The 225,557-nt window shown below is 72.2% G+C and carries 214 protein-coding genes, 1 tRNA gene, 3 pseudogenes and 2 riboswitches (1 of these 220 running past the window's edge); of the genes and pseudogenes, 120 read left to right on the top strand and 98 right to left on the bottom strand.

What is annotated here, in order from left to right; translation table 11 throughout:
* From ABZ272_RS17620 to ABZ272_RS17595, 6 genes are all read left to right on the top strand, one after another.
* A protein-coding gene (locus ABZ272_RS17620; RefSeq protein ID WP_355050988.1) for a hypothetical protein crosses the window boundary here: on the top strand, positions 1 to 576 show its 3' portion. The gene continues 294 nt to the left of window position 1, outside the view; only the last 576 of its 870 coding nucleotides appear in the window; its start codon lies off the left edge, out of view; the stop codon is at positions 574 to 576.
* Positions 573 to 1,769: a fumarylacetoacetase gene (gene fahA, locus ABZ272_RS17615; RefSeq protein WP_355050987.1), complete on the top strand. Its 1,197-nt coding sequence runs from the start codon at positions 573 to 575 to the stop codon at positions 1,767 to 1,769. The genes ABZ272_RS17620 and fahA overlap by 4 nt, the downstream gene beginning before the upstream one ends.
* A 155-nt stretch (positions 1,770 to 1,924) precedes the next feature.
* Positions 1,925 to 2,134 carry a DUF397 domain-containing protein gene (locus tag ABZ272_RS17610; protein ID WP_355050986.1) on the top strand — a complete coding sequence of 70 codons (210 nt, stop codon included), beginning with the start codon at positions 1,925 to 1,927 and terminating at the stop codon, positions 2,132 to 2,134.
* A gap of 111 nt (positions 2,135 to 2,245) precedes the next feature.
* Entirely contained in the window at positions 2,246 to 2,728 is a 483-nt protein-coding gene (locus tag ABZ272_RS17605; protein WP_355050985.1) for an SRPBCC family protein, read from the top strand.
* An 84-nt stretch (positions 2,729 to 2,812) separates the two neighbouring features.
* Entirely contained in the window at positions 2,813 to 4,069 is a 1,257-nt protein-coding gene (locus ABZ272_RS17600; RefSeq protein ID WP_355050984.1) for a PQQ-binding-like beta-propeller repeat protein, read from the top strand.
* A gap of 90 nt (positions 4,070 to 4,159) precedes the next feature.
* Positions 4,160 to 4,513: an LPXTG cell wall anchor domain-containing protein gene (locus ABZ272_RS17595; RefSeq protein ID WP_355050983.1), complete on the top strand. Its 354-nt coding sequence runs from the start codon at positions 4,160 to 4,162 to the stop codon at positions 4,511 to 4,513.
* Between the two features lie 22 nt (positions 4,514 to 4,535).
* On the opposite strand, the gene ABZ272_RS17590 is transcribed toward ABZ272_RS17595, so the two are convergent.
* From ABZ272_RS17590 to hppD, 6 genes are all read right to left on the bottom strand, one after another.
* A complete protein-coding gene (locus tag ABZ272_RS17590; RefSeq protein WP_355050982.1) occupies positions 4,536 to 5,450 on the bottom strand; it encodes a hypothetical protein in 915 nt (304 codons plus the stop codon).
* A 127-nt stretch (positions 5,451 to 5,577) separates the two neighbouring features.
* On the bottom strand, positions 5,578 to 6,132 hold the full coding sequence (locus ABZ272_RS17585; protein WP_355050981.1) for a hypothetical protein: 555 nt from the start codon (positions 6,130 to 6,132) through the stop codon (positions 5,578 to 5,580).
* Positions 6,133 to 6,266: 134 nt separating this feature from the next.
* Positions 6,267 to 7,370, bottom strand: a complete 1,104-nt coding sequence (gene hisC, locus ABZ272_RS17580) for a histidinol-phosphate transaminase (protein ID WP_355050980.1) — start codon at positions 7,368 to 7,370, stop codon at positions 6,267 to 6,269.
* Positions 7,367 to 8,392 (bottom strand): RDD family protein, encoded by a 1,026-nt coding sequence (locus tag ABZ272_RS17575; RefSeq protein ID WP_355050979.1) that lies wholly within the window; start codon positions 8,390 to 8,392, stop codon positions 7,367 to 7,369. The genes hisC and ABZ272_RS17575 overlap by 4 nt, the downstream gene beginning before the upstream one ends.
* A 37-nt stretch (positions 8,393 to 8,429) precedes the next feature.
* Positions 8,430 to 9,155, bottom strand: a complete 726-nt coding sequence (locus tag ABZ272_RS17570; protein WP_355050978.1) for an RDD family protein — start codon at positions 9,153 to 9,155, stop codon at positions 8,430 to 8,432.
* A gap of 11 nt (positions 9,156 to 9,166) precedes the next feature.
* Positions 9,167 to 10,372 carry a 4-hydroxyphenylpyruvate dioxygenase gene (gene hppD / locus ABZ272_RS17565; RefSeq protein ID WP_355050977.1) on the bottom strand — a complete coding sequence of 402 codons (1,206 nt, stop codon included), beginning with the start codon at positions 10,370 to 10,372 and terminating at the stop codon, positions 9,167 to 9,169.
* Between the two features lie 130 nt (positions 10,373 to 10,502).
* Between hppD and ABZ272_RS17560 the strand changes: the two genes are divergently transcribed.
* The 6 genes from ABZ272_RS17560 (at position 10,503) to ABZ272_RS17535 (ending at position 22,106) form a co-directional block, all read left to right on the top strand.
* Entirely contained in the window at positions 10,503 to 11,009 is a 507-nt protein-coding gene (locus ABZ272_RS17560) for an Lrp/AsnC family transcriptional regulator (protein ID WP_355050976.1), read from the top strand.
* Positions 11,010 to 11,145: 136 nt separating this feature from the next.
* Positions 11,146 to 12,558 carry a PQQ-binding-like beta-propeller repeat protein gene (locus tag ABZ272_RS17555; RefSeq protein ID WP_355051024.1) on the top strand — a complete coding sequence of 471 codons (1,413 nt, stop codon included), beginning with the start codon at positions 11,146 to 11,148 and terminating at the stop codon, positions 12,556 to 12,558.
* Between the two features lie 114 nt (positions 12,559 to 12,672).
* Positions 12,673 to 14,340 (top strand): fumarate hydratase, encoded by a 1,668-nt coding sequence (locus ABZ272_RS17550; protein ID WP_355050975.1) that lies wholly within the window; start codon positions 12,673 to 12,675, stop codon positions 14,338 to 14,340.
* 108 nt (positions 14,341 to 14,448) lie between these two features.
* A complete protein-coding gene (locus ABZ272_RS17545; RefSeq protein WP_355050974.1) occupies positions 14,449 to 17,424 on the top strand; it encodes a BTAD domain-containing putative transcriptional regulator in 2,976 nt (991 codons plus the stop codon).
* Between the two features lie 255 nt (positions 17,425 to 17,679).
* Complete coding sequence (locus ABZ272_RS17540; protein ID WP_355050973.1) at positions 17,680 to 20,661, top strand: BTAD domain-containing putative transcriptional regulator; 2,982 nt, start codon at positions 17,680 to 17,682, stop codon at positions 20,659 to 20,661.
* Between the two features lie 35 nt (positions 20,662 to 20,696).
* Positions 20,697 to 22,106 (top strand): class II fumarate hydratase, encoded by a 1,410-nt coding sequence (locus ABZ272_RS17535; RefSeq protein WP_355050972.1) that lies wholly within the window; start codon positions 20,697 to 20,699, stop codon positions 22,104 to 22,106.
* 17 nt (positions 22,107 to 22,123) lie between these two features.
* On the opposite strand, the gene eno is transcribed toward ABZ272_RS17535, so the two are convergent.
* Positions 22,124 to 23,431: a phosphopyruvate hydratase gene (gene eno, locus ABZ272_RS17530; protein WP_355050971.1), complete on the bottom strand. Its 1,308-nt coding sequence runs from the start codon at positions 23,429 to 23,431 to the stop codon at positions 22,124 to 22,126.
* 176 nt (positions 23,432 to 23,607) lie between these two features.
* On the opposite strand from eno, the gene ABZ272_RS17525 reads away from it, so the two are divergent.
* Complete coding sequence (locus ABZ272_RS17525; protein ID WP_234583379.1) at positions 23,608 to 24,030, top strand: MarR family transcriptional regulator; 423 nt, start codon at positions 23,608 to 23,610, stop codon at positions 24,028 to 24,030.
* A 37-nt stretch (positions 24,031 to 24,067) separates the two neighbouring features.
* On the opposite strand, the gene ABZ272_RS17520 is transcribed toward ABZ272_RS17525, so the two are convergent.
* Entirely contained in the window at positions 24,068 to 24,355 is a 288-nt protein-coding gene (locus ABZ272_RS17520; protein WP_355050970.1) for a hypothetical protein, read from the bottom strand.
* 345 nt (positions 24,356 to 24,700) lie between these two features.
* Between ABZ272_RS17520 and ABZ272_RS17515 the strand changes: the two genes are divergently transcribed.
* From ABZ272_RS17515 to ABZ272_RS17505, 3 genes are all read left to right on the top strand, one after another.
* Positions 24,701 to 25,513 (top strand): helix-turn-helix transcriptional regulator, encoded by an 813-nt coding sequence (locus ABZ272_RS17515; RefSeq protein ID WP_355050969.1) that lies wholly within the window; start codon positions 24,701 to 24,703, stop codon positions 25,511 to 25,513.
* Positions 25,504 to 25,686 carry a DUF397 domain-containing protein gene (locus tag ABZ272_RS17510; protein WP_355050968.1) on the top strand — a complete coding sequence of 61 codons (183 nt, stop codon included), beginning with the start codon at positions 25,504 to 25,506 and terminating at the stop codon, positions 25,684 to 25,686. Before ABZ272_RS17515 ends, ABZ272_RS17510 begins: the two co-directional genes overlap by 10 nt.
* A gap of 179 nt (positions 25,687 to 25,865) precedes the next feature.
* The gene (locus ABZ272_RS17505) at positions 25,866 to 26,453 is read left to right on the top strand and encodes a GNAT family N-acetyltransferase (RefSeq protein ID WP_355050967.1); all 588 of its coding nucleotides are present in this window, start codon (positions 25,866 to 25,868) and stop codon (positions 26,451 to 26,453) included.
* Here ABZ272_RS17505 and ABZ272_RS17500 read toward each other — a convergent pair.
* On the bottom strand, positions 26,420 to 26,965 hold the full coding sequence (locus ABZ272_RS17500; protein WP_355050966.1) for a CGNR zinc finger domain-containing protein: 546 nt from the start codon (positions 26,963 to 26,965) through the stop codon (positions 26,420 to 26,422). The two genes, ABZ272_RS17505 and ABZ272_RS17500, sit on opposite strands and share 34 nt — an antisense overlap.
* 86 nt (positions 26,966 to 27,051) lie before the next feature.
* On the opposite strand from ABZ272_RS17500, the gene ABZ272_RS17495 reads away from it, so the two are divergent.
* The 3 genes from ABZ272_RS17495 (at position 27,052) to ABZ272_RS17485 (ending at position 30,609) form a co-directional block, all read left to right on the top strand.
* Complete coding sequence (locus ABZ272_RS17495) at positions 27,052 to 28,008, top strand: DMT family transporter (protein WP_355050965.1); 957 nt, start codon at positions 27,052 to 27,054, stop codon at positions 28,006 to 28,008.
* A 93-nt stretch (positions 28,009 to 28,101) separates the two neighbouring features.
* Positions 28,102 to 28,824: an HAD family hydrolase gene (locus ABZ272_RS17490; protein WP_355050964.1), complete on the top strand. Its 723-nt coding sequence runs from the start codon at positions 28,102 to 28,104 to the stop codon at positions 28,822 to 28,824.
* A gap of 96 nt (positions 28,825 to 28,920) precedes the next feature.
* The gene (locus ABZ272_RS17485; protein ID WP_355050963.1) at positions 28,921 to 30,609 is read left to right on the top strand and encodes a S8 family serine peptidase; all 1,689 of its coding nucleotides are present in this window, start codon (positions 28,921 to 28,923) and stop codon (positions 30,607 to 30,609) included.
* Between the two features lie 235 nt (positions 30,610 to 30,844).
* On the opposite strand, the gene ABZ272_RS17480 is transcribed toward ABZ272_RS17485, so the two are convergent.
* Positions 30,845 to 31,861, bottom strand: a complete 1,017-nt coding sequence (locus tag ABZ272_RS17480) for a hypothetical protein (protein WP_355050962.1) — start codon at positions 31,859 to 31,861, stop codon at positions 30,845 to 30,847.
* 218 nt (positions 31,862 to 32,079) lie between these two features.
* Positions 32,080 to 32,736 (bottom strand): helix-turn-helix domain-containing protein, encoded by a 657-nt coding sequence (locus ABZ272_RS17475; RefSeq protein ID WP_355050961.1) that lies wholly within the window; start codon positions 32,734 to 32,736, stop codon positions 32,080 to 32,082.
* 63 nt (positions 32,737 to 32,799) lie between these two features.
* Here ABZ272_RS17475 and cysS point away from each other — a divergent pair, with 63 nt between their 5' ends.
* Positions 32,800 to 34,215, top strand: a complete 1,416-nt coding sequence (cysS, locus tag ABZ272_RS17470) for a cysteine--tRNA ligase (RefSeq protein WP_355050960.1) — start codon at positions 32,800 to 32,802, stop codon at positions 34,213 to 34,215.
* On the top strand, positions 34,215 to 35,345 hold the full coding sequence (rlmB, locus tag ABZ272_RS17465) for a 23S rRNA (guanosine(2251)-2'-O)-methyltransferase RlmB (protein WP_355050959.1): 1,131 nt from the start codon (positions 34,215 to 34,217) through the stop codon (positions 35,343 to 35,345). The genes cysS and rlmB overlap by 1 nt, the downstream gene beginning before the upstream one ends.
* Positions 35,346 to 35,395: 50 nt before the next feature.
* Here the strand turns inward: rlmB and ABZ272_RS17460 are convergent, their stop codons facing one another.
* Positions 35,396 to 35,965: a hypothetical protein gene (locus ABZ272_RS17460; protein WP_355050958.1), complete on the bottom strand. Its 570-nt coding sequence runs from the start codon at positions 35,963 to 35,965 to the stop codon at positions 35,396 to 35,398.
* A 170-nt stretch (positions 35,966 to 36,135) separates the two neighbouring features.
* On the bottom strand, positions 36,136 to 37,227 hold the full coding sequence (gene ugpC / locus ABZ272_RS17455) for a sn-glycerol-3-phosphate ABC transporter ATP-binding protein UgpC (RefSeq protein ID WP_355050957.1): 1,092 nt from the start codon (positions 37,225 to 37,227) through the stop codon (positions 36,136 to 36,138).
* Positions 37,228 to 37,567: 340 nt separating this feature from the next.
* Between ugpC and ABZ272_RS17450 the strand changes: the two genes are divergently transcribed.
* From ABZ272_RS17450 to ABZ272_RS17435, 4 genes are all read left to right on the top strand, one after another.
* Positions 37,568 to 37,644: transfer RNA gene (locus tag ABZ272_RS17450), tRNA-Thr, on the top strand.
* A 420-nt stretch (positions 37,645 to 38,064) separates the two neighbouring features.
* The gene (locus ABZ272_RS17445; protein WP_355050956.1) at positions 38,065 to 38,466 is read left to right on the top strand and encodes an AraC family transcriptional regulator; all 402 of its coding nucleotides are present in this window, start codon (positions 38,065 to 38,067) and stop codon (positions 38,464 to 38,466) included.
* A gap of 34 nt (positions 38,467 to 38,500) precedes the next feature.
* Positions 38,501 to 38,920, top strand: coding sequence for a VOC family protein (locus ABZ272_RS17440; RefSeq protein ID WP_355050955.1), 420 nt, complete (start codon positions 38,501 to 38,503; stop codon positions 38,918 to 38,920).
* Positions 38,921 to 38,987: 67 nt separating this feature from the next.
* On the top strand, positions 38,988 to 39,638 hold the full coding sequence (locus ABZ272_RS17435; RefSeq protein WP_355050954.1) for a histidine phosphatase family protein: 651 nt from the start codon (positions 38,988 to 38,990) through the stop codon (positions 39,636 to 39,638).
* A gap of 7 nt (positions 39,639 to 39,645) precedes the next feature.
* Here ABZ272_RS17435 and ABZ272_RS17430 read toward each other — a convergent pair whose 3' ends face one another.
* The gene (locus ABZ272_RS17430; RefSeq protein WP_355050953.1) at positions 39,646 to 40,221 is read right to left on the bottom strand and encodes a hypothetical protein; all 576 of its coding nucleotides are present in this window, start codon (positions 40,219 to 40,221) and stop codon (positions 39,646 to 39,648) included.
* A 168-nt stretch (positions 40,222 to 40,389) separates the two neighbouring features.
* Here ABZ272_RS17430 and ABZ272_RS17425 point away from each other — a divergent pair, with 168 nt between their 5' ends.
* The 3 genes from ABZ272_RS17425 (at position 40,390) to ABZ272_RS17415 (ending at position 45,692) form a co-directional block, all read left to right on the top strand.
* Entirely contained in the window at positions 40,390 to 42,777 is a 2,388-nt protein-coding gene (locus ABZ272_RS17425) for a M4 family metallopeptidase (RefSeq protein ID WP_355050952.1), read from the top strand.
* Between the two features lie 88 nt (positions 42,778 to 42,865).
* Entirely contained in the window at positions 42,866 to 43,654 is a 789-nt protein-coding gene (locus ABZ272_RS17420; protein WP_355050951.1) for an enoyl-CoA hydratase/isomerase family protein, read from the top strand.
* A gap of 343 nt (positions 43,655 to 43,997) precedes the next feature.
* Positions 43,998 to 45,692, top strand: coding sequence for a protein kinase (locus ABZ272_RS17415; protein ID WP_355050950.1), 1,695 nt, complete (start codon positions 43,998 to 44,000; stop codon positions 45,690 to 45,692).
* 68 nt (positions 45,693 to 45,760) lie between these two features.
* Here the strand turns inward: ABZ272_RS17415 and ABZ272_RS17410 are convergent, their stop codons facing one another.
* From ABZ272_RS17410 to ABZ272_RS17395, 4 genes are all read right to left on the bottom strand, one after another.
* Positions 45,761 to 46,204, bottom strand: a complete 444-nt coding sequence (locus ABZ272_RS17410; protein ID WP_355050949.1) for an HNH endonuclease — start codon at positions 46,202 to 46,204, stop codon at positions 45,761 to 45,763.
* Between the two features lie 216 nt (positions 46,205 to 46,420).
* Positions 46,421 to 47,659 (bottom strand): hypothetical protein, encoded by a 1,239-nt coding sequence (locus ABZ272_RS17405; RefSeq protein WP_355050948.1) that lies wholly within the window; start codon positions 47,657 to 47,659, stop codon positions 46,421 to 46,423.
* A gap of 67 nt (positions 47,660 to 47,726) precedes the next feature.
* A complete protein-coding gene (locus ABZ272_RS17400) occupies positions 47,727 to 49,280 on the bottom strand; it encodes an FAD-dependent oxidoreductase (RefSeq protein WP_355050947.1) in 1,554 nt (517 codons plus the stop codon).
* A gap of 29 nt (positions 49,281 to 49,309) precedes the next feature.
* Positions 49,310 to 49,792 carry an MSMEG_6728 family protein gene (locus ABZ272_RS17395; protein WP_355050946.1) on the bottom strand — a complete coding sequence of 161 codons (483 nt, stop codon included), beginning with the start codon at positions 49,790 to 49,792 and terminating at the stop codon, positions 49,310 to 49,312.
* A gap of 94 nt (positions 49,793 to 49,886) precedes the next feature.
* On the opposite strand from ABZ272_RS17395, the gene ABZ272_RS17390 reads away from it, so the two are divergent.
* From ABZ272_RS17390 to ABZ272_RS17375, 4 genes are read left to right on the top strand one after another with little or no spacing between them, the layout of a single operon-like run.
* On the top strand, positions 49,887 to 51,941 hold the full coding sequence (locus ABZ272_RS17390; RefSeq protein WP_355050945.1) for an NAD-binding protein: 2,055 nt from the start codon (positions 49,887 to 49,889) through the stop codon (positions 51,939 to 51,941).
* Between the two features lie 30 nt (positions 51,942 to 51,971).
* The gene (locus tag ABZ272_RS17385) at positions 51,972 to 54,821 is read left to right on the top strand and encodes a BTAD domain-containing putative transcriptional regulator (RefSeq protein ID WP_355050944.1); all 2,850 of its coding nucleotides are present in this window, start codon (positions 51,972 to 51,974) and stop codon (positions 54,819 to 54,821) included.
* Between the two features lie 30 nt (positions 54,822 to 54,851).
* Entirely contained in the window at positions 54,852 to 55,841 is a 990-nt protein-coding gene (locus ABZ272_RS17380) for an ATP-binding cassette domain-containing protein (protein ID WP_355050943.1), read from the top strand.
* A 26-nt stretch (positions 55,842 to 55,867) separates the two neighbouring features.
* Complete coding sequence (locus tag ABZ272_RS17375) at positions 55,868 to 56,623, top strand: ABC transporter permease (RefSeq protein WP_355050942.1); 756 nt, start codon at positions 55,868 to 55,870, stop codon at positions 56,621 to 56,623.
* On the opposite strand, the gene ABZ272_RS17370 is transcribed toward ABZ272_RS17375, so the two are convergent.
* Positions 56,602 to 57,867, bottom strand: coding sequence for an APC family permease (locus ABZ272_RS17370; protein WP_355050941.1), 1,266 nt, complete (start codon positions 57,865 to 57,867; stop codon positions 56,602 to 56,604). The two genes, ABZ272_RS17375 and ABZ272_RS17370, sit on opposite strands and share 22 nt — an antisense overlap.
* A gap of 11 nt (positions 57,868 to 57,878) precedes the next feature.
* Positions 57,879 to 58,625, bottom strand: coding sequence for a phosphatase PAP2 family protein (locus ABZ272_RS17365; protein ID WP_355050940.1), 747 nt, complete (start codon positions 58,623 to 58,625; stop codon positions 57,879 to 57,881).
* Positions 58,626 to 58,715: 90 nt separating this feature from the next.
* On the opposite strand from ABZ272_RS17365, the gene ABZ272_RS17360 reads away from it, so the two are divergent.
* Positions 58,716 to 59,939 (top strand): DUF4032 domain-containing protein, encoded by a 1,224-nt coding sequence (locus ABZ272_RS17360; RefSeq protein ID WP_355050939.1) that lies wholly within the window; start codon positions 58,716 to 58,718, stop codon positions 59,937 to 59,939.
* An 11-nt stretch (positions 59,940 to 59,950) separates the two neighbouring features.
* Here ABZ272_RS17360 and nagA read toward each other — a convergent pair whose 3' ends face one another.
* The 3 genes from nagA to ABZ272_RS17345 are packed head-to-tail and all read right to left on the bottom strand — an operon-like array spanning position 59,951 to position 62,955.
* Positions 59,951 to 61,060, bottom strand: a complete 1,110-nt coding sequence (nagA, locus tag ABZ272_RS17355; RefSeq protein WP_355050938.1) for an N-acetylglucosamine-6-phosphate deacetylase — start codon at positions 61,058 to 61,060, stop codon at positions 59,951 to 59,953.
* Positions 61,061 to 61,075: 15 nt separating this feature from the next.
* The gene (locus ABZ272_RS17350; protein ID WP_355050937.1) at positions 61,076 to 62,029 is read right to left on the bottom strand and encodes an ROK family protein; all 954 of its coding nucleotides are present in this window, start codon (positions 62,027 to 62,029) and stop codon (positions 61,076 to 61,078) included.
* On the bottom strand, positions 62,026 to 62,955 hold the full coding sequence (locus ABZ272_RS17345) for a sugar isomerase (RefSeq protein ID WP_355050936.1): 930 nt from the start codon (positions 62,953 to 62,955) through the stop codon (positions 62,026 to 62,028). Before ABZ272_RS17345 ends, ABZ272_RS17350 begins: the two co-directional genes overlap by 4 nt.
* Positions 62,956 to 63,157: 202 nt before the next feature.
* On the opposite strand from ABZ272_RS17345, the gene ABZ272_RS17340 reads away from it, so the two are divergent.
* The 4 genes from ABZ272_RS17340 to ABZ272_RS17325 all read left to right on the top strand — a co-directional run bounded on the left by ABZ272_RS17340 (position 63,158) and on the right by ABZ272_RS17325 (position 66,612).
* Positions 63,158 to 63,943, top strand: a complete 786-nt coding sequence (locus ABZ272_RS17340) for a DeoR/GlpR family DNA-binding transcription regulator (RefSeq protein ID WP_355050935.1) — start codon at positions 63,158 to 63,160, stop codon at positions 63,941 to 63,943.
* A 120-nt stretch (positions 63,944 to 64,063) separates the two neighbouring features.
* Complete coding sequence (locus tag ABZ272_RS17335) at positions 64,064 to 65,074, top strand: ATP-binding cassette domain-containing protein (RefSeq protein WP_355050934.1); 1,011 nt, start codon at positions 64,064 to 64,066, stop codon at positions 65,072 to 65,074.
* Positions 65,071 to 66,087 (top strand): ABC transporter permease subunit, encoded by a 1,017-nt coding sequence (locus tag ABZ272_RS17330; RefSeq protein ID WP_355050933.1) that lies wholly within the window; start codon positions 65,071 to 65,073, stop codon positions 66,085 to 66,087. Before ABZ272_RS17335 ends, ABZ272_RS17330 begins: the two co-directional genes overlap by 4 nt.
* Positions 66,088 to 66,198: 111 nt before the next feature.
* Entirely contained in the window at positions 66,199 to 66,612 is a 414-nt protein-coding gene (locus tag ABZ272_RS17325; protein ID WP_355050932.1) for a DUF3263 domain-containing protein, read from the top strand.
* Between the two features lie 9 nt (positions 66,613 to 66,621).
* Here the strand turns inward: ABZ272_RS17325 and ABZ272_RS17320 are convergent, their stop codons facing one another.
* Positions 66,622 to 66,837, bottom strand: coding sequence for a hypothetical protein (locus tag ABZ272_RS17320; protein WP_355050931.1), 216 nt, complete (start codon positions 66,835 to 66,837; stop codon positions 66,622 to 66,624).
* A 231-nt stretch (positions 66,838 to 67,068) separates the two neighbouring features.
* On the opposite strand from ABZ272_RS17320, the gene ABZ272_RS17315 reads away from it, so the two are divergent.
* Both ABZ272_RS17315 and ABZ272_RS17310 read left to right on the top strand, forming a co-directional pair.
* Positions 67,069 to 67,896 (top strand): hypothetical protein, encoded by an 828-nt coding sequence (locus ABZ272_RS17315; RefSeq protein WP_355050930.1) that lies wholly within the window; start codon positions 67,069 to 67,071, stop codon positions 67,894 to 67,896.
* Between the two features lie 126 nt (positions 67,897 to 68,022).
* A complete protein-coding gene (locus tag ABZ272_RS17310) occupies positions 68,023 to 68,532 on the top strand; it encodes a GNAT family protein (RefSeq protein WP_355050929.1) in 510 nt (169 codons plus the stop codon).
* A gap of 49 nt (positions 68,533 to 68,581) precedes the next feature.
* Here ABZ272_RS17310 and ABZ272_RS17305 read toward each other — a convergent pair whose 3' ends face one another.
* The 8 genes from ABZ272_RS17305 to ABZ272_RS17270 all read right to left on the bottom strand — a co-directional run bounded on the left by ABZ272_RS17305 (position 68,582) and on the right by ABZ272_RS17270 (position 77,933).
* Complete coding sequence (locus ABZ272_RS17305; protein WP_355050928.1) at positions 68,582 to 69,514, bottom strand: superoxide dismutase; 933 nt, start codon at positions 69,512 to 69,514, stop codon at positions 68,582 to 68,584.
* A 92-nt stretch (positions 69,515 to 69,606) separates the two neighbouring features.
* Positions 69,607 to 71,805 (bottom strand): AAA family ATPase, encoded by a 2,199-nt coding sequence (locus tag ABZ272_RS17300; protein ID WP_355050927.1) that lies wholly within the window; start codon positions 71,803 to 71,805, stop codon positions 69,607 to 69,609.
* 36 nt (positions 71,806 to 71,841) lie between these two features.
* Positions 71,842 to 72,351 carry a hypothetical protein gene (locus ABZ272_RS17295; protein WP_355050926.1) on the bottom strand — a complete coding sequence of 170 codons (510 nt, stop codon included), beginning with the start codon at positions 72,349 to 72,351 and terminating at the stop codon, positions 71,842 to 71,844.
* Between the two features lie 38 nt (positions 72,352 to 72,389).
* On the bottom strand, positions 72,390 to 73,145 hold the full coding sequence (locus ABZ272_RS17290; protein ID WP_355050925.1) for an ATP/GTP-binding protein: 756 nt from the start codon (positions 73,143 to 73,145) through the stop codon (positions 72,390 to 72,392).
* Complete coding sequence (locus ABZ272_RS17285) at positions 73,123 to 73,605, bottom strand: DUF742 domain-containing protein (protein WP_355050924.1); 483 nt, start codon at positions 73,603 to 73,605, stop codon at positions 73,123 to 73,125. Before ABZ272_RS17285 ends, ABZ272_RS17290 begins: the two co-directional genes overlap by 23 nt.
* A complete protein-coding gene (locus ABZ272_RS17280; protein WP_355050923.1) occupies positions 73,602 to 74,075 on the bottom strand; it encodes a roadblock/LC7 domain-containing protein in 474 nt (157 codons plus the stop codon). Before ABZ272_RS17280 ends, ABZ272_RS17285 begins: the two co-directional genes overlap by 4 nt.
* Positions 74,072 to 76,774, bottom strand: a complete 2,703-nt coding sequence (locus ABZ272_RS17275; protein ID WP_355050922.1) for a nitrate- and nitrite sensing domain-containing protein — start codon at positions 76,772 to 76,774, stop codon at positions 74,072 to 74,074. The genes ABZ272_RS17280 and ABZ272_RS17275 overlap by 4 nt, the downstream gene beginning before the upstream one ends.
* A complete protein-coding gene (locus tag ABZ272_RS17270) occupies positions 76,761 to 77,933 on the bottom strand; it encodes a hypothetical protein (protein WP_355050921.1) in 1,173 nt (390 codons plus the stop codon). Before ABZ272_RS17270 ends, ABZ272_RS17275 begins: the two co-directional genes overlap by 14 nt.
* 374 nt (positions 77,934 to 78,307) lie before the next feature.
* On the opposite strand from ABZ272_RS17270, the gene ABZ272_RS17265 reads away from it, so the two are divergent.
* A complete protein-coding gene (locus ABZ272_RS17265) occupies positions 78,308 to 81,172 on the top strand; it encodes an alpha/beta fold hydrolase (RefSeq protein WP_355050920.1) in 2,865 nt (954 codons plus the stop codon).
* Positions 81,172 to 82,038, top strand: coding sequence for an ABC transporter permease subunit (locus tag ABZ272_RS17260; protein ID WP_355050919.1), 867 nt, complete (start codon positions 81,172 to 81,174; stop codon positions 82,036 to 82,038). The genes ABZ272_RS17265 and ABZ272_RS17260 overlap by 1 nt, the downstream gene beginning before the upstream one ends.
* Here ABZ272_RS17260 and ABZ272_RS17255 read toward each other — a convergent pair.
* The 3 genes from ABZ272_RS17255 to ABZ272_RS17245 form a co-directional block, all read right to left on the bottom strand.
* Entirely contained in the window at positions 82,028 to 82,636 is a 609-nt protein-coding gene (locus ABZ272_RS17255; protein WP_355050918.1) for a DUF4232 domain-containing protein, read from the bottom strand. The two genes, ABZ272_RS17260 and ABZ272_RS17255, sit on opposite strands and share 11 nt — an antisense overlap.
* Positions 82,637 to 82,886: 250 nt before the next feature.
* Positions 82,887 to 83,165: a hypothetical protein gene (locus ABZ272_RS17250; RefSeq protein ID WP_355050917.1), complete on the bottom strand. Its 279-nt coding sequence runs from the start codon at positions 83,163 to 83,165 to the stop codon at positions 82,887 to 82,889.
* 43 nt (positions 83,166 to 83,208) lie between these two features.
* Positions 83,209 to 83,712, bottom strand: coding sequence for a hypothetical protein (locus ABZ272_RS17245; protein ID WP_355050916.1), 504 nt, complete (start codon positions 83,710 to 83,712; stop codon positions 83,209 to 83,211).
* A 250-nt stretch (positions 83,713 to 83,962) separates the two neighbouring features.
* On the opposite strand from ABZ272_RS17245, the gene ABZ272_RS17240 reads away from it, so the two are divergent.
* A complete protein-coding gene (locus ABZ272_RS17240; protein ID WP_355050915.1) occupies positions 83,963 to 84,196 on the top strand; it encodes a winged helix-turn-helix domain-containing protein in 234 nt (77 codons plus the stop codon).
* A gap of 35 nt (positions 84,197 to 84,231) precedes the next feature.
* Positions 84,232 to 84,468: a winged helix-turn-helix domain-containing protein gene (locus ABZ272_RS17235; protein WP_355050914.1), complete on the top strand. Its 237-nt coding sequence runs from the start codon at positions 84,232 to 84,234 to the stop codon at positions 84,466 to 84,468.
* Between the two features lie 3 nt (positions 84,469 to 84,471).
* On the opposite strand, the gene ABZ272_RS17230 is transcribed toward ABZ272_RS17235, so the two are convergent.
* Together ABZ272_RS17230 and ABZ272_RS17225 are read right to left on the bottom strand one after the other, a co-directional pair.
* A complete protein-coding gene (locus tag ABZ272_RS17230) occupies positions 84,472 to 85,176 on the bottom strand; it encodes a hypothetical protein (RefSeq protein ID WP_355050913.1) in 705 nt (234 codons plus the stop codon).
* Complete coding sequence (locus ABZ272_RS17225; protein WP_355050912.1) at positions 85,173 to 85,811, bottom strand: hypothetical protein; 639 nt, start codon at positions 85,809 to 85,811, stop codon at positions 85,173 to 85,175. The genes ABZ272_RS17230 and ABZ272_RS17225 overlap by 4 nt, the downstream gene beginning before the upstream one ends.
* 145 nt (positions 85,812 to 85,956) lie before the next feature.
* Between ABZ272_RS17225 and ABZ272_RS17220 the strand changes: the two genes are divergently transcribed.
* Both ABZ272_RS17220 and ABZ272_RS17215 read left to right on the top strand, forming a co-directional pair.
* Positions 85,957 to 86,187 (top strand): winged helix-turn-helix domain-containing protein, encoded by a 231-nt coding sequence (locus ABZ272_RS17220; RefSeq protein ID WP_355050911.1) that lies wholly within the window; start codon positions 85,957 to 85,959, stop codon positions 86,185 to 86,187.
* A gap of 45 nt (positions 86,188 to 86,232) precedes the next feature.
* The gene (locus ABZ272_RS17215; protein WP_355050910.1) at positions 86,233 to 86,655 is read left to right on the top strand and encodes a hypothetical protein; all 423 of its coding nucleotides are present in this window, start codon (positions 86,233 to 86,235) and stop codon (positions 86,653 to 86,655) included.
* A 65-nt stretch (positions 86,656 to 86,720) separates the two neighbouring features.
* On the opposite strand, the gene ABZ272_RS17210 is transcribed toward ABZ272_RS17215, so the two are convergent.
* Positions 86,721 to 86,984, bottom strand: coding sequence for a hypothetical protein (locus tag ABZ272_RS17210; protein ID WP_355050909.1), 264 nt, complete (start codon positions 86,982 to 86,984; stop codon positions 86,721 to 86,723).
* A 383-nt stretch (positions 86,985 to 87,367) separates the two neighbouring features.
* Here ABZ272_RS17210 and ABZ272_RS17205 point away from each other — a divergent pair, with 383 nt between their 5' ends.
* Positions 87,368 to 87,817 carry a DoxX family protein gene (locus ABZ272_RS17205; RefSeq protein ID WP_355050908.1) on the top strand — a complete coding sequence of 150 codons (450 nt, stop codon included), beginning with the start codon at positions 87,368 to 87,370 and terminating at the stop codon, positions 87,815 to 87,817.
* A 66-nt stretch (positions 87,818 to 87,883) separates the two neighbouring features.
* On the opposite strand, the gene ABZ272_RS17200 is transcribed toward ABZ272_RS17205, so the two are convergent.
* Complete coding sequence (locus tag ABZ272_RS17200; protein WP_355050907.1) at positions 87,884 to 88,189, bottom strand: metalloregulator ArsR/SmtB family transcription factor; 306 nt, start codon at positions 88,187 to 88,189, stop codon at positions 87,884 to 87,886.
* A gap of 91 nt (positions 88,190 to 88,280) precedes the next feature.
* Here ABZ272_RS17200 and ABZ272_RS17195 point away from each other — a divergent pair, with 91 nt between their 5' ends.
* From ABZ272_RS17195 to paaN, 4 genes are all read left to right on the top strand, one after another.
* Positions 88,281 to 89,249, top strand: coding sequence for a DMT family transporter (locus tag ABZ272_RS17195; RefSeq protein WP_355050906.1), 969 nt, complete (start codon positions 88,281 to 88,283; stop codon positions 89,247 to 89,249).
* A 67-nt stretch (positions 89,250 to 89,316) separates the two neighbouring features.
* Positions 89,317 to 89,452: riboswitch (SAM riboswitch) on the top strand.
* A gap of 10 nt (positions 89,453 to 89,462) precedes the next feature.
* Positions 89,463 to 90,749 carry a threonine synthase gene (thrC, locus tag ABZ272_RS17190; protein WP_355050905.1) on the top strand — a complete coding sequence of 429 codons (1,287 nt, stop codon included), beginning with the start codon at positions 89,463 to 89,465 and terminating at the stop codon, positions 90,747 to 90,749.
* 236 nt (positions 90,750 to 90,985) lie between these two features.
* Positions 90,986 to 92,005 (top strand): GNAT family N-acetyltransferase, encoded by a 1,020-nt coding sequence (locus tag ABZ272_RS17185; RefSeq protein WP_355050904.1) that lies wholly within the window; start codon positions 90,986 to 90,988, stop codon positions 92,003 to 92,005.
* A gap of 50 nt (positions 92,006 to 92,055) precedes the next feature.
* Entirely contained in the window at positions 92,056 to 93,729 is a 1,674-nt protein-coding gene (paaN, locus tag ABZ272_RS17180; protein WP_355050903.1) for a phenylacetic acid degradation protein PaaN, read from the top strand.
* Positions 93,730 to 93,814: 85 nt separating this feature from the next.
* On the opposite strand, the gene ABZ272_RS17175 is transcribed toward paaN, so the two are convergent.
* A complete protein-coding gene (locus ABZ272_RS17175; protein ID WP_355050902.1) occupies positions 93,815 to 94,345 on the bottom strand; it encodes a GNAT family N-acetyltransferase in 531 nt (176 codons plus the stop codon).
* 284 nt (positions 94,346 to 94,629) lie between these two features.
* Between ABZ272_RS17175 and ABZ272_RS17170 the strand changes: the two genes are divergently transcribed.
* The 3 genes from ABZ272_RS17170 to groL all read left to right on the top strand — a co-directional run bounded on the left by ABZ272_RS17170 (position 94,630) and on the right by groL (position 98,007).
* Positions 94,630 to 94,833, top strand: a complete 204-nt coding sequence (locus tag ABZ272_RS17170) for a cold-shock protein (RefSeq protein WP_124815530.1) — start codon at positions 94,630 to 94,632, stop codon at positions 94,831 to 94,833.
* A gap of 115 nt (positions 94,834 to 94,948) precedes the next feature.
* Complete coding sequence (locus ABZ272_RS17165; protein ID WP_355050901.1) at positions 94,949 to 96,112, top strand: hypothetical protein; 1,164 nt, start codon at positions 94,949 to 94,951, stop codon at positions 96,110 to 96,112.
* Between the two features lie 272 nt (positions 96,113 to 96,384).
* The gene (gene groL, locus ABZ272_RS17160) at positions 96,385 to 98,007 is read left to right on the top strand and encodes a chaperonin GroEL (protein WP_355050900.1); all 1,623 of its coding nucleotides are present in this window, start codon (positions 96,385 to 96,387) and stop codon (positions 98,005 to 98,007) included.
* A gap of 58 nt (positions 98,008 to 98,065) precedes the next feature.
* Here the strand turns inward: groL and ABZ272_RS17155 are convergent, their stop codons facing one another.
* The 3 genes from ABZ272_RS17155 to ABZ272_RS17145 form a co-directional block, all read right to left on the bottom strand.
* Positions 98,066 to 98,311, bottom strand: a complete 246-nt coding sequence (locus ABZ272_RS17155) for a hypothetical protein (RefSeq protein WP_355050899.1) — start codon at positions 98,309 to 98,311, stop codon at positions 98,066 to 98,068.
* A gap of 76 nt (positions 98,312 to 98,387) precedes the next feature.
* Positions 98,388 to 99,323, bottom strand: a complete 936-nt coding sequence (locus tag ABZ272_RS17150) for a GNAT family N-acetyltransferase (RefSeq protein WP_355050898.1) — start codon at positions 99,321 to 99,323, stop codon at positions 98,388 to 98,390.
* Between the two features lie 39 nt (positions 99,324 to 99,362).
* The gene (locus tag ABZ272_RS17145; RefSeq protein ID WP_355050897.1) at positions 99,363 to 101,942 is read right to left on the bottom strand and encodes a S8 family serine peptidase; all 2,580 of its coding nucleotides are present in this window, start codon (positions 101,940 to 101,942) and stop codon (positions 99,363 to 99,365) included.
* A 118-nt stretch (positions 101,943 to 102,060) separates the two neighbouring features.
* On the opposite strand from ABZ272_RS17145, the gene ABZ272_RS17140 reads away from it, so the two are divergent.
* Together ABZ272_RS17140 and ABZ272_RS17135 are read left to right on the top strand one after the other, a co-directional pair.
* Positions 102,061 to 103,926, top strand: coding sequence for a glycerol-3-phosphate dehydrogenase/oxidase (locus ABZ272_RS17140; RefSeq protein ID WP_355050896.1), 1,866 nt, complete (start codon positions 102,061 to 102,063; stop codon positions 103,924 to 103,926).
* 89 nt (positions 103,927 to 104,015) lie between these two features.
* Complete coding sequence (locus ABZ272_RS17135; RefSeq protein WP_355050895.1) at positions 104,016 to 104,552, top strand: hypothetical protein; 537 nt, start codon at positions 104,016 to 104,018, stop codon at positions 104,550 to 104,552.
* A 10-nt stretch (positions 104,553 to 104,562) separates the two neighbouring features.
* On the opposite strand, the gene ABZ272_RS17130 is transcribed toward ABZ272_RS17135, so the two are convergent.
* Positions 104,563 to 105,963 (bottom strand): FAD-linked oxidase C-terminal domain-containing protein, encoded by a 1,401-nt coding sequence (locus tag ABZ272_RS17130; RefSeq protein WP_355050894.1) that lies wholly within the window; start codon positions 105,961 to 105,963, stop codon positions 104,563 to 104,565.
* 56 nt (positions 105,964 to 106,019) lie between these two features.
* Between ABZ272_RS17130 and ABZ272_RS17125 the strand changes: the two genes are divergently transcribed.
* Positions 106,020 to 106,295 (top strand): DUF4031 domain-containing protein, encoded by a 276-nt coding sequence (locus ABZ272_RS17125; protein ID WP_355050893.1) that lies wholly within the window; start codon positions 106,020 to 106,022, stop codon positions 106,293 to 106,295.
* On the opposite strand, the gene ABZ272_RS17120 is transcribed toward ABZ272_RS17125, so the two are convergent.
* Complete coding sequence (locus ABZ272_RS17120) at positions 106,273 to 106,923, bottom strand: metal-dependent phosphohydrolase (protein ID WP_355050892.1); 651 nt, start codon at positions 106,921 to 106,923, stop codon at positions 106,273 to 106,275. The genes ABZ272_RS17125 and ABZ272_RS17120 overlap by 23 nt on opposite strands.
* 107 nt (positions 106,924 to 107,030) lie before the next feature.
* On the opposite strand from ABZ272_RS17120, the gene ABZ272_RS17115 reads away from it, so the two are divergent.
* Positions 107,031 to 108,266 (top strand): FUSC family protein, encoded by a 1,236-nt coding sequence (locus ABZ272_RS17115; RefSeq protein WP_355050891.1) that lies wholly within the window; start codon positions 107,031 to 107,033, stop codon positions 108,264 to 108,266.
* A 9-nt stretch (positions 108,267 to 108,275) separates the two neighbouring features.
* Here the strand turns inward: ABZ272_RS17115 and ABZ272_RS17110 are convergent, their stop codons facing one another.
* Entirely contained in the window at positions 108,276 to 109,520 is a 1,245-nt protein-coding gene (locus ABZ272_RS17110) for an aminotransferase class V-fold PLP-dependent enzyme (RefSeq protein ID WP_355051023.1), read from the bottom strand.
* A 70-nt stretch (positions 109,521 to 109,590) separates the two neighbouring features.
* A riboswitch (SAM riboswitch) is annotated at positions 109,591 to 109,711 on the bottom strand.
* 23 nt (positions 109,712 to 109,734) lie between these two features.
* Between ABZ272_RS17110 and ABZ272_RS17105 the strand changes: the two genes are divergently transcribed.
* Positions 109,735 to 111,213 (top strand): PrsW family intramembrane metalloprotease, encoded by a 1,479-nt coding sequence (locus ABZ272_RS17105; protein ID WP_355050890.1) that lies wholly within the window; start codon positions 109,735 to 109,737, stop codon positions 111,211 to 111,213.
* An 18-nt stretch (positions 111,214 to 111,231) separates the two neighbouring features.
* Here the strand turns inward: ABZ272_RS17105 and ABZ272_RS17100 are convergent, their stop codons facing one another.
* Positions 111,232 to 111,399 (bottom strand): hypothetical protein, encoded by a 168-nt coding sequence (locus ABZ272_RS17100; RefSeq protein WP_355050889.1) that lies wholly within the window; start codon positions 111,397 to 111,399, stop codon positions 111,232 to 111,234.
* A 79-nt stretch (positions 111,400 to 111,478) separates the two neighbouring features.
* Positions 111,479 to 111,817, bottom strand: coding sequence for a co-chaperone GroES (locus tag ABZ272_RS17095; protein WP_355050888.1), 339 nt, complete (start codon positions 111,815 to 111,817; stop codon positions 111,479 to 111,481).
* Positions 111,818 to 111,975: 158 nt separating this feature from the next.
* Between ABZ272_RS17095 and ABZ272_RS17090 the strand changes: the two genes are divergently transcribed.
* Positions 111,976 to 113,274, top strand: coding sequence for an AI-2E family transporter (locus ABZ272_RS17090; protein WP_355050887.1), 1,299 nt, complete (start codon positions 111,976 to 111,978; stop codon positions 113,272 to 113,274).
* 133 nt (positions 113,275 to 113,407) lie between these two features.
* Here the strand turns inward: ABZ272_RS17090 and ABZ272_RS17085 are convergent, their stop codons facing one another.
* On the bottom strand, positions 113,408 to 115,597 hold the full coding sequence (locus ABZ272_RS17085) for an ATP-dependent DNA helicase (protein WP_355050886.1): 2,190 nt from the start codon (positions 115,595 to 115,597) through the stop codon (positions 113,408 to 113,410).
* A gap of 100 nt (positions 115,598 to 115,697) precedes the next feature.
* Here ABZ272_RS17085 and ABZ272_RS17080 point away from each other — a divergent pair, with 100 nt between their 5' ends.
* The 4 genes from ABZ272_RS17080 (at position 115,698) to ABZ272_RS17065 (ending at position 118,977) form a co-directional block, all read left to right on the top strand.
* Complete coding sequence (locus ABZ272_RS17080) at positions 115,698 to 116,204, top strand: DUF402 domain-containing protein (protein WP_355050885.1); 507 nt, start codon at positions 115,698 to 115,700, stop codon at positions 116,202 to 116,204.
* Positions 116,205 to 116,260: 56 nt separating this feature from the next.
* Positions 116,261 to 117,211, top strand: coding sequence for a PPK2 family polyphosphate kinase (locus tag ABZ272_RS17075; protein WP_355050884.1), 951 nt, complete (start codon positions 116,261 to 116,263; stop codon positions 117,209 to 117,211).
* Positions 117,212 to 117,338: 127 nt separating this feature from the next.
* Positions 117,339 to 117,965 carry a DUF47 family protein gene (locus ABZ272_RS17070; protein WP_355050883.1) on the top strand — a complete coding sequence of 209 codons (627 nt, stop codon included), beginning with the start codon at positions 117,339 to 117,341 and terminating at the stop codon, positions 117,963 to 117,965.
* A 4-nt stretch (positions 117,966 to 117,969) separates the two neighbouring features.
* Complete coding sequence (locus ABZ272_RS17065; protein WP_355050882.1) at positions 117,970 to 118,977, top strand: inorganic phosphate transporter; 1,008 nt, start codon at positions 117,970 to 117,972, stop codon at positions 118,975 to 118,977.
* Between the two features lie 49 nt (positions 118,978 to 119,026).
* Here the strand turns inward: ABZ272_RS17065 and ABZ272_RS17060 are convergent, their stop codons facing one another.
* Positions 119,027 to 119,995 carry a Gfo/Idh/MocA family oxidoreductase gene (locus ABZ272_RS17060; RefSeq protein WP_355050881.1) on the bottom strand — a complete coding sequence of 323 codons (969 nt, stop codon included), beginning with the start codon at positions 119,993 to 119,995 and terminating at the stop codon, positions 119,027 to 119,029.
* Positions 119,996 to 120,273: 278 nt separating this feature from the next.
* Between ABZ272_RS17060 and ABZ272_RS17055 the strand changes: the two genes are divergently transcribed.
* The gene (locus tag ABZ272_RS17055; protein WP_355050880.1) at positions 120,274 to 121,107 is read left to right on the top strand and encodes an NUDIX hydrolase; all 834 of its coding nucleotides are present in this window, start codon (positions 120,274 to 120,276) and stop codon (positions 121,105 to 121,107) included.
* Between the two features lie 196 nt (positions 121,108 to 121,303).
* Here ABZ272_RS17055 and pstB read toward each other — a convergent pair whose 3' ends face one another.
* The 7 genes from pstB to ABZ272_RS17020 form a co-directional block, all read right to left on the bottom strand.
* On the bottom strand, positions 121,304 to 122,080 hold the full coding sequence (gene pstB, locus ABZ272_RS17050; protein WP_099848932.1) for a phosphate ABC transporter ATP-binding protein PstB: 777 nt from the start codon (positions 122,078 to 122,080) through the stop codon (positions 121,304 to 121,306).
* Positions 122,081 to 122,097: 17 nt separating this feature from the next.
* A complete protein-coding gene (pstA, locus tag ABZ272_RS17045) occupies positions 122,098 to 123,186 on the bottom strand; it encodes a phosphate ABC transporter permease PstA (RefSeq protein ID WP_355050879.1) in 1,089 nt (362 codons plus the stop codon).
* Positions 123,183 to 124,274, bottom strand: a complete 1,092-nt coding sequence (pstC, locus tag ABZ272_RS17040) for a phosphate ABC transporter permease subunit PstC (RefSeq protein WP_355050878.1) — start codon at positions 124,272 to 124,274, stop codon at positions 123,183 to 123,185. Before pstC ends, pstA begins: the two co-directional genes overlap by 4 nt.
* A gap of 39 nt (positions 124,275 to 124,313) precedes the next feature.
* Positions 124,314 to 125,420 carry a phosphate ABC transporter substrate-binding protein PstS gene (pstS, locus tag ABZ272_RS17035; protein ID WP_355050877.1) on the bottom strand — a complete coding sequence of 369 codons (1,107 nt, stop codon included), beginning with the start codon at positions 125,418 to 125,420 and terminating at the stop codon, positions 124,314 to 124,316.
* Between the two features lie 213 nt (positions 125,421 to 125,633).
* Entirely contained in the window at positions 125,634 to 126,560 is a 927-nt protein-coding gene (gene mshD, locus ABZ272_RS17030) for a mycothiol synthase (protein WP_355050876.1), read from the bottom strand.
* An 87-nt stretch (positions 126,561 to 126,647) separates the two neighbouring features.
* A complete protein-coding gene (locus ABZ272_RS17025; RefSeq protein ID WP_355050875.1) occupies positions 126,648 to 127,520 on the bottom strand; it encodes a polysaccharide deacetylase family protein in 873 nt (290 codons plus the stop codon).
* A 145-nt stretch (positions 127,521 to 127,665) separates the two neighbouring features.
* The gene (locus ABZ272_RS17020) at positions 127,666 to 128,385 is read right to left on the bottom strand and encodes a response regulator transcription factor (protein WP_179781168.1); all 720 of its coding nucleotides are present in this window, start codon (positions 128,383 to 128,385) and stop codon (positions 127,666 to 127,668) included.
* 241 nt (positions 128,386 to 128,626) lie between these two features.
* Here ABZ272_RS17020 and ABZ272_RS17015 point away from each other — a divergent pair, with 241 nt between their 5' ends.
* From ABZ272_RS17015 to ABZ272_RS16995, 5 genes are all read left to right on the top strand, one after another.
* Positions 128,627 to 129,679, top strand: a complete 1,053-nt coding sequence (locus tag ABZ272_RS17015) for a hypothetical protein (RefSeq protein WP_355050874.1) — start codon at positions 128,627 to 128,629, stop codon at positions 129,677 to 129,679.
* A gap of 105 nt (positions 129,680 to 129,784) precedes the next feature.
* The gene (locus ABZ272_RS17010) at positions 129,785 to 130,582 is read left to right on the top strand and encodes a DUF2993 domain-containing protein (RefSeq protein ID WP_355050873.1); all 798 of its coding nucleotides are present in this window, start codon (positions 129,785 to 129,787) and stop codon (positions 130,580 to 130,582) included.
* 116 nt (positions 130,583 to 130,698) lie between these two features.
* Positions 130,699 to 130,776, top strand: coding sequence for an Ms5788A family Cys-rich leader peptide (locus ABZ272_RS17005; RefSeq protein ID WP_310503780.1), 78 nt, complete (start codon positions 130,699 to 130,701; stop codon positions 130,774 to 130,776).
* Between the two features lie 208 nt (positions 130,777 to 130,984).
* Positions 130,985 to 131,833 (top strand): sulfurtransferase, encoded by an 849-nt coding sequence (locus ABZ272_RS17000; RefSeq protein ID WP_355050872.1) that lies wholly within the window; start codon positions 130,985 to 130,987, stop codon positions 131,831 to 131,833.
* A gap of 2 nt (positions 131,834 to 131,835) precedes the next feature.
* On the top strand, positions 131,836 to 132,165 hold the full coding sequence (locus ABZ272_RS16995) for a DUF1416 domain-containing protein (protein ID WP_355050871.1): 330 nt from the start codon (positions 131,836 to 131,838) through the stop codon (positions 132,163 to 132,165).
* 71 nt (positions 132,166 to 132,236) lie between these two features.
* Here the strand turns inward: ABZ272_RS16995 and ABZ272_RS16990 are convergent, their stop codons facing one another.
* Positions 132,237 to 136,628 carry a S8 family serine peptidase gene (locus ABZ272_RS16990; RefSeq protein WP_355050870.1) on the bottom strand — a complete coding sequence of 1,464 codons (4,392 nt, stop codon included), beginning with the start codon at positions 136,626 to 136,628 and terminating at the stop codon, positions 132,237 to 132,239.
* 151 nt (positions 136,629 to 136,779) lie between these two features.
* On the opposite strand from ABZ272_RS16990, the gene ABZ272_RS16985 reads away from it, so the two are divergent.
* Positions 136,780 to 137,640: a hypothetical protein gene (locus tag ABZ272_RS16985; protein WP_355050869.1), complete on the top strand. Its 861-nt coding sequence runs from the start codon at positions 136,780 to 136,782 to the stop codon at positions 137,638 to 137,640.
* Positions 137,641 to 137,649: 9 nt separating this feature from the next.
* On the opposite strand, the gene ABZ272_RS16980 is transcribed toward ABZ272_RS16985, so the two are convergent.
* The 3 genes from ABZ272_RS16980 to ABZ272_RS16970 all read right to left on the bottom strand — a co-directional run bounded on the left by ABZ272_RS16980 (position 137,650) and on the right by ABZ272_RS16970 (position 140,527).
* Positions 137,650 to 139,704 (bottom strand): glycogen debranching N-terminal domain-containing protein, encoded by a 2,055-nt coding sequence (locus ABZ272_RS16980; RefSeq protein ID WP_355050868.1) that lies wholly within the window; start codon positions 139,702 to 139,704, stop codon positions 137,650 to 137,652.
* The gene (locus ABZ272_RS16975) at positions 139,701 to 140,081 is read right to left on the bottom strand and encodes an SCP2 sterol-binding domain-containing protein (RefSeq protein ID WP_355050867.1); all 381 of its coding nucleotides are present in this window, start codon (positions 140,079 to 140,081) and stop codon (positions 139,701 to 139,703) included. Before ABZ272_RS16975 ends, ABZ272_RS16980 begins: the two co-directional genes overlap by 4 nt.
* A gap of 71 nt (positions 140,082 to 140,152) precedes the next feature.
* Positions 140,153 to 140,527, bottom strand: a complete 375-nt coding sequence (locus tag ABZ272_RS16970; RefSeq protein ID WP_355050866.1) for a DsrE family protein — start codon at positions 140,525 to 140,527, stop codon at positions 140,153 to 140,155.
* Between the two features lie 12 nt (positions 140,528 to 140,539).
* Between ABZ272_RS16970 and mtfM the strand changes: the two genes are divergently transcribed.
* On the top strand, positions 140,540 to 140,644 hold the full coding sequence (gene mtfM, locus ABZ272_RS16965; RefSeq protein WP_267897534.1) for a small membrane protein MtfM: 105 nt from the start codon (positions 140,540 to 140,542) through the stop codon (positions 140,642 to 140,644).
* Positions 140,645 to 140,651: 7 nt separating this feature from the next.
* The gene (locus ABZ272_RS16960) at positions 140,652 to 141,242 is read left to right on the top strand and encodes an FABP family protein (RefSeq protein WP_355050865.1); all 591 of its coding nucleotides are present in this window, start codon (positions 140,652 to 140,654) and stop codon (positions 141,240 to 141,242) included.
* 4 nt (positions 141,243 to 141,246) lie between these two features.
* On the opposite strand, the gene ABZ272_RS16955 is transcribed toward ABZ272_RS16960, so the two are convergent.
* Positions 141,247 to 142,128, bottom strand: coding sequence for an aminotransferase class IV (locus ABZ272_RS16955; RefSeq protein WP_355050864.1), 882 nt, complete (start codon positions 142,126 to 142,128; stop codon positions 141,247 to 141,249).
* Positions 142,129 to 142,197: 69 nt separating this feature from the next.
* Between ABZ272_RS16955 and ABZ272_RS16950 the strand changes: the two genes are divergently transcribed.
* The 4 genes from ABZ272_RS16950 to ABZ272_RS16935 all read left to right on the top strand — a co-directional run bounded on the left by ABZ272_RS16950 (position 142,198) and on the right by ABZ272_RS16935 (position 145,639).
* On the top strand, positions 142,198 to 142,626 hold the full coding sequence (locus tag ABZ272_RS16950) for a Fur family transcriptional regulator (RefSeq protein WP_355050863.1): 429 nt from the start codon (positions 142,198 to 142,200) through the stop codon (positions 142,624 to 142,626).
* Positions 142,623 to 143,735, top strand: a complete 1,113-nt coding sequence (locus ABZ272_RS16945) for a folate-binding protein (RefSeq protein ID WP_355050862.1) — start codon at positions 142,623 to 142,625, stop codon at positions 143,733 to 143,735. The genes ABZ272_RS16950 and ABZ272_RS16945 overlap by 4 nt, the downstream gene beginning before the upstream one ends.
* 23 nt (positions 143,736 to 143,758) lie before the next feature.
* Positions 143,759 to 144,586, top strand: coding sequence for a 3-keto-5-aminohexanoate cleavage protein (locus ABZ272_RS16940; RefSeq protein WP_355050861.1), 828 nt, complete (start codon positions 143,759 to 143,761; stop codon positions 144,584 to 144,586).
* 93 nt (positions 144,587 to 144,679) lie between these two features.
* Positions 144,680 to 145,639 carry an asparaginase gene (locus ABZ272_RS16935; RefSeq protein WP_355050860.1) on the top strand — a complete coding sequence of 320 codons (960 nt, stop codon included), beginning with the start codon at positions 144,680 to 144,682 and terminating at the stop codon, positions 145,637 to 145,639.
* A 433-nt stretch (positions 145,640 to 146,072) separates the two neighbouring features.
* Here ABZ272_RS16935 and ABZ272_RS16930 read toward each other — a convergent pair whose 3' ends face one another.
* Entirely contained in the window at positions 146,073 to 146,870 is a 798-nt protein-coding gene (locus tag ABZ272_RS16930) for an alpha/beta hydrolase (protein WP_355050859.1), read from the bottom strand.
* A 113-nt stretch (positions 146,871 to 146,983) separates the two neighbouring features.
* Here ABZ272_RS16930 and ABZ272_RS16925 point away from each other — a divergent pair.
* From ABZ272_RS16925 to ABZ272_RS16900, 6 genes and pseudogenes are all read left to right on the top strand, one after another.
* Positions 146,984 to 147,514: pseudogene (locus ABZ272_RS16925) on the top strand (helix-turn-helix transcriptional regulator); the annotation flags it as partial.
* A 131-nt stretch (positions 147,515 to 147,645) separates the two neighbouring features.
* Positions 147,646 to 148,392 (top strand): hypothetical protein, encoded by a 747-nt coding sequence (locus ABZ272_RS16920; RefSeq protein ID WP_355050858.1) that lies wholly within the window; start codon positions 147,646 to 147,648, stop codon positions 148,390 to 148,392.
* A 72-nt stretch (positions 148,393 to 148,464) separates the two neighbouring features.
* Positions 148,465 to 148,785 (top strand): DUF2516 family protein, encoded by a 321-nt coding sequence (locus tag ABZ272_RS16915; protein ID WP_355050857.1) that lies wholly within the window; start codon positions 148,465 to 148,467, stop codon positions 148,783 to 148,785.
* Positions 148,782 to 149,669: an alpha/beta hydrolase gene (locus ABZ272_RS16910; RefSeq protein ID WP_355050856.1), complete on the top strand. Its 888-nt coding sequence runs from the start codon at positions 148,782 to 148,784 to the stop codon at positions 149,667 to 149,669. The genes ABZ272_RS16915 and ABZ272_RS16910 overlap by 4 nt, the downstream gene beginning before the upstream one ends.
* Positions 149,670 to 149,680: 11 nt before the next feature.
* A complete protein-coding gene (locus tag ABZ272_RS16905; protein WP_151488505.1) occupies positions 149,681 to 150,418 on the top strand; it encodes an alanyl-tRNA editing protein in 738 nt (245 codons plus the stop codon).
* A 46-nt stretch (positions 150,419 to 150,464) separates the two neighbouring features.
* Positions 150,465 to 151,379, top strand: a complete 915-nt coding sequence (locus ABZ272_RS16900) for an SDR family oxidoreductase (RefSeq protein ID WP_355050855.1) — start codon at positions 150,465 to 150,467, stop codon at positions 151,377 to 151,379.
* Here the strand turns inward: ABZ272_RS16900 and ABZ272_RS16895 are convergent.
* The gene (locus ABZ272_RS16895; RefSeq protein WP_355050854.1) at positions 151,363 to 152,367 is read right to left on the bottom strand and encodes a WYL domain-containing protein; all 1,005 of its coding nucleotides are present in this window, start codon (positions 152,365 to 152,367) and stop codon (positions 151,363 to 151,365) included. The two genes, ABZ272_RS16900 and ABZ272_RS16895, sit on opposite strands and share 17 nt — an antisense overlap.
* 53 nt (positions 152,368 to 152,420) lie before the next feature.
* Between ABZ272_RS16895 and ABZ272_RS16890 the strand changes: the two genes are divergently transcribed.
* Both ABZ272_RS16890 and ABZ272_RS16885 read left to right on the top strand, forming a co-directional pair.
* Positions 152,421 to 153,212 (top strand): EI24 domain-containing protein, encoded by a 792-nt coding sequence (locus ABZ272_RS16890; protein ID WP_355050853.1) that lies wholly within the window; start codon positions 152,421 to 152,423, stop codon positions 153,210 to 153,212.
* Between the two features lies 1 nt (position 153,213).
* Positions 153,214 to 153,729: an O-acetyl-ADP-ribose deacetylase gene (locus tag ABZ272_RS16885; protein ID WP_355050852.1), complete on the top strand. Its 516-nt coding sequence runs from the start codon at positions 153,214 to 153,216 to the stop codon at positions 153,727 to 153,729.
* A 300-nt stretch (positions 153,730 to 154,029) separates the two neighbouring features.
* Here ABZ272_RS16885 and ABZ272_RS16880 read toward each other — a convergent pair whose 3' ends face one another.
* Both ABZ272_RS16880 and ABZ272_RS16875 read right to left on the bottom strand, forming a co-directional pair.
* Positions 154,030 to 154,215 carry a DUF397 domain-containing protein gene (locus ABZ272_RS16880; RefSeq protein WP_355051022.1) on the bottom strand — a complete coding sequence of 62 codons (186 nt, stop codon included), beginning with the start codon at positions 154,213 to 154,215 and terminating at the stop codon, positions 154,030 to 154,032.
* Positions 154,212 to 154,958 (bottom strand): DUF5753 domain-containing protein, encoded by a 747-nt coding sequence (locus ABZ272_RS16875; RefSeq protein ID WP_355050851.1) that lies wholly within the window; start codon positions 154,956 to 154,958, stop codon positions 154,212 to 154,214. Before ABZ272_RS16875 ends, ABZ272_RS16880 begins: the two co-directional genes overlap by 4 nt.
* Before the next feature lie 196 nt (positions 154,959 to 155,154).
* Here ABZ272_RS16875 and ABZ272_RS16870 point away from each other — a divergent pair, with 196 nt between their 5' ends.
* On the top strand, positions 155,155 to 155,409 hold the full coding sequence (locus tag ABZ272_RS16870) for a hypothetical protein (RefSeq protein ID WP_355050850.1): 255 nt from the start codon (positions 155,155 to 155,157) through the stop codon (positions 155,407 to 155,409).
* Complete coding sequence (locus ABZ272_RS16865) at positions 155,406 to 155,663, top strand: flavin reductase (RefSeq protein ID WP_355050849.1); 258 nt, start codon at positions 155,406 to 155,408, stop codon at positions 155,661 to 155,663. Before ABZ272_RS16870 ends, ABZ272_RS16865 begins: the two co-directional genes overlap by 4 nt.
* Here the strand turns inward: ABZ272_RS16865 and ABZ272_RS16860 are convergent, their stop codons facing one another.
* The 8 genes from ABZ272_RS16860 to ABZ272_RS16825 form a co-directional block, all read right to left on the bottom strand.
* Entirely contained in the window at positions 155,664 to 156,560 is an 897-nt protein-coding gene (locus tag ABZ272_RS16860) for a GNAT family N-acetyltransferase (RefSeq protein ID WP_355050848.1), read from the bottom strand.
* A gap of 1 nt (position 156,561) precedes the next feature.
* Entirely contained in the window at positions 156,562 to 156,975 is a 414-nt protein-coding gene (locus tag ABZ272_RS16855; RefSeq protein ID WP_355050847.1) for a RidA family protein, read from the bottom strand.
* Between the two features lie 145 nt (positions 156,976 to 157,120).
* A complete protein-coding gene (locus ABZ272_RS16850; protein ID WP_355050846.1) occupies positions 157,121 to 158,128 on the bottom strand; it encodes a LacI family DNA-binding transcriptional regulator in 1,008 nt (335 codons plus the stop codon).
* Between the two features lie 19 nt (positions 158,129 to 158,147).
* The gene (locus ABZ272_RS16845) at positions 158,148 to 159,527 is read right to left on the bottom strand and encodes a GH1 family beta-glucosidase (protein ID WP_355050845.1); all 1,380 of its coding nucleotides are present in this window, start codon (positions 159,525 to 159,527) and stop codon (positions 158,148 to 158,150) included.
* Positions 159,524 to 160,357, bottom strand: coding sequence for a carbohydrate ABC transporter permease (locus ABZ272_RS16840; RefSeq protein ID WP_355050844.1), 834 nt, complete (start codon positions 160,355 to 160,357; stop codon positions 159,524 to 159,526). Before ABZ272_RS16840 ends, ABZ272_RS16845 begins: the two co-directional genes overlap by 4 nt.
* A complete protein-coding gene (locus ABZ272_RS16835) occupies positions 160,354 to 161,370 on the bottom strand; it encodes a sugar ABC transporter permease (RefSeq protein WP_355050843.1) in 1,017 nt (338 codons plus the stop codon). The genes ABZ272_RS16840 and ABZ272_RS16835 overlap by 4 nt, the downstream gene beginning before the upstream one ends.
* Positions 161,371 to 161,440: 70 nt before the next feature.
* A complete protein-coding gene (locus ABZ272_RS16830) occupies positions 161,441 to 162,748 on the bottom strand; it encodes an extracellular solute-binding protein (RefSeq protein ID WP_355050842.1) in 1,308 nt (435 codons plus the stop codon).
* Positions 162,749 to 162,929: 181 nt separating this feature from the next.
* Entirely contained in the window at positions 162,930 to 163,688 is a 759-nt protein-coding gene (locus ABZ272_RS16825) for a maleylpyruvate isomerase family mycothiol-dependent enzyme (RefSeq protein ID WP_355050841.1), read from the bottom strand.
* 126 nt (positions 163,689 to 163,814) lie between these two features.
* On the opposite strand from ABZ272_RS16825, the gene ABZ272_RS16820 reads away from it, so the two are divergent.
* Positions 163,815 to 164,840: a UDP-N-acetylmuramate dehydrogenase gene (locus ABZ272_RS16820; protein ID WP_355051021.1), complete on the top strand. Its 1,026-nt coding sequence runs from the start codon at positions 163,815 to 163,817 to the stop codon at positions 164,838 to 164,840.
* Here ABZ272_RS16820 and ABZ272_RS16815 read toward each other — a convergent pair.
* Both ABZ272_RS16815 and ABZ272_RS16810 read right to left on the bottom strand, forming a co-directional pair.
* Entirely contained in the window at positions 164,824 to 165,627 is an 804-nt protein-coding gene (locus ABZ272_RS16815; protein ID WP_355050840.1) for a class I SAM-dependent methyltransferase, read from the bottom strand. The genes ABZ272_RS16820 and ABZ272_RS16815 overlap by 17 nt on opposite strands.
* Before the next feature lie 16 nt (positions 165,628 to 165,643).
* Entirely contained in the window at positions 165,644 to 166,408 is a 765-nt protein-coding gene (locus ABZ272_RS16810; protein ID WP_355050839.1) for an SDR family oxidoreductase, read from the bottom strand.
* 204 nt (positions 166,409 to 166,612) lie between these two features.
* On the opposite strand from ABZ272_RS16810, the gene mshA reads away from it, so the two are divergent.
* The 3 genes from mshA to ABZ272_RS16795 all read left to right on the top strand — a co-directional run bounded on the left by mshA (position 166,613) and on the right by ABZ272_RS16795 (position 169,893).
* On the top strand, positions 166,613 to 167,977 hold the full coding sequence (gene mshA, locus ABZ272_RS16805; RefSeq protein WP_355050838.1) for a D-inositol-3-phosphate glycosyltransferase: 1,365 nt from the start codon (positions 166,613 to 166,615) through the stop codon (positions 167,975 to 167,977).
* A gap of 55 nt (positions 167,978 to 168,032) precedes the next feature.
* Complete coding sequence (locus ABZ272_RS16800; protein WP_355050837.1) at positions 168,033 to 168,542, top strand: YbjN domain-containing protein; 510 nt, start codon at positions 168,033 to 168,035, stop codon at positions 168,540 to 168,542.
* 442 nt (positions 168,543 to 168,984) lie between these two features.
* Complete coding sequence (locus tag ABZ272_RS16795) at positions 168,985 to 169,893, top strand: hypothetical protein (RefSeq protein ID WP_355050836.1); 909 nt, start codon at positions 168,985 to 168,987, stop codon at positions 169,891 to 169,893.
* Positions 169,894 to 170,266: 373 nt separating this feature from the next.
* Here the strand turns inward: ABZ272_RS16795 and ABZ272_RS16790 are convergent, their stop codons facing one another.
* The gene (locus tag ABZ272_RS16790) at positions 170,267 to 171,538 is read right to left on the bottom strand and encodes an MFS transporter (protein WP_355050835.1); all 1,272 of its coding nucleotides are present in this window, start codon (positions 171,536 to 171,538) and stop codon (positions 170,267 to 170,269) included.
* Between the two features lie 78 nt (positions 171,539 to 171,616).
* Positions 171,617 to 172,894 carry an MFS transporter gene (locus tag ABZ272_RS16785; protein WP_355050834.1) on the bottom strand — a complete coding sequence of 426 codons (1,278 nt, stop codon included), beginning with the start codon at positions 172,892 to 172,894 and terminating at the stop codon, positions 171,617 to 171,619.
* Positions 172,895 to 173,048: 154 nt separating this feature from the next.
* On the opposite strand from ABZ272_RS16785, the gene ABZ272_RS16780 reads away from it, so the two are divergent.
* Positions 173,049 to 173,816: a phosphoglyceromutase gene (locus tag ABZ272_RS16780; RefSeq protein ID WP_355050833.1), complete on the top strand. Its 768-nt coding sequence runs from the start codon at positions 173,049 to 173,051 to the stop codon at positions 173,814 to 173,816.
* A 59-nt stretch (positions 173,817 to 173,875) separates the two neighbouring features.
* Here the strand turns inward: ABZ272_RS16780 and phoU are convergent, their stop codons facing one another.
* Positions 173,876 to 174,529, bottom strand: coding sequence for a phosphate signaling complex protein PhoU (gene phoU / locus ABZ272_RS16775; RefSeq protein WP_355050832.1), 654 nt, complete (start codon positions 174,527 to 174,529; stop codon positions 173,876 to 173,878).
* Positions 174,530 to 174,732: 203 nt separating this feature from the next.
* On the opposite strand from phoU, the gene ABZ272_RS16770 reads away from it, so the two are divergent.
* Entirely contained in the window at positions 174,733 to 176,013 is a 1,281-nt protein-coding gene (locus ABZ272_RS16770) for an ATP-binding protein (protein ID WP_355050831.1), read from the top strand.
* A 23-nt stretch (positions 176,014 to 176,036) separates the two neighbouring features.
* Positions 176,037 to 176,720: a response regulator transcription factor gene (locus tag ABZ272_RS16765; RefSeq protein ID WP_039906992.1), complete on the top strand. Its 684-nt coding sequence runs from the start codon at positions 176,037 to 176,039 to the stop codon at positions 176,718 to 176,720.
* A 61-nt stretch (positions 176,721 to 176,781) separates the two neighbouring features.
* Here ABZ272_RS16765 and ABZ272_RS16760 read toward each other — a convergent pair whose 3' ends face one another.
* The gene (locus ABZ272_RS16760) at positions 176,782 to 177,435 is read right to left on the bottom strand and encodes an NAD(P)-binding domain-containing protein (protein WP_355050830.1); all 654 of its coding nucleotides are present in this window, start codon (positions 177,433 to 177,435) and stop codon (positions 176,782 to 176,784) included.
* Between the two features lie 185 nt (positions 177,436 to 177,620).
* On the opposite strand from ABZ272_RS16760, the gene ABZ272_RS16755 reads away from it, so the two are divergent.
* Positions 177,621 to 178,199 (top strand): TetR/AcrR family transcriptional regulator, encoded by a 579-nt coding sequence (locus tag ABZ272_RS16755; RefSeq protein ID WP_355050829.1) that lies wholly within the window; start codon positions 177,621 to 177,623, stop codon positions 178,197 to 178,199.
* 10 nt (positions 178,200 to 178,209) lie between these two features.
* On the opposite strand, the gene ABZ272_RS16750 is transcribed toward ABZ272_RS16755, so the two are convergent.
* From ABZ272_RS16750 to ABZ272_RS16740, 3 genes are read right to left on the bottom strand one after another with little or no spacing between them, the layout of a single operon-like run.
* The gene (locus tag ABZ272_RS16750) at positions 178,210 to 178,560 is read right to left on the bottom strand and encodes a type II toxin-antitoxin system death-on-curing family toxin (RefSeq protein WP_355050828.1); all 351 of its coding nucleotides are present in this window, start codon (positions 178,558 to 178,560) and stop codon (positions 178,210 to 178,212) included.
* Between the two features lie 32 nt (positions 178,561 to 178,592).
* Positions 178,593 to 178,793 (bottom strand): hypothetical protein, encoded by a 201-nt coding sequence (locus tag ABZ272_RS16745; RefSeq protein WP_355050827.1) that lies wholly within the window; start codon positions 178,791 to 178,793, stop codon positions 178,593 to 178,595.
* 34 nt (positions 178,794 to 178,827) lie between these two features.
* On the bottom strand, positions 178,828 to 179,625 hold the full coding sequence (locus tag ABZ272_RS16740; protein WP_355051020.1) for a hypothetical protein: 798 nt from the start codon (positions 179,623 to 179,625) through the stop codon (positions 178,828 to 178,830).
* A gap of 80 nt (positions 179,626 to 179,705) precedes the next feature.
* Here ABZ272_RS16740 and ABZ272_RS16735 point away from each other — a divergent pair, with 80 nt between their 5' ends.
* Entirely contained in the window at positions 179,706 to 180,650 is a 945-nt protein-coding gene (locus ABZ272_RS16735) for a Ppx/GppA phosphatase family protein (RefSeq protein WP_355050826.1), read from the top strand.
* A gap of 75 nt (positions 180,651 to 180,725) precedes the next feature.
* Complete coding sequence (locus ABZ272_RS16730; protein WP_355050825.1) at positions 180,726 to 181,532, top strand: sugar phosphate isomerase/epimerase; 807 nt, start codon at positions 180,726 to 180,728, stop codon at positions 181,530 to 181,532.
* Positions 181,533 to 181,541: 9 nt separating this feature from the next.
* Here the strand turns inward: ABZ272_RS16730 and ABZ272_RS16725 are convergent, their stop codons facing one another.
* Genes ABZ272_RS16725 through ABZ272_RS16715 form a run of 3 tightly spaced genes read right to left on the bottom strand, consistent with a single transcriptional unit; the run spans position 181,542 to position 183,672 of the window.
* Positions 181,542 to 182,129 carry a CGNR zinc finger domain-containing protein gene (locus ABZ272_RS16725; RefSeq protein ID WP_355050824.1) on the bottom strand — a complete coding sequence of 196 codons (588 nt, stop codon included), beginning with the start codon at positions 182,127 to 182,129 and terminating at the stop codon, positions 181,542 to 181,544.
* Positions 182,130 to 182,147: 18 nt separating this feature from the next.
* Entirely contained in the window at positions 182,148 to 183,314 is a 1,167-nt protein-coding gene (locus tag ABZ272_RS16720; protein WP_355050823.1) for a glutathionylspermidine synthase family protein, read from the bottom strand.
* Between the two features lies 1 nt (position 183,315).
* Entirely contained in the window at positions 183,316 to 183,672 is a 357-nt protein-coding gene (locus ABZ272_RS16715; RefSeq protein WP_355050822.1) for a hypothetical protein, read from the bottom strand.
* On the opposite strand from ABZ272_RS16715, the gene ABZ272_RS16710 reads away from it, so the two are divergent.
* The 11 genes and pseudogenes from ABZ272_RS16710 to ABZ272_RS16660 all read left to right on the top strand — a co-directional run bounded on the left by ABZ272_RS16710 (position 183,671) and on the right by ABZ272_RS16660 (position 193,941).
* Complete coding sequence (locus ABZ272_RS16710; RefSeq protein ID WP_355050821.1) at positions 183,671 to 184,591, top strand: proline dehydrogenase family protein; 921 nt, start codon at positions 183,671 to 183,673, stop codon at positions 184,589 to 184,591. The genes ABZ272_RS16715 and ABZ272_RS16710 overlap by 2 nt on opposite strands.
* Before the next feature lie 68 nt (positions 184,592 to 184,659).
* Positions 184,660 to 185,235 (top strand): WHG domain-containing protein, encoded by a 576-nt coding sequence (locus tag ABZ272_RS16705; protein ID WP_355050820.1) that lies wholly within the window; start codon positions 184,660 to 184,662, stop codon positions 185,233 to 185,235.
* Between the two features lie 61 nt (positions 185,236 to 185,296).
* Positions 185,297 to 186,586 (top strand): hypothetical protein, encoded by a 1,290-nt coding sequence (locus ABZ272_RS16700; protein WP_355050819.1) that lies wholly within the window; start codon positions 185,297 to 185,299, stop codon positions 186,584 to 186,586.
* A complete protein-coding gene (locus tag ABZ272_RS16695) occupies positions 186,583 to 187,122 on the top strand; it encodes a hypothetical protein (RefSeq protein ID WP_355050818.1) in 540 nt (179 codons plus the stop codon). Before ABZ272_RS16700 ends, ABZ272_RS16695 begins: the two co-directional genes overlap by 4 nt.
* Positions 187,123 to 187,258: 136 nt before the next feature.
* Entirely contained in the window at positions 187,259 to 188,638 is a 1,380-nt protein-coding gene (locus ABZ272_RS16690) for an efflux RND transporter periplasmic adaptor subunit (protein ID WP_355050817.1), read from the top strand.
* Positions 188,635 to 189,474 (top strand): annotated as a pseudogene (locus ABZ272_RS16685) (ABC transporter ATP-binding protein); the annotation flags it as partial. The gene ABZ272_RS16690 and the pseudogene ABZ272_RS16685, both read left to right, overlap by 4 nt.
* Positions 189,475 to 189,647: 173 nt before the next feature.
* A complete protein-coding gene (locus ABZ272_RS16680; protein ID WP_355050816.1) occupies positions 189,648 to 190,832 on the top strand; it encodes an ABC transporter permease in 1,185 nt (394 codons plus the stop codon).
* 200 nt (positions 190,833 to 191,032) lie between these two features.
* Positions 191,033 to 191,242 carry a helix-turn-helix domain-containing protein gene (locus ABZ272_RS16675; RefSeq protein ID WP_007465625.1) on the top strand — a complete coding sequence of 70 codons (210 nt, stop codon included), beginning with the start codon at positions 191,033 to 191,035 and terminating at the stop codon, positions 191,240 to 191,242.
* 214 nt (positions 191,243 to 191,456) lie between these two features.
* A complete protein-coding gene (locus tag ABZ272_RS16670; RefSeq protein WP_007465623.1) occupies positions 191,457 to 191,558 on the top strand; it encodes an AURKAIP1/COX24 domain-containing protein in 102 nt (33 codons plus the stop codon).
* A 119-nt stretch (positions 191,559 to 191,677) separates the two neighbouring features.
* A complete protein-coding gene (locus ABZ272_RS16665) occupies positions 191,678 to 192,754 on the top strand; it encodes an NAD-dependent epimerase/dehydratase family protein (protein ID WP_355050815.1) in 1,077 nt (358 codons plus the stop codon).
* A 329-nt stretch (positions 192,755 to 193,083) separates the two neighbouring features.
* Positions 193,084 to 193,941, top strand: coding sequence for a lysophospholipid acyltransferase family protein (locus tag ABZ272_RS16660; RefSeq protein WP_355051019.1), 858 nt, complete (start codon positions 193,084 to 193,086; stop codon positions 193,939 to 193,941).
* A gap of 3 nt (positions 193,942 to 193,944) precedes the next feature.
* On the opposite strand, the gene ABZ272_RS16655 is transcribed toward ABZ272_RS16660, so the two are convergent.
* From ABZ272_RS16655 to ABZ272_RS16645, 3 genes are all read right to left on the bottom strand, one after another.
* Positions 193,945 to 194,802, bottom strand: a complete 858-nt coding sequence (locus tag ABZ272_RS16655) for an HAD-IB family hydrolase (protein ID WP_355050814.1) — start codon at positions 194,800 to 194,802, stop codon at positions 193,945 to 193,947.
* A 246-nt stretch (positions 194,803 to 195,048) separates the two neighbouring features.
* On the bottom strand, positions 195,049 to 195,915 hold the full coding sequence (locus ABZ272_RS16650) for a DUF5667 domain-containing protein (RefSeq protein ID WP_355050813.1): 867 nt from the start codon (positions 195,913 to 195,915) through the stop codon (positions 195,049 to 195,051).
* Positions 195,916 to 196,204: 289 nt separating this feature from the next.
* Entirely contained in the window at positions 196,205 to 197,158 is a 954-nt protein-coding gene (locus tag ABZ272_RS16645; protein WP_355050812.1) for an ECF subfamily RNA polymerase sigma factor, BldN family, read from the bottom strand.
* A 598-nt stretch (positions 197,159 to 197,756) separates the two neighbouring features.
* Between ABZ272_RS16645 and ABZ272_RS16640 the strand changes: the two genes are divergently transcribed.
* From ABZ272_RS16640 to ABZ272_RS16630, 3 genes are read left to right on the top strand one after another with little or no spacing between them, the layout of a single operon-like run.
* Positions 197,757 to 199,388, top strand: a complete 1,632-nt coding sequence (locus tag ABZ272_RS16640) for an AMP-binding protein (protein ID WP_355050811.1) — start codon at positions 197,757 to 197,759, stop codon at positions 199,386 to 199,388.
* Positions 199,378 to 199,632 (top strand): glutaredoxin family protein, encoded by a 255-nt coding sequence (locus ABZ272_RS16635; RefSeq protein WP_355050810.1) that lies wholly within the window; start codon positions 199,378 to 199,380, stop codon positions 199,630 to 199,632. Before ABZ272_RS16640 ends, ABZ272_RS16635 begins: the two co-directional genes overlap by 11 nt.
* A 17-nt stretch (positions 199,633 to 199,649) precedes the next feature.
* Complete coding sequence (locus tag ABZ272_RS16630; protein WP_355050809.1) at positions 199,650 to 200,315, top strand: HAD hydrolase-like protein; 666 nt, start codon at positions 199,650 to 199,652, stop codon at positions 200,313 to 200,315.
* Here the strand turns inward: ABZ272_RS16630 and ABZ272_RS16625 are convergent.
* Both ABZ272_RS16625 and ABZ272_RS16620 read right to left on the bottom strand, forming a co-directional pair.
* Positions 200,296 to 200,949 carry a response regulator transcription factor gene (locus ABZ272_RS16625; protein ID WP_355050808.1) on the bottom strand — a complete coding sequence of 218 codons (654 nt, stop codon included), beginning with the start codon at positions 200,947 to 200,949 and terminating at the stop codon, positions 200,296 to 200,298. The two genes, ABZ272_RS16630 and ABZ272_RS16625, sit on opposite strands and share 20 nt — an antisense overlap.
* A gap of 41 nt (positions 200,950 to 200,990) precedes the next feature.
* Positions 200,991 to 202,292, bottom strand: a complete 1,302-nt coding sequence (locus tag ABZ272_RS16620) for a sensor histidine kinase (RefSeq protein ID WP_355050807.1) — start codon at positions 202,290 to 202,292, stop codon at positions 200,991 to 200,993.
* Positions 202,293 to 202,784: 492 nt separating this feature from the next.
* Here ABZ272_RS16620 and ABZ272_RS16615 point away from each other — a divergent pair, with 492 nt between their 5' ends.
* Genes ABZ272_RS16615 through hemB form a run of 5 tightly spaced genes read left to right on the top strand, consistent with a single transcriptional unit; the run spans position 202,785 to position 208,499 of the window.
* The gene (locus ABZ272_RS16615; protein ID WP_355050806.1) at positions 202,785 to 203,555 is read left to right on the top strand and encodes a redox-sensing transcriptional repressor Rex; all 771 of its coding nucleotides are present in this window, start codon (positions 202,785 to 202,787) and stop codon (positions 203,553 to 203,555) included.
* Positions 203,552 to 204,949: a glutamyl-tRNA reductase gene (locus ABZ272_RS16610; RefSeq protein ID WP_355050805.1), complete on the top strand. Its 1,398-nt coding sequence runs from the start codon at positions 203,552 to 203,554 to the stop codon at positions 204,947 to 204,949. The genes ABZ272_RS16615 and ABZ272_RS16610 overlap by 4 nt, the downstream gene beginning before the upstream one ends.
* Positions 204,946 to 205,914, top strand: coding sequence for a hydroxymethylbilane synthase (gene hemC / locus ABZ272_RS16605; protein ID WP_355050804.1), 969 nt, complete (start codon positions 204,946 to 204,948; stop codon positions 205,912 to 205,914). Before ABZ272_RS16610 ends, hemC begins: the two co-directional genes overlap by 4 nt.
* A complete protein-coding gene (locus ABZ272_RS16600) occupies positions 205,911 to 207,491 on the top strand; it encodes a uroporphyrinogen-III synthase (RefSeq protein ID WP_355050803.1) in 1,581 nt (526 codons plus the stop codon). Before hemC ends, ABZ272_RS16600 begins: the two co-directional genes overlap by 4 nt.
* A gap of 24 nt (positions 207,492 to 207,515) precedes the next feature.
* A complete protein-coding gene (hemB, locus tag ABZ272_RS16595) occupies positions 207,516 to 208,499 on the top strand; it encodes a porphobilinogen synthase (protein WP_355050802.1) in 984 nt (327 codons plus the stop codon).
* Here hemB and ABZ272_RS16590 read toward each other — a convergent pair.
* Together ABZ272_RS16590 and ABZ272_RS16585 are read right to left on the bottom strand one after the other, a co-directional pair.
* Positions 208,450 to 209,976, bottom strand: coding sequence for a DHA2 family efflux MFS transporter permease subunit (locus tag ABZ272_RS16590; protein WP_355050801.1), 1,527 nt, complete (start codon positions 209,974 to 209,976; stop codon positions 208,450 to 208,452). The two genes, hemB and ABZ272_RS16590, sit on opposite strands and share 50 nt — an antisense overlap.
* 9 nt (positions 209,977 to 209,985) lie before the next feature.
* The gene (locus ABZ272_RS16585; protein WP_355050800.1) at positions 209,986 to 210,558 is read right to left on the bottom strand and encodes an NAD(P)H-dependent oxidoreductase; all 573 of its coding nucleotides are present in this window, start codon (positions 210,556 to 210,558) and stop codon (positions 209,986 to 209,988) included.
* Between the two features lie 57 nt (positions 210,559 to 210,615).
* Between ABZ272_RS16585 and ABZ272_RS16580 the strand changes: the two genes are divergently transcribed.
* Together ABZ272_RS16580 and ABZ272_RS16575 are read left to right on the top strand one after the other, a co-directional pair.
* Positions 210,616 to 210,963, top strand: coding sequence for a MerR family transcriptional regulator (locus tag ABZ272_RS16580; RefSeq protein WP_355050799.1), 348 nt, complete (start codon positions 210,616 to 210,618; stop codon positions 210,961 to 210,963).
* Positions 210,964 to 211,359: 396 nt separating this feature from the next.
* Positions 211,360 to 211,863: a helix-turn-helix transcriptional regulator gene (locus ABZ272_RS16575; RefSeq protein WP_355050798.1), complete on the top strand. Its 504-nt coding sequence runs from the start codon at positions 211,360 to 211,362 to the stop codon at positions 211,861 to 211,863.
* A gap of 54 nt (positions 211,864 to 211,917) precedes the next feature.
* Here ABZ272_RS16575 and ABZ272_RS16570 read toward each other — a convergent pair whose 3' ends face one another.
* From ABZ272_RS16570 to ABZ272_RS16560, 3 genes are all read right to left on the bottom strand, one after another.
* A complete protein-coding gene (locus ABZ272_RS16570) occupies positions 211,918 to 215,193 on the bottom strand; it encodes a lamin tail domain-containing protein (RefSeq protein WP_355050797.1) in 3,276 nt (1,091 codons plus the stop codon).
* 91 nt (positions 215,194 to 215,284) lie between these two features.
* Complete coding sequence (locus ABZ272_RS16565; RefSeq protein ID WP_355051018.1) at positions 215,285 to 216,301, bottom strand: GNAT family N-acetyltransferase; 1,017 nt, start codon at positions 216,299 to 216,301, stop codon at positions 215,285 to 215,287.
* A gap of 67 nt (positions 216,302 to 216,368) precedes the next feature.
* The gene (locus ABZ272_RS16560; RefSeq protein WP_355050796.1) at positions 216,369 to 217,868 is read right to left on the bottom strand and encodes a lytic murein transglycosylase; all 1,500 of its coding nucleotides are present in this window, start codon (positions 217,866 to 217,868) and stop codon (positions 216,369 to 216,371) included.
* Positions 217,869 to 218,031: 163 nt separating this feature from the next.
* Here ABZ272_RS16560 and ABZ272_RS16555 point away from each other — a divergent pair, with 163 nt between their 5' ends.
* Both ABZ272_RS16555 and ABZ272_RS16550 read left to right on the top strand, forming a co-directional pair.
* Complete coding sequence (locus ABZ272_RS16555; protein WP_355050795.1) at positions 218,032 to 218,241, top strand: zinc ribbon domain-containing protein; 210 nt, start codon at positions 218,032 to 218,034, stop codon at positions 218,239 to 218,241.
* A gap of 62 nt (positions 218,242 to 218,303) precedes the next feature.
* Positions 218,304 to 221,217, top strand: a pseudogene (locus ABZ272_RS16550) (adenylate/guanylate cyclase domain-containing protein).
* A 154-nt stretch (positions 221,218 to 221,371) separates the two neighbouring features.
* Here ABZ272_RS16550 and ABZ272_RS16545 read toward each other — a convergent pair.
* Complete coding sequence (locus ABZ272_RS16545; protein WP_355050794.1) at positions 221,372 to 221,911, bottom strand: phospholipase; 540 nt, start codon at positions 221,909 to 221,911, stop codon at positions 221,372 to 221,374.
* Between the two features lie 177 nt (positions 221,912 to 222,088).
* Positions 222,089 to 223,735: a family 10 glycosylhydrolase gene (locus tag ABZ272_RS16540; protein WP_355050793.1), complete on the bottom strand. Its 1,647-nt coding sequence runs from the start codon at positions 223,733 to 223,735 to the stop codon at positions 222,089 to 222,091.
* A 198-nt stretch (positions 223,736 to 223,933) separates the two neighbouring features.
* Between ABZ272_RS16540 and ABZ272_RS16535 the strand changes: the two genes are divergently transcribed.
* Positions 223,934 to 225,430: an amino acid permease gene (locus ABZ272_RS16535; protein WP_355050792.1), complete on the top strand. Its 1,497-nt coding sequence runs from the start codon at positions 223,934 to 223,936 to the stop codon at positions 225,428 to 225,430.
* Positions 225,431 to 225,557 lie beyond the last annotated feature (127 nt).

Here is a 225,557-nt window from a genome sequence, read left to right as displayed (position 1 = left end):
CAGGTCGAGGTGGCCGTCGCCAAGCGCGGCGAGGACCCGCTACCCGGCATCGCCGAGCTGCTACGGCTGACCGGGACCCTGCCGGGCGTCGAATCCGTCTACGCCGAGCTGCCGCTGACCTTCGGGCTGATGAGCGCCCTGGACGCGCTCGCCGCCGCCCGGGCCGACGGCGTGCCGATCGCCGCCAAGTTCCGCACCGGCGGCCTCGCCGCGGAGCTGTTCCCCACCCCGGCCGAGCTGGCGGCGGTGCTCTGCGCCTGCCGCGACCGCGCGCTGCCGTTCAAGCTCACCGCCGGACTGCACCAGGCGGTGCGGCACCTCGACCCGGAGACCGGGTTCACCCACCACGGCTACGCCAACGTGCTGGCCGCGACGCTCGCCGCCGCCGACAGGGAGAGCGAGCGGGTGGTCGCGGAGCTGCTGGCCGCCCTCGATCCACGTCCGCTGCTCGAACGCGTCAACGGACGGCTGGCCGGGCCGCGCCCACTCTGGGTCGGCTTCGGCTCGTGCAGCATCCTGGAACCACTTACCGATCTGATCCGGCTGGGGCTGGTGAACGGGGGCTACGACGCGTGACCTGGGTGAGCGGCGTTGACGGTTCGCTGTACGGCGTGACGAACCTGCCGTACGGGGTGTTCTCCTCCGGCGGGGACGAGCCGCGGATCGGCGTACGTATCTCCTCGTGGGTGTTCGACCTGGCCGGGGCGGAGGCCGCCGGGCTGGTGCTGGCCGCCGGCGCGCTGGGCCGGCCCACCCTCAACGACTTCATGGCGCTCGGGCGTCCGCAGTGGACGGCGGTCCGCCAGCGGATCGTGGAGCTGCTCACCGACCCGGCGCACCGACCGGCGGTCGAGCCGCTGCTGGTGCCCCTGGCCGACGTGGAGATGCTGCTCCCGTTCGAGGTGGCCGACTACGTCGACTTCTACTCCTCGGAGCACCACGCGTCGAACGTCGGGCAGATCTTCCGCCCGGGGCAGCCGCCGCTGTTGCCCAACTGGAAGCACCTGCCGATCGGCTACCACGGCCGCGCCGGGACCGTCGTGGTCTCCGGCACGCCGGTGGTCCGGCCCACCGGGCAGCGGGCGTCCGCCGAGGGTCCGGTGACCGGCCCGTCGGTACGCCTCGACATCGAGGCCGAGGTCGGCTTCGTGGTCGGTGTGCCCAGCGCGTTGGGCGACCGGGTCGCGGTGGACGACTTCGCCGATCACGTCTTCGGGGTGGTGCTGGTCAACGACTGGTCGGCCCGCGACATCCAGGCCTGGGAGTACCAGCCGCTCGGCCCGTTCCTCGGCAAGTCCTTCGCCACCTCGGTCTCGGCCTGGGTGACGCCGTTGGAAGCGTTGGCCGACGCCTTCGTGCCGGCTCCGGACCAGGACCCGCCGGTCGTCGACTACCTGCGCGACGTGCCGCACCTGGGGCTCGACCTGCGGCTGTCGGTCGAGTGGAACGGCGAACGGGTCAGCGAGCCGCTGTTCGCCGGCATGTACTGGACGCCGGCGCAGCAGTTGGCGCACCTGACGGTCAACGGCGCGTCCCTGCGCACCGGCGACCTGTACGCCTCGGGCACCGTCTCCGGCCCCGAACGCTCCCAGGTCGGCTCGTTCCTGGAACTGACCTGGGGCGGGGCCGAGCCGGCGAAGGTCGGCGCCGAGAGCCGTACCTTCCTCGTCGACGGCGACACCGTCACCATCACCGCCACCGCGCCCGGGCCGGACGGCACCACCATCGCCCTGGGTGAGGTCACCGGAACGGTCCAGCCGGCCCGCTGAGGCACCCGCCGCCGGACCGTCTCATCGACGAGACTCTTGGTCGCACCGTCTGTGCGATAACCACACCCCGGTTACCCCGTTGATCACGCGGATCAGTCGCCCCGCCACGCCCTGTGGAGTGGTGGGGCGTCCCGACGCACACGGAGGTAACAACGATGCACGATCTCACCGGGGCGCTCTGGCGCACCAGCAGCCGCTCCAACGACCAGGGACTCTGCGTGGAGGTGGCGGACAACCTGGTCGACGTGATCGGCCTGGTCGCGGTCCGCGACTCCAAGGACCAGAGCGGCCCCACACTGGCCGTGAGCCCGCCGGGATGGACAGCGTTCGTCGGGGCGATCAGGTCTGGTCGCTTCGAACGCTGAGCGGTGTCGCGCCGGCGGAACGGACAACGTGGCCTCCGGGTGGTGGAAATTCCGTCCGGGGGCCTCGTCCGGCCCGTACCGCGCGTACCGTCGGTGGCACAGGAGGGTGGCATGTCGACGGTCGCGGTTACCGGTTTCATCGAGGCGGACGCCGTCGATGTCTGGTGCCTGCTGACCGACCTGTCCGACCGGGCCGCCCGACTGACCGGGGCCGGTCCGGTCGAGGTGCTGACCCCGGGCCCGTTCGGGCCGGGCACCGCCTGGCGTGCGGAGCGCGCCCAGCCGGGCGGCGGCACTCTCACCGAGGAGTTCCTGGTCGTGGAGGCGCTCGCGCCCCAGCGGCTGGTGCTCTGCTCCTCCGGCGCGGGTGCGGACTACCGGATCACCTGGCGTCTGCGTCCGGCCCGGCGACGTCGCGGCCCGCGCACCGCGGTCACCGTCACCCAGGAGGCGGTGCCGACCGATCCGTACGGTCGGGTGGTGGCCCTGCTGCTCGGTGGCCTCGCCGCCCGGGCGGTCGAGGTGGCGCTCCGGCGTGACCTCGCCGACCTGGCCGTCGCTGCTCGCGCCGCCGGCTCGCTCAAAGCGGCCTGAGCGCACGTGCCCGGAGCTTGACCCGTACAACCTGACGGGGCTCCGACCCGCAACGCTGGGTAGGGTGCCGGGCGGAGGTGCGGCATGGGGTTCCCGAGGGGCCGGCGACGGCTCGTGCTGGCGGTGGCGGTGCTACTCGCCGTGGCGGCCGTCGCGGTCGTCGTCCACCGGGTGCTCGCGCCGGCCGAGGTGATTACGCCGGCCCGAGCGGACTATCCGGCGGCGCCCCAACCCGCAGCCGGTGTGATCGGCCGTCTCCCGGTCGCCCCGTTGATCGTGGACGGGCGGCTGCGGGTGTACACCGCCCACCGCCAGGTCTACGCCGACCGGCCGGTCGACTGGCGGCACCGCACCACGCCCTACTGGTCGTACCGGCGGTGGCCGGCGGAGCTGACCGGGGTGGTGGCGAGTGGCACCATCGTGGTCAGCCGCTGGTCGGACGGCCGGTTGGTCGCGCTCGACGCGTCCACCGGGCGGGTCCGCTGGCGGGCCGACGGGCCGGTGCCCGTTGCGAGCACGGCGGTGGTCCGGCGCACCGGTGCCGCCATCGTCTGGAACCCGAGCGGGCTCCTTTTCACCGACCTTCCGGACGGCCGGACCGTACTGACCGTCACCGGAAAGACGCAGGCGAGCGGGGTGGAGCTGTCCAGCGGTCGGGAGCTGTGGCGGACCGACCTGCCCGGCGACTGTCGTAGCGACGTCGGCACCACGGCGACCGGGCAGCTGATCGGTCTGGACACCTGCTCCGGACCGGCCGCGATCGAGTTCCGGGACGCCGCGACGGGCCTGGTGGGCGAGCGCTGGCGACCGCCGGGCGGCCCGGACGACCTGGTGGCCACCCCGCTCGGATGTCGTACCGGCCGGTCGGGGTGCCGGGCCCTGCGCACGGCGGGCCCGGGGGACGCCGGTGGCCGGGGTTGGGTGTTGGGTGGTGGCGAGCCGGTGGCCGCGCCCACGTTGGACCGGGCCGGCGTCGTCGTGGTCGGCGAACAGGCTGTCGGTGTCGTCGACGGGGTGGCGGTGGGTCGGTCGGCGCGTACGGGTGCCGAGCTGTGGCGCTACGCCGGCCTGGGCCCGGCGCGGGTGCTGGCCGCCCAGCCCGGCCGGGTGCATCTGCTGACCGAGCTGAACGACCTGGTGACGCTCGACCCGGTGACCGGGCGTCTGCTGTCCCGAAGCACGCTCAACGTCGGCTCGGACGGCACGGGCTGGACGCCCGGGGCGGTCTGGGCCGAGGCGGGCTACGTCGCGGTGGAACGGCTGCGCGCGCCGGTCGATCCGGACGGCGACGACCAGCGCTACTACCTCACCTCGGAGGCGGTGATCCTGGCCGCCACCTGATCGGGGCACCCGACCTTGAAACTTTCACCACTTCTGACCGTAATGGGTACCTTTTTCATGGTTCAGGTTTCCGGTGGAAGGGGTCGACGCGTGGGCAACAGAGCAGCCAGGCGGTGGGTCGGCGGTGTGCTCGCGGCCACCGCGGGCCTCGTGATCACGGTGCCGCCGACGCCCGCCCCTGGCGGGGCGCCGGCGACAGCGTCGGCCGTCGTGCGGGTCGCGCCGTCGAACGACGCGAATGTCACCTTCGAGGTGGTGCCGGTCTCGCCGACCGTCACCCCACCCACGCCCTCGCCGACCCGGCATCCACCCACCCCGACGCCCAGCCACGGTGGAAAGCTGCCGGTGACCGGCTCGGACGGGTCGGTTCTGCTCCTCGTCGCCGTGGGCATGACGCTGGTAGCCGTCGGGTGGCTGGCCGCACGCCGCCGACGGCCGAGCTGACGCGTCCGGCCGTCGACGGGTGTCAGCGTCCGGCCGGGACGCGTTCGCGGGGTGGAGCAGCGGCCGAGCGACGGCGTCGGCGCACGAGCACCGCGAGGCCGGTGACCAGCAGCAGCGCCGAGACGACTGCGCCCAGGGCCCAAGGGGAGGGCACGCGGGAGACGACGCGGCCCTCCCGGCCGGCCCGGCCCGGGTCGGGGAACCGGATCTGTGCGGTCAGGCTCCGCTTGACCAGCCCGCTCTCCAGGTTCACCTCGGCCTTCCAGGGGCCGTTCGGCAACTCGGCCGGGAAGGTGGCGACGACCTGCCCGGCGCCGCCCGGGGGTAGCGTGACGCCCTGCCCGACCGGGAACGGGCCGGCCCGGCTGCCGGCCGGTCCGTCGCTCAGCAGGATCGCGCCGGTCAGGTCGACAGCGCGACCGCCGGTGTTGGTGACCTGCACGGTCACCGAAGGCTTGCCCTCGGGGCCGCGGGCCGGGCGTAGGTCGCCGATCGCGAAGTCCGAGGCCGGTTCGCCGCCGGGGCCGATGTCGAGATACATCCGGACGCCGACCCGGTGGATCTGTTTGACCTCGCCGCCCGTTCGGGGCGCGGAGTTGGTGGACGCCCAGATCACCCCGTACCGCTCACCCCGTGAGGCGGCCGGCGGCACGGTGATGGTCACCCGGACACGGGCCTCGCCCCACGGCTCCAACTCCACGCTGCCGCGGTCGACGGTGGTCCACGACGTCAGCTCGTTCGCCGCACGACCCTCGCCGAACGTGAACGACGAACCATCCAGGGTCGCCGCAGCCGCGTACACGTCGGCGCGGCGCGATTCTGCGGTCCGGTTGACGATCAGCAGTTGCCGCTTGATGGTGGTGCCCGGCGGTAGGTGATCGACGATGTAACGCAGTGCCCGCGGGTCGTCCCGGCGATCGGTCGGGGCCTCCAGCAAGCGGATCCCGATGCTGCCCTCGTCCGAACCCGTGTCCGGCTCGACCGCGCCGGCCCGGGTCGACAGACCCGGACCGGCGAGGCAGAGCAGGGCGAGCGTGACCGCGATGGTCGACCGCCCCCGGCGGTCACGCCACCGAATGTGTCACCGTGCCGGTGTAGATGCCCGCGATGCTGTCCAGCGGAACGTTGACCACGAGGGTGGGGTTCCAGGAGGCGGTGTTGCCGCCGGTGCCGCCCGAGTGGGTGAACACGGTGAGCGGAGTGGTGCTGGAGAGCGGCTCCGCGTCGCCGGCGGTGGCCTGACCGGGGGTGAAGGTGCCGGTGCCGGTGGTGGCGGTCGCCGGCCCGGACCAGTAGTCGATCTCCTCCGGCAGGACCGTCTCGGGCGGCGAGCTGGTGCCGGTCTGGAAGACCGTCGCCGTCACCGACGCGACCCAGGACGCGTCGGCGGCCCCTCGGGAGTCGGTGACCGTCACCGTGCCGAGCTGGCCGGTGATGGTGCCGCCGGGTGCGCCGCTACCCAGGTCGGCGCTGGCCGGCGCGTCGATGTCGAGGGTGCCGGCGAGCACCTCGAACGTGGTGGTCGTCGTGTCGGTGGGCGCCGCGGCGGCGGGTGCCGCGAGGAAGCCGACCATCGCGGCGGCGGCCGCTCCGGCGAGACAGATCTTGGCAGTACGCACTGTTGATTACCCCGTCTTCTCGAAGTGGGCCGGCGCGGGTCCTCGCCACGCCGGCCACTTCGGAAGATAGGGCAGTGAATAGGCTTAATCGGACAAAACGGTCGCAAGTCACCGGCTTGGTTGCCGCCGTCCGCTCAGGCGAGCGCCGCCTCCGCGGCGGCCAGGAACGCGTCGTTCTCGGCCGGGGTGCCGATGGTGACCCGGACGCCGTCCCCGGCGAACGGCCGCACGATCACCCCGCGCGACTCGCACGCCTTGCCGAACGCCACGGCCCGGTCGCCCAGCGGCAGCCAGACGAAGTTCGCCTGGCTGGTCGGCACGTCCGGCACGAACTTGCGCAGCGCCTCGGTGACCCGGTCCCGCTCGGCGACGACCAGCGTGCACCGGCGCTCCATCTCGTCGGCCTGCGCCAGCGCCGCGAGCGCGCCGGCCTGGGCAGCCGTACTCGTGGAGAACGGCGTCACCACCTTGCGGACCGCCGCCGCCACCGCTGGCTGCGCGACCAGCCAGCCGATCCGCAGCCCGGCGAGGCCCCACGCCTTGGACAGGGTGCGCAGCACCGCCACGTTCGGCCGACCGAGGTAGTCCAGGCCGTCCGGCACCTCGGGGTCCGTGACGAACTCCCGGTACGCCTCGTCGATGACCACCAGCACGTCGTCCGGCACCGAGTCGAGGAACCGGTCCAGCTCGGCCCGGCGGACGGCCGTGCCGGTGGGGTTGTTCGGGTTGCAGACCAGGATCATCCGGGTCCGGTCGGTCACGGCCGCCGCCATGGCCGCCAGGTCGTGCCCGTGCCCGGCGTCGTTGGCGACCCGCACGCTTGTCGCGCCGCTGGTCGCCGCGATGATCGGGTACGCCTCGAACGACCGCCACGCGTACAGCACCTCGTCACCCGGCAGGCAGGTGGCCCGTACGAGGTGCTCGGCGAGCGCCACCGACCCGCAGCCCGTGGCTATCCGGTCGGCGTCCACGCCGTACCGCTGGGCCAACGCGTCGCGCAGCGCGACCACGCCCATGTCCGGGTACCGGTGCGAGCCGCTGACCGCCTCGGTGACCGCCTCGACCACGCCCGGCAGCGGCCCGTACGGCACCTCGTTGCTGGCGAGCTTGATGGCCTCCGGCAGGCCCAGCTCGCGGGCCAGGTCGGCGGGGCTGCGCCCGGGCACGTAGCTGGGCAGCGCGTCCAGGTCGGCGCGGGTCAGGCGCACCGCCGGCTGGTGACGTCCGGAGTCGGTCATGGGGTGTCTCCCGAGGGCTGAGGGTGATCGTCGGTGGCGGGGGGACCGGTGGTGGCGGGGACCTCGACGACCACCGTCAGCGCGCGCCGGTCGTGCAGCGCCCGGCGCAGCGGGTGGTCGACGAGCGGGGACACGGAGTCGATGAGCTGGATCAGCAGACCGATCCCGAAGCAGGGCCAGAGCAGGGTGGACATCCCCAGCGTCGTCCATCGGCGCAGCGCCCGGCCGAAGCCCAACGGCTGGTCGGCCTCGATGGGGACGGCGCGGATACGCATCACCCGCTTGCCGATGGTCTGCCCGTTGCCGGCCATGGCGGGCACCTCGTACGCCAGCCACAGCGCGGTGGCGATCGCCACGATCGCCACCTGGAGGAGCCCGGCCTGCTCGCTGATCGGCGGCAGTCCCTCGCTGGAGGTGTTGCCCTCCATCCCACGCCGGAACGCCTCCCGCCAGTACGGCGTCAGCTCTTCCAGCCACCGCCAGACGAACCAGCCGTTGACGAGCACGTTCAGCGCGAAGACGACAGCGAAGTCGATCAACCGGGCGACGAGTCGGCGCCCGTAACCGGCCAACCTGAGCCCGTGCGGACGCGGCTCCGGTGGACGGCCGGGCCAGCCGGGGACCCAGCCGGGCGGTGTGCCCTGCGGACCCCAGCCGGGCGGCACGCTCTGCGGACCCCAACCGGAGGGTGTGCCCTGCGGACCCCAACCGGGAGGTGTGCCCTGCGGGCCCCAACCGGCGGGACCGTTCTGCGGGCCCCAGCCCGGAGGCGGGCCGGCTTGCGGACGGTGTCCGGCGTGCGGCGGGCCGGGGTGCGGCGGCCAGCCCGGCGCGGTCTCCGCCGAGGGGGCGCCGGCCGGCGCGACCGGGGTGACCGGTACGGGCGGCGGCTCGGGCGGGGGCGGTCCGTCGGGCGGGGTCGCGTCGACGGGGATGGCCGCGCCGAGCCAACCCTCGCCGTCCCAGTAACGACGGGTCTCGCGGTCGGCGGGGTCGACGTACCAGCCGGGCTCCACACTCACGCCGACGCTCCGCTGCCGTACCTGCTGGTTCGCTCGCTCACGAGGCAACCTTAACGACGACCGTCGCGGCGAACTTGTCGTGGAGGCACTGCTGCCAGGGCTTGTCCCAGAGCTGCCAGAAGCCGTCGACGTAGCTCAGGCCGGGGACCAGCGAGCACGCCAGGTACTGCACGAGCCACCGGCGGCCGGCCATCCGCCGGTCCAGCGTGCGGTTCGGATCGATCGGCACCACGCGCAGCTTCATGATCTTCTTGCCGAGCGTCTGGCCGCCGCGCTTGAGGTACTCCACGTGGTAGAGCCAGTAGAGCCCGAGCAGCACCACGACCAGTCCCAGCTCCGCCAGCAGGAGCGGCAGGAAGAAGTCGGTGAGGAAGGTGGCCGGGTCGGGCTCCACGAGCGTGCCGTCCGGGTTGGTCCGGGTCATCTCGCTGAACATCTGCCACCACAGGACCAGGAAGACCGGCATGAACAGCACCATCGACACGACACTCGCCAGTGCCGTGTCGATGAGCCAGGCCAGCAGCCGGTCACCGAAGCTGGCCAGCGGCTGGCCGCCCGGGCTGAGCGCGGGCTGGGCGACCGGCCAGTGCGGCGGAGGGTACCCGGGTGGGGCGTACTGCGGCGGCACGCCGTACCCCGGTGGGGCCTGGTGCGGCGGCACGCCGTACCCCTGGGGGTGTGGGCCGGGCGATGGCGCGACGCCGCCGGCGGCGGGCGGAGGCCCACCGACCGGCGGCGTCGGGTACGACGGAGGCTGCGTCACGCTCGACAGTGTTACAGGTTGCCGCGCGCTTCCTGCTCCCGCTCGATGGCCTGGAAGAGCGCCTTGAAGTTGCCCTTGCCGAAGCCCAGCGAGCCGTGCCGCTCGATCAGCTCGAAGAAGACGGTCGGGCGGTCCTGCACCGGCTTGGTGAAGATCTGGAGCAGGTAGCCGTCCTCGTCCCGGTCGACCAGGATCTTGCGCTCCTTGAGCTGCTCGATCGGCACCCGCACGTTGCCGATCCGCTCCCGCAGCTCCGGGTCGTCGTAGTACGAGTCGGGCGTGTCCAGGAACTCGACGCCGGCGGCGCGCATCGCGTCCACGCTGGCCACGATGTCGTTGGTGGCGACGGCGATGTGCTGGGCGCCGGGGCCCTGGTAGAACTCCAGGTACTCGTCGATCTGCGACTTCTTGCGGGCGATGGCCGGCTCGTTGAGCGGGAACTTCACCTTGCGGGTGCCGTTCGCGACGACCTTGCTCATCAGCGCCGAGTAGTCGGTGGCGATGTCGTCGCCGACGAACTCCGCCATGTTGGAGAAGCCCATCACCCGCTTGTAGAACTCCACCCACTCGTCCATGCGGCCCAGCTCGACGTTGCCGACCACGTGGTCGACGGCCTGGAAGAACCGCTTCGGCTGGATGCCGGCGTCGATCATGGGTTGCCGGTCGACGATCGGGCCGCGGGCCACGAAGCCGGGCAGGAACGGGCCGCGGTAGCGGGACCGGTCGACGAGGGTGTGCCGGGTGTCGCCGTACGCGGCGATGGAGGCCATCCGGACGGTGCCGTTCTCGTCGGTCACGTCGTGCGGCTCGACGACGCCGGTGGCGCCCTGACCGACGGCGTGCGCGTACGCGGCGTCGACGTTCGGCACCTCGAGCGCGATGTCGCTGATGCCGTCGCTGTGCTTCGCCACGTGCTCCGCGCCGTCGGCGTCCGGGCGCACCGCGCCGGTCAGCACGAACCGGGCCGAGCCGCTGGTCAGCACGTACTGGGCGTGGTCGCGGTAGCCCTGCTCCGGGCCCCGGTACGCCACGCAGGTCATCCCGAACGCGGTGGAGTAGTAGTGCGCCGCCTGCTTGGCGTTGCCGACCAGGAAGTGCACGTGGTCGAGCCCACGGACGGGGAACGGGTCGTGGCTGATGTCGTGGTCGACAGCGCCGACGAGCCGGTCGATGTCGACGTCCTCCGTCGACTGGGGTCGGTCGATCGCCTGGGTCATGGTGGCCTCCCTCGCGTACCGGCCGGCCTCGTGGGCCGGTTCCTGACCGAAGGATCGCGGGGCGGGCACCGGGTGGGCAACTGTCGACGTAAATGCTGGTCAGGTTGCGCATTCGGTATGGTCTGAACCCATGAGAGGTGAGCAGGCTGTACAGCTCGACGCGCTCGATGTCCGGTTGGTCGAACTGCTCGCCGAGGAGCCGCGGATCGGGGTGCTGGAGTGCTCCCGGCGGCTCGGCGTGGCCCGGGGCACCGTGCAGGCACGGCTGGACAAGCTCGTCGAGCGGGGTGTCATCCGGGGCTTCGGTCCGGAGATCTCGCCGGCCGCGATCGGCTTCGGGGTGACCAGCTTCGTCACGCTGGAGATCAGCCAACGGCAGGGCCACGACCCGGTCACCGCCCACCTGGCGGCGATCCCCGAGGTGTTGGAGGCGCACACCATCACCGGCTCCAGCGACCTGCTCTGCCGGATCGTGGCCCGCTCCAACACCGACCTGCAACGGGTCATCGACCAGATCGTCTCGTTCGCCGGCATCACCCGCGCGTCGACGATCATCGCCCTGGCCGAGCAGATTCCCTACCGCACGCTCCCGCTGATCCGCAGCGCCGTCCGATCTGAAGGAAGGGCACCTTCCTAACGCTTGCGGTAGAGGAAGGGCCCCCTGTTAACACCTCCGGCCGCAGAAAGCGCGGCGACACGGCGGCGCGGGCATACGGAAGATCCGTGATCGTGGCTACGGTGTGCGGGTGGCGAAGGGGAGCGTGCGCGTCGGGCTGCTGGCCGGCCTCGCTGTGGTCGTCGCCCTCGCCGCCACCGGCGTCTGGAATCCATTCCCCGGCATCTGGGACTGGGTGGACCGCAGCGAACCCATCTCCGAGCCGGACGTGGTCTGGCAGCAGCGGGTCGGCGGCACCCCGCGCAGCGTGACCATCGCCGGCGACACCGTCGTGGTCGAGCAGCGCACCCGGGTGGAGGCCCGCAGCCTGGCCACCGGCGCCCAGCTCTGGGAACGCAAGGCGGACTGGTCGGCGGTCGCGGGTGGCGACCGCGATCCGGTCGTCGCCGTGGGCAAGCTCCTGGTCAAGGGGTACGAGCTGCTCGACCCCACCACCGGTGCCGTCCGACGGCGCGACGACGACGCGGTGGCCGTGTGGACGTACCGGAACCTGCTGCTGGACGCCCGCTGCACGGACGCCACCGACTGCACGCTGAGCGCGTGGGACCCGCGCGGCACCAAGCCACTGTGGACGGCCTTCCTGCCCGGGGTGCACAGCGGCCTGCTCGCCGACAACCCCGGCCTGCGCGGCACCCGCCGGCTCACCGCCACCCGAATCGACGACGGAGTGGCCGGGGCCGAGGCGGCACCTCCGCTGCTGGGCTTCCCGGTCGACGGCCGGGTGCACGTCGTCGACACCGCCACCGGCCGGGTGTTGCAGAACGTCGAGCCCGGCCGGGACGAGCGGCTGTCGGTGGTGGGCGGCCGGATGCTGCGGATCGCCGCCCGCTCCCAGGACGGCACCTGCTACTTCGCCATCTCCGCGCGGGACCCGGCGACCGGGCAGGAGGCGTGGCAGCGGGCCGGGGTCAACCTGCGCACCGCCGACACCGCCGGCTGCGTGCAGCGCGAGGACCCGCAGGGCGCGCGGAACGTGTTGATCGGCGTCGGCCCGGACGGCCGCGAGGCGGTCATCGACGGGTACGACGGACGGCTGCTCTGGGTCGGCGAGGCCAGCACCAAGCTCGTCGCCGTCGACGACCGCTACGCGGTGTTCCGCTCCGCCGACAAGCGCTCGGTGGTGTCCCGTGAACTCGGCGCCGACAAGGTGCGGTGGACCAGGCCGGCCAGCGCCAAGGCGGGCGCGGCGCTCACCCCGTACGCGGCGGTGCTCGCCGACGAGAAGCCGTCGCGACTGGTCGCCCTCGACCCGCGCACCGGGCGGGAGCTGGCCGTGCTGCGGACCTCCGCGAACGCCCTCGCCGTCGGCTCGCAGGGCATGATCATCGGCGAGGGTCGGGAGATCGGGTACGTCCGCTTCGGCGCCACGCCCGGCGCCCCCGTCCCGCAGCCGGGCGACGGCGGCAACCCCGGCCCGGGCGGCACCCGCCCGGGGTCGGGGGACGGCAACGGCGACTGCGGGCCCAAGGGTGAGTTGTGCACCGAACCGGACGGCGGCAAGGACGGCTGAGCGGGCGCGACTTCGGGGCGCTGAGCGCTGCCGACCTCGGCGGATGAGAGCGGCGTCCCAGACCCAGCCCGGCGGGTGGGAATGATCGACCGGTCTGCCCTAGGCTTGCCGCTCATGAGCAGTGCCGCCGCATTCTCGTACGCCCCCCTGCTGCCGACCGGCCCCGACCAGACGGACTATCGCCTGGTCACCGACGAGGGCGTGGACGTCGTGCACGGCCCGGGGGGCCGTCGTTTCCTCACCGTGGAGCCGGCCGCGCTGACCGCGCTGACCGCCGAGGCGATGCACGACATCGCGCACTTCCTGCGCCCCGCGCACCTGGCGCAGCTCCGGGCGATCATCGACGACCCGGCCGCGTCGTCGAACGACCGGTTCGTCGCGCTGGACCTGCTGCGCAACGCCAACATCGCCGCCGGCGGGGTGCTGCCGATGTGCCAGGACACCGGCACGGCGATCGTGATGGGCAAGCGTGGCCGGCACGTGCTGACCGACGGTGCGGACGCCGAGGCCATCTCCCGGGGCGTCTACCAGGCGTACACGAGGCTCAACCTGCGCTACTCCCAGCTCGCCCCGCTGACCATGTGGGACGAGCGGAACACCGGCAGCAACCTGCCGGCCCAGGTGGAGCTGTACGCCGAGGACCCGGACGGGCACCCGGACGCGTACAAGTTTCTCTTCATGGCCAAGGGCGGCGGCTCGGCCAACAAGTCGTACCTCTACCAGGAGACGAAGGCGCTGCTCAATCCGACGCGGATGATGCAGTTCCTGGAGGAGAAGCTGCGGCTGATCGGCACTGCCGCCTGCCCGCCGTACCACCTGGCCATCGTCATCGGCGGCACCTCCGCCGAGTACGCGTTGAAGACCGCGAAGTACGCCTCCGCGAAGTACCTGGACGCCCTTCCGACGCAGGGCTCGATGAGCGCGCACGGCTTCCGGGACCTGGAGCTGGAGGCCGAGGTGCTGGAGCTGACCCGTAACTTCGGCATCGGCGCGCAGTTCGGTGGGCGCTACTTCTGCCACGACGTACGGGTGGTGCGGCTGCCCCGGCACGGCGCGTCGTGCCCGGTGGCAATCGCGGTCTCCTGCTCGGCGGACCGACAGGCGGTTGCCAAGATCACCCCGTCGGGCGTGTGGCTCGAGCGCCTGGAGACCGACCCGGCGCGGTTCCTGCCGGACGTCACGGAGGATGCGCTCGATGCCGAGATGGTCGTCCGGGTCGACCTCAACCGGCCGATGGACGAGATCCGGGCCGAGCTGTCCAAGTACCCGGTGAAGACCCGCCTGTCGTTGTCCGGCCCGCTCGTCGTGGCCCGGGACATCGCCCACGCCAAGATCGCCGAGCGGCTGGACGCCGGTGAGCCGATGCCGCAGTATCTGCGCGACCACGCCGTCTACTACGCCGGCCCGGCGAAGACGCCCGAGGGGTACGCCTCGGGCTCGTTCGGCCCGACCACGGCCGGCCGGATGGACGCGTACGTGGAGAAGTTCCAGGCCGCCGGTGGCTCGCAGGTGATGCTGGCCAAGGGCAACCGGTCGGGTCAGGTGACCCGCGCCTGCCAGCAGTACGGCGGCTTCTACCTCGGCTCGATCGGCGGTCCGGCGGCCCGCCTCGCCCAGGACTGCATCAAGCACGTCGAGGTGCTCGAATACCCGGAGCTGGGCATGGAGGCCGTCTGGAAGATCGAGGTGGAGGACTTCCCCGCCTTCATCGTGGTCGACGACAAGGGCAACGACTTCTTCGCCGAGGTCACCAAGCCGGTGCTCACCATCGGCCGCCGCTGACCTCTCCGTCCCGCGCAGCGGCGCCTCTCGCGTCGGTGGTCGGACTCCGTCGAGCTGTGACCGTCGGACTACGCTGCTGGTCGGTGTGTGATCGACGCGGGAGAGTAGATGCGGTTCGGGATCCTGGGGACTCTGCGTGTCGGTGGTGGGTCCACCGTCACGGCAGGTCGGGACCGGGTCGTGCTCGCGATGCTGCTGCTGCGTGCCGGCCGGCTGGTGCCGGTCGACGAGTTGGTCGACGCGGTCTGGGAGGAGAGCCCTCCGGCTACCGCCCGTGCCCAGTTGCAGACGTGTGTGTCGCGGCTGCGGCGTCGCCTCACCGAGCTGGGATTCGCCTCGGGGACCATCGTCACCGACCCTGCCGGTTACGGCGTACGCATCGATCCCGCCGACCTGGACGCGAACCTGTTCACCCGGGGGGTGGAGGTGGCGCGGGCGGCGGGCGCGGCCGGTCGTCTGGTCGACGCCCGTACGCACTACCGGGCGGCGCTGACTCTGTGGCGGGGCCCGGCGCTGGCGGGCATCGCCAGCCGTAGTGTCCGTCGTCGGGCGCAGACGCTTGACGAGCAGCGCCTCACGGTGCTTGAGGAGTGCGTCGACGTCGAGCTGCGCCTCGGGCGGGCCGCCGAGTTGATCGAGGAGTTGACCGAGAGCGTCGAGGTGTACCCCTCGCGGGATCGACTGCGAGGGCAACTGATGCTCGCGCTCTCGTCGGTGGGTCGGCAGGCCGCCGCGCTGGCGGTCTACCGGGAGGGCCGTCGGTTCTACGCCGACGAGTTGGGCCTCGAACCGGGCGGCGCTCTGCAGGAGTTGCACCAGCGGGTGCTGGCCGGTGACCTCGCGCTGGCCGGCCGGGAGGTCCGGTCGGCGGCCCCGGTGCGCTCGCTGCCCCGGGCGATCGGCGACTTCACCGGCCGGCAGCAGACGTTGACGCGCCTGCTGAAGGACGTGGAGGCCGGCGCACGGATCCAGCTCATCGACGGCATGGCGGGCAGCGGCAAGACCACGCTGGCGGTGCACGTCGCGACTGTCCTCGCGGAGAGCTATCCGGACGCTCAGCTCTACATCGACCTGCACGGGCACAGCGAGCGCACCCCGTTGACGCCGTCGGCGGCGGTGGCGACCCTGCTACGGCAGCTCGGTGTTCCCGCCGACCGGGTGCCGACGAGCCAGGACGACCGGTTCGCGCTCTGGCGCACCGAGCTGGCCGGTCGGCGGGCCCTGCTGGTGCTGGACAACGCCGCCACGGCTGGCCAGGTGACACCGCTGCTGCCCAACGGCTCGCACTGCCTGGTCCTGGTCACCAGCCGTCGCCGGCTGGTCGGCGTGGACGAGGGACGGCCGGTGTCACTGCCGGTGCTCGACCGGGACGAGGCGGTCGAACTGCTCGAGCATGTGGTCGGCTCCGACCGGGTTGCCGCCGAGCCGGAGGCGGCAGCCGAGATGGTGCGGCGCTGCGGTCACCTGCCACTCGCGATCCGGCTGGCCGGCGCTCGCCTGGCGCATCGGCCCCGCTGGCGCATCGCCGACCTCGCGGAGCGGCTGTCGAGTCGACCCGACCCGCTGGCCGAGCTCGAGGCGGGCGACCGGTCGGTGGGCCGGGCCTTCGCTCTGTCGTACGCCCAGGTGCCGCCGTCGGCGCAGCGTGCGTTCCGGCTGCTGGGCCTGCACCCGGGGGTACGGTTCGACACCCCGGTCGCCGCCGTGCTCGCCGAGCTGTCCCTACCCGACGCGCAGGATCTGCTGGACGAGCTGGTCGACGCGCACCTGGTCGAGGAGGCGGAGCCGGGTCGGTACCGGTTGCATGACCTGGTCCGCGAGTACGCCCGGACGTTGGTGGCTGATCCCGAGAGGGCAGCGGAGCGGCGGGAAGGCACCGAGCGGTTGCTCGATCACCATCTCCAGGTCGCCACGGCAATCGCTCGCAGGCGGGAACTCTCCGCCGCTCGTCCGCTGCTCGTGGTGGCGGAGCCGCTCCGCCCCGACCTGGCCGCGACAGTCGCCGAACAGGGCAGAGCCTGGCTCGACGAGAACATGGCCCTGTGGCCCGCGCTGGTCCGCCTGGCCGAGACGGAGAGGTTCCTCAGCTATTGCTGGCAGTTGGCCAGGGCGGGCTGGTACGCCCAGTTCGAGAGCGGTCGTCTGGACGAGCTGATCGAGACGCACTCCACGGGACTGCGGGCCGCGGAGGATCTGGGCGACGAGAAGGCGGTGGGAACGCTGCTCAACTATCTCGCCTCGGCTCTCTACCGGCTGGGTAGCTTCCCCGAGGCGATCCGGGTGATGGAGAGGTCGCTTGAGATCTTCCGCCGGCTCGGTCTGCGTCGCGAGTACCGCAACACCCTCGGCAACCTGGGCATCTCGTATGCCGCCAACTTCGAGTTCCACCGGGCGCTGGAGGCCTACGACGCCGCCCGGGAGTTGGCGACACGGATGCGCGACAACGAGGCGTTGGCGAACGAACTCAACAACCTGTCGATGACCCTGCTGTTGTGGGGCTGGCTCGACGAGGCGGTGCGCGCGGGCCGCAGGCACCTGGGCATCGCCCGCGAGCTCGGCGACCCGCGCCGGATCGCCAATGCCCTCGGGCACCTGGGGATGGCGCGGCACCGGATGGGCGACCTGGCACCGGCCGACCGGCTGCTGCGTGCCTCGCTGCGCTTGAAACGACAGGTGGGCGCCCGGTTCGGCGAAGGCGAGGTGCTTAACGAGATCGGGATGATGGAGCGGGAGGCTGGTCGCCCGGAGCGGGCCGCCGAGCTGCACCGCGCGGCGCTCGTCGCGATGACCGACGTGGGCGACCGGACCGCCCAGTGCGGCACGCGGAACCTGTTGGCCCGGGCCATCCTGGACCAGGGGGACGTGTCCAGCGCCCTCGACCTGCACCGCCGGGTGCTCGCCGACGCGACCCAACTGGGCGCCCGCTACGAGCAGGGCCGGGCCCTGGAGGGCATCGGCCGGTGCCTGCGTACGACGGACCCGGCGGCAGCACGCACGCACCTGACCCGGGCGCTGTCCCTGTACCGGCAGATCGATGTGCCGGACCGGCACGAGGTGGAGCAACTGCTCGCCGACCTTCGCTGACCGGTCGATTATGCGGCGAGGCGCCAGGCTTCCGCCTGACGCCTCGCCCGTCGGTAGCACCTCCACCGACATCGGTACGCCCGCCCGCTGGGGGGTGGGACGGTCGCACCGCCCCCGTCGGATGTCGTCACCGGCAACCTTGGACCAAGTCTGCGGTGCACCCCACTCGATCCGCTCTCAGATCACTATCACCGGACCGCGCCGACCTGTGACCGCCGGACTACGCTGCTGGATGTTGTGAACACGGGGGAGCAGATGCGGTTCGGAATCCTGGGGCCTCTGCGCGTCGGCGGTGGCGAGTCCACCGTCACCGCGGGCCGGGACCGGGTGGTGCTCGCGATGCTGCTGCTGCGTGCCGGTCGGCTGGTGCCGGTCGACGAGCTGATCGACGCGGTCTGGGAGGAGAAGCCTCCATCTACCGCGCGAGCACAGTTGCAGACGTGTGTGTCGCGGCTGCGGCGCCGCTTTGTCGACCTCGGGCTGTCTCCCGAGATCATCGTGACCGACCCGGTCGGGTACGGCGTGCGAATCCTGCCGACCGACCTCGACGCCGAGGTCTTCGCTCGGGCGGTCGATGAGGCCCGGTCGGCCGTCGCCGCCGGCCGGCCGAGTGAGGCGCGTGAGCGGTTCCGCGCCGCGCTGGCGCTCTGGCGGGGAATGGCCCTCAGTGGAATACCGAGCCGCAGCGTCCGTCGGCGCGCGCAGACGCTGGACGAGCAACGCCTCACCGTGCTGGAGGAGTGTGTCGAGGTCGAGTTGCGCCTCGGGCAGGCCGCCGATCTACTCGACGAACTCAGCGAGAGCGTCGACCGGCATCCGCTGCGGGAGCGTCTGCGCGGCCAGTTGATGCTCGCGCTGTCCTCGGTGGGCCGGCAGGCTGACGCGCTCGCCGTCTACCGGGAGGGTCGGCGGATTCATGCCGACGAGCTGGGCATCGAGCCCGGTGCCGCATTGCACGAGGTGCACCAGCGAATACTCGCCGGTGACCTGGCGCTGACCGGCCCGGAGGAGCGGTCCTTCACCCCGGTCCGAGCGCTACCCCGGGCCATCAGCGATTTCACCGGACGGCAGGAGACGGTCGCACGGCTGGTGAAGGAGATCGAGGAGGACGACGCCCGGATCCAGCTCGTCGACGGCATGGCGGGCAGCGGCAAGACCACGCTTGCCGTGCACGTCGCCAACGCGCTCGCGGACCGCTATCCGGACGCGCACCTCTTCATCGACCTGCACGGGCACAGCGAACGTGAACCGGCGCCGCCGGCCGCTGCCCTGGCCGCACTGCTGCGCCAGCTCGGTGTCCGTGGGGACCGCATACCGGCCGACACCGACGAACGCGCGGCCCTCTGGCGAAGTGAGCTGTCCGGACGGCGGGCGATCGTGGTGCTCGACAACGCTGCCAGCGCCGCCCAGGTCGCCCCACTACTACCCAATGGCCGGGACACCCTGACCTTGATCACGAGCCGCCGCCGGCTCGCCGGCTTGGACGGCGGCAAGCCGTCGTCGCTGGCGGTGCTGGACCCCGACGAGGCCGTGGAGTTGCTCGGCCGGGTGGCGGGCGTCGAGCGGGTTGCCGCAGAGCCGGAGGCGGCGGCCGAGGTCACCGGCCGTTGCGGGTACCTGCCCCTGGCGATCCGACTGGCCGGAGCCCGGCTCGCCCACCGGCCCCGGTGGCGGGTCCGCGACCTGGCGGACCGGCTCGGCACCGGACGCGACACCCTGACCGAGCTGTCGGCCGGCGAACGCTCCGTCGGGCAGGCCTTCGCCCTGTCGTACGCACAGCTCGACCTCGAACAGCAGCGGATGTTCCGGCTGCTGGCGCTGCATCCCGGGGGTCTCTTCGACGACCGGTTGGCGGCGGCGGTCGTGGACCTGCCGCTGCCGGCCGCCCAGGACGTGCTTGACGGTCTCGTCGACGCGCACCTCATCGACGAGCCGGAACTCGGGCGCTTCCGTTACCACGACCTGATGCGCGAGTACGCCCGACAGTTGCTGGAAACGGGTGAGACCGCAGCACGACGGAAGGCCGCCCTGGTGCGGCTCCTTGATCATCACCTACATGTGGCTCACGCCGTCACCAGCCGGATCGAGCCGGTGGCCAGCCGATCCGCGCTGGTGCTGCCGGAGCCTCCACGAGCTGATCTGGTGCGAGCAGCGGCGTCGGATGGCGTCGGCTGGTTCGACGTCAATCGGGCCGCACTGCCGGCGCTGGTGCGGCTGGCGGCCACCGAGGGGCATCTCGAACGGTGCTGGCAGCTGGCCCGCACGTCCTGGTTCTACCTGTTCTCGCACGGCCACCTGGACGAGTTGGTGGATACGCACACCGTCGCACTGCGCGCCGCCGAGCAGCTCGGCGACGCGGGGGCCGTCGCCACCGCGCAGAACTACCTGTCCTCGGGCTACTTCCGGCTCGGTCGGTTTCCGGAGGCCATCGAGCTGATGGAGGTCGCGCTCCGGTTGCGTCAACGGCTCGGCGACCGGCGTGGTGAGGCCACCGTCCGCCGTAATCTGGCCATCGCGTACGGCGCCAACTGGCAACTGGCTCCCGCCATGACCCACTCCGCCGCGGCGCTGGCGCTGGTCTCCGGCGGCGACCAACCGGCGGAGGTCATCGCGATGCTCAACAACCAGACGCTCCTGCTGCTGGCCTCGGGCCGCTATCCGGAGGCGCGGCTGGCCGCGCGGCGTCAGATGCGCCTGGCCCGCGAGATCGGCGACATGAACGGCCTGTGCTACGCCCTCGGTCACCTCGGCGCGGTGCGGGCCCGGCTCGGCGACTATCCGGGTGCGCACCGGTTTCTGCGGCTGGCCTTGCATTTCAAGCGCCGTCAGGACAACCGCTTCGGCGAGGGTGAGGTCCTCAACGAGCTCGGCACCATCGAACGGATCCTGGGCCGGCCGGAGGCCGCCGCGATGTTGCACCGCGAGGCGCTCGCCGCGGTGACCAAGTCGGGAGACCGCGTCGCCGCCTGCCTATCGCTCAACCTGCTGGCCCGTGCGCTCCTCGACCAGGGCGACGTTCCCAGCGCACTGGACCTGCACCGGCGGGTGCTCGCCGACGCCATCCGGTTGGACGCCCGGCACGAACAGGCCGGGGCGCTGGACGGTATCGCCCGCTGCCTGCGGGACACCGATCCGGCCGCCGCCCGGTCACACTGGCTCCGAGCGCTGGCGGTGTTCACCCAGATCGACTCGCCGGAGCAGCACGAGGTGGAGCGGCTGCTGGCCGAGTTGGGCTGACGGATCATCTGCGCTTCGGCGGCGGGCGCGGCAGGATGGTACGCGTGACGACTCCAGAGGCGACCGGTTACCGGATCGAACGCGACTCGATGGGCGAGGTGGAGGTGCCCGCCGAGGCGCTGTGGCGGGCGCAGACCCAGCGCGCGGTGCAGAACTTTCCGATCTCCGGCCGGGGCATCGAACCCGCCCAGATCAAGGCCCTGGCCCAGATCAAGGGCGCGGCGGCCGAGGTCAACGGCGAGCTTGGCGTGATCGACGCCAACGTGGCCGCCGCGATCGCCGCCGCCGCCGCGCACGTGGCCGACGGGGGGTACGACGACCAGTTCCCGGTCGACGTCTTCCAGACCGGTTCGGGGACATCGTCCAACATGAACGCCAACGAGGTGATCGCGACCCTGGCGAGCCGGGAGCTGGGCTCGCCGGTGCACCCGAACGACCACGTCAACGCGTCCCAGTCCAGCAACGACGTGTTCCCGTCCTCGATCCACCTGGCCGCCACCCAGTTCATCGCCGAGGACCTGCTGCCGTCGCTGACCCACCTCGCCGAGGCGCTGGAGGGCAAGGCGGCCGAGTTCGAGACGGTGGTGAAGGCGGGGCGTACGCACCTGATGGACGCCACGCCGGTCACCCTCGGACAGGAGTTCGGCGGGTACGCCGCCCAGGTCCGCTACGGCATCGAGCGGTTGCAGGGCTCGCTGCCCCGGCTGGCCGAACTGCCGCTGGGCGGTACCGCCGTGGGTACCGGGATCAACACGCCACTGGGCTTCGCCGCCGCCGTGATCGGCAAGCTGCGCGAGTCGACCGGGCTGCCACTGTCGGAGGCCCGTAACCACTTCGAGGCGCAGGGCGCCCGCGACGCCCTGGTGGAGACCTCCGGGCAGCTCCGCACCATCGCGGTGGGCCTCTACAAGGTCGCTAACGACATCCGCTGGATGGGCTCCGGCCCCCGGGCCGGCCTGCGGGAGCTGCGCATCCCCGACCTCCAGCCCGGGTCGTCGATCATGCCGGGCAAGGTCAACCCGGTGGTCGCCGAGGCGATGCGGCAGGTCTGCGCCCAGGTCATCGGCAACGACGCGACGGTCGGGTTCGCTGGCTCCCAGGGCGACTTCGAGCTGAACGTCATGCTCCCGGTGATGGGCCGCAACCTGCTGGAGTCGATCCGGTTGCTGGCCGCCGCGAGTCGGCTGTTCGCCGACCGCCTGGTGGCCGGCCTGGTCGCGGACGCCGAGGTCTGTCTGGCGTACGCCGAGGGCTCACCGTCGATCGTCACCCCGCTGAACCGCTACCTCGGGTACGACGAGGCCGCCTCCATCGCCAAGGAGGCGCTGGCGAAGCAGGCGTCGATCCGTGAGGTCGTCATCTCCCGGGGTCACGTCGACTCCGGCAAACTTACCGAGACCCAGCTCGACGAGGTGCTCGACCTGCTCCGGATGACTCATCCCTGACCCGCGCCGCTCGCCGCTCACACCCGGCGCAGTGCGGAGCGGCCCGCGAAGCGCGCCGAGTCGCCCAGCTCCTCCTCGATCCGGATCAGCTGGTTGTACTTCGCCGTCCGATCGGAGCGGGAGAGCGAGCCGGTCTTGAGCTGACCGCAGCCGGTGGCGACGGCCAGATCCGCGATCGTGGTGTCCTCCGTCTCGCCGGAGCGGTGCGACATGACGACTGTCCAGCCCGCCCGCTGGGCCGTGGCCACCGTGGCCAGCGCCTCGGTCAGGGTGCCCACCTGATTGACCTTGACCAGGACCGAGTTGCCGACGCCGGTGCGGATGCCCTCGCTCAGCAGCGTCTCGTTGGTACAGAACACGTCGTCACCGGTGAGCTGGCAGCGGTCGCCGACGCGGGCGGTCAGCTCGCGCCAGCCGTCCAGGTCGTTCTCGGCCATCGGGTCCTCGATGGAGACGACCGGGTAGGCGTCGATGAGCCTGGCGAGGTAGTCGGCGTGCTCGGCGGGCGTGCGGCGTACTCCCTCGCCCGTGTAGTCGTACCCGCCGTCGCGGAAGAACTCGGACGACGCCGGGTCCATGACGAGGCCGATGTCCGTGCCGGGGCGGTAGCCGGCGCCCTCGACGGCAGTCAGCACGAAGTCGAGCGCCTCCTCGGCGGTACGCAGCTCGGGGGCGAAGCCACCCTCGTCGCCCACGCCCGTGGAGTGCCCGGCGGCCAGCAGATCGCGGCGCAGGGTGTGGAAGACCTCGCTGCCCATGCGGACGGCTTCGGCGAAGGTGTCCGCGCCCACGGGCACGATCATGAACTCCTGGAAATCGAGCGGGTTGTCGGCGTGGGCGCCGCCGTTGACGATGTTCATCATCGGCAGCGGCAGGAGGTGGGCGTCGGCGCCGCCCAGGTAGCGGTAGAGGGGCTGGCGGTGGGCCGTCGCGGCGGCCTTGGCGGCGGCGAGGGACACGCCGAGAATCGCGTTGGCGCCGAGCCGAGATTTCGTGGCGGTGCCGTCGAGGGCGATCAGTGCGGCGTCCAGACTCGCCTGGTCTGCCGCGTCGCTGCCGCGCACGGCCGCCGCGATCTCCCCGTTGACGTTGGCGACCGCGCGGTCGACGCCCTTGCCGTGCCAGCGCGCCGGGTCTCCGTCGCGCAGCTCCACGGCCTCCCGGGCCCCGGTGGAGGCGCCGGAGGGGACGGCGGCCCGGCCGAGAGAGCCGTCCGCCAGCGTGACGTCGACCTCGACTGTGGGGTTGCCCCGGCTGTCGATGATGCGGCGGGCGGTGACGGTCTCGATGGTGGTGGTGACGGTTCCGGCTGCCGGTGCGGACATGGGAGGTGCCTTTCGTTGTCGCCTGCCGAGGCCCCAGCTGCGACAACGCTGGCGCTGAGCCCGACAGCGGCAAACCCTACAGCAATGCTGATCAGTTATGCTGAACAGCCCCGCTGAACAGTATTGCTGTGCAGGTCAGCTGCCCAGTAGCGCTGACGAGCGGGGTAAAGTGCCCTGTGCCCACCTCGGAAGCCGCCGCCATCGCCGCCGAACTACGCACCGCGATGGGCAAGCTCACCCGGCGCGTCAAGCACGAGGACCGCATTCCGCTGGGTCAGATCGCCGTGCTCGGCGCCCTCGACCGCGACGGCGCCATGACCACCAGCGACCTCGCCGCCGACCAGCGCGTACGCCCCCAGTCGATGGCGCGGGCGGTGGGGCTGCTCATGGAGCAGAAGCTGATTACGCGACGGGCGCACCCGACGGACGGCCGCAAGTCGCTCGTCGAGCTGTCGGACGCGGGTCGGGCCGCCCTGGAGGCGGAGCGCAGCCGCAGAGCCGGTTGGCTCGCCCAGGCCATCGAGGCGGAACTCACGGATGAGGAGCGGGCATTGCTGGCACGCAGCGCCGCCCTGCTGGAACGGCTCGCCATGCGCTAGACGCTCCCTTCGACGGCAGGGCCGCCGTCGACGAACATCAGGGCTCGGGCAGTGCCGCCCAGGCGAGGAACCGGGTGTAGAGAACCTTCGGGTCCGGGCCGTCGTGCGGGTTGAGCCGGTACAGGTCGGCCGCCGCGTCGTGCAGGACCGTGCACAGGTAGATGCTCAGGGCGATCCGGTCGTGCGCGTACTCCTGGCGCAGGGCGAGTCGGGCCACCGGGCACGGCCACGGCGCGGCACAGACCCGACAGAGCCACAGCGGACGCAGCGGCAGGTGCGGTCGACGGGGCGCGGTTTTGCGGTCATCCGACACGGTCCGGCACATGCGGCGGGGGTCCTTTCGAGCTGAATCGTTTGGGACATCGCTCCCGCACCTCCCAAGATCGCGCTCGAACCTGGATGTAGTGGTCTCGGCGCGTCGGGATGCCACTGTTTCCAGGTTCGAGCGCGATCTTGCGGGGTGGGACCGCCTGGCACGGGGGTTCGGGCGGTCCCGTGCGATCCCGCTGGTCCCGGGGGACGGGGAGCGGCTCGCACTTCACAGTCTGGTGACCGGACGACTACGGTCGGAAGGGTTCGGCCGACCTGTCGTGGCTGCCCTGTTTCCGGGCGGTGCCGGCTCTGTTGGCCGTCTGGAATCGATCGCCAGCGGGTTGGAGAGTGGTCGGGCATGGCCGATGGGCAGATGACGGCGGCGGCGTTCCTGGTCGCGGAGCTGCGCCGGGCGCGGGCTCGCCGAGGCTGGAGCCAGGACGAGCTGGCCAAGGCGGTCAACTACTCGCCGTCGATGGTCAGCGCGGTCGAGTTGGGCCAGCAGCCGCCCACCGCGAAGTACCTGGAACTCCTCGATCGCGCCCTGGACACCGGCGGCCTCTTCAGCCGCATGTCCACCGAACTGGTCAGCCTGGACCGGGCGCAACCCTGGCTGCGTGGTTGGCAGACGATCTTCGCGCAGGCGCGCACGGTCCGATGGTACGAACCCTGTTACGTGCCGGGGCTGTTTCAGACCGAGGCATACGCCCGAGCGGTCTTCGAGGCGGGCAACCTGCTCGCCCCCGAGGAGGTCGACCGGCGGCTGGTCGACCGGATGAACCGGCAGGACGTGTTGCGCGGCGAGAGTGCGCCGCAGATGGTGGTGGTGCTGGACGAGGCGGTGTTGCGACGACGGGTCGGCGGGCGGAAGGCGATGCACGACCAGGCCCTGCACCTGGCCAGCATCGCCACGTCGCACCCGCGGGTCCGGCTGCACGTGGTGCCGCGCTCTGCCGAGGAGTATCCCGGGCTTGGCGGGCAGTTCGCGCTCGCCGCCCTGCCCGACGGCACGGAAGTGGCCTACCTGGAGTGCCAGGTTCGCGGTCAGGAGCTGGACCAGCCCAAGGATCTGCAGCGGTTGCAGCGGGTCTGGGAGGCTACCCTGGGCGAAGCCCTGCCCCCGCAGGCGTCCATCGAGTTGATCAGCGAGGTGGCCGAGTCGTGGAGCTGACCGAGGCACGCTGGCGCAAGAGCAGCCGCAGTAACCAGGACAACTGGTGCGTCGAGGTGGCTACGGATCTGGGGGGCGTGGTCGGGGTGCGGGACAGTAAGGACCCGGACGGACCCGTGCTGGTGGTCGACGCGTACTCCTGGCGGCTCTTCGTGCTCGCGCCCCCGCGCTGACGCGACCGCCCGGCCCGCGACGGTGGTCGCGGGGTTTCCTGCGCAACTTCACTGTTGTTGCTGCTTCCGCGCGGCCTGAGGCAGCAGTTTCCCCGAAGTTGCGCGGATCTTGCGGCGGGCGGCGGCGGCCTGCGGGTAATCGGCTCGACGGTGTCCGTGAGCGGCGGGATGATGCGGGCATGTGGGACGGCGATGGCGAGAGCGGGTCGACCGAGCGGCTGCGGATGCGCCGGTTGACGATGGCCGACGTGGACGCGTTCGTCGAGTTGGACAGCGATCCCGAGGTGATGCGGTTCCTCACCGGCGGCGTCGCCACCCCCGCCGAGAAGATCCGGGACGAGTACCTGCCGAGGCGGATCGCCCAGTACGAGCGGCATCCCGGCCTGGGGCGTTGGGCGGCGCTCGACCGGGCGTCCGGTGAGTTCCTGGGGTGGTTCGCGCTCGACCCGTCGGAGGACGGCACCGAGGCCGAGTTGGGCTACCGGCTGCGCCGCGCGGCGTGGGGGCGTGGCCTGGCGACGGAGGGGTCCCGGGCGCTGGTTCGGTACGCGCTCGACGTGGTGGGCGTGCGCCGGGTGTGGGCGCAGACGATGGCGGTGAACGAGCGGTCCCGCCGGGTGATGGAGAAGGCGGGGCTGCGTTACGTGCGCACGTTCCACCTGGACTTCGACGACCCGATCCCGGGGACCGAGCACGGTGAGGTGGAGTACGAGCTGCGGGCCGCCGACGTCGCTCAGGACCGGCCGGCGGCCTTGCGCGCCCGGTAGGCGGTCACGGCGGCGCGGTTGCCGCAGCCGGCCTCGCAGAACCGCCGGGACCGGTTGCGGGACAGGTCGACGACGACGTTGTCGCAGTCCGGGTGCTCGCAGATGCGCAGCCGGCTCAGCTCACCGGTCCGGACCAGGTCGGCGATGGCCATGGCCGCCTCCACCGCCATGCGGGTGGCCAGCGGCGCGTCGCGGGGCACGGCGTGCAGGTGGTACGGCTCGTCGTCGTGCTCGATGAGCTGCGGCAGCGCCCGGTGTTCGCGGAGCAGGCCGTTGATGATGTCGACGACCTCGGGCGGTTCGGCGTCCCAGATGCGGCGCAGGCGGGGGCGCAACTGTCGTACGGCGCGTAGTTCGGCGTCGGTGTGCTCGTGCCGCCCGCTGTAGGCGTGCCGGAGGAAGAACGCGTCCAGCGCGGCGACGTCGGGCAGCAGCTCGCCGTCGCGGCCTCCGGTGTTGACCAGCGCGGTGGCGGCGATCAGCGAGCATTCGGTGTCATGAGCGAATAGCAACTTGACTCCTGTCACGATGGCCGCCTAGCGTCATGGGCACAAGGATAGTTTGCCCATGACGCACATGCCGCAGCGAGGAGCGCGAGATGCCGCAACGACCCGCCGTCGGCGCCGCGTTGGCGCTGCTCTCCGCCGTCACGTTCGCCACCTCGGGCACCTTCGCGCGCTCGCTCATCGAGGCCGGGTGGTCGGCCGAGGCCGCTGTCGTCGCCCGGGTCGGGGTGGCCGCCCTGGTGCTCGCGATCCCCGCCCTGCTGGCGCTGCGCGGCAGGTGGCACGTGCTGCGCGACAACAGCTCCGCAGTCGTGATGTTCGGCCTGCTCGGGGTCGCGCTGGCGCAGGTGTGCTTCTTCAACGCCGTGCGCTACCTGCCGGTCGGCATCGCGCTCCTGCTGGAATACCTGGGCATCATCCTCGTCGTGGGCTGGATGTGGCTGCGGCACGGCCAGCGCCCCCGGCGGCTCACCGTGGCCGGCTCCGCTGCCGCGCTGTGCGGGTTGGTGTTCGTCCTGGACCTCACCGGCAACGCCGCCTTCGACCCGGTCGGCGTGCTCTGGGGGCTGGGCGCCGCGTTCGGCCTGGCCGGCTACTTCGTACTCGCCGGACGGGTCGACCCCCGCCTGCCCTCGGTCGCCATGGCCAGCGGCGGGATGGCCGTCGGCGCGGCCGTGCTGCTGCTCATCGGGGTGACCGGGCTGCTGCCGCTGCGTGCCACGTTCGGCGAGGTCACCTTCGCCGGGCAGCGCACCACCTGGCTGCTGCCCATCGTCGGGCTCACCCTCGTCGCCGCCGTGATCGCGTACCTGGCCGGCATCGCCGGCAACCGGATCCTCGGCCCCCGGCTGTCGTCGTTCGTCGGGCTGACCGAGGTGCTGTTCGCCGTACTCATCGCCTGGCTGTTCCTCGACGAACTCCCGACCGCCTGGCAACTCCTCGGCGGCCTGCTGATCGTCGCCGGGGTCGCCCTGGTACGCCTCGACGAGCTGCGCGGCGTGCCCGCGCCCACCGCGCCCGAGCCCGCGCTGGCGGCCGGCACCCGGTGAGGTCGCTGTCCCGTGGGGTCGTCTCGTGGTGCGGTCGTCGGGCGGTGCGGTCATCGCGTGGTGCGGTCGTCGGGCGGTGAGAGAGTGGCGGACGTGCTGACCACTGTGGTGTTCGACGCCGACGAGACCCTGCTCGACCTGCGGCCCGCGGTGACCGGCGGGCTGGCGGCCGTCCTCGACGAGATGCGGCGTCGCACACCCGACGCGGCCGGCGTGACGCTCGCCGAGCTGGAGTCCGACTGGGGAGCGGTCTTCGGTGAGCTGAGCGCCGCCCCGGTCAGGGAGATCCGCCGCGCCGCGCTGGCCCGCTCGCTGGCCCGAGCCGGCCTCGGCGATCACCTCGACGAGATCGCCGACCTCTTCTTCGCCCGCCGGTTCGCCCTCACCCGGCCGTTCCCGGACGTCCCGCCGGCGCTGGCGGCGCTGCGCCGCCGGTACACGCTGGGCTTCGCCACGAACGGCAACAGCCGCGCCGAACGCTGCGGGCTCGCCGGCGAGTTCGCCTTCGAGGTGTACGCGCACGAGAACGGCCTGCCCAAGAAGCCCGCCCCGGAGTTCTACGCGGCGGTGGTCGAGGTTGCCGGGGTGCCCGCCCAGCAGATCGTGTACGTCGGCGACTCGTGGGAGCACGATGTGGTGGCACCCCGACGGGCCGGCCTGCGGTCGGTGTGGCTGAACCGGCACGGGCTGCCCCGCCCGGCCGGTCTCATCCCCGACGCGGAAGTGTCCACCCTGTCCGAACTGCCCACGGTCCTGTCGGATCTGCCGGCGGCATCGTCCGACCGGGTGGATCTGGGCGTCGGCCAGGGCGGATGAAGGACAGATTCACCGGCATAACGGACGTTCATCTGGCGGGAACCCGCCGGGTGTTGTGTGATGACGCCACGTCCCTCAACGAGAGGATTCGATGTGGTGAGCAAGCGCTTCACCGTCGGTGCCGTCGCGACCGCGGCGGTACTGGCACTTACGGCAGCGGGCCTGGGTGTACCGGCCAGCGCCGCGCCGAGCACGTCCCGCACCTTCACGGTGGTCGCCGAGGACGGGGTCGCCGTCGACACGGCGGTCGCCGCCATCCGGGCCGCCGGCGGCACGGTGGTGTCCTCGTCCGACGAGGTCGGCATGTTCCAGGTCACCAGTGACCGGGCCGACTTCGCGTCCCGGGCCGCCGCCGCGCCGACCCTGGTCGGCGCCGCCGAGCAGAAGGCCATCGGCCGCAAGCCGAAGCTGGACCGGGTCGAGCAGGAGCACCTGACGGCCGCCACCAAGGCCGCCGCCGGCGCTGCCGCACGGCGTGGGGCCAAGATGGACCCGCTCGACGACAAGCTCTGGGGCCTGGAGATGATCCGGGCCGACAAGGCCCGCAAGATCGAGCCCGGTGACCGTCGGGTGACCGTCGGCGTTCTGGACACCGGCGTCGACGCCAGCAACCCGGACATCGCGCCCAACTTCAACTGGGCGTTGTCGCGCAACTTCGCACCCGACCGGACCGACGTGGACGGCCCCTGCGAGGTGCCGAGCTGCCTCGACGCGGTCGGCACCGACGACGGCGGGCACGGCACGCACGTGGCCGGCACCATCGGCGCCGCCGCCAACGGCTTCGGCCTCTCCGGTGTCGCCCCGAACGTGTCGCTGGTCGAGCTCAAGGGCGGCCAGGACTCCGGCTACTTCTTCCTCGACCCGGTCGTCAACGCCCTGGTCTACGCCGGCCGCAACGGGATCGACGTGGTCAACATGTCGTTCTACGTCGACCCGTGGCTCTACAACTGCACCGCCAACCCGGCCGACTCCCCCGAGGCGCAGGCCGAGCAGCGGGCCATCATCAAGGCCATGAAGCGGGCGCTGGAATTCGCCCACAACAAGGGCGTCACCCTGGTCGGCGCGCTCGGCAACAACAACGAGGACCTGGGCGCTCCCCGTACCGACACGTCCAGCCCGGACTACGGCGCCGACCCGTACCCGCGCCCGATCGACAACAACAGCTGCTGGGACCTGCCCACCGAGGGCCCGCACGTCATCGGTGTGTCGTCGGTCGGCCCGTCCGGCAAGAAGTCGGACTTCTCCAACTACGGCACCGAGCAGATCTCGGTCGCCGCGCCGGGCGGCTGGTTCCGCGACGGCTTCGGCACGGACACCTTCCGCACCGACGCCAACATGATCCTGTCGTCCTACCCGAAGCACGTGCTCCAGGAGGAGGGCTCGGTCGACGCCGACGGCAACATCGTCGCCGGGTTCGAGGAGTCCGTCTTCAAGCAGTGCAAGGCCAACGGTGAGTGCGGCTACTACACCTACCTCCAGGGCACCTCGATGGCGTCCCCGCACGCCGCCGGTGTGGCCGCGTTGATCGTCAGCCGGTACGGCAAGCCGCAGGGCCGGGGTGGCTTCGGCATGTCCCCGGACCAGGTCGAGCAACACCTCTACCGCACGGCGGCCGAGCACGCCTGCCCGGAGCCGCGCCTGCAGCAGTACCGCAACGAGGGCCGTGACGAGACCTACGACGCGTACTGCGCCGGTGGGCTCAACTTCAACGGCTTCTACGGGTACGGGATCGTCGACGCGTACGCGGCGGTGAAGACCCCGCTCAAGCTCAACGCACGCCCGTAACGCACCGCCCGCGGGGCCCGGTCGACACTCGTCGGCCGGGCCCCGCCGCGTGCGCCGCCCGCGTGCGCCGCGGGTCCGGGGCGGGCGACGGTCGCGTCCGGCAGGCGCGTGATCGACTCGGCTTCTTGGAAGGCGGGGTGTCGCGGTGCCCCGGACACCCCGGTTTCCAAGAAACCGAGTGGATCACGGGCGTTCGCCGCCGGGACCCGGGCGCTCACCGATGCGGCGCGGGCGTTCACCGCCGCCAGCCGCGGGCGTTCAGGGCGGCACGCACTTCGCGCAGCACCGCCGGGAACTCGGACCCCATCCGTCGACTGGTCACGTGGAGCACCAACCAGCCCGCGCCCACCAGCAGGTTGAGCCGTCGGCGGTCACGGTGCAACTGGTCGATGTCGGAGTGCCACTGCCCGTCGTACTCCACCGCGACCCGGTAGGTGGGCCACGCCAGGTCGGGGTGCAGGACCACGCCGTTGGGCAGGCGCACCGGATGTTGGACGACGGGGCGTGGCAGGCCGCCCAGCACCAACCGCGCCCGTAGCTGGGACTCCGGCGGGGACTGGGCCCGCCCGTCGGCCAGGTCGAAGAGCCAATCCGCCCGGCGAGCCCCGGGTCGATCCGTGTTGAGGGTGGCCTCCTTGGCCAACGCGGCGCTGTCGGTCAGTCCCCGCCCGAGCAACGTGTCGATGATGGGGAGCGCGCGGACCGGGTCGAGCCAGACCGCCGTCTCCCAGGCGGACCGCGCGGGGCCCGAGCAGGGGAGCGGGCTGCGCGCCAGGCGATCCGGTCCCGGTGGGCGGGTCGCGCCGCTTGGGCGTCTCGCTTTCGAGGGACCGCTCGTCGGCGGACAGGGGACCCCCCGTTCAGACATCGGACCGCTTACGCGCGGGCCGGCGAAGGCGTGTTCGGACGCGGTGTGGACATGCACCCGAAGGCCGCGTTGAGCGCCGACCCGTAACGGTCGGGGCGCGAGGATGTGCACGTCGTCGGTGAAGGCGGCGGCGTGCTCGACGCCGTGCAGGAAGGCGGCCGACGGACCAGCCACGACCACCCCGGGCGGCAGCCGCAGGAGCGCGGCGCGGCAGGCCAGGGCATGGTCCCGGTCCAGGCGGGCGTCGGCGTAGATGTCGTGGCGAAGTCGTACCCAGGCGCTGCTGCGTAGCTGGTGCTCACTGAGCAGGCCATCCCGGACGACGTCGGAGCCGCGGAAAACCTGCCAGGTCAGGGCGTCGGGTCGGTACGGACGTGGTGGCATGCCGAGCAGCGTGCCGCCGATCGCCACCCGCCCGAAACCCCTGTGGACAACCCCGCCGAGGGCCCCACGGGCCCCTGTGGACAACGACGAACGCGATCGTTGATCTTGCTATGGATTGATCGACTCGGCTTTCTAGAATTCGGGGCGTCGCGGGCCCAAGGAAAGCCCGACTTCCAGGAAGCCGAGTCGACCAAGCGCCGCCGAGTGGATCAAGTGGGTCAGCAGAGAGTGGCCGCCACCGCCGTCGCGGCGGCCTGCACCTGGGGGCCGACCAGGGCGACGTCCAACGGGGCGAGCGCGACCACGCCGACGCTGGCCTCCAGGCCCGGTACGCCGAGCACCGGCGCGGCCACCCCGTACGCCCCGGACTCCAACTCCCCGCTGCTGCTCACCGGGTCGGCCGCGCCGCTCCGCCCGGCCAGGATGGCCCGACCCGCCGCGCCCCGGTCCAGGGAATGTCGCGCCCCCGTCCGGTACGCGACGTGGAACGACGTCCAACTCGGCTCGACCACCGCCAGGGCGACACCCTCACCGCCGTCCACCACGGTCAGGTGGGCGGTCGCGCCGGCCTGTTCGGCGAGTCGGCGCAGCGCCGGCAACGCTCCCTCGGCGAGCAGCGGCTGGGCGCGTCGGGCCAGGTGCAGCACGCCCGCGCCGATCCGGAGTCGGCCATCGCTGCCCCGGCGCAGCATGCCGTGCCCGGTCAGCGGGCCGACCAGCCGGTAGACGGCCGCCCGGCCGACGCCGAGTCGGTTCGCCGCCTCGCTGACGGTCAACCCGGTCGGCGTATCGGCGACCAGGTGCAGAAGCCGTAGACCCCGGTCGAGCGTCTGGGACGTCTCCCCGGTCCGGCTGGACCCTGCCGTCGTATCCACAGCACGCAGCGTACGACCCGGCACCGGCGGACCCGGACAGGCGCGGACGGCTACCCTTGTACGGTGACGCTACGCCTGTATGACACCGCCACCCGATCGGTGCGGGACTTCGTCCCGCGGGAAGCCGGCAAGGTGGGGGTCTACCTGTGTGGTCTCACCCTCCAGGCGCCGCCGCACATCGGCCACCTTCGCTCCGGCGTCAACTACGACGTGCTGCGCCGCTGGTTGCTGGCCGCCGGCTACGAGGTCACGTTCATCCGCAACCTGACCGACATCGACGACAAGATCCTCGTCAAGGCGGGTGAGCAGGGTCGGCCGTTCTGGTCGATCGCGTACGCCAACGAGTTGATCCTCGCCGAGTCGTACCGGGCGTTGAACGTGCTGTCGCCCACCTACGAGCCGCGCGCCACCGGGCACATCCCGGAGATGCACGAGCTGATCACCAAGTTGATCACGGCCGGGCACGCGTACCCGGCCACCGACGGCTCCGGCGACGTCTACTTCGATGTGGCGTCCTGGCCGGCGTACGGGTCGCTGTCGGGTCAGTCGCCGGACGCGATGCAGTCGGCCGGCGACGCGCCGGACCGGGGCAAGCGGGATCCGCGCGACTTCGCCCTCTGGAAGGGCGCCAAGCCGGACGAGCCGGCGGACGCGTACTGGCCGTCCCCGTGGGGGCTGGGCCGTCCGGGCTGGCACATCGAGTGCTCGGCGATGTGCTGGCGCTACCTGGGCCCGGAGTTCGATATCCACGGCGGTGGTCTGGACCTGACGTTCCCGCACCACGAGAACGAGATCGCCCAGTCCCAGGCGGCGGGCCTGCCGTTCGCCCGTTACTGGGTGCACCACGGCCTGCTCAACATCGGCGGGGCCAAGATGGGCAAGTCGGCGGGGAACGCGCTGGGCCTCGCGTACGTCGACTCGCTCGGCGTGCGGCCGGTGGAGCTGCGGTACTACTACGCCGCCGCGCACTACCGCTCGGTGATCGACTACTCGGAGGATTCGCTGCGCGAGGCGGCCACCGCGTACCGCCGAATCGAGGGTTTCGTCCAACGGGCGACCGAGCGGGTCGGTGCCGGCCAGTTGGGCGACCTGCCGGCCGGTTTCGTGGCGGCCATGGACGACGACCTCAACACGTCCGCCGCGCTGGCCGTGCTGCAACAGCACCTTCGGGACGGCAACACCGCGCTGAGCGCGGGGGACGATGTGACTGTCCGCACCACCCTGGCCGTGGTACGGGCAATGCTGGATATCCTCGGGATCGACCCCCTCGACCCGGCCTGGACCGGTGGCGGCCGATCCGATGATCTGCGCGCCGTGGTGGACTCCCTGATCGCGCTGGCCCTGGAGCAGCGCGCGCAGGCCCGGGGCCGCAAGGACTGGGCTGCCGCCGACGCGGTACGTGACCAGCTCAAGCTGGCCGGCGTGGTGGTCGAGGACACCCCCCAGGGCCCCCGTTGGACTATTGGAGAGCAGGACTGATGGCCGGCAACTCGCAGCGCCGTGGCCGGCGACTGACATCGAAGGCGGGTGCCCCCAAGGGCTCCGGCGGCAAGAACAAGGACTCCCTCGCCGGGCGGGGTCGCACCCTGCCCGCTGACGAGCGGCCGTGGCACAAGGGCTACTCGGGCACCGAGAAGCTGCCGCAGCGCACCGCCTGGAAGCAGGACAAGGAGCGCCGGGTGGCGGCCGAGGAGGGGCGCGCCCCGAAGATCGGTCAGCCGGGTAGCAAGGACACCACCTGGGGCAAGGGTGGCGGTCGGGGCGTACCGGTCGGTCGTGGCGCGACCGGCGGTCGGGGTGGCAAGCCCACCTCGCGGTCCGGCCCCCGGGTCTCCCCGGGGCGCAAGTCCAACCCGTCGAAGGACTCCCCGGAGCTGTTGGTCGGGCGCAACCCGGTGCTGGAGGCGCTGCGCGCCCAGGTGCCGGCGACGGCGCTCTACACGGCCCAGGGCATCGACGTGGACGAGCGGACCAAGGAGATCATCCGGACCGCCGCCGACCGGGGCATCGCCAACCTGGAGATCAGCCGCGCCGAGCTGGACCGGATGACCGGTGGGGTGCTGCACCAGGGCGTCGGGTTGCAGGTGCCGCCGTTCGCGTACCAGCCCTTCGAGGACATGGTGGCCGCGTCGCTGGAGCAGCAGGCCCCGCTGCTGGTCGCGCTGGACGGGGTCACCGACCCGCGCAACCTGGGCGCCGTGATCCGGTCGGCCGCCGCGTTCGGCGCGCAGGGTGTGTTCGTACCCGAGCGTCGTGCCGCCGGGATCACCGCCACCGCCTGGCGGACCAGTGCCGGCGCGGCCGCGCGGGTGCCGGTGGCCCAGGTCACCAACCTGACCCGGTCGCTGAAGGCGTGCCGGGACGCCGGCTTCATGGTGGTCGGCCTGGACGCCGACGGCGACACCGACCTGTACGACCTGGAGGCCGCCGTCGGCCCGCTGGTGGTAGTCGTCGGTTCCGAGGGGCGCGGGTTGTCCCGGCTGGTCGGGGAGACCTGCGACCTGACCGTCAGCATCCCGATGATCTCCGAGGTGGAGTCGCTCAACGCCAGCGTGGCCGCCGCGGTCACTCTGGCCGAGGTCGCCCGCCGCCGCTCGGTCGAGCTGTAACGACGTCGACGAGGCCCCCTACCGCCCAAAAGCGGTAGGGGGCTTCGTCGTCAGATCTGGTGGAGCCAGGCGACGAAGAAGACCGCCCCGGCCGCCGCGATCAGCAGCGTGCTCGGCAGCAGCCAGGCCGGACCCCGCTCCCCGTCGAGGCGTCGGGTCAGTCGTTGGTGCACGGCGGCGATGCCGATCAGCGCGGCTAGCCCGCCGGCCGCCAGTGGCAGGCCGACGAGGAAGTGCGCCAGCCACGCGCCGGCCCGGCTCGGACCGCCCCAGGAGTGGTCGTACGGGCCGGGATCGACCACCCCGTACAGGATGCCGCGCAGCACCATCAACACCTCGACGCCGATCGGCAGCAGCGCCACGAGGCCGAGCAGCAGGCTGAGCAGCGCGTGACCGAGCACCGCGAGCGTGCCGGCTCGTTGGGCGGGCACGGCCGTCGGGGGCGCGGCGAGCAGGCCGGTCCGCAGGCCCCGCCACCGCGCGACGGCGGCATCCGCCCCGCTCCCCGGGGTGGTAGCCAGCGTGAACAGGGCGACCGGCACCAGCGTCGCGCAGTAGGCGAGGCTGCGGCCGGCCCGGCGGATGATCTGGTTCCGGTGAGCGGTGGCGGTGGCGGACACGGCGTCTCCTCGGGCTCGGTGTGCCGCGAACGCTAGGGATACCGCACACCCCGCCGCGTCACCCTGGGGAGCCACGCTCGCGCTGGCTCCCGGGGATGACGACCCCTCCCGGGTACGACGAAAGGGGCGGCCCGCCGCAGCGGACCGCCCCTTTCGGGTACGGCGTTACGTCAGATCCGGCTGCCCGTGGCGGCGTGGAAGACGTGGCTGCGGCCGGCGCGCGGCTTGACGAACACGGTGTCGCCCATGTTCGGCATGCTGCGGCGGTCGGTACGGACGACGAAGCGCTCCGAGTTGCCACCCAGGGCGGCGTGGCCGTAGACGTTCGCGTCCGAGCCGAGGTCCTCGACCAGCTCGACGACGACCGGCATACCGCCCTCGGTCGGGCTGACCAGGTCGCAGTCCTCCGGACGGAAGCCGACGGTGACCTTGCCGTCGCCACCCTCGGCGCGGGCCGCCTCGACCTGCTCGCGGGTCAGCGGGATACGCAGCTCGGCGAACTCGGCGCCCTGCTCGTGCAGCGGGACGGTCTTGATGTTCATGGCGGGAGAGCCCATGAAGCCGGCGACGAACACGTTCGCCGGGGTGTCGTAGAGCGCCCGCGGGGTGTCCACCTGCTGGAGCACACCGTCGAGCAGCACGGCCACCCGGTGACCCATGGTCATGGCCTCGACCTGGTCGTGCGTCACGTAGACGGTGGTGACGCCCAGCTTGGCCTGGAGCGACGCGATCTGCGTACGGGTCTGCACACGCAGCTTGGCGTCGAGGTTCGACAGCGGCTCGTCCATGAGGAAGACCTGCGGCTCGCGGACGATCGCCCGGCCCATCGCGACACGCTGACGCTGACCGCCGGAGAGCGCCTTCGGCTTGCGGCTGAGGTACTCCTCGAGCTGGAGCAGGCCGGCCGCCTCCTTGACCCGCCGGTCGATCTCCGACTTGGAGGTCTTGCGCAGCTTCAGGGCGAACGCCATGTTCTCGTACACCGTCATGTGCGGGTAGAGGGCGTAGTTCTGGAAGACCATCGCGATGTCGCGGGCCTTCGGGGGAAGGTGGGTGACGTCGCGCTGGTCGATGTAGATCGAGCCGGCGTCCACGTCCTCCAGCCCGGCGAGCATGCGCAGGCTGGTGGACTTGCCGCAACCCGACGGGCCGACGAGGACGAGGAACTCGCCGTCGCCGATCTCGAGGTTCAGCTCGTTGACGGCGGGACGCTCGGTGCCCGGGTAGATCCGGGACGCCTTGGAATAGGTGACCGTAGCCATGGTGGTGCGCTTCCTTTCACCGGCAGGAACGTGCCGGACGATCCGAGTGAAGGAGCAACCGGCACGAGCCCGTGCCGGTCAGCGGACGGCAGTCGGTCGCGGGGGCGGCCGGGCCGTCGCCCGTGTCACTGCACCGTAATTGGCTTTCCCCGCGCTGCCAAGACGAGGGACCCTCGGAAGTGACCCACTGCCTACGCATTACGGGCAGTCGGGCACGGCAAGGCATCAATCGACGTGGCGGTGGGGCGTCGGGCGTCGGGTTGTTGACGTTTCCCGTGCTCGGGAGCACTCGCGAGCGGGATATCCGGACGTCAGTCGCTATGCTGGCGTCGACACACGCGCCCCTGTAGCTCAGCTGGCCAGAGCACTCGCCTTGTAAGCGAGATGTCGCCGGTTCGATCCCGGCCGGGGGCTCCATATCCACCGGGCCTTCCCCAACGGGTACTGGCACGAGTCGGCCGGTTGACAGGCAGTGCGGAACGGCACGCGTTCCTGGGGAGAGGCCGCCCACAGGTCATCCCCACGGTCCCGACTGGGCTCCCGGCCTGCGCGATCGATGGTCGGCCACTCCTATAGTTCGGGTAACACCGACGTCGAGGAGTCGCATGAGCCCGCTCGTCGCGATCGCCGGCAGCGCCCAGGTCAGCCGCTCCCTAGTCGCCCGCCGTACGCGATCCGGAGGCCGCTCCCGCCACGGCGGCCGAGCCAAGCGCGGAGGTTGGTCTTGTTCGTACTGGCCATCGGGTTCATCGGCGGGTTCACCGCCGAGGTCGTCTACGCCAAGCTGCGCGATCAGGACGTGACGCAGACACCGGTCCTGCCGCCCGGGGGCCCGCGGTGAGTCGGGCCGTGGAGGAGTCCAACCGGGCGATGCTGCGCGCCCGCGACGCGATGGACCGGTCGTACGCCGAACCGCTGGACATCCCGGCGCTGGCGCGGATCGCGCACGTCTCCGAGGCGCACTTCATCCGGACGTTCCGGGCGACCTTCGGTGAGACGCCGCACCGCTACCTGCAACGCCGCCGGGTGGAGCGGGCCATGACGCTGCTGGTGGAGACCGACCGGGACGTGACGGACATCTGCTACGCGGTCGGCTTCGGCAGCCTGGGTACGTTCAGTCGGACATTCCGGCAGATCGTTGGTGAGCCGCCCTCGGAGTTCCGGCGTCGCCGCGCGGCCGCCGGCAACGTGCCGTCCTGCTTCACGAAGGCGTGGACGCGTCCCAGCAGTTTTGGATAAGCAGCAGGTCAGGGCCACCCTCTACGGTCGTGGCATGACGATGAACGCGATCAGCCGCTCCCAGATCTACGTCCTCGACCAGGACGAGGCGCTCGACTTCTACGTGAACAAGCTCGGCATGGAGGTCAACACCGATCAGGATCTCGGCTTCATGCGCTGGCTGACGGTCAACCTGCCCGGTGACCCGGAGCGCGAGATCCTGCTGGAGAAGCCCGGCCCGCCGGCGCTGGACCCGGCGACGGCCGAGCAGGTGCGGGAGCTGCTCACCAAGGGTGCCCTGGGCGGGTACCTCTTCATGACGACCGACGACGCCCACAAGACCCACGAGGACCTGGTGGCGAAGGGCGTCGAGATCACCGACGAGCCGACCGAGCGCCCGTACGGGATCGACTTCGGCATCCGGGACCCGTTCGGCAACAAGATCCGTATCGGCCAGATGTTCCCCCGGGCGTAGCCACAAGATCAAGACACCGGAGGGCGCGGGCCAGCACCGCGCCTCCCGGTGTGTTGGGGTGTACGGCATGCGAACGCGGCTGCTCTACCTGGCCCGGCACGGCGAGCAGGACCTCACCGGGCACGCCGACCCGGGCTCGACCGAACCGGACACCGGCCTGACCGAGCGCGGCCGGCGGCAGGCGGCACTGCTCGGCGAGCGCCTGCGCGGTCGGTCGTTCGCGGCCGTCCACCACGGGCCGCTGCGCCGGGCCGCGCAGACGGCCGAGGTGGTCGCCGCGGCACTGCCCGGGGTTCCGGTGTACGCCACCGAGTTGGCCGGTGACCACCTCCCGCACGACACGGATCCGACCGGCCTGCCGTCGGCGTACGCCGAGTTCCTGGCCGGATTTCCGGCGGCCGAGCGGGCCGACGGGCCGCGCGTGACCGCGGAGGCCGTGCGGCGCTTCACGGGGCCGGCGGAGGTCGACGAGGCGGCGGCCGTGGGGGAGCCGGTCCGCGAGCTGGTGGTGACGCACACCTTCCTGATCGCCTGGCTGGTCCGGCACGCCCTCGACGCGCCGGAGCGGCGGTGGCTGGGCTTGAACCACCACAACGCCGGGTTGACCGTCATCCGGTACGGCCCGGCCGGCCCGCCGAACCTGATCGCCGTCAACGACGTGGCGCACCTGCCGGCCGAGCTGCGCGGCACCGGACTTCCCCCGGACTACCTCGTGTGAACCGCCGTCAGGCGGTGACCTTCAGCAGCAGCTCGACAAGTGCCCTGGTGGCGGGCGGCGGTGCGGGATCGGCGGGGCAGTCGACGTACCCGGTCTCGACGCTTCCGACGGTGAGGCGGTAGCTGAAGGCGTCGGCGCAGCTCGACGTGGTGGCCGTGCGACGGGCCTCGGCGCTCAGCCGTGGGTCGGCGGCCAGTCCGTGCAGCCGGCCCAGGTCGGCGGTGTCGAGCTTGCCGGTACGACGGCCGCCGGCCCGGTCCACCACGGTCCACCGGCCGTCCGGCTCGACGGTGATGTTGTCGCCACGCCCGGCGAAACCACCGGAGCGGAACAGCGCGACCCGGGCCCGGTCGTCCGCTTTCGGCCCGCCCGGGACAGGACCGCTCGGGACGGCGCCGCTCGGGACCGGGCCGCTCGGGACGAGGCCGCTCGGCGCGGGGATGTTCGTGAGGTCCGGGCCTGCGGTCGCGCCGGTCACCGGGGGCAGGTCGGTGGGGTCGGCGGCCCGGTCGGTGCCGGTGCAGCCGGCCAGGAGGGCGGCCAGGAGCGCGATCGTGACGCCGGTCGTGGAGGCGGGTCTCATGTCCGTCGGACGCGCCGAGGCCCGCGTCGGTTCCCTTGTCAAGGCCCTCATCCGTTCGGCCAATCTCAATGTCTGGGAGCGGTCCAAGGCTTCTCTTTTCCTCTACACATAGCTATATCTACATGCGTGACTACCCCCGTCACACCCATTCTCCTTTCAGGAGGGCACGTGAAACGACCCCTCGCGGCCGTCAGCGCAGCGCTGCTCACCAGCGGCCTGTTGACCTGCGTCGCCACCGCGGCGCACGCTGCCGCACCTCCCGCTCCCGCGCCGGACGCCTCCGCCGCGGCCCGAGCGGCGACCGTCCTGCAAGCGAACCCCGGCGCGGTCCAGGGTTCCAGCGCCGAGTCCTACCAGGTGCAGAGCACCCGGGTGGACGCCTCCGGCGCGGCGCACACCCGCTACACCCGCACCTACCAGGGGCTGCGGGTGTACGGCGGTGACTTCGTCATCCACACCGCGCCGAACGGCACCTACGCCGGCAGTTCGGTCGGACTCGCCGCACCGCTGACCCTCCTCACCACGGCCAAGGTCAGCGCCGACGCGGCGAAGAAGACGGCCCGCGCCGGGTTCACCGGCAAGGCCGAGACCGTGGGCGCACCGGAACTGTTCGTCGATGCCAGCTCGGGCAAGGGCCGGCTGGCCTGGGAGACGGTGGTCAGTGGCTGGCAGCCGGACGGGCAGACGCCGTCGCGGCTGCACGTCATCACCGACGCGACCTCCGGCGCGACCGTCGGGTCGTACGACGAGATCGAATCGGTCACCGGCAGCGGCCAGGGCATCTACACCGGCACGGTCAGCATCGACACGACGCTCTCCGGCAGCACGTACCAGATGATCGACCCGGTGCGCGGCAACGGCCGTACCTGCGACATGAACAACGGCACGTCGTCCTGCACCACGTTCACCGACGCCGACAACGCGTGGGGCACCGGCACCAACTCGAATCGGCAGTCGGCCGGAGTGGACGCGCACTTCGGCGCGGCCAAGACGTTCGACTACTTCAAGAACGTGCACGGCCGCAACGGGATCTTCGGCAACGGCAGTGGTGTGCCGAGCCGGGTCCACTACGGCAACAACTACGTCAACGCCTTCTGGGATGGCGCCCAGATGACCTACGGCGACGGCTCAAGCAACTCGCGCCCGCTGGTCGCGCTGGACGTGGCCGGGCACGAGATGAGCCACGGTGTCACCGAGGCGCTGGCCGGCCTGGTCTACTCGGGTGAGTCCGGTGGCCTCAACGAGTCCACCAGCGACATCTTCGGCAACATGGTGGAGTTCTACGCCGCCGCGCCGAGCGACCCGGGTGACTACCAGGTCGGTGAGAAGATCAACATCAACGGCAACAACACGCCGCTGCGCTACATGTACAACCCGTCGCTGGACGGCTCGTCCGACTCCTGCTGGTCCACCAGCACGAAGAACAAGGACGTGCACTACTCCTCCGGCGTCGGCAACCACTTCTACTTCAACCTCGCCGAGGGCACCGGCTCCACCTCGTACGGTGCCTCGCCGGTCTGCGGCTCCGCCCCGGCGGTGACCGGCATCGGTCGTACCAAGGCGGAGAAGATCTGGTACCGGGCCCTGGACGTCTACTTCACCTCCAACACGTCGTACGTCAACACCAGCAACCCGGCGAACACGGCCCGCGCCTACAGCCTGCGGGCGGCCACCGACCTGTACGGCAGCTGCTCGACCGAGTACAAGGCCGTGCAGGCCGCCTGGACGGCGGTCAACGTCGCCGGCAACGACGCGACCTGCTCCACCGGCAACGACTTCTCCGTGTCGCTGTCGCCGACCGCCGGCTCGGTGAACCCGGGCAGCGCGGTCTCCACCACCGTGTCGACCGCCACCACGAGCGGTTCGGCGCAGACCGTGACGTTCTCCGCGTCCGGCCTGCCCAGCGGCGCGAGCGCCGCGTTCAGCCCCACCTCGGTGACCTCGGGCGGCTCGTCCACCCTCACCATCAGCACCTCGTCCAGCACCCCGCCGGGCACCTACTCGGTCACCGTGAACGGCGCGGGGTCGGTCACCCGCAGCGCCACCTACACGCTGACCGTAAACGGCTCCGGCGGCGGCTGCACCTCGCCGGGCCAGAAGCTGGCCAACCCGGGCTTCGAGTCCGGTTCGACCGGCTGGACGGCCAGCTCCGGGGTGATCACCAGCTCCAGCGGCCAGGCGGCCCACGGTGGGTCGTACAAGGCCTGGCTGGACGGGTACGGCAGCACCCACACCGACACGCTCGCCCAGTCGGTGGCCCTCCCGGCGGGTTGCTCGTCGTACACGCTGAGCTTCTGGCTGCACATCGACTCGGCCGAGACCACCAGCAGCACGGCGTACGACAAGCTCAACGTGCAGGTCCTCAACTCGGGCGGGACGGTGCTGGCCACGCTGGCGACCTACTCCAACCTGAACAAGGCCTCCGGCTACAGCCAGAAGTCCTTCTCCCTGGCCGGGTACGCCGGCCAGACCGTCACCCTGAAGTTCACCGGCACCGAGGACTCCTCGCTCCAGACGTCCTTCGTGGTCGACGACACGGCGGTCAACGTCTCCTGACCTGACCGACACCCGGATCCGGCGGCCACCGCAACGGTGGTCGCCGGGTTCGCGTCCGGGCCGTTCTGGCAATCTTGGGTCGGCTCGGATGGCGTGGGGAGGGGTTAGCGTGTCGGACGCGGAGTTGACCGTCGCGGTGGCCGGACCGGTGGCGACCGTCGTGATCCACAACCCGGCCCGCCGGAACGCGATGACGGCGGCCATGTGGCGGCAGCTCCCCGAACTGCTCGACCGGCTGGAACCCGACCCCGACGTGCGGGCCCTGGTGCTCACCGGCGCGGGCGACGCCTTCTGTGCGGGCGCGGACCTGGGTGATCTGGCCGAGCTGCTGGACGCCGGTGACACCAGCATCGCGGTCGCCGCCGAGGAGCGGCTGGCAAGCTTCGCCAAGCCGACGATCGCCGCGATCCGGGGCGCCTGCGTCGGGGGCGGCGCGCAGCTCGCGGTCGCCTGTGACCTGCGGATAGCGTCGGACGATGCCCGGTTCGGCGTACCCCCGGCCCGGCTCGGGCTGGTCTACCCGGCGCCGACGACCCGCCGGCTGGCCCGGCTCGTCGGCCCGTCGGCGGCGAAGCACCTGCTCTTCACCGCCGAGCTGATCGACGCCGAACGGGCCCTGCGGATCGGCCTGGTCGACGAGGTGCTGCCGGGCGAGGGTCTCGCCGGGCGGGTGGACGACCTCACCGCGACGATCGCCAAGCGGTCACCGCTGAGCGTCACAGCCGCCAAGGAGATCGTCGACGACCGCGCCGGACCGGCCCGGATCGCCTGGTGGCACCGGAAGGTCGCGGACAGCGGCGAGGCCCGCGAGGGCGTGGCGGCCATGACGGAGCGCCGGACCCCACGCTTCGCCTGGCGGGCGCCGAGCGACGGCTGACGGTCCCCGGGCTCGGTGGCGCCGCCTCGGCTCGGTGGCGCCGCCTCGGCTCGATGGCCGGCCCGCCCACCCATGGCGGAGCCTTTGCTCTGCTTCAGCGGAGGCAACACTCGCGGCCTTTCTGTGTTGCCTCCGCTGAAGCAGAGCAAAGGACGAAGTGAGCACTGGTGGGGCGGCGGGGAGGTTGGCCGGGAGGCTGCTGTCGGGTCGGGCCCGATGGGCCGAGACACCCCTGCGGCCACGTCCGAAACGGACCGAACAGTAACCGCGCGAGGGTTCCACCCATTGCGAAACCTCGATCCCGGGTGGTGCCGAACGTGAGTCGTACGGCAGTCTGTCGGTCGTGCAGCGTGATCAGTTGCTTGCGGGCCGCTACCGGCTCCTGGAGCGTCTCGGCAGCGGCGGCATGTCGGCGGTCTACCGGGCGTACGACGAGGTGCTCGAACGGGACGTGGCGGTGAAGGTGCTCGTCGCCTCGGACCCGAACGCCCGGCAGCGGATCCGGGCCGAGGCCAAGGCTGCGGCCCGGTTGTCGCACCCGCACGTCACCAACGTCTACGACTTCGGCGAGTCGCGTCTGGACGGGGTCCAGGTGCCGTTCGTCGTGCTGGAACTGCTCAACGGCGACACTCTCGAAAGACGGCTGGTCGCCGGGCCGTTGCCACCACGCGCCGCGCTGCGGGTCTGTGCCGAGGTGGCGTCGGCCATCTCGGCAGCACACGCACAGGGGTTGGTGCACCGGGACGTGAAGCCGGGCAACGTGATGCTCACCCCCACCGGCGCGAAGGTGCTCGACTTCGGTATCGCGGCGGCCGCCGGTGACTCCGAGATCGACTTCGACGGTCGGTTGCTCGGTACGCCCGCGTACCTCGCCCCGGAGCGACTGGCGGCCGGTGAGGTCCTGCCGGCCTCCGACGTGTACGCGCTCGGTCTGCTCCTGCACCGGACACTCACCGGTCGGCTGCCGTGGGCGGCCGAGACGCAGACCGGGATGCTCCGCGCTCACGTGCACGTCGATCCGGATCCGCTACCCGAGATCGACCGGGTGCCCGCCGAGGTCCACCGGCTCTACCACTGGTGTCTCGCCCGCAACCCCGACGACCGGCCCCCGGCAGCCGAGGTGGCCCGCATCCTGCTCACCGTCGTCTCCGGGCTGGCCGGCGAGACCGCCGCTGCCGGGCCGGCCGCTGCGGACCGGGCAGCCGCCGCGGACCGGGCGGCCGCCGCCGGCTCGCCCGTTGCCCGCTCGGCGGGAGCTGGTGCGGGCAGGGCGGCCGAGGCCGGAGAGGGTGCGGCCGGTGCTGTTGCGGCCGGGGCGGGTGAGATCGGGGCGGGTGAGGCTGCGGGTGCGGCCCCGGAGCGCAAGGCCGCAGCGGGCAAGATCTCCGACGCGGGTGACGGCGTAGCGGGCCGGGCGACCGACGGCGTCGACCGGGCTGCTTCCGGCGTATCCCGGCGTCGGTCCTGGCGTCGCCGACGGGTGGCGTTGGTGGTCGGCGGAGCGGTGATCGCGGCGGTGGCGGTGGCCGGATCGCTCGGCGACTACGGCACGCGGCGACACGACGAGACGACCCCGCGAACCGGAATCGGGACGGGTGGCACCACCACGGTGGGCATGCCGGAGACCGTCGCGCAGCCCGAACCGTCCACTGTGCGCCCGCCCGCCGAACCGTCGGCCGGTGCCAGCTCGGCCGCTCCCCGCCCCGGTCCCGGGGCGGGCCCAGGCCGAACACCGGCCCCTGATCAGCCCTCGCCGACCCTCGCGCCGACGGCCGCACCCACGACCGCCTCCCCGCCGGCCGAGTCCCCGGGGGTGACCGTGCGCGCCCAAGGCGGCACCGTCACCGTCCGCTGTGTCGGGGCGTCGGCCGAACTGCTCACGGTCACCCCGGCGGCCGGTTACCAGGTGGAGCCGTACGACGCGGGGCCCGCCAAGCAGGTCACGGTCGAGCTGACCTCGCCCGAGCACAGCAGCGAGATCCGCGTGCACTGCGCCGCCGGTCGGCCGAAGCCGAAGGTCACCGAGCGGTCCGCCTGACCGGGGCCGACGGGTGCCGCGCCGGGGCGTACCCCGGACGCGGCCCCCCGTTCCCGCCGGCCGGTCGGTCACCGCCCGGCTAGCGCCGACCAGCCGGGGTTGACCGGCTCGCGGCGCAGCGGCATGCCCGCCTCCGCCGGGGTCCGGTCACCCTTGCGCTGGTTGCAGCCGTAGCAGGCGGCGGTGGTGTTTCGCCACGTGTTCCGGCCACCCCGGGAACGCGGCAGGATGTGGTCGATGGTCGACGCCGGGCCACCGCAGTACGCGCAGCAGCGGTCGTCGCGGCGCAGCACCCCGGCACGCGACCAGGCCGGCCCGGAGTTGAACCGCCACCGGGTGACCACATACCGGACCAGCCGCACCACCCGGGGCAGCGGGAAGACGCCGATCACCCGATCGGGCTCCGCCTCGTGGATCTCGGCCACCCGTCGGCAGAGCATCCGGACGGCGTGTTGAAGGGTGACCCGGTGCAACGGGCCGAGGTCGGCGTTGACGACGAGGACGGCGTCCACCGGGACTCCTTTCGACAGTGGCGACGGACAGCGAAGAGCCGCCCGGTCCGGCGTACCGGACGGGCGGCTCGACGTGTACGGGTACGCGTCAGTCGGGCCGGCCCGCCCGGGGGTGTTCCGCAGGCCAACCGCCGCAGGGCAGCGGCGACGACGGCACGGTGGTGGCGTGCGACATCGTCATGAGCTGCTCCCGCGGTGGTGGTTGACCTTGCGTGATCACGGTAGGTCCGCACGGGAGAGAGGGGCAACGTATTTCGATCGGCCGCCCGGCTCCTCGGGAGCACGCTGACGGCGGGTGCGGGGAGTGCTGCCCACCGTGCGGCGGGCGGTCGTCAGTGGCCGGTCCAGCCGCAGTGCCATCCGTACGGTGAGTTCGCTGTCCAGCAGCGGACGGTTGACCTCACCGGCAACCGCCAACGCCGGTCCCGAGACGGAGCGCCAGATGGCGGCCAGCCCGGCGCCCAGACCGAGGAGGGCCACGGCGGCCCGCGTGGTCGGTGAACCGGCGGCCGCTGCCGCGCTCAGGCCGACCAGCGCGAAGAGCACCACCAGCAGTGGCACCAGCACTGGCCAGAAGATCCCTCGGGCGGCCTGGGCCACCAGCCGCCGGTCCCGGATGATCAGGTTCCGGGCTACCACCGCGTAGTCCTCCTCGTCGAGCAGGTCACGCGGGTGCAGCCCGCCGGTGAGGACGCCGCGCCACAGGTCGCCCTGGTTGCGCAGCTCGCGGCTCAACTCGGCGGGCTCCGGTTCGGTCGGGTCACCCCGGCCGGCCCGTTCCACGGCCACCGCCCAGGCGGCCAGCGAGCGGCGAACCACCGCGGCCGAGTACGGCGGCAGCACGCTGGCCAACTCGTCCAACCACCGGGTGATCTGGATCTGTCGGCCGTCGAAGCGGCGCAGAAGTTGGGCGGCGTCGCCGGGCCGGACCGTGTCGGCCAGGGACCGGCCCAGCCGGTAGGCCAGTCCGACCCGGAGATTGGTGGCCATCGCCCAGCGCAGCACGTCCACGTTGAGGTCGTCGAGGGCGAGCAGCAGCGGCTCGGTGTCGACCAGGTCCGCCCGTTCCCGACCGGGAAGGCGGTCCAGGTCGGGCAGGCGGTCCAGGTCGGGCAGTCGCGTGCGGGCGGCGGACGTGTCGGGCAGCGACCCGGTATGCCGGGTGAGCGCCGAGATCTGGGCCAGCGCGACGTCTACGCCGTCGAGGTACATCCGCATCCGGCGGGGGAGTGACATCTCGGTCAGGTTGGAGAGCTTGGCCGGTGGGTGGACCGGCGTGGTCGGTCCCGGTTCGGCGTGTTGCCCGTGGTGGTAGGCGTCCGCCATCCACCAGCCCAGCCGCAGGGCGGTGACGACGCAGGCGCGCTCGTCACGGATGAGTGGGTACGCGTCGTCGCGGACGGCCTCCTCGGCCGGCCGTCCGTCCGCTGCGCCGGCGCGGTGCAGTGGTGACATCGCCGCTGCCCTCCCGCCCGGTCGATCGAGGAGATGATCAATCGAGCGTACGGCAGCGTACCGTCGGTTATGTCTCTTTTGATCGGTTTGGGGCTGCTCGCCCGGCCAGCAGGCCGCGCGGGCGGACCGAGCGCACCGGCTCGGTCGCGGCGCCCTGCGCCCGCAGGATGTGGTTCGCCGCGATGATCCCGGTGGCCGCCGAGCGTTCCATCAGCGCGCTCGGGAAGTCCGTCGCGATCCCGTCGCCGGCCAGGTAGACGCCGGCCGCCTCGGTGCGGACCCCCGGACGCCAGGCGTGGCTGCCCGGGGTGAACGCCGGGGCCTGCGCCTCCACCCGGGCGCGCAGTTCCCGCACCCGCAGGTCGGCCGCCTCGGGCCAGAGCGTCACCAGTTCGCGGCGCATCCGCTCGGCCAACTCCTCGGCCGGCACGCCGGGCTCACAGGCGTACGCGTGCAACTCGACGACCGAACCGCCGGTGCGGTGCGCCCAGCGCCGCGACTCGTTCTCCAACCGGTGGTACAACGTCACCGAGTCCAGAGTGGGCTGCCGGGACACCCCGCTGAACACCGCCCGGTCGGCGGCGACGTCGCCGTCGCACCAGTACCGCGCCACCGCGTACGGCGGGCCCGGCCTGCCGAAGCGGGGCATGCGTGCCGCCAACTCCGGTGCGCCGGCGACCAGGTCGGGGGAGGCCGCCACCAGCGCGGCGAGCGCGGGTGGATCGACGGCCAGCACCACGTGCGCGGCCCGGTGGTCGCCGCCGTCGGTGGTCGTCACCCGCCAGCCGTCGCCGTCGCGGTGCACCCCCGTCGCGCCGGAGCGGGTGAGCACCCGACCGCCGTGCTTCTCCACGTGCCGGGTCAGCGGCTGCCAGATCGCCGTCGCGTAGTCCTCGTCCGGGCAGTCGAAGGCCAGCCCCTCCGGATTGCCCAGCAGGTAGAAGTGGAACTGGGCGACCATCTCGGCCGCCGACATCTCCGCCTCGTGGTTGAAGAAGGAGTGGGAGAAGACCTCGAACAGCATCGCCCGCGCCCGGTCCGGCAGCCGCAGCGACGCCAGCAACTCGTCGGCCGTGGTGTCGTCCAGTTCGGCGTAGGTGCGGACCGGATCGTAGGTGAGCAGCGGCAACGCCGCGTCCCGGTCCATCGACCGCAGGTCCGCCAGGCGCAGGCTGGGACTGCGCAGCAGCAGCGCGAGCAGGTTCGCCGGAGGCGCGGGGGGCAGCCGGCCGAACTCCTCGGTCGGCCACTGTGCGCTCAGGATCGGATATCCCGGGATCGGTTTGAGAAAGCCCAGGTCCGGCTCGACGCGCCGGAGGATCGAGCGCCAGTTGTAGTACTGCCGGAAGAACGCGTGGAAGCCGTGCTCGTTCTGCTGCTCCCCGTCGGGCAGGGCCTCCGGCCAGGCGCCCAGCCGTCCACCGATGGTCGGCGCCGCCTCCAGTACGGTCACGTCCACCCCGCGTTCGGCGAGCACCACGGCCGCCGACATGCCGGCGATGCCCGCGCCGACCACGACCGCCGTGACCGGTCGCGGCACGCGGGCGGCGCCACCACCGCCGGGGTCCACCTCATGCTGGCGTACGCCGATGAGCCGACCCACCACACGCGACAGCGCCACGGGCACCTCCCTCGTCTGCCGCCAGTCTGCTACGGCAGGCAGCGCGGCGCCCGGTCGGACGCGGGCCAGACGTACTCCAGATCGTCGGGCGTGTCGGTGCCGAAGATCGGGGCGTAGTGCGTCGGGTCCTTGCGCAGCAGGGAGGAGCGGTGGCTCAGGTGCAGGTCGTCGCGGCCGAGCCAGGGCGGCAGGTCACCGGCACGGGCCAGCTCGTCCTGGGTCCGTACGACACCTGCCCCGCAGGCGGCGGCGAGGTCGACGGTCAGCGTGGTGGCGCAGGTGTCCGCCCGGCCCGGCTCGGTCCAGACGGCGCACATGTCCAGCCCGTACCGGGTCAGCGCCTCCTCGTACCCGGCCCACATCTTCACGGCCGGGTGGTTGCGCCACCCGTACCCCGGCCAGGTGAGCCCGCGCAGCACCTGGATGGCCTCCACCCGCTGCTTGCCCAGCCGCTTCTGGTCCAGCGCGCGGGCGCTGGCCAGAAAGTCCGGGTACGGGAGGAAGGTCTGCATGGCAGGTGCTCTACCCACGGCCCGGGTCGGCATGCCTGCCCGGGACGATCCGGGCGGGGTCGCCCAGGGTGATCGTGCTGGTTACGATCCGGGCATGGCGGAGCCGTGGCGGGACCGGGCGCGACGGGCGGTCGAGTGGAACTGGCGGCTCCGCTCCGCCGGCGACCCGCGCCCGCACTACGTGATCTGTGGCCGGGACGCCCTGGCCTACTACGTTGCCCGCGCGCTGCTCGAATCCGACCTTCCCGTGGGCGGCGCACGGGTCACCGTCGTGGTGCCGGAGCGCTACCGCAGCACCGGTCCCGACGTGGCGAGCCTGCGCGGTGTCCGCGTGATTCGCTCGGAACGCCTGGACGTGGCGACCTTCGAGGCCGCCGGTCTGGCCGGGGCGACCGGGTTGGCCCTGCTGCACCAGGACGACGTGGGCAACCTGCACGCCGCGCTCTGCGCGCAGGCCGTCGACGAGCGCGTCCGGCAGGTGCTGCGAATGTTCAACGGCACCCTGGCCGACGGCGTCCGCAAGCTGATCAGGGCGCCCGTCGAGGTGCTCTCCGACGCCGAGATGGCCGCCCCGGCGTTCGTGGCCGCCGCGCTCGGCGAGGTCGACCCCAGCTCCTTCCAACACCGGGACAAGACGTTGCGGGTGGCGCGGCGTGCCGACGTCCGGACCCAGGACGTGGTGTGCGCGCTGGCCCGCCCCGACGGGCGGCAGGGGATGGAGTTGCTGCCGGCCGAGCAGGCCGGCGCGGACCTGGTGCTCGCCGAGGCGACCGGTCAGCCGCCGGGCACCGAGGTAGCCGCGCGGCGGCTGGTCCGGGCCCGGCGTCGACGCCGTCCGGTCGCGGTGCTGATGCGGGCCGTACGCGGCTTCGCGACCCGCAAGATCGGCATCGCGGTGATGCTGGTGCTCGCCGTGATCGCGGTGCTCGGGGCGCTGATCTCCCGCACCGAGGGCGTCTCTCCGTTGGAGGCGCTGTACCTGACCCTGGTCACCACCCTCAGCGGCGCCGACCCGGACACTGCCAAACCGCCCGGCGCGCAGATCATGCAGGTGGTGCTCAACCTGGCCGGTCTGGCGCTGATCCCGTTGATCACCGCCGTGGTGGTGGATGGCATCGTCAACGCCCGCCTCGCCCTGCACACCGGTCTGCTGCAACCGACCCGTGCCGGGCACGTCGTGGTGATCGGCCTCGGTAACGTCGGCACGCGGGTGATGGCCCAACTGCGCGAGTACGACGTCGAGGTCGTGGCGATCGACAAGGATCCGGCGCCACGTGGCGCGGCCCTGGCCCGCCAGTTGGAGGTGCCACTGGTCGTCGGCGACGCCGCGCTGCCCGAGACCCTGGCCGCCGCGTCGGTGGCGGACTGTCAGGCGCTGGTGGTGGCGTCCACCGACGACGTCGCCAACCTGGAGGCGGCGCTGGCCGCCCGCGACCTCCGCGACGACCTGCGGGTGGTGCTGCGGCTCTTCGACGGTGACTTCGCCGAGCGGGTGGAGGAGACCTTCGCGCTCGGGTTGTCCCGATCGGTCTCCTACCTGGCCGCCCCGGCGTTCATCGGCGCGCTCACCGAACGCGCGGTCATCACCACCATCCCGGTCGACCGGCACGCGCTGCCGGTCGCCGAGGTGCCGGTCGCCGCCGGTTCCGAGCTGGACGGCCGGCCGCTGGACAGCGTCAACCGGGACGGGCAGGTCCGGCTGATCGCCCGGACCCCGGCCGGCGCGGCGAAGACGATCTGGTGGAAGGACCTCGACCCCCGCCAGGTGATCTTCGCGGGCGACCGGCTGACGGTCGTGGCCCGCCGACGCGGATTGGACTGGCTGACGCGCCAGTGCGCCCCGCCCCTCCCCGGCGGGATGCTGACGCCGCCCGGTCAGATCGGATCGGTGCCCCGACCCGTGCCCGCGTCACCGGGTGCCGCCCGATCCGCCGGGTCGCTGCCCGCCCCTGCCGAGCACGCCTCGCCGGCCGGGTCGAGCGATCAGGAGGTGACGGGCGCGGCGCACCCGGTGTCACCGTCCCGCCCGCCAACCGTCGGGGCCGTTTCGCCGGCCCAGGGTGGGAGCGTTGACACGTGGCCCGGCCAACCGGCTGACGACGCCCGCATCCCGGACGAACCCGACTCCCGCGCGACGCGGCCAGGCTGATCGTCCAACCTCTGAGCGACAATCCATGGCATGCGTTTCCGCGTCCTGGGGCCGACCCAGGTGCTGGCGGCCGACGGGCGTGAGATTCCCGTGGGCGGCCCTCGCCTGCGCGCGCTGCTGGCGCTCCTTCTGCTCGACGCGGGACACGTCGTCTCCGCCGAGCGGCTGATCGACGGCCTGTACGGCGAACACCCGCCCCGGGGTGCCGCCAACGCGCTCCAGTCCCAGGTGTCGCGGCTACGTCAGGTTCTGCTCGCCGAACAGAACCCGGTCGAGTTCCACCCGGCCGGCTACCGCCTCGCCGTGGATCGCGAGGATGTCGACGCGTACCAGTTCGAGCGACTGGCCGAGGCCGGGCGGCGCGCGCTCGCCGGCGGTGACTGGGCCCGAGCGGCGGCCGAGTTGCGTACGGCGCTGGAGCTGTGGCGTGGCCCGGCCCTGGCCGACGTGCCGGGCGCACCCGCGCAGGCGGCCCGGCTGGACGAGTTACGGCTGGCCGCGATCGAGGACCGGGTCGACGCGGACCTGGCGTTGGGTGCGTCGGCCGCGCTGGTCGCGGAGCTGCGGGAGTTCGTCGTCGCGCATCCGCTGCGGGAGCGGTCCCGGGGGCAGCTCATGCGTGGCCTGTCCGCCCTGGGCCGGCCGGCGGAGGCGCTGGCCGAGTTCGAGGACGCCCGGAGCACGTTGGCCGAGCAGCTCGGCACCGACCCGTCGGCGGAGCTGGCCGCGATTCACCTCGCGGTGCTGCGCGGTGAGGGGAGCGGGTCGACCCGACGGGCGTTGCCGAGCCAGCTCACCACGTTCGTCGGGCGGGACGAGGAACTCAGCCGCGTCGGCGCTCTGCTCGGCGAGCGCAGGTTGGTCACCCTCATCGGTCCCGGGGGAGTGGGCAAGACCCGGTTGGCGATCGAGGCGGCTGGCCGCCTGGACGGGGAGGTCCGCTTCGTCGAGCTGGCCGGGTTGACCGACGGTTCGGACGTACCGCAGGCGGTGTTGAGCGCGCTCGGCCTGCGCGACGCGGGCCTGCGCGCCCCGGCCGAGCCGGGTCGGCAACCCGCCGATCGGCTGGTCGAGGCGCTCGCCGAGCGCCGGCTGCTGGTGGTCCTCGACAACTGCGAACACGTCGTCGCCGATGCCGCCCGGCTGGCCGCCCGGTTGCTGGGCGCGTGCCCGGGGCTGCGTGTCCTGGCCACGAGCCGTGAGCCGCTCGGGTTGGCCGGCGAGGCGTTGTGCCCCCTGTCCGGGCTCACCCTGCCGCCAGCCGGCACGCAGGAGCCGGATGTTCACGACTACGCCGCCGTCCGTCTCTTCGCCCAGCGGGCCGAGGACGTCGCGCCCGACTTCGCCGTCACGCCGGCCAACCTCGGCACGGTGTTGCGGATCTGCGGCACCCTCGACGGTCTGCCGTTGGCGATCGAGCTGGCCGCCGCACGGCTGCGCGCGTTGTCCGTCACTGAGGTGGCCGCCCGCCTCGACGATCGATTCCGGCTGCTGTCGATGGGCAGCCGGGCCGCCTCGCCCCGACACCGCACCCTCCGGGCCGTGGTGGAGTGGAGTTGGGACCTGCTCGGCGACGTCGAACGCAGACTGGCCCGACGGCTGACCGTCTTCGCCGGCGGTACGACGCTGGAAGCCGCCGAGCGGGTCTGCGACCTGCCGAACGTGGACTTCGTGGAGGCGTTGACGAGCCTCGTCGACAAGTCCTTCGTGGAGATGACCGGTGGTCGGTACCGGATGTTGGAGACGGTCCGTGCCTTCTGCGCCGAGCGTCTCGCCGAAGCGGGTGAGGCCGACGACCTGCGTCGCGCGCACACCGCGTACTTCCTGGAGTTCGCCTGGACCGCCAGCGACCACCTCCGGCGTCCGGAGCAGCTGCACTGGTTGCGACGGCTCGACGCCGAACGGGACAACCTCCACGCCGCGCTGCGCCGTGCCACCGCGGCCGGCGACTCCGTCGACGCGGCCGGCCTGGTCGCGGCCCTGTCGTTCTACTGGTGGCTGCGCGGCATGCGCGGGGAAGGGGCCCGGCTGGCCGCGGACGTCCTCGGACTATTCGGCACCGAAGCGCCTCCCGGGCTGCGCGAGGAGTACGCGCTCTGCGTCTACAACGCCTCGCTCAGCGGATCCGGGCAGGTGGACTCGTTGGGTACGCAGCGTTCCGTCATCCGCAGTCTCGACCGGCCGCCGCGCCAACCCTTTCTGCTGTACCTGTCGGGAATCTCGGCCGGACCGCCGTCCGGTGGGTCCGAGCACGTCAAAGAGCTGATGCGAGAGTTGCGGCGGCTGGTCGGCTCGGACCTGTGGATTAACGCGCTGGGCGCGATGGGGAGCGGCTCGGCGCAGATGTGGAGTGGTAGGTGGGACCAGGCCGGGACGGAACTGGAGATCGCGCTCGACGGTTTCCGGCGGGCCGGGGACCGCTGGGGATCCATGATCACTCTGGGCGCGCTCGGCGAACTCGCGGCCCGGCGCGACGATCCGGAAGCGGCGGGCACCCACATGGACCAGGCCATGAGGCTGGCCGAGGAGCTCGAATCCGTCGTCGACCAGGCCGACATGCTGCGTACCCGGGGCGAGATCCGGCTGCGCGCCGGTGACCTCGTCGCGGCGCGCGACGACTTCGCCGCCGCCCTGGTCCTCGCGCAGCGCAGCGGCGCACCGGAGTTCGTCTCCGCCGCCCGGCTCGGCCTCGCCCAGGTGGCCCGACTGGGTGGTGATCTGGCCGAGGCGCGACGGCTCTGCGAAGCGGCGTTGACCGGCGGTCTCACCGGCTGGTACGTCGGCGAGGCCACCCGGACGGAGATCATCTTCGTGCTGGAGCAGATCATCGAGGCGGAGAAGGCCGGGCCCGGTGCGCCGCCGTCAGCGGACCGTGCGTGACCCGTCAGCGGACCGCCGCACCGTGGGGGCATGACGACATTCGAAGTGGTCGCCGAAGGGCTGGGCAAGCGGTACGGCCCGACCCGGGCGCTGGACTCGTTCGACCTGGCCGTCCCGGCCGGCACCGTGTACGGGCTGCTCGGCCCCAACGGCGCGGGCAAGACGACGGCGGTACGGATCCTCGCCACGCTGCTGCGTTTCGACGCCGGCCGGGCCAGCGTGGCCGGGTACGACGTGCTGCGCCAGCCGGACGAGGTGCGCGCCCGGATCGGGCTGACCGGGCAGTACGCGGCGGTCGACGAGACCCTCAGCGGCCGGCAGAACCTGGAGCTGTTCGGCCGCCTGTTCCGCCTCGGCCGCCGGGCGGCCCGTCGACGCGCCGACGAGCTGCTGGAACGGTTCGGGCTGCAGGACGCGGCGGGTCGCTCCGCCGGTGAGTACTCGGGCGGGATGCGCCGACGGCTGGACCTCGCCGCCAGTCTGATCCGTACCCCGAGGGTGCTCTTCCTCGACGAACCCACGACCGGCCTGGACCCGCGCAGCCGCAACCAGGTGTGGGACCTGGTTCGCACTCTGGTCGCGGACGGGACCACCGTGCTGCTCACCACGCAGTACCTGGAGGAGGCCGATCAGCTCGCCAACCGCGTCTCGGTGATCGACGCCGGGCGGGTGGTGGCCGAGGGCTCGCCGGACGAGCTGAAGGCGATGACCGGCGGTGACCGCGTCGAGGTGGTGGTCCGCGACGCCGCCGCCCTGACCCGGGCCGCCCGGGTCATCGCGTCGATCTGCGGCGCTGAACCCGAGGTCGAACCGGAGGTCCGTCGACTCAGCGTCCCGGTGGCCGACCGGGTCGCCGGCCTGGTCGACGTGGTGCGGGCCTTGGACGACGCCGGGGTCGCGGTCGAGGACATCGGTCTGCGGCGCGCGACGCTGGACGAGGCGTTCCTGTACCTGACCGGGCACCGGACCGACGAGGCTCGCGAGCCCGTCGGGGTGGGACGAGAGGCGGACCTGGCATGACGGCAACGGTGGTCGACGGTTGGACGATGACCAGGCGGAACATGATCCACGTGATCCGCGCGCCCGAGGAGCTGATCCTCTACTTCTCGCTGCCGATCATGTTCGTGCTGGTCTTCGGGTACGTGTTCGGCAGCGGCATGCAGGTGGCCGGCGGTGGCAACTACCGCGAGTTCCTGCTGCCCGGTGTCTTCGTGATGACGATGCTGTACGGCCTGGGCGCCACTGCGACCGGCGTGGCGATGGACCTCAGTCGAGGTGTCGTCGACCGGTTCCGGTCGATGCCGATGGCCCGGTCCGCCCTGATGACCGGTCGCAGTGTGGCCGACCTGCTCCGCGCGCTGCTGGAGATGTCCACCCTGCTGGTCTGCGGCCTGCTCGTCGGGTGGCAGTGGCGACAGGGCGTCGGCAAGGCCCTGCTCGCAGTCGGGCTCCTGCTGCTGCTCCGCGTCGCGATCACCTGGGCCGGGATCTATCTGGCGCTGCTGGTCCGTAATCCGGACACGGTCGGCGTGATCGTCTTCCCGGCCGCGTTCCCGCTCAGCGCCATCTCCAACGTCTTCGTGTCGCCCGAGCTGATGCCGCCGGTCATCGGGACGATCTCGGAGTGGAACCCGTTGTCGGCCACCGTCGCGGCGACGCGTGAGCTGTTCGGCAATCCGGGGCTGGGGGGCGACTCCTGGCCGGCTGAGCACGCCCTGCTGCTGGCGGTGTTGTGGCCGGTGCTCCTGATCGCGACCTTCGCCCCGCTGGCGGTGCGTCGTTACCGGCGGTTGAGCCGCTGACCGGGCCGTCGGTGGCCCGCCCGTAGCGCGTACCAGGCGATGCCGACGGCGAGCACGCCGAACCCGGCGACGACACTGCCGAGCGGCAGGTTGACCGCGAGCACCAGGCAGCCGGCCAGCCCCAGGGCGGCGAGCACCCGGACCGGCGACCGCCGGTCCGGGTCCCGGCCCAACGTGAGCGCCGCCGCGTTGGTGATCGCGTAGTAGACCAGCACCGTGCAGCTGGAGAAGCCGATCGCCTGCCGTACGTCGCCGAGCAGCACCACCACGATCACCACGGCGGCCACCGCCACCTCGGCGCGGTGCGGTACCCGGCGCACGGGGTGCACGGCGGCCAGCGCGCCGGGCAGGTCGTGGCGGCGGGCCATCGCGAGCGTGGTCCGGCCCACCCCGGCGACCAGGGACAGCAGCACCCCGACGACGGCGATGGTCGCCCCGGCGCGGACCACCCAGGCCAGGCCGGGCAGCCCGGCGGCGGTCACCACGTCGACCAGGGGCGCCGCGGACCCGGCCAGCCGGTCGGCGCCCAGCACGCCGAGCGTGATCACGGCCAGGACCAGGTAGATCGCCAGCACCGCCCCCAGCGCCAGCGGGACCGCCCGGGGGATGGTCCGCTCCGGGTCGCGCACCTCCTCGCCGAGCGTGGCGATCCGCGCGTACCCGGCGAAGGCGAAGAACAGCAGCCCGGCGGCGGTGAGCACCCCTCGCGCGGAGCCACCGGTATCGGTCAGCCGGTCCAGGTGCACCGGCCCGCCCACCAGGCCGACGGCCGCGACGAGGGTCAGCACGACGAGCACCAGCGCGACGAGCGCCTTCGTGGCGGTGGCCGTCTTACCGATGCCGCGCAGGTTCACGGCGGTCACCGCGAGGACCGCGCCGACGGCGACCAGCCGGGTCTGCCCCGGCCACAGGTACGCCCCGATGGTCAACGCCATCGCCGCGCAGCTCGCCGTCTTGCCGACCACGAACCCCCAGCCCGCCACGAATCCCGCCAGCGGGCCGAGGCGTTCCCGCCCGTAGACGTAGGTGCCGCCGGACTCCGGGTAACGGGCCGCCAGCCGCGCGGAGCTGGTCGCGTTGCAGAAGGCGACGAAACCCGCGAGCAGCAGCGCGGGCAGCAGGCCGGCGCCGCCGGCCGCCGCCGCGGCCGGGGCGAAGACCACGAAGACGCCCGCGCCGAGCATCGAGCCCAGCCCGATCACAACCGCATCGGGTACGCCCAGCCGCCGCGCCAGTCGATCCACGAGCCGAAACCCTAGGGGTACGACGTGAACGGGCGGTCCCACTCACGTAACCGGCCGGGGAGCGGCAGATCGTCCCACGGCACCCGGTGCAGCAGCCGGTCCAGGAAGAGGCCGAGCAGCAGTGCCGCGACGCCGTCGGTGAGCCAGTGGAAGTTCAGGTATGTCGTGGTGACCAGCAGGATCGCCGGGGGTGCGAAACGGATCAGGCGGTACACGCTCGGGTGCAGTCGCCCGGCCGTCAGCGCGGTCAGCAGCACGGCGATCACCCCGTACCAGACGATCGCGTTGGCGACGTGCCCCGACGGATAGGAGAGGTCGTACTCGGTGGGCGGCAGGTCGTTGAAGATCCGGACCGAGTGAGCCGGCGGCAGGTCCGAGCTGGGCGCTGCCCGATCGGTCACGATCTTGAGCGGGCCGACCGTCAGGTACAGCAGCACGAATGCCGCCGCCAGCAGCAGCAGTGGCCGAACCGTGCGGGAGCGCCACGCGACCGCCAGCCCGAGCGCCCCGGCGATCGGCATCAGCAGCCAGCCGCCCTGCCCGAGGAAGTTCAACACCCGCGCGGTCCAGTAGATCGGCGCCGGATGATGGGCGTAGGCCCATTCGCGGACCGCGAGGTCCAGCCCGAGCAGCGCCCCGTTCGCCAGCGCCAGGGTCACCGCCCCGAAACCGACCAGCAGGAGAGCGTCGAACCACCAGCCGGCCGGGCGGACGGGCCGAAGCCGCAGGTCACGTCGTACACCCGTGGGTTTGAGCACGCGACCACGCTACCGGCCCGGCGCGAGGCCGGGACGTGCGGCGCTGTGGGCCCAACCACGATGTGCGGCGGATGCGGGGGGTTACCCGTCATGCTTGTCCCCGTGCGGATCACGTCTGCCCTCGTCGACCCGGCGCTGCTCGACCTGCCCTGGTCGACACCGCTGGAAGAGTGGCCTGCCCAGCACCTGGTGGCCCTGCCGCAGGGCATCTCCCGGCACATCGTCCGGTTCGTCCGGTTGGGCGACTACGTGTACGCCTTCAAGGAGACCCGCGAGCGGATCGCCGAGCGGGAGTACGACCTGCTGCGGGCGTTGGAGCGGATCGACTTTCCGTCGGTCGAGGCGGTGGCGGTCGTCGCCGACCGGCAGGCCGACGACGGGGAGCCCCTCGAATCGGTGCTGATCACCCGACACCTCCAGTTCTCGCTGCCGTACCGGGCGCTCTTCTCGCACACCCTGCGGCCGGAGACGATGAGCCGCCTCCTCGACGCGCTCGCGGCGCTGATCGTGCGGATGCACCTGACCGGCTTCTTCTGGGGAGACTGCTCGCTGTCGAACACGCTGTTCCGCCGGGACGCGGGGGCCTTCGCCGCCTACCTGGTCGACGCGGAGACGGGTGCGCTGCACAACTCGCTCTCCAACGGGCAGCGCGGCGAGGACCTGGAGATCGCCCGGGTGAACATCTTCGGGGAGGCGTTGGACCTGCAGGCCGCCGGCCTGCTGCACGAGTCCATCGACCCGGAGGTGGTCTGCGAGGAGGTCGTGCAGCGCTACGAGCGGCTGTGGCACGAGATCACCTACGAGCAGGCGATCGAGCGACAGGCGCGGCACGACATCGAGGGACGGATCCGTCGCCTCAACGACCTGGGATTCGACGTGGCCGAGGTGGCCATGTCGAGCGCTGCGGACGGGCGTTACCTGGTCCGGCCGAAGGTCGTCGACGCCGGCTACCACACGCGACGGCTGCTGCGGCTCACCGGTCTGGACGCCGAGGAGAACCAGGCCCGCAAGCTGCTCAACGACCTGGACGCCTACCGCGCGGAGAGCGATCTGACCGACGAGCAGCAGGCGGCGCACCGCTGGCTCACCGAGGTCTTCGAGCCAGTGGTCCGGGCCGTGCCCGCGCACCTGCGGCGCAAGCTGGAGCCGCAGGAGCTGTTCGCGCAGATCATCGAGCACAAGTGGCTGCTCTCCGAGCAGGCCGGCCGGGACGTGGGGATGCGACACGCGGTCCAGTCGTACCTGTCCGACGTGCTGGTGCACCGCCCCGACGAACAGGCCATCCTCGGCGTCGACGTCCCCAGCCTGAGCTGATCGGACCCGCGTCACTCCACCCAGGAACCGCCGCGCAGCACCCGTACCACGTTGAGGTCGTCGTCGAGCACCACCAGGTCGGAGCGGAGACCCACCTGGAGGGCGCCGACGCGGTCGCCCAGGCCGATCGCGCGGGCCGGGGTGGTCGCCGCCATCCGGGCGGCGTCGGCCATCGGGATTCCGGCGTGCACGGCGTGCCGCAGTGCCGCGTCCATGGTCAGCGTGCTGCCGGCGATCGCGCCGTCGCGGGCGAGCCGGGCCACCCCGTCGGCGACGGTCACCGCCTGCCCGCCCAGCTCGTACTCACCGTCGGCCATTCCGGCTGCGGCCATCGCGTCGGTGATCAGCGCGGCCCGGTCGGGGCCGGCGGTCGTGGTGGTGAAGGCCAGCATGCCGTCGTGCAGGTGTACGCCGTCGGCGACCAGTTCGCAGACCACGGTGGACGCGTCGAGCAGGGCCACCACCGGGCCCGGTTCGCGGTGGTGCACCGGGCGCATGCCGTTGAACAGGTGCGTACCCACGCTCGCCCCGGCGGCGATCGCGGCCTGGGTCTGCTCGTAGGTGGCGTCGGTGTGACCCACGGCGGCCACCACGCGCTGCGCGGTGAGCAGCTTGATCGCCTCCAGCGCGCCGTCGCGCTCCGGGGCGAGGGTGACCATCCGGACCGCGCCGTGGCCCAGCTCGATCAGCTCGGCCAGCTCATCCGTGGAAGGGTCCCGCAGGTACTCGGGGTTCTGCGCGCCGCAGCGGGCGGTGGAGAGGTAGGGGCCCTCGAAGTGGACCCCCGCCAGCACACCCTCGTCGACCAGCGGCGCGAACGCCTCGGTGGCCGAGCGCATCACCGCGAAGGGCGCGCTGACCAGGCTGGCCAGCAGCGTGGTGGTGCCGTGTCCCAGGTGGAATGCCGCCGCCGCGCGGGCCTGGTCGGCGTCCCCGGTGGTGAAGGTGTGGCCCCCGCCGCCGTGCGTGTGCATGTCGACGAAGCCCGGCAGGATCCAGTGCCCGTCGCGGACCGACGGATACTCGGCCACCGCGGTGATCCGTTCACCGTCCCACTCGACGCAGCCCTGCCGGATGACACCGGTCGGGGTCACCACTCGGCCGTTCACCCGTTCGGTCATCGTTCCTCCTGTTGGTCAAGCACGGTCGGCGGTCAGGGTGTCCAGCGCGAGCAGGGCGGCCCCCAGGCAGCCGGCCTCGTCGCCGAGGGCGGCCGCGACGAGCTGCGGCTCACGGTGAAAGGTCATCCGCTCGTGCAGCGCCGCCCGGAGGGGGACGAGCAGCAGGTCGCCCGCCTGGGCGAGACCGCCGCCGAGCACGATCGTCGTCACGTCGAACAGTGCCTGCCCGGTGGCCAGGCCGTCGGCGAGCGCCTCGACGGCCGTACGCCAGACCTCGGCCGCGAGTGGTTCGCCGACCGCCGCCCGTTCCGCCACGGCGGCAGCCGTCACCGGAGCGTCGGGCCGGCCGTCGGCCAGCTCCGCGTAGCGCCGGCCGATCGCGGACGCCGACGCGACCGCCTCCAGGCAACCGGGCCGCCCGCATCCGCAACGCGGGCCGTCGGGTCGGACCATGATGTGGCCGATCTCGCCGGCCGCGCCGTGCGCGCCGACGGCGGCCACGCCGCCGACGACGTGCGCGGCGGCGATGCCGGTGCCGATCGCCACGAAGAGCACGTGGTCGGCGCCGCGTCCGGCCCCGAGCCGGGCCTCGGCGAGGCCACCGACGCGCACATCGTGGCCGAGCGCCGTGGGCAGCCCGAGCCGTCGTACCGCCAGATCCCGCAGCGGTACGTCCCGGAAGCCCACGTTCGCCGACCACACCGCCACCCCGCGCGCCTCGTCCACCACCCCGGGGACCGCGATGCCGATGGCGACCGGCGTGAAGCCGTCGGCGCGGGCCTTGGCGGCCAGCCCTTCGGCGATGCCGAGGATGGTGTCGACCACGGCGGCCGGCCCGCGCGCGGCGTCGGTGGGGTGTCGTTCGGTGCGTACCGCCACGCCGTCCGGCCGGACCAGGGCGCACTTCATGCCGGTGCCGCCGACGTCCAACGCCACGACCACCCGGTCGTCGCGCCCGGCACCGCTCACGCCAGTACCACTGACCGTGACAAGTGTCGCGGCGCGTCCGGGTCGAGGCCACGGCTGGTCGCCAGGGCGACCGCGAACCGCTGGGCCAGGATCAGGTCGGCCATCGGGTCGACCGGGGTACGACCGGCCGACCAGCTCCCGAGCACCGTGCGCCAACCGTGCGTGCGGCTGTGCACGAAGGCGGCACCGGTGGCGGCGACGTCCTCGGGCAGCCCGTCGGGCAACTCACCGAACGCCCAGACCAACCGGCCCGGCGCGGCGACCGAGATGGGACCGTGCCGGTAGTCCATCGCCGGGTACGCCTCGGCCCAGAAGGTGGCCGCCTCCCGGCACTTGAGGGCGGCCTCCTGGGCGAGGCCGACCGTCCAGCCGCGACCGAGGAAGGTGGCCTGCTCGATGGTGGCCGGGTCGATCGGCAGCGGGGAACGCACCGCCACCTCGGCGTCGGCGGCGAGGGCGGTCATCGGGTCGCCGAGGTTCGCCCGGAGCAGGGCCAGCGCGGTCGTCGCGAAACGGGTCTGCACCACCGAGCGCTCGTCGGCGAAGGCCATGGTCACCGCGGCGGCGGCCAGGTCGACGGCGGGCGCCGCCGGGTCACCGACGATGACGGTGGTGGGCGTACGACCGCGCAGCGCGGCGAGCAGTTCCAGCACCTCGGTGGTCGTGCCGGAGCGGGTGATCGCGATGAGCCGGTCGTAGCGGCGGCCGGCGGGGAACTCGGACGCCTGGAACGCGTCGGTCTCGCCCTGGCCGGCCTGCTCGCGGCGGGCCGCGTACGCCATGGCCATGAACCACGACGTGCCGCAGCCGACGACGGCGACCCGCTCGCCGGGGCGCGGAAGGTCGGCACGTACGGCGATGGACAGCGACGCGGCCTCCCGCCAACAGTCGGGTTGGCTCGCGATCTCCGCGTCCACGTACGCCATGGGTAACTCCTCGCAGGGCCGACCTGTCTGCGCAATACGGCTCGTAAGGGCCGTATTTCGCGCGTTATTCTGCGCGAACCGGGGTGGTCGTGGCAACCGGCCGGCCGATCGCGCAGGCCAGCCTTTTGCGCCAGCCCAGTTTCGCGCACTAGTGTGCACGCAATCAATCACCGAGCGTGCAGTTACTGGGAGGGCCCCCGAGGTGGACCGGTACGCCAGATGGAACGCCCTGCTGGAGATGTTGACCGACAACGGTCGGGTCGGCGTCGAGGCGGCCGCCGAGCGGCTGGACGTCTCCCAGGCGACCATCCGGCGTGACTTCGACCAGCTCGCCCAGCAGCAGATGATCACCAGAACCCGGGGTGGCGCGGTCGCCAACGGTGTCTCGTACGACCTGCCGCTGCGCTACAAGACGGCCAAGCACTCGGCCGAGAAGCAGCGGATCGGGGCCGCCGCCGCGGCGCTCGTCACGCCCGGAACCGTGGTCGGCCTGAACGGCGGCACCACCAGCACGGAGGTGGCCCGGGCGCTCGCCGTCCGGCCGGATCTGAACACCAGTGCCGAGGGCGCCCAGCTCACCGTGGTGACCAATGCGCTGAACATCGCCAACGAGTTGCTCGTGCGGTCCCGGATGAAGGTCGTGGTGGCCGGCGGCGTGGTGCGCCCCAAGTCGTTCGAGCTGGTCGGCCCGCTGGGCGGTGCGTTGCTGCGGGAGGTCACCCTGGACGTCGCCCTGCTCGGGGTGGACGCGATCGACCCGCAGCTCGGCGCCGCCGCCCACCACGAGGGAGAGGCGGCCATGAACAATCTGATGGTCGCGCGCGCCAAGCGGGTCGTGATCATCGCGGACTCGTCCAAGCTGGGTGGTCACGCCTTCGCCCGGATCTGCCCGGTCGAGCGGGTCGAGACGCTGGTGACCGACTCCGGGGCCGCGCCCGAGGTGGTGGACGCCTTCCGGGCGGCCGGCGTGCAGGTCGTCTGCGCCTGAACGGTCACGCTCCGTCGATGAAACGCATCGACCGGCGTGTCAATGCATACCGGGTATCGCGCACCGCTGCATACCGCGTATGGTGTCGGCTGTCACGCCCACCATCGGGGGAGGTGCAGCTTGCCAGCTGTCCTGGAGATCGAAGGTCTACGTAAGACGTACAAGAGTCGTCGACGCGGCACCCGCAACGCGCTCGACGGCTTCGACATGCAGGTCGACGCGGGGCAGGTGCATGGCTTCCTGGGTCCCAACGGGTCCGGCAAGACCACCACGCTGCGTACGCTTCTCGGCCTGATCCGGCCCGACGGCGGACGGATGACGCTGCTCGGGCACGAGGTGCCCGCCGCGCTGCCCACCGTCGCCGGCCAGGTCGGCGCGATCGTCGAGAGCCCACAGTTCTTCCCGCACTTCACCGCACGGGACACGCTGTCCCTGCTGGCCGGGGCGGGCGAGGTACCCGCCACGCGGGTCGACGAGGTGCTGGAGCTGGTCGGGCTGCGCGACCGGGCCGGCGAGCGGGTCAAGACGTACTCGCTGGGCATGAAGCAGCGGCTCGCCGTCGCGTCCGCCCTGCTCAAGAACCCGAAGCTGCTGATCCTCGACGAGCCGGCCAACGGCCTGGACCCCGGCGGCATCCGCGAGATGCGTACGCTGATGCGCAACCTCGCCGAGTCCGGGATGACCGTGGTGCTGTCCAGCCACATCCTCGGCGAGATCCAGCTCATCTGCGACTCCGTCACCATCATCTCGCTCGGTCGACGGGTCGCCTTCGGCCCGGTCGACGAGGTGCTCGCCCAGCACTCGTCCGGCGCGGTCCGGGTACGCCTGGAGGCGGTCAGTGACCTGCCGACGGCCACCGAGGCCCTGACCCGGGCCGGCATCCGGGTCACCGGGCACCCGGACCACCTCATGCTGACCGGCGTCGACAAGCCGGCGTCGGTGACCCGGCTGCTCGCCGAGCAGAACCTGTACGTCAGCGAATTGGCCCCGATCGCGGTCGACCTGGAGAGTGTCTTCCTCGAACTGACCGCCACCGCGCCGGTCCCCGGCCAGCACCGGCAGGTCGACGAGTCCATGAAGGTCGGTGGCACGGGTCAGCCCGGCGCCACCGGAGGAGGGTGGGGCGCGTGAGCCTCTATCGGACGGAGCTGCGCCGGCTGGTCAAGCGGCGCTTCACCCGCTACATGACGCTGCTCGGCCTGCTGGTGCTGGCCGCCGTGGTGGTCGGCGTGTTCTTCACCAACCAGAAGATCGACGCCGGCCAGTTTGCCAAGGCCGAACGGCAGGCCGACCAGCAGTACCAGGAGCAGGTCCGCTGGAGCGAGCAGGAGCGGGTCAACTGCGAGCAGGCCAAGAAGGCCGGCACCTCGAGCGACGGCCGCTACCCCGACGACTGTTCAATGATCACGCCGCCGCCGCGCGAGGAGATCAAGGCGGAGTGGTTCCTGCCGTCGACGTTCAACTTCCGCAAGACGTTCGACGAGACGCTGGTCCCGTTCGCGGCGATCCTCGCCCTGGTCGGGTTCGTGATCGGCGCGTCCTTCGTCGGCGCCGAGTGGAGCACCGGCGGCATGATGAACCTGCTGCTCTGGCGGCCGAAGCGGCTCACCGTACTGTTCACCAAGCTGGCCGCGCTGCTCACCGGCATCCTGGCGGTGACACTGCCCGCCGCGGTGCTGTGGTTCGCCGGCTTCTGGGCCGTCGCCAGCTTCCGGGGCAGCACCGAGAAGATGACCTCGGGGGCCTGGCAGTCGTTCGTCCTGACCGGGGTGCGCGGCGTGGCGCTGGTACTGGTGATCACCACCATCGGCTTCGCGCTGGCCTCGCTGGGCCGGCACACCGCGATGGCCCTCGGCGGTGTCGTGGCGCTGATGGTGGTCGGCCAGTTCGGCCTCGGCATCCTGCTGTCGATGGCGAACGTCAAGTTCGCCGAGGCGTGGCTGCTGCCCACGTACGCGCTGGCCTGGATGACGAAGACGGTCAAGCTGGAGAACTGGCAGTCCTGCAACGCGACCTACTTCGGTGAGTGCAAGCCGGAGACGATGGACATCACCTGGCAGCAGTCCTCCGCCATCTTCTCGGTCGGGCTCGTGGTGATCCTCGGCGCGGCGGTCTGGGCGATGCGTCGCCGCGACATCTCCTGATCGACACGTCAACGGCCCGGCGCGGCCGGCTTCGACCGTCGATGTTCCGACGGGCGGGGCCGGCCGCGCCGGCTGCTGCGACCTTGGTCGCCCCTGACTAGGCTGAACGGCATGCCCGCCGACGCCACCCCGGCCGCCCCCGAGCCGTCCACCGACGCTCGGCCGGCCGAGGCGGCCGGCGGAGTCGCGCCCAGTGTGCCGACCCCGCGACCGGCACCGCCCGTCGAGAGCACCGACGACGGCGAGTTGGACGACACGGCCGAGCCGACCACTGCGTCTCCCGCCTCTCCGGCGGCCGGCCTGACCACCCGCGAACAGGCCATCCTCGCCTTCGAGCAGCAGTGGTGGCGGCATGCCGGCGCCAAGGAACAGGCCGTGCGGGACACCTTCGGCGTCTCCTCGACGCGGTACTACCAACTGCTCAACGGTCTCCTGGACAATCCGGCGGCGCTCGCCGCCGATCCCGTGCTGATCAGCAGGTTGCGCCGGCTGCGCTCCTCGCGCGCCCGCAACCGCCGCCGCTGACCGGCGGCGTCACCCCTTCTCGTACCCCTGCAGGCCGTTGCCGATGGCGAAGAACGTCGGAGCCCACTCGCCGATGAAGATGCCCCACCGGTCCGCCCGCGCCACACCGGCCCGCTCCAGATGCTTCGAGAGGAACCAGCTGGTGAACGACAGGCCGATGCTGACGAAGCCGGCCATGTACATGTGATCCGCCTTGAGGCCCGATTGGTGCAACCGCTTCAACATGCGATCCCCCTGACGCCATGGAAGGCCCCGAACCGCCCTCCACCTGCGAAGGGACACTGCGGAGGCCGGACTCTGTCACGCTACCGCCGGTGGCCGCCCGACGAGCCCGGGTTGCCGCGATATCGGCCGGCGCAGGAATGTGGCCAGGACCGACGGGTAAGCGGGGTACGCCGTCGGACGACCGAGGGAGTGGGCGATGAGGGGTGCCGACCCGAGTGGGCCGTGCCGATGATGCGGGTACGTTCCGCGTCCGCGCCGGCCCCGGGCCGTCCGGTCAACGAGGACGTGGTCTTCCAGTTCGGTCCGCTGGTCGGTGTCCTGGACGGCGCCACCGTCCCGGACGGCTTCGACACGGGCTGCGTCCACGGGCCGGAGTGGTACGTCCGACACCTGGCCGCCCGGCTCGCGGTGGCGGAGGCGGCCCGCCCGGCGGCCCGCCTGACCAGCAACCTGGCCGCGGCCATTCTCGCCGTCCGCGCCGACCACGGCGGGCAGTGCGACCTCGACCACCCGGGCACCCCGTCCAGCACCGTCTGCCTGCTGCGCGACTGCGGCGACCAGGTCGACTACCTGGTGCTCTGCGACAGTCCGCTGGTGCTCGACGTGGACGGCCAGGTCACCGTGGTGACCGACGACCGGCTGGACACAGCGATGGCCGAGCTGCGGCAGACCCTCGCCACCGTGCCGGCGGGCGCGTCGGACCCGGTCACGCGCTTCCGGCACGCTGTCGGCGTCCAGCGGGAGCGGATGAACCGTACGCACGGTTACTGGGTCGCGGCGGCCGACCCGGACGCGGCGTTCCACGCGGTGACCGGGACGGCACCCCGGCGGGGTTCGGCGACCCTGCGCCGGGCGGCGCTGCTCAGTGACGGCGCGTCCAGCGCGGTCGAGCAGTTCGGGCTGACCGACTGGGCGGGACTGCTGGATCTGCTGAGCGCCGAAGGTCCCGCCGCGCTGCTCGGCCGGGTGCGGGACGCCGAACGCGATCATCCCGATCGGCTCCGCCGGCACAAGTCGACCGACGACGCCTCGGTGGTGTTCTGCGAGTTCGGGCCATAGGCCAAATGACGACGGAGCGTGAGGAGAAACACGCGAACCGCCCGACCGGCCGGTACCCGTGGCCGGACCGCCATCCGCTGCCCAATGGGGTGGACTTCGGCCGATGAGGCCGGCAGACTGCGGCACGTGGCGAGTGCGGTCCGGCTGGAGCCGGTGGACGAGCGGAATCTGGAGCCGTTGCTCTCCGTAGCGGCTGCCGAGGCCGAGCCGGGTGAGGTGATGCCTCCGGTGGAGGCGCCCGCCGGCTGGTCGCTCGCCCGCCGGGAGGCCTTCCGCGAGTTCCACCGGGCGAGCTTCGCCGGACTGGACGGCCCGACCGGCTCGCAGATGTACGCGATCCTCGTCGGTGGCGAGGTGGTGGGCATGATCCGGATGACGCGCTGTGACACTCCGGGCACGGTGGAGACCGGCATGTGGCTGGGCCTCTCGGCTCGCGGGCAGGGGATCGGCGCGGCCGCCCTGCGGGAGTTGCTCAACGTCGCCGCCCGCGCTGGAATGCGTGCCGTCGTCGCGGAGACGACGCCGGACAATGTCGGCGCGCTCGCCATCCTGGAAAAATGCGGTGCGAAACTGCGCGAGGGTGACGGAAAGGTGCACGCCGAAATCTGCCTGGATTCGACGCCGCCGGCTCTCTGACGACTGAAGGTCGGCGGCGACTCCACCGGGGCCGCCGCCGACCGTCGGATCAGGCCGGGAGGCGTACGACGTCGTAGTCGACGGTCGGGCCGGGCTCGACGTCGAACCGGCCGTTCACCACGTAGAGCGCCGAGCCGAGCAGGTCACCGGTGGCCGGCGACCGCAGCGCCGGGCTGGTGATCTCCCGCCGGACCACCCCGGCGGTGCCGTCGGCGTTCAGCTCGACGACCGCGACGACGTTGCTCAGGTTCCGGATCACGTAGAGGGTGCGGCCGCGCAGGACCAGCCCGTCCGCCCGGTCCACCGAGTAGCCGCCGAGGTCGACGACCTGGCTGGCGCCGGTGCGCGCGTCGACGCGGACCAGCCGACCGGTCAACATCTGGGCGACCAACAGGTCCCCGTCGGGAAGCGCCACGATCCCGTTGTTGAACGCGTCTCCGGTGGCGGCCGGTCCGGTGAGCGGCAGCACCCGGGCGGCGGTGGCGGCGGGCAGCCGACCACCCGCAAGCAGCGGTACGACGTACAGCACCGGTCGGGCCGAGTCGGTGAAGTAGACGGCGTGCCGGGTGACCACGAGGTCGTTGACGATGCTGCCCGGCTCGTCGGTGAACCGGTAGTTGGCCAGTTGCCTGCCGGTCGCACCGTCGTAGACGCTCGCCGTGCCGGCGGAGAAGTCGGCGGTCCACAGCCGGCCCTGCGGGTCGAGCTTGAGACCGGCCTTCTCCCTCCCCGGTGCGCCCGCGATGAACACCGAACCGTGTCCGGTACGGAGATCGCCCCGCCAGACGGCCCCGTTGCCGACCGAGCCCACGTAGACGGTGGTGCCCCGGCCGATCGTCAGCCCTTCGGGGCTGTACCCGTCGGGCAGGGCGATCCGGGACGGGAACGACGTCCCCGGGTGGGCGTTCGCGGCCGGACCGACCGTGGCGAGGGTTGCCGCCGCCACCAGGGGGACGACGAGAAGAGAGAGCAGCCTGCGCAAGGGGAACACCGCCTGTCGTCGAGTGGATGTCTCCACTGAGGAACGTGTCGCCCTGGTAACGCTCCGCGTACCCCAGAAGGTTGGAGCGGCGCTCAGTCCCGCTCGGCGGCGTACGCGGCCAGCCAGGCAACCTGGGCCGGGTCCAGCGACGGGCGGACGCGGTCGCGGGCGGTGGCGACGTGCGCGGCGGTGACCGTGGCCGCCGCCAGCGACTCCCGCATCGCGGCGAGCGCCGCCTCTCGGATCACGGCGGCGCAGTCCGCGGCCGAGAAGCCGTCCAGTTCCGCGCCGAGGGCGGCCAGGTCGACGTCGGATGCCAGCGGCACGTTCCGGGACGCGGCCCGCAGGATCTCCGCGCGGGCCGGACCGTCCGGTGGTGGCACGTAGACCAGCCGCCCCAGCCGGCCGGGCCGCAGCAGCGCCGGGTCGACCAGGTCCGGCCGGTTCGTGGCGCCGACGACCACCACGTTGCGCAGCGCCTCCACCCCGTCCAGCTCGGTGAGCAGCGCCGCGACCACCCGATCCGTGGTGCCGCCGTCGGTGGCCTGCCCGCGTACCGGGGCCAACGCGTCGACCTCGTCCAGGAAGATCAGCGTCGGCGCGGCCTCCCGGGCCCGGCGGAACAGCTCGCGGACGGCGCGTTCGCTCTCGCCCACCCACTTGGAGAGCAGTTCCGCGCCCTTGACCGAGAGCACGTTCGCCCGGCCCGACCCGGCGAGCGCGGTGACCAGGTACGTCTTGCCGCAACCGGGCGGCCCGTAGAGCAGCACGCCGCGCGGTGGCTGCACGCCGAGGCGGGCGAAGGTGTCCGGGTAGGTCAACGGCCACAGCACCGACTCGGTCAACGTCTGCTTGACCTCGTCCAGTCCGCCGATGTCGTCAAGCGTCACCGACGCCAACTCCAACGTCGACGCGGCCATCGTCGTCGGCCGGACCACCTCCAGGGCGGCGGTGAAGTCGGCCATCGACACCGTGGGCGTCGACGCGGACTTCTGCCGCAGCGCCGCGCGTACCCCGGCCTCCCGGACCAGCGCGGCCAGGTCCGCCGCGACGAACCCGGGGGTACGGCCGGCCACCTCGTCCAGCCGCACGTCGTCGGCGAGCGGGACCTGCCGGGTCAGCACGGTGAGCTGTTCGCGGCGCAGGGCCGCGTCGGGCAGCGGCACGCTGATCCGCAGCGACAGCAGGTCCGGCGCGCGCAGCGCCACGTCGACGGCCTCCGGCCGGCTGGTGGTGCAGACCACGGCGACCCCCGCCCGGACGACCTCCGCGAGCACCTGCCGGAACACCGTGGCCAGCGGACCGGGCTCGTCCGCCGGGGCCAAGGCCTCCACGTCGGTGACCAGCAGCACGGCCGGCCCGCCGGCCCGGGCCGCCGTCGCGGCGGCGCGCAGCCGGTCGGCGGCGGCCTGGTCGGCCAGCGCGACCACCTCGGGCGCCCACAGCGGGTGTACGCGGGCACCCACCCGGGCCGCCACCGCCCGGACCAGCGCCGACTTCCCGGAGCCGGCCGGCCCGGAGAGCAGCACGCCCAGCGAGACGGTGGTGCCCAGCCGGCCCAGCACCTCCCGGTGGTGGAAGCCGAGGTCGAGGAGTTCGGTCAACTCGTCCGCCTGGGCGCGCAACCCCGGCAACTCGTCCACGTCGGGCGCGTCCGTCTCGTCGACGGCGTCGACCGTCCCGGGCCGCCGGGCCGGTGCTGGCGTGCCGTGGGTGGCCGGACCGTGTTCCCAGGCGACCACCGTGTCCATGGTGACCAGCGACCCGGCGGACTCCTCGACGGCGACCACGGTGAGCAGGGTGCTCGTCCAGGCGAAGCCGACGCTGGTGGCAAGGCTGCGCCGGGCCGCCTCGACGAGACCGCGCGTCGACGCGTCCGGCAGCACGTCCTGGGGCAGCAGCGACACGTCGTCGCCGGCGCTGACCACCTTGCCGAGCAGGGCGAGCCGGAGCATCTCCGGGCTGACCGCCGCGATCACCTCCACCGGCCCGGCCAGGGTGACCCGGGCCGCCGGGGTCAGCGGCAGCGGCGAGACGCGTACCGACGCGCCGTCCCGTACGCCCAGGTTGCCGAGCGTGAGGTCGTCGGCGTAGAGCAGGGCGCTGCTCGCGCCCGCCCCGGCCGCCGCCACGATCCCGGCGGTCTCCCGGCGACCCGTCAGCCGCACCGGCGAGCCCGGGCGCAGGCCCAGCGCGGTCAGCGCCTCCGGGTGCAGCCGCACGATGCCCCGTCGGGCGTCCAGCGCGGCCGGTCGAAGGCTCGCCGTCAGGGTCAGGTCGGGTGGGGCCACCGCCCGACCGTAGTACCCGTCAGCCGGTCACGCGGTTCAGCGCCGCGGATCCAACTCGTCCAGCAGCGACGGGTCGCGCCGGATCAACTCCGCCAGGCGGGCCGCCGGGTCCGGCGTCAACCCGTCCGGGCCGGGCGCCCACGCCGGGACCGTCCGCCCGGAGAGCGGCCAGGACGGCGGGGGTTCCACCGGGGCCGCCGGCGGCTCCGGGCCGACCGTCACGTCCGGGCCGTCCCAGGAGACCCGCAGCGGGTACATCCGACCGTCGTGCTCCACCCGGACGGTCACCGCCAGCCCGGGGTACGCGCCGACGACCTGGCGTACCGCCTCGGTCACCTCCTCGACCGGCCCCCACCCGGCGTCGTCGGCGGGGTCGTGTCGTTCCGCGTGCCGGGCCGGCCCGGCGTTGCGGGCCGGCGCGGTGACGCCCGGCGCGGCGGTCGGGCCCGGCGGTGGCGTGGTGCCGTCGCGGTCGTCGGCCCGCCGGCGCAGCGCCTCCTCGCGCCGGGCCAGCCGGGCCAGCGTCTCGTCCAGGTCGCCCCTCACCAGATCACCCCTTCCCGCCACGGCCGGAGCCGGTCGGCTCAGGCCTTCCTGTCCCGGGTGGCCCGGTCCAACGCGCGGTCCAGGACGACCAGCAGGGCGTCCCGCACCGAGAGTCGGTCCCGGGCGTCGAACTGCACCAGGGGTACGTGGTCGCCGATGGCCAGCGCCCAGCGGATCTCGCCGAGTTCCAGTGCCAGTCGCCCGTCGAACGCGTTGACCCCCACCACGAACGGCAGACCGGCCCGCTCGAAGAAGTCGATCGCCGGGAAGCAGTCGTCAAGGCGTGCGCTGTCGACGACCACGAGCGCGCCGAGCGCGCCCCGGGCGAGGTCGTCCCACATGAAGCCGAAGCGGGACTGCCCTGGGGTGCCGAACAGGTAGAGCTTCAGGCTGCGGTCGATCGTCACACAGCCGAAGTCCATCGCCACCGTCGTCGTGGTCTTGTTCGACCGTACGCCCGGGTCGTCCACGCCGATGCCGGCGCTGGTCATCTCGGCCTCGGTGGTCAGCGGCGCGATCTCGGAGATCGCGCCGACCGTGGTGGTCTTGCCCACCCCGAACCCACCGGCGACGAGGATCTTGACCGGTACGGGTGGCGCGGCCGACGGACGGCTGGTCGGTCCCGTGTCGGCCGGCGGCCGGTACGGAGGCGGCGGCCCGGTCGGCGGTGGCGCACTGGCCCGCCCGGACGCCGGCGGAGTGCCCGCGGCCGCGCCGTAGCGGGCGGTGGCGCTGTTGCCGGCGAGACCCCCGATCGGGGCGACCGGCCATTCAGGAGATCGCACGAAGTCCATCAATCACTCGCAGGATGAGGTCGGGGTCGTAGGCGTCGTTGGCGTCGGTGATGTGCACGTCCAGGTGCCCGGCGGCGCGCAGGTCGCCCACCAGCACCCGGGTCACGCCGAACTGCAGCCGGGCCCGGGCGGAGATCTCGGCCACCGAGATCGGTTCGGCGCAGAGCGCGATGATCGCCTGAAGCTCCGGCGCCAGCAGGCTGACCGGCGTGCCCGTCCACCTGGCGACGTCGGAGCGGGTCACCTGCGTCTCGAGTCCGATCGCCGGATCCGCGCCGGCCACCCGCCCGGCGGTGAGCACGAACGGCCGTAGACCGGCCGGGCCACTGTCGTCCGGAGCCGGCGTCGGCTCCGGCGCCGCCGACGCGCCGCCCCCACCCGGGTGCGGCGTGCGCAGGTAGGGGCGGATCCGTACCCCGGGCTCCGGGTCCGGATCCTCGCCGGCGACGTCGGGAGTCACTGCTGAACGGCGTTCTTCAGCTCGGCGATAAGGCGCGGGGTGAGCGCGCCGCCGGCCCGGCCGGCGAAGAGCGTCATCTCGTACGCGACGGTGCCCAGGTTCGCCGAGCGGTCGGCGACGACACCCAACACGGAACCGCTGCTGATGGCGCTGATCAACAGGTATCCGTCGGCCATGTCGACGATCACCCGGTTGAGGCCGCCGAGCGCGTACCAACTGGCCGCGCCCCCGGCGAGGCTGGTCATGCCGGAGACCACGGCGGCCAGACGTTCCGCGTTGGAGCGGTCCTTGATGGCGGACATCGCCATCAGCAGCCCGTCCGAGGAGACCGCGATCGCCTCCAACACCCCGGCGGTGCTGGAGGTGAAGGAGTCCAGCAGCCAGTTGAACGTGCGGGCCTCGGGGCTGAGGTCCCCGGCGGCGGCCGGCTGGGTCTGGTCGACGTTGTCGTGCAGGAAGGGGCTGGTCACCGTGATGATCCTTCTTCGTTCCGACGATCTGGGCTGACTTCGCGGAGAGCGCGGGCGACGCCCGCCTCGAACTCGGTGATGAGGTTGCGCACCTCGGCCGGGTCGCCGAGCTGCGGGCTGGCTGGTGGGTTGGGCGGTGAGACCGTCAGGTTCGCGCCGGGCACGCGCCGGCTCAGCCGGGGACGGCCCCGGTTGGTGCCGCCGGTGTCCGCCACGGTCGGGCCGAAGCCGCCCGGGGTGGTGGGCAGGTCGACGGTAGCGCCGGAATCCGCCGCCGTGGGCCCCGCGCTGGCGGGCGGGTCGGTGACCGTCCGCATCGACCAGTTCCCGCCGGGACCGTCGGCGGGTGGGGCGCTCGACTCGGCCCGGCGTACGCCGGACTGGAACGCCTCGACCAGCGCGCGGGCGGCGTCCGGGTCGGCGCTGGTGGCGTCGACCGGCCGGGTGGGTGCGGCGGTCGCGGCGAGGCTCGCGCCGGGCACCCGCTGCCGGATTCGCGGGCCGGCGGACGTCCCGGTCGTGGTGGCGCTCTGCGCGGCGGCGACGGGTTGCGGTGTCGTACGGGCGGTCGCGGCGGCGTCCGCCGACTCCCGAGCGCCGAAGGCGTCCCAGGACTCGCCGGACTCCAGGCTGCGGGTGGCCCGGCTGAGCAGGTCCGTGTCGAAGCCGGACGATGGCACCGCGGCGGCGGCTGCGGCGACGGCCGGTGCGGCGGCGGCCGGCGCGGCGACGGCCGGCGCGGCGACGGCGCCCCGGGCACGAGCGCCCCGGGTGGAGTCGAGAGCCAGCCGTCGTCCCCGGTCCGGTACGGCGGCCCGGGCGACCGTCGCCCCGGCCCGGTCGGCGCGACGCAGCACCAGTGATGCCTGGGGAATCTCCACCTGGGCGGTCACGCCGCCGCCGACGGTGGCCGCGAGACGCACCTCCCAGCCGTGGCGGCGAGCCAGCCGGCCCACCACGAAGAGGCCGAGCACCTCGGTCGGCGCGAGGTCGAGACGTTCCCGCCGGGTGAGCCGGGCGTTCTCCTCGGCGAGCCGCTGCTCGCTCATGCCGATCCCGTGGTCCACGACGGTGATCCGGGCGCCCAGCCCGGACGTCTCGCCGGTCACCACGACCCGGGTGTGCGGCGGGGAGAAGACCGTCGCGTTCTCCATCAGCTCGGCCAGTGCCAGGACGAGGTCACCGATGACGGCCGGCGCGGCGGCGACACCCGCCGGTACCTGCACGTCGACGCGGGTGTAGTCCTCGATCTCGCCGAGCGCCAACCGGACCACGTCGGCCAGCGGAACCGGCGCGGTGTGCGCGTCGGCGCCGGCCGATCCGGAGAGCACCACGAGGCTGCCGGCGTTGCGCCGCAGCCGGCTGGAGATGTGGTCGAGCCGGTACAGGTGCTCCAACCGGCCCGCGTCGGCCTCCTGCTGCTCCAGCCGGTCGATCAGCGCGAGCTGCCGGCTCACCAGGTTCTGGGTACGCCGTCCGACGTGCCCGAACATCTGCGCCACGTTGCGCCGGCCGGCGATCTGCCGCTCGACCAACTGGGCGGCGGTGTTCTGCACCCGGTCGAACGCCCGGGCCAGGTCACCGATCTCGTCGCTGGAGGAGATGACCACCGGCTGCAACCGGACCGACTGGGCGCTCTCCGCCTCGTCGTCGGTCACCCGGACCAGCTCCGCCTCCGCGACCCGGGCGACCCGGTCGGCGGAGCGGGTGAGCTGGGTCAGCGGTCGGGCCACCGTACGCGCCACCGCCGCGCTGAGCAGCACCACCAGCGCCAGGATCAGCGCCGCCGCGCCAGCTACCAGGTAGGCGGCGGTGAGCGCGCGGCGCTGGTCGGCCTTCACCTCGGCGAGAACGTCGGCGACGATCTTCTTCTCGACGAACTGACCGAGCCGGATCATCGTGCGGACGGCCGGGAAAAGCGCTTCCATCGGCACGTCGCGGACCGCCCCGGCCGGGTCCCGGGCGCTGGTGATCAGGAAGTCGGGACTGGTACGCGCGGCCACGGCGGCGTCGTTGAGCTGGGCCACCTTGAGCTGCTCGGGCGTGATCAGGCTGCGGAAGCGCGCGTTGTCGACCTGGAGGGCCGCGATGCACGCCACGTAGCCGGCGGTGGTGTCCGGGGTGCCGATCGCCTTGACGAGGATGCTCAGCGTGGCGCAGGAGCCGATGCCCTCGTCGGCGCGGAGTAGCCCGTCCAGGGCGAGCACCTGGCGGCCGGGCAACGTCTCGGTGTCCACACTGAAGACCAACCGGAGCGACCCGATCAGCTCGCGGTTGACCGGGCCGAAGGCGTCCATCACCTGGCCGGGGTTCGCGGTGCGGGCCAGTACCGCCCTGCGCAGGTCACCCAGCCGGGACACCCCGTTGAGCGCGTGGTCGACCTGCTCGGTCAGCGCGTCGCCGCCGTCGGCCCGCAGGTCGGCAACCCGGTCGTCCACGTCGGCCGCCTTGCGGATCACTTCGGAGCGTTCGACCCGGCCGAGGAGGAAGCCGATCGACAGGATGCGCTCCTGCTGGAGGTCCTGGACGAGGCTGCCGACCCGGCTGGCGAGCCGTACCTGGTCGGTGATGTCGGCGGCGCGTTGGGCGGCGGCCACCCGGTCGAGCACCACGGGAACCGCGAGGCCGACCATGCTCAGCAGGGGAATCACCACGAGCAGCGCGAGCTTCCCGCGGATCCGGAGCCTAGCGAGCAGCATCGAAGGGCCCCCACTGCTCGGCGACCGGCTCGTGGGCCGCGCCCACCGGTTGCAGCGGTCGGAGGTCGGTCGCGGCCGGTGGTTGCCAGGGGTCGCCGGGCGGCGGGGTGGCCGGGGTCGTGGCGTCCGGTGTGGCGGCTCGTCGGCGGGTCCGCCGGTCGGCGGCGATCAGCAGTACGGCGAGCCAGATCAGCACCAGCGCGGCCACTCCGGCCGCCCCGGCGGCCAGCCACCGGTCCCGGGCCAACCCGTCGATCCGCTCGGTGAGCAGGGTGTCCAGCTCGCCGAGGATGACGGGCTGAAGCTGCCGGGCGGCGTTGCGCGAGTTGAGCGCGGTGGCGGCCAGTTGGCCCTGGTCCACCGCCCCGGAGGCGCTGGGCGTCGAGTACAGGGCCATCGCCTCCACCGACCGCTGGTAGGCGTCGAGCGGGGTCAGCACGTTGGCGCCCAGGTCGGTGCTCTCCGAGTTGTCCACGGCGGAACGCAGGTTGTCGACCACCTCGGTCGCGGGTGCCAGGGCGGCCACCCGTAGGCCGGTCATCTCCATCAGGCTCCGGGGCCGTTCGGCGGCCGGTCGTCGAGCGGCGAGCACACCCAGGTCGGCGAGCCGGCCGGCGCCCACCACCGCCTCGGGCAGCTCCTGGCCGGCGCTGTCCTGAAGGAAGAACGAGTCGGCGCCCGGGTCACGGCCCAGCCCCGAGCTCTCCCGGACCTTGCGGTGCAGGGCGAGCAGCAGGTCGGTGACCTCGCCGTACGCGGTGTAGGCGGCCTCCGGGTCGGCGGGGCTGCGGTCGCGCAGCGCCTCCAGTTTGGCCCGCAGCCCGGCCCACCGTTCCTGCGTGCGCAGTTCTCCGCCGATGCGGGCGTCCACCGCGGCGGCCTGCTCGACGGCGCGGGTCAGGGGCTCGCCCGGGACGGGACGGCCGGCGACGGCGGTGGTTTGGGCCTCCACCAGTGTCTCGGTGACCGGGGCCAGCGCGCGGAGGTACTCCACGCCGAGCCGTTCCCGGTCGGCGAGGCTCCGGTCGTCGCTGGTGTGTCGCCAGGTGGACGCGAAGAGCGTGCCGACCGGCGCGAGCAGCGCGACGATGAGCAGCAACGGCAGCGATCGGCCGAGCATGGACGTTCGTCGACGGGCCCGCGGCGCGGGGACTGTCATGGTGTGTCTCCTCCGGCGTCGGGCGGGGATCGGCGCGGTGTCGGGTTCGCCGACAAGTCCCGTCCACCGGACCGGAAAACTAATCGAACCCCCAGGCGAGCTGGCCGGTTGCGACGAGTCAGGTTTGCGTCAGTTCGAGCGATGTCACCGTTCGTCAGGGTTCCGGGCACGCTCTGTCCGATTCGTTGGTGTGACATGAAGGCATCGAGGGTGATATCCGCGAAAGATCGGAATTCACGGGATCCGAACTCAACTCACTGGCCCGCCATGCCTGATGCTCGGTCGCACCGGACCTGATCACCGATCGGGGCAACCGGACGGACGTACGGCGGATCTCAGCCAACGCTCAGGCTGCGAGCCGTACCGTGTGCCGCATGAGATCGCCGTCGCCGGCCGCGTGGTTCCGGCGTGCCCTGCCCACCCGCCGCCGCGCGATCGCCGCCGCGGCGGTCGTCGTGCTGCTGGCTGCCGCCGTGACCTGGGCGGTGTGGCCGCAGGGATCGGACGTACGCACCCAGAGCGCGATGCTCACCGTCCGCTCCGGACCGTCCGGCGACGCCCCCGTGGACCTGGACACCACCCTGTACCTTCCGTCCGGCGCGTCGTCCGGCCGGAAGGTCCCCGCGGTCCTGCTGGCGCACGGCTTCGGCGGCACGAAGGAGTCGGTGCGCTCGGACGCGGAGGAGTTCGCCGGACGCGGCTACGCGGTGCTCACCTGGACCGCGCGGGGCTTCGGCCGCAGCGGCGGCGAGATTCACCTGGACAACCCGGACTACGAGGTGCGCGACGCCCAGCGGCTGCTGGACTGGCTGGCCGCCCGGCCCGAGGTGCGGACCGACGCCCCCGGCGACCCGAAGGTCGGCGTGGTCGGCGGCTCGTACGGCGGCGGCCTGGCGCTGTTGCTGGCCGCCCAGGACCGGCGGGTGGACGCGATCGTCCCCATGATCACCTGGAACGACCTGTCCCGCGCCTTCCTGCCGGAGAGCACCGGCGGGGCGCCGACCGAGGGCGTGTTCAAGAAGGGCTGGGCCGGCCTCTTCTTCGGCGGCGGCGGCAACGTGGGCAGCGGCCCGGCCGGGCTCGCCGGCACGACCGCCGCCCAGCCGGAGGGAGCGCCGGCGTCCGCCGGTCCGCCGAGTCCGGGGCCGGGCGCGGGTCCCGGAACCGCGCCCGGTGGCCTACCGGCCGGTGCCGCCGACCCGTCCTGCGGGCGGTTCGCGGCCGACGTGTGCGCCGCGTACCTGCGGATCGCCACCGCGGGCCGGGCCGACCAGGCGGCCGTCGACCTGCTGCGCCGGTCCAGCCCGGCCGGTGTGCTGGACCGGATCAAGGCGCCCACCCTGCTGGTGCAGGGCGAGGCCGACACGCTCTTTCCGCTCGGCGAGGCGGACGCGAACGCCCGGGGGATCGCCGCCGCCGGTACCCCGGTGCGGGTCGCCTGGTTCACCGGCGGGCACGACGGCGGCAGTGGACCGCGCTCGGACGAGGACCGGGTGAAGTTCCTGACCATCCAGTGGCTCGACCACTACGTCAAGGGCGACGGCGACGCGCCCGGCGACGACTTCACCTGGTCCCGGATCGCCGGGTTCGACGCGCTGGACCGGGGTCTGGTCGCCACCGGTTTCCGCCGCGCCGACTACCCCGGCCTGGCCGGCAACGCCCGCCGGGAGGTGGCGGTCGCCGGTCCGGCGCAGCCGATCGCGAACCCGCCGAACGGCAACCCGGCCGCCATCTCCTCGATTCCGTTCGCCGGCGGCCTCGCCTCGCTGCTCGACGGGGTGGCCGGCGACGTGCCCGGCCAGCACGCGCGCTTCGAGTCGACGCCGCTGACCGAGGCGGTCGACGTGGCCGGTGCGCCCACGGTGACCGTGCGGGCCGCCTCGCCGACCGGGGAGGCGGTCCTCTTCGTCAAGCTGTACGACGTCGACAAGGACGGCGCGGCGACCCTGCCGAACGGTCTGGTCGCGCCGATCCGCCTCACCGGCCTGCCGCAGCGGGTGCAGGACGCCCGCCCGGTCACCGTGACGTTGCCCGGGATCGTCCGCCGGATCGAGGCGGGGCACCGGCTGCGCCTGGTGGTCGCCAGCTCCGACCAGGCGTACACCACCCCCGCCGCGCCCACCGTCTACACGGTGGCCGCGGACGGCGCGGTCAGCCTGCCCACGGTCGACGGCGAGCCGATCCCCACCGCGGCGACCGTCTGGCGCTGGGTGCTCGCCGGCCTGCTCGCCGCCATCCTGATCGGGCTCGTCGTGGTCGTCGCCGTCGTCCGCCGCCGGCATCGCCGCCAGGACCGCTCGGTGCATCCGGAGTACGCGGACACGCCGCTGGCCGTGCGCGCGCTGCGCAAGGAGTACGCGGATGGGTTCGTGGCGGTGTCGAACGTGGACTTCGAGGTGCACCCGGGTCAGGTGGTGGGCCTGCTGGGACCCAACGGCGCGGGCAAGACCACCACCCTGCGGGTGCTGATGGGGCTGACCCAGCCGACCGCCGGGGAGATCTACGTGTTCGGCCGTCGGCTGGTGCCCGGCTCGCCGGTGCTGTCCCGCATCGGCGCGCTCGTGGAGGGGCCGGGATTCCTGCCGCACCTCTCCGGCCTGGCGAACCTGCGGGCGTACTGGCGGGCCACCGGGCGACCGGCCGAGGACGCGCACTTCGACGAGGCGTTGGAGATCGCCGGTCTGGGCGACTCGGTGCACCGGAAGATCAAGAACTACAGCCACGGCATGCGCCAGCGGCTCGCCATCGCCCAGGCCATGCTGGGCCTACCCGAGTTGCTGGTGCTGGACGAGCCGACCGACGGGCTCGACCCGCCGCAGATCGCCGAGATGCGCCGGGTCCTGCAGCGGTACGCCACCGACGGGCGGGCGGTGCTGGTCTCCAGTCACCTGCTGGCCGAGGTGGAGCAGACCTGCACGCACGCCGTGGTGGTCAACAAGGGCCGGATCGTGGCCTCCGGGCCGGTCCAGGAGATCGTGGGCGAGTCGCCGAGCGTGCTGTTCGACGTCACCGACCCGGCGGCGGCGCGGGCGGTGCTGGACCGGCTGCACGGCGTACGGGTGCTGCCGGAGAGCGACGGGCAGCTGGTCGTCGACACCAACGGCACGGCCCGCAGCGAGGTGGTGGCCGAGCTGGTGCGCGCCGGCATCGGGGTGGACCGGGTGGTGCCCCGGCGACGCCTGGAAGACGCGTTCCTCGCCCTGGTGGGCGAGAACTCTCGGGGAAGCGGTGACCGGTGATGGCTGTTGTCGACGCGGGCGAGGCCCGGGGCTACCGGCCGTCGGCCACCCTGCCCTTCGCGGCGGAGTTCCGCCGGCAGGCGTCCCGGCGGCGGACCCAGTTGGCGCTCGGGTTCATGGTGCTGCTGCCGCTGATCATCCTGATCGCCTTCCAGTTCAACTCCGGTGGTGACGACGACAACGGCAACAACGAGTTCGCCAGCCTCGTCGACCTGGCCACCTCGGGCGGGCTCAACTTCACCCTCTTCTCGATCTTCGTGTCGGCGTCGTTCCTGCTGGTGGTGGTCGTCGCGCTGTTCTGCGGCGACACGGTGGCCAGCGAGGCGAGCTGGGGGAGCCTGCGCTACCTGCTGGCGATCCCGGTGCCCCGGGCACGGCTGTTGACGGTGAAGCTGGTGGTCGCGCTCGCGTACTCGGGTCTGGCCCTGGTGTTGTTGGCCGGCACCGCCCTGCTCGCGGGCACCCTGCGCTACGGCTGGTCGCCGCTGCGCAGCACGGTCGCGGCCGAGCTGGAGCCGGGGGAGGGGCTGCTCCGGCTGCTGGCCGTGCTCGGCTACCTGGCGGTCGTACTCCTGGTGGTGGCCGGCCTGGCGTTCCTGCTGTCGGTGACGACGGACGCCGCGCTGGGCGCGGTCGGCGGCGCGGTCCTGCTGTGGATCCTGTCCAGCATCCTGGACCAGATCACCGCCCTGGGCGGGCTGCGGGACTTCCTGCCCACCCACTTCAGCACCGCCTGGCTGGGACTGCTCTCCACACCGGTGCAGACCGACGACGTGGTACGCGGCACCATCTCGGCGATCAGCTACGCGACGCTGTTCTGGGGGTTGGCGTTCTGGCGCTTCACCCGCAAGGACATCACGTCGTAGGCATCCGCCAGGCGCTGACGCCGATCCGCCCGGTGTTGCCCACGTCGACCGGGCCGTCCGGGTCGACGTCCTGTGCCTGCTGACCGGCGGCGGGAGCCACCGACAGGTACGCCCCGTCGGTGGCGACCACCGTCGAGTCGGTGACCAGGTTGCGCCAGAGGACGGAGGCGACGGCCCGTTCGCCTTTTTGCAGCGTGATCGGCTGCGGCGGCTGGTCGAAGCCCGACGTGATGTCCTTCGCCCAGTTCACCACGGCCAGGATGATCGGCTTGCGCTGCTCGTCGAGGACCCACACCGTCGGGTACCCGTTGAGCCGGTACGGGCGGTCGCCGCAGTTGACCAGCTCGACGCCCAGGGCGCGCAGCCCCATCGCCGCGTCCCCGCCGGTCGAGCGGATCCGGACGCCGGACGGCGGGCACGCGGCCACCGGCTCGACGCTGGCCGACGGACTCACGCTGGGCGCGGTCGTGACCTTGGGCGGGGGACCGGTGGGGTCGCCGCCCTGCCCCGCGTGATCGCGCGGCACGCAGGCACTGAGCGCGAGAACCAGCATGGTCGCCGCGCCGACCCGTCGCCCAACGGCGTTCTGGAAGATCATCCTCCGATCCTCGCCCACGGGCGCGTCCCATCGCACCCCGCGCCCCGCGCCCCTGTCAAGATCCGCACAACTTCCCTGTTGTTGCTGCTTCCGACGCGCAGGAGCCAGCAACAACCCTGATGTTGTGCGGATGTACCTGACGCGAGCCTCCGTCCGAACTACTAACTCTGAGTTAGTAGTTGCTTCGGTCATCTCCCTCGCAAGTACCCGCCGCACGATCTGCACGATGGGGACCAAAGTGCTGCGCAGCTCAACCATCTGGGACGTCGCCGTCCGGCTCGCACAGCCCCTCGGGGTGGTCGGCGGGCAGGGCGCAGCGGGCGCCACCGGGAAGACGACGGTCGCACCAGACCCGGGTCCGCACGAATTGACGGTCCTCCTCGCTCAACGTCGTTTCACCGAAGTCGATGGCGGTGACGTGGCCGAGTGAGTCGCGCAGCGCCTCGGCCAGCGCCCGCGCGCCGCCGACGCTTGTCAGCGTTGTGGGTAGGTGCACGATCCAGCGTGGCGGTACCTCGTACTCCGTCATGGTTCTTCCCTTGGCTCGGGCGGCACCGGTCCTGGGCCCGGCGTCAGGTGGTCGCTCCGGACAACCCTTCGATGTAAGACCTGAGCGCCTCCACTGCCGCTGTGAGGCTCTCGGCCATCAGGTCGAGCTGTTCGGCGGCCCGGGACCACTGCCCACTCGCTGTCTCGGCGGCCAGGTCGGGTTGGCCGGCGTCGGTGAGCTGCTGCCGAGCCGTGGTGATCCGCGCCGGAAGCTGACCGACCCGCGCGGCGGCGGCACCGAACTGGTCGCGGGCGGTGTCCAGCACCTCGACCAGGTCGCCGATGCTGGGCTGGCCGGCCGCTGTACGTAGCCGGCTCACACCGTCGCTGAGCTGCCGTTCCGCGTCAGCGGCCAGGTCGAGCGCGTCGTCTCCGCGACGCCGCGCGTGCCGGATCGCCGGATGGGCACAGCCGGCGCTGGTCCGCTCCAACAGGACGGTCGCGGCGGCCACTGCGAGGTACGTCTCGCGCAGCTCGCCGGCCACCTGCTCGACCTCCCAGGCGGCGCTCGCTTCGGTCACGGTCACGGTGGGCCTCCTCTCGGATCTGTGGTTGCCGGGGCAGCGCGACGACCAGCCTGGATGGGGGACATCCGAGCCGCCTTGCGCGCTGCCCCGGCAGTCCGGGCGTACACCCGGAGGGACGAAACTCCTGCTGCCGAGCGAGGAGGTTCGCAGCTCCGACAGTAGGTGTCTAAGTTATCTAAGTCAACATCGAAGTTGTAGGTAACTAAGTTGGCGTGTTGCAATGGTTGGGCCGAGCGAGGAGTGCTATCTGATGCCCAACCGCATTGCCGACTACATCCGCGTCGTGGACGCCATCACCGCGCAGATCAACGCGGGCGAGCTCGCGCCTGGTGACAAGCTGCCCACCTACGCGCAACTGGCCGAGCAGTACAAGATCAGTGTCACGACGGCCCAGCAGGCGCTGCGGATTCTCCGCGAGCGCGGCTTGGTGGAGGGGCACCAGGGCAAGGGCACCTACGTCGCCGAGAAGTCCGAGACGGCGTAGAGCAGAGGGCGGCACCGATCCGGGAGGACCTGCCCATGCCTGCGATCCCACCAAGCTACGTCGACATCGCTGCGGACATAGCCGCTCGCATTAAGGCCGGCGAGTATGAGCCGGGCACCAAGCTGCCGTCCTACACCCAGCTCGCCAACCTCTACTCGGTGTCGTTCTCGACTGCGGCCCGCGCCGTTGCGCTCCTGCGTGACCGGGGCATCGTTGTCGGCGCACCGGGGCGTGGCGTGTATGTCCAGGAGCGGAACGCGGACAAGCCATGACGGCTAGATCGTGCGTGTGTAGGCCCGCAGGCTGTCCTTTGAGGTGCGAAGCATGGTGCACGCCTCTTCTACCGCGCGGCGGGCGCCGCTCAACTGCCCGTTGATCTGCTGTAGTAGCGAGGGGTTTGCTCCGGCTAGCACCGTCATCAACCAGGCATGATTGCTGTTGATGCGATCCATGGCGCCAACCAGATCGTGATGAGTCCGATCCATTGTGGCGATGATGCGATCCATCTCGGTTATGACGCTACCGGCGCTGACGGCCTGAACTCTGTGGATGCCCCTCATCCCCGCTGAGCGGCGACCCAACGATGGGCCGCGCCTCCAGGATCGTGACGGAATACCGGGCCGAATCAAACGGATGGTGTGGCCGTCAGGCGTTGCATCCGACTGCCGATCATCATGCTGGGCGGTCGAGCCGTCTTCAACCTGCTGGCGGCGGCTTTTCAACGTATCCAGGCCGGCACTCACGGCAGCCTTGGCGACAATTCCTACCGTTGCCCCGATCATCAAGCCGCCAGCGGAGACAACCGAAGACGGCAGTGCAAGGCCTTGCCTGGTCGCGGCTGCCGCCGCCAACAGACCAGCGGCGGCGCCGCTCCACTCCGCTGCCTTACCCAGTGCCTCCCTTGGCAGCTCAAATCGCCAGTTGCGGAGAAAAGAGGACTCGATGGTCTGGCGCTGATTGTGCCGTCGGCGATAGTTCACAGCACTACGACTGGGTCCAGGAACGCGCACTGTGTGGCGACCATCATCGGCAGGTTGAGAGCGACTTCCCTCGCCACTCCCGCTGGTTCCGGTCTCGTCTCGTCGTCGGCTCTCGAATCTGCTTCGTCAGCAGCGGACAGGTACTCGCAAGCGGCCCAGAGGTTCGGGTGCAGGAAAGAGAACGCCCACATGGTGTACGGGGTGTTGTGCACGGCGAGCAGGGCGCGGTCCTGGTGGCCCATGCGGTGGTATTCGGGTTCCTCCGGTGTCGAGCCCATCCCCTCGGCCGTTGGGAAGAGGCGGTATCGCCGAAAGAGATCTTCCAGCGGGCCTTCGGGGTCGAACTCCAACAACAGACCGCGCCCGATCAGTCTGTCGACGATCCGGGCGGCGTTTGGCTGAGGCTTCGGGGCTGTCACCAACGCCTTGATCAGGCGGTCTCGATCAACTTGCAGCTTCGAATGACCCTCGACATCGAGGAAGGCGGCACCGTAGACACCGACCTCATCCTCGGTCAGCTCAAGCATGTCGCCGCCGAGGTGGACCTCCCATGACTCGGGCATTGGGTCGGCTGGCCGCACGTACCTGTGTTGCGGACCGAGGCTGAAGCCCACTGGGATAATGACGCGAGGCATGGATCGTCCCTCCGGTGCTGCGGTCCGCTGACACTATCGAAAACCGCACTCTGGGTCAGTCCTTTCAGGACCGGTAGTACCGGCGAGGGGTGCGCCATGGTCGTCGGTCAGCCCTGCAGCGCTACGTAGCTGGGAGGCACCTCGCATGCCCGCATCTGGGAGGTTCGAGCCGCACTACCGGCGGATCATCGCCGACATCAGGAGGCGCATCGCCGGCGGCGAGTGGCCGCCTGGACACAAACTGCCCTCGACCAAGGAGTTGGCAGAGCTGTACAACGTCGGCAGTCAGTCGACTGTCCGGCAATCCATCACGATCTTGATCGAGACCGGGGAGTTGTACGGGCATCAGGGGTTGGGCGTCTTTGTGGCTGAGTAGATTTCAGCCCGGGGTCGCGATACGCGCTCAATACTCGGAGCAGTGATGATCAAGTCTGACCTGATCGAGTACGTCCGGACGATGATCCGGAGTGACTACGCTGCCAACGAGTCCGTCGGCGCCCGACTCGATGCCGAGGGCTGGGATGGCTTCCCCCGCTTCCTTGCGGCTCTGTTCTTCGTGGCGGTCGACCGGCGATTTGGCGAGACCGCAGACCGGGCCGGAGTGATCAAGTTTGTCGCAGAGTTGCGAGCCCAGTACGAGGGCGGCCCTGAGATCCGAGCCGACGACGCTGAGTCGTTGATCCTGGCAACCATCGACCCCTCGCTTGACTACACGGTCAGCCCCGAAATGATCGGACGGATCCAGGCAGCGACGGTCCAGAAGATCTTCACTGAAGAAGGTCTTGCCGACCCCGCGCTAGACGCCCTGCTCTCAGAGGCAGCCGACCTCGCATCGCGGGACTAGCGCCTGAGCCCGCGCCCCGCGTGTGATCGGCGCACACAACCGGCTCGAGATGCTGTAGCCGCCGTCTACCCGAGGACGCTCATGTAGTTTCGGGCGGCCTGCGAACTGCCCTGGAGCAGGGTCATCGCCTCCACGAGGCGTTGCTTGCCCTGCTCGGCGCGGGCGATCGCTTCGGCCAGCGCGGGGTGTCCGGTGCCGGCGGCCACAGCCCGAAGTCTCGCCACGGTCTGCTCGGTTGCCTCGACGGCGGCGCGAATCTGCTGCTGGGTGGCGTTTCCTTGCTCCGCAGCCTGTGCAAGCGCCGCCTTGACTTCCTCGATGCTCGCCATGCGCGCCTCCCGAACTTCGATGCGAAGCGAGGTCGCGCCGCGTGTCGGAGCGGACACTATCCGACATCTGCGCGCTGCCGCAGTCCCGGCTGCCAGGTCGAGGCGGCGGCCCCGCGCCCCCTCGGCAGCAGCGCGTGCCCCATTTTTGGGGCAGCTCGACAGGGTGTACGGGTACCACGCCAGCCGGTACGTTGAGGGCTCGGGAGCGCTCCCAATGCGCGAGGGTCGCCGCCGTCGGCGGATCAAATTAGGGCAAGTGCAGCCTTAGTTATCGCGCTCTGGGTGCTCCCGACGGGGATTTTCCCACTAGCAAGGAATTTATTAACATCGATGCCTTGAGGCCCCACCATGGAAGGGATCTATCCCCTTCGATGGAGGTCTCCATGAACGTCTCTCGGCTCGGCGGGCCGACCCTGTCCCTGTTCCGCATCGTGATCGGCCTGCTGTTCACGCTGCACGGCCTCTCGTCGGTCTTCGGGTTGTTCGGCGGCAACCCGATGACCGGCAAGGCGGTACCGCTCGGCACCTGGCCGGGCTGGTGGGCCGCCCTGATCCAGCTCATCTGCGGCGCGCTGGTGCTGGTCGGGCTCTTCGCCCGACCCGCCGCGCTTCTCGCGTCCGGCTCGATGGCGTACGCCTACTTCGTCGTGCACCAGCCCGACGACCTGCTGCCGCTGCGCAACGGCGGTGAGCTGGCAGCCCTCTTCTGCTGGTCGTTCCTGCTGGTCGCGACGCTCGGCTCGGGCCCGTGGGCGCTCGACGCGTTTCTCTTCAAGCGTCGCGCCGACGCGCCTGCGCCGTCGATGGCCGAGCCCAGCCCGGTGAACGCCTGACCGCACCCGTAACGCGCGTCGTCGGAGCCTCGGCGTGTCGGCTCCGGCGACGCGTGCGTGGACGGGTCAGGCCGCAGGGCGGGGAGTGAGGACCGCGTCCAGCAGGCCGGGGTAGAGCTTGTCCACCTCGTCGCGGCGCAGTCGGACCAGGCGGCTCGTGCCGGCGGCCCGGGTACGGGTCAGGCCGGCCTCGCGCAGCACCTTCAGGTGGTGGCTGCGGGTCGCCTTGGAGACGCCGAAGTCGAAGCTGCCACAGGCCGCCTCGCCGCCCTCGGCGAGCGCCCGGACGATCTGCAACCGCACGTCGTCGGCGAGCGCGGCCAGTACGGCGGTGACCGGTACGGCGGTCAGGTCGGGTTCGTGCGGCTCCATGTGACCAGTCTAACCCTTGTTCGACAACGATCGAACAACACCCTAAGGTCGGTGTCGTTGGTTCGAAGATACTCGAACATTGGAGCTGACGATGCGATCCCGCGCCGCCGCCTACCCGCTGCTCGCCGCGCTCGCCTGGGGTGCGATGTTCCCGATCCTGGCCACCGCGCTGGCGAGGGTCGACCCGCTCAACCTGACCACCGCCCGCTATCTGTTCGCCGCCGTCATCCTGGTCGGCATCCTGCTGCTCCGCGAGGGGTCTGCCGCGCTGCGCCTCGGCGGTCGGGGAGTCGAGGTGGTGGTGCTGGGTGTCGTCGGCTTCGCCGGCTTCAACCTGCTCACCAACCTGGCGCTCGAACACGCCGCCCCGCAGCAGATCTCCCTGTTTGTCGCGACCACCCCGATCATCACCCAACTGGTCCGGTGGGCCCGGGACGGCGTACGGCCGAGGCCCTTCCTGCTGGCCCTCTCCCTGGTGGCGCTCCTCGGCGTCGGACTGGTGATCACGCGCGGGAGCCTGGCCGGGCTCGGCCAGTTCGGTCTCGGCGGCCTCATGATGATCGGCGCGGTGCTCGGCTGGGCCATCTACACCCACGGCGCGACCCGGTTCGGCGCCTGGTCACCGCTGCGCTTCACCACGCTGACCGCGCTCGCCGGCACGGCCGCCATGCTGGCTGCCAGCATCGGCGCCGACGCCGTCGGGTGGCAGCACGCGCCGGCCGCCGCCGACCTGGTGGCGGTCACCCCCCAACTGGCGTACGCCGTGCTCGTCGCCGCCGTCGTCGCGGTGCTGGCCTGGAACACCGGTGTGCAGCGGCTGGGCGCGGCCAACGCCGCCCTGTTCATGAACCTCGTCCCGGTGACCACGTTCGTCGTGCAGATCGCCCGTGGCTACCGGCCGGACGGCGTCGAACTGGTCGGCGCGGCGATCACCATCGCCGCCCTGGTCGCCGCGAACCTCGCGGCGCGCACCCGGCCCCGGCCCTCGTCGCCGCCTCGGTCGACGGCGGTCACCGATCCCGTCGCGGTGGTCGACCCGGTGGCGATGGCCGCCCGCTGACCCACTGGCTGGGATGCCCGGTGGAGGCGCCGGGCAACGTTGCCTAGACTCGACGGCACAACTGCATACCTCATCCAGAGGGGCTGAGGGATACGGCCCGACGACGCCCCGGCAACCACCCCGCGCGCTCACCGCTGAGCGACCCGCGGGGCAGGTGCCAATTCCGTCCCCGCCGCACCGTGCGATGCGGGGAAAGATGAGAGGACTCTCGACATGACGTCGACGCTCGCCGCCTCCGGCATCGACACCTCCGCCAGCCCCGCCCGCGCCCTCGTCTGCCGCGCCTGTTCGGCCCGCTACCCGCTCGCCGCCCAGCACGCCTGTTACGAGTGTTTCGGCCCGCTGGAAGTCGACTACGACACCGCGGCCCTCGCCACGGTCACCCGCGAGCAGATCGAGGCCGGCCCGAACAACATCTGGCGGTACGCCGCGCTGCTACCAGCCGGGCAGGACCCGGCCACCCGGGTCACCCTCGACCCGGGGCTGACCCCGCTGGTGGCGGCGCCGCACCTCGCCGCCGAGCTGGGCATCACCGCGCCGCTCTGGGTCAAGGACGACAGCGCCAACCCGACCCACTCGTTCAAGGACCGCGTCGTCTCGGTGGCGCTGACCGCCGCGAAGGCGCTCGGGTTCAGCCGGTTCGCCTGCGCCTCCACCGGCAACCTGGCCAACTCGGTGGCCGCGCACGCCGCCCGCGCCGGTGTGCCCTCGATCGTCTTCATCCCCTGCGACCTGGAGCAGGGCAAGGTCATCACCACCGCCGTGTACGGCGGCGAACTGGTCGCCATAGACGGCTCGTACGACGACGTCAACCGGCTCTGCGGCGAACTGGTGGAGACCGACGAGTTCGAGGACACGGCGTTCGTCAACGTGAACGTCCGGCCGTACTACGCGGAAGGCTCCAAGACCCTCGGGTACGAGGTGGCCGAGCAGCTCGGCTGGCGCATCCCCGCCCAGGTGGTCATCCCGATGGCCAGCGGCGAACTGCTCACCAAGATTGACAAGGCGTTCTCCGAGCTGGTCGAGATCGGCCTGGTCGAGGCCCCGGCGGGCGGTTGGAAGGTGTTCGGGGCGCAGTCGGCCGGCTGCAACCCGATCGCGACGGCCCTGCACGCCGACACCGACACGATCATCCCGGTCAAGCCCACCGGCATCGCCAAGTCGCTCAACATCGGCGACCCGGCCGCCGGCCTCTACGCCCTGGAGGCGGTGCGCCGCACCGGCGGGTGGATGGAGTACGCCGACGACGACGAGATCCGCGCCGGCATCCGCGACCTGGCCCGTACGACCGGGGTGTTCGCCGAGACGGCGGGCGGCGTCACCGCGGCGGTGCTGCGCAAGCTGGTCGAGTCCGGCCGGCTCGACCCCACGGCGGAGACGGTCATCTTCAACACCGGCGAAGGTCTGAAGACGATCGACGCGGTGGCCGCCCAGGTCGGCCCGACCCACCAGATCAAGCCGTCCCTGCGTGCCGCCCGCGACGCCGGTCTGCTCGGCTGAATCCACCGGGTGACTGGATTTTCGCTGTGAGTGTGGAAAACCCGCCGCTCAGGACTTGACGGCAGGAACCGGACGGCGCAAGATGCTCCGTGCGGGAGGGCATTTCGCCGAAGACTTTTGAAGTTCTTGCGACCCAACGCCGGAGGCGTTGTGCGAATGTCCCTCCCGACCACGTCCGACAGGGCCAGCGAAAATTCGCTGGCCCTGTCGCTTTTGCACCTGCCAGGCTCGCCCACATGAGCATCACGATCGCGCCGTTCGACGGCACCGACCGGACCGCGGTCGACGAGGCGTACCGGATCGGAGCGGCGGCCACCGAGGCCGACCTGCCCGACTTCCCGCCGTCCTGCCGGCAACGCTTCGACGCCCAGTTCCACACCCCGATGCCCGGCACCCGTTCCCTCTGGGCGCTGGCCCGACTGGACGGGGTGCCCGCCGGTTACCTTCAGCTCGACCTGCCGCAGCTCGACAACACCGACAACGCCACCGCCGAGCTGACGGTCCGTCCGGACCTGCGCCGCCGGGGCGTCGGTCGGGCCCTGCACGAGTACGGGGTACGCCTGCTGCGTCAACACGACCGCAAGCGGGTCGTCGCCATGGCTGTCGCCGCGCTACCCGGCGGTCCGGCCCGACCGGCGGCGGGCGCGGCGTTCGCCACCGCGATGGGCGCGCACTCCGCGCTGGCCGAGGTGCGCCGCCGGCTGGCCATCGCCGACATCGACCGGATCGCCCTGCGAGCGGCGCTGGCCGAGGCCCAGCCCCGCGCCGAGGGCTACCGGTCCGTCTCCTGGCAGGGTCCCACCCCGGCGGAGTACCTAACGGACATCGCCTACCTGGACGGCCGGCTGCTGATGGACGCGCCCATGGGCGACGTGCAGTGGGAGCCGGAGCAGGTCGACGCCGAGCGCATCCGGGGCAACGAGCGCGCCCTCGACGCCCGGGGTCGACGGCGCTACCACCTCGCCATGCGACACGAGGCGTCCGGCCGGCTGGTCGCCTGGACCCTGCTCGACGTGGGCGCCTCTACGGACTGGCATTCGTACCAGCAGATCACCCTCGTCGACCCGGCCCACCGCGGTCACCGGCTGGGCCTCATCGCCAAGGCCGAGAACCTGCACCACCTGCTGACCCACGAGCCCGCCGTACGCGTCATCGACACCTGGAACGCGGCGAGCAACAGCTACATGGTGGCGATCAACGAGCAGCTCGGGTTCCGCCCGGTGGACGCCTGGGACAACTGGCAGCTCACCCTGTGACGGGTATCCGCCGCTACTGTTCGCGGAGCTCCGTCATGCATGATGGCCGCATGACGGAGACCCCGCATCCCCTGTACGACAGGCACGCCGACACCCTCAACCGTGCGCTGACCGCGATCACGGAGCGGGGCTACTGGTCCGCCTATCCCGAGTCCCCCAGCCCCCGGGTGTACGGCGAGACCGCCGCGGCCGACGGCAAGGCCGCCTTTGAGGCGTACCTCGGTGCTGACTTCCCCCTCGACCAGCCCGGCGCTGGCGAGCGGATCGCCACCGAGACGAGCCCGTTCGGGGTCGACCTGGCGGTGCGGTATCCGCACGCCGGCACCGACGAGCTGGTCGCCGCCGCGTCCGCCGCGCTGCCGGCCTGGCGCGACGCCGGTCCGCAGGCCCGGGTGGGCGTCTGCCTGGAGATCCTCGACCGGCTGCACAAGCACATCTTCGAGCTGGCCAACGCGGTGCAGTTCACCAGCGGGCAGGCGTTCGTGATGGCCTTCCAGGCCGGTGGCGCGCACGCGCTGGACCGGGCGCTGGAGGCGCTGGCGTACGCGTACGCCGAGATGACCCGGCACCCGGGCACGGCCGGCTGGGAGAAGGCCGCCGGCAAGGGCGACCCGCTGCGGATGATCAAGACGTTCCACGTGGTTCCGCGTGGCGTGGCGTTGGTGATCGGGTGCAACACCTTCCCGACCTGGAACTCGTACCCCGGCCTGTTCGCCTCGCTGGTCACCGGTAATCCGGTGATCGTGAAGCCGCACCCGCGCGCGGTGCTGCCGCTGGCGATCACCGTGAAGTACGCCCGGGAGGTGCTCGCCGAGGCCGGCTTCGACCCGAACCTGGTCCTGCTGGCGGCCGAGGCCCCCGGTGAGAAGCTCGCCAGCGACCTGGCCCTGCACCGGGCCGTCAAGATCGTCGACTTCACCGGTTCCACCGAGTACGGCGACTGGCTGGAGACGCACGCCCGGCAGGCGTCGGTCTACACCGAGAAGGCCGGCCTGAACACGGTCGTCATCGACTCCACCGACGACTTCGCCGGCATGTGCCGCAACCTCGGGTTCACGCTGACCCTCTACAGCGGGCAGATGTGCACCACCTCGCAGAACATCCTCATCCCGGCCGGCGGCATCGAGACCGACCAGGGGCACAAGAGCTTCGACGAGGTGGCCGGCGGGATCGCGGCGGCGATCGGCAAGCTGACCGCCGACCCGGCCCGGGGTGTCGAGCTGACCGGCGCCATCGTCAACGACGGGGTGCTGGAGCGGCTGGCCGAGGTCACCAAGGTCGGCGAGCCGGTGCTGGAGTCGCGGACGGTGGCGCACCCGTCGTACGCCGACGCGGTGGTGCGTACCCCGACGATCGTGAAGCTGACCGCGGACGACGCCCAGACGTACGGCCGGGAGTGGTTCGGGCCGATCTCCTTCGCCATCGCGACCGACTCCACCGCGCACAGCCTGGAGCTGATGCGCCGGACCATCGGCGAGAAGGGCGCGCTGACCGCCGGGGTCTACTCGACCGACGAGGCGGTGCTGGACGCCGCCGAGGCGGTCGCGGTCGAGGTCGGTGTGCACCTGTCCGGCAACCTCACCGGCGGTGTCTTCGTGAACCAGTCGGCGGCCTTCTCCGACTTCCACGGCAGCGGCGCCAACGCGGCGGCCAACTCCGCCCTGACCGACGGCGCCTACGTGGCCAACCGCTTCCGGATCGTGCAGTCCCGCCGCCACGCCTGACCTCTCGTGGCGATCAAGAGGTTCGCGTCAGAAATCACGCTGTTCTTGACGCGAACCTCTTGATCACCGAGGTCGGACGCGGGTTTTAGGCTGTTCGGCGCATTTGTAGTTCGGTTAGGGCGGGGATCGTGGGGTGGGGGACCCGTACGCCGGTGTCCTTGAAGCCCAGCCGCTGGTAGGCCCGGTAGGCGCGGTCGTTGCCGACCACCACCTCCAACAGCAGCTCCGGCCGGCCGCAGTCCCGCGACCAGGCGGCGACCCCGTCGATCAGCTCGCCGAGCAGCCCGCTGCCCCGCCAGGCCGGCGTGACGTACACGGCGTAGATCACGGTGAGGCCCGGCTCGTTCGGGGCGACCGTTCCACCGGCGTGCCCGACGAGCCGGCCGCCCGGATCCGCGACGAACTGCGCATTGTGCGGACCGATCGAGGTGAACGCCACCCGGGCGGCGAACTCGTCGTGCGGTCGGGCCGCGGCGTCGGCCAGGGTCTCCAGGAAGGCCAACGGCGCGTCGGCGAGCATCTCCAGGCGCAGCGCCCGCATCCGGGCGGCGTCCTGCGGTCGCACCCGGTGGATCCGCGCCTGCCGCAGGGGCGTGGAGCCCGTGTCGGTGGTCATGCCCGCATGCCTACCACAGGGTCGGCCGCGCGCCGGCGACCTGTGCCGCCAGATCCCCTCCGTCCGGTCCAAATACAACCATCGTCATGAATCCGACGGACCCTCGGATCGCTACGAACTATGCCCGATTTGAGGTCGTGCGCTCCCGTCACTCCTCGTGTAGCGTGCGATTTCGATCACCTTTTTCAGCGGTCGTCGTCGATCGCTGAGGTGGTGGTTCGCGGGTGTCCGGCCGTGCCGGACGTTCGGGCAGGCAACGCCGCGCAGAGTGAGGGAAGTGCACCGTGGCACAGGGTTCCGTGAAGTGGTTCAACGCCGAGAAGGGTTACGGCTTCATCGCCGTCGACGGCGGTCAGGACGTGTTCGTCCACTTCTCCGCGATCGAGATGGACGGTTACAAGGCGCTCGACGATGGTCAGCGGGTCGAGTTCGAGATCGCCCAGGGCCAGAAGGGCCCGCAGGCGGAGCACGTCCGCGTCATCGGCTGACCGATCCCGATCTGCTCGCCGGTTGTCCGCTCGATCGGCTGGCGAGTCGGGGCTGCGGCGCGGACGCCGGCCCGGGAAGATCGTGAACCGTTCCAGCCGATGCTGAGGAGGGTTCATGACCGACCAGTCGCCGCCACCCGCCACGCCCTCCGGGCCGGGTGAGCCGGACCGGCCCGACCCGACGTCACCCGGCGACGGCTCCGGCGCGTCACCCGTCCCGGGCGCCCCGCCCGTCCCGGACGCTGGCCTTCCGCACTCGGGCCCGCCGCCGCAGAGTTGGGATCCGGCGCAGGCGTGGGGTCAGCCCGCCGCGCCGCCGCCGGGCTGGGTGTTTCCGCCCACCGGCGGCTACCCGCCCGGGGCCGGTCCCTATGGCGGGCAGCCGTGGTATCCGGGGGTGCCGGTCGGCTGGTACCCGCCCGGTTACGGCCTCGACCCGAACGACGCCCTGGTCACCCCGCCCGGCGCCGGTATCGGGGGCTGGTTCGACCGTTTCTGGGGCGCGCTGCGTCGGGGCTGGCGGCAGTTGGTGCCGATCATGCTGCTCACGCAGGTCCTGCCGGCGGCGGTGCTCTCGGTCATCTCGTTCGGTCTGGACCCGTCGCCCGCCTGGGAGGCGCAGGCCGAGACGGACCCGTCGGCCGGGCTGCCGGACAACTTCGCCACCAGCCTGTTGACCCTCCTCGTCGTGCTGGTCGGCGGCAGCCTGCTGATCGGCCTGGTGCAGGCGCTGGGCTGGGCCGCGGGCAGTTGGGTGATCACCCAGCAGGCGGCCGGCCGGCCCGCCGCACTCGACGCGGCGCTGCGGTACGGGCTGCGCCGGGCCGTCGGCGTGTGGGGTTGGACGCTGCTGGTCAGCCTGCTCATCGGAATCGGAGTCTGCTTCTGCGTGCTGCCGGGCATCTACCTGGCCTTCGCGTTGAGCATGGCCGGTCCGGTCTACCTGTTCGAGCGGAACAACCCGATCGGCCGGTCGTTCCGGATGTTCCACGACCGGCTCGGAATGCTGCTCGGCCGAGTGGCGCTGGTGGGCGCGGCGGTGATCATCGGAACCGTGGTTCCCGGTGTCCTGGAATCGGCCGGCACCACCGCGTTCGGCGAGGATCCGTTCGCGTCGCCGGGCCCCGCGGTCGGGGTGGTGGCGGTCATCGCCGTCACGGCGGTGCTGGCCCTGCCGGCCCACCTCGCCCAGTTGGTCGGTCTGCTGATCACGTACGCCGAGCAACGCGCTCATGAGGCTCCCGTGAACGGGGCCACACTGGCTGCGGAACTCGACTGACCGGGCTCATCGTGCTTGCACTCGGCAGGTGAGAGTGCTAAACAAGTCATTGGCACTCGCATACCGTGAGTGCCAATGGTCGGGACGGTGGGGCCTGGTTGCGCCGGTGTGGAGACGCCGGGGCAGCACATGGCCGGTCGTCGCGGGCTATCCGGCCCGGCCGAAGGACGTCGTCGTCGCCAGGTGGCGACGTCCCAAGGTGCGTACACCAGGCGGCCCATCCGGGGCACACATCTCGGGTGGCCCGTGAGTGTCCAGGAGGACAACGCCGTATGGCCAAGATGATCGCGTTCGACGAAGAGGCGCGCCGCGGCCTCGAGCGGGGCATGAACCAGCTCGCCGACGCCGTAAAGGTGACCCTCGGCCCCAAGGGCCGCAACGTCGTGCTCGAGAAGAAGTGGGGTGCCCCCACCATCACCAACGATGGTGTGAGCATCGCCAAGGAGATCGAGCTCGAGGACCCGTACGAGAAGATCGGCGCCGAGCTGGTCAAGGAGGTCGCCAAGAAGACCGACGACGTCGCCGGTGACGGCACGACGACGGCGACCGTCCTGGCCCAGGCCCTGGTTCGCGAGGGCCTGCGCAACGTGGCCGCCGGTGCCAACCCGATGGCCCTGAAGCGGGGCATCGAGGCCGCTGTCGCGAGCGTCTCGGAGGAGCTGTCCAAGCTCGCCAAGGACGTCGAGACTAAGGAGCAGATCGCCTCCACCGCCTCCATCTCCGCTGGCGACAGCACTGTCGGCGAGATCATCGCCGAGGCGATGGACAAGGTCGGCAAGGAAGGCGTCATCACCGTCGAGGAGAGCAACACCTTCGGGCTGGAGCTGGAGCTCACCGAGGGTATGCGCTTCGACAAGGGCTACATCTCGGCCTACTTCATGACCGACCCGGAGCGTATGGAGGCCGTCTTCGACGACCCGTACATCCTGATCGTCAACAGCAAGATCTCGTCGGTGAAGGACCTGCTCCCGATCCTGGAGAAGGTCATGCAGGGCGGCAAGCCGCTGCTGATCATCGCCGAGGACATCGAGGGCGAGGCCCTGGCCACCCTGGTGGTCAACAAGGTCCGTGGCACCTTCAAGTCGGTCGCCGTCAAGGCGCCGGGCTTCGGTGACCGCCGCAAGGCCATGCTGGGCGACATCGCCATCCTCACCGGTGGCCAGGTCATCAGCGAGGAGGTCGGCCTCAAGCTCGACGCCGTCAGCGTCGACATGCTGGGCCACGCCCGCAAGGTCGTCGTCACCAAGGACGAGACCACCATCGTCGACGGTGCCGGTGACGCCGAGCAGATCCAGGGCCGGGTCAACCAGATCCGGGCCGAGATCGACAAGAGCGACTCCGACTACGACCGCGAGAAGCTGCAGGAGCGGCTGGCCAAGCTGGCCGGTGGCGTTGCGGTCATCAAGGTCGGCGCGGCCACCGAGGTCGAGCTGAAGGAGCGCAAGCACCGCATCGAGGACGCCGTTCGCAACGCGAAGGCGGCCGTCGAGGAGGGCATCGTCCCGGGTGGTGGCGTCGCGCTGGTGCAGGCCGGCAAGACCGCCTTCGACAAGCTGGACCTGGTCGGCGACGAGGCGACCGGTGCCAACATCGTCAAGGTCGCGCTGGACGCCCCGCTGCGGCAGATCGCCGTCAACGCCGGCCTCGAGGGCGGCGTCGTGGTGGAGAAGGTCCGTAACCTCGAAGCGGGTCACGGCCTCAACGCCGCCAACGGCGAGTACGTCGACCTGCTGGCCGCGGGCATCATCGACCCGGCCAAGGTGACCCGTTCGGCGCTGCAGAACGCGTCGTCGATCGCCGCGCTGTTCCTCACCACCGAGGCCGTCGTCGCGGACAAGCCGGAGAAGAACCCGGCTGCCCCGGCTGGCCCGGGTGGCGGGGACATGGACTTCTGAGTCCAGTTCCGACACACCGAACGGGGCGGGCCGCTGACGCGGTCCGCCCCGTTCGTCGTCAGGTGGGCAGTCGACGCTGGTTGCGCCGCTTCTGCGCCCGGTCGTACGGCGGCAGCGACCGGATCGGCGCGTCCACCATCTCCTGCGGTTCCTCGGACGCCGGTCGGCCGTCGGTGCTCATCTCGGCCAGCTGTTCGGCGTCGCCGTAGTCGAGCCGGTCGAACGGCAGTTGGCCGGGCAGTTCGTCGGCCGGTTTCCAGGTGATCGGCGGGCCGTCCTCGGTCTGGTCGTCCTCCGTGGTCATGGCTGCCTCCTCTACCGAAACGGTAGGGGGCGTCGATGCCCGACGCGGACGAATGGATCAATGTCCCATTTGACCGCTATTCCGCCCCAAGGCGTCGCCGGTACAGGAAGAACACCCGCTCGATCCGCGCACCCGCGCTCCCCGAGTAGAACGGCACCGGCCCCACCCAGCCGATCTCCGCCCGGTCCAGTCCCGCCGTACGCTGGTCCCGCAGGCAGCGTCGCAGCAGCACCCCGCCGATGCCCGAGCCCTCGGCGGCCGGGGCCGTGCCCATCGGCCCGAACCAGCTCGGCCGCGACGATCCGTAGGCGGCGAAGCCCAGCACCTCGCCGGCCCGCTCCGCCAGGTGGCAGCCGGCCCCCTCGCGGCCCACCGATCCGGCCAGCTCGCCGTCCCAGGCGCCGCCGAAGGTGGACCGGGCGAACGCGGTCAGCGCCGGCAGGTCCGCGGGCTCGGCCCGCCGTACCGTGATGCCCTGCCCGGCCAGCCGCCGCTCGGCGGCCTCCGTCGACCGCAGCGCCGGGGACTCGTCGTACGACAGGTCCGCCGTCATGTTCCAGGCGGTCCGGTCCTGCTGGTAGCCGAGCGCGAGGGCCGCGCACACCGCCGGCGTGTACCGCACGTCGATGCCGGGCCAGGCGTAGTACGGCGGATTTCCGGCCAGCAGCACCTCGGTCACGCCGTGCTCGGCGAGCGCCCGCTCGGCGCGGGCGAGCAGCGCGCGGCCCACGCCCCGGCGACGCTGCCCCGGCAGTACGGCGACCAGGTCCACGTGCCCGATGCCCGGCTCCGTCGGCGACACCGAGCAGAGCAGCACCCCGACCAGGTCGCCGGCCCGGTACGCCCCCAACCCGATCACCGTCCGGTCGACGGCGGCCCGGGGCCAGAGGACGTCCACGATCGCGTCCGCCTCGGCGGCGTCCTCCGGCAGGTCGAGCGCCTGCGCGCAGAGCCGCGCCACGGTGGGGGCGAGATCGAGGGCCAGCTCGGTGACGGTGATCTCAGCGTCCATGGGTGCCGACCCTAGATCACCCGCCGGCCTCCGCCCTGGTCACCCCCGGGCGGCGCGGACGGCGGCGTACGCGTCGACCTGGCCGGCGCCGGTGACGTTCGCCGGGGTGCCGCAGGCGTCACTGGGATTGCGCGAGCGGTACGTCGGCTCGGCCGGCGTGGCGGTGTCCCGCAGGATCTGCCGGGTCCGGGCCAGGTCGCCGATCAGCGCCGGGTTCGCCGACCACATGAGCGCGACCACTCCCGCCACCTGCGGGGTCGCCATCGACGTGCCGTCCAGCGCCGCGTACCCGCCGCCGGGCATGGCCGACACGACCCCCACCCCGGGGGCCAGCACGTCCGGCTTGCCCGCGCCGCCGCCCGGAACCGGCCCGCGCGAGGAGAACTCCGCGACGTGTCGCTGCGCGTCCACCGCGCCCACGGTCAGCACGTTCACGTACGGCGCGGGTGGGTCGTCGATCGACGCGCACCACGGACCGGTGTTCCCGGCGGCGGCGACCACGAAGATCCCGGCCGCGTCCAGCGCCGTGGTGGCCGGCAGCAACGCGTCCCGGTCGCAGCCCTCGATCGAGGGGCAGCCCCACGAGTTGGTCAGCACCTGCGGGGCGCGCTCCGGCCGGCCGTCGGTGAACGGGTCACCCCCCGTCGGGAACGGCGCCAGCATGAACTGGAGGCAGTCCAGGTAGTGCCCCGGGCTGCCCAGGTTGCGGTCCAGGTTGACGCAGCCCACCCACTGCGCGTCCGGGGCCACGCCGATGCCGTCGCGCCCGACCGCGCTGCCCACCGTGTGGGTGCCGTGCCCGCCCTGGTCGTTCGGTGCCCGGGTGCCGTCCCACGGGTCGTACCAGGAGTCGTCACCGCCCCGGAACCCGGCCCGCAGCGCCGGATGGCCGCCGTCCACGCCGGAATCGGAACTGCCGACCACGATCCCCGTGCCGGTCACCCCGAGTTGGGACCAGACCCGGTCCGCGCCGAGCTGACGGATGTTCCACTCCGGGCCGGTGGGTGCCGGGGCGGTGCCCCGGGTCTGCCCCGCCGGGGCGGGCAGCGGCCGCAGGCGCTGGCTGACCAGCACCCGGGCCACCTCGGGCCGACGGGCGAGCCAGGCGCGCACGGCCGGACCACCATCCACCTCGACCGCGTTGACCAGGTAGTACGGCACCGGGTCGAGCCGTAGCCGCCCCGCCGTGCGGCGCAGGTCGGCCTGCGTACGGTCGGCGGTCGCCACCAGCCGCCGGTAGACCTCCGTTGCCCGGGCGTCCCGCCCGGCCTGTCCCGGGGCGCCGGCCGGGATGCCGCTCAGGTCGGCCTGCTCGCGCAGCACCACCAGCAGCCGCTCGCCGTACAGGCCGGGCTGACCGGGCCCGACGTCGACCACGCCCACCGTGACCAGCAGGACCGTCGCCGCCAGCGCGGCCACCCTGCGGCTCGGGGTACGTGCCGCCGGGCGGGCCAGCAGCACCGCGTACCCGAGGGCGAGGACGACCGCGACGGCGAGGCCGACAGCGGCGGCGGCCGCCACCCAGAACGGCACGTCGCGGGTGCCGACCAGCAGCAGGGTGATCTCTTCCGGGTCGGTGAACGCCAGCGGCCCGAGCGCGGCCAGGCCCACCAGCCAGCCGGTCGCGGCCCGGCCGGCGCGGACCGGACCGGTCGTGTCGACGCCGGGACGCGAGGCCGCGACCAGTCTCCCGGCTACCGGGCCGGCTGCCGGTCGCCAGGTCGCGGCCCGGAGCGCGGCGAGCGCGAAGCCGGTCGGCGGCAGCGTCAGCAGGGCGGGCAACTGCGCGCCGGACTGGCCCGTCCCGGCCGCGATCAGCAGCAGCGCCACCCCGGCGACGAGGCCACCGACCAGCACCAGGCGGGCCGGTCGGGGTGGCCGGCCGACCGCGAACCGGGACCAGAAGGTGGCGTCCAGCAGCGTGGCGGCCAGCACGCCCAGCGAGGCGGCTGCCAGGACCGCGAGGACGGTCTCCAGCAGGCCGCCGAGCGCGCCCAGCCAGGCCCACGGCAGCAACAGCGCCAACCCGGCGGCGACCGCCAGCAGCGACACCGCGCCCGGCCGGCGCGAGCCGCGCCCCGCCAGCTCCGCGTCAGCGGTGGCATCGCTCGGCGTGGCGTCAGCCCGCCCCGCGTCGGATTCGGTCCGCGTGGCGTCGCCCTCGTCGCCGGGTGCCGGGCCGTCGACCAGGCCAGCCGGCCCGGGGTACGTCCGCCGACGTCCCGACCACCTGACGGCGAGGGCGACGAGCAGCGCCGTCGCGGCCAGCACGGCGAGGTACGCCTCGTGGTGCACGGGCGGCACCACCCGCAGCAGGGTGAGGACGCCGAGGGTGAGCGCGGCGGCCAACCACACCCGTCCGGTGGCCCGGACGGCGGCCGAGCGGGGCAGGACGGCCAGCAGCAGGGCGGGCGTGCCGGCCAGCACGACGGCGGCCAGGCCGAGCACCGGCCAGAGCCAGGCCACCCGGTCCCGTCCGAAGCCCAGCAGCACCTGATCGGTCAGCCAGCCACCGGTCTGGGTGGCCACCGTGACCGCGACGGTCCAGCAGCCGACGAACACGGCCGCGACCACCGGCCACGGGGAGCTGCGGTCGCCGACTCCAGGATGACCATGCATCCGAGAACCCTACGGCCACCCGGAAATTCTCGGATACCTTCCGGTGGCCGCCAACGGGAACTGTCCGAGATCTGCGGCCGGTCGAGGTGGAACGCGGGCGGGGTGGGGCGGGCGGCGCATGTCGACCGGCTGGCAGGGCGGTTACGGTGGATGGGTGCGTGATCCCAATGTCTCCCGGTCCGTCGCCGGGCAGCTCTCGCCGATCCGTCGTGCGGCAGACCTGCGCCGACTCCGCGCCGAACGCTTCGACGTCCTGGTCATCGGGGGTGGCGTGACCGGTGCCGGTGCCGCCCTGGACGCGGCGTCCCGGGGCCTGAAGGTCGCCCTGGTCGAGGCGCGCGACCTCGCGTCGGGCACGTCGAGCCGATCCAGCAAGCTGATCCACGGCGGGCTGCGTTACCTGGAGCAGTTGGAGTTCCACCTGGTCCACGAGGCGCTGACCGAGCGCGGTCTGCTGGCGACCCGGCTCGCCCCGCACCTGGTCCGCCCGGTGCCGTTCCTCGTGCCGCTGCCCGCCGGCCGGGGTCTGCGCGACCTGCCTGCGCGCGTCTTCCGCCGTTCGTACTACGGCGCGGGCGTGGCCGCGTACGACGCCTTCGCCGGTCTCTTCGGCGGCGGCCGGGGCATGCCACTGCACCGGCACCTCACCCGGGAGGGCGCTCGGCGGATCTTCCCGAGCCTGCGTGCCGACGCCCTGGCCGGCGCGATCCGCTACTACGACGGGCAGGTCGACGACGCCCGGTTGGTCGTCACTCTGGCCCGCACCGCCGCCAGCCTCGGCGCCACGGTGGTGAGCAGCGCCCGTGCCGTCGGGTTGATCCGCCAGGCGCGGGAGGTCACCGGTGTCCGGGTCCGCGACCTGGAGGCCCCGCCCGGTTCGCCGGACGCGGAGTTCGAGGTGCGGGCCCGCACCGTCATCGCGGCCACCGGCGTGTGGAGCGACGACATGTCCCGGATGCTCAACGACGTGGGCCTGCGGCCCGGCATCCGGGTGCGTGCCTCGAAGGGGGTGCACCTGGTGGTGCCCCGCTCGGCGATCACCGGGGAGACGGGGCTCATCCTGCGTACGGCGACGTCGGTGCTCTTCGTCATCCCGTGGGGCGGGCACTGGATCATCGGTACGACGGACACCGACTGGCGGCTGGACCGGTCTCACCCGGCCGCATCGGCACGCGACATCGACTACCTGTTGCAGCAGGTCAACACCGTCTTGGACCGGCCGCTGACCACCGCCGACATCGAGGGCGTCTACGCCGGGCTGCGCCCGCTGCTGGCTGGGGAGGCCGACTCCACCTCGAAGCTGTCCCGGGAGCACGCGGTGTTCGAGCCGATGCTCGGGCTGCTGCTGGTGGCTGGTGGCAAATACACGACGTACCGGGTGATGGCGTCCGACGTGGTCGACCGGGCCGTACGCCGGTTGGGGGGTGGCCGGGCGTCGCGGACGGCCGACCTGCCGCTGCTGGGCGCGGACGGGTACGCGGCGCTGTGGCGGGACCGGGCCGACCTGGCCCGACGGCACGGCGTTCCGGTGGGCGTGGTGGAGCACCTGCTGGAGCGGTACGGCAACCTCACCCTCGACCTGCTGGCGCTTGTCGACGCCGAGCCGCTGCTCGCGTCGCCGCTGGCCGGCGCTCCGGAGTACCTGGCGGCGGAGGTCGCCTACGCGGCGCGGGCCGAGGGGGCGCTGCACCTGGAGGACGTGCTGACGCGGCGCACGCGGATCTCGTTCGAGACGAGTCACCGTGGCCTGGAGTCGGCGGAGCACGCGGCCGAGTTGATGGGCGCGGTGCTCGGGTGGGACACGGCGACCCGGGCCCGCGAGGTCGCGCTCTACCGCGTGCGGGTCGAGGCGGAGCGCCAGTCCCAACTCATGCCGGACGACGTCGGGGCGGACGCCGCCCGGCTCGGCGCGCCGGACGCGCGCGGCTACGCCGCGGACCGAGGTGGCGACGATCAGGCGGAGCTGCGACCCACGGCGAGATGACCGTTATGTAACGCTACCGAGTGGTAACAATCGATAGCTGCCCGGATGGTGGTATCGGACGCTACCTACGGTGGGGTAGGTTTCCGCGCGTGCTGTACCGCGCGCGCCCCCTTCTGCTCGCCCCCGTTCTCGCCGTGGTGCTCGTCGGCGCCCTGGCCGGGTGCTCGCTGCTCGGTCGCGACGACGCCGAGACGCCGGCCGCCCCTCCGCCGGCCGGCTCGGCGGCCGGCCAATCGACCCCCGAGATCCCCACGACGGTCGCCCAGGGGCAGGTCAGTCTGCTCCAACGCCTCGGAGCGGACGCTCCGCTGCGCACCCTGAGCGTCGAGCGGGACGGCTCGTGGCAGTGCCTCGACTGCGCCGGCGACGGGGTCACCTCCCGGGGCCGACTGGCGCCGGAGCAGACCGAGCGGCTTCAGGTGCTGCTCGCCGACCCCCGGCTCGCCGAGGAGACCGACCAGGCCCGGCGGTACCGGACCACCTGCATCGACGCCCTGACGTCGAGCCTGCTCACCTCGTCCGGGCTGATCTCCTCGCAGGACTGCCCGGGTGAGGAACGCCCGCCGGTGGCCGGCGAGATCCTGTTGCTGCTCACCCAGGCCACGCCCGCCGAGGTCAAGGGCTGAGCGCAGCCCGTCAGAGCACCTTGCCGGGGTTGAGCAGACCGGCCGGGTCCAGCGCCGACTTGATCGCCTGGTGCACCCGGACGCCGACCGGGCCGATCTCCCGCGCCAACCACTCCCGCTTGAGCAGGCCCACGCCGTGCTCGCCGGTGCAGGTGCCGCCCAGATCCAGGCCGAGGCGCATGATCTCGTCGAACGCCCGCCGACCTCGCTGCACGCTCTCCGGGTCGGCCCGGTCGACGACGATGTTCGGATGCATGTTGCCGTCTCCGGCGTGCCCGACCACGCCGATCGGCACCTCGCACTCCGCCGCGATCCGGGCCACCCCGTCGAGCAGCGCGGCGAGCGCACCGCGCGGCACCGCCACGTCGTCGATGACCAGGCCGCCGCTGCCTCCGGGGTGGGTGTCGGCGGCGAACTTCTCCATCGCCGGATGGGCCAGCCGGCGGGCCTGCAACAACGCCGCCGCCTCCAGCGCGTCGGTGGCCGCGTAGACCTCCTCGGCGCCGGCCGCCTCGCACACCTGCGCCACAGCGGCCAGGTCGTCGGCGGCCCGGTCACCGGTGTCGGCGGCGGCCAGCAGCAGGGCCTGCGCGTCGGTCCGCAGACCCATCGGCCGGTACGCCTCGATCGCCCGCAGGTGGGTCTGGTCGAGCAACTCCAACAGGCTGGGGGTGAGGCCCCGCGCGGCGATCTGGGCCACCGCCGTGCCCGCCGCCGCGGTGGATCCGAAGACCGCCACCAGGGTCAACGAGTCGGCCGGGGCGGGCCGTAGCGCCACGGTCACCTCGGTGATCACGCCGAGCGTGCCCTCCGAGCCGACGAAGAGCCGCGTCAGGTCGTAGCCCGCCACCCCCTTGGCGGTACGCCGGCCGGTGCGCAGCACCTCCCCGGAGGCGAGCACCACCTCCAGGCCCAGCACGTACTCGGTGGTCACGCCGTACTTCACGCAGCACATGCCGCCCGCGTTGGTGGCCACGTTGCCGCCGATCGTGGACGACTCCCAGGAGCCGGGGTCCGGCGGGTACCAGAGACCCTGCTTCGCGACGGCCGCCGCGAGCGCGGCATTGACGACGCCCGGCTGCGCGACCGCGATGCGGCTCACCGGATCGATCTCCCGGATCTCGTCCATCGCGACGGTGCTGAGCACCACCGAGCCGTCCACCGCGTTCGCCGCGCCGGCCAGCCCGGTTCGCGCGCCCTGCGGCACGACCGGTACGCCGTGGCGGGCCGCCGCCCGGACCACCGCGACCACCTGCTCGGTGGTTCGGGGACGGGTCACCACGATTGGTACGCCGGCGGCGCAGAGGTCGGCCTCGTCGCGCTGGTGCACGCGCAGCAGGTCCGGGTCGGTGAGGACGGCGTTCTCGCCCAGCGCGGCGCGTAGGTCGTCGAGGAGTCCGGTGGGGGCCATGCCGCCGAGGCTAAGCCGTGTGTCAGCGGTCATCAACGCGGGTTAACTTTGGCGGCATGCTTTACCTGGACCGGCCTGCCTGGCCGTGGCGCGGTCGGCTCTGGTCGCACCTGATCAGCGATGTCTCCTACGCCGAGTTGCACGCCTTCGCGGAGGCGTTGGGGGCACCCCGGCGCGGTTTCGACCGGGACCACTACGACATTCCGGCCGACCGGTTCGCGGCGGCGGTGTGGCTCGGCGCCCGGGTGGTGCCGAGCCGCGAACTGGTCCGCCTGCTGCGCGACGCCGGGCTGCGCCGCCCGAAGCACCTCAGCGGTTCGCCGGCCCGGTGAGAGTTGCCAGCTCACGACGAAGATTGTCGCGGGCCGAAGCTTCCCAGCGTTGTGCCAGCGGCGGTAGCCGGAACAGCGCGGGCAGTTCCAGCAGCCCGGTGAGGACGCTGGCCCGACCGCTGCGGAAGGCCGGGTCGGGCACGTGCGCGTACTCCCGTCGGATGGCCGCCGCGTAGCGGTCGTAGGCGGCCGGCGGACCGGCCAGCACGGCGAGGTCGGCGTCGCAGAGCAGCGCGCCATCGTGGTCGTCCGCCGTCACCCGGTGCCCGGCGGTGAGCAGGACCAGCCGACGGACCTCGGCCACCGCGGGTTCGGGCACCCCGAGACCGGTGAGCAGGCTCCCGGCCAGGTCCGCGCTGTCCCGTTCGTTGGCGTCACCGGCGGCCCGTGGGTCGTAGACCGCGTCGTGGCACCAGGCGGCCAACCGGACCAGGTCGGGCCGTTCGGCCAGCCCGGCATGGCGGTCCACCACATCGAGTACGGCGGCCAGGTGCGGGACGGTGTGGTAGTGCCGGTGCGGCTCCCGCCAGCGGGCCAGCAGCCGCTCACCGGCCAGAGTCGCGTGCTCGTCCGGCTTCGCACCGGCGGCGCGGACCGCCGCCCGCCACCGTTCCAGCAGATCGGCCACCGTCCGAGTCTGCCGCATTCGCCCGCACCGCGCGTCGGCGGGAGGATTCAGCGGGTCTGCCACGGGTAGTCGCGCCCATGGCGGCGGCGCGGGACAAGAGATCTCCGATGGTGCGGCGTGCGCCGCTGCGCGACGGACTGGTGGACGTCGACGGAGCGCGCATCGCCGAGGCCACCGAGCAGCTCAAGCACCGCAGCCGGGCCACCCTGCACGACCGGCTGCACCGGGTACGGATGGCCGGGGGGCTCGCCGTCCAGGCCGGGTTGGCGGCCGGCCTGGCGTACCTCGTCTCGCACAAGGTGCTCGGCAACCCGCAACCGGTCTTCGCGCCGATCTCCGCGGTCGGCACGCTGGCCGCGTCGGTGGGTCAGCGGTTCCGCCGGACCGTGGAGCTGATCGTCGGGGTGGGCGTCGGGGTGTTCGTCGGTGACCTGCTGATCTACTTCCTCGGCACCGGCGCGTGGCAGCTCGGCCTGGTCGTCACCGTCGCGATCCTGCTCACCATCTTCGCCGGGGCGAGCGTGGCCATCGTCATCCAGGCGGCGGCCACGGCGGTGCTGATCGTGACGCTGAGCCCGTCCACCCAGAATCTGGAGATCCCCCGCTTCGTCGACGCGTTCCTCGGCGGCGGCGTCGCGTTGCTGGTGACGGCGGTGCTGCTGCCGCTGAACCCGCTCCGGGTGATCAACCGGGCCGCCCGGCCGGCGCTGGACCTGCTCGCGGCGCAGCTCGACGCCACCGCCGACGGCCTGCGCTCCCGGGACCGCGCCACCATTCAGCGGGCGCTGGAACGGCTGCGCAACAACAAGGACGAGCTGGCCACCCTGAGCGAGGCGATCGAGGGCGCCAAGGAGACCGCCACCCTGTCGCCGGCTCGCTGGCACCGCCGCGACGAGCTGGTCCACTACGCGGAGGCGGCCGACCCGATCGACCGGGCGATGCGCAACTCCGGCACCCTGATCCGCCGGTCCGTGACCCTGATCGAGGACGACGAGCCGGTGCCCGACCCCATGCCGGACGCGATCGGTCACCTCGCCGAGTCGGTCCGGCTGCTCAAACACGAGTTCGCGGCGGGGGAGGAGCCGCAGAAGGCGCGGGAGCGGTCGCTGCGGGCCGTCAGCGAGGCCGGCCGGGCGTACGGGGACGGGGTCGGCTTCTCCGGCAGCGTCGTGATCGCCCAGATCCGTACCACGGCCAGCGACCTCCTGGTGGCCTCCGGCATCGAGCAGGAGGAGGCGAACCGCTGCATCCGCACCTCCTTCGGGGACCAGGAGCGGCCGGTGGGTGAACCCGCCGAGCCGGGCGACGCCCCGAAGCCACCCACCGCCCCGCCGGTCGGCTGAGAACGCGCCTCAGGTCAGCTCGGCGAGCGCCGCGAGCAGCCGATCCACCTGGGCGGCGGTGCTGCCCAGACCGATGCTGGCACGCAGCGCGGTCGGCGGAAGATCCTTCCGGCCGGTACGCGTGGCGGCGTCGTCGAGCAGCCGCCGGGCCAGCGGGTGGGCGCAGAACAACCCGTCCCGTACGCCGATGTGGTGCTCGGCCGCGAGCCGGGCGGCCACCGTGGCCGAGTCCTGACCGGCGACCACGAAGGACACGATGCCGACCCGGGGCGCGTCCGGGCCGAAGGTCCGCAACTCCACGACGTGCGGCAGGGCCGCGAGGCCGGCGCGGAGCCGGGCCAGCAACGCCTGCTCGCGGGCAGCGAGCGCGACCCGGTCAGCGTCGGTCAACGCCGCGCACACCGCCGCCAGCGCCACCGCGCCGAGCAGGTTCGGGGTGCCGCCCTCGTGCCGGGCCGGACCGGTCGCCCAGGTCACGTCGTGGGTGGCCGGCCCGACACGGCTGGTGGCCCCTCCGCCGGCCAGGTACGGCGGGGCCGCGTCCAGCCAGTCCGCCCGGCCGACGAGCACACCCGCGCCGAACGGGGCGTAGAGCTTGTGGCCGGAGACGGCCAGGTAGTCCACGTCGAGCGCGCGCCCGTCGACCGGGGCGTGCGGGGCCAGCTGCGCCGCGTCGAGGACGATCCGGGCGCCGTGCCGGTGGGCCACCCGGGCCAGGTCGGCGACCGGCCACAGCTCACCGGTCACGTTGCTCGCCCCGGTCACCGCGACCAGCACCGGCAGCGCGGGGTTGCTGTCGCGGCGCAGCTCGGTCAGCGCGGCGGCGAGGTCGCGTACCGCCCCGGCCGGGTTGGCGGGCACCGGCAGGCGTACCGAGCCGCGCGGCCAGGGCAGCAGGTTCGCGTGGTGCTCACCGGCGAAGGTGACCACCGTCGTGCCGGCCGGCAACGACCGGGCCAGCAGGTTGAGCGCGTCCGTGGTGTTGCGGGTGAAGACCACATGGTCGTCCGCGCCCGCGCCGAAGAAGTCGCCGACCGTCTGCCGGGCCCGCTCGTAGGCCAGCGTGCAGCGCCGCGACAGCGCGCCCGCGCCCCGGTGCACGCTGGCGTACCAGGGCAGCAGTTCGGTGACCGCGTCGGCCGCGGCCCGCGCGCACGGCGCGGTGGCCGCGTAGTCGAGGTTGATCTCGCCGGGTACGCCGAGCACGTCGAGCGCCGCCGACGGCGGGGACGCGAGAGCGGGCAGGCTGGGCAGCGAGGGTACGAGAGTGACGGACACGCCGGAACCTCCGGGGTCAGGGACCCCGGGTGTGGCATCGGGACGGGGTCCGCGCTTGCCCAGCACGCCGATCGGGCTGGGCCCGGTCATCACCCGGGGCACCCCACCGCGAACTCGACGAGGGTTGCCGGCCAGCAAGCCGGGGCTTGACGCTGGCGCTCGTGACCTGCCGGCAGCATAGCGGCTGTGGATGCGGCCGAACCAGCCGGCGGGGGATGGCTACGCTGACCGCATGGCCGACACCCCGCCCGGTGCACCCCTGCCGTCGCCGCCGCACCCGCCCGCGGCCCCGCCCGCCGGCACGTCACCCGGGATGCCGCCGCGCCGCTTCGGCTGGCTGCGGTTCCTGGTGCTGGCCGGGGTGGTGCTACTCATCGCCGCGTGCGCGGTCTTCATGGTCGTCCGCCTCGGCCAGTCGCTGGGCCTACAGGCGCTGCTGGTCGGGGTGGGCGCCGCGATCCTGCCGGTGCCGGTGCTGGTCGCCTGCTTCCTCTGGCTCGACCGGTACGAGCCGGAACCCCTGAAATACCTGATCTTCTGCTTCGCCTGGGGCGCGTTCGTCTCCACCGCCGCCTCGCTGAATGTGAACGAGTTCGCCGCCGGCCGGTTCGCCGACTGGGGACTGCCGGACGCGCTGACCGCCGTGCTGGTGGCGCCGTTCATCGAGGAGCTGACCAAGGCGCTCGGCCCGATCCTGCTGCTGGTGTTCCGCCGCCGGGAGTGGTCCGGGATCACCGACGGCCTGGTCTACTGCGGGCTCTCCGCGGTCGGCTTCGCCATGGTGGAGAACATCCTCTACCTGGGCGGGTACGGCTACGCGGCCGGCGCCGACCGGTACGGCCCGGCGACCGGCACCCAGCAGGTGATCGCCATCTTCATCGTGCGGATCCTCCTGTTCGGGTTCGCCCATCCCCTCTTCACCTCGATGACCGGCCTGGGTCTCGGCGTCGCCTCCCGGAGCGCCGACCGGCGGGTCCGGGTGCTCGCCCCGATCGCCGGCCTGCTGCTGGCGATGATGCTGCACGGCACCTGGAACCTGCTGCCCACGCTCACCCAGGCCACCGGCGAGGCCGTGATCATGCTGTACGGCTTCCTGGGCCTCATGGTGCCGGTGTTCTTCGGCGTGGTCGGGCTGGCCGTGTGGCTGCGCGCCTGGGAGGGGCGGCTCACCGAGCGGACGCTGCCGGACTACGTACGCGCCGGCTGGTTGACCCCACCCGAGGTGGCCGCCCTGAGCAGCCTGGGTCGCCGGCACGCCGCCCGGAGCTGGGCCCGCCGCGTCGGCGGCGACGCCGGTGCGCGTGCCATGCGCGGATATCAGCTCGCCGCGACCCGGCTGGCCCTGCTGCGGGACGGGACGCTGCGCGGTCTCGACCGCAAACCGGCCGACCAGGAGCGGACCGCCGTCGAGGAGCGGCAGCTCCTGGAGGCGATCAGCGCGTACCGGTCGTACTTCGTGGGCCGGGACCCGCAGGCCCCGGCCGGTGTCTGGGACGGTAGCCAGTACCACCTGCGCTTTCCGGACGGCACGCAGCGATCGGTGTCCGCGCCCGACGAGCCGGTGGTGCCCATCCCGGTGGTGCTCGCCCCGCCGCCTCCGGTCGGCTACCCGCCGGCCGGCTGGCACGGCCTGCGCCCCGCCGCGCCGTGGCCGCCCGGTAACGCCTGAGCACGGGTGGGGGGCGGGTCAGGTCATCAGGGTGGTGAGGAAGTCGCCGAGCCCCTGGGCCATGGCGATCAACGCCGCCCCGATCCCCTTGAACAACTGCGCCGCGCCGTCCGGCCGGAACGCCATGAAGTAGATCAGGAACGCGACGCTGCCCCAGGTCAGCAGTTTTTTCACGAATACCGGCATCGTCCCTCCCCAGGGCCACGGTCGCCGGCTGGCTTCCCGTCGTACGGTCCGACAAACGGCGCGGTCGGCCCGGGGGCGGCTACAGGTAGAGGCCGGTGGAGTCGTTTTCGATCCGCTCGGCGGCCACGGCGTGCACGTCGCGCTCGCGTAGCAGCACGTACCCGCGGCCGTGCAGCTCGACCTCGGAGCGCTCGTCCGGGTCGAAGAGCACCCGGTCGCCGGAGACGATGGCGCGGACGTTCGGCCCCACACCCACGGCGGTCGCCCACGCGAGGCGTTTGCCGACCGCTGCGGTCGCCGGGATGACGATGCCAGCGGTGGAGCGACGCTCGCCCTCGCTGCCCTCCATCCGCACCAGCACGCGGTCGTGCAGCAGGCGGATCGGCAGGCCGGAGTCGAGATCCTGGTCGGCGGTCACGGGGCAGACGCTACCGTGTCGCGGGTGACCGGCCGCCGGTGGTTACGCCCATGGTCGTGCGGGCATTGTGTGGCGGAACTGCCCTACGGTGTCGGGAACGGACGTATGCTGTCCGACCTGTCGCCGTGGGCGGACGATTCTTCTGCCAGGAGGTGCGCTTGAGCCGCTTCGAGCGGGTACGCGGGCGGCTGCGCCGCGCCTACCAGTCAGAAAAGGAGTCGGTACGCGCCGCCCAGGAGACCCCGAGCGACGCGCCGGAGACGCCCGGGATCGCCTCGCCGGCCGTCCCCGGGCCCGCCGCCCCGGCGCAGGCCACGGTCGTCGGAGCGGAGCCTCCGGTGGACCTGCACAGCTCGACGTCCAGCCGGGACGACGCCGACGTGCCGCACGGCCTGCGGATCGCCGCCGCCTGGTGCTGGCGGCTGATCGTGATCGGTGTGGTGGCCTGGGCGTTGCTCCGGATCGTCGGCACGGTCCGGATCGTGATCATCCCGTTGGCCATCGCGTTGCTGCTCTCGGCCCTGCTCGCGCCGGCCGTGGGCTGGCTGCTGCGGGCCCGGCTGCCCCGGTCCCTGGCGACGGCCGTGGTGCTGGTCGGCGGTCTGGCGGCGGTCATCGGCACGCTCACCCTGGTGGTCAACGAGTTCATCCGGGGCGTACCGGAGCTGAGCCAGAAGTCCTCCGAGGGCGTCCGGCAGATCCAGAACTGGCTCAAGACCGGCCCGTTGCACCTGTCCGACACCCAGCTCGACCGCTACATCGACGAGGCGCAGGGCTGGATCAACGACAACACCTCGAAGTTCACCAGCGGCGCGCTGAGCACCGCGGCGACGCTGGCGGAGGTGCTGACCGGCACGCTGCTGGTGCTGTTCGCGACGTTCTTCTTCCTGCGCGACGGCAACAAGATCTGGCGTTTCGTCGTCCGGCTGCTGCCGGTGGCCGCCCGTTGGAAGGTCGACGACGCCGGTCGGGCCGCCTGGCAGACCCTCGTCGCGTACGTCCGCGCGACCGTGCTGGTCGCCTTCATCGACGCCGTCGGTATCGGCATCTTCCTGGTCGTCTTCGACGTGCCGTTCGCCTTCCCGCTGGCCGCGCTGGTGTTCCTCGGCGCGTTCATCCCGATCGTCGGCGCGGCGCTCTCCGGCGGTGTCGCCGTGCTGGTGGCACTTGTCGACAGCGGCCCGGTCACCGCGCTGATCATCCTGGGCGCCGTGATCGGCGTGCAGCAGGTCGAGGGGCACGTGCTCCAGCCCATCATCATGGGTCGAGCGGTGGCCATCCACCCGCTCGCGGTGATCATCGGGATCGCGGCCGGCGTGGTGCTCGCGGGCATCACCGGCGCGTTGGTCTCCGTGCCACTGATCGCGGTGCTGAACACCGCGGTGCGCCGCCTCGCCGCCCGTACGGTCCCCGACACCCCGCCCGACGCCGTGGTCGTCGCCTCCCAAGCCCCCTGACCGCCCGCCCTCACCCCCGGACTCCGCGATCTTGCACTTTCGGTGGCGACAACAAGGCCCAAAAGCCTCATATTGACAACCGAAACTGCAAGATCGGCGCGGAGTCCGGGGTCCTGGTCCGGGGAGCGGGGTTTTACGTGGTGGCTAGGCGCTTCAGGGCGCCTCGGGCCACCTCGGGGCGGGTCGTGTACCAGAACGGGGGGAGGGACCGACGCAGGAAAGGTCCGTAGCCTCGGGCCGTCTCCAGGCGCGAGTCGAGCACCGCGACGACCCCCTTGTCGCCGGTGGCCCGGATCAGCCGGCCCACGCCCTGCGCCAGCCGTACCGCGGCGATCGGCACGCTGACCGCGGCGAACCCGGAGCCGCCGCCCGCGTCCACGGCGGCGGCGCGGGCCGCCGCGAGTGGTTCGTCGGGCCGCGGGAAGGGCAGCCGGTCGATGACCACGAGCTGACAGGCGTCGCCCGGCACGTCCACCCCCTGCCAGAGCGACATCACCCCGAAGAGGCAGCTCGACCGCTCCTCGCGGAACCGGCGGACCAGCAGCGGCAACGCCTCCTCGCCCTGCAACAACACCGGCAGGTCGGTCCGCGCACGCAGCAGCTCCGCCGCCTGCGTCGCGGCCCGCCGGGAGGAGAAGAGACCGAGGGTACGACCACCGAGCGCCTCGACGAGCCCGAGCAACTCCTCACCGGCCGCGTCGGGCAACCCGGAGACGCTGGGCCGGGGCAGGTGCGCGGCGACGTACAGGATGCCCTGCCGTGCGTAGTCGAACGGCGAGCCCACGTCGAGCGAGCGCCATCCCGGTCCCTCGGTCGCCGGGATGGTGGTGGCGTCGGCCAGCCGGCGGCCCGGTGTCTCGGCGGCCGGACGGCCCGCGCCGGTGCGGGCGGCCAGCGAGGCGGCGGCGGGCGAGGCGGGGACCGGCGGCGCGTCCAGGCCGAGGGCGCGGGCCACCGTGTCGAACCGGCCGCCGAGCGCCAGGGTGGCCGAGGTGGCGACCACGGTGCGTTCGTCGTACAGGTGGGCGGCGAGGGTACCGGCGACCGACAGCGGTGCGACCACCAGTGCCCGCCGGTTGCCGCTGTCGTTCTTCTCCACCCAGGCCACGTCGTGGTCGGCCTCTTCGAGGAGCCGTTGCGCGGTGGTGGAGAGGTCGTCCATCGCGGCCTTGGCCTGCTGCTTGCGCACCGGATCGGGGTCGTCGGACTTGATGTCGCCGATGGCGTCCAGGGCGGCGCGGGTGGCCGAGTCGAGCAGGGTGCAGGCCTCGCGCAGCGGCGTCGGCAGACCGGCGGTGAGGCGACCGGCCGGCGCCTCGGCCAGCCCGACGGCGAGGGCGTCACCGGCGGCGACGAGCGCGTCGGCCGTCTCCGGGCGCAGCAGCGGGCGGGCCCGCCGGGTGGACCGGTCGATCATCTCCGGCACCAGCTCGGCCTGGGCGGCGGAGGAGACGCGGTCGGCCAGCTCGTGCGCCTCGTCGACGATCAGCAGCTTGTGCGGCGGGACGATGTGCCGCTCGGCCAGCATGTCCACCGCGAGGAGGCTGTGATTGGTCACCACGATGTCGGCCTCGCGGGCGCGGGCCCGGGACGCCTCGGCGAAGCACTCCGCGCCGAATGGGCAGCGGGTCGCGCCGACGCACTCCCGCGACGGCATGGAGACCAGCCGCCACGCCTGGTCGTCGACGCCCGGGTCCAGCTCGTCGCGGTCGCCGGCGTCGGTCTTCTCGGCCCAGTCACGCAGGCGCTCGATCTGCTTGCCCAGCCGACCCGCCTCGCCGAGCCACTTCGTGCCGCCGCCGGGGCGGGCGGCCGGGGCGTCGAAGAGGGTGTCCTCCGGCTCGTCGGCGGTCGAGTTGTCTAGTCGGGCCAGGCAGAGATAGTGGTGGCGACCCTTGAGCACCGCGAACGTGGGCCGGCGGCCGAGCAGCGGCTCGACCGCGTCGGCCAGCCGGGGCAGGTCGTGGTCGACGAGTTGGGACTGCAACGCCAGCGTGGCCGTGGAGACCACCACCGGGCCGTCCACGGTGAGGGCCGGCGCGAGATAGGCCAGTGACTTTCCGGTGCCGGTGCCCGCCTGCACGAGCAGGTGCTCGCCGCTGGTCACGCACTCCTCGATGGCGGTGGTCATCTGCTGCTGGCCGGGCCGTGCGGTGCCGCCGGGGACCGCGCCGACCGCCGCCGCGAGCAGCTCCGTGCCGCTGGGCCGGGCACCCCGCCGCCGGCCGGCGCCACGGGCCGAGGGGGTGGCGGAACCGGTGGCGGTGCGGGGCGGAGTCACCGTGCGACGGTACCCGTCGCCGCCGACACCGACCGCGCCCATCCGCCCGCGTGGCGCGTACCCGCCGGTGGCTCCGCTGGCCGGCGCCGTCCGGTTACGGCGGCACTACGACGTGTGGGCGCTATCGGTTAGGGTGCGAATCATGCCGAGCGACGTGGTCCGAGTGATCTACCGCAAGTACGACGGCAGCGCCCACCGCGACTACCCGGCCCGCCGGCTCACCGAGGACGACCTCGGCGTCTGGCTCGGCGTTCCGTTCGGCACCGAGTCGGTCTACCACGGCCGACCGTCGGTGGAGAAGATCCCCTTCGTCCTGCTGGTGCCGCACCACGCCTGGTGGACGTGCATGTTCAACCCCCCGCCGCGCACCAGCGAGGTCTACTGCGACATCGCCACCCCGGCCCGTTGGGAGTCCGACGACACCGTCCACCTGATCGATCTGGACCTGGACGTGGTCCGTCGGCGGGCCACCGGCGTGGTGGAGCTGCTGGACGAGGACGAGTTCGCCGAGCACCGGGCCCGCTTCGGCTACCCGGACGACGTGGTGGTCGAGGCCGAGGCGGCGGCCCGGTGGTTGTACGGCGCTCTCGGCGACGGCACCGAGCCGTTCGCCACCTCGTACCGCAAGTGGTTGGCCCTGGTGGTCTGAGCCGGCGCGTCGGGCCTCCCCGGGCGGATGGCGCGCGGGTGGGCGATGATCCTCAGATGAGCGAATCCCGGCAGGAGCAGGGCGGTCTGATCGTGACGCCGCACGGTGGGTCCGTGCGGGACCTGTTGCGGGTCACCGCTCCGGTGGATCTCGCCGCGATCGATCCCCGGTCCACGCCCGGCCTGCCGGCCGCCGAGGAGATGGGCGAGCGCCGCAAGACCTGGGCCCGGGCGCAGGTGGGGCTGATCGGCGAGGAGTTGGGCCGCCAGCAGGAGATGCTGTTCGCGATGGCGAAGGCCGGGTCGACGAGCCCCGCGCACCGGGTGCTGCTCGTGCTCCAGGCCATGGACTGCGGTGGCAAGGACGGCACGATCAAGCGGGTGGCGGGCGCGATGAACCCGCTGGGTCTGCACATCCGCTCGTTCGGGCCGCCGACCGAGGAGGAGTTGCAACACGACTTCCTCTGGCGGATCCGCCGGGAGTTGCCGCCTGCGGGGTACGTCGGCATGTTCAACCGGTCGCACTACGAGGACGTGCTGATCGCCCGGGTCGGCGCGTTGGTGCCGGAGGCGATCTGGCGGGCCCGGTACGACGAGATCAACTCCTTCGAGCGGGAGTTGACCGAGGACGGCGTGACCGTGATCAAGGTGATGCTGCACATCTCGTACGCCGAGCAGGGCGAGCGGCTGCTGGAACGGCTCACGGACCCGCGTAAGCACTGGAAGTACAACCCGTCGGACGTCGACTCCCGGTCGCACTGGGACGACTACCAGGCCGCGTACGCCGAGGCCCTGAGCCGGTGTGGCACGGACGCCGCACCGTGGTTCGTGGTGCCGGCGGACCGCAAGTGGTACCGGGACTGGGCGGTGGCCCATTTGCTGCGGGAGACGTTCGACACGCTCCGGCTGGGGTATCCGCCTGCCGATTTCGACGTGGCGCACGAGCGCGAGCGGTTGGCTGCTGGGGGAGCGGGGACGGCTGGGACGCCCGAGATGAACACTAGGTGAACGAGCGGTGAATGTGGTCCGACCAGGGGTGGGCCGGCGAATTCGCGGATCTGGCGTTTCCTAGCATTCACCGAGCGGACGCCCACGGACGCCGCCACCCTTCCACCGACGCGACGAGGTCTGTGCTGTGAAGTTTTCCTTCCGCCCCACCGAGGGCGCCTTCTACGAGCTCTTCACCAGGGCCGCGCAGAACCTGGTCCGGGGCACCACGCTGCTGAACGAACTGGCCCTGCCCGGTGTCGACGTGCAGTCGGTCAGCGAGCGGCTGACCGAGGTCGAGCACGACAGCGACCAGATCACGCACGATCTCTACAAGAAGATCAACTCGACCTTCATCACGCCGTTCGACCGGGAGGACATCTACCGGCTCGGCTCGCTGCTCGACGACGTGATGGACCACCTGGAGGCGGTCGGCGACCTGCTCTACCTGTACGGGCTCACCGAGCTGCCGGCGCTGCCCCGCGAACTGCACGAGATGGTCAACGTGCTCGACCAGCAGGCCAAGCTGACGGCCGAGGCGATGCCCCGGCTGCAGTCGATGAAGGATCTCGAGGACTACTGGATCGAGTGCAACCGGCTGGAGAACGAGGGCGACCGGATCAACCGGCAGCTCCTCGTCCGGCTCTTCTCCGGCGAGTACGACGCGTTGACGGTGCTGAAGATGAAGGAGGTCGCCGACGAGCTGGAAGCCGCCTGCGACGCCTTCGAGCACGTGGCCAACACGGTCGAGACCATCGCGGTCAAGGAGTCCTGAACCGGTGTCTACCGAACTCATCGCCGTCCTGGCGGTGATCGCGGTGGCCCTGGCGTTCGACTACACCAACGGCTTCCACGACGCCGCCAACGCGATCGCGACAAGCGTCTCCACCCGCGCGCTCACACCTCGGATCGCCCTCGGCCTCGCCGCGGTCGGCAACTTCATCGGCGCCCACTTCGGCGCCGGTGTCGCGAAGACGGTCGGCGACGGCCTGGTCACCCTCCCCACGGGGGTGAGCAGCCTCGGGGTGGTCTTCGCGGGGGTGCTGGGCGCCATCGCCTGGAACCTGATCACCTGGTACTTCGGCCTGCCGTCGTCGTCCTCGCACGCGCTCTTCGGCGGCCTGGTCGGCGCGACCCTGCTCTCCACCGGCGGCATCGTGCAGTGGGGCAACATCGGCGAGAAGGTCATCCTGCCGATGGTGCTCTCGCCGATCGTCGGCCTCACCCTCGGTTACCTGCTGATGCTGGCGATCCTCTGGCTGTTCCGTAAGGGTCAGCCGGGCAAGCTCAACCGCGGTTTCCGCCACGCGCAGACCGTCTCCGCCGCCGCCATGTCGGTCGGCCACGGCATGCAGGACGCCGCCAAGACGATGGGCATCGTGGTGCTGGCGCTCTACACCGGCGGTTTCCAGGAGAGCAAGACGCACATCCCGGGCTGGGTCTTCTGGACCTCGGCCACCATGCTGGCGCTCGGCACGTACGCCGGTGGTTGGCGGATCATCCGTACCCTCGGTCGTAAGATCATCGACCTCGGGCCGCCGGAGGGCTTCGCCGCCGAGACGGTGGCCAGCGCGGTGCTCTACTTCAACGCCCTGGTGCTGAAGGCCCCGATCTCCACGACCCACACGATCACTTCGGCGATCATGGGCGTGGGCGCGACCAAGCGGCTCTCCGCGGTCCGCTGGAACGTCGCCGGCAACATCGTGATCGCCTGGATCATCACGTTCCCGGCGGCCGCGCTGATCGCCTGTGTCACCTACCTGCTGGTCCGGCCGCTCTTCGGCTGACCCTGTTCCGAACGCGAAGAGGCCCCCCGATCGGGGGGCCTCTTCGCGTTCACTCGTAACGCACGCCGATCTGCTCCCGGACCGTGTCCAGCAGCGCCATCACCTCGAGAGTCGTGGTGTGCGGCACCAGCGGGCTCTCGGTCAGCCCGGCGGCCAGACAGCGTCCCACCTCGATCGCCTCGTACTGGTAGCCGTTGCCGGCCTCCTCGGCGGTGATCGTCTCGGGCTCGGCGCCGTCCCGGTGCAGGGTCAGCGAGGCCGGCCGGAAGAACGGCTCCGGCAGGTCGATACGGCCGGCGCTGCCGGTGATCGAGGCGGCCAACGAACTCGCGCCGACCATGCCGCAGCTCAGCGTGGCCACCGCCCCGCTGTCGTACCCGAGGAGGATGCCGGTGTTCTCGTCGGTCCCCTCGGGGCCTAGGTGCGCCCAGGAGCGGATGTGCTGCGGCACGCCCAGCAGCAGGTGCGCCAGGCTGATCGGGTAGATCCCCAGGTCGAGCAGCGCGCCCCCACCCAGCGCCGGGTTGCGCATCCGGTGCTCCGGCGGGAACGGCCCGGCCACCCCGAAGTCGGCCCGCACGTTGCGCACCGTGCCGATGGCGCCCTCGGCGATCAGCTCGACCGCGCGAAGGATGATCGGGTTCGTCCGCATCCACATGGCCTCCATGAGGAAGACCCCGGCGGCGCGGGCAGTGTCCACCAGCTCGGTGCTGGTGGCCAGGTCGAGGGTGAACGGCTTCTCCAGCAGCACCGCGCGGCCGGCGGTCAGACAGGTCAACGCCGCCTCGTGGTGCGCGGCGTGCGGAGTGGCCACGTAGATCACGTCGACCTCGGGGTCGGCGGCCAGCTCCACCCAGGAGCCGTACGCCCGCTGCGCGCCGTACGTGTCCGCGAACCGCCGCGCGCTGTCGGCGGAGCGGGAGCCGACCGCGACCAGTTCGGCGTCCGGCACCAGCCGGAGGTCTTCGGCGAAACGGCTGGCGATGTGGCCGGTGGCCAGGATGCCCCAACGAGTCATGTCGGAACGCTAACCCCTGTGGTCGACGGCCGGCCGTCGACCCTCACCAGCCGCCGCACCGGATCGTCGGCCGGGCTCGCCACCCCTTGAGGTTGCCCCTTTGCTCTGCTTCAGCCCAGGCAACACTGACGGACCTTCTCTGTCTCCTCCGCTGAAGCAGAGCAAAGGGGTCGATCGGTAGGTCCGCGCCGGCGCGCCGCCGCGCAGCGACGCCGCCGTGCAGCCACGCCGCCGCGCCAGCGCGGCGGCGTGGTGAGGCGGCGAACTAGGCTCGCGGCATGACGATCGACAGCGCCGGCTTTCCTGCCCCGGCCGCCCTGGTCGAGCACGCCCGCCGGTTCCAGGCCGAGGGCGGCAGCCCGGCGACCCCGCGGGTCGCGGCCACCGTGCTGCTGCTGCGTCCGACCGACACCGACTTCGAGGTGTACGTCATCCGCCGGGTCGCGGCGATGACCTTCGGCGGCATGTACGCCTTCCCCGGCGGCGGCGTCGACCGCTCCGACTCCGAGGCACACCTCGACTGGGCCGGTCCGACGCCGACCGACTGGGCGGACCGGCTCGGAGTGGACGCGGAAGCCGCGCAGGCGGTGGTGTGCGCCGCCGCCCGCGAGGTCTTCGAGGAGGCGGGTGTGCTGCTCGCCGGTCCCGACCCGGCGACGGTGGTCGGCGACGTCAGTGGCGACGACTGGGAGGCGGCCCGGCAGGACCTGGAGGGGCGTCGGCTGGGTTTCGCGGCGCTGCTCGCCGACCGTCGGCTCACCCTGCGGTCGGACCTGCTCCTGCCCTGGAGCCGGTGGATCACTCCCGAGTTCGAGCCGCGCCGCTTCGACACGTACTTCTTCGTCGCCCTGCTGCCGGCGGGCCAGCGCACCCGCGACGTCTCCGGCGAGGCCGACCACACCCTGTGGGTCCGCCCGGCGGACGCGCTGGCGCGCGCGGAGGCCGGCGAGCTGACCATGCTCCCACCGACCCTGGTCACGCTGGCCGAGGTGGCGGCGGCCGGCGACCTGGCCGGCGTGGCCCGCGCGGCGACCGACCGCGACGCCGCCACCCCCGTCACCCCACGCCTGGACCTGCCGCCGAACGGCGAACCCCGCTTCGTACTGGCTTGAACCCGCCGCGCCCGCCGCCCGCCGCCCGCCGCCCGATCTTGCACTTTCTGTCCTGACACAAGGGGCATCCCGCTCATGTCGACGACAGAAAGTGCAAGATCGGCGCGGCTCGCCGGTGGCGCGGCGGCGCGGCGGCGGATATGGCACCGGCGCCCACGCCGGGAGGGCGGGGCGCCGGTGACCGGACGAGGTCGGTTCAGCCGAAGCGGCCGGTGATGTAGTCCTCGGTCTTCTTCACGCTCGGGTTGCTGAAGATCTTCTGGGTGTTGTCGTACTCGATCAGCCGACCCGGGTCGCCGGTCTTCTCGATCGAGAAGAAGGCGGTCCGGTCCGACACCCGGGCGGCCTGCTGCATGTTGTGGGTCACGATGATGATCGTGAACTTGTCCTTGAGCTGGAACATCAGGTCCTCGATGGCCAGCGTGGAGATCGGGTCCAGGGCCGAGCAGGGCTCGTCCATCAGGACGACCTGCGGCTCGACCGCGATGGTCCGGGCGATGCAGAGTCGCTGCTGCTGACCGCCGGAGAGGCCCGCGCCGGGCTTGCCGAGGCGGTCCTTGACCTCGTCCCACAGGTTCGCCGAACGCAGGGCCTTCTCGGCCGCGTCCTCCAGGATCGACTTCTTGCGGACCCCGTTGAGCTTCAGCCCGGCGACCACGTTCTCGAAGATGCTCATGGTCGGGAACGGGTTCGGCCGCTGGAAGACCATGCCGATCGTGCGCCGGACCGCGGTGACGTCCACGTCCCGGTCGTAGATGTCCTGGTCGTCGATGGTCAGGCTGCCCTCGACGCGGGCCCCCGGCAGCACCTCGTGCATCCGGTTGATCGACCGCAGGAACGTCGACTTGCCGCAGCCGGACGGCCCGATGAGAGCGGTGACGGTCTTCGGCTCGACGGTCAGGTTGATGTTCTCGATCGCCTTGAAGCCGCCGTAGTACGCGGTGACGTTCGAGGCGGAGACGCGCTTGGCCATGGTGGTACCTCCGGGGTTCATCGGCTGAGCCTGTTGCGACGGGCCAGCAACTTCGCCGCGATCGTCAGGATGAGCACGAGGGCGACCAGGGTGAGTGCCGCGGTCCACGCCCGTGCCGGCGCGTACTTCGACGCGTCACCGGCCTGCTGGTAGACGAAGAGGGACAGCGACGACTGGTTGTTCTCGAAGGGGTTGGTGTTGATGGCGGCGCCGCCTCCCGCGACGAGGAGCACCGGCGCGGTTTCGCCGGCCGCGCGGGCGATCGCGAGCATGACGCCGGTGACGATGCCGGGCAGCGCCGTCGGCAGGACCACCCGCAGGATGGTCTTCCACTTGGGTACGCCGAGCGCGTACGCGCCCTCGCGCAGCGGCGGCGGAACGAGGCGGAGCATCTCCTCGGTGGACCGGACGATCGTGGGCAGCATGAGCACGCTCAGTGCGAGCGCGGCGGCGAAGCCGGAGAAGCTCGGCCGGCCGTCGTTGAACCACGGCGACACGATCAGCACCCAGAACGCCAGCACGAAGAGGCCGGAGACGATCGACGGGATGCCCGTCATGACGTCCACGAAGAACCGGATCGCGAAGGCGAAGCGGCCCCGCCCGTACTCGACGATGTAGATGGCGCAGAGGATGCCGAGCGGGACGGTGATCAGGGTGGCGATGCCGACCTGCTCCAGCGTGCCGACGATCGCGTGGTACGCGCCGCCGTTGGCGTCCCGGGCCCCGATGTTGTTCATCGAGGTCTGGAAGAAGTTGCCGTCCAGCCGCTCGGTGCCCTTGCTGACCAGCGTCCAGACGACCGAGACGAGCGGCAGCACCGCGAGCACGAACGCGGAGTGGATCAGCGCGCTCCAGGTGCGGTTGCGGGCGGACCGGCGTCCCTCGACCACGTTGGCCGCGGCGAAGAGCCCGGCCAGGTAGAGGATCGCGCCGAGGACGACGACGAGGACCGGGCCGCCGATGTCTCCGCCGTAGACGATCACGGCGGAGAGCGCGAGGGCCGCCACGGCGATGGCCGGTGCGGCGTACCAGGGCAGGCGCTTGGCCCGCAGCGAAGCGGGCTGGGCCGGCGGCCGGGTGCGGTGGGAGGTGACGGTTGTGGTCATGCGGCCGACTCCGTGAACTCCCGGCGGCGGTAGATGATCGCCCGCGCCGTGATGTTGACGATCAGCGTGATGGTGAACAGCACCAGGCCGGAGGCGATGAGCGCGCCCCGCCCGGTCTCGTTCGCCTCGCCGAACGCGTTGGCGATGTTGGCGGCGATCGTGTTGCCGCCGTTCTGGATCAGGTTGAACGAGATGCCGAAGGTGATGCCGAGGGTGAGCGCCAGCGCGATGGTTTCGCCGAGCGCCCGACCGAGGCCGAGCATCACCGCGGCGATGATGCCGGGCCGACCGTAGGGAAGCACCGCGGTGCGGAGCATCTCCCAGCGGGTGGCACCCAGGGCGAGGGCGGCCTCCTCGTTGGCGGTCGGCGTCTGGAGGAACACCTCGCGGGAGAGCGAGGTGACGATCGGCAGCACCATGATGGCGAGCACCAGGGCACCCAACATGATCGACTTACCGAACGGCCCGTCGCCGCCGAAGATCGGGATCCAGCCGAAGTACTCGTTCAACCAGACCGAGAAGTCCCGGACCGGGTTGCTGAAGACGTCCCGGCCCCAGAGGCCGAAGACCACGCTCGGCACGGCGGCCAGCAGGTCCACCAGGAAGCCGAGCGCGGTGCCCAGCCGGCGCGGCGCGTAGTGCGAGAGGTAGAGCGCGATGCCCAGCGCCACCGGCACCGCGATGAGCAGCGCGAGGGCGGAGCTGAGCACAGTGCCGAAGGCGAGTGTGCCGATGCCGAACTTCGGCTCCGTGTCGTTGGGGGACCAGCCCTCGTAGGACCAGAAGTTCTCGGTGTTGGCGCGCAGGGCCGGCACCGCCTTGGCGACCAGGAAGATCGCGATGGCGGCGATGATGACCAGAACGGCGGTGCCGGCGGCCAGTGTGAGGCCGCGGAAGGCCCGCTCGGCGCCGAACTTGCGGCTGCGCGGCAGAGCGCCGCCGCCGCCCAGCCCGGTGCCGCCCGGGGAACGGGTGCTGACTGGTGCCTCGGCCACACGCGCCGAGGCACCGGCGGGCCACTCGTGACTTTCGGTCACGCGCGTCCCGCCGGTGCCGGCGTCGGCCGAGCGGTGAGGGGTTTCACCCATCTGCTCGCTCGATTCGGTTGCGGAGGTGTGGGGGTCGGGTCAGGAGAGGTTCTTGACCGCGGCTTCGACCTTGGTGCGGACCGTCTCCGGCAGCGGGGCGTAGCCGAGGTCGGTCAGGGAGTTCTGGCCCTCGGCGCTGGCGGCGTAGCCCAGCAGACCCTTGACCAGCTTGAGCTTGTCGGCCGCGAGGCCCTTGCTGCAGACGATCTCGTACGTCGCCAGGACGATCGGGTACGCCCCGGCCTCCTTGGTGTTGTAGTCGATCTTCAGCTTGAGGTCGTCGCCCTGGCCCTCGACGGCCGCGCCGGCGATGGTCTTGCCGGCGGCCTCGGCGGTCAGCGCGGCGAACTCGCCGTTGCCGTTACCGATCTTGGCCATCTTCAGGCCGGCGTTCTCGGCGAACGACCACTCCATGTAGCCGATGGAGCCGTCGGCGCCCTTGACCGAGCTGGCCACGCCGTCCGAGCCCTTGGCGCCGGTGCCGCCCGGGGCCTTCCAGGCCTTGGCGTTGCTGAAGGTCCAGTCGCTCTCGGAGGTCTTCGAGAGGAACTTGGTGAAGTTGTCGGTGGTGCCCGACTCGTCCGAACGGTGGACGGTCTGGATGGTGGTCGCCGGGAGCTTGGCGTCCGGGTTGTCGGCCTTGATCGCCGCGTCGTCCCACTTGGTCACCTTGCCGGCGAAGATCTTCGCCAGGGTGGCCGGCTTGAGCTGGAGGTTGTCCACGCCGCTGACGTTGTAGGCGACGGCCACCGGGCCGATCACCATCGGCAGGTGGATGGCCTTGCCGCCGGCGCACTTGGCGTCGGCCTGCGGCTGCTCCTCCGGCTTGAGCGCGGAGTCGGAGCCCGCGAAGTCGGCGGTCCCGGCGATGAAGGCCTGGATGCCGGCGCCCGAGCCGGAAGCCTCGTAGTTGATGGTGGTGCCGGCGCACTTCTGCTGGTACGCCTTGATCCACTCGGCCATGGCGTTCTTCTGGGCCGACGAGCCCTGTGCGTTGACCGTGCCGGTACCGCAGTCGACCGCGGCGGCGGAGCCCGAGGCGCTGGCGCCGGAAGTGGGCTCGTTGTTGTCCGAGCCGCATGCACTGAGGCCGAGCGTCGCGGCAAGAGCGAGGCAGGCAATAGTGCCGTACCGCTGGAGCTTCACCTGAGGGGTTTCCCTTCGCGTCTGACTTGGCGCCCCGATCCCGGGGCCCGAGGACCGGCACTGACCGGCTGACACGAAAGTTAGAAGTGCCAGGTAGCCGGTTCGCCGGTCGCAAGTGAACGCAGGGTGAACAGGTACGGCCCCCGAGGTGACCGCTCGCTGAGGGTGAGTTGTCCGTTAAGTGAACCGGGGCACTTCAGTGCCCGTTGCCGCTCAGCCGAGGTGGTAGTTGATGTGCGCGGACCACCGGGCGAAGCCCAGCCGCTCGTACAGCGCTACCGCCCCGGTGTTCGAGTCGTCGACGTAGAGCATCACCCGGTCCAGGCCCCGCCTGTCCCGCAGGTACGCGAGACCCGCAGTGGTCAGCGCCCGGCCCAGGCCGCCGCCGTGCGCGGTCGGCTCCACCCCGAGCACGTACACCTCGCCGATCCGAGCCGAACCGGGCCGTTCGTGCACCTTCGTCCAGTGGAAGCCGAGCAGCCGACCGGTCGAGGTCTCCTCGGCGAGCAGGAAACCGGCCGGGTCGAACCACGGCTCGGCGAGGCGGACCCGCAGGTCGTCCGGGGTCCACCGGCCCTGCTCCGGGTGCTCGGCGAAGGCCCGCGCGTTCAGGGCCAGCCACGCCGAGTCGTCCGCCCCCGGCCGGAACGCGCGCAGCGCCACCCCGTCGGGTAGGCGCGGCTCGCCCAGTGGGGCCGCCAACGGTCGGCGGAGCTGCCAGAGCACCCGCGCGCGGGCGAACCCCAGGTCCACGGCGAGCGCCGCCGCCGACGGGTGGTCGCCGTGCGCCCACGCCCGCAGTGGTCCGGTCGCCGAGGCGAGCACTCCCCGGGCGAGCGCCCGGCCGGTGCCACGCCGCCGGTACGCCGGGTGCACCACCAACTCGACACCGATTCCGTCCACCGGGTCGGTGGTGTCGAGGTGCGCGTACCCGGTCAGCGTGCCGTCGTCGGCGCGGGCGAGCAGGTGTACGGCCGGAGCGTCCGGGTCGCGCAGGCGGAGCAGGACGTGCTCGTCCAGCGGGTCCGCGCCGTCGGTGTCGCCCGCCGTACGGGCCAGGGCCAGTACGCCGGCGATCTCCGTCGGGGACAGTCGGTCGGTCCGGGTGACCTGGTCGCTGGTCGGTTCCGCACTGCTCATCCCGTCACCGTAGCCGTTGCGTCGGGCGCGTCCCGGACGGTCGTCCGAGTAGCGTCCCGGGCCCGTCGCCTGAGGGAGTTGGCCGGCTCACGTGGGGTCGGTGGGCAGCGCCTCCAGCTCGTACCGCGCGGTGAGTTCGGGCAGGATCCGGCGCAGCGCGTCGACGGTGCCCTGCCGGTCGCCGCCCGCGTCGTGCATGAGGACGACCGCACCGGGTTGCGCCTGCGTGAGCACCGTGGTGGCGATCTTGTTGGCGCCGGGCGCCTGCCAGTCCGACGGGTCCACCGACCAGTGCAGCGGGGTCATGCCGAGTTGCCGGGACACCGTCACCACCGGGTAGGTCCAGGCGCCGCCGGGTTGGCGGTACCAGGCGATCGGAGCGTCCGGCACCGCTGCCCGGATGGCCTCGTTGGTGCGTATCAGGTCGGTGCGGATCTGGTCGGCGGACCGGTTGCCCAGCGAGACGTCGTGGTGCCAGGAGTGGTTGCAGAGCGTGTGGCCGTCCGCCACGATCGCCTGGATCAGGTCGGGGTGGTCCTGGGCGTTCTCGCCCACCACGCAGAACGTGGCCTTGACGTCGTACTCGCGCAGCATCGCGAGGACCTGGGGGGTGTAGCGCGGGTCCGGCCCGTCGTCGAAGGTCAGCGCGAGTCGGGCGGTGCCGGTGTCCGTGTGGGCGCCGAACAGCCGGTCGCCTCCGGTGTCCCGGCCCGTGCCGTCCTGGCCGGCCTCGGCGGGACCGGCGGCGCTCTGGCTGGTGCTCGGGTGTTCGGTCGACGGCTGCTCGGGAGGCTGGTCGGCGTAGTGCGGCCCGGTGGCGTCGGTGGTGACGCCCGTGGCGTGCTGCCGGGCCTGGTCCGGGACGAGGCTACGGCCCAGCACGTACGCGGAGCCGAGCAGCGCCGCCACCACCACCGTCACGATCCCGGCCGCGCGCGCGGTCGAGCTGACCCGCGTCACGGCTTCCACCCGGTCGGCCGGAGCCCCCGGCCCGTCGCCCCCGTGTTACCTGCGCGCACCCTTGCCCCCTTTTGCGACAAACCCGGCAGTCAGAATAGGACTGCCAAGCTGCGCAAAAGGGGCATATGGGGAATCGGGCGCGACGCTAGACGGGCAGCGGCGCGTGCTCCGCCTCGGGCAGCGAACGCGAGGGGGGTACGACGAACTTGTAGCCCACCTGGCGGACCGTGCCGATCATCGACTCGTACTCCGAGCCGAGCTTGGCGCGCAGGCGTCGGACGTGCACGTCCACCGTCCGGGTGCCGCCGAAGTAGTCGTACCCCCAGACCTCGCGCAGCAGCTGGTCGCGCGTGAACACCCGGCCCGGGTGCTGGGCCAGGAACTTCAGCAGCTCGAACTCCTTGTAGGTGAGGTCGAGCGGGCGGCCCTTGAGCTTCGCCGCGTACGTGTCCGGGTCGATGGTGAGTTCCCCGGCCCGGATCGAGCCGCCGGCGCCGGCCGTCGCGTTGCTCAGGCGGCCGACCGCGAGCCTCAGCCGGGCCTCAACCTCGGCGGGGCCGGCCGAGGCGAGGATGACGTCGTCGACGCCCCAGTCCGCGTTCAGCGCGATCAGGCCGGCCTCGGTGACGACCGCGACCAGCGGCACCCCGAGCCCGGTGGCGTGCAGCATCCGGCAGGTCGCCCGGGCTTCGCTCAACTCCGACCGGGCGTCCACGAGCACCGCGTCGGGGCTGGGCCCGGCAACCAGGGTGCGGACGTCGCGCGGCGCGGTACGCACCGAGTGTGGCAGCAGGTCGAGAGCCGGCAACACAGCCGACGGTTCGCCTGCGCGCGCGGTCACCAGCAGCAGGATTTCCACGATCACCTCCGTCCCGGCGGCGCATCGCCGCACGCGACCAGACACACTCGTGAGGGAGTGCGCTGAGAAATTGCGTGGTCCCGGCGTCGCTGACGGGCGGGTAACGCGTTGAGCGTAACCGATCGCCTCGGCTGCACCGTCAGGCCATTTCCCGTTTGTCTAGCTTGCCCCTGATCGTGGCACAGGTTTTAACGTTACTGAAACCCGCGACCACTGCACCGGGCGGTCGATCTGGCACGATCGGGGCGTGTTTCCCTCCACCTCGCCCGACGCCGGCCGCGACTCGTGGACCGACGGCCCCCGTCCGGGTCCGGCCGCTCCGACCCGTGGCCACCCACCCGCGCCGCGCACCGGACCGGCTGTCGCCGACGGCGAGCGCCGTGGACGTGGACCGCGCCGGGCCCGCCGGGCCGGAGAGCCGGCCCGTCGTACCGAGGAGGAGACCGACGAGCCGGAGGAGGAGGTCGTCCCCCCGGTCGAGGTGCACCGCCCGCTGGCGCTGACCATCGCCGGCTTCGCCGCGCTGCTCGGCGTGGGACTGGTGCTCGGCGCGCAGACGTCGGGCCCGGGTCACCGCCTGCCGTTCGCCGTCATCGTCTTCGGCGTCCAACTGCTGTTCGTGCTCGCCTGGACGATGGCCATGCGCCCACCGGCGCTGCTGCTGGTCGCCGGGATCAGCGCCGCCGTCGCCGCGGCCGCCGACGTCGCCGCCGTCCGAAGTGACATCGCCGGCCTGGCGCCGCTGGGGTACCTGGCCGTCGGCGGCTTCCTCGCCGCCGTGCTCGGCCAACTGGTCCGCCGCGTCGACCGGGTCCGGGTCACCGACTCCCTCGGTGCCACCCTGCTCATCGTGGTCGGCGTCGTGGCCCTCGGCACCCTGATCGTGCTCAGCCGCATCCCCGCCGGCACCCAGGCGATCACCGTCTGCCTGACCGCGAGCGGGGTCGCGCTCACCGTCGCCCGGCTCACCGACGCGGTGCTGCCGTGGCCCCGGCTGGCCCCGCAGGTGCCCCGGGGCGCGGCCGGCGTCGTCGGCGGAGCGATGGTGGGCACGCTGGTCAGCGCGCTGCTCGGCGGCTATCTGGTGGCTCCCTTCACCCCGACCAGGGCCGCGGTGATCGGCCTGGTCGCGGCCGTCACCGCCGTCCTCACCGACCTCGCCGTGGGGTACGCGGAGGCGGGTCGCCTCATGGCCGGGGAGCCGCCCACCATGTGGGTCGCCCGGCACATGCAGGGGCCGCTCGGCGGGTTCGCCCTGGCTGCGCCCGCCGCGTACGCCATGTGCATGCTCTTCCTCTGAGCCCACGGTTGAGGTCGGTGCCGCTCGGGTACCTACGGGTGCGCCGCGCAGCGGCACCGGTTCGGACGACCCGCCGTGTCGCGGCGGGCGGAGACAGGAGGCGGCGTGGCCCAGGAGTATCCGGTCGACGACCAGCAGCAGGACCGGCCCCGACGGCGCGGACGCAAGCTGCTCATCGGCCTGGTCGTCCTGCTCCTCGTGGTGGCGGGCCTGCTGGTGGTCGCCGACCGGGTGGCGGTCGGGGTGGCCGAGCGGCTCATCGCCGAACGGGTCAGCCAGGAGATCAGCAAGCAGGGCGCGCAGTCCTCGGCGCCCGACGTCGAGGTCGGTGGGATGCCGTTCCTCACCCAGGTGCTCGACGGGCGGTACGAGCGGATCTCCATCTCGCTGCGGGACGTGCAGGCCTCGGTCGAGGGTGACGCCGTACGGCTGCCGGTGCTGGACGTCGACGCCCGCAACGTGCGGGCGTCGCTGGACACGCTGCGGACCGGGCAGGGCGACGTCGTGGCCGACACGGTCAACGGCACCGGCACGATCAGCTACGAGAGCCTCGCCGCGCTGCTGAAGCGACCCGGCCTCACTCTCGGCGAGCAGGGCGGCAAGCTGGCCGTCAGTGCCCCGGTCGACATTCTCGGTCAGAAGTTCACCGTCGCCGGCACCGCCGACGTCACCGTCGCCAAGAACGGCGCGGTCGCCCTGCGCTTCAACAACCTGGACGCCGCCGGGCTCCCGAACCTGCCGCTGGCCCGCACGATCCTCAGCAACTACGCCAAGAGCATCTCCATCGACGTGCCGCTGCCCGACCTGCCGTTCCAACTCGCGGTCCGCAAGGTCCAGCCGTTGCCCGAAGGGCTGGCGGTCACGGCCGACGCGAAGAACGTGCCGATCAACTCCGTCAGCTGAGCCGTGCGTCAACAGCCCGGGCCGCTGGGACGCCCCAGAGGCCCGGCAGCGGGACGATTCCCGGATGGTGGTCGGTACGGTGGCAGCCCTCCGGATCGCTGGTAGGCTGCCTGACCATGGGGACCCACCTCACCAAACGGCGCGCGGTCGACCTGTGCCGCGTGGCCACCTGCCTGTGTCGCCCTGTCATCTGACGGCGGGGCTGTTTTCGGCCGCCTGACGGCGGCCACCGGCACGCAGGGTCCTCGACCCTTCCGGTGATCCCACCGAACGCCCGGCAGCGGCGCCGTCGCACGAACCCGTGATCCCGTCCTTCCGCTGGGTCCCGCGCGCGGTGCGACAGTTCAACCCATCGATATTCGCGCGTTGGCTCACCATCCATCCTCACCAGGGAGTGAATCGATGAGTCGCGACACCGCACTCGTCTCGGCCGAGTGGGCCGAGAAGAACCTCGACGCCCCGGGCGTCGTCTTCGTCGAGGTCGACGAAGACACCTCGGCCTACGAGACCGGCCACATCGCCGGCGCCATCAAGGTCGACTGGAAGACCGACCTCCAGGACCCGGTCCGCCGGGACTTCGTCAACAAGGCCCAGTTCGAGGCGCTGTTGTCCGAGCGGGGCATCAGCAACGACGACACCGTGATCCTCTACGGCGGCAACAACAACTGGTTCGCGGCGTACGCCTACTGGTACTTCAAGCTCTACGGCCACCGCGACGTCAAGCTACTCGACGGCGGTCGCAAGAAGTGGGAGCTGGACGCCCGCCCGCTGGTCACCGAGACGGCGGCCCGCCCGGCGACCCAGTACGTCGCGCAGGAGCCGGACACCTCCATCCGGGCCTTCCGCGACGAGGTCGTCGCCGCGATCGGCACCAAGAACCTGGTCGACGTGCGCAGCCCCGACGAGTTCGCCGGCCGGCTGCTGGCCCCCGCCCACCTGCCGCAGGAGCAGGCGCAGCGGGCCGGTCACATCCCGACGGCGATCAGCGTCCCGTGGTCCAAGGCGGCCAACGAGGACGGCACCTTCCGGTCCGACGACGAGCTGCGCAAGATCTACGGCGACGCGGGGCTGGACGACAGCAAGGAGACCATCGCGTACTGCCGGATCGGCGAGCGCTCCTCGCACACCTGGTTCGTGCTGCAGGAGCTGCTCGGTCACCGCAACGTGAAGAACTACGACGGCTCCTGGACCGAGTACGGCTCGCTGGTCGGCGTGCCGGTCGCGCTCGGCGACGAGCCAGGGGAGGCCTGACGATGACCGCTCCCACCGCTGCCACCGCTGCGGGCTGCGCCGCACCTGACCAGGCCGCGCCTCTGCCGGCCAGCCTGGACCTCGAGAAGGAGACCGTCATCACCGGCATCGTCCGGTCGGCGGCGGACGAGGTCGTGCCGGGCGCGTACGTCCGGCTGCTCGACTCGACCGGCGAGTTCACCGCCGAGGTGGTCACCTCGGCCGCCGGCCAGTTCCGGTTCTTCGCCGCGCCGGGTTCCTGGACGCTGCGGGCGCTGTCCCGGCACGGCAACGGCGACACCGCCGTCACCGCCGGCCGGGGCATCAACGAGGTGTCCGTCACCGTCGCCTGACCCACCGCTCTGATCGACCGGGGCCGGTCACCCTCCTGGGTGGCCGGCCCCGGTCGTCATCGTGGGCGTGGTCAGATGCCGGTGGCTCTCGTGCAGGACGAGACCGGAGCGAGGACGACGTCGACGGTCCCGACGAGGCCCGCCCTGATGCGGGTGCGTTGCGTCTGCGGTATCCACCCGTCCTTGGCGACGATCACCTCGTAGCGGCCCTTGGGCAGCCACCAGACGTACCGGCCCTGCGGGTTCGCGGTCAGGGTCCAGCCGGTCGTCCTGCCCACCCGGTTGACCCGTACCGTCGCCGCGACCCCGACGGTCGCGCCGGCGCAGGTGACGCCGGTGACGGTGCCCTGGATCCGGCCCCAGCTCGCCGGCGGCGAGACGGTCATCCGCGCCGGCACGGCCGGAACCCGGTACGGCGTGTCGGACGCGATACCCAGCTCGCCGGAGTAGGTGCCCGGCTGGGCCACACCGGCGGCGGCCGTGGCACGCATCTTGACGGTGACCGTCCGGGAGGCCCCTGGCGCGAGGGTGAACGTGCCCGGCTTGGTGGTCAGCCAGGGTAGGTCCGCCTCCCCGGCGCACAGTTCCAGGCCGCTGAGCCGTTCGGCGTCCGGGGAGCCGACGAAGGGGGAAGGCGAACCGCCGATCCGGTACGCGCCGCAGGCGGCAGCGCCCCGGTACCGACCGGACTGGACGTTGGGCAGGTCGCGCCAACTCCCCGCCACCGGGTCGTACGCGATGGTCCGGTTGGTCACCGTGGTGGACGCCGCCGTGACCCCACCGGCCAGGACCAGGAGGTCACCGGCCGCCGCGTACTGGGCGCCCCAGAGGTCCACCGGCAGGTCCGGCAGGGGATGCCACGCGTCGGCCGTCGGGTCGTACCGGTAGGCGTCGGTGTAGTCGGCGTCGCCGGTGCCACCGGCGCAGTAGACCGCGCTGCCGATCCCGCCGCAGGAGAGCCAGGACACCGGGTGCGGGTACGCCGCGCCGGTGTGGAACGTGCCGGTGCTCGGGTCGAGGACGACGAGCCGGTCCGATTCGGCGCAGTCGTTGTTCTGGCAGCCACCGACCAGGTAGATCTTCCCGCCGGTGACCGCCCCGCCGGCCGCCGCCACGGGAAACGGGTTGCCGGGCACGGCCAGCGTGCTCCACGTGTCGGTGGCCGGGTCGAACACGTCCACGGAGGCGACGGTGTCGTCGTCGACGCCCCAGCCACCGAGGACGTACAGCTTGCCGCCGACGGCCGCCGCGACCGGCTTCGCCCGGCCGCTCGGCATGTCGGGCAGCGCCGCCCAGGTGTCCGTGTCGGGGTCGTAGCGCCACGCCTTGCGTTCCAGGCCGCTGCCGCCACCGCCGCCGACGGAGTACACCTTGCCGTCGAGGGTGGCCGCCGCGTTGTCGTAGACCGCCGCCGGAAGGGTGGCGATACCGGTCCAGGCGTCCTGCGTTCGGGGGCCGGTCCCGGTCCCGGACGCGCCGTACGCGGTGCCGGTACGGGTCTTGCTGATCCCCTTGGTCCGCTGCTCCCGCAGGGGCGCTCCGGCTCTGGACAGGGCGTCGAACCGCCCGTTGCGCTCCACCAGGTTGACGGCGGCCGGCGCGCTGCCCGTGTTGCGCACCGTCAGCTTCGCGGTCCGGGTGCTGCCGTACGGCTGGGACGACCGGACGGTCGCCGGTGTGACGGTGAGGCGACCGGCGGCCAGCGCGACGTCCAGGCGGCGGACGCCGTCGGCCGGCACGCTCGCCGTTTTGGCGGCGACCTGGTACGGCGTCCGGCTGGCGGTGAACCGGTGTGCCCCGGTCAGCCCGGAGAACAGCCAGTAGAAGCCGTCCGGCATCGTCGGGTCGTCCGGCGTCGCCGCCGACCTGCCCCGGTCCTGCGGGCGGTCGGCGCTGGCCACGGTGACCCCGTCGAGCGGCGTGTCGGTGTTGCGGTCGGTGGTCACCCCGAGCACCAGCCCGCCCGGGGCGGGTACGCAGTCGCGGTTGACCACCTGCACGTCGTCCACCTGCCACCACCAGGCGAAGCTGCCGTGGAAGCGGAACCGGACCCGTACCGAGGCGGCCCCGGCCGCCGGGTCGAGTGGCACCTCCTCGACGACCGGCCCGCGCCGGCTGGTGGTCTGGTGCCAGACCGTGGTCCAGGTGGTGCCGCCGTCGGTGGAGACGTCCACGTCGGCGGTGTCGCTCACGCCGACCGCCCGCCAGTCGCTGTGGAAACGCAGCACCGGCGCCGGTGTGCCGCGCAGGTCGACGCTCGGGGTCACCAGGTCGGTGTCCTGGGTCCGGCCGGAGCCGAGACGGTCGCTGTCGGCGATGGCGAAGGCGCCGCTGCCGCCGGTGAGGTTGCCCCGCTCGCCCGCGTCGGTGAAGGTCCAGCCGCCGTCGTCGGTACGGTTCCGTACCGACCAGCCGTCCGGCGTCGCGGCGCTGTCGAAGCTCTCGGTCAGCAGGGGAGCGCCGAAGCTACCGGTGTAGCCGGCCGCCGTGCATCCGGTCTCGACCGGTACGGCGAGGTCGGTCGTCACGGGGTCGCCGCCGGTGACCACGTCCCGGGTGACCGCGCGGTAGCCGGGGTAGCGGGCGGTGACGGTGAGCCGGTACGTGGCGTTGCCGGGCACGGTGAACGAGTACCGGCCGGTGGCCGGGTCGGTGAACACCGGTCCACCGGGACGGCTGGCGACCTCGATCCGGGCGTAGAGCGGCCAGCCGTGTCCGGAGGCATCGGTGACCCGGCCGGCCACGGTGACCGTCGGGTTGGCCGTCAGGGCGAAGTCCCGGGTGACCGCCCCGCCCTCGGTGACGGTGACGGTGGCGCTCTGTCCGGCGTACCCGTAGGCGCTGACGGTGACCGTCGCCTCGCCGGCCGGCACGGTCAGCGCGTATCGGCCGTCCGCGCCGGTGGTGACGCTGCGATCGCCGTCGCCGACGGTCGCGCCGGCGATCGGTTCGCCGCCGCCGGCCGTGGTGACCGTGCCGGTGATCCGTCCGACGGCGCCGCGCGGAGCGGCCCGAGCCGCCGCGTACGCGTCCAGCTGACCCTCGCCGAAGACGTTGTTGTCGGCGGCGGTGCCTCCGCAGGCGGTGGCGTCGACGTCGCGGGCGGTCCGGTCCAGCAGCTCCTCGGTTCCGGCGATGTCGCCCCGGAGGGTCGGCGCGGCCGACCAGAGCAGCGCCACCGTGCCGGAGACGTGCGGCGCGGCCATCGAGGTGCCGTCGTACGCGGCGTAGGAGTCGCCGGGGACGCTGGAGCGTACGTTGCTGCCGGGCGCGGCCACGTTCGGTTTATACGACCGCCCGTCCGTGCCGGCGCCCCGCCCGGAGAAGTCGGAGATGGTGTTCTGCACGTCGTACGAGCCGACGGCGTACGCGTTGGCGTTGTCGCCGGGTGAGCCGGCGCTGCCGCAGGCCGGACCGTCGTTGCCGGCGGAGAAGACCCCGAAGATGCCGGCCGCGCGCCAGGCCGCGATGGTCTGCTCGAACCAGGGGTCGCCACCGGCGCCTCCCCAGGAGTTGTTGACCACGTCGGGGCGCAGGTCGGGGCGCGGGTTCTGCCCGTTCAGGTCGGTCGGGGCCAGCACCCACTGGCCGGCGGCGAGCAGCGAGGCGTCCGTGCAGGAGTCGGTCTCGCAGCCCTTCGCGGCGATCCACTTCGCGCCGGGAGCGACGCCGATCTGGTTGCCCGCGCCGTCGTCGCCGACCATCGTGCCCGTGGTGTGTGTGCCATGGCCGACGTTGTCGCAGGGCGCGGCGCTGGGGCACACGCCGGCCGGGTCGTACCAGTTGTGGTCGTGGTCGAAGACGCCACCGCCGAGGTTGCCGCGGTACGCCCCGACCAGCGCCGGGTGGTCGTACTGGGCGCCGCTGTCGATGGTGGCGACGACCACGCCGTCGCCTCGGTCGCCGAGTTCGTTCCACACCTGCGGGGCGTTGATGTTGGTGAGCCCCCACTCCGGGCCGTTCGCGTCCGCGTGGCTGCCGGTGGCGGGGGTGGGCCGCAGCAGGGGATAACTGCGGCTCGGCTCGATCCTCGCCACGTCGGGCCGCTTGGCGATCTCGTCGAGCAGCGCGCGATTCCCGGTGACGCGGACCGCGTTGGCGATCCAGTACGAGGTGTGTGCCGCCTTGCGGGTTCTGAGCAGCTTGCGTAGACCCTTCTGGGTGCGCGTGGCGGTCGTGGTGAGCAGCCGGTGCACCTCGCGGGCCCGGTCGTCCGGGTCACGCAGCTTGGCGGTCCGCGCCACCGGCGCGGTGCTGCGCAGGTAGACGAGGAAACTGCCGGTGCCCGTCGCGCCGAGTTGGCGGAGCAGCCGCTGGTCGACGTGGGCGGGCGTGGGAGCGGGTCGGGCGGCGACGGCGGGTTGGGCGGTGAGGGCCAGCAGGGCCGCGACGCATGCCACGGCCGTTCGCCAGAGGACGGATCTCGCATTCGGTGGTGGTTGGAGCACTGTTCCTCCCCACATGGGGTCCCGCTGGGTCCGGGACCTGCTCGGACGGTGCTCAATGCCTAACGATCGGCCGGTGACCTGGCGTTATTCCGGCCGGGAGTCGGGCTGTCGGGTCGTCGACCACTGCCTTTCGAGAGCGGAGGACGGCTCGTGACACCATGGCCGGGTGAGCGGTGCTGTCCAGACGGGTTGGCCCTTGTCGAGCGACCCCGCCCCGCCGGCGCCTGCCCGGCGCGGGCGGCGTTGGCTGCTGGTCGCGACCGTCCTGTGGGCCCTCCTGCTGGCCGGGCTCACCTGGATGTCGGTCCGCGACGACCCGCCGACGGTGCGCGAGCAGCGCACCCTCGCCGAGGCCGCTCCGGTCGTCGAGAGGGCGGTCGGCGAGCTGGCCCGGGCCGCCGGAACGGCCGGCCTGCTGGAGCTGGGACCGGCGCGGGTCAGCGCGGGCTGCCGCGTCACCCCGCTCGCCGACGGCGCGAGGCTGCGTCGCGAGATCGCCGTGTTGGCGCCCGCCGACACCGGGCGGGCCGTACTGACCGGCATCGCCGACCGGCTTCCCGCGAGCTGGCGGGCCGGGGTCGGCCCCGGCCTGGACGGTCCGGAACTACGCGCCGACGCCGGGGAGTTCGTCGCCGTCGCCGGGCGGCCGACCGGGGACGGCCGGCTGCGATTGACCGTCGACACGGGCTGCCGGCCGCCGGGCGCCGGTTACGACCCGTCGCCGGCCACCGCCGTCGGTCCGGAGGCGGCGGCGCTCACGGCCGCCCTGACCGCGCTGGGCCGGCCGACCGGCAGCGCGCCGGACCTGGTCACCGCGCCCTGCCCGGACGGCACGCTGGCCCGTACCGCACGGTCCGCCGCCGGTCCCGGCCCGGCCGGGACCGGCGCCCTCGCCGCGCTGGCCGGCGGCACCCCACTGCTGGACAACCCGCCGGTGTACGCGTACCGCGCGGGCGATGTCACCGTGCTGGCCGAACTGGGCCCGGACGCCGCACGTGTGGCCGCCACCGTCGGCTGCCCCGGCTGAGTAGGCGGGTCAGCCGCCCGTGCCTCGATTGTCCGGATCGCGGCTGCGCCCCAACGCGTCGACTCGGCCCCAGCGACCGGGGATGTCCAGCAGCTCCACCCGGCCCATGCCCGGCGGCACGGCCGGGTCGATGATCAGGTGTTCGCCCTGCGGTTCCAGACCGAGCATCACGCGTAGCAACAGCAGCGGTGTGCCGCTCGACCAGGCCTGCGGGCTGCACGCGGTGGGGTACTCAACCGGGTAGCCGGTGCGGCTGCGGGCGTAGCCGGCGAACGCCTCCGGCAGCCGCCCGCCGAAGTACTCCGACGCGGCCAGCATGGCGTCGCAGATTCGCCCGGCCTCCTCCCGGTAGCCGTACCGGGCCAACCCCCAGGCGATGATCGAGTTGTCGAACGGCCAGACGGTGCCCACGTGGTAGCCGATGGGGTTGTACCGGCCCTCGCCCTCGGCCAGGGTCCGCACCCCCCAGCCGGAGAAGAGCCGCGGCCCGAGCAGGTGTTCGACCACCTTGCCGGCCCGTGGCTCGTCCACGATCCCGCTCCACAGCAGGTGCCCGATGTTCGACGTCAGCGCGTCGACCTGCTGACCGTCGGCGTCCAGGGCGAGCGCGTAGTACCCGCGGTCGGCGATCCAGAAGTCGCGGTTGAACCGCTGTTTGAGCTCCGCCGCCTCCCGTTCCAGCCGGTCGGCGTACGCCGGGTCGTTCCAGACCTCTCGGGCGAGCCGGGCGGCGCGGACCTTCGCGTCGTACGCGTAGCCCTGCAACTCGCAGGTTGCCCGGGGGAAGCCGGGGATCCGGCCGTCGGCGTACGAGATGCCGTCCCAGGAGTCCTTCCAGCACTGGTTCTGCAGGCCGGTCTCCGGGTTGCGGGTGCGGTACCAGAGGTAACCGGTGCCGAGCAGGTCGCCGTAGGTGTCGATCCAGTCCAACGCGGCGCGGACCTGCGGCTCCAACTGCTGAACCAGCGCGGTGTCGCCGGTCCAGCGCTCGTACTCGTCGACCAGGATGACGAACAGCGGGGTGGAGTCGGCCGAGCCGTAGTACGGCGAGTGGGGCTGCTCCTCGAAGCCGGCGGTCTCACCGTACCGCAGCTCGTGCAGGATCTTGCCCGGCTCCTCGTCCCGGAAGTCGTCCACCCGGTGCCCCTGGAGGCCGCCCAGCATCTGCGCGGTCGGCGGGATCAGCTCCGGCAGGAACGGCAGCACCTGCAGCGAGGTGATGATGCTGTCCCGACCGAAGAGGGTCATGAACCACGGCAGCCCGGCGGCGATCAGCCGTACGCCCAGAGCGATCGACTCGTAGCGAAGCGCGGCCAGGTCGTTGAGGCTGCGCCGGTACGCCCCGGCCAACGGCTCACAGTCGCAGCCGAGCTTCGGCGCCCGGTCGATCAGCTCCCGGTGCTCGGCCCGGATGGCGTCCCCGCCGCGCCCGCCCGCGTACGGCAGGGTGGCCCGGATGTCCTCGCCGCGGGCCCCGTAGACGATGGTGGAGATCTGCAGCCGGGTCGTCCACTCGCTGTTCTGGTCGACCCGGACGCGGAACGTCATCCCGGCGGCGTCGACCTGCGCCGGCACCGTGGAGCGGATCACTGTCTCCCGGTGGAAGCCCTCCCGCCGGTACGACAGGCGCAGCTCGTTGTCGGCCACCGTGACCGTCGTCCGGCCCACCTTCTGTTGGGCGTGTTTGATCTCGAACAGGTCGGCGAAGTCGCTGCCCATCTCGACCCGGACGATGAACTCGGCCTCCTCGCCGGAGTGGTTGAGGACGGTCAGCTCCTCGTCGAAGCCACCCCCGATCTCGCGGCTGCGGATCACCGACGCCTTGGCGTCCAGGTAGTGGGTGGGTTCGCCGGGCGCGAGGAAGAACGTGGTCCGGTACGACTCGCTGGCGTCCACGGAGAGAGCGTGCAGCCGTTGCCCATCGAGCGTGAGCACCCAGCTCGACAGGAAGCGGGTGTCGAACGAGAACAGTCCCGTCGGGAAGTCGAAGGACGGCTCGATGTCCCCGCGATGGTCGGTGACCAGGAAGGTGTTGCCGTCGAGGATGCTGACGAGATCCTTCACGAACGCCGCCCGACTTCCTGTCTTGCGACCTCGCGCGGGTCCCTCGTGCCCGGCGGGTCCGGAAAGAAGCGGCGGAAGGCCAGGAAGAGCACCACGTCACCGCTGAAGGTGCTCTCGTTGCGCAGCACGGCGGCGAGCGCTTGGGCTTCACCGGCGACCAACCTGTCGAACAGGGCCGAGCTGCTGAACCAGATGGCGTCGGCCGGGCCTCGTTCGCGAGTGGCCCGCACCTCGCCCGGCCGCATCCGGACCAGCCAGTGCTCGGTCTGGTGGTCGGTGCCGAGGTCGATCTGCAGGGTTCCGGCGACCAGGCCGCGCAGGACCGTCGGTGCCCGCGCCGGCAGGGATTCGAAGAACCGCTGGGTCGCCTCGGTCACATCCGAATCGTAGGCAGCGCTTCGGGTCGCCGGGTCGGTATTCGCACTCCGCCACCTGGCTGAGTCGGGGATCAGTACACGAGTGCCTGCGCGCCCTCGGCCAACGCCTCCTCGACGAAGACCGCGGCGCCCGCGATCCGCACACCGGGCAGTACGTCCTCCGGGCCGATCTCCCGACGGGCCGCGCACTGGGTGCAGGCGGTCACCCGGCCGCTGGTCAGGATGACGTGCAGCAGTTCGGCCAGCGGCGCGGAGTGCGGCAGCTCGAATTCCTGGGCGCGGCCGGGCAGCGCGAACCAGGTCGACTCCCCGGTCAGCCAGAGCGAGACGTCCACGCCGGCCGCGACCGCCGTGGCGGCGACCGTGAACGCCTGCGCGCACCGCTCCGGGGCGTCCGCACCGGCGGTGACCTTGACGACGAGAGAGCGGGCCATGGGGCCCAGCATAGGATGGATGGGATGGTTACCGAGATCGGGTTCGTCAGCCTGCTGGTCGCCGGCCTCGGCGCACTCGCCGGTGGCCTGGTGTATCTGGCAGTGAGAATTTCAAGGGGACGCTGGTGAGCGCACAGTGAGCGACGAGAATCCGCTGCAACCGCCGTGGCTCAACGCGCCGCCGGTCGAGGAGTACCCGTACGAGGAGAGCCACGACCTGCGCGTCGGGCCGAAGCTGCACCCGGCGCTGGACGGACTCCTGCCGTACATCGGTCTGTGGCGGGGCCGGGGCAAGGGTGGCTTCCCCACCATCGAGGACTTCGACTACGCGCAGGAGATCCGGATCAGCCACGACGGCCGGCCGTTCCTGCACTACGAGTCGCGGGCCTGGATCCTCGACGAGCAGAGCCGGCCCGTTCGCCCGGCCGGGCGTGAGGTCGGCTGGTGGCGGCCGGTCCTGGTGGACGGCCGGGCCACCGACGAGCTGGAGGCCCTGCTGACGACTCCCACCGGCGTGATGGAGCTGCACCTCGGCAAGCGCACCGGCACCCAGGTGGAGTTCGCCACCGACGCGGTGGTGCGGACGGCGACCGCCAAGGAGGTCACCGGGGGTCACCGGCTCTTCGGCATCGTCGAGGGCGCGCTGCTGTACGCGCAGGAGATGGCCGCGATGGGTCACCCGCTCAGCCCGCACCTGTCGGCGCGGCTCGTCCGGGTCGGCGGCTGACGGCTCAGCCGACGGGGAAACCCAGCAGTTCGTGCAGGGCGGGGGTACGCGGGCAGGGGTCCCGGCGTACCCCGTCCAGCATCCGGACCTCGACGAGTCCGCGTACCGAGGAGCTGAACCAGAGCCCGTCGGCGGCGTGCAACTCCGCTGGCGTGGCCATCCGTTCGGCACCGTTCAGGCCCAGCTCGTGCGCGTGGGCGAGCAGCCAGGCGACGGTCGTGCCGGGCAGGATGCCGGTGGTGGCGGCGGGCACCGTGCAGATCGTGTCGCCGGTGAGCCACACCACGTTCGCGATCGGCCCCTCCAGGGCGTACCCGTCGGACGAGACCCAGAGCACGTCGTCCACCCCGGCCCGTTGCGCCCAGCGGCGGGCGGCGCTGTTGACCGCGTACGAGGTGGATTTGATGCCCGCCGGCAGCCAGTCCAGCCCGGTACGCGCGTCGGCGGGCACCCCCAGCGGCAGGATGGCGACGGTTATCCCGTTCCGCCGGGCCGCCAGCGACGACGCCGGCACCGCGGTCAGGGTGGCGTAGACGGTCGGCGGACCGCCGGCCTCCGAGCCCCGGGTGCAGACCAGCCGCAACGCGCCCTCCACCTTTGCCGGCCAGCCGACGAGCACGGAGTCGAGCAGGTCGGTCAGCGCGTCGGTCGGCGGTAGGTCCAGGTCGACGGCCGCCGCCGCGGTGAGCAGCCGGGCCAGGTGTTCGTCGCGGAGCCACGGTCGCCCGTGGCGCAGGTGCATCGATTCGAAGAGTCCGTCGCCGCGCAGGACGCCCAGGTCGTCGCCGCGGAGCACGGGTTCGTCCGCCGGGATCGGGCCCCGCCCCAGCACGGCGATCCGCGCGCTCGGCGTGGCCGGGACATTGCCGACGGACGACGTCACCATGACCGTCGAGCGTAGCGGGGGACAACCGCGCGTAGGGAGTCGGCGCGTTCGCCGAACTATGATCGGACGGTGTCCGAATCCTCCCTCGCGGAAATGCTCCGGGCCCGTGGGCTGCGGCTGACGGCGCAACGGCAGCTCGTCCTGCAGGCGGTGCTCGATCTGGGCCACGCCACCCCGGAGCGGGTGCACGCTGCCGTGCGGGAGGTCGCCGCCGGCGTCAACATCACCACCATCTACCGCACTCTGGAGCTGCTGGAACGGCTCGGCCTGGTGACGCACACCCACCTGTCGCACGGATCACCGACCTACCACGCGGCGGGTGAGCACCAACACGTCCACCTGGTCTGCCGGGAGTGCGGCGCGATCGACGAGATCGATCCGGAGCTGCTCCGTCCGCTCGCCGACCAGTTGGAGGCGCAGCGGGGCTTCCGGGTGGACATCGGGCACGTGTCACTCTTCGGCGTCTGCGGCCGGTGCGAGAACGGGGACCACAAATGATCGACATCGCGGGCGCGGTGGCCGTCGAGAGCATCGACGAGGCCAGCAGCGACCAGCCGGACCCGGCGCACGTCGCCGCGGGCGTGCGGGGGGTGGCCGCGCACTACGGCGACCCGCTGCGCGAGCAGCGCGTGCTGGACACCGAGGTCGGCCTGGTCGACAGGTCGCACCGGGGGATCGTCGCGGTGCCCGGCGAGGAGCGGGCCGGTTGGCTGCACACGATCACCTCGCAGCACCTGTCGACGCTGTCCGCCGGTGAGGGCACCGAGCTGCTGGTGCTCTCCCCACACGGGCACGTCGAGCAGCACGCCCTGGTCGCCGAGGACGGCGAGACCACCTGGCTGGACACCGAGCCGGGAGCGACCGACGGCCTCCTGGCGTACCTGGAGAAGATGCGGTTCTTCAGCAAGGTCGACCCCCGCGACGCGACCGCCGAACGGGCGTTGCTGTCGCTTGTCGGTCCGGCGGCGGTGGAGGCCGTGGGCACGCTCGGCGTGACCGGGCTGGCCGCACCGGACCTGCTCCCGGTGCCGGGTCCGAAGTTCGCCGCCGGCGCCGTGCCACCCCGGGCGGGCATCCGGTACGACGTCCGACCGCTGCCCATCGGCGGGTGGGCCCGACGCGGCTTCCTCGGGGTGGACCTGCTGGTGCCCCGCTCGGCGATGGAGCAGGTCGTCGCGGAGCTGCGCGGCGCGGGCGTGCCGGTCGCCGGCCTCTGGGCGTACGAGGCGATCCGGGTGGCCGCCCGGCAGCCCCGGGTGGGGGTGGACACCGACCACCGGACCATCCCGGCCGAGGTGGACCTGATCGGCCCGGCCGTGCACCTGGACAAGGGCTGCTACCGGGGTCAGGAGACGGTCGCCCGCGTGCACAACCTGGGCCGGCCGCCGCGCCGCCTGGTGCTGCTGCACCTCGACGGGGTGACCACCGACCAGCCGCCGACGGCCGGTACGCCGGTGACCCTGGACGGACGGGCGGTGGGTTTCGTGGGCACCGCCGTGCTGCACCACGAACTGGGTCAGGTCGCGCTCGCCGTCCTGAAGCGGAACGTCCCGGACGACGCCACTTTGATGATCGGCGAGACCGCGGCGGCGATCGACCCGTCCTGACCGGCACGTCTAGGATCGCCGGCATGACGACAGGGACGTTGATCACGGTGGCCCCGACGGGCGCGGAGTCGGCCAAGGCGGAGGTGCCGGCACTGCCGGTGACGCTTGACGAGCTGCTGCTCACCGCCAAGGAGTGCGAGGCGCTCGGCGCCGCCGTGATCCACGTCCACATCCGCGACGACGAGGCCCGGCCGACCCTCGACCCGGCCCGCCTGGCCGAGACGGTGGCCGCGTTGCGGGAGAGCACCGACCTGATCGTGCAGCTCTCGTCCGGCGGCGCGGTGACCGACCCGGAGGCGTCCCGGCTCGCCGTGCTCGACGCCCGTCCCGACATGGCCTCCTGCACGATGGGCACGGTCAACTTCGGCGACGACGTCTTCCTCAACCGCTGGGAGTTCATCGTCGACCTGCACACCCGGATGCAGGAGCGCGGGATCGTGCCGGAGTACGAGATCTTTGACCTCGGCCACCTGTCCGCGTTGCAGCGGCTGCTCGGCAAGTACGGGCTGCCGGCGGGCGGGCACGTGCACGTCGACTTCGTCATGGGGGTGCCGGGCGGCATGCCGGGCACCACCGAGACGCTCGTCGCCGCCCACCGGATGCTGCGGGACCTACCCGAGGGCACCACGTTCTCGGCCACCGGCATCGGCCGCAGCACCATTCCGGTGCTGCTGGCCTCGCTCTCGACGGGCGGGCACCTGCGGGTCGGCATGGAGGACACGGTGACGTACGCCAAGGGCCGTCCGGTCGAGTCCAACATGCAGCTGGTCGCCCGCGCGGTCGGCTTCGCCCAGCTCGCCCAGCGGCCGCCGCTGACCACCACCGAGGCTCGCGCGCTGCTCGGGCTGTAAGGCCGCAGACTTCCCTCGCCCCTGTCCCCGCGCGGTTGACGACCTGGTCACCCCGCCGACGGGCGGCCCGATCTCCTGGGTACCGTCCAGCACGTGGGAAAGACGTACGAGGGCGGCGTGCCGCTCGCCGAGGTGGTCCGGTCCGGTTTCGTCGAGGGCGGACACCGCGGCTCGGTGGTGGTGCTGGACGCGACCGGGGCGCCGCTGGCCGCCGCCGGGGACGTGACCGCGCCGATCTTCCCGCGCTCGGCCAGCAAGCCGATGCAGACGATCGGGATGCTCCGCGCCGGCCTGCCGCTCACCGACCCGGCTGACCTGGCGTTGGTCTCGGCCAGCCACGCGGGGGAGGACTTCCACCTGGCCCGGGTCGGCGCGCTGCTCGACCGGGCCGGGCTGGACGCCTCGGCGCTGCACTGCCCGCCCGACCTGCCGGCGGGCGTGGCGGCCCGGGAGGCGGTGCTACGTGCCGGGGGCGGGCCGAGTCGGGTCCAGATGAACTGCTCCGGCAAGCACAGCGGGATGCTGCTGACCTGCGAGGCCGCCGGATGGCCCCGCGACGGCTACTGGCGGCCGGAGCACCCGTTGCAGCAGCGGTTGCGGGCGACCGTCGAGGAGTTCACCGGCGAGCCGACGGCGGCGGTGGGCGTCGACGGGTGCGGCGCACCGGTGCTCGCGGTGTCGCTGACCGGCCTGGCCGGGGCGTACCTCCGGCTCGTCGATGCCGAGCCCGGCTCGGCGCCGCGCCGGGTGGCCGACGCGATGCGGGCCCACCCGGAGATCGTGGGCGGCACTCAGGCCGACGACACCCGGCTGATGCGCGGCGTTCCGGGCCTCCTGGCCAAGGTCGGCGCCGAGGGCGTGTTCGCGGTCGGACTGCCGGGCGTCGGCGCGGTGGCGCTCAAGATCGACGACGGGGCCGACCGGGCGCGCATGCCGGTGCTGGTCTCGGCGCTGCGCCGACTCGGCGTGGACGCTCCCGTGCTGACCGAGTACGCGGAGGCGCCCCTGTTCGGCGGCGGCCTCCCAGTCGGCGCAATCCGCCCCCTCTGGTAAGCCGCCCTTCCGGTCATCGCCGGGCCACCAGGCCATCAGGCCACTAGCCGCCGGTGTCCGCCCGAGGCGTGGCGGCTTGGGCAGTGCGGCGGCTTGGGCGGCGTGGCGGCTTCGGCGGCGCGGCGGCTTGGGCGGCGCGGCGGTGCGATGGCTTCGGGAGTGCGGCGGCTTCGGCGGTGCGATGGCTTCGGCGGTATGCGGCCGGGTGCTTGCCGGGTGGCCCGCTCGCCTATGAGCGTGATGCCTCAGAGTCATCAAGATGACTCTGAGGCATCAGGCTCTTCCCAGCCCTCAGCCCTCAGCCCTCAGCCCTCAGCCCGCGAGCCGCGAGCCGCGAGCCGCGAGCCGCGAGCCCCGAGCCCGGGCGCGAGCACCGAGCGCCGCACGCTAGCGGCGTCGGGCGGCGAGTGTCGGGGCGCCGGGTGCGGGTTGCTCAGGTCAGGAAGTCCAGGAGGGCGGCGGTGACCGGTTCCGGGCGCTCCAGGGGGAGCAGGTGCGCGGCGTCCGGGACGTCCGGCTGTCGTACCGCGTTCGGGACCTCGGCGGCGATCCGGTCGGCGAGTTGGCGGATGTCCGGTACGTCCGCCGCGCCGGCGGTGACCAGGACGGGGATCTTCAACTCGCCGAGACGGTCGATCGCCGGTGGCGTCAGCTCTCCCACCTCGACCGCGCCGAGCGCCAACTCGGCGGCCAGGGCGCGCTGGTCCATCTCCTGCGCGAACGCCAGCAGTTCGGGGTCGACGTCGGCCGGCTGACGGGCCGGACCGACCACCCAGAAGCGCACCTCGCCGGCCGCGCCCGCCACGAAGTCGTCCGGGTCGACCTCGCCGACCAGCTCGTCCCAGAGGTCGTTGGCCTCGTCGGACCACTCGTTGCCGGAGACCGCCGTGTCGAACAGGGCGAGCGCGCTCACCCGGTCCGGATGGGCCAGGGCGGTGTCGACGGCGACCGACCCGCCGAAGGAGCAGCCGACCAGGGCTGCCTGTGGCAGGTCCAGGGCGTCCAGCAGGCCGGCCACGTCGTCGTGGTGTGCGAACGGCGTCGGCGGCAGTTCCGAGTCGCCGTACCCGCGCAGGTCCGGGACGATCACCCGGTGCCGGGCGGCGAGCGCGGGTACGACACCCCGCCACATGCGCCGGTCCGCGATGCCGGCGTGCAGCAGGACGACGGGCGAACCGCTGCCGGCCTCGTCGTACGCGAGGACTGCTCCATTGACTGTGATCTTGTGCACCAACGGACCGTACGGACCGGTTGGGGTGGGGCGCAAATGGGACGCTGAGACCTTGCTAACTCTGGCTAGCATTTTGCTTGCAGGAGTTAGCGGATCCGATTAGCGTCGGCACCATGGCGACACCAAAGGACCTCCCCGACGTCGGCGGGTTCATCCGCGATCTGCGCCGTAACGCCAAGATCTCACTGCGCCAGCTCGCCGAGCAGGCGGGCGTCAGCAACCCGTACCTGAGCCAGATCGAGCGCGGCCTGCGCCGGCCGAGCGCCGAGGTGCTCCAGCAGTTGGCCAGCGCGCTGCGGGTGTCGACCCCCGCCATGTACCTGCGGGCCGGGCTGCTCGACGACAAGGAGGGGCACGGCGTGCTCGCCGCCATCGCGGTGGACCCCGACCTGACGATGGCCCAGAAGCAGTCGCTCAGCCAAATCTACGAGACCTTCCGCCGGGAGAACGCCCGGCTGTCCGAGGCCCAGGCCGCAGCCGCGGCGACCACCCCGACCGAGCCCCGGGCCGCAGCCGGGGCGACCACCCCGACCGAGCCCCGGGCCGCAGCCGGGGCGACCACCCCGACCGATGTCGCCGACGAGCCCGCCGACGTGGCCAACCTGGCCGCGACCGGCCCCACCACCGAGGGCGGCACCCCGACCGAGGCCGTGCTCGAGTCGGTCGCCGTGACTGAGGCGGGCCCCGCACCCGCCCCGAGCAGCACCCCCGGGAAGAACGCCCCGAGCAGCACCCCCGAGAAGAAGGCCGCCGAGACGGCCGAGGAGGAGACGTCATGACCGAGCCGAAGACCAATCGCATCCCCGCTCCCATCTACGCCGCCGCCGGTGCGGCCGAGCTGGCCATCGAGCAGCTCCGCAAGCTGCCCATGGCCGTCGGTGTGCACGGCACCCGGGTCGTCGCCGACCTGGGCGGCCGGGCGGTGCTGACGGGCTTCGAGCTGCGTCAGAAGGCCACCGAGACGCTGCGTACGGCCAACGAGACCGCCGGCACCCTGCGCGACCGCGCACAGGCCGAGCTGGACCTGGCCAAGCTGCGCGAGTCGGCCGACCTGGCCAAGCTGCGCGAGGTCGCCGACATCGAGAAGCTGCGCGCCGCCGCCACCCGCAACGCGGCCGTGGTGGTCACCGCGGCCCAGGCGGCCCAGGAGCGGGCGTTCGCGGCGTACGGCGCGCTGGTGGCTCGCGGCGAGCGGGTCGTCGGCGCTGGCGTGCTGGAGGCCGCCGAGACGGTCAACGCGGACATCGAGGCGACCGAGGCGACGACCGCGACGGCCCAGAGCGCGACCACGGCCACGGCCGAGGCCGCGACCACGACCGCCACCACGACCCAGACCGCGACGGCGGCGCAGGCGACGCCCGCCCCGGCGGAGGTGCCGAGCCCGGCCGAGCTCGCCGAGATCGCGGAGGCCAAGCCGGCCGCCGTCAAGAAGGCCACCCGGGCGAAGGCCGCGAAGTCGGCCGAAACCCCGTCGGCCAAGCTGCCCCGGGCCACCAAGCGGACCCGCCCGGCGGCCGAGTAGTTCACACCTGTCGGCGATCCCGACGGCGTCCTTGTCGGACGTAGTCGGGGTCGTCGACATAAACTTGCCGGCATGGCCACCGCCGCGCCGATCTTCGCGTTCGAAGTCCGTTACGTGATCGAGCTGATCCTGCTCGTCTTCGCGTTGATCATTCAGGGTGTCGCGCTGGTGCATGCCATCACGCAACGGTCCGACGCCTTCGCCGCCATCGGGACGCTGCCCAAGGGCGGCTGGATCGCGATCCTCGCGGTCTGCCTCGTCCTGATCCTGCTCAGCCGCGGTCCGATCAGCCTCTTCGGACTGATCGGCATCGCCGCCGCGCTCATCTACCTGCTCGACGTGCGGGTCGGTCTCCGCGACCTGAGTGACGGCAACGGCAAAGGATTCTGGTGAGAGGTTTCCGCTGGCCTCCTCCACCGGACAGCGGCCCCCGCACCTTCGGTCCGGGCCCGGGCGGGCCGCGCACCGGCCGTCCCGCGATCCCCGATCCGGAGACCGAGCGCGTCGACACGCCGCACGGCGTGCAGTTGGAACGCCTGGTCACCGGCGTCGGTGACCCGGTCACCGTCTTCGCGCACGGGCTGGGCAACGGGATCGCCACCACGCGACCGTTCGGCAGCGGGGTAGCCGGTCGGCGGCTGTTCTTCCAGTTCCGGGGGCACGGCCGCTCGGACGCGCCGCCCGGCTCGTGGACCTACCTCGACCTCGCCCGTGACCTGCGGGCGATCGCGGATCTCGGCGGCGCCAGCCGGGCGTTCGGGGCGAGCCTTGGCGCGGGGGCGCTCTGCCGTCTGCTCGCCGAGAGTCCGGAGCGCTTCGAGAAGCTGGTGTTCTTCCTGCCGGCGGCGCTCGACCAGCCGCGCGGTCCGGCCGCCTGGGACCGCGTCGGCGCCCTGGTGGATGCCGTGGCCAGCGGTGACGCGGGGGCCGTAGCGGACGTCGTCTCGCTGGAGCTGCCGGCGGCGGTGCGCAACACGCCGGCCGGCTGGGCGTACCTGCGGCAGCGGCTGGACCAGTTGCTCCGCGACGGCCTGGACGAGGGCCTGGCCACCCTGGCGGGGCAGGTGCCGCTGGACGACGCCGGTGTGCTGTCGGCGGTCACGGCGCCGGCCCTGGTGATCGGGTCCGCGGGTGACGACCTGCACCCGGTCGAGGTCGCCGAGCAGCTCGCCGCCGCGCTGCCCCGGGCCACCCTGCACGTGTACGACCGCCCCGGGTTCCTCTGGTCGGAACGCGCCGACCTGCGGGGGCGCATCTCCGGCTTCCTCAACGAGTAACGTGCCCTGTCATGGGCGTCACACAGCACGGCCGGACGCACCGGCTGGATCTCGCGGACCCGACCCTGCGCGAGTGGACCTGCACGGTCCTGCACGCCGACCCGGAGCAGGGCATCGTTCTCGACCGTTCGGCGTTCTATCCGGGCGGTGGCGGTCAGCCGCCGGATCACGGCGTGCTGCTCTGGCAGGGCGTGCAGACCCGGATCGTCGGCACCCGCAAGGGCGACGACCCGTACCTGATCCCCGCCGAGGGTGACCCGTTGCCGCCGGTCGGCACCGAGGTCGTCGGGGCGGTGGAGGACGAGCGCCGCACCCGTCTGATGCGTACCCATTCGGGGTTGCACGTGCTCTGTGGCGTGGTGTTCCGCGACTTCGGTGCGCTGGTGACGGGCAACTCGATGGAGCCGGGCGAGGCTCGGATGGACTTCAACCTCCCCGAGGTGCCGCCGGACTTCAAGAGCCGCATCGAGGAGCTGGTCAACGCCGAGGTGGCTGCCGACCGCTCGGTCGCTACCCGGGTGCTGCCGCGTACCGAGGCGTTGGCCCTGCCGGACATCATCCGAACCCAGTCCAACCTCATCCCGCCGGACGAGCAGGAGGTGCGGATCGTCGACATCGTCGGTCTGGACGTCCAGGCGGACGGCGGCACCCACGTCGCGTCCACCGCCCAGATCGGCAAGGTGCAGGTGGTCAAGGTGGAGAGCAAGGGCCGGGCCAACCGGCGGGTCCGCGTCCGGCTGGTGGATTGACGAATTCGGACGTCGGCTGTCAGGTATCGCTGGCAGCCTCGCAGGCATGACACCACCGCTCGCAGGAAAGATCGCGCTCGTCGCCGGCGCAACCCGGGGCGCCGGGCGACAGATCGCGGTCCAGTTGGGCGCGGCCGGCGCCACCGTGTACGCCACCGGTCGCAGCAGCCGTGCCGGCCGTTCGGAGATGGACCGGCCGGAGACCATCGAGGAGACCGCCGAACTGGTCACCGCGGCCGGCGGCACCGGTATCGCCGTGCAGGTCGACCATCTGGTGCCGGAGCAGGTCCGCGACCTGGTCGCCCGGATCGACGCCGAGCAGGGCGGCCTCGACGTGCTGGTCAACGACATCTGGGGCGGCGACCCGCTCGTCACCTGGGACAAGCCGGTCTGGGAGCAGCCTCTCGACAAGGGGTTCCGCACCCTGCGGCTGGCCGTCGACACGCACATCATCACCAGCCACTTCGCTCTGCCGTTGCTGATCCGTAAGCCCGGTGGCCTGGTCGTCGAGATCGGCGACGGCACGAAGGCGTACAACGACGAGAACTACCGCCTCTCGGTCTTCTACGACCTGGCCAAGACCTCGGTCAACCGGCTCGCCTTCAGCCAGGCGCACGAGCTGAAACCGCACGGCGGCACGGCCGTCGCGCTCACCCCGGGCTGGCTGCGCTCCGAGGCGATGCTGGAGCACTTCGGGGTCACCGAGGAGACCTGGCGCGACGGCGCCGCCACCGACCCGCACTTCCTGATCTCCGAGACGCCCGCCTTCGTGGGCCGCGCGGTGGTCGCGCTCGCCGCCGACGAGGACAGGGCCCGCTGGAGCGGCAAGTCCGTCGACGCGGGCACGCTGTCCAAGGTGTACGGCTTCACCGACGTCGACGGCAGCCAACCGGAGGCCATCCGGTACATCGTCGAGGTGGTCGAGGCGGGTAAGCCGGCCGACGTCACCGGCTACCGCTGACGCCGTCCGCCACCGCCGGGCCGTCGTAGCGTGCGGCGGCCCGGCGTGCCGCGTCCGCCATGCGTCCGCGCAGCTCCGGCGGGTCGAGCGCCTCCACCTCCGGGCCCAGCGCCAGCAGCTGGGCGTACGCGACGTCGACCGTCTCCACCGGCAGCCGCGCCACCACCCAGCCCTGCCCGTCCGGTTCGCTGATGGTGGTGACGACCTCGTCGTACACCTCGGGAGCGTCGACCACGTGCCGGAGCCGGCGCAGGCCGGCGGGGCTCAGCCGGACGGTGACCTCGGCCCGCAGTATGGTCCGCAGGAACGACCCGGCCTGCTCGCGCCAGTGCCCGGCCAGGTCGAAGCCCTCGTTGCGCGCGAACCGCTCGTCGTCCACCTCGACGCCGGTCACCCGGTCCACCCGGTAGGTGCGCATGTCGTCGCCGACCCGACCGACCAGATACCAGGTCGCGTTCTTGAGCACGAGCCCGTACGGCTGAAGGTGCCGGGTCACCTCGTCGCCGCCGCGCCGGTAGCGCAGCCGTACCACCCGGTCGCCCCAGACCGCCCGCGCCAGCTCGGTGAGCCAGGGCGGTGGGGGCGTCTCCTGGAACCACCCCGGAACGTCCAGGTGGAACCGCTGGCCCGTGCGTACGGGAGCGTCGCGCAGGGCCGGTGGCAGTGCGGCGAGCACCTTCAACTCGGCGGCGGCGACCGCGTCGGCCAGACCCATGTCGCCGGCGGGGCCGGGCAGGCCGGCCAGGAACAGGGCCTCCGCCTCGTCGCGGTTCAGCCCGGTCAGCCGGGTCCGGTAGCCACCGAGCAGCCGGTACCCGCCGGCTCGGCCCCGATCCGCGTACACCGGAACACCGGCGGCGGACAACGCCAACACGTCCCGGTAGACGGTCCGCTCGGAGACCTCCAGCTCGTGTGCCAGCTCGCCGGCCGTCATCGAACCGCGCGCCTGCAACAGCAGCAGCAACGAGATCAGTCGGGAGGCTCGCACCCGCCCATCCTGCCTCGTGCCGCTTCGATCACCTGTCGTTAGGCTGCTCGATCGTGGACGCCAGCAGAATCGCCAAACCGGTCACCGGGGCCGTCGGACGCTTCCTCCTCGGGGTGCGGCTGCTCCTGCGCGGGCTGGGCCTCTATGTGCGCAGCCCGAAGCTCATGCTGCTCGGTATCGTGCCGGCGCTGATTTCCGGCGTGCTCTTCGTGGCCGCGTACGCCACCCTCGTCTACTTCGTGGACGACCTCGCCGCCCTGGTCACCCCGTTCGCCGACGACTGGTCGAGCACCGGTCGCAGCCTGGTCCGGGTGATCGCCGGGCTGGCCTTCCTGGGGATCGGCGGCCTGCTCGCGGTGATCAGCTTCACGGCGGTCACCCTGGTCATCGGCGACCCGTTCTACGAGAAGATCTCCGAGAAGGTGGAGGAGCGGCTCGGCGGCACCTCGGACGCCGTGGACGTGCCGTTCTGGTCGTCGCTGCGCCGCAGCACCGCCGACTCCGTACGCCTGGTGGCCCTCACCGCGCTCGTCGGCATCCCGCTCTTCCTCGCCGGGTTCATCCCGGTGGTGGGCCAGACGGTGGTACCGGTGATCGGGGCGGCCGTGGGTGGCTGGTTCCTCGCCGTCGAGCTGGTCGGAGCGCCGTTCTACCGACGCGGCATGCGGCTGCCGCAACGCCGGACGATCCTCAAGGCGGACCGGCCCACCGCGCTCGGCTTCGGAGTCGCGGTCTTCCTGTGCTTCCTCATCCCACTCGGCGCGGTGCTGGTCATGCCGGCCGCCGTCGCCGGCGCCACGCTGCTGGCCCGCCGCTCGTTGGGCCAGTCGATCGAGGAGAGCTGACGTGGAGATCACCCTGATTCAGGGCGACATCACCGACCAGCGGGTCGACGCCATCGTGAACGCCGCGAACTCGTCCCTGCTCGGCGGCGGTGGAGTGGACGGCGCGATCCACCGACGTGGCGGGCCGGCCATCCTGGCCGAGTGCCGGGCGCTGCGCGCGTCCAAGTACGGCAAAGGGCTCCGCACCGGGCAGGCGGTGGCAACCACCGCCGGGAACCTGCCGGCCCGCTGGGTCATCCACACGGTCGGCCCGGTCTTCTCGGCCGCCGAGGACCGGTCGGGGCTGCTGCGCGACTGCTACGCCAACAGCCTGCGGGTCGCCGACGAGCTGGGCGCGTCCACGGTGGCGTATCCCTTGATCTCCGCCGGCATCTACGGCTGGCCGGTCGACGACGCGGTCCGCCAGGCGCTGACGGTGCTCCGCTCGGCCACGCCCGCCACGGTCACGGAGGCCCGCCTGGTGCTCTTCGGCGCGGACGCGCACGCCACAGCCCGCGACGTCTTCGAGGCTGCGTAGGCCTCGTGCGGCTCTCGGCTTGATCACTTGATGCTCACCAGTTGGAAATCGCCTCTGAGAACTGGTCACCATCAAGTGATCAAGGATCTGATGCGCGGCAGGCTCGCGCGGCGCTACCGGTGCCGCCGGTGTCGCCGGTTCCGCCGGTTCCGCCGCAGATCTTGGACAGTTACCGTTCGCTCAGGACGGTAACTGTCCAAGATCTCGTCGTTTGTGGTGCGACTACAGTTCGCCATCGCTGTTGGGTAGGCATAGCGAAAGACCCCGGGCTTGCCCGAGGGTCTTTGTCGATCTTGTTGCTCAGAAGGCGGTGGTCTTCACCCCGTCGACGAAGCTCTGCCAGGTGTGACGGTCGAACCGGAGGGTGCCGCCGTCGCGGTCCTTGGAGTCGCGAACCGCGACAGCCGGAAGGATGACGGCGACCTCGATGCAGTTGCCGCCATTGGAGCTGCTGCGGGTGCTTTTGCGCCAATGGGCGCCGGTCAGGTCATCCATGCTCGCGCTCTCAGAAACTCGACGGTCTGGTCACGCGGTAGCGCTACCGATCTCACGGTATCCCAGACCGCCCAGAGCGGGGCAACCTCATTAGTGATGCGCCCAGCCGCCTGGTCGTCGAGGTAGCCGACGGTCACACCGTCCGGTGTCGCGGCAAGGACGAAGGGTCCGGCCTGACCGGGGTGTAGCCCAGCATTGAGCGGGATCACGTGCACCATCACGTTCGGCCGCTGCGCCATCGCTGCCAGGTGGTCGATCTGTGCGCTCATCAGGTCGGCAGGACCACGGCATAATGCCGCTTCATCGATGACGAAGACCGTCATCGGCGGGCGAGGACGATCGAAGACTGCCTCCTGCCGTCGAAGGCGTGTCTCTACGTAGACCCCGGCATCAGCGCTGAGCGGCCCACTTGTGATGACGGCACGGGCGTATGCCTCGGTTTGAAGAAGCCCGGGGATGACGGACGACTCGTAGCACCGCAGACCCACCGCCTCACGTTCAATGTCGGTCCAGGCCCGGAACCATGCTGGCTCACGACGCTTCAGGACGTCCGGCCACAACTCGTCAATGTCCTTGCCGAGTATCGCGGCGACTTGTGCACGATGCCGCGTCTGCGGGACCCGTCCATGGCTCGCCCACCGCGCGGCGGTCTTCGGGTCCACGCCTACCTGGCCCGCGAGGCTTTCAGCAGTCTCCCCAGCTTCGTTCATCGCGGCCATCACGGCTCGGTTCATCCCGGGTCTGCCGTCCTCTGTCCCGAACGTCCAAAGTGCATAGTGCAGCGCTGTGTGTTCATCCGGCAACGATTGGCAGCCTTCGGATGAGCGGCATTGCTGGTGGAGGTGTAGCCCGGCGGCGGTGCCAGCCCGGGGCCGTTCCGTGGGCGAGCACTCAGGGACGGCCCCTCCCAGACCGCCGGAGGGGGGAGACATGCCCGCACCACCAGGACCGACATTCAGGGCCGGCGACCTGCTCCACCTGTCGGCCACCGCGAGCGTGCAGTTCCTGCGCCCGATCAGCGTTCGGGTCATCCGCGAGTTGCAGTGGGACACGTACGACGGGTGGGTGTGGCTCGACGCGTACGAGCTGGAGGCGCGCGGCGACGCGGTCGCCCGGCGGGAGTTCTACGTGCGGCGCGAAGGCGTGCAGCTACTCAACACCCGCCAGCCCGCGTGCGCCGGATGAGTCCGCGTCTCCGTCCGCATCACGCCGGCCTGCCGCACTGGCGTTGCACCCGCTGCGGCGCCCATTGGCCGTGTTCGGCCGCGCGGCTGTCGCTGCTGGCCCGCTGGCGCGGCGACCGGGTCGGAATGCTGCTCATGTTGACGACGCTCGCGCGGGAGGCGTTCGCCGACGCGCTGCGGCTGGGCCTGCGACCGGACCCGGCGGTCTACGTCGCGCGGTTCCTGGAGTGGACGCGCCCACGCAGCGACAGCTAGTCAGGTGAGGTCGGCCAGGCAGGTCCACTGCGACGCCACCGGGCGGTAGCCCAGCCGGGCGTTGATCGCCAGCATCGGCGCGTTCGACTCGTCGTTGGAGGTGTACGCGATCCGTACGCCGGTCGCGGCGGCCCGGTGCAGCGCCGCCGTCTTGGCCAGCCGGGCCAGCCCCCGTCCCCGGTACGCCGGGACGGAGCAGGTGTAGTCCGACCACATCCGGTCCCCGTCCCGCTTGACCAGGCTGAACGCGGCCACCTCGCCGTCGACCTCGGCGGCGGTGCTGGCCGTCTTGTCCAAGCCGAGGTTGTCCCACACGTCGTACCGCCAGCTCTCGAAGGTGACCGCGTCGACGGGCACGTCACCGGGTTCGTCGACGGCCGAGGCGACGTCCGCCTCGTAGAGCAGGTGCGGGTCCATCTCGGCGATCGGACGTACCCGTACGCCCGGCGGCGGCTCGGGCAGCGCGGGCGGCGGGGTCAGTTCCAGCGCCGAGTAGCGCACCTCGCGGCTGGGCGTGAACCCGTGCCGACTGGCGAAGGGCAACGAGTCCGCCGTGGCCATGGTACGTACACGGCGAACTCCGAGAGGGCGGAGGTGGTCGGTCGCGGCGGTCAGCAGCGCGGTCCCGATTCCCCGGCGGCGATGCTCCGGGTGCACGTGCAGCATGCTGACGTCACCGAAGCCCTGCACCGAGGTCGAGGTGTTGGGCTCGGCGGACGTCCAGCCGACCACCTGGCCGTCGACCTCGGCCACGAGCGCGATCCAGCCCTCGACCGGCGGCGGTTCGGCGATCATCTTGCGGGTCGACTCGACCCCGCGTACCAGGTACGGGTGGACGATCGCCCGCAGGGTCACCACGGCTGCGGCGTCGTCCGGCCGGGCTTCGCGGATGCGCATGTCAGGCCCCCGTCCGTACGGCGGCGACGGCCTCGACCTCGACGAGCTGGTCGGTGTAGCCGAGCACGGCCACCCCCAGCAGGGTGCTGGGCGGATCGTGGTCGCCGAAGAAGTCCCGGACCACCTCCCAGACGGTCACCAGATCCGCCTGGCGCGACGATGCCACGTACACGGTGGTCTTGACGACGTCGGTGAGCCGCGCGCCGGCCGCGCCGAGGGCGGTCTCCAGGTTCGTCATCACCTGCCGGGCCTGCGCGGCGTGGTCGCCCGGTGCGACGGTACGACCCTCGGCGTCGAGCGGGCACGCGCCGGCGGTGAACACCAGCCGGGCGGGCGGCTCGACGGTCGCCGCGTACGCGTACTCGGCGACGTCGGAGAGAGCGGGCACGTGCAGCAGCGCGACAGGATCCGGCATGCCGGCGAGGCTAACGACGATCGCGCACGGTGGCGACGCATTAACGGCCGAGGCAGCAACTTCAGGGTTGTTGCTGCCTCCCGACGCCGGGAAGCAGCAACAACACCGAAATTGCGCGGATCTTGAAGCGGGGCAGCGAGACGGGTCACGCCGACGCGCGGATGATCAGCTCGGTGTCGAGCATGATTGCCGGTTCGATCGCCTCGCCCGCCGCCAGCCTCAGCAGTTGCCGGGTCATGCGTCGGCCGAGTTCGACGATCGGCTGGCGGACGGTGGTCAGCGGCGGCTCGGTGTACGCGGCGGTCTCGATGTCGTCGAAGCCGACCACCGCCACGTCCTCCGGCACCCGCCGGCCGGCCTCGCGCAGCGTACGCAGGGCGGCGTGCGCCATCAGGTCGGAGGCGGCGAACACCCCGTCCAGGTCGGGATGCTCGTTGAGGAGCTGGTGCATCGCCGCCGCGCCGGACTCCCGGGTGAAGTCGCCGACGGCGACCAGTTCGGGTAGTCCGGCGGCGGCGACCGCCTCCCGGTAGCCGTTCAGGCGCTCGATGCCGGCGACCATGTCCGGTGGGCCGGCGATGGTGGCGATCCGCCGCCGACCGCTGTCGATCATGTGCCGGACGGCGGCGCTGACGCCGCCGACGTGGTCGACGTCCACGTACGGCACCGGTACGTCGCCGAGCGGCCGGCCGCTGACCACCACCGGGATGCCGAGGCGGGCCAGCGTGCCGGGCAGCGGGTCGGCGCCGTGCAGCGAGGCGAAGAGCACCCCGTCGACGTGGCGGCCGGTCGTGTACCGCTCGACCCGCTGGTGCCCGGCCGGTGAGCCGGCAAGCATCAGCACCAACTGCTTGTCGGCGGCCTCCAACTCCTGGCTGACGCCCCGGATGATGCCGGGGAAGACCTGGTCGTCGGAGAAGACCCGGGTGGCCGCCTCCGGCATGACCAGGGCGATCGAGTCGGTGCGCTGGGTGACGAGGCTGCGGGCGGCGAGGTTCGGCACGTACCCCAGCTCGGCGACCGCCCGCTTGACGGCCTCCCGGATCGGCTCGGCGACGGTGGTGGAGCCGTTGACCACCCGGGACACGGTGGCCCTGGACACCCCGGCCCGTGCCGCCACCGCCTCCAACGTCGGCCGGTGCGCCGTCGTCATCGTGACTGTCCCCCGCTCGTCACAGCCCGTTCCGGGAGATCACCTCCTGGTACCACCGGGCGCTGGCCTTCGGTGTGCGCCGCTGGGTCAGGTAGTCGACGTGCACGATCCCGAACCGCTTGCGGTAACCCTCCGCCCACTCGAAGTTGTCCAACAATGACCATACGAGATAGCCGCGCAGATCAACGCCCCGGGAGATCGCCTCGTGGGCGGCCCGCAGGTGCCCGTCGAGGTAGGCGATCCGGTCGTTGTCGATCACCTGCCCCAGCCCTTCGGACGACTCGGCGCCCGCCTTGTCTCCGAACGCCGCGCCGTTCTCGGTGATCAGCAGCGGCACGCCCGGGTAGTCGGCGGCGATCCGTTCCAGCAGCCTCGTCAGCCCGGCCGGCTCGATCATCCAGCCCATGTCGGTGAGGGGTCCGCTCGGCGGCAGGAAGTGCACCGCGCCCTCGGTGCCCGGGTATGCGCCGTTGCCGTCGCCGTCGGGCCGTCCCGCCACGTAGGTGGGCGCGTAGTAGTTGAGCCCGAGCAGGTCGATCGGGGCGGCGATCACCTTCTCGTCGCCGTCGTGGATGAACGTCGGCTCGACGATGCGCGCCACGTGCTCGCGTACGTCGTCGGGGTAGCCGCCGGCCAGCAGCGGGTCCAGGAAGATCCGGTTGTGCAGGCCGTCGACCAGCCGGACGGCGGCGGCGTCGGCCGCGCTCTGCGGGTCGGCCGGTCGTACATCTGCCGGGTTGATGGTGATGCCGACGCTGCGCGCGCCGGCCGCGCGCAGCGCCCGCGCGGCCAGGCCGTGCGCCAACAGCAGATGGTGTACGGCGCTGAAGGCGGCCGCCCCGTCCCGCTCACCCGGGGCGTGCACCCCGTTGCCGTACCCGAGGTAGGCCGAGCACCACGGCTCGTTGAGGGTGGTCCAGGTGTCGATCCGGTCGCCCAGGCGGGCGTGCACGGCGGTGGCGTAGGTGGCGAAGTGCTCGGCGGTCTCCCGGTTGGTCCAGCCGCCCCGGTCCCCGAGGCTCTGCGGCAGGTCCCAGTGGTAGAGGGTGACGATCGGGTCGATGCCCCGGGCGAGCAGGGTGTCGGTGAGGCGGTCGTAGAAGTCCAGCCCGCGCGGGTTGACCGGGCCACTGCCGTCGGGCTGGATCCGGGGCCAGGCGACCGAGAACCGGTACGCCGCCAGGCCCAGCTCCGCCATCAGCGCCACGTCGTCGGCGTACCGGTGGTAGTGGTCGCAGGCGACGTCGCCGGTGTGGCCCTGGTAGACCTTCCCGGGCGTACGACAGAAGGTGTCCCAGATGGACGGACCGCGACCGTCGTCGCGGGCCGCGCCCTCGATCTGGTACGCGGCGGTGGCCGCTCCCCAGAGAAAGTGTTCGGGAAATCGGATCTCGTTCACGCCTTGACCGCACCTTCCATGATCCCGCCGATGATCTGGCGACCGAACAGCACGAAGACCAGCAACAGGGGCAGCGTCGCGATGGCCGTGCCGGTGAACACCTGTGACATGTCCTGGTAGTACCCGTCGGACAGCGCACGCAGGGAGAGCTGAACGGTCGGATTGGCCGGGTCGTTCAACACAGCGTACGGCCACAGGAAGTCGTTCCAGGTGGTCATGAACGTGAGCAGACCGAGCACGGCGGCGGCCGGGCGCAGCGCCGGAAGCACCACGTGCCACCAGATGCGCGCGGTGCCGCAGCCGTCCATCCGGGCGGCCTCGATCAGCTCGTCGCTGATGGCCTGGCCGGCGTACTGCCGCATCATGAACACGCCGAACCCGGTGACCAGCACGGGAACGATCACCGCGGGCAGCCGGTCGTTCCACTGCAACTTCGTCATGAGCAGATAGAGCGGGATCACGCCGAGCTGCGTCGGCACCATCATCGTCGCGATGATCACCAGCAGCAGCGCGTTGCGGCCCCGGAAGCGCAGCTTCGCGAAGGCGAACCCGGCCAGGCTGGAGAAGAACACCACCGAGACGGTGACCGTGGTCGCCACGATCACCGAGTTGATCAGGCCGGTCAGGAAGTACGCGTCGGTGTTGTCGAACAGCCGGGCGATGTTCGCGCCCAGGTTGTTGCCCGGCGTGATCGGCGGCGGCAGTTGGCCCATCGCGTCGCTGGTACGGCTGGCGACGACGAACATCCACCAGATCGGGAAGATCGACAGGACGGCGGCGCCGACCAGGGCGAAGTAGGTGAGCGGGCTGGCCCGCCAGAGCCGGCTCATCGGGATCCCTTCCTGCCGGTGCGGGCTGTACCGCTTCGGCCGGTGCCGGCTGTGCCGCCGAGGCGGCGCAGGACCAGCACGTTGACGGCCGCGACGAGGGCGATGAGCGCGAAGAGCAGCCACGCCACCGCTGAGCCGTAGCCGAAGTTGTAGTGCGGCGCGAAGGCGTTCTCGAACATGTACATGGTCAGGGTCTGCGACTCGCGCAGCGGTCCGCCGCGGATCGGGTTGGTGCCGGAGTGGAACATCCGGGGCTCGGTGAAGAGCTGAAGGCCGCCGATGGTGGCGATGATGGTGCAGAAGATGATCGTCGGTTTGAGCAGTGGCACGGTGACCGACCAGAACTGTCTGGCCCGGCTCGCGCCGTCGATCGCCGCCGCCTCGTAGAGGTCCCGGGGGATGGCCTGCATCGCGGCCAGGAGGATCAGCGCGTTGTAGCCGGTCCACCGCCAGTCGACCATGACGGAGATCGCGACCCAGGAGGCGATCCGGTTGGACTTCCACTCGATCGCGTCCAGCCCGATGAGGTCGAGCAGCCAGTTGACCATGCCGAACTCGCGGCCGAAGAGCACCCCGAAGACGATCGCCACGGCGGCCGTGGAGGTGACGTTGGGGACGAGCACCGCCATCCGCCAGCCCGTACGCCCCCGCAGCCCCCGGTTCAGCAGGTTGGCCAACCACAGGGCGGCGAGCAGCTGCGGCACGGTCGAGATGACGAAGATGCCCAGCGTGTTGACCAGCGCGTGCCAGAAGTCCACGTCGGCGAGCAGCCGGGTGTAGTTCTCCGCGCCCACGAACGGATGGTCGGTGCCGAGCAGGTCCCAGTCGTGCAGCGAGACCCAGAAGGTGTACGCCAGCGGGTAGACCCCGAACACCGCGAAGAGCAGGAAGAACGGGGCGATGTAGAGGTACGGCGAGTAGCGGGTGTCGAGGTGGCTCAGAAGAACCGACGATCGGCGGTGGGGTTTGGTCGCCGGTGCGACCGGTGGACGGGCGTCGAGCTGGACGGTCATGCCCGGAGAACTCCTTTCCGTCGTGCGGGCGGGAACCGGGGTCCGGCACCCGCCCGCACGCTGGCTCGGGCTACTTGGCGGCGGCCTTCTTGGCGTTGGTCACCGCGTCCGTCCAGCCCTGCGCGGGGCTGCGCTGGCCCAGCTCCACGGTGCGTACGGCGTTCTCCACCTCGGTACGCACGGCCTGGTTCTTGGGGCCCATGTAGACCGGCTTCAGGCTCTTCGCGCCGGTGCCGAAGATGGACCCGACGGGTGCGTCGGAGAAGTACGCGTTCGTCGACTGGGCGATCGCCGGGTCGTCGAGCGCCTGCGGCGACGACGGCAGCGGCCCCTTGGCCTTGAACGCGCCGATCTGGCCCTTGGCGCTGGTCAGGAACTTGGCCAGCTCGATGGCCTCGGCCTGGTGCTTGCTCTGCTTCGGCACGGCGAGGTGCGACCCACCCCAGTTGCCGCCGTTGCCGGGCACCCGGGCGATGTCCCACTTGCCCTTGGCGGTCGGGCCGGCGTTGCCCTCGATGACCCCGGTCATCCACGCGGGGCAGGCGATGGTGGCGAACTTCGTCTGCTTGAAGGCGGACACCCACTCCTCGGACCACGAGCCGTACTTACCGGAGAGGCCCGAGTCGATGATGTCCATGGTGGTGTCCCAGGCCTGCCGTACGGCCGGGTTGCTGTCGACCACGACGTTGCCGCTGGTGTCGTAGTAGCTGTAGCCGGTGCTGTTGCCGGCGGTCTGCAACAGGATCGTGTTGAAGGTGTTGGTGGCCGCGTCGAGGAAGGACGCCCCGGTCTTGGCCGCGACGAACTTCTCCCCGGTGGCGATGTAGTCCTGCCAGGTGGGCCAGAGCTTCGACACCTCGTCCCGCTCGGTGGGCAGGCCGGCCTTTTCGAAGAGGTCCTTGCGGTAGCACATGGCGATGCCGCCGACGTCGGTGCCGAGACCGATGAGCTGCTTGCCGTCGGCGGTCAGGCCGGCGTTCCACTTCCACTCCAGGAAGTTGCCCTTGAGGTCGGCGGCGCCGTGGTCCAGCAGGTTGACGAAGTTGTTCGGATTCGCCTTGTACTCGACGAGCAGACCCTCCTCGATGGCCACGATGTCGCCGGCGCCCCGGCCGGCGGCGAGCCACTGGGTCAGCTTCGGTGAGTACTCGTCGAGGTTGCTGCCGGTGCCCCGCTCGACGATCTTCACGTCGGGGTGCGCGGCCATGTACTCCTGGTAGAGCTGGTCGTAGCCGAACTGGCCGAAGACGTCGACGGTCAGCGTGATCGGCCCGTCCGCCTCGGCGTCGTCACCGCCGCCGCAGCCGGCGGTCACGAGCAGGGCGGCTGTTGCGGCGAGGGCCACCGCGGCGAGGCGGCGGCGCGGAAGGACAGCCATCGTATGGACCTCTCTCAGTGTGTTGAGGTGGTGGTAGAAGGCCAAGAGAGCGCTCTCACGCCAGCGTGGTGGCTCTCTCGCACCCTGTCAAGAGAGCGCTCTCACGAATCTGTCCATCGATATACGACGAGGGCGTCACCCCGTTGGGAGTGACGCCCTCGGTGCGTACGGTGGCGCGAGATCAGCCGGTACGCAGACCCTCCAGCAGCGCGCGGTCGCCCGTGACGTCGAGCGTCTCGAAGCTGACCCGGCCCCAGAGCGCCAGCAGCAGGTCGCTCGCGGTGCCGCTGACCTGCGCGCGGGCGTGATGGTCGTCGTGGTCGAAGATGGTCGCCGTGTCGAGCAGCGCCACCCCCTCGCCGCGCAGCCGCAGATACCACTCCTGATCCGCGTCGGTCGCCGCGAGCTGGACCACCCCGCGCCAGTCGCCCTTCACCTGCCGCCGGCCGGCCGGCAACCAGGTGTCCAGCACCTCGCTCACGCCGTCGGCGGCCAGCTTCGCCTCGACCGGCTCACCCGCCGCGATGGCGAGCTGGGCGTCCCAGCGGTGCACCGCCGTCTCGTGCGCCATCCGGCGGGGCCAGAAACCGGCCTTCTTCGGCTGCGGGGCCCAGTTCCACGCCGGCGCCTCCGGGTCGAGCCCGTCGAACAGGGTCATCAACTGGTCGTAACCCTGCTGCCAGAGCTGGAGCGCGCTCACGCCGGACGGCACCGCGGACGCGTCCCGGCGGGGTGGCGCCTCGGTGCTGCCCGACCCGGCGAACGAATAAACCCAGTGGTAGATGCCCGCGACGTGCAGAGTGAGATCATTGACCGTCCAGCCGGGACAGGACAGCACGGGTGTCTCCGGCGGCGCCTCGGCAACCGCCGCGGCGAACGCCGGACCCTCGGCCCGGAGTGCCCCAATCCAGAAATCCTTGCTGCCCTGCACTCTGCTCATCGCCATCCTCCCGGGGGTGCCGGGCCACCAGTAGGTGCCACGGCTGCCCATCAGCCTAAGGTGAAAGACGTGTCAGACGCCTACGCCCAGCCGACAACCGAAGCCGATCGTGCCATTCCGGGTCCACTGGCCGGCTACACCACGCTACGGATGGGCGGGCCCGCCGGGCGGATCGTGGCCGCGACCAGCGCCGACGAGATCATCCAAGCGGTCCAGGCCACGGACGATCCGATCCTCGTTCTGGCCGGCGGCAGCAACGTGGTGATCGGTGACGAGGGCTTCCCCGGGACGGTCGTGCTGGTGCGCTCGGGCGGCCTGCGGGTACTCGCCGAGGACGCCGAATCCGTCACCGTCCGTGTCGAGGCCGGCCAGCCGTGGGACGACCTGGTCGCCGCCACGGTCCGCAACGGCTGGGCCGGCCTGGAGTGCCTGTCCGGCATCCCCGGCTCGACCGGCGCCACCCCGATCCAGAACGTCGGCGCGTACGGCCAGGAGGTCGCCGAGACGATCACCGCCGTCGAGGTGTACGACCGCCTCGACGGCACCCGCCAGCTCGTTCCCGCCGCCGACTGCGGGTTCGCCTACCGGGGCAGCATCTTCAAGTACCAGGACCGCTGGATCGTCCTCTCGGTCGACTTCCGGCTCGCCCGCTCGCCGCTGTCCGGCCCGGTGCGCTACGCCGAACTGGCCCGGGCGCTCGGCGTCGAGGTGGGCGACCAGGTGCCGCTGGCCGAGGCCCGGGCGGCGGTGTTGCGACTGCGCGCCGGCAAGGGCATGGTGCTCGATGCCACCGACCCGGACACTCGCTCGGTCGGCTCCTTCTTCACCAATCCGGTCCTCAACCGGTCGACGTACGAACAACTCCTGGAACGCTCCGCCGACCTGGGCGACCCGCCCTCCTGGCCCGGGGCGGACGGCCTGGTCAAGGTGAGCGCGGCCTGGCTGATCGACAAGGCGGGCTTCACCAAGGGCCACCCCGGCCCCGGCGGCGTCGCCATCTCCAGCAAGCACACCCTCGCCCTGACCAACCGCAGCGGCACCGCCAGCACCGGCGACCTGCTGACGCTGGCCAACACCATCCGCGACGAGGTCCACGCCCGCTTCGGCGTGACCCTGCATCCCGAACCAGTCCTCGTCAACTGCGCCCTCTAGCCTCCGGGGGCCAGGGGATGGTCAGCTCGCCCTGACGCCACCGTTGCGGGGTGGACAGGACGGGCCAGCCCTCAGCCTTGAGCTGGGTCACCGCGCGCACCCAGCGTTGGCGGGGGCCGAACGTGGCGTAGGGGGCGGCGGTCCGCCAGGCGTCCTCGAACGCCCCGATCAGGTCGTGGATCGCCTCGCCCGGAACGTTGCGATGGATCAGCGCCTTGGGTAGCCGCTCGGCCAGCTCGGCGGGGCTGCCCAGCGTGGTGAGCTTCGCGGCCAGGGTCAACGTCCGAGGACCGTCCGCGTCGAGGAGCAGCCAGCTCGCCAGACGGCCCAACTCGTCACAGGTGCCCTCGACGAGCACCCCACCGGGGGCGAGCGCGGCGGTCATCGTGCGCCAGGCGTCGTGCACGTCGCTCTCGTCGTACTGTCGCAGGACGTTGAACGCGCGGACCAGCACCGGCCGGAGCCCGGCCAACTCGAAGCCACCCCGGGCGAAGGTCAGACCCGGCGGGTCGGCGGCCGGCGTCGCGGCGGCCACCCGCGCCTGGTCGATCTCCAGCCCGACCAGGCGTACGTCCCGACGGACCCCCGCCGCCAGCCGGGCCCGCAGCTCCACTGCGGTGACCGGCGTCGCGCCGTAGCCCAGGTCCACCACCAGCGGATCGGCCGCGTCCCGCAGCCGGTCGGCGCAGGTCGCCACGATCCAGTTGTCCACCCGGCGGAGCCGGTTCGGGTTGGTGGTGCCCCGGGTGACCACCCCGAGGGGCCGGCGTCGTGGAGCCCCGCTCATGCGTCCGGTCCCGGGGTCAGGAGACCCGGTGCACCTTGTGCTGTGCGGCCTGCGCACGAGGCCGGACCACCAGCCGGTCGACGTTCACGTGCTCGGGGCGGGTGGCGCACCACGCGATGCAGTCGGCCACGTCCTCGGCGACCAGCGGCCCGGGGACCCCGGCGTAGACGGCGGCGGCCCGCTCGGCGTCCCCGCCGAAGCGGACCAGCCCGAACTCCTCGGTCTGCACCATCCCCGGGTCGATCTCGATGACCCGCAGCGGACGGCCGCACAGCTCCAGCCGGAGCGTGCCGGCGATGGCCGTCTGCGCGTGCTTCGCCGCCGTGTAGCCGCCGCCACCCTCGTACACGGTCAGCCCGGCCGTGGAGGAGACCACCACGATGGTCCCCGAGCCGGACTCCTCCAGCGCCGGCAGCAGCGCCTGGGTCACCCGCAGCGTGCCGAGCACGTTCACGTCGTACATCCACTGCCAGTCGTCGAGCGAGCCGGACTCCACCGGGTCCAGGCCGCGTGCGCCGCCGGCGTTGTTGACCAGCAGGGTGACCGGCCCGGGCGCCTGCGCGGCGGCCTCGGCGAGCCCGGCCACCGACTCGTCCGAGGTGACGTCGCAGGTCACCGCGGTTGCCTGCCCGCCAGCGGCGGTGATCCCGGCGACGAGATCGGCGAGACGGTCGGCGCGGCGGGCGGCGGCGAGTACGTGGAAGCCCTCGGCGGCGAGCCGGCGGGCGGTGGCCGCGCCGATCCCGCTGGACGCTCCGGTGACGATGGCGACAGAGGTCATCTGGTCATTGTCACCCGCGCCGCACCGCCAATCCCGACCGGGCGTCGGGCTGTGTCGGCGGGTGTCGGTGATGAGGTCCGTCACGCCGAGCGGCCGCGCCGACGCATTTCCGTTGCCCGATGGGGAAGATGACATCCGGCGTACAGGTTGACCGAGAAGCGCCGGTCGTGCGTGACGGCATTAACCGTGACTGAAGGAGCGGACGTGGCGGAACTGCACACCGGTGTCGGTCGTCAGCGAGGTGCCCGACCGTGGCCCCGGCCCCGCCGCATCGCCACCCTCTCCGTCCACACATCCCCCCTGCACCAGCCCGGAACGGGCGATGCCGGGGGGATGAACGTGTACATCCTGGAAGTCGCCCGGCGGCTCGCCGAGGCCGACGTCGAGGTGGAGATCTTCACCCGGGCCACCTCGGGTGACCTTCCCCCGGTGGTCGAGATGGCCCCCGGCGTGCAGGTTCGGCACATCATGTCCGGCCCGCTCGAAGGGCTGACCAAGGAGGAGCTGCCCGGCCAGCTCTGCGCCTTCACCGCCGGGGTGCTGCGGGCCGAGGCGTCCCGCCCGCCCGGGCACTACGACCTCATCCACTCCCACTACTGGCTCTCCGGCCAGGTCGGCTGGCTGGCCAAGGAACGCTGGGGCGTGCCGCTCGTGCACACCGCGCACACCCTCGCGAAGGTCAAGAACGCCCAGCTCGCGGCCGACGACCGGCCGGAACCGAAGGCCCGGGTGATCGGTGAGGAACAGGTGGTCGCCGAGGCGGACCAACTGGTCGCCAACACCCGCGTGGAGGCCCGCGACCTGGTCGAGCGGTACGACGCCGACCCCGCCCACGTCACCGTCGTGCAGCCGGGCGTCGACCTGGCCCGGTTCCGCCCCGCGCCGGGCGACCGTCACCTGGCCGCCCGTGCCGCCCGCCGCCGGCTGGGGCTGCCGGTCGACGGGTACGTGGTGGCCTTCGTCGGTCGGATCCAACCACTCAAGGCGCCGGACGTGCTGATCCGTGCCGTTGCCGCGTTGCGCGAGCGTGACCCCGCCCTGGCCGACGAGGTGACCGTGGTGATCTGCGGCGGGCCCAGCGGCAGCGGCCTGGACCGGCCGACCGCCCTGATCGAGCTGGCCGCCACGCTCGGCGTCACCGACCGGGTCGTCTTCCTGCCGCCGCGCACCGGGGACGACCTGCCGGCTCTGTACCGGGCCGCCGATCTGGTCGCGGTGCCGTCGCACAACGAATCCTTCGGGCTCGTCGCCCTGGAGGCCCAGGCCTGCGGTACGCCGGTGCTGGCCGCTGCCGTCGGCGGCCTGGTGACGGCCGTGCGGGACCACATCAGCGGGGTGCTGATCGACGGGCACGACCCGGTGGACTGGGCTCGCGCGCTGAGTCGCCTGCTGCCGGACAGCGCCCTGCGGGCCACCCTGTCCCGCGGTGCCGCACAGCACGCGCAGCACTTCTCCTGGGACCGTACGGTGTCGGGCCTACTCGACGTGTACGGCGAGGCGATCGCCGCCCGCCGGGCCCGGCTCGCCGCCGACCTGGCCGGCGACCCGGCGCTCTCCTGCTCCTGGTGACCCCGGGCGCTCGCCACCCGCGTGCGTGCGCCGGGTCGGTCGTAGAGTGGGCCCGGTGAGCCCGAGAAGCGACCTTGAGACCCTCATCGAGTCGGTCTGCGCCGACCGTGATCTGGCCTGGGAGTCGACCGGTCCCGGCTCGTACGCGGTAACCCTGCCGGGCACCCACAAGCTCAAGACGGTCTGCAACCTGATCGTCGGCGAGCACGCGCTACGGATCGAGGCGTTCGTGATGCGCCAGCCCGACGAGCGCCGCGAGGAGCTGTGGGCGTGGCTGTTGCAGCGCAACGCCCGGATGTACGGCGTCTCCTTCTCCATCGACGCGGCCGGCGACGTCTACCTGACCGGGCGGGTCAACCCGGCCGGCGTGGACGCCGACGAACTCGACCGGCTGCTCGGCTCGGTGCTCACCTACTCCGACGAGTCCTTCGACACGATGTTGGAGATCGGCTTCGGCAGTTCGATCCGGCGCGAGTACGAATGGCGCGTCAAGCGCGGCGAGTCGACCGCGAACCTGGCCGCCTTCGCCCACCTCTTCGAGCCGTCCAACCCCAGCCAGCCCTGACAACTCGGGTCCTCACCGGGGCCGCGCGCGGCAACCGGTGCCCATGCTGCCGGCTTGACCAGGCGGGTGTCCGGGGCCGGGAGGGTGGTTTGCCCCCCTTTGCTCTGCTTCAATCCAGGCAACACGTGCGGGCTCCGAGTGTCGCCTGGGTTGAAGCAGAGCAAAGGACACGGGGGGTGCGGGCGCGGCCCCGGTCTCGTACCCACCCGTCGTCGCAGCGGCGTCGACGGACCGAGGATTCGGGCCGTTCCTGGTGGGTATGCCGCGGCGCGCGGTGCGGCAGAGGGACCCCCGCGCGCCGAGGACGGAGTGTCGAGGAGCGGAGCGTCCCATGGCTCAGCGGAACAGCTCAGGTCGCGGCGGGACTGCGACCCGAACCAAACGACAGGCCGGCAATCAGACTCCGGGTACGCCGGCAGTCTCGGAGTCGGCGATCTCCCAGATGCGGGTGGACGACATCCGCGGGCAACTGCGCAAGCGCGGGGTTTCCGGTATCTCCGCCATGCGCAAGCCCGACCTGGTGAAACAGTTGGTGCGCTCGTTGCGCTCGGATGCCGGTGGCGCAGGTCGGCGCAGCACCGGGCCGGCTGGCCGGGCGGCCGGCAGCAGGGCGTCGGCGGGTCGGGCCGCCGCGACGAAGAAGTCGGCGGCGCGGGCGGTGCCGAGTCGCGCGAAGGCCGCGCCCGCGAACAAGAGCGCCCCGGCGAAGCGAGCCGCCGCGAAGAAGACGGCCGCCACGAAGAGAGCCACCCCGGCGCGGAAGACGGCGGCGGCGAAGAAGACGACGGCGGCGAGGTCGACGGCGGCCCGCCGGACCTCCGCGACCGCTCGTACCGCGCCGGCGCGCAAGGCGCCCGCGAAGAAGGCGCCGGCCCGACCGGCCGCCAAGCGCGCGGCTCCCGCGAAGCGGGCCACGGCGAAGAGCGCGGCTCCCGCGAAGCGGGCCACGGCGAGCCGGTCGACGGGTACGGCGGCCGGTGGGATCCGGACCGGGCGGGGCAGCGGACGGTCGGTCCGCAGCTCGCAGGTGATCGCGTCGATCGCCGATCGGCCGGAGCGGCCCGGGCGGAGTCTGATCACCGCGAATCACGAGGTGATCCAGCGCTGGGCGCGAGCGCGGGGCGCGAAGCCGGCGACCATCGCGGGTACCGAACGGGAGGGTCGGGCCGGCGTTCTGACCTTCAACATCCCCGGATATCGGGAAAGCAGCCGGATTCGTGAGATCACCTGGGATGAGTGGTTCCACACATTCGATCTGCGCCGGCTCAATCTGATCTACCAGGAGCAGATGCGCGACGGTCGGCAGAGCAACTTCTTCCGAACCGAGTCACCCGATCGTGAGGACGGGTGAGGTGTTTGCGGGAATGCTCGACGGGTACCCGGCTGTTGCCAGAGACCGAGGCCAGAGCTGGGGATACTCGTCAGTTGTGACCGGCGAGACAGCCCGTCTGGGTTGAATCCAGAATCCGGCCGAACTAGCTTTATTGGGCCGCACCACGCTTGGAAACGTTCGGGGGAGCGGCGGATCGATCAGATCCGTGCACCAGGCGAGGTGCGAGGGGACGGGTGGACCAACCGTTGGGGGACGGTGCCCACCTGTTTGGACCGGCGGCGCGAGCGGGCGATGCTTACGGGGGTGAGTGTTGCCCGCCGCCGCCGGCCCCACGCCGGCGAACGCCCACCAATGACCTTCGGGCCATGGTGGGCGTTTTGCCGTCGTACGGTCAGCTTGTCGGGACCCGGTCTGCGGGTTCCCGGTCGGCGGCCTGGCGCAGCGCTTCGACGTGCCGCTCGCGGGGCGGCCCGGCCAGCAGGTGGCCGACGGCGGCCAGCACGCCCAGCCCGCCCACGATCAGCCAGTGCCGGTCGCCGAGGTACTGCAGGCTCACCCCGCCCAGCATCGGTGCGACAAAGGCTGCCGCGGGAAACGTCAGGTAGAAGACCGACTGGTACCGGGCGCGCAGGTCCGGCGGCGCGAGATCCGCGTTGATCTGCGCGTTGGGCGGCGCGGCGAGCATCGAGCCGACCGTCCAGACCACCGCCGCGCCCAGGTAGACGGCCAGGTGGTCGGCGACCGCGAGCACTCCGAAGCCGACCGCCAGCAGGGCGGTGGAGGCGGCCAGGACGACGGCCTTGCGGCGTCCGTCGATCAGGCGGGGCACGAACAGTTGCCCCACCACGATCAGCGCGCCGCCGAGCGCCACGACCACGCCGTACGCCGATGGTCCGAGGCCGTCCGCGCGCATCGCCAGCGGCATGATCGTCGAGGTCTGCAGGGTGAGGACGGCCAGCACGAAGGTGAGCCCGACGAAGACCAGGAAGATCCGGTCGCTGAGTACGGTCAGCAGTCCCGGTCGGCGGGGCCGGACGGGGCTCGGGTGGCTGGTCGGGGCGACAGGAGCGGGCCGCCGCAGGGTCTCCGGCACCTTCCAGCCGATGACGGCGGCGGCGGTCAGCGTGGCGCCCGCGTCGACCAGGAACAGCGCGGTGAAGCTCGCCTCGGCCACCAGCCCGGCGAGCAGCGAGGCGACCGCCATGCCGAGGTTCAACGCCCAGAACTCCAGGTTGAACGCGCGCGAGCGCCGTTCCGCGGGCACCACGTCGACGATCGCCGCCACGAGCGCCGGGCCGGGCATGGAGTGCGCGACGCCGACCAGCGCGGCGAACGCCGCGATCAGCGGCAGAGGACGGCTGAAGGCCAGCGCCACCATCAGGGTGGCGGTGGCCAGGTGGGCGGCGAGCAGGGTCGACCGGCGACCCCACCGGTCGGCCAGCACGCCACCGAACAGCACGCCGACCGCCCCGCCGGCCCCGTACGCCCCGACGACGACGCCGGCCACCGCCGCGCTGGCACCCCGGGCGTCGGTGAGGTAGAGCGACAGGAAGAGCATGGCGAACGCGCCCGCGCGGTTGATCAGCAGGCCCGCCCAGAGGTACCAGAATGCGCCGGGGAGGCCGCCTGCGGTGTCCTGCCACCAGCGCCGCAGGGCGTGCATGCGACCTCCCGACAGTTCAGTTTCTTAACCGTTTCTCCTGAACGGTAGTCGGGCCTGCGCGCGGTGGTCGTACCGGACTCAGACGGTGGCCTCGGCGGGCTGCGGCGAACGGGTGCACACCGGCGCCGCGACCTCGGCGGCGTGCCGCAGCGCGGTGGCCCGCCGCTCGCGGGCGGGGCCGGACGCCAGGTGGGCCACGGCCGTCAACACGCCGATCGCGGCGCAGCCGAGCCAGAGCGCCGCGTTGCCGACGTGCTCACGCACCAGACCGCCCAGGATCGGCGCGCTCGCACCGGCGATCTGCCAGGAGAGGCCGAACACGCCCTGGTACCGACCGCGCAGTTCGGCCGGGGAGAGCTCGGCGATCAGCGTGGAGTTCGACGGTGAGTTCAGCATCTCGCCGACCGTCCAGATCAGCACGGTCAGCCCGTAGAACCAGGCGCTGCCCGCGAACGCGGTCAGCCCGAACCCGACGCCCATCACCACGGCGGCGACGGCGAGCACCTGCGAGCGGTTGCGCCCCCGGATCAGCCGGGGCACGAAGAGCTGACCGACGACGATGAGGAGACCGTTGAGGGCGATCACCGAGCCGTACGTGGCCGGGCTCAGGCCGGAGTCGCCCATGGCGATCGGCAGCATCGAGATGTGCTGGAGGAACACCAGCGCGGCGAACAGGTTCAGCGTCACGAAGCCGAGAAAGACCCGGTCGGTGAGGATCGTGCGCAGGGCGCCGCGCGGGGCCGTGGTGGCGGCGACGGGAAACCCCCCGTGGCGCGTCTCCGGCACCCGGACGAAGATGATCAACGCGGTGATCAGCATCGTGCCCGCGTCGACCACGAACAGCAGCAGGTAGTCGGCCTGCGCGGCGAGGCCGGCGAGGATGGCGGCGCAGGCGAAGCCGAGGTTGATGGCCCAGTAGTTGAGCGAGAAGGCGCGCAGCCGGTCCCTCGCCGGCACCACGTCGATCATCATGGCCCCGAACGCCGGCCGGGCGGCCTCGGCGAACATGCCGAGCAGCAGGGCGCCCAGCGCGACCGCCCAGAGGTCCCGGGCCAGCCCGAGGGCGAGCATCATGGTCGCCGCCCCGACATGCGCGGTGAGCAGCGTCGGCCGGCGGCCCCACCGGTCCGCGAGGGCCCCGCCGGCGGTGGTGCCGACCGCGCCGCCGACGCCCCAGAGACCGAGCACCAGGCCAGCCTGAGACGGCGAGAAGCCACGTTCCTGGGTCAGGTAGATGGCGAGGAACACGAGGACGAACGAGCCGAGCCGGTTGATCAGGGTGCCGGACCACAGGTACCAGAAGGTCCTGGGTAGGCCCCCGGTGGTGTCCCTGAACCAGCTCCGCATCGTCCGCACGTGGTGCCCCCGCTTACAAGTAATGACCGATCTGACTACCGTGCCTTACGAACCCTAGTGCCGGCCGGAATCGCAGGTCACCCGCTTTTTCACGTGGCGGTCGTCACGACGGGTGCCCGCGTGTCCGCAAGCGGGTTGAGGCAGGATGATCCGCATGACTGCGAGCGAGGGGCCCACCGTCGGGACGCTGGTCCTGCTGCGGCACGGCGAGAGTGACTGGAACGCCAAGAACCTCTTCACCGGCTGGGTGGACGTCGACCTGACCGAGAAGGGCGAGGGCGAGGCACGGCGGGGCGGCGAGCTGCTGCGCGAGCACAGCCTGCTGCCGGACGTCGTCCACACCAGCGTGATGCGCCGGGCGATCCGCACCGCCGAGCTGGCGCTCAACGCCGCCGACCGGAACTGGATCGCCGTGCGCCGGTCCTGGCGGCTCAACGAGCGCCACTACGGCGCCCTACAGGGCAAGAACAAGAAGCAGACCCTTGACGAGTACGGCGAGGAGCAGTTCATGCTCTGGCGCCGGTCGTACGACACCCCGCCGCCGCCCATCGCGGACGACGACGAGTGGTCGCAGGTGGGTGACCCGCGGTACGCGCTGCTGCCGACCGAGCTGATGCCCCGTACCGAGTGCCTCAAGGACGTCGTCGAGCGGATGCTTCCGTACTGGTACGACTCGATCGTGCCCGACATCCTGGCCGGCCGTACGGTGCTGGTGGCCGCGCACGGCAACTCGCTGCGCGCCCTCGTGAAGCACCTCGACCAGATCTCCGACGAGGCGATCGCCAAGCTCAACATCCCGACCGGCATCCCGCTGCGCTACGACCTCGACCCGCAGCTGCGCCCGCTCACCCTGGGCGGCACCTACCTCGACCCGACGGCAGCCAAGGAAGCCGCCGCCGCGGTCGCCAACCAGGGCCGCTGAGTGCAAGGAAGGGCCCCTTGTTATCGCTTTTTGCATAACAAGGGGCCCTTCCCCGCACTTCAGCTGGCGGTGGTTGTGTTCTCCCCGGTGATCAGGTAGATCACGTGCTCGCCAGCGTTCACCGCGTGGTCGGCGAAGCGCTCGTAGAAGCGGCCCAGCAGGGTGGCGTCGATCGCGGTCTCCACCCCGTACGGCCAGTCGTCACCGAGCAGCACCGCGAACAGGCTCTTGTGCAGCTCGTCCATGGCGTCGTCGTCGCGGTCCAACTCGGCGGCGAGGTCGACGTCGGGCTTCGCCAGTACGGAACCGATCTTCGCGGCCATCCGGTCGGCGATGTCGGACATCTCGGTGAAGACCGTTCGCAGCTCGGCCGGAACGGCCGGGGAGGGGTGCCGGCGCAGCGCGGTCTTCGCCACGTGCTCGGCGAGGTCACCCATCCGCTCCAGATCGGCCGCCACGTGCAGCGCGGTGATCATCGCCCGGAGGTCGGAGGCGACCGGCGCCTGTCGGGCGAGCAGGTCACACACCCGCTCCTCGACGTGCCGGTAGAGGTCGTCGATCTCGGCGTCCCGCTCGATGACCGTCTCGGCGGCCTGCCGGTCGGCGGTGAGCAGGGCCCGGGTGGCCTGGCGCATGGCGGCGCGGATGCCCTCGGCCATGTCCACCAGCAGTTGGCTGACGATCTGAAGGTCGGCCCGGAACTCGTCGCGCATCATCACGTCCTGTGGTCGGTCGCCGCCGACGGGTGTCGGCGCAGGGGTTGAGCAGGTGCGACGCCAACGGTAGGGGGCGTTGACGGACCCCGGATGAACCAGAGTGAACGACGCCAGACGTGGGGGTGAACACTTTCGGAAGTGAGGGTGATTCGTCCCGTTCTGTGTGGTAGCCAGGTTAACAATGACCCTACGATCGCCGGGTGGAGTGGGCAGTGGCGGTCGTGGTGGCCGTGGCGTTGGCGGCCGGAGTGGTCGTCGGTCTCCTGCTGCCCCGGTTCCTGCCGGCGCGCGGCGGCTCCACGTCGACGGGTAGCGCGAGCTCCCGCTGGAGCACTGGGAGGCCCGCGATAGCCGACGAGCAGCAGGCCGGGCTCGGCCGTCGGACGATCGACTCGCTCCGGGCCGGTGTCGTGGTACTGGACGACGACGACACCCCTGTCCTGATCAATCCGGCCGCCCGGGCCATGGGGCTCCTACGCACCGGCAGCACACCGGGTTCGATCGCCGCGCACCCGTTGATCCGTACCCTCGCTGGTCAGGTGCGGCGCACCGGCGTGCGGCGCGAGATCGAGCTGGATCTGCCCCGAGGCCGCGACAGCGCGGGGGAGAACCCGCTGGGCGTGCACCTGCGGGCCATGGGTCTCGGGAACGGCTTCATCGCCGTCGAGGCCGTCGACGTGACCGAGTCACACCGGCTGACCCGGGTCCGGCGCGACTTCGTGGCGAACGTCAGTCACGAGCTGAAGACCCCGATCGGGGCGCTGCAACTGCTCGCCGAGGCGCTGCTGGACGCGACCGAGCCGGCCGACGCCACGGCGCCCGACCTCTCCGAGGACCTGGTCGCCGCCCGCCGGTTCGCCGAGCGGATCCAGCACGAGTCCACCCGGCTGGGCCGGCTGGTGCAGGAGTTGCTGGAGCTGACCCGGCTCCAGGGCGCCGAGCCGCAGCCGCCGCCGGAGCCGGTCGCGCTCGACTGGGTGATCGCCGAGGTGGTCGACCGCACCCGGACCACGGCTGCCGCGCGGGGCGTCGAGGTGACGGTCGACGGCGCGCGTGGCCTCACCGCCTACGGCAGTGACAGCCAGCTCGCCACGGCCGTGGCGAACCTGGTCGAGAACGCCATCAACTACTCCGGCGAGGACACCACCGTGCGGGTCACCCTCCGCGGTGACGACGAGCATGTCGAGGTCGCGGTCGCCGACCAGGGCATCGGCATCGCCCCGACGGACGTGGACCGGATCTTCGAGCGCTTCTACCGGGCCGACCAGGCCCGCTCACGTGCCACCGGTGGCACCGGGCTCGGGCTGGCCATCGTGAAACACATCGCGAGCAACCATGGCGGTCGGGTGGAGGTGTCGAGCACTCTTGGCGGTGGGTCGACGTTCACCCTCCGGTTGCCCGCCAGCCCACCCGACGACCTCCTGGCGACACTGCCGCCGGCTGGGATCGAGGCCGGTCCGGCCGAGCTACGGCAGGTCTGACAGCAATGGAAAGGAAATCCCCCTTGAGCCGCGTTCTGGTGGTCGAGGACGAGGAGTCGTTCTCCGACGCCCTGTCGTACATGCTCCGTAAGGAGGGCTTCGAGGTATCGGTCGCCGCGACCGGAACCGACGCCCTCACCGAGTTCGACCGAACCGGCGCCGACATCGTGCTGCTCGACCTGATGTTGCCCGAGATGTCGGGGACCGAGGTGTGCCGGCAGCTGCGGCAGCGCTCGGCCGTGCCGATCATCATGGTCACCGCGCGGGACAGCGAGATCGACAAGGTGGTCGGCCTGGAGATAGGCGCCGACGACTACGTCACCAAGCCGTACTCCCCTCGGGAGTTGGTCGCCCGCATCCGGGCGGTGCTGCGGCGGCAGAGCCCGGAGGTCGCCGAGGCGGGCGCTCCGACGCTGGCCGCCGGCCCGGTGCGGATGGACATCGAGCGGCACGTCGTGACGGTCGAGGGCGGGGCCGTGCAGCTGCCGCTCAAGGAGTTCGAGCTGCTGGAGTTGCTGCTCCGCAACGCGGGCCGGGTGTTGACCCGGGGCCAGCTCATCGACCGGGTGTGGGGCGCCGACTACGTCGGTGACACCAAGACGCTGGACGTGCACGTGAAGCGGCTGCGTTCCAAGATCGAGCCGGAGCCGTCGGCGCCGCGTTTCATCGTCACCGTGCGGGGTCTGGGCTACAAGTTCGAGCCGTGATCGGCCGACCCGAAGGGGGTCCACGCTCGGCGTGGACCCCCTTCGGGCTCTCGGCGTCCGCTCAGCGGACGACCTTGAGGTTGAAGATGGCGGTGTCGAGCCGGCCGTAGAGCCGCAGCCACAGGGGCATCAGCATCTCGACGCCCCGGGCGGTGGAGAGGTCACCGAGGTCGATCACGTCGGTGTGCCCGAAGCTCACGAGCAGCCCCGTGATGATCCGCTTCGCCTCGGCGTCGTCGCCCGAGACGAAGACGCTGTGGTCACCGTCGGCGAGCTGCCGTGGGCGCACCATCAGCTCGGCGGTGAGCGTGTTGAGTGACTTGACGACCTTGGCCTGCGGGAACTCCCGCTGGATGCGCTCGGCCAGGGAGTCGGTGTCCGGCACGGTCAGGGTGGGCGGGAAGCCCGCGCTGAAGTCGAGCGGGTTGGCGATGTCGAGCAGGACCTTGCCGGCCAGGTTCCCCGCGCCGGCCGCGGTGAGTGCCGGCAGGGATCCGGTGCCACTGGTCGCGTTGACGACCAGCTCGGCGTCGGCCGCCGCCACGGCCAGGGTCTCCAGGCCGACCTCGGGGTGTTCGGCAGCCCAGGCGGCGTACGCGCCGGCCCGCGTGGCCGCGACGTCCCGGGTGCCGATGGTGACCTGGTGGCCCAGCTCCGCCGTACGGGCCGCGATGGCCTGTCCCACCGAGCCGGTGCCGAGAACTGCGATGCGCATGTCGATCGATCCTCCACTCGGGCGCGGTGGCCTCGCGCCGACTGTCCATAGGCTAACAGACAGGTCTGTCTACCGGTGTCCCTCATGGACGGCGGCAGCAGACCGAGCGGCAGCAGACGGAGCTGTCTGTAGACCGAGCTGTCTGTAAAATCGTGCCCGTCACCAGCAACGACGAGGGAGTGCCGATGCCCGTGCACCGCACGCCGGCCGGCTCGGCCCGGGACCGGATCCTGGATACCGCGTTCCGGCTCTTCTACGCGCACGGTCCGCGCGGCGTGGGGGTGGACACGGTCATCGCCGAGTCTGGCGTGGCCAAGGCGACGCTCTACAAGCACTTCCCGCGCAAGGACGACCTGGTGCTGGCGTACCTGGACCGGGTCGACCAGGCGTGGTTCGGCGCGCTACGGGCGGCGGCCCGGGAGGCCGGCGACGAGCCGCGCGACCAGCTCGTCGGGATGTTCGACGCCCTCGTCAGCGCCTGTCGTCGGGACGGCTACCACGGCTGCGCGTTCATCAACACGGCGGCCGAGTCGCCCGCCGGCGGTCCGGTGCACGCCCGGACGGTCGAGCACAAGACCGTCGTCCGGGCCTGGGTGACCGAGCTGGCCCGCAGGGCCGGGGCGGCCGACCCGGAACTGCTCGCCCGTCAGCTCACCCTGCTGATCGACGGTGGGCTCGCCAGCGGGGTGCTGGACGGCGATCCGGCGATCGCCGAGGCCGCGAAACAGACCGCCCGCACCCTCGTCGATGCCGCCCTCAACTGACTTCGTGCGCTCAGAACAGTTTGCGCAGGGCGGCGGCGATTTCGGCGACTTCCGTCAGGCGACTCTCCGCCACGCCGATGACGAGGTCGTACGCGACATCCTGATCGGTCTCGTCGAGCTGGTCGATGCTGACGGCGCGGTTCTGCAACAGGAAGGCGACAGTCACGATCCAGCTGATCCGCTTGTTGCCGTCCACGAACGGATGGTTGTTCGCCAGTGAGTGCAGCAGCGCCGCCGATTTGGTCCAGAGATCGGGGTAGGCGTCTTCGCCGAAGACGCTCGTTCTCGGCCGAGCCACCGCCGACTCCACGAGGCCGGCGTCCCTGATCCCCACGCCGAGCTTGCGAGCGATGCCGGCCACGTCGGCGAGCGTGGGGTATCGAACCTCTGCCATCACTCGGCCAGGCGCGCGAGCAGGGTGGCGTGTCGTTCGATGATCTCGTCGGCGAGGTCGCCGAACTCCTTGGCGTTCCGTCGCGCCAGGTAGTCGTCGATGGCGGTGACCACGACGGCGTGCATGGATCGGTCCTCCTCGTCCGCGACGAGACGGAGTCGCCGTTCGCGTTCGTCATCCAGCCGGAGGGTCATTGCCATCCGAATATGGTAGCAACACTGCTACCAAGATCGGCTAGAGTTCGTCGGCGGGGTGGGGGGCGACCAGGCCCTGTCGTACCCGGGCCGCGCACAGCTCGGCCAGCCGCTCGTACGCCGCCGCGCCGATCAGCGCAGTCAGCTCCGGACCGTACGACAGGTACATCGGCTCGGTCCCGACGTGCGCATCGGTCGACGAGGTGCACCACCAGTCGAGATCGTGCCCACCGGCGCCCCAGCCCCGCCGGTCGAACTCGGACAGGGTGGACACCAACACCTTGGTGTTGTCCGGACGCTTCACCCAGTCCTGGTCACGCCGGATGGGGAGCTGCCAGCAGACGTCCGGCTTGTATTCGAGCGGGTGCACACCGTCGCGCAGCGCCTGGGCGTGCAGCGCGCAACCACCCCCGCCGACGAAGTCGGCGTCGTTGAGGAAGACGCACGGCCCGTCGGCACCCTGGGTGGCGGTGCGGCGAGCGGGGTTCTTGCCGTCGATGGTGTCCTCGTCGGTCCAGTTCTTGAACCCGCGCTGGAAGTGCTGCCAGGTCGACGGGGTGAGCAGCTTGACGGCGCGGCGGACCCGCTTCTCGTCGTCGGAGTCGGTGAAGAATGCCCCGTGCGAGCAGCAGCCGTCGGCGGCCCGGCCGGCGATGATGCCGTGGCAGCCCTGGCCGAAGATGCAGGTCCAGCGGGAGAGCAGCCAGGTCAGGTCGGCCCGGATCAGGTGGGTCTCGTCCGCCGGGTCGGCGAACTCGATCCACTCCCGGGGAAAGTCCAGCGGCACCTCCCGGCTGCGCGGGTCGCCCGGGTCGTCCACCAGCACGCGGAGCTCCATCGTCACCCGGACCAGCGTACGCGTGGTGCCGTCCGCGGGCCGACGAGCCGCACGAACGTGTTGCACCTAGGGTCTTCACCATGCGACTGGGTGTCCTCGACGTCGGATCCAACACGGTGCACCTGCTGGTGGTCGACGCCCATCACGGCGCGCACCCCTGGCCGGCCCACTCGGAGAAGGTCGTCCTGCGTCTCGCCGAACAGATCGGCCCAGACGGGGCGTTGACAAAGGTGGGTGCGGACAGCCTGGTCAAGGCGGTCGGCATGGCCAGGGCGGCGGCCAACGGGCTGGAGGCCGACGACCTGATCGCGTTCGCCACCTCCGCGGTCCGCGACGCCACCAACGCGGCCGACGTGCTCGCCCGGGTCCGTGACGAGACCGGCGTACGCCTGGAGGTGCTCTCCGGCGCGGACGAGGCACGGATGACGTTCCTGGCGGTACGGCGCTGGTTCGGCTGGTCGGCGGGGCGTCTGCTGGTGCTCGACATCGGTGGCGGCTCCCTGGAGATCGCCGCCGGAATCGACGAGGACCCGGACGTGGCGGTCTCGCTGCCGCTGGGCGCCGGGCGTCTCACCCGCGAGCAACTGCGGGTCGACCCGGCCAGCACCACGCCGTCGTCCGCCGAGGCCGTCGACAAGCTACGGGAGTACGTCGAGAGCCGGCTGGACAAGGTGGTCGACCAGATGACCGAGGTGGGCTGGGACCGGGTGGCGGCAACCTCGAAGACGTTCCGCACCCTGGCGCGACTGGCCGGCGCGGCGCCGTCCGGCGCCGGCCTCTGGGTGCACCGCAGGCTGACCCGTGCCGGCCTTCGGCAGATCATCGGCTTCATCCGGCACATGACGCCCGCCCAGTTGATGGAGTTGGAGGGCGTCGGCGCGGGCCGGGCCCACCAACTGTTGGCGGGCGCGGTGGTGGCCGAGGCGGTGATGCGCCGGCTCGACCTGGATGCCATGGACATCTGCCCGTGGGCCCTGCGCGAGGGGGTCATCCTCCGTCGGCTCGATCAACTCGAACCGATGTGACCGCCCCTGGGCCGCCGACGGGTTTGCCGATGCTCGTCCCGATGACCCCGTGACAGCCGGGCTAGGCTGGCCGGTGTGATGTCCCGAGTCCCCGTGCTCCTGTCCAGCTCGTCGGTCTTCCCCGAGCCGACCGCTGCGGCGTTCCAGCTGGCCGCGGCGCTCGGCTACGACGGCGTCGAGGTGATGGTGTGGACCGACGTCGTCAGCCAGGACGCGGGCGCCTTGCGCGGCCTGTCGTCGCACTACGGCGTTCCGGTGCTCTCGGTGCACGCGCCCTGCCTCCTGGTGACGCAGCGGGTGTGGAGCCCGGACCCGTGGCAGCGGTTGCGCAAGGCCGCCGAGCTGGCCGAGACGCTCGGTGCGCCGACGGTGGTGGTGCACCCGCCGTTCACCTGGCAGCGCGACTACGCACGCGGGTTCGCCGAAGGGTTGGCCAGAGTCGAGGAGCGGTTCTCCGGGCTCCGCTTCGCCGTGGAGAACATGTACCCGGTGCGCATGGCGGGCCGGCAGTTCGTCCCGTACGTCCCCGGATGGGATCCCACCGACACCGGCTACCCGTCGTACACCCTGGATCTCTCACACTGCGCGGCCTCGCACAGTGACCCCCTCGCGATGGCCGACCGGATGGGCGCGGGGCTCGCCCACGTGCACCTGGGCGACGGCACCGGCGAGGGCCGTGACGAGCACCTGGTGCCCGGGCGCGGCACCCAGCCCTGCGGGGAACTGCTCTCCTCGCTGGCCGGTCGGGGTTTCACCGGCGCGGTGGCCGTCGAGGTGGCGACCCGGGGCGCGAAGAGCCGCGCGGTACGCGAGGCGGACCTACGGACTTCGCTCGAGTTCGCCCGCGAGCACCTGACCGCGCCGTCACCGGCCGACGTCTGACCCGGCGGGTCAGCTGACCGGGGTCAGCGACTCGGTCGTCGAGGTCGGCTGCGGGGCGACCGTCGCCTGCTCGCCGACCGCGGCACGCTTGCGGGCCCGGTGCGCCGCCACGTGCGAGCGGGTGGCGCAGCGCTCGGAGCAGAACCGCCGGCAGCAGTTGGACGACGTGTCCAGGTAGACGTTGCCGCACCGCTCGTCGGCGCAGACCCCGAAGCGGGCGCTGCCGTACTCGCAGAGCCACACCGAGAGCCCCCAGACCGCGCCGGCCAGGTATTCGGCGCTGACCGAGGCGCCCCGGCTGGTCACGTGCATGTGCCAGTCGCTGGAGTCGTGCCCGGAGATGCGCGGCTGGACCGGGAACGCCTCCAACAGCGCGTTCAGCTCGGTCACCGCCTGGGCGTCGCGCCCCGAGGTGCCGTACTCGAAGACGTCGCGCAACCGCTTCTGGGCCCGTCGGAAGATGGCGACGTCCCGGTCGGCGACCTCGTCGCGCATCCAGGCGTTGTCGTCGGGGAACAGGGCCCGCAGGTCGTCGAGGTCGTCCAGGCGGGCGTTGACCAGGTCAACGCCGGTCCGGGCGTACGCGTCGAAGTTCACACCCCAACGGTAGACGACTCACGGGGCGCGCGGCGCGTCGATGTAGTGCGGTAGGAACCGCGCGTAGCCGTCGGTGATCAGACTCGCGCTCTCGCGGACGCCCAACCCGGCCGACTCGCCGTCGACGATCCAGCTACCCAGCACCGTCCGGTTGCCGTCGAACTGCGGCAGCGCCCGGAACTCCTGGTAGCACCAGCCCTCGTCGCCGTAGATCCCCGGGTTGGTGATCTCTTCGGCGGCGGTGACGATGCGTACCGAGCCGCCCTCGCGGCCGAGCAGGGGCTTGGCCACGTACTCGGGCATGCCGCGCGGCGAGTCGAGGTACGCCGGAAGCAGGTACTCGTGACCGGGGTACAGCTCCCAGAGGATCGCGAGCAGCGCCTTGTTGGACAGCAGCAGCTTCCAGGCCGGCTCGATCCAGGTGGTCGGGGTGCCCGGGGCCAGCGCCGGCGGCCCGTACGGCTCGGCGAGCATCCACTCCCACGGGTAGAGCTTGAAGCAGGTGGTCACCGGGCGGTCGGCGGCGTCGACGAAGCGACGGCCGTCCCAGCCGATCTCCTGGATGGGTTGCAGCTCGACGTCCAGGCCGGCCTGCCGGGCGGTCTCGGCGAGGTAGCCGGCGGTCAGGTGGTCCTCGCCCGACTCCTCCTCGTTCGACCAGAGCACGTGCACCCGGGGGTCGTGCAGCCCGGCGCCGATCTTGGCCCAGGCGCCGACCAGCCGCTCGTGCAGGCTGTTCCACTGGTCCAGGTCGGGGCGGGTCTGCTCCAGCCAGTACCACTGGACGATGCTCGCCTCGACGAGCGCCGTCGGGGTGTCCGCGTTGTACTCCAGCATCTTTGGCGGCCAGGTGCCGTCGTACGCCAGGTCGAATCGCCCGTAGAGGGTGGGCGGCGCCTCGCGCAGGGACCGGGCCACCGCCTCCGCGGCCCACTCCGGGATGCCGAACTCGGCGTACCGGCGCTGGGCCACCACGTACTCGGCGGCGGCCACCGACATCCGGTGCAGCTCCTCGGTGGCCTCCTCCAGCCGCAGCACCTCGTCCAGGTCGAAGGCGTACGCGGCGGTCTCGTCCCAGTACGACATGATCCCGCCGTCGGGCAGTTCGGTGTCGACGTACACCAGGCCCTGGGACCGGATGGTGGCGTCCCAGTCGGGCCGGGGCGTTACGGCCTCGCGCCGCACGTCAGCCGCCGCAGGAGGCGAGGTGGGTGCCGAACCCGCCGCGCTCGGGCAGGGCGGCGGTCGTCGGCTCGCCGCCGGTCCGCTCCGCGGTGGGGGCGGACACCCGCATCCCCAGCGCGACCGTGCCACCGCCACCGACCGGCCCGAGAGCGCAGTCGTCATCGTCGTCGTCGGAGGTCATGTTGCAGCCGGAGAGGGCGAGCGCGAGAGCGGTGAGCGCGCCGAGCTGCACGGAGGCCGACCGGAGCCGGCGGCGGGGGCTTTGGTTCACGGCATCGTTGTAGCCGATCGACGCCAGCGCCGCAGCCCCAGCCGCCGCCGGGCGGGGCTCCTGGCAGGGGCGATACGCTCGGCTCATGCTCCGTTCCGTCATCCTCGCCGCCTCCCGGTCATCCCAGGTCGAGCGGCTCGTCGCGACCGCCCCGTACACCCGGGACGTCGTCCGCCGGTTCGTCGCCGGCGCCGCCACCGACGACGCGTTGCGCGCGACCCGCGGGCTCGTCGACGACGGGCTGGCCGTCACCCTCGACCACCTGGGCGAGGACACCGTCACCCCCGAGCAGGCCACGGCCACCCGGGACGAGTACCTGAAGCTGCTGTCGATGCTCTCCGGGGCCGGGCTCACGCCGGCCGCCGAGGTGAGCGTGAAGCTCTCCGCGCTCGGCCAGATGTTCGACGAACAGTTGGCGTACGACAACGTGCGGGCGATCTGCGCGGCCGCCGACAAGGCGGGTACCACCGTCACGCTGGACATGGAGGACCACACCACCACCGACTCGACGTTGGAGGTGCTGGCGAAGCTGCGCAAGGACTTCCCGTCGACGGGGGCGGTGCTCCAGGCGTACCTGCGGCGGACCGAGTCGGACTGCCGGGAGTTGTCCTCGGCCGGGTCGCGGGTGCGCCTGTGCAAGGGCGCCTACAAGGAGCCGGAGTCGGTGGCCTACCAGTCGGCCCGCGAGGTGGACAAGTCCTACGTCCGCTGCATGAACATCCTCATGTCCGGCGACGGGTACCCGATGCTGGCGACGCACGACCCGCGGATGATCTCGATCGGCGAGGACCGGGCGCGCTGGTTCGACCGGGGGCCGGAGCGTTTCGAGTTCCAGATGCTCTACGGCATCCGTCCCGAGGAGCAGGCCCGGCTGGCCGGCGAGGGCTACACGGTGCGCACCTACGTCCCGTACGGCGACGAGTGGTACGGCTACCTGATGCGCCGGCTCGCCGAGCGCCCGGCGAACCTGGTCTTCTTCGGCCGTGCCCTGATCTCCAAGAAGTGACCGTCGCTTGACGCGCCCGGCTAGCGGAGTTAGCTTTGAGGCTATGAACGCTAGCCGGGTGTGTATCGGTGCCTAGGGCCGGGCTCAACCAGCAGACCGTGGTGAGCGAGGCCGCCCGGCTCGCCGACGAGGTCGGCTACGAACAGCTCACCCTCGCCGCGCTCGCCAGCCGACTCGGCGTCGCGCTGCCCAGTCTCTACAAGCACATCCGCGGGGCCGACGCGCTGAACCAGAAGCTCTCCGCGCTCGCCACCGCCGAGCTGGCCACCGAGCTGACCACGGCCGCCGCCGGCCGGGCCGGCGGCGACGCCCTGCGCGCGATGGCCGACGCCTACCGGGCGTACGCCCGCCGGCACCCCGGCCGCTACCCGACCACCCAGCGGGTGCCCGACCCGTCCGACCCGGAGCACGTCGAGGCGGGCGAACGCGCGGTGGGCGCCATCTTCGCGGTGCTGCGTGGCTACGGGCTCACCGGCGACGACGCGGTGGACGCGACCCGCGCCCTGCGCAGCGCCCTGCACGGCTTCATCGCCCTGGAGGCCGCCGGCGGCTTCGGTCTGCCCCGCGAGGTCGACCGGTCGTACCACCAGTTGGTCGCCGGGCTGGACACCGCCTTCCGCTCGTGGCCGGCTCGCGGGGCCTGACCCGACCGATCGGGCCGGGTCGGCCTCGCCCGATTCGCCGATTGGTCGTACCCTTCGGCGGGTGACTGACGGGGTGCAGCAGCCAGCACCGCGGCGGCTCTGGCCGCTGTGGACCGTACTCGTCGTTGTCGTCCTGCTGCTGGGCTGCGGCCTTCCGGCGGTGCTGGTGGTCGGGGTCATCCGGGAAGCCAACGGCCGGGCCACGCTCAGCCGGGCCGGAGCCATCGCCACCGACGACCCGGCCACCGCCGTCGCCCGTGCGCTGTCCGACCGGATGACCGCCCAGCTCCGTCAGCAGTCCGCGGCGCTGCTCGGCGGCGATCGCACCGCCTTCCTCGCCATCGCCGATCCGGCCGCGCACGCCGACCTGCGCCGCCGATTCGCCGCCCTGCGGGCCCTCAAGGTGACCGTCTGGCGGGCCGAACCGAGCGGTCTGCCCACGCCGATCGTCGGCAGGCCGGGGGAGTGGCGGCTACTGGTGCGCTTCCAGTACTGCTTCGTCGCGGCCGACTGCCGACCGAGCCCGGTGCTGATCGGCACCCGCTGGCGGGAGAACGGGGACGCGCCCCGACTGGTCGCCGTCGAGGAGTCGAAGTCCGCCGAGACCGGCACCCGGCCGTGGGAGGTCAGCGACCTGGTCGTGGCGGTCGGCGCGCGGACCATCGTCGCCACCACACCCGCGCTGCGCGGCAAGCTGCCCGCCCTGCTCAGCCAGGCCGAGGCGGCGGCCAAGGTCGCCGACACGTACGTCGTGGCGGGCTCGCCCCCGGACCGCTACCGGATCTTCTACGCCGGCCGCGCGGAGTGGCAACGCTGGTACGGCGGCGGGCGGCCACAGTGGACCGGCGGGTACGCGGTGACGGTCGGCGGCGGCCACCACGAGGTGGTGCTCAACGCCGAAGGGCTGCCCGGCAGCGGCGCCGACGACCTGCTCCGGCACGAGCTGACCCACGCCGCGTCGCTGCCCGAGCGCGGATACCCGGGCAAGACGACCTGGTGGCTCGTCGAAGGGCTGGCCGAGTTCTCGGGTTCCGGCGGTCGGCCGGTCGACCGGTACGAAGGGCTCGCGGAGGTGCGCAAACTGGTCCAGGGCGGTTGGGACGGCCGGTTGGAGGGCATCACGCCCACCGACGACGCGCCCGCCGAACGGGTCGGCGGCAGCTACGGCGTCGGCTACCTCGCCGTCCGCCACCTCGTCGACCGGTTCGGGCCGGAGCGGCTGTTGACGTTCTTCAAGGCCGTGGTGCACGACCGTGCGACGCTCGCCGCCGCCGCCGACGAGGCGTTCGGCGAAAACTGGTCGACGTTGCACGACGAGTGCGTGGCGTACGTCCGCGCCACCGCCGCGTGACCATCACGGACCGCGGCTCGCCCACCTTCTACCGGTTCGAGGACGTGATATCCGCCGTGGCTCAGCGACGAGTTCGTGCCGTACTCATGTCGGTGGCGGTGTTGGCCGCCGGGGCTGTTCTGAACGCCTGTGGTTCACCAGAACCGACACCGGTGACGGCTGAGGAGATGCCCGGTGTCTGGTGCTCTGCTCAACACGATCAACTGACGGTGAACGCCTCTGGCGAATTCGGATTGGCCCACATCTCCCGGGACTACTTCTCGGTGCTGTACGACGCCGGTGAGTACACCGAAGAATCTGCTCTCAAGAGGGACTTCGGAGGTGAGTTTCCGACCACCGGCCACGGTGTCTGGACGTTCGACACATCCTCCGCGACGCCGCGTTTGGAGCTGGTGATCCGCGCCCTCGGGTCATTCCTGGAGCCTGCGTCGAGTGAGCTCAAGGCCCGGCGCGACGAGCAGGGCGTGCCCGGCCTCTACGGCTACGAAGGCGATCCCGACGCGGGATACACGGTCAAATTCACCAAGTGTCGATGACCGCTCTTCTCGAACCCGTGGTTTTCGCGCCGCGCCGGACCAAGCTCTCGTACGCCCGTGCCATCGTCGGGCGGGTGCGTCTTCGGCACATCGGGTGGGACACGGCCGGCGTGACGGTGCGCCGTACCATCGATGGGTGCGCCCCGACCTGCCGAGGCCCGCAAGCCCCACGCGGCCCCGCCTGCTCATCGCCCTGACCGCCGTCGCCGTCCTCACCGCCACGACCGCCGCCTCCTGCGGTGACGACCAGCCGCCGGTCGCGCTCGCCTCGGCCGCCCGTAACCCGGTCAGCGAGGTGATCGACGCTCCGGCGACGGTGACCGCCCGGGCCGCCGCCAGTCTCACCTCGCCCGCCGACGGCGCCCTGGCCAGCCTGCGGGTCCAGCCTGGACAGCGGGTGAAGCGCGGTCAGGTGCTCGCGGTGGTCGCGTCCCCGTCGGCCCAGGCCCGCCTGCGCCAGGCGAAGGAGGCGCTGGACGCGGCGAAGCGCGCCGGCCGGGGTGTCTCCACCGGCAACCTGACCAGCAGCCGGCGGGGCACCGACAGGGCCGCCGACGAGGCGTTCGACGCCGCCCGCAAGGCCGCCGAGAAGATCGCCGACCAGCAGTTGCGGGACGCGCTACTGGCCCAGGTGACGTCCGCCCAGCGGCAGTACGCCGCCGCCGCGCAGAGCGCCGACGCGGCCGTCCGCGCGGTGCAGCGGGGGATCAGCGGGTTGAACTCCGCCGTCGGCTCGCTGTCCGCGGCGCAACGGCTGCAGGCCCAGCAGGCGTACGACCTGGCCAAGGCGACCGTCGACGCGCTGACCCTGCGCGCCCCCATCGGCGGGGTGGTGCAGCCGGGCGGCACCCGGGCCGCCGGTGGCGCGAACGGCGGTCTGGCCGGGCTCCTGGAACAGGCCGGCGGGGCCGGTCTCGCCCCGTCCGCGCTGAGTCCCGCCCAGGCCGGCCCGCCGGCCGGGGTCGACGACGCCGTCGTGGTCGGCGGTCAGGTCACCGCCGGCACACCCGTGCTGACCATCGTGGACACCGGGCAGCTCGGACTGCTCGCCGACGTGGACGAGACCGACGTGCTGCTGGTCAAGCCCGGCGTGACGGCCACCGTCGAACTGGACGCCGTAACCGGGGCCAGCTACGACGCCACGGTCCGCTCGGTCGACGTGCTCCCCACCAGCTCGGCGCAGGGCGGTGTCACCTACCGCGTACGCCTCGCGCTGGGCGCGGGAAAGCTGGCCGAGGACGAGCCCGCCCCCACGCCCCGCCCCGGCATGAACGCGATCGTGCACCTGCGCGTACGCGAGGCGGCCGACGCGGTGACCGTTCCCGCCTCGGCCGTCTTCTCCGCCGACGGCCGGGACGCCGTGTGGGTGGTCCGCGACGGCAAGGCCGACCGGGCGCCGGTGACCGTGGGCGTCCAGGGATCCGACCTGGTGCAGATCCTCAACGGCGTCCAGGCCGGTGACCGGATCGTGGTACGCGGCACCGACCAGGTGCGCGACGGCCAGGAGGTACGGTGACCGACGCCCCGCCGGCCATCAAGGCGGTGGACGTGTCGCGCACGTACCAGCTCGACGGGGTGTCGGTCGAGGCGCTGCGCGGGGTCTCGCTGACCGTGCAGCCCGGGGACTACGTGGCGCTTGTCGGCCCTTCCGGCTCCGGCAAGTCCACGCTCATGCACCTGCTGGGCGGTCTCGACCGGCCCACCGGTGGACGGTTGGTGATCGGCGGGCGGGACGTCAACACCCTCTCCCCACCGGAGATGGCCGCCCTGCGCAACGAGACGATCGGCTTCGTCTTCCAGGCGTTCCACCTGCTGCCGCGTACGTCGGCGGTGGAGAACGTGGCGTTGCCGCTGGTCTATCGGGGGGTGTCGGCCCGGCAGCGCCGGGAGCGGGCGGCGGCGATGCTGGGCCGCGTCGGTCTCGGGCACCGGCTCGACCACCGGCCCAACCAGATGTCCGGTGGCGAGCAGCAGCGGGTCGCCATCGCCCGCGCGTTGGTCACCGAGCCGACGGTGCTGCTGGCCGACGAGCCGACCGGCAACCTGGACAGTGTGACCGGCGCGGCCGTCCTGGAACTGTTGGAACGGTTGAACGCGGAGTCCGGGGTGGCGTTGGTGATGGTCACCCATGACCAGGAGGTGGCGGCGCGGGCCGCGCGCCGGATCACCATGCGCGACGGTGTGGTGGTGGCGGACAGCGCCGGCGACCTTCATGATCGACCGCCGTCCGTCGATCACGGTCGACCTGAGACACTGGTGCCCGCTCCCAGCGCGGAGCCCCGGTCCGTGTCCGGAAACGGCCCGGGGCACCCGTCCGGTGGCTCCGGTGGCGCCGCCGGAGCCACCGGACGCCTTCCGCTCGTACCCGGCCCGGATCGCGCGGAGGCTGATGTGCGCGAGCCCGGCCCGCGTCGCGCGGAGGCCGATGTGCGCGAGCCCGGCCCGCGTCGCGCGGAGGCCGATGTGCGCGGGTCCGGTCCGCGGCGCGGCGAGGCCGACGTGCGCGGGTCCGGGGACGGTGCGGCGTGAGGGTCGCCGAGGCGTGGCGGGTCGCGCTGGACGCGTTGCGCGCCAACCGGCTGCGTAGTTCGCTCACCATGCTCGGCGTGATCATCGGTGTCGCGTCGGTGGTGTTGCTGGTCGCCATCGGCACCGGCACCAAGCAGAAGGTGGAGCAGCAGGTCGAGGGGCTCGGCTCCAACCTGCTGCTGGTGGTGCCCGGCAAGATCGAGGTGGGCACCGCGCCGGTGGTCTCGCCGTTGACGCTCAAGGACGCGGACGCGGTCTCCCGCGTCGTCGGCGATCCCCAGCGGGTCGCGGTCACCGTCGCCTCGGGGGCGACGGCGCGGGCCGGCGCGCGCTCGGACTTCACCACCGTGCAGGGCGTCCTGGAGACCACGCCGACGGTGTTCACCCGCTCGCTGGCCCGGGGCCGGTACCTCACCGGCACGGACGTGGACACCAGCCGGCGGGTCGCGGTGCTGGGCGACTCGGTGGCCCGCGCGTTGTTCCCCGACCGCGATCCGCTGGGTCAACAGGTCACCCTCGCCGGCGTACGGTTCCGGGTCATCGGCGTCTTCGCGCCCCTCGGGCAGAGTCTCGGCGTCGACCGGGACGACGAGGTGCACGTACCGGTGACCGCCGCACAGCGCCTCTGGGGCACCCAGCGGGTGGACGGCATCGCCGTCAAGGCGCCCGACCGGGAACGGATCGACGAGCTGGGTGAACGCATCGTCGCGGAGCTGAACCGCCGGCACCCGGACACCGAGTTCAGCGCGGTCACGCAGCAGCAGATCCTCGGTGTGCTCGGCGACATCCTCGGCGTACTCACCGGTGTGCTCGCCGCCATCGCCGGCATCTCGCTGCTCGTCGGCGGCGTCGGCGTCTCCAACATCATGCTGGTCAGCGTCCGCGAGCGGACCCGGGAGATCGGGCTGCGCAAGGCCGTCGGCGCACGACCCCGCGACATCGGCGTGCAGTTCCTGCTGGAGGCGGTCCTGCTCACCACCATCGGCGGGCTGACCGGGATGGCGCTGGGCGTGGGCACCGCCCTGCTGGTGGACGCGTTGTCACCGATCCCCGCCGCGATCACGTGGTGGTCGCTGGCGCTGGCCTTCGGTGTGTCGGCGGCGGTGGGGATCGTCTTCGGCGTGGTCCCCGCGCAGCGCGCCGGCCGGCTCGACCCGGTGGTCGCGCTGCGCGCCGAGTGAGCAACCGGACGACGGACGCAGCCGGGGAGATAACGGCGGGCCGGATCGGGTGAACCGACCACCGAAACATGATCAGTTGTACGAAGGGATCGCGCCGGTCACAGCCGCCCCGCTACCGTACTGGTAACACGCGCGTCGCCGCCCGGCCCGGAGCATCCGTCGGGTTGGCCCGCGCCGGGCATGGGATGGGTCGGTGAGCCATGGCCGGGTCGCAGTCCGACGGACGGCTGTCGGAGGTCAAGTTCCTGACCGTCGCGGAGGTGGCGACGGTCATGCGGGTGTCGAAGATGACGGTCTATCGCCTCGTGCACAGCGGTGAGCTGACCGCGGTTCGGGTGGGCCGGTCGTTCCGGGTGCCCGAGCACGCGGTGCACGAGTACCTGCGGGGCGCCTTTCAGGAAACCGCCTGAGTCACCGGACGGCCGATTGAGCGCCCCCTAGGCGTCATGGACGGGGGCGCGTTGGTCCTGCTGACGCTCTGCGGCTACCCTGGAGCGCGATCGAGACCCTGCCGGTGCGCCCCGCCGCCCAGACTGGTCCGGTCCGTTGTCCGCATGCGGTCTCCGTCGTCACCTGCGTGGTGTCATCCGGTCCGCCCCGCACGTTGTATCGAAAGGCTGTCGTATGGGCTCGGTGGTCAAGAAGCGCCGTAAGCGCATGGCTAAGAAGAAGCACCGCAAGCTGCTGCGCAAGACCCGCGTCCAGCGTCGCCGTCTCGGCAAGTGACCGGCGCCGGGCTCAGCCCGGCACCAGCGTCGCTTGCCAAACTGTCGACCTCCGGAGGCTCAGGTGATCAGGCCGTGGTCGTCCCGGCTCGATCCCGCCTGTCGGCGTAGGTGCGTCAGATGACCCCCGGTAGCACCCCAGGTGCTCCGGGGGTCGTCGTCGTGACCGGGGTCGGTCGTTACCTGGGCGCCCACGTGGCTGCCCGACTGGCCGCCGATCCGCGTATCGAGCGGGTCATCGGCGTGGACGCGCCGGAGCCGGCCGCCGAGTTCACCGATCTGCTGGACCGGGTCGAGCGCATCCGTGTGGACCCGGGTTCGCTCGGTGGGCTCCTCGCCGATCTGGACGTCGACGCGGTGGTCCACCTCGCGTTGGTCAGCTCTCCCGACCGGCAGCACGGTGGCCGGTCGGCCATGAAGGACCAGAACGTCATCGGAACCATGCAGCTCCTCGCTGCCTGCCAGCGGGCGCCCCGCCTCCGCAAGCTCGTGGTCCGGTCGTCGACCGCCGCGTACGGGGTGTCGTTCCGCGACCCGGCGGTGTTCACCGAGGAGACCGAGCCGCGCGAGGTGCCGCGCGGCGGTTTCGGCCGCGACATTCTCGACGTCGAGGGGTACGTCCGAGGTTTCCGCCGCCGTCGGGCCGACGTGACCGCGACGGTGCTGCGGTTCGCCCCGTTCATCGGTTCGACCGCCGACACGACCCTGACGCGCTACTTCGCGCAGCCGTTCGTGCCGACCGTGTTCGGCCGCGATCCCCGGCTACAGTTCCTGCACTTCGACGACGCGTTGGAGGTGCTGCACCGGTCGATCGTGGAAGACCATCCGGGCACCTACAACGTCGCCGGCCCCGGGGTGTTGTCGCTGTCCCAGGCGATCCGGCGGGCCGGTCGGGTGGCCGTGCCGGTGCTCGAGCCGGGGCTGTCCGGCGCGGCGGCGCTGGCCCGAACCATGGGGGTCGGCCGCTACGGCCTCGACCAGGTCGATCTCTTCGTGCACGGCCGGGTCGTCGACACCACGCGCCTCGAGCAGGAGTACGGCTTCACGCCGCGCTCCACCGCCGAGGCGTTCGAGGACTTCATCCGCGCCCACCACGGTAGGGCGGTGCTCAGCCGGGGTCAGTTGGCCGCCGCCGAACAGCTGGTTCTGGACGGCATCCGGCAGGTCCGTGCCGCGGTCCGGGAGCGCACGTCATGACCGGGCAGGGGCAGGACCCGCAGGGGGTCGGTCGGTTCGACGTACCGCTGGTTCCGCCCGTGCCGGCCGCGGAGCCGGCGCGGCGCAACGGCCACCGCCCGGTGGCCCGGCTCGCGCCCACCGCGACACCCGGCGACGAGGTCGACACGCCGGCCGACGGCCCGGCGGTCACGGCGGCCGACGAGGTCGACACCGGCGCGACCGACGAGCCGGCCGGCGAAAGACCGCCCGCCTCCGGTGGCACCGTGCCGGCTTCCGGCGGCGCGAGCCTGCCGGCTTCCGGAGGTGGCACAAGCGCGCCGGCTTCCGGCGGTGGCACCGCGCCGGCGGTGGCGGATCGGCCCGGGGACCAGTGGGACCGCCGGGTCGCCAACGGCCTGGCGTTCCTGCGTCGACGGTTGGCCGGGGACTACGAGGTCGACGAGTTCGGCTTCGACCCGGAGTTGACCGACGCGGTCTTCCACCCGTTGCTGCGGCTGCTCTACCGGGACTGGTTCCGTACCGAGGTCAGCGGGGTGGAGCACGTACCCGTCGACGGGCCCGCCCTGGTGGTCGGCAACCACTCCGGCACCGTGGCGCTGGACGCGTTGATCCTGTCGGCGGCCCTTCACGACAAGCATCCGGCCCGCCGCTACCTGCGCCTGCTCGGCGCCGACCTGGTGTTCCGGATGCCGGTGGTGTCGGAGATCGCCCGCAAGACCGGCGGCACGGTGGCCTGCAACCCGGACGCCGAGCGGCTACTCGGCGGTGGCGACCTGGTCGGCGTGTTCCCCGAGGGGTTCAAGGGCATCGGCAAGCTCTACGCCGACCGGTACAAGCTGCAACGGTTCGGTCGGGGCGGCTTCGTCTCGGCGGCGCTGCGTACCGGCACCCCGATCGTCCCGGTCGCCATCGTCGGCGGCGAGGAGATCTATCCGATGCTCGCCGACATCAAACCCCTCGCGCGACTGCTCAAGCTGCCGTACTTCCCGGTGACGCCGACCTTCCCGTGGCTCGGGCCGCTGGGGATGGTGCCGCTGCCCAGCAAGTGGCTGATCGAGTTCTGCCCGCCGATCCCCACCGCCCACCTGACTGACTCGGCGGACGATCCGCTGGTCGTCTTCAACCTCGCCGACCAGGTGCGGGAGACCATCCAGCAGACCCTGCACACGCTGCTGGAGCGGCGACCCGATCCGTTCGGCCCCTGACGCTCAGCCGGCGCGGCGGCGACGCTGGAGGGCCAGGCCGGCGGTGACCGCGCCGGCGACGAGCCCGGCCGCCGCCGTCGACGGTACGGCGATCTTGACGGCTCGGCGGCCGGTACGGAAGTCCCGTACCTCCCAGCCCCGCTGGCGGGCCTGCCGCAGCAGCGTGCCGTCCGGGTTGACCGCCACGGCCCGACCCACCGCGGAGAGCAGCGGCAGGTCGTTGGCCGAGTCGCTGTACGCCGCGCAGCGGCTCAGGTCCAGCCCTTCCACAGCGGCGAGCTGGGTGACCGCCTCGGCCTTCGCCGGCCCGTGCATGAGTTCGCCCACCAACCGCCCGGTGTACGCCCCAGCCCGCACCTCGGCCACCGTGCCGATCGCACCGGTCAGGCCGAGCCGGGCGGCGATCACCCGACCGATCTCGACCGGGGCGGCGCTGACCAGCCACACGCGTTGGCCGGCGTCCAGGTGGTTTTGGGCGAGCTGGCGGGTACCGGCCCAGATCCGGGGGGCCATCAGCTCGTCGAAGATCTCCTCCGAGAGGCGTTCCACGTCGTCGACCCGCCACCCCTCGACGAAGGCCAGCGCGGCCTCCTTCGCCTGGGACATGTCGCCCGCGTGTTCCCGGGCGAGCAACCGGAACCGGAGCTGCTGCCAGGCGAAGCGGGCCAGGTCGGCGGTCGTGAAGTAGTTCCGGGCGGCGAGCCCTCGGGCGAACCAGTAGATCGACGCGCCCTGCATCATCGTGTTGTCGACGTCGAAGAAGGCGGCGGCGGTCGGGTCCGGTGCGGGCGGGGTGACCGACGCGAGGTCGGTCTCCGCCCATCCGGCGGTGTGTCCCTGGACGTCGGTGCTGACCGTCATCCTGCGGCTGCGCGCCACGCGACTTCCCCTCCTTCCGCAGCTTCGACGATGCCTCCAGCGAGGGTATCCGGAACGCACGACCGACCGGCCGGGCACAGCGAACCGTGCACCGATCGGTCGTGCGCTCTCGCGTGGCGGGTCAGCGGAGCTGGTTTCGCCGTGCGGGCCAGCGGGCCGGGTTTCGCGGTGCGGGCCAGCGGGCCCGGTTTCGCGGTGCGGGCCAGCAGGCCGGGTCTCGCCGTGGGGTCAGCGTGCGCCGGGGCAGGTGCTCGGGGTGGGGCCGAGGGTGTCGCTGCCGGTCGGCGCCGGCAGGCCGCACGCGATGGCGGCGCGTACCGCGTCCGACCGCTCCCGGATGCTGTCCAGCAGGGCCAGCGACCGCCGGGTCCGTTCCCGGTCGGCCCGGCCGGCGCCGTCGAGCAGGTTGCTCACCGCCCGTCGCTGGCTGGCGACGAACGTGTTGACGGCGTCGAGACTGGCCGGCTCGGCGCGCTGCACGGCGGCGGCGGTGAGCAGGCGGGTGCCCTGCCGGGTGTCGGCGTCCATGTCGTCGAGGACGGCGCTGTAGCCGATGCGGTCGCCGCGCAGCTCGGCCGCCTCGCCGAGCCGGGTCCGGGCGAAGTCCAGGAAGAGCTGGCCACGGCTGATGTCCGAGCTGGCCAGGGCGAGTTGCGCTCGCTCGGTGGAGCGCTTCATCCCGTAGAGCGCGTCGCCGGGAACGGCGTTCTCGCTGGCGGCGGAGATGCCGGAGACGGCGATGGCGCCGGCGGCGATGCCCACCAGGATCGCTCCCCGGGCACGGGCCCGCCGGGCGGTGACCGCCGGCAGCAGCGAGCCACGGCTCGTGGTGGCGGCCGGCTCGGCGGTCGCCGGGGTCGTGCCGATCCCCTCGCGCTCGGCGGTGGCGAGCAGCATCGCCCGCAGGCCGGTGCGGAAGTCGGGATCAACCTCGACGGTCGGAGGATCGGCGCTGATCCGCTGGCCCACCGCGACGAGCGGCGCCAGCTGGCTGTCCACCCGGGACCGCACGTGGTGCCGCCGGCCGCCGTTGGCCTCGTCGAGAAGTTGCGCGAAGCGCTCGGCACGCCGGCGGGAGAAGAGGTCGTTGTCCACCGCAGGCACCTCCTCTCGCTGGTCACGGCCGGTCGGCCGCCGTGGTTTACGGCGACCGGGCGGCGTTTGTGACACCACGGAGGTGAGGCGCCGTCCGGACTGCCGGGCGGACCTCGGTGCCCCGGCCCTGCCGGGACGTCCACCGGTCGCACCCGGAGAAACGCGGCGGGCCGGGCACGGGTTACGGGCCGGGCGGAGCGGAAATCACAGAAAGTGATCGGCATCACCGAGTGAGACCCGCCCTGAGCTGCGCAGACAGTGATCGACGCTCGTCGGGGCGGCTAGCGAATCACGGTTGGAAACCGTCGGGCAGCAGTCGTGCCAGCGCACGGACGGCCCGGTACTGCAGAGCCTTGATGGCACCCTCGTTCTTGCCCATGGCGCGGGCCGTCTCGGCCACCGAGAAGCCCTGTAGGAACCGGAGCACGATGCACTCCTGCTGTTCCGGGTTGAGCTGTTTGACGGCCGTGAGCAGGGCGACATTGGTGATGTGTTCGACCACCGCCGCTTCCGGGCTGCCCTCGGGGCCGCGATCCTCGCGGTCGGCGTCGAGCACGTCGCCCGTGGTGACCTCCAGCCGGTACCGGCCGGACTTGAAGTGGTCCGCGACGAGGTTGCGGGCGATGGTCACCAGCCAGGCGCCGAGGTCGCGGCCCTGCCAGGTGAAGCTCCCGATTCGCTTGAGGGCACGCAGGAACGTGTCCGACGTCAGGTCCTCGGCGAGCTGACGGTTGCCGACCCGGAAGTAGACGAACCGGAAGACGGTGTCCACGTACCTGTCGTAGATGAGACCGAACGCCGCTGACTCACCGGCCTGCGCCCGCTCGACAAGCGTCCAGACCTCGGTGGCCGGGTCGGACGGGTCCGGGCGGCTTGGAAAGCCGGTCGGCGTGGTCGGCGTGGCGGCCGGAACCGCCGGGATCACCGCTGTCTCGCCGGCCGCCGGGTCGGTGGCCGGAGCCGGGGCGTCGCCGGCCCGGCGTCCCTGCGACGGCATGGTCGGTCGGGTCGGCGCGGCGACCCGACCGCCGGTCGGCATCGCGTTGCCACCGGGGACCGCCGGTCTCGGCGGAGGCTCGTTGGTGTGCGGGCGGTTGCGGGTCCGCTGCGCGGGGCTCTCGCCACGCGGCGCGGCGTGCGGGTCGCCCAGCGGCGCGCGGGTTGCCGGCCGTTCGTTGACCTGCGAGCGGGGCGTCTGGCCGGTCAGGCCGACGGGGCGTTCCGCGTATCCAAAGGTGGTCATCGCGCCGCCCCCGTCCCCTTGGTGGCCGGACGGGCCGGTTTGCGGGTCGTCGGTGCGGACCGACCGGGCAGCCGGTCGGGCAGGACTGTTCCGGGGTGTGCCGACGGGCGGCAGTTCCCCTTGAGGTGCTGGTCCAATGCGCTCACAGGCACGGGGGCCTCCTCGGGCTGAGGGGTGTCGACTCACGGCAAATGGGGTGAGCCGACCCGAGTGATAATAGGGCCAACGTCACCCGCGCGTGGCAAGTCCGTTACACAAGGCGGAAGTATTTCCCGCTGTGTCGCACCGGCGGCGGACCAGTTGTCCGTCGTGTGCGTTTGACTTTCGACCGACCCGGTGTTCCAGGATGGATCCGCAGGTCGGACAGCACATTGGCCGATCAGGTGAGCGGCACCCGCCACCCGCCGGACCGGCTCGGCCGAACCGTCGACCGGGCGCGTCGCTCGTCCCATCAGCCGGACTGGATCGGCGCGTCGGTGGCACGGTGAGCGTCCCGTTGACGGGACGATTTGCGACCCTCGGCCGGCCCGTGCGCCGCCCTCGTCGAGGGGCCGTCGAGCGTGGCCAGTCGACCGCCGCTGTGCCAGACTCGACGACCGTGCAGGACTTCCCGGCAGATGCGCCGCCGAACCTCGCCGACCGCGTCCGCCGGGCGGCTCTCGAACACGGTGACCGGCCCGCGCTGCACTGGCGGGATCAGCGGGTGAGCTGGTCCGAACTGGACGCCGCCGTGACCGCCGCCGCGTACGGCCTGGCTTCCGCCGTTCCGGCCACCGAGCCGGGCGACACGCCGCCCCGGGTGGCGATCGCGTTGCCCAACACCCCCGACTTCGTGGTGGGGTGGCTCGGCGCGCTGCGGGCCGGGCTGGTCGCGGTGCCGGTCAACCCGGGCTTCACCGCCCCGGAGCTGCGACACGTGCTGGCCGATTCCGGCGCGTCGCTGCTGATCGGCACCGAGCGGGTCCGCAGCCTGGTCGCCGAGGTGGCCGCCGATCTGCCGGCGCTCACCGCCGTGCACGACACCCCGCCGACCGCCGGGCAGCCCGGGCCGCGTCCCCGGGCCCGCCGCGGCGGGGACGACCTCGCCGTACTGCTCTATACGTCGGGCACCGCCGGCCGTCCGAAGGGCGCGATGCTCTCCCACGGTGCGCTGCTGGCCAATCACGACCAGGTCGACGCCATCGAGCCGCCGGTGGTCGGCCCGGACGACACGGTGCTGCTGGCCCTGCCGCTGTTCCACGCGTACGGGCTCAATGCGGGGCTCGGCGCCGTCGTCCACCATGGTGCCGCCGGCGTGCTGCTCGACGAGCCGGACCCGACGGCGGGACTCGCCGAGATCGCCCGGCACCGGGTCAGCGTGCTGGTCGGCGTACCGTCGATGTTCCTGGCCTGGGTGGACGCCGACCCGGTCCGCGCGGCGACCGCGTCGGTACGGGTGGCGGTGTGCGGCGCGGCGCCCCTGGAACCGGCGGTCGCGGCGCGCTTCACCGCGGCGACCGGCCACCCGGTGCACGTCGGCTACGGCCTCACCGAGACCGCGCCGGTGCTCACCTCCACCCTGGTCGGCAAGGTGGCCAAGGCCGGCTCGATCGGCCGACCGCTGCCCGGCGTCCAGTTGCGCCTGGTCGGGCCGGACTCGGTGGACCTGTGGCGCGACGGCCAGGCCGTCCCGGACGACGACACGGACGAGTTGGACATCTCCGACGTCGCTCCCGGCACCGACCCGGGGCAGATCGTCGTACGCGGCCCCAACCTCTTCGACGGCTACTGGCCGGACGGCCGCGACGGTCCGGACGCCGACGGCTGGTGGGGCACCGGCGACATCGCGTACGCCGACTCCGAGGGCGACCTGCACCTGGTGGACCGAGTCGGCGATCTGATCCTGGTCAACGGCTTCAACGTCTATCCGCACGAGGTCGAGTTGGTGCTCGCCGGGCACCCCGGGGTGGCCGAGTCGGCGGTACTGGGTGTGCCGCACCCGCGAACCGGCGAGACTGTGCGGGCGTACGTGGTGCCGGCGCCGGGGCGGCCGGTCAGCGGCGAGGAGTTGCTCGCACACTGCGCACGGAACCTGGCCCGGTTCAAGTGCCCGACCGCCGTCGAGTTCGTCGACGCACTGCCCCACTCGGCGATCGGCAAGGTACGAAAGACCCAGCTCCGGTCGGCGACCCCGGCCGGATCGCCCGCATCCGCCGACGACGCCCGCACGGAGGTACCCGATGGCCACTGACGCCCGGCTCGCCCTGATCACCCGACCCGGCTGCCACCTGTGCGACGACGCCAAGGCCGCGCTCGACCGGGTGGTGGCGGTCACCGGCGACAAGTGGGTCGAGTGGGACGTCACCGGCGACGAGGAGCTGGAACGGGAGTACGGGGACCGGCTGCCGGTGGTGATGCTCGACGGCAAGGAGCACGGCTACTGGCGGGTGGAGGAGGACCGGCTGCTGCGGGACCTGACCACGCCCCAACTCTGAGGGCCTAGGGTGCTCGGATGACCCCTGCGCACCCCCACCTGGTCTGGGACTGGAACGGCACCCTGCTCAACGACCTCAGCCTGGTGGTGGCCGCCACCAACGCCGCCTTCGCCAGCGTGGGCGGGCCGACCGTCACCTCCGACGAGCACCGGACGCGCTTCCGTCGGCCGATCGCCGACTACTACGCCGAGGTGCTCGGGCAGGCCGTGGACGACGAGGCGTTCGGTCGGCTGGACCGGATCTTCCACGACGCGTACCGCGACGGGCTGACCACCTGCGAGCTGGCGGCCGACGCGCGGACCGCGATGGCCGCCTGGGGCGGCAGTCAGAGCCTGCTCTCCATGTGGTTCCACGAGGAGCTGGTGCCCACGGTGCACACGTACGGGCTGACCGGCCACTTCACCCGCGTCGACGGACTGCGGGCGACGGTCGGCGGCGACCGCAAGGCCGAGTCGCTGCGGCAGCACCTGGCCGAGCTGGGCGTGGACGGCAGCGCGGTCGTACTCATCGGTGACTCCATCGACGACGCGGACGCGGCCCTCACGGTCGGCGGCCGCGCGGTGCTCTACACCGGCGGGTTCACCGACCCGGCCCGGCTGCGCGACTCCGGTCACCCGGTGGCCGACACCCTCACCGACGCGGTGGCCCTGGCCGCCCGGGTGGTCAGTTCCGCAGGTAGGTGAGGACGGCCAGCACCCGCCGATGCTGCTCGGTGTCCGGCGGGAGGGTGAGCTTGGTGAAGATGTTGCGGACGTGCTTCTCCACCGCGCCGTCGCTGACCACCAGGGCGCGGGCGATGGCCGTGTTCGACCGACCCTCGGCCATCAACGCGAGCACCTCCCGCTCACGCGGGGTCAACTCGCGCAGCGGGTCGTCGCGGCGGCGTCGGGCGAAGAGCTGGCCGACCACCTCCGGGTCGAGCACCGTGCCGCCGGCCGCCACCCGGCGCAGCGCGTCCAGGAACTCGTCGATCGCCGCCACCCGGTCCTTGAGCAGGTAGCCGATCCCGCCGCCGGCGCCGCCGGTGGTGGCGAGCAGATCATCGGCGTACGACACCTCGACGTACTGGGAGAGCACCAGGATCGGCGTACGCGGCACCAGTTGGCGTGCCCGCACCGCCGCCCGCAACCCCTCGTCGGTGTGGGTCGGTGGCATCCGGACGTCGACGATCGACACGTCGGGCCGGTGCTCGACCACCGCCTCGACGAGCGCGTCGCCGTCCCCGACGGCGGCCACCACCTGGTGCCCGCTCTCGGTCAGCAGCCGTACCAGCCCCTCCCGGAGCAGGACGGCGTCGTCAGCGATCACGATGCGCATGGCTGTGGTGTCTACCACGTCGGGACCGCCATCGTGGTGGTTCACAGCGGCAGGTCGGCGCGGATCTCGGTGGGGCCGCCGTTCGGGCTGACCACGGTCAGCTCACCGCCGGCCGCCCGCACCCGGTCGGCGATACCGGCCAGCCCGTGCCCCTTGGCCAGGTGCGCGCCACCCTGCCCGTCGTCGCCCACCCGAACCTGGAGGTGGGTGCCCTGGCGGGCCACGGCGACCGTGGCCTCGGTGGCCCGACTGTGCTTGGCGATGTTGGTCAGCGCCTCGGCCACCACGAAGTACGCGGTGTTCTCCACCGCCGGGTCGAGTCGGCCGTCCCGCGTGCCCAACTGCTTGTCGACCTGGAGCTCGATGGGGATGAGCCCGCGACCGGCGAGCGCGGCGAGCGCGCTGGGCAGACCCCGGTCGACCAGGATCGGTGGGGCGATGCCGCGCGACAGCGCCCGCAACTCGGCAAGTGTTTCCCGGGTCTGGGTCACCGCCTCGTCGATGGTCCGGCCGGCCTCCTCCGGGTCGGAGGCGAGCTGCATCCGGGCCCGGCTCAGGTCCATCGCGAGTCGGACCAGGCGCTGCTGCGGGCCGTCGTGGATGTCACGTTCCAGCCGGCGCAGCGCGGACGCCTCGGCGGACACCGCCGCCCGCTTCTGCTCCTCCAGCACGGTGATCCGGTCCCGCATCTCGGCCACACCGGTCAGCAGGGCCCGGGCGAAGCTGGCCTGGAGCAGCGCGCAGCCCCGCACCACGATCGGCAGGGTGATCAGGAAGAACACGCCGACCGCGGTGTTCAGCCCGATCCGGGCGGTGGTCGAGTCACCCAGGCCGAGGAGTTGCGGCAGGTCCTGGTCGCCGTCGGACGGGCGGGGCAGGGCCCAGTCGTACGCCCAGTAGAGGGAGTTGGCGACGGCGACGACCCACCAGCCGACGGTGACCACGAAGGTGGCCAGGGCCACGATCAACCGCAGGATTCCGTGCGCCAGGTCGAGCCAGGACTGCGCGTCGCGCATCGGCAGGAAGATCCGCCGCCAGGCGTTCGCGCCCGCCTCCGGCAGCCGGTAGCGCGGTCGGATCCGGGGCTGCCGGAGTACGGCGGGCAGCCGCAGCCGCTCGACGTCGGCCAGGCCGCGTGCGGCGTACAGCGTGCCGCTGAGGATCGGCAGGCCGATCACGGTGACCATCAGGCCGAGGCCTGCCGAGAGGCCGACGATGAGGACGACGAAGCTGGCCACTGCCAGTGGCAGGCCGAGAAGCACGTACCCGGAGTCGACGAAGAGTTGGCGGGGGATGCTCCGTGCCAGCGGCTGCCGGTCGCTGGTGGCGGCAAGGGCGGTCATGGCTCAAAGGCTAGGCAGCCGCCGCCCCGCCCCCCATCCCGAAGCCTGGTCTCTCCCCGGTAGTGCTGCCCCCACCCCCCGTCCTTCCTCTCCCACCGTCACGCCCATTCCCGCGCCGATCTTGCAGTTGCTGTTGATGATTTGCGTAGCAGTGGGCGTTATGGAACGACAGAAAGTGCAAGATCGCGAGGTCGGGGGCGGGGGTGGGGGGCGGGGGTGGGGCTGGGGGTGGGTGGCGCGGGATTGGTCAGAGAAGTCGGGATTGAGCAATAATCGCGCAGGCGGTGAACGCTTAATCGATCTTGCGGAATGGAGGGGCGGGTGGGGTCGCGTGCTGGAGCGGCAAGATCGCGATTTGTGCACGTCTTCACAAGCGCCTACTCTGTAGTTCCGACGCGCCCTGCTAGCACAGCCGGCAACCACGGTCGCCAGCGGGAGTCCATAAGCGGCCGACCAGCAGAGTTGGCCGAGGATCGCACCGCACGGAGTCTCATGAGTCAGCACCGTCAGCCAGGTGTGCCCGGCCGCGCCGGTGCCGTACCGGCGCTTCCGGACCTTCCCGAGGCGACCGTCGCTCGGCTCCCGGAATACCTGCGCGCGCTGCACAACCTCGCCGACGCCGGCCACGAAACGATCTCCAGTGAGGGTCTCTCGGCGTCCGCCGGAGTCAACTCCGCGAAGCTCCGCAAGGACCTCTCGCACCTCGGTTCGTACGGCACCCGGGGCGTCGGCTACGACGTCGCGTTGCTGATCGAGCAGATCGAGTACGTGCTCGGGCTCACACAGCGTCGCGCTGTCGCCCTGGTCGGCGTGGGTAATCTCGGTCACGCTCTGGCCGGCTACGACGGGTTCGCCAGCCGGGGCTTCCGGATCGCCGCACTGTTCGACGCCGATCCCTCCCGGGTCGGCGAGGAGATCAACGGGCTGGTGGTCCGCCATGTCGACGACCTGCCCGCGGTCGCTGCCCAGGAGTCCATCGCGATCGGCGTGATCGCCACCCCCGCCCCCGCCGCCCAGCGGGTCGCCGATCAGCTGGTCGCGGTCGGCGTGACGAGCATCCTCAACTTCGCGCCCTGCGTACTCTCTGTTCCGGAGGGGGTCGACGTACGCAAGGTCGACCTCGCCATCGAGCTGCAGATTCTGTCCTTCCACGAGCACCGTAAGGCGTCGCTGACCGCGCTGCCCGCCACCGGCGGGTCCGCTCTCACCGCCCTGCCCGGCGGTCTCGCGGCCACCGACACCCAGGAGGCGATCGGCACGTGAAACTGCTCGTCGTCGGCGCGTCCTACCGGACCGCCCCGGTCGCCACGCTGGAGCAGCTGGCCGTGCCCCCCGCCGACCTCACCCGCACCCTGGACCGCCTGGTCGCTCAGCCGTACGTGAGCGAGGCGGTGCTCGTCTCCACCTGCAACCGGGTGGAGGTGTACGCCGCCGTGTCCGGTTTCCACGGTGGGCTCGGCGACATCTGCGCCGTCCTGGGCGAGCAGGCCGGCAGCACCCCGGCGGCGCTCGCCAACCACCTGTACGTGCACTACGACACCGCCGCCGTGGACCACGTCTTCCGCGTCGCCACGGGGCTGGACTCCATGGTCGTGGGCGAGGCGCAGATCCTCGGCCAGTTGCGCGACGCGTACCACTGGGCCACCGGCACCGACTCGGCCGGTCGGCTGCTGCACGAGCTGATGCAGCAGGCGCTGCGCGTCGGCAAGCGGGCCCACGCCGAGACCGGCATCGACCGGGCCGGCCAGAGCGTCGTCACCGCCGCGCTGGAGTTGGCGGCCGGGTACCTCGACGGTGACCTCGCCGGCCACCCGGCACTGGTGATCGGGGCCGGTGCGATGGGCTCGCTCGGGGTGGCCACGCTGTCCCGGCTGGGCGCCGGGCCGCTCACGGTCACCAACCGGGGCATCGACCGGGCCGTCCGGCTCGCCGAGTCGTACGGCGCGAGCGCCGCGCCGATGACCGAGCTGGCCGCCACGCTCTCCACAGTGGACATCGTAGTGGCCGCCACCGCGTCCACCGAACCGGTCCTCACCCGGACGGTCGTCGAGGCCGCGCTCGCCGAGCGCGACCCGTCCCGGGGCCCGCTGGTCCTGCTCGACCTGGCCGTTCCGCGCGACGTCGAGGAGGGCGTCGCCGACCTGGCCGGCGTCGAGGTGATCGACATCGACCGGATGGCCGCACTGCTCGCCGACGGTCCGGCCGCGGCGGACGCCGCCGCCGTCGAAGGAATCGTGACCGGCGAGGTGGAGAGCTTCCTCACCTGGCTGCGCGGCGCCGACGTGGCGCCCACCGTGGCGGCGCTGCGGGGGCGCGCCGACGACGTCGTCGCCACCGAGCTGCGTCGCCTGGCCCAGCGCCGTCCCGACCTCGGCGACGACCTGCGTGCCGAGGTGGCCCGTACGGTGCACCGCGTGGTTCAGCGGCTGCTGCACCAGCCCACCGTCAAGGTCCGCCAGCTCGCCGCCGAGCCCGGTGGCGACCAGTACGCCGCCCTGCTGCGTGAGCTGTTCGACCTTCAGGTGCCGCAGACCTCGCCGGTCGACACCGTCCCCGACGTGCTGAGCCCCGAGATCGGCATGCCGTCCGCGGACGGCGACCCGGCGTCCGGTCCGGACGCCACCGATCCCGTCCCGCCCACCGGAGGTGCGCGATGACCGCCCCCCTGCGCCTCGGCACTCGGGGCAGCACCCTGGCCCTGGCCCAGTCCGGCCACGTCGCCGAGGCGGTGACCGCCGCCACCGGGCGCCCGGTCGAGCTGGTCGAGGTGGTCACCGCCGGCGACCGTTCCAGCGCGCCGGTGCACCGGCTCGGCGTCGGAGTGTTCGTCTCCGCGCTGCGCGACGCGCTGACCGCCGGGACGATCGACTTCGCCGTGCACTCGTACAAGGACCTGCCCACAGCCGCCGCCGGCGGGCTGCACATCGCGGCGGTGCCACCCCGGCAGGATCCGCGCGACGCGCTGATCGCCCGCGGTGGCCAGACGCTCGCCGAACTGCCGCCCGGTGCCACCGTGGGCACCGGCGCGCTGCGCCGTATCGCCCAGTTGCACGCGCTCGGCCTGCAACTGGAGGTCACCCCGATCCGCGGCAACATCGACACCCGCCTGGCGCGGGTGCTCGGCCCCGATGCCGACCTCGACGCGGTCGTCCTGGCCCGGGCCGGGTTGGCCCGGATCGGCCGGGCCGACGTGATCACCGAGACGCTGGACCCGATGCTGATGCTGCCCGCGCCCGCCCAGGGCGCGCTGGCCGTGGAGTGCCGGGTCGACGACCAGGACCTGGTCGAGCTGCTCGGAACGCTCGACCACGCACCGTCGCACGCCGCGGTCATCGCGGAGCGCGCGCTGCTGGCCACCCTGGAGGCCGGGTGCAGCGCACCCGTCGCCGCCTACGCCGAACTCGCCGAGGGCGAGAACGGTGACGAGATCTACCTGCGCGGGGCGGTGATCAGTCCGGACGGCACTCGTGACCTCCGGCTGTCCCGCACCGGAACGCCCGCCGACGCTGCGGAGATCGGTAAGGCACTCGCCGCCGAACTCCTCGAACTCGGCGCCGACTCGATCCTCGGCCACGAAGGACACACCGGCCCGGGGACCCAGCAATTTGGGAGCACAGAATGACCCGCACCCGTAAGCCCGTCGGCCGTATCGCGTTCGTCGGGGCGGGCCCCGGCGACCCAGGTCTGCTGACCCGCCGGGCGCACGACGCCCTGGTCGACGCCGACCAGGTGATCTACGACCGGGGAGTCCCGGAGTCGCTGCTCGCCGCCGTGCGCGCCGAGGCCAGGGACGACGCCGAGTTCACCCCGGCCGAAGGCGCCCCGGGGGACGTGGCGAAGGTGCTGATCTCCGCGGCCCGGTCCGGGCTGAACGCGGTGCACCTGGTCGCCGGCGACCCGTTCGGCCACGACTCGGTGGTCAAGGAGGTGCAGGCCGTCGCCCGTACCGCCGCCCACTTCGAGGTGGTGCCCGGTGTCGGTCAGGCCGAGGGTGTGGCCACCTACGCGGGCGTCCCGCTGCCGGGTGTGCGTACCGCCGCCGACGTCGAGGACGTCAGCGCGCTGGACTTCGAGGCGCTGGCCGCCGCCGTCGGCCGGGGTTCGCTCGCGCTCGCGGTGGACGCCGGTGACCTCGCCGCCGTCCGGGACGGGCTGCTGGCCGCCGGGGTCGACGGCACCACCGGTGTCGCGGTCACCGGCGACGGCACCGGCGAGACCCAGTACACGACCACGTCGACCGTGGACAGCTTCGTGGCCGCCGCGCTCGGCTTCACCGGCCGGGTGGTGCTCACCGTCGGTGTCGGGGTGGGGCAGCGTGACAAGCTGAGCTGGTGGGAGAACCGCCCGCTGTACGGCTGGAAGGTGCTGGTTCCCCGCACCAAGGAGCAGGCCGGCGTGATGAGCGCACGGCTGCGCGCGTACGGGGCGATCCCGTGCGAGGTGCCGACCATCGCGGTCGAGCCGCCGCGTACCCCGGCGCAGATGGAGCGGGCGGTCAAGGGCCTGGTCGACGGCCGGTACGCCTGGGTGATCTTCACTTCGGTGAACGCGGTCCGTGCGGTCTGGGAGAAGTTCGCCGAGCACGGCCTGGACGCCCGGCACTTCGGCGGCGTCAAGATCGCCTGTATCGGCGAGGCGACCGCTGACGCGGTGCGCGCGTTCGGTATCCAGCCGGAGCTGATCCCCGCCGGGGAGCAGTCCTCCGAAGGGCTGCTGGCCGAGTTCTCGCCGCACGACGAGATTCTTGACCCGGTCGGCCGGGTGCTGCTACCGCGCGCCGACATCGCCACCGAGACGCTCGCCGCCGGGCTCACCGAGCGCGGCTGGGAGGTCGACGACGTGACCGCGTACCGGACGGTACGGGCCGCGCCGCCGCCGGCCGAGATCCGGGACGCGATCAAGTCGGGCGGGTTCGACGCGGTGCTCTTCACGTCTTCTTCGACCGTGCGGAACCTCGTCGGCATCGCCGGGAAGCCGCACGCGCGCACGGTTGTTGCCGTGATCGGGCCCAAGACGGCGGAGACCGCGACGGAGTTCGGCCTTCGGGTCGACGTCCAGCCACCGCACGCCTCGGTGCCCGACCTGGTGGAGGCGCTCGCCGCCTACGCCGTCGAGTTGCGCGAGAAGCTGGCCGCCATGCCGGCCAAGCAGCGCCGCGGCTCGAAGGTGCAGGGGCCGACCGCCCTGCGCTTCCGGTAGTCGTCGTTTCAGGAGGACCCTTCCATGTCGTACCCCGAGATCCGGCCCCGCCGTCTGCGCCGCACACCCGCGATCCGCCGCCTGGTGTCGGAGACCCGGGTCGACCCGGCCGAGTTGGTCGTGCCGATGTTCGTCAAGGAAGGGTTGACCGAGCCACGGGCGATCGCGTCGCTCCCGGGGGTGCTTCAGCACTCCCGGGACTCGCTGCGCAAGGCGGCGGCCGAGGCCGTGCAGGCCGGCGTCGGCGGGATCATGCTCTTCGGGGTCCCCGAGCAGCGGGACCCCACCGGGTCCGGCGGCATCGACCCGAACGGCATCCTGAACGTCGCCATCCGCGACGTGGTGGCCGAGGTCGGTGACGCCACCGTCGTGATGAGTGACCTGTGCCTGGACGAGTTCACCTCGCACGGCCACTGCGGGGTGCTCGCCCCCGACGGCGACGTCGACAACGACGCCACCCTGGCCGCCTACGCCGAGATGGCGGTGGCCCAGGCCGCCGCCGGGGTCGACGTGGTCGGGCCGTCCGGGATGATGGACGGCCAGGTCGGGGTGGTACGCCGGGCGCTCGACGCCGCCGGGTACCAGGACGTGGCGGTGCTGGCGTACGCCGTGAAGTACGCCTCGGCGTTCTTCGGCCCGTTCCGCGACGCCGTGGAGTCGGCGCTGGAGGGTGACCGGCGCAGCTACCAGCAGGACCCGGCGAACGTGCGCGAGTCCCTGCGCGAGGTGGCACTCGACGTCGCCGAGGGCGCCGACATGGTGATGGTCAAGCCGGCGCTGCCCTACCTCGACGTGGTGTCGGCGGTCCGGGCCGCGGTGGACGTCCCGGTCGCCGCCTACCAGGTCTCCGGCGAGTACGCGATGGTCGAGGCCGCCGCCGCGAACGGCTGGATCGATCGGGAACGGGTGATGATGGAGACGCTCACCTCGATCAAGCGGGCCGGCGCGCAGATCATCCTCACCTACTGGGCGGTCGAGGCCGCCGGTCTGCTCCGCCAGCGTTACTGAGCGGCTCCCCGGCTTCGCCCGGGCCAACCGGCTCGTCGGCACCCGCGACGGTGGTCGGAAGTCGCCGGCTGGTCAGCCAGGCGAGCGCCAACAGCACGGCCGAGACCGCCAGCGCGAGCCGGGTGGCCTGCGCCAGCTCCGGCGCGAGGTCGAGGCGTCCGGCCGGGTCGAGCCGGCCGGCCGCCGTGATGCCCCCGCCGCCCAGGCTCGGGGCCACCCGGTCCGTGAGGAAGGACAGGACGGCGGCGATCAGCGCCGTGCCAGCCGCGACCGAGGTGTGTGACACCGTGGTGAGCAGGGTGGAGCCGGACGGCACGTCGTCGGGCGGAAGCGAACGGCTGGCCGCCGTCATCGTCGGCATCAGCGTGGCACCCATGCCCAGGCCGATGACCGCGCCCAGCGCGGCCAGCAATGGGTACGACGTGTCGGCGTCGAGCACCAGCACCCGGACCACCGTGCCGGCCACGGCGGTGCAGATGCCCAACCCGACCACCCGCCGCGCCGAGACGCGATCGACGAGCCGGGTCGCGACCTGGAGCGTCAGCCCGGTGGTCAGCGCCTGCGGGATGCCGATCACCCCGGCCAGGGTGGCCGAGTCACCGCGTACCACCTGCACGTAGGCCGGGAGGATCAGGAACGAGCCGAAGTATCCGGCGGCGAAGAGGGCCACCGTCGCGGCGCCGGGGGTCATCCCCGGCGCGCGCAGCACGGCCAGGCGCAGCAGTGGCTGCCGGACCCGGCCGGCCCGCACGGCGAAAATGACCACCAGCAGGACGCCGAGCGCGAGTGGCAGCAGTACGGATGCCGTGCCGGTCCCGCCCCGCTCACCGGTGACGCTGAGCCCGTACACCGCAAGCGCCAGCCCGGGGCAGAGCAGCAGCAGGCCGACGGCGTCCAGGCGAACCGATGGTCGTCGCGTATCGGCGACCGGCAGCACCGACCGGCCGAGCACCATCGCCACCAGCCCCACCGGCAGGTTGATCCAGAAGATCCACCGCCAGGACGCGTGATCGAGCAGCAGCCCGCCCAGCACCGGCCCGATGAGCGGCCCGACCAGTACCGGAAGACCGAGCAGGCTCATCATCCGTCCGCGCCGTCCCGGCGGAACGGCGGCGAGCGCGACGGCCATCCCGACCGGGTTGAGCAGTCCGCCACCCAGCCCCTGGAGCACCCGGAACGCGATCAGCGACCCGACGCTCCAGGCGGCCCCGGCCAACACCGAGCCGGCGGTGAACAGCAGCAGCGCGGTCAGGTAGGTGCGGCGGGCACCGAAGCGACCGATCGCCCAGGCCGCAGTGGGCATCACCGCGACCAGGGCGAGCGCGTAGCCGCTGGTGACCCAGCCGATCGTGGTGAGGTTGGTGTCGAGGTCGTCGACCAGCCTCGGCAGGGCCACCACGGTGACCGTGGTGTCGATCACCGCGAGCAGGCCACCCAGGGTCAGGTACCAGCCGAGCCGTCGCGCAGACGTGTCCATGTCGTCTGCTCAGGGCCGGACCCGGCGGGCGGTGCGCAGCGCCTCGGCCCACCAGGCCAGCTCGCTGAGCGTGGCGTCGGCCGCCTGCCGCAGCGGCTCGTCGTCGACCAGCCGCCCGTCGACGTCGAGCCGTTCCCAGGGCGCCCGGAGCACCACCCCGGAGCGGGTCGTGGCGGCCTGCACCTCGGCGAAGACAAGCCGGAGCTGCTCCACCGCGCGGATGCCACCGGAGCTGGCGCCGTACGACACGAAGGCCACCGGCTTGCGGGCCCACTCTCGGTAGTGCCAGTCGATGGCGTTCTTCAGCGCGGCCGGGAAGCTGTGGTTGTACTCGGGCGTCACCACGACGAACGCGTCGGCGGCGGCCAAGCGGGCACTGATCGGGCTGGTCGAGTTGCCGCCGGGAGCGGTGTCGGCGAACGGCAGCGCCACCTCGGCGAGGTCGACGAGGTCCAGGTCCAGGTCCGCGCGGCGGCTCCCGTGCGCGACGAACCAGTCGGCGATCGAGCGGCCCACCCGAGGTTGCCGGACGCTCCCGACGAGCACGGCGACGGTCGGTGCGGTGTCCTCTTGCGTAGTCATGCCTTGGACGCTAGGACTTGAAGTAATGATGAAGTCAATGGCGGCGGGGGAATGGCGATGGGCGCGTTGACGGTCGGCGAGGTGGCCCGGGAGAGCGGGGTCAGCGGCTCCGCCGTGCGGTTCTACGAGCGGCAGGGCCTCATCACGGCTGCCCGCACCGGCGGCAACCAGCGGCGCTTCGACGGGGACGCGGCCTGTCGGATCAGGGTGGCGCGGGTGGCCCAGCGCGTCGGCCTGACCGTCAACGAGATCCGCGACCTGCTCGCGGTCCTGCCCCCCGACCCCCAGCCGGCCGACTGGCAGGGCCTGCACGATCGGCTGACCGCCGAGGCCGAGCGGCGCATCCGCGACCTGCACGCGGCGCTTGACGACATCGGCTCCGGCCGCCGCCTCTGCGAGCTGTGACCCCGACCGGTCCGTAGTCCGTTGATCTGCGCCCGCGTGCCCTGACGATCAGGGCAGGTGCCCCGGCTGGCCCAACCACGGCCATCCGGGGGAGGGCGGCGAGCAGCTCGCCGGCGCGGGCCCAAGAAGCCCCAAGCCCCAAGCCCCAAAGCCCCAAAGGCCCAAGGCCCAAGGCCCAAGGCCCAAGGCCCAAGGCCAAAGGCCCAAGGCCCAAGGGGCTCCTTGACGTCCTTTGCTCTGCTTCAGCGGAGGCAACACTGAGGGCCCCACACTGTCTCCTCCGTTGAAGCAGAGCAAAGGACGTGTGGGGGATGCGGTGGGCCCTGAGCCGGGCGGATTTCCACAGGGTTATCCACAGGGGTTGAGTGGTGAGTTTCGGCCGAGAATGGTTGTCGGATGGCTTCCGCACTCGTCCCTCCTACGCCACCCGGCCCGACCGTCGGGCGCTTTCCCATCACCGGCCTGGTCCGTCGGGCCCGCCGGATCAAAGGGCTGGGCCAACGTCAGATGGCCCGGTTCGCCAAGGTCGCACCGTCGACCGTGGGCAAGGTCGAGGCCGGCAGTCTGACGCCGAGCCTGGCGGTGCTGGAGCGCCTACTCGGCGCGGCCGGGCTCTATCTGGTGGTGGTGGACCAGGAGGGCCGGGTGATCCAACCGATGGCCGACCGCGACGACGTTCACGACGGCGCCGGCCGCCGCTACCCCGCCCACCTCGACACGATCCTCGATCCTCAGCCGGGGGAGTGGTGGGGAGACATCTACGGGCTGGCGCGACCGCCGGAGACCTACCACCGAAGCTCGGCCGATCGCGAGGCGCGACGCCGACGCAGCCAGTGGGAGGTGCGGGTCGCGCAGCATCGGCACCTGCCACCGCCGCCGATCATCGACGAATACCACTGACACGTGAACGGCCCACCCTCCGGAAGCCGGATGGTGGGCCGTCAGCGCCGTTGTTCAGTCGTCGTTGGCGATGGTGCCCGTGCCGAGCGGATCGGCCAGCCGCAGGCCGGGCACGCCGGCCACCAGCAGGGTCAGCTTCTCGTCCGACTCGCGTCGCCGGTCACCCCGCACGCTCACCGGGAAGGTCACCGAGGTGTCTCCGGCGGCCAACACCTTGCAGCCGGCGTACGCGTCGAAGTCCGAGCCCGTCTGCGCCGTGAGACCGACGGTCGCGGCACACAGCAGCACGGGCTGCGACAACGGCCGCGAGACGGTGGCGGTGAATACCATCTGCCGGGTGCCCTGGTCGCCCTCGACCACCGAGGTGTCGGCGACGGTCAGCGCCGCCCGCGAGCGGAACCTCGCCACCTGCGGATCGTGGTCGCTGGAACCCCGTGAGCCGTCACCGGTGAACTCCGCCGGCCAGTCGGCGTTGACGTGTGCCGCCCGCACCTGCACCAGGTCGCCGTAGAACGCGTCGTTGACGAACAGGTGGTCGAGCGTCTGCGCCTGACCCTCGAAGCTGTACGAGTACGCCGAGGCCGGCACGTCCGCCACCAGGTTGTCCCACAGGTTGTGCAGGCCCGCCTCGTACAGCGGAGCGAGCTGGTCCGACGGAGTGGGCTGGGCGGCGGTGGCGATGGGATCGTCCGGGCGGGGGAAGACGTTCAGGTCACCGCCGTACACGACCCGGGCGTCCTGGTCAGCCGCCTCGATCGCGGTGACGATCGCCGCTCCGTACGCCGCCTGCTCCCGCCGCTGCCCGATCCGGCTGTCCGGGCCGGAGGAGTAGTGGTTGCTGAGCGCCCACAGGGTGAACCGCTCGGTCGAGCCGGGCGCCGCGGCCACGTTGAACCTGCCCAGCTGGGGTGCCCGGGTGAAGACGTTGTTCCCGTCCTTGCCCGTCGACGTGTCCACGTCGGACGGCAGCACCGCGTTGAGCGCCTTGGGGTTCTGCACGTCGGCGTTGCCCGGCAGGCCGGCGGCCCGGTACTGGACGGTCGGCGTCGCTCCCAGCAGCGGGTCGCTTGCCGTCGCGGCCGCCAACGACAGCCGGTCGGTGCGGTACAGGAACGCGGCGGTGATCCCGCGAGCGTCCGCCCCGGTGCGGTCGTAGGCAGCGGCGTACGCCGGCCCGCCGGCCGCCGCCACCGCGAGCGCCAACTCCTGGATGCTGTCCGGGGCGCCGTCGGCGTTGTTGGTGTCGCCGCAGGCCAGCGCCGTCCCGGAGATCGTGCAGATGTCCTGGTCCTCGGCCTCCTGCACCAAAATCAGATCCGGTGCGTGCAGATCCTTGACGATCTGGTCGGCGAGCGACGTCAGATGCTGACGGTAGTCCGCTTCGCTGCTCGGCACGTAGTCGAACGGCGGGCTGACACCGGTGCAACCGGCGTTGCCGGCGAAGTCGCAGCCGTCGAACGGGTCGTCGCGGTAGTCGTACAGGTTCTCCACGTTGTAGGTCGCGACCGCGACCTCCTGGGAGCGGTCGGCGGGCTTCGGCGGGTTGTCCTTCGACGGGTCGGCCCCGGCGTCGAACTCGGCCCGCTCGACCTGCACGCCGTACTTCTCGAACGAGTAGTAGACGCCGCCCATCGCGTCGGCGCGCAGCGTGTCGAAGGTGTGCGCCGGCGGGAGCAGCGCGGTGCTGTCACCGGCGGTCGCCTTCACGCCCATGCTGCCGAGCAGCACCCGCTGCCCGTTGCCGTCGTCGAAGCGCCGGGTCGGGTCATTGTCCAGCGGGTGCGAGTCCCGGAAGACCCGCCGGGCGTACGGGTCGGCGCGGTCCAGCAGCGGATCGTCCCGGTCGACGACCCACAGCTCGGCGTCGGCCGTGGACGAGAAGACGTCGCGGCCGCTCACCGCGCCGCTGCCGGCGCGCACCCGCAGCCGGGCGCCCTCGTGCCGCTCCCACCAGCGCTGCGCCTCGGTCAACTCGACCGGAGGCGTCGCGTCGGTCACCGCGACCGCCGTGTCCACGTCCAGGCCGGTGGCGATCCGACGGACCAGCGACGCACCGGAGAGCTGGGTGAAGTTGTAGTACTCCGACACCCGCGCCCGCAGCACCACCTCGTCGCCGACCGTCGGCACGTAGCCGCCGACCAGCGAGGTGAACGTGCCCATGAAGACGAAGATGCCGTCGGAGCTGGTGGGGTCGCCGTCGGTGTCGCCGCTGCGGCTCTGCAGGAAGAACCCGTTCTGCTCCGCCCCGGCCGACGTACGGGCCAGCGTCCGCTGGGTGATCACGCCACGGACGTCGTACATCGTGCTGCTCGTGCCGTTGCCGCTCGCCGGTGCGAGCGGTGACCGGTCGGCGGCGGACTCGGCGTCGGTGGTCGGACCCTGCACCTCCCCGACGGTCAGCTCCCGGGTCACCTGCACGGCCAGCGCGCAGCTCGCGGTGCCACCGCCCGCATCGGTCGCGGTCACGGTGACGGTGTACGCCCCGGCCGTGAGGTCGGCGCTCGCGCCCACCGTGGCCCGGGCCGTGCCGCCCACCGCGTCCGCGGGGGTGAACGCGGTACGGGTGATCGAGCCGCTGGCCGGCGTCGGGCTGACCCCGGTCACCGCCAGGCCGACGATCTCATCGTCCGGGTCGGTGGCGGTGACCTCCCGGCTCGCCGCCGTTCCCGACGCGGTGACCAGTGGGCCGCCGCACGTCACCGTCGCCGGGACGTCGACCGGCCCGCCGCCGTCCACGCTGTGCGAGCCGAGCCCGTCGAAGGTGTCGACCGGGAAACCGGCCCACTGGGCGGCGGGGTCGAACGCGTCCGACGGGTCGGTGTCGCCTGCGGTCACCGAGGGCAGGCGGCGCAGCGTGTTGTCCGCCGTGCTGGTCGTGCCCGTGCCCCACTCGGTGCCCGGGTCGACGCCCACCTGCCCGATCGAGTCCAGCACGGTCGTGCCCCGGCGCAGCACGATCGCGTCGTCGCCATTGAACAGGCTCGCCCCGGTGGTCTGGTCCGCCTGAGCGAGGATGGCCGCCCCGGCCGAGGCGCTGGCGAACACGAAGGCGTCCCCGGCGGCGACCGTCCCGGTCAGCGCGATCGTGGTCGCCGTCGTGGAGCCGTTGAAGTAGAGCTGGAGCTGGTAGCCGCCAGCGGTGAGGTCGACGGGAGCACCGGTGCCGTTGAACAGCTCGATCGCCTTGTTGTTCGACGAGCCTTCGACGTACTCGGAGATGAACAGGTCGGGGGGCGCAGCGCTGGCCGCGCTGGGGGTGACGCCGAGGGCCGTGACGGTCACTGCGGCGGTGGCGATCGCGAGCGCGGCTGTTGTGCGGCGCGGGCGCATAGGGCCTCCACGATGGGTGGACGGGGTCAACGCACGTTAAGGTGCCCCACTGTCCACCGTCCATCCCCTAGTGGACACTTTCGTGAATTCCTCAGCGTGGCTGATCGAGTCGGTGCACCAGCTCGGCGACGTCGACGCTGTATTCGCACCAGTCCCGGTCGGGCCGGTAACCCAGCTCTGCGTTGACCTTGAGCATCGCCTCGTTGGCCTGCGCGTTCCAGGTCTGCACCTCGGCCAGCTCCGGCTCGGCGGAGCGCAGCTCCAGCAGCATCCGCGCCTTGATCGCCCGGTCGATGCCGTAACCCCGGTGGTCCTGCCCCACGATCGTGTCGTACTGGTCGGCGCGGGTCGGGTGCTGCGCGGGCACCACGACCTCGGTCAGACCGGCCACCTCACCGCTCTGCTCGTGCCGGGCCAGCACGATGTACGGCTTCATGCCGCGCCGGTGCAGGGTGTCCAGGCTGTCCCGCAGGCGCTCCGGGTCGTAGGAGCTGGGACGTAGCTCGCCGTCCTCGACGTCACGCACCTCGGCCTTGGCCCGCGCGTACGACTCGATCAGCTCGTCCGGTGGACCGCCCGGGTAGAACTCCAGGTGGTAACCAGCGCCGATCCCGGTGGCCATCTCGGTCAACTCGGCCCAGTTGACCGAGGTGAGGTCGAGCACGCTGCGCGTCTCCACGTACTCACGGGTGAAGCCGAGCGACTCGTAGAAGGCCACGGCCGGCGTGTCGCCGACCACCTCGACGCCGATCGACTGGAAGCCCTCCTGGTAGACCCGCCGGGCCGCGCGCAGAACCAGGTCACGACCGAGGCCGCCGCGTCGTACGGAGGGGTGGACCAGCACCTCGAGCACACCGATGTCACCGAGCAGCAGCACGTGGACCTGGCCGAGGACGGCACCGACCTCGCCGGGAGCGCTCGGTTCGGCCTGGGCGAGCCAGGAGATCCGCCGCTCACCCGGCATCACCTCGCCGAGATACTCCCGTAGGGAGGTCTCCCGCCACGGCGGGTCCTGCGGCAGATCGGCCGCGAGTACCGCGTTCAACGTGGTCAACAGCGACGCGATCTCGGCGGACGAAGCGGTCCTGGGGTCCCACTCGCGCACCATCACCCGTCTAGCTTGCCGCTAACGGCTGCCCGGGGGAAGTGTCCGGTCCTCCAATGTGCGTGGACGATCACATCGTGCGGCTGGCCCGTCCGTACCGGTCAGCGGTGTCGTAGACGGCCTGGGCGTACCGCCGTACGTCGTTGTACGACAGGATCGCGTTCCACCAGTCTCCCGGGATGCTGAGGTTGCGGCCACCCTTGCAGAGGTAGTTGCCGGCCGCCAGCGCCGCGTCGTCCAGGTCGTGCGGGTCCTTGATCCCGTCCCCGTCGGCGTCGGCCCCGATCTCCTGCCAGGTCGTCGGGATGAACTGCATCGGCCCGATCGCCCGGTCGTAGATCTTGTCATCGTCGAGCGCGCCGCGGTCGGTGTCGATGATCCGCATCCGGCCGCCCGTGCCGTCCAGCGGCAGTCCGATGATCTTTGGTAGCGCCTTGCCGTCGGCGCCCAACTGCGCGCGGTTGGCCGAGCCGTGCCCGGACTCGACCTGACCGATCGCGGCCAACGTCGTCCAGCTCAACGCGCAGCTACGGTTGGACTGGGCGAGCATCTGCTCCGCGTACCCGTACGCCCGCATGGCGGTCGGCGGGATGCCGACCTTGGGTCCGACCTGCTGCGCCCAAGCGGCCAGGGCGTCCGACGGGCGACCGCCGATCGTCGGGGCGACGGCCGGCCCGGTCGGCACGACGCCGGTGGGGAACGCCCCGGTCGGCACCGCGCCCGTCGGCACCGCCCCGGTGGGCAGCGGGCCGGTCGGTCGTGGGTCGAGTGGCAGCGCCGGCGGCACGGCCACGGTCGGTGCGGCCGAGGCGTCGACGGCCACCGGCTTGGACCCGCCGATGGTCGCCGGGACGAGCAGCGCCCCCGCTGCGGCGGTCGCCGCGACCAGGGCCAGCAGGAACACGCCGGGAACGGTCAGTCGACCGCTGGGCCGGCGCGACCACTCCCGGGTCGCCCGGGCAGCGGTCACCGCGGCCTGGCGCGGCGGTGGCAGACGGACGGCGTGCGCGAACGGCACGCGCCGCCGCCGACCGGGCGTGACCGCCGGTACCACGGCGACGCCGTCCACCTTGGTCGCCGTCAGGTCGGTGGCACCCGCCGCGACTGTCCCGTCGCCGGTCGTCGCGATACCGGCCTTGGCGTCGCCCGCCTTCGCCTGCGCCGGATCGACGGCCGTGGCACCGCTCTTCACCGTGTCGGCGTCGGTGGTGCCGGCCGTCGCCGGCTCGGCGGTCTTGGTGCTGGCGGTCGCCGGGTCGGCCTCCGCCGGGTCGGCGGGCGTGGTGTCGGCCTTCGCCGGGTCGTCGCCGTCGGCGTTGTCGCGCGCCGGGTTGTCGGTGCCTCCCTCGGCCCGGTCCGCGGCGGCGGTGTCCGTACCGGCGGTGTCCGCGTCGGCGGCATCGGCGGTGGGGGCCGCCTTCGCGGCAATGTCGTCGGCGGCGGCGTCCTCGCCCCGGTCGGCGGCGGGGGCGTCGACTGTCGAGGCAGGAGCAGCGTCGGCCGAGGCCGGAGGTGTGCTCTTCGCGTCGGTCGTGCCGCTGCTCAGCCAGGGGCGGCGTGGGCGAGGCACGGCCGGCGGGGCTGGATCCGGCGCGGCGCCCGACTCCGCCAGAGGCCCGTCCAGCGGCGCGGCCGGTCGAAGCGGTTGCACACGCGTCTTGTCCTCGCCGTCCACCACCCGTCGAGTATCACTCATGTCCCGGCGGGCGTCAGGTCCACGTACCCTTGGTCGCATGCCCCGGTACGAGTTCCGATGCCGCGCCTGCGGCGACACCTTCGAGGTCAACCGTCCGATGGCGGAGGCCGGAGCGCCGGCCACCTGCCCGCAGGGCCATGCCGACACGGTCAAGTTGCTCTCGGCGGTGTCGGTCACCGGTCGCGGCACCGGCGCCGCGTCGGCGGGCGGTGGTGGCGGCTGCTGCGGTGGCGCCTGCGGCTGCTGACCCGGCGGTTTCGGCGGCAGACTCGTGAACTGCCCTTGCCGGGACCGGGTTCGAGTGGCACCTTGAGGCGGCACGTGCCCGGCCGTTCTCACGATGCGTGACCGCTCGGACTCAGGCAGCATGAACCCGACGTCACGGGCGGAGGTTCCACGCATGTCGCCACGGATCCAGCTCCCGAGCGGTTGGGTGACCTTCGTGTTCACCGACATCGAGGGCTCGACCCGGCTGGCCCAGTTGCTCGGCGCGGACTACCGCCCGGTGCTCGCCGAGCATCGACGGTTGCTGCGGCGCACTCTGGCCGCCACCGGTGGTGCCGAACTGTTGACCGAGGGCGACTCCTTCTTCCTGGCCTTCGACGACGCGGCGGCGGCGTTGACGGCCTGCCTGACCGCCCAGCGGGCCCTGGCGAACCACGACTGGCCGACCGAGGAGGCCGCGCCCCGGGTACGGATGGGCCTGCACACCGGCTACGCCGAGCCCCGCGACGGGGAGTACGCCAGCCCCGAGGTGCACCGGGCCGCCCGGGTGGCCGCGGCGGCGCACGGCGGCCAGGTGCTCTGCTCGGCGTCCACGGCCCGCCGGGCCGACCCGCTGCCACCGGGCGCCACCCTGCTGGACCTGGGCCTGCACCGGCTGCGCGGCTTCGACGACCGGGAGCGGCTGTTCCAACTGATCGCGCCCGGGCTGGAACGGCAGTTCCCCCGCCCGCGTACCGCCGAGGCCGTGGCGCACAACCTGCCGACCCAGGTGACCTCGTTCGTCGGGCGGCAGGTCGAGCGCGCCGAGCTGAGCGCGCTGGTGGAGCGGCACCGGTTGGTCACGGTGCTGGGCGCGGGCGGCGCGGGGAAGACCCGACTCGCCGTGGAGCTGGCCGGTGGCGTGGTCGAGGCGTACCCCGACGGGGTCTGGTTCGTCGACATCGCCGCGGTGACCGACCCGGGGTTGGTGGCGTTCGCGATCGCCGCGGTGCTCGGGCTGCGGCCCGAGCCGGGCCGCCCGATGCTGGACACGCTCGTCGAGTACGCGGCGGGCCGCCGGATGCTTGTCGTGCTCGACACCTGCGACACGCAACCGGCCGCCTGCGGCGAGGTCATCTCGCGGCTGCTCTCCGGCGGGGGCGGCGTGCGGGTGTTGGCGACCAGCCGCGAGTCGTTCAGCCTGCCCGGCGAGGTGGTGTGGCGGATCCCGCCGCTCTCGGTCGACCCACGTGCCGACGGCGCGGAGAGCGATGCGGTCGCGCTGTTGCTGGACCGTACCGCTGCGGCCCGTGGCGGCCGGCAGCCGGAGCCGGCCGAGTCGGCCGATCTTCGCCGGGTGGTGCAGCGGTTGGACGGGCTGCCGCTCGCCATCGAGCTGGCGGCCGCCCGGCTGCGGGTGCTCTCCGTCGGTCAGCTCGCCGAGCGGCTGGACGACGTCCTCGGCACCCTGGACGCCGGCCGGGAGGACCCGGAGCCACCGCCGGTGGAGCGGGGCTGGTCCGGCAACCAGCAGGACACCGTGGACCTGGTGGCCGCGGCGATCGGTACGCCGCCGCCCACCCCGGCGAGCCGGGCCGTGCAGCGGTCAGCCACCGAACGGCACCTGACCATGCAGGCCACCGTGACCTGGTCGTACCGGACGTTGGGACCGCGAGCCGCGCGGCTGTTGCGCTGGATGGCCGTCTTCGCCGGGCCGGTGGACCTGCCGACGGTGGAGTGGCTGCTCGGCGACGACCCGCTGGATCCGCTGTCGGTGCTGGTGGACAAGTCGATGGTGTTGGCCGAGCCGCGGGCCGCCGGCAGTTCGTACCGGATGCTCGACCCGATCCGGGCGTACGCGGCGCGGCGGCTGGCCGAGGCGGGTGAGGAGCAGGCCGCCCGCGACCGGCACGTGGCCTGGTCGGCGCACGCTCTGGATCGGGCCCACCTCGGCCCGGACGGGCGACCCGTGACGCTGTCCCTCTACACCCTCGATCCGCTGGCCGACGAGCTGCGGGCCGCGCTGCGCTGGTGTGCCACCGGTGGCAGCGCCCGCGCCGGTCTGCGCCTGACGGGCGGCCTGGACCAGTGGTGGCGCGAGCGCGGGCTGGCGCGGGAGGGTCGACTCTGGCTGTTCCGGCTGTACGGACGGATCGCCGAGACGGGCGAGCGGATCCCGGACGCGGAGCTGGCGGCGGCGTACCACATGCACTCGCTGCACGCCGGCGCCGACGGGGAGTTCGCCGAGGAGTTGCGTTACTCGCAGCGGGCGGAGGCCGCCGCCCGGCAGGCCGGCGATGCCGGTCTGCTCGCCCGGGTGCTCGCCGGCCGGGCCGCGCCGCTCGTGGACATGGGCCAGTTCTTCGAGGCCGAGCGGGTCTGCCGCGAGGTCATCGACTGGGCGCACGGGCAGGACGTGGTGGGCGAGGCGCTGTTCGCGGTGTTCAGCCTGGCCGAGCTGCTCTGGCGGCGAGGCGCCCTGGCGGAGGCGGCGGACCTGCTGGGTGCGGCGCGTCCGGTCGAGGCCGCCCGTCCGGTCGAGCGCGGCCGTCGTTCGGTGGACATGCTGCTCGGGATGGTCGCGCTGGCCCGGGGCGACGTGATCGCCGCGCACGAGCACCTGCTGGTGGCGTTGCGCTCGCGGATGGGGCACGGCTACCACGGCCGGGCCTGCGACACGCTGCACGCGATCGCGGTTCGGTGCGCGCTCGGCGGGGACCCGACGACCGCCGCGCGGCTGTTCGGCGCGGCGCAGGCCACCCGGGCGAGCATGCGGGCGACACCGGGCATCTACGGCGGCTACTGGGCCGACCAGCAGGCGGAGCTGCGGGCGATGATGGGCGACGTCGCGTTCGACGACGCGTACTCGGAGGGCGCCGAGTTGAGCCTCGACGAGGCGGTAGCGCTCGCCCTCGACGTGGAACATCCGGACCTGGCGGCGGACTCGACCCGCTTCAGCAACGAGCTCTCCCACCCCGCCCCACCCCAACACCCCGCCACAAAAACCGAACACGCCTAACCCACCCCCACCCCACCCCCTTGACCCCACCCCCCCTTAACCCCCCTTGAACCATGTTGATCAAGAGGTTTGCGTCAGAAATCGTGCCTTCGCTGACGCAAACTTCTTGATCACCGGGGTTCAAGGGGGGTGGGGTGGGGTGGGTGGGGTGGGGTTAGGTGCGGGTGCGGGCGTTGGATTCGGCTTGGGCCTTCATCTGGGCGGCTCGGTCGATGTCGGACTGTTGGACTGCGGCTACCGAGCCGAAGATGTGGACCGCCTGGTAGTAGGTCCAGGCCAGGCTGTAGCAGGCCGGGCGGACGACCGCGTTGTACGTGGCGCAGACCCGCTTGAGATCCGCGTAGAAGGCGCTGTCGAGGCGGGCCTTGTTGGCGGAGAACTGGCCCACCGCCTTGTAGTTGCGGTAGCCGAAGTCGTGCCGGTAGCAGCCCAGGTTGAAGGTGAAGCCGAGCGGGTTGTCCGGGCTGGACGAGCAGTAGTCGGTGGACCAGACGAAGTTGTACTCGGCCCAGGGGGCCCGGTTGAGGCGGGCGCTGTTCCAGGAGTTGTAGCTGGACGCGCTGGTCTGGGTCCAGGTCGACAGCACGGACAGCTTCTCGGCGGGGGTGACGGCGGCGGCGGGCGAGGCGATGGCGAGGGTGGCGAGCAGCGCGAGCGCGCCCGAGGCGAACAGGGTGGCGAGACGTCGGGGCACGGTTTACCTCCGCGGGGTGTGCGGTGGGACGGAAGTTACCGGCTGGTCACCGGATGTCGACAAGTTTCGATCAACTGATCAGCCGGCCGGTATGCGCCTCGCCAACTATCTGTGACATGCGTTGAAACAGACGAATGCCCCGGACGCGGGTGCGCCCAGGGCATTCCTCGGACCTGGTCAGTGCAGCAGGAACGCCGGCGGGCTGACGTGGCTCTCGTTAGCCGTCCGGTCGAGCGCGGTCACCAGGTAGGTGTAGCGCCGGCCCGGCTCGGCCGACGGGTCCACCCAGGACTGGACGCCGCCGGGGATGGCCCGGACGGTGTCGACCAGTCCGGTGGCGTCGGCGGTGGCGCACTGCCCGGGCAGCGTGGTCCCGTCGAACCGGTAGATCGCGTACGAGGTGGCCGTGCCCAGGGGGCCCCTGCCGTCGGCCGGCTGACGCCAGGTCAGCCGTACCCCGTCGGTGTTCCGCGCGACCCGGGTGACCACCGGCGGGAGCAGCGGCTTCGCCGGCAGGTGCGGCATGGCCGGTACGAGGGCCGGGCGCGAGTAGTGCTCGGCCGCGTAAATGTCGGTGGCGTCGAGCCGGTTGGCCCGTACCTGGACGGCGGAGAAGTGCACGTTGCCCTGCACCTCCGGGTACGACCGGTTCAGCGTCAGGTGGTCGGACAGCTCACGCGGGTTCTGCCAGTACGGCCCGTACGCGGGGTCGCCGCTCTTGTAGTCGGCCTGGCCGATGTAGAGCTGCACCCGGGTTCCGCGCACGGTCTCGGCCCACCACGGCACGAGTCGCGCGTAGTCGGCCGCCGGGTACTGGCCGATGTACCAGTAGAGCTGCGGCACGACGTAGTCGATCCACTCCTGCTTGATCCACTTTCGGGTGTCGGCCGAGATGATGTCGTACGACTGGCTGCCGGTGGTGTCCGAGCCGAGCGGGTCGGCGCTGGCGTTGCGCCAGATGCCGAACGGGCTGACCCCGAACTTCACCCACGGCTTCACCGCCTTGATCTTGCCGTTCATCTCCTGGATCAGCAGGTTGATGTTGTCCCGCCGCCAGTCGGCACGATCGGTGAATCCCCGGTTGTGCGCCGCGAAGGTGGCGTCGTCGGGCACCTGGTAGGTGCCGCTGGGGTAGGGGTAGAAGTAGTCGTCGAAGTGGACGCCGTCGATGTCGTACCGCTGGACCGCGTCCATCATCGCGGTCTGGACGAACTCGCGGACCTCGGGGATCCCGGGGTTGTAGTAGAGCCGGCTGCCGGCCACGCCGGCCGGCGGATAGGCGAAGGTCCAGTCGGGGTGCGCCCGGGCCGGGTGCCCGGGCGCGAGCTGGCCGAGGTCGGCGCCGGCGCCGCCGGGCGCCGGCATGGAGACTCGGTACGGGTTGAACCAGGCGTGGAATTCGAGGTTGCGCTTGTGCGACTCCTCGACGAGGAAGGCCAGCGGGTCCCACCCGGGGTCCTGGCCGCGCACCCCGGTCAGGTACTCCGACCACGGCTCGTACGGCGAGGGCCAGAGCGCGTCGGCGGTGGGTCGGACCTGTACGACCACCGCGTTGTGGTTCAGTCGTTCGGCGAGGTCCAGCAGGCCGCGGTACTCGGCCTGCTGGGCGGCGATCCGGTCCGGACTGGTCTGGGAGGCCTTGCTGGGCCAGTCGATGTTGACCACCGACGAGATCCACATGGCCCGGAACTGACGCTTGGGGGTGGCCGGGTTGGCGACACAGGCGGCGGCGGTGGGGGCGGTGGCGTTCGCAGGCGTCGCGGCGGCGAGTGAGCCGAGCAGGATCGCGGTCAGGCCGGCGGCGGTGAGGCGAAGTGCTTTCATGCGGTATGTCCCTTCATTGGGGCTCCCGGTGCAGTCTGCATACGGCAAGATTCGCCGCTGCCTATCTGTGTACAGAAGGAAATTTTCACAATCGCGTCGCCGCCGCAAGTGTTCGTGGTTGACCATTCGCCCCGCTGGGTAGCAACGCCGGTCACCGGCCGCCACGGTGGTGGTCGCACGGTGTGAAGGGGTGAGCGCATGTCCGTGCTGCGAACCAAACCGATCAAGGACGTCATAGCCCAGGGCGAGGCGGACGGCAGCGACGGCAGAGTCGGACTCAAGAGGCGACTCGGCGCGCTCGACCTCACCGGCTTCGGCATCGGCATCGTGATCGGCACCGGCATCTTCACGCTCACCGGCATCGAGGCCCGCGACAGCGCCGGCCCCGGCGTGGTGATCTCCTTCGGGATCGCCGGCGTGGTGGCCCTGCTCGCCGCCCTCTGCTACGCCGAGCTGGCGTCCAGCGTGCCGACCGCCGGCAGCGCCTACACCTACGCGTACGCCACGATGGGCGAGATCGTCGCCTGGATCATCGGCTGGGACCTGCTCCTGGAGTTCGCGCTCGGCGCGGCGGTGGTGGCCCGCGGCTGGTCCGGCTACCTGGCCGAACTGCTCGACCTGCCGACCCGGTGGTTCGGCGAGGAGGGCAGCGTCGTCAACGTGGGCGCGATCGCCATCGTGCTGATCCTCGGCATCGTGGCGATCGTCGGCATCCGGGAGTCCGCCCGGATCACCAACCTGCTGGTGCTGGTCAAGGTGGCGATCTGCGTCTTCGTGGTGGTCGCCGGCCTGTTCTTCGTCAAGGCCGCCAACCTCACCCCGTTCATCCCGCCGGCCGAGCCCGCCGGCAGCGGCGACGACGGTATCAAGCAGCCGGTGACGCAGGCGTTGTTCGGGTTGGAGCCGTCGGTCTTCGGCTTCGTCGGGGTGCTCAGCGCCGCCGCGGTGGTCTTCTTCGCGTACACCGGCTTCGAGGCCGTCGCGAACCTCGGTGAGGAGACCCGCAAGCCCAAGCGGGACCTCACCCTGGGCCTGCTCGGTACGCTGCTGATCTCCACCGTGCTCTACATCGGCGTCTCGCTGGTGGTCGTCGGCATGGTGCCGTACACCGAGATCGACCGGGGCGCCCCGATCGCGTCGGCGTTCGAGTCGGTGGGCGCCGGCTGGGCGGCGACGCTCGTCTCCATCGCGGCGGTCGCCGGCCTGACCAGCGTCATCCTGGTCGACCTGGTGGCGATGGGCCGGATCGGCTTCGCCATCGCCCGGGACGGGCTCATCCCGCCCTCGATCGCGGCCGTGCACCCGCGCTGGGGCACCCCGTACCGGATCTCGGCGATCATGACGGTGGCGGTCGCGCTGCTGGCCGGCTTCCTGCCGCTCTCCGCCCTGGCTGACCTGGTCAGCATCGGCGCGCTCTGCGCGTTCGTGCTGGTCTCGCTCGCCGTGCCGATCCTGCGCCGCAAGCGTCCGGACCTGGACCGGCCGTTCCGGGTGCCGTTCTCGCCGGTGCTGCCGATCGTCTCGGCGGTCGCCTGCCTCTACCTGATGCTCAACCTGTCCGTGGAGACCTGGCTGCGGTTCCTGGCCTGGATGCTGCTCGGCGCGGTGATCTACTTCGGCTACGGCTACCGCCGCAACCGCCTCGCCCGCCACGAACCGGCCGTCGCGCCGGAGCAGCGCGAGCCGAGCGCCTGACCCCTTCGGCGCACCACAAGGGCCCCCGCCAACTTGGGTTCTAGGGATCGTTGCAACGCCTGACCTGATCAGGGGTTGCAGTGTTCGAGATCCGTGGGGATCGCCGGCCGCAGGGGCCGAAGAAGCT

Source organism: Micromonospora sp. NPDC005979 (assembly GCF_040614415.1).
GTDB lineage: Bacteria > Actinomycetota > Actinomycetes > Mycobacteriales > Micromonosporaceae > Micromonospora.
The sequence above is the reverse complement of the archived record's forward strand: the minus strand, read 5'-3'. Positions and strand labels throughout refer to the sequence as shown.

Bases quoted from the DNA above. Each gene is read 5' to 3' on its own strand.
- ABZ272_RS16870 (WP_355050850.1), top strand. From the start codon at position 155,155: ATGCCCGCACCACCAGGACCGACATTCAGGGCCGGCGACCTGCTCCAC.
- ABZ272_RS16600 (WP_355050803.1), top strand. From the start codon at position 205,911: ATGACCCGCACCCGTAAGCCCGTCGGCCGTATCGCGTTCGTCGGGGCG.
- hemB (WP_355050802.1), top strand. From the start codon at position 207,516: ATGTCGTACCCCGAGATCCGGCCCCGCCGTCTGCGCCGCACACCCGCG.
- ABZ272_RS16555 (WP_355050795.1), top strand. From the start codon at position 218,032: ATGCCCCGGTACGAGTTCCGATGCCGCGCCTGCGGCGACACCTTCGAG.
- ABZ272_RS17000 (WP_355050872.1), top strand. From the start codon at position 130,985: ATGAGTCGCGACACCGCACTCGTCTCGGCCGAGTGGGCCGAGAAGAAC.
- ABZ272_RS16855 (WP_355050847.1), bottom strand. From the start codon at position 156,975: ATGCCGGATCCTGTCGCGCTGCTGCACGTGCCCGCTCTCTCCGACGTC.
- hemC (WP_355050804.1), top strand. From the start codon at position 204,946: ATGACCGCCCCCCTGCGCCTCGGCACTCGGGGCAGCACCCTGGCCCTG.
- ABZ272_RS17210 (WP_355050909.1), bottom strand. From the start codon at position 86,984: ATGGCGAGCATCGAGGAAGTCAAGGCGGCGCTTGCACAGGCTGCGGAG.
- ABZ272_RS16790 (WP_355050835.1), bottom strand. From the start codon at position 171,538: ATGCACGCCCTGCGGCGCTGGTGGCAGGACACCGCAGGCGGCCTCCCC.
- ABZ272_RS16565 (WP_355051018.1), bottom strand. From the start codon at position 216,301: ATGGTGCGCGAGTGGGACCCCAGGACCGCTTCGTCCGCCGAGATCGCG.
- ABZ272_RS17605 (WP_355050985.1), top strand. From the start codon at position 2,246: ATGTCGACGGTCGCGGTTACCGGTTTCATCGAGGCGGACGCCGTCGAT.
- ABZ272_RS17240 (WP_355050915.1), top strand. From the start codon at position 83,963: ATGCCCAACCGCATTGCCGACTACATCCGCGTCGTGGACGCCATCACC.
- ABZ272_RS17115 (WP_355050891.1), top strand. From the start codon at position 107,031: ATGGTGCGGCGTGCGCCGCTGCGCGACGGACTGGTGGACGTCGACGGA.
- ABZ272_RS16915 (WP_355050857.1), top strand. From the start codon at position 148,465: ATGGCCACCGCCGCGCCGATCTTCGCGTTCGAAGTCCGTTACGTGATC.
- ABZ272_RS16590 (WP_355050801.1), bottom strand. From the start codon at position 209,976: ATGGACACGTCTGCGCGACGGCTCGGCTGGTACCTGACCCTGGGTGGC.
- ABZ272_RS16850 (WP_355050846.1), bottom strand. From the start codon at position 158,128: ATGACGACGGCGCACCGGCCGACGTTGGAGGCGGTGGCGGCACGGGCC.
- ABZ272_RS17315 (WP_355050930.1), top strand. From the start codon at position 67,069: ATGCGGGTACGTTCCGCGTCCGCGCCGGCCCCGGGCCGTCCGGTCAAC.
- ABZ272_RS17420 (WP_355050951.1), top strand. From the start codon at position 42,866: ATGGCGTGGGGAGGGGTTAGCGTGTCGGACGCGGAGTTGACCGTCGCG.
- ABZ272_RS16830 (WP_355050842.1), bottom strand. From the start codon at position 162,748: ATGGCTGTCCTTCCGCGCCGCCGCCTCGCCGCGGTGGCCCTCGCCGCA.
- ABZ272_RS16945 (WP_355050862.1), top strand. From the start codon at position 142,623: ATGATCGACATCGCGGGCGCGGTGGCCGTCGAGAGCATCGACGAGGCC.
- ABZ272_RS17325 (WP_355050932.1), top strand. From the start codon at position 66,199: ATGCCCGCCGACGCCACCCCGGCCGCCCCCGAGCCGTCCACCGACGCT.
- ABZ272_RS17440 (WP_355050955.1), top strand. From the start codon at position 38,501: ATGACGATGAACGCGATCAGCCGCTCCCAGATCTACGTCCTCGACCAG.
- ABZ272_RS16585 (WP_355050800.1), bottom strand. From the start codon at position 210,558: ATGACTACGCAAGAGGACACCGCACCGACCGTCGCCGTGCTCGTCGGG.
- ABZ272_RS17185 (WP_355050904.1), top strand. From the start codon at position 90,986: ATGAGCATCACGATCGCGCCGTTCGACGGCACCGACCGGACCGCGGTC.
- hppD (WP_355050977.1), bottom strand. From the start codon at position 10,372: ATGACCCAGGCGATCGACCGACCCCAGTCGACGGAGGACGTCGACATC.
- ABZ272_RS17100 (WP_355050889.1), bottom strand. From the start codon at position 111,399: ATGCCGGTATTCGTGAAAAAACTGCTGACCTGGGGCAGCGTCGCGTTC.
- ABZ272_RS16810 (WP_355050839.1), bottom strand. From the start codon at position 166,408: ATGACCTCTGTCGCCATCGTCACCGGAGCGTCCAGCGGGATCGGCGCG.
- phoU (WP_355050832.1), bottom strand. From the start codon at position 174,529: ATGCGCGACGAGTTCCGGGCCGACCTTCAGATCGTCAGCCAACTGCTG.
- ABZ272_RS16755 (WP_355050829.1), top strand. From the start codon at position 177,621: ATGCCCGTGCACCGCACGCCGGCCGGCTCGGCCCGGGACCGGATCCTG.
- ABZ272_RS17225 (WP_355050912.1), bottom strand. From the start codon at position 85,811: ATGCCTCGCGTCATTATCCCAGTGGGCTTCAGCCTCGGTCCGCAACAC.
- ABZ272_RS17105 (WP_355050890.1), top strand. From the start codon at position 109,735: ATGCGGCCGAACCAGCCGGCGGGGGATGGCTACGCTGACCGCATGGCC.
- ABZ272_RS16825 (WP_355050841.1), bottom strand. From the start codon at position 163,688: ATGAGCAGAGTGCAGGGCAGCAAGGATTTCTGGATTGGGGCACTCCGG.
- ABZ272_RS17320 (WP_355050931.1), bottom strand. From the start codon at position 66,837: ATGTTGAAGCGGTTGCACCAATCGGGCCTCAAGGCGGATCACATGTAC.
- ABZ272_RS17270 (WP_355050921.1), bottom strand. From the start codon at position 77,933: ATGACAGTCCCCGCGCCGCGGGCCCGTCGACGAACGTCCATGCTCGGC.
- ABZ272_RS17540 (WP_355050973.1), top strand. From the start codon at position 17,680: ATGCGGTTCGGAATCCTGGGGCCTCTGCGCGTCGGCGGTGGCGAGTCC.
- ABZ272_RS16745 (WP_355050827.1), bottom strand. From the start codon at position 178,793: ATGGCAATGACCCTCCGGCTGGATGACGAACGCGAACGGCGACTCCGT.
- mtfM (WP_267897534.1), top strand. From the start codon at position 140,540: ATGGTTACCGAGATCGGGTTCGTCAGCCTGCTGGTCGCCGGCCTCGGC.
- ABZ272_RS17345 (WP_355050936.1), bottom strand. From the start codon at position 62,955: ATGGCGTACGTGGACGCGGAGATCGCGAGCCAACCCGACTGTTGGCGG.
- ABZ272_RS16715 (WP_355050822.1), bottom strand. From the start codon at position 183,672: ATGAGCCGAGCGTATCGCCCCTGCCAGGAGCCCCGCCCGGCGGCGGCT.
- ABZ272_RS16670 (WP_007465623.1), top strand. From the start codon at position 191,457: ATGGGCTCGGTGGTCAAGAAGCGCCGTAAGCGCATGGCTAAGAAGAAG.
- ABZ272_RS16615 (WP_355050806.1), top strand. From the start codon at position 202,785: ATGAGTCAGCACCGTCAGCCAGGTGTGCCCGGCCGCGCCGGTGCCGTA.
- ABZ272_RS17265 (WP_355050920.1), top strand. From the start codon at position 78,308: ATGAGATCGCCGTCGCCGGCCGCGTGGTTCCGGCGTGCCCTGCCCACC.
- ABZ272_RS16540 (WP_355050793.1), bottom strand. From the start codon at position 223,735: ATGAAAGCACTTCGCCTCACCGCCGCCGGCCTGACCGCGATCCTGCTC.
- ABZ272_RS16710 (WP_355050821.1), top strand. From the start codon at position 183,671: ATGCTCCGTTCCGTCATCCTCGCCGCCTCCCGGTCATCCCAGGTCGAG.
- rlmB (WP_355050959.1), top strand. From the start codon at position 34,215: ATGGCCGGCAACTCGCAGCGCCGTGGCCGGCGACTGACATCGAAGGCG.
- ABZ272_RS16635 (WP_355050810.1), top strand. From the start codon at position 199,378: ATGGCCACTGACGCCCGGCTCGCCCTGATCACCCGACCCGGCTGCCAC.
- mshD (WP_355050876.1), bottom strand. From the start codon at position 126,560: ATGAGCAGTGCGGAACCGACCAGCGACCAGGTCACCCGGACCGACCGA.
- ABZ272_RS16995 (WP_355050871.1), top strand. From the start codon at position 131,836: ATGACCGCTCCCACCGCTGCCACCGCTGCGGGCTGCGCCGCACCTGAC.
- ABZ272_RS17195 (WP_355050906.1), top strand. From the start codon at position 88,281: ATGCGATCCCGCGCCGCCGCCTACCCGCTGCTCGCCGCGCTCGCCTGG.
- ABZ272_RS16905 (WP_151488505.1), top strand. From the start codon at position 149,681: ATGGGCGTCACACAGCACGGCCGGACGCACCGGCTGGATCTCGCGGAC.
- ABZ272_RS17395 (WP_355050946.1), bottom strand. From the start codon at position 49,792: ATGCAGACCTTCCTCCCGTACCCGGACTTTCTGGCCAGCGCCCGCGCG.
- paaN (WP_355050903.1), top strand. From the start codon at position 92,056: ATGACGGAGACCCCGCATCCCCTGTACGACAGGCACGCCGACACCCTC.
- ABZ272_RS16655 (WP_355050814.1), bottom strand. From the start codon at position 194,802: ATGACGGTCAGCACCGACGTCCAGGGACACACCGCCGGATGGGCGGAG.
- ABZ272_RS17275 (WP_355050922.1), bottom strand. From the start codon at position 76,774: ATGCTGCTCGCTAGGCTCCGGATCCGCGGGAAGCTCGCGCTGCTCGTG.
- ABZ272_RS17390 (WP_355050945.1), top strand. From the start codon at position 49,887: ATGGCGGAGCCGTGGCGGGACCGGGCGCGACGGGCGGTCGAGTGGAAC.
- ABZ272_RS17545 (WP_355050974.1), top strand. From the start codon at position 14,449: ATGCGGTTCGGGATCCTGGGGACTCTGCGTGTCGGTGGTGGGTCCACC.
- ABZ272_RS17375 (WP_355050942.1), top strand. From the start codon at position 55,868: ATGACCAGGCGGAACATGATCCACGTGATCCGCGCGCCCGAGGAGCTG.
- nagA (WP_355050938.1), bottom strand. From the start codon at position 61,060: ATGACCGAACGGGTGAACGGCCGAGTGGTGACCCCGACCGGTGTCATC.
- ABZ272_RS16900 (WP_355050855.1), top strand. From the start codon at position 150,465: ATGACACCACCGCTCGCAGGAAAGATCGCGCTCGTCGCCGGCGCAACC.
- ABZ272_RS16630 (WP_355050809.1), top strand. From the start codon at position 199,650: ATGACCCCTGCGCACCCCCACCTGGTCTGGGACTGGAACGGCACCCTG.
- ABZ272_RS17380 (WP_355050943.1), top strand. From the start codon at position 54,852: ATGACGACATTCGAAGTGGTCGCCGAAGGGCTGGGCAAGCGGTACGGC.
- ABZ272_RS17600 (WP_355050984.1), top strand. From the start codon at position 2,813: ATGGGGTTCCCGAGGGGCCGGCGACGGCTCGTGCTGGCGGTGGCGGTG.
- ABZ272_RS17200 (WP_355050907.1), bottom strand. From the start codon at position 88,189: ATGGAGCCGCACGAACCCGACCTGACCGCCGTACCGGTCACCGCCGTA.
- ABZ272_RS16735 (WP_355050826.1), top strand. From the start codon at position 179,706: ATGCGACTGGGTGTCCTCGACGTCGGATCCAACACGGTGCACCTGCTG.
- ABZ272_RS17140 (WP_355050896.1), top strand. From the start codon at position 102,061: ATGTCGACCGGCTGGCAGGGCGGTTACGGTGGATGGGTGCGTGATCCC.
- ABZ272_RS16740 (WP_355051020.1), bottom strand. From the start codon at position 179,625: ATGGAGCTCCGCGTGCTGGTGGACGACCCGGGCGACCCGCGCAGCCGG.
- ABZ272_RS17175 (WP_355050902.1), bottom strand. From the start codon at position 94,345: ATGACCACCGACACGGGCTCCACGCCCCTGCGGCAGGCGCGGATCCAC.
- ABZ272_RS17520 (WP_355050970.1), bottom strand. From the start codon at position 24,355: ATGTGCCGGACCGTGTCGGATGACCGCAAAACCGCGCCCCGTCGACCG.
- ABZ272_RS17215 (WP_355050910.1), top strand. From the start codon at position 86,233: ATGATCAAGTCTGACCTGATCGAGTACGTCCGGACGATGATCCGGAGT.
- ABZ272_RS16665 (WP_355050815.1), top strand. From the start codon at position 191,678: ATGACCCCCGGTAGCACCCCAGGTGCTCCGGGGGTCGTCGTCGTGACC.
- ABZ272_RS16990 (WP_355050870.1), bottom strand. From the start codon at position 136,628: ATGTGGGGAGGAACAGTGCTCCAACCACCACCGAATGCGAGATCCGTC.
- ABZ272_RS17495 (WP_355050965.1), top strand. From the start codon at position 27,052: ATGCCGCAACGACCCGCCGTCGGCGCCGCGTTGGCGCTGCTCTCCGCC.
- ABZ272_RS16835 (WP_355050843.1), bottom strand. From the start codon at position 161,370: ATGACCGTCCAGCTCGACGCCCGTCCACCGGTCGCACCGGCGACCAAA.
- ABZ272_RS17005 (WP_310503780.1), top strand. From the start codon at position 130,699: ATGGGGACCCACCTCACCAAACGGCGCGCGGTCGACCTGTGCCGCGTG.
- hisC (WP_355050980.1), bottom strand. From the start codon at position 7,370: ATGACCGACTCCGGACGTCACCAGCCGGCGGTGCGCCTGACCCGCGCC.
- ABZ272_RS16575 (WP_355050798.1), top strand. From the start codon at position 211,360: ATGGCTTCCGCACTCGTCCCTCCTACGCCACCCGGCCCGACCGTCGGG.
- ABZ272_RS17145 (WP_355050897.1), bottom strand. From the start codon at position 101,942: ATGCATGGTCATCCTGGAGTCGGCGACCGCAGCTCCCCGTGGCCGGTG.
- ABZ272_RS16535 (WP_355050792.1), top strand. From the start codon at position 223,934: ATGTCCGTGCTGCGAACCAAACCGATCAAGGACGTCATAGCCCAGGGC.
- ABZ272_RS17560 (WP_355050976.1), top strand. From the start codon at position 10,503: ATGAGAGGTGAGCAGGCTGTACAGCTCGACGCGCTCGATGTCCGGTTG.
- ABZ272_RS16860 (WP_355050848.1), bottom strand. From the start codon at position 156,560: ATGCGCATCCGCGAAGCCCGGCCGGACGACGCCGCAGCCGTGGTGACC.
- ABZ272_RS16940 (WP_355050861.1), top strand. From the start codon at position 143,759: ATGACGACAGGGACGTTGATCACGGTGGCCCCGACGGGCGCGGAGTCG.
- ABZ272_RS16620 (WP_355050807.1), bottom strand. From the start codon at position 202,292: ATGACCGCCCTTGCCGCCACCAGCGACCGGCAGCCGCTGGCACGGAGC.
- ABZ272_RS16840 (WP_355050844.1), bottom strand. From the start codon at position 160,357: ATGAGCCGGCTCTGGCGGGCCAGCCCGCTCACCTACTTCGCCCTGGTC.
- pstA (WP_355050879.1), bottom strand. From the start codon at position 123,186: ATGACCACAACCGTCACCTCCCACCGCACCCGGCCGCCGGCCCAGCCC.
- ABZ272_RS16815 (WP_355050840.1), bottom strand. From the start codon at position 165,627: ATGAGCGGGGCTCCACGACGCCGGCCCCTCGGGGTGGTCACCCGGGGC.
- ABZ272_RS17085 (WP_355050886.1), bottom strand. From the start codon at position 115,597: ATGGGCGCGGTCGGTGTCGGCGGCGACGGGTACCGTCGCACGGTGACT.
- ABZ272_RS16760 (WP_355050830.1), bottom strand. From the start codon at position 177,435: ATGCGCATCGCAGTTCTCGGCACCGGCTCGGTGGGACAGGCCATCGCG.
- ABZ272_RS17430 (WP_355050953.1), bottom strand. From the start codon at position 40,221: ATGAGACCCGCCTCCACGACCGGCGTCACGATCGCGCTCCTGGCCGCC.
- thrC (WP_355050905.1), top strand. From the start codon at position 89,463: ATGACGTCGACGCTCGCCGCCTCCGGCATCGACACCTCCGCCAGCCCC.
- ABZ272_RS17220 (WP_355050911.1), top strand. From the start codon at position 85,957: ATGCCCGCATCTGGGAGGTTCGAGCCGCACTACCGGCGGATCATCGCC.
- ABZ272_RS17550 (WP_355050975.1), top strand. From the start codon at position 12,673: ATGAGCAGTGCCGCCGCATTCTCGTACGCCCCCCTGCTGCCGACCGGC.
- ABZ272_RS17080 (WP_355050885.1), top strand. From the start codon at position 115,698: ATGCCGAGCGACGTGGTCCGAGTGATCTACCGCAAGTACGACGGCAGC.
- ABZ272_RS17075 (WP_355050884.1), top strand. From the start codon at position 116,261: ATGAGCGAATCCCGGCAGGAGCAGGGCGGTCTGATCGTGACGCCGCAC.
- ABZ272_RS16795 (WP_355050836.1), top strand. From the start codon at position 168,985: ATGCGGGTGGACGACATCCGCGGGCAACTGCGCAAGCGCGGGGTTTCC.
- ABZ272_RS16920 (WP_355050858.1), top strand. From the start codon at position 147,646: ATGACCGAGCCGAAGACCAATCGCATCCCCGCTCCCATCTACGCCGCC.
- ABZ272_RS17130 (WP_355050894.1), bottom strand. From the start codon at position 105,963: ATGGCCCCCACCGGACTCCTCGACGACCTACGCGCCGCGCTGGGCGAG.
- ABZ272_RS17125 (WP_355050893.1), top strand. From the start codon at position 106,020: ATGCTTTACCTGGACCGGCCTGCCTGGCCGTGGCGCGGTCGGCTCTGG.
- ABZ272_RS16970 (WP_355050866.1), bottom strand. From the start codon at position 140,527: ATGCTGGGCCCCATGGCCCGCTCTCTCGTCGTCAAGGTCACCGCCGGT.
- ABZ272_RS17260 (WP_355050919.1), top strand. From the start codon at position 81,172: ATGGCTGTTGTCGACGCGGGCGAGGCCCGGGGCTACCGGCCGTCGGCC.
- ABZ272_RS17610 (WP_355050986.1), top strand. From the start codon at position 1,925: ATGCACGATCTCACCGGGGCGCTCTGGCGCACCAGCAGCCGCTCCAAC.
- eno (WP_355050971.1), bottom strand. From the start codon at position 23,431: ATGTCCGCACCGGCAGCCGGAACCGTCACCACCACCATCGAGACCGTC.
- ABZ272_RS16580 (WP_355050799.1), top strand. From the start codon at position 210,616: ATGGGCGCGTTGACGGTCGGCGAGGTGGCCCGGGAGAGCGGGGTCAGC.
- ABZ272_RS17360 (WP_355050939.1), top strand. From the start codon at position 58,716: ATGCTTGTCCCCGTGCGGATCACGTCTGCCCTCGTCGACCCGGCGCTG.
- ABZ272_RS17060 (WP_355050881.1), bottom strand. From the start codon at position 119,995: ATGACTCGTTGGGGCATCCTGGCCACCGGCCACATCGCCAGCCGTTTC.
- ABZ272_RS16875 (WP_355050851.1), bottom strand. From the start codon at position 154,958: ATGAACCGAGCCGTGATGGCCGCGATGAACGAAGCTGGGGAGACTGCT.
- ABZ272_RS16570 (WP_355050797.1), bottom strand. From the start codon at position 215,193: ATGCGCCCGCGCCGCACAACAGCCGCGCTCGCGATCGCCACCGCCGCA.
- ABZ272_RS17250 (WP_355050917.1), bottom strand. From the start codon at position 83,165: ATGACGGAGTACGAGGTACCGCCACGCTGGATCGTGCACCTACCCACA.
- ABZ272_RS16625 (WP_355050808.1), bottom strand. From the start codon at position 200,949: ATGCGCATCGTGATCGCTGACGACGCCGTCCTGCTCCGGGAGGGGCTG.
- ABZ272_RS17435 (WP_355050954.1), top strand. From the start codon at position 38,988: ATGCGAACGCGGCTGCTCTACCTGGCCCGGCACGGCGAGCAGGACCTC.
- ABZ272_RS17385 (WP_355050944.1), top strand. From the start codon at position 51,972: ATGCGTTTCCGCGTCCTGGGGCCGACCCAGGTGCTGGCGGCCGACGGG.
- ABZ272_RS17535 (WP_355050972.1), top strand. From the start codon at position 20,697: ATGGTACGCGTGACGACTCCAGAGGCGACCGGTTACCGGATCGAACGC.
- ABZ272_RS17055 (WP_355050880.1), top strand. From the start codon at position 120,274: ATGACGATCGACAGCGCCGGCTTTCCTGCCCCGGCCGCCCTGGTCGAG.
- ABZ272_RS16645 (WP_355050812.1), bottom strand. From the start codon at position 197,158: ATGACCACCTTTGGATACGCGGAACGCCCCGTCGGCCTGACCGGCCAG.
- ABZ272_RS17515 (WP_355050969.1), top strand. From the start codon at position 24,701: ATGGCCGATGGGCAGATGACGGCGGCGGCGTTCCTGGTCGCGGAGCTG.
- ABZ272_RS16780 (WP_355050833.1), top strand. From the start codon at position 173,049: ATGACTGCGAGCGAGGGGCCCACCGTCGGGACGCTGGTCCTGCTGCGG.
- groL (WP_355050900.1), top strand. From the start codon at position 96,385: ATGGCCAAGATGATCGCGTTCGACGAAGAGGCGCGCCGCGGCCTCGAG.
- ABZ272_RS16675 (WP_007465625.1), top strand. From the start codon at position 191,033: ATGGCCGGGTCGCAGTCCGACGGACGGCTGTCGGAGGTCAAGTTCCTG.
- ABZ272_RS17480 (WP_355050962.1), bottom strand. From the start codon at position 31,861: ATGCCACCACGTCCGTACCGACCCGACGCCCTGACCTGGCAGGTTTTC.
- pstB (WP_099848932.1), bottom strand. From the start codon at position 122,080: ATGGCCAAGCGCGTCTCCGCCTCGAACGTCACCGCGTACTACGGCGGC.
- pstC (WP_355050878.1), bottom strand. From the start codon at position 124,274: ATGGGTGAAACCCCTCACCGCTCGGCCGACGCCGGCACCGGCGGGACG.
- ABZ272_RS17165 (WP_355050901.1), top strand. From the start codon at position 94,949: ATGACCGACCAGTCGCCGCCACCCGCCACGCCCTCCGGGCCGGGTGAG.
- ABZ272_RS17505 (WP_355050967.1), top strand. From the start codon at position 25,866: ATGTGGGACGGCGATGGCGAGAGCGGGTCGACCGAGCGGCTGCGGATG.
- ABZ272_RS17205 (WP_355050908.1), top strand. From the start codon at position 87,368: ATGAACGTCTCTCGGCTCGGCGGGCCGACCCTGTCCCTGTTCCGCATC.
- ABZ272_RS17235 (WP_355050914.1), top strand. From the start codon at position 84,232: ATGCCTGCGATCCCACCAAGCTACGTCGACATCGCTGCGGACATAGCC.
- ABZ272_RS16955 (WP_355050864.1), bottom strand. From the start codon at position 142,128: ATGGTGACGTCGTCCGTCGGCAATGTCCCGGCCACGCCGAGCGCGCGG.
- ABZ272_RS17405 (WP_355050948.1), bottom strand. From the start codon at position 47,659: ATGTCACCACTGCACCGCGCCGGCGCAGCGGACGGACGGCCGGCCGAG.
- ABZ272_RS17150 (WP_355050898.1), bottom strand. From the start codon at position 99,323: ATGGACGCTGAGATCACCGTCACCGAGCTGGCCCTCGATCTCGCCCCC.
- ABZ272_RS17155 (WP_355050899.1), bottom strand. From the start codon at position 98,311: ATGACCACGGAGGACGACCAGACCGAGGACGGCCCGCCGATCACCTGG.
- ABZ272_RS17255 (WP_355050918.1), bottom strand. From the start codon at position 82,636: ATGATCTTCCAGAACGCCGTTGGGCGACGGGTCGGCGCGGCGACCATG.
- ugpC (WP_355050957.1), bottom strand. From the start codon at position 37,227: ATGGCTACGGTCACCTATTCCAAGGCGTCCCGGATCTACCCGGGCACC.
- ABZ272_RS16865 (WP_355050849.1), top strand. From the start codon at position 155,406: ATGAGTCCGCGTCTCCGTCCGCATCACGCCGGCCTGCCGCACTGGCGT.
- ABZ272_RS17290 (WP_355050925.1), bottom strand. From the start codon at position 73,145: ATGGACTTCGTGCGATCTCCTGAATGGCCGGTCGCCCCGATCGGGGGT.